The organism is Pseudoxanthomonas sp. PXM03 (genome assembly GCF_014852005.1).
GTDB lineage: Bacteria > Pseudomonadota > Gammaproteobacteria > Xanthomonadales > Xanthomonadaceae > Pseudoxanthomonas_A.
In genome coordinates, this window is record NZ_JACVAU010000004.1 from 1 (window position 1) to 227,023 (window position 227,023).

A 227,023-nucleotide genomic window follows, 5' to 3' on the forward strand; every position below is an offset into this window, starting at 1 on the left:
ATACGAGTGCGGAATGAAGCCGAGCACGTCAGCCACGCCGGAGAACAGAGCAAAGGACCCGAGAAGGTAGCCGGTGAGCCTTATAAGGATGAAGACAACCTTCATGTTTGATGGGCCACCTAACACCAGAATTAAGCCGACCCGCGAAGCGGGTTCGGCTTGAATGAATTGTTAGGCGTCATGGCCGACCGGCCCCAACACCCGCTCTGCAACACTCAGGAAGTCCGAAAGTTGAGCTGGGTCCCCGCTACCGCCATCGCCCCAGACGGTCAAAGAAAGGTCTCCAAGCAAGTCCAGCGTGCTGCTCTCGCCGCGAGCATTGTATTGCTCGACAAATTGAATAAGCAGCATGTAAGCCTGCTCTAGAGTGAGGGTACGCTGAAACTCCGGGTCGCTAAGCTTACGCATGCGAGGCTGCTTCTCCATGACGCCTAACACCAGAATTAAGCCGACCCGCGAAGCGGGTTCGGCTTGAATGAATTGTTAGGCCCCAAGACGGATCGCTGAATCAGGATCGGGAATGCTCAAGACCTTGGCCAATGCTAACGCATTGGGACGAATCCAATCCGGAGAATCCTTGTCAAAGGGCGCGGGGAACCCGCTGAGGTTGTAGAGGGTCTTGGCACAAACCTCCTCAAAGCAGTACTGGGTATTGCTCAGGCGGTCACCGGCCCGCTCCGCGGCCAAAGTCTTGGAACGAATCCTTTGAAACAACTTGTGTCCCTCAGACCACTGACTTGGCTCGGCAGCCATCGTATCGAGAGCCAGTAAGGTCTCGCGGTCATTGCAACGAGGGAGGAACAGCCAAACGAGCCGTTGGATTTCTGCTGCAGCTTGCGTTGCTGTCGCCATTGGGGCCTAACGCCAGAATTAAGCCGACCCGCGAAGCGGGTTCGGCTTGAATGAATTGTTAGGCCCATGAAGGCGAGGATTTCGCCACAAGCCAATGAACCAGAATATCAGACCGCCTGCAGCCGCTGTGGCCCATGCGTACAACGTCAGATTAAGCCCGTTGAGTAGGAAATGCTCCCACGATGAAGTGGCAAACCACAAAATGAGGAGCAAGCTGGCTGCGATTACACCACCAAGAACAGATTGCCACCAAGCGACCCAACGCTTGCGCACGAACAGCCAGACCAAGGGCGCACCAAACAAGAACATTGCCGTGTAAGCGATGACCAACTCTAAGCGGAACCACCAACCCGTGAATGTGCCGTATGGCGGCACGAGGTAGGGCAACTGGAGAATTAGCGGTGTCAGTAGTAATGCGAGCAGAAGTCTGGGCATGGGCCTAACACCGGAATTAAGCCGACCCGCGAAGCGGGTTCGGCTTGAATGAATTGTTATACCTCAAGCAATGATGCATCAAACCACACATCCTCGTAGTCAGCCCCGTCAACCAGGAACCGATAGCCGGGTGGTAGAGCAAGGTACTCGATTGCCGCGGGAAGATACTCGGCGAGATGCTCAACATGCAGCGGAGAGAAGAAGTCATCCGCCTCGGATAGCTCTCCGCACCAGATATACCAGCCATTCGCTTCATCCGAGGTTGGATGGCGCAGCCCGTGGATGGGGCCCGTCGTCAGACTCCCGACGGCAAGGCCGAGTTTGGAGCCGAGAGTTGGAGGTGACGGCTCCGCTCCGATCCACTCACATACGGTTTGATGCTTGGCTATGCGCATGCCGGGCTGAGGTATAACGCCTGAGTTAAGCCTGCCCAAAGCGGGGCGGCGACTGCGTGCTAGCGTAGCGTAGGCGCGAAGGCGCTGCCACGATTTGGGCTCGGCTTGAACGAATTGTTAGCGGGCAAGAGTACGCCAGCGCAGGATGCTACGCCCTGATTTATGTAAGCCAACAAACTCTGCAGGACAGCTATAGAACTTGTAGTACTGCTCAAGATCAGCGGCCTTTGGCCACCAATTACGATTGAGGCGAACAGGCAATGTGTCGCCGTATTGGACGGGCTGACAATTGCTGGGAAGCGCCAATTGAGTTTCCGCTGGGATGTCAAATGACAGCGCACTCTCGTTTGAATCGAGGTCATGAACCTCATGAAGGTTGGTGGCAGTGGTAGGTACCCATGCCGGGATCCAGCCGCGAGTCACCGCACCGTCTGAGACGGCGGCGGCCATTGTTGTATAGGAAGCGTCCAGCGTCGTGTCGAGACAGCCGGTTGTGGCGCAAGCGAGGAGAATTGGCAAGACGACTCGAGATGATCTGGACATGCCCGCTAACGCCTGAATTAAGCCGACCCGCGAAGCGGGTTCGGCTTGAATGAATTGTTAGGCGGCATACCAGTCGCGAGTTGACCAGAGTGAGTATGCCGCGAGCAGAACAAGACAGCTTGGGATAGTAATCCACCGCATGGAATTTCGCTGCCTCGTGACCAGTGCCAAGCCGCAGATCAAGAATGGAATCGCCAGCATGGTGTTAAAGATGCTGGCAAAGAACTCCAAGTTTCCCGGGTCTGGGTCTGAACGTTTGGCCAAATCAGTCTGGTAAAGTGCAATAGAACTTGCAAGCAAGATGCCGCCGACAAGCAGCCAAAATGCACCAATTGCCTTGGTTCGAGCTTTTGGTTTCTTGTAAGCACTACTGACAGTCATGTCTGCCGCCTAACACCGGAATTAAGCCGACCCGCGAAGCGGGTTCGGCTTGAATGAATTGTTAGGCGGCAACCGAGTTTTCATGCCAATGATCCTGCCGCAACCCAAGGAACAACCGACTCGAACTCTAACTGAACCAGTGGTTGCCCCTCAAATGGATCCGGTACCTGCGACAGACGCACTGTGAAACCAACGCTCTTCATGCCTGGAAATGGCTCTGCATCAAGGACATGGGTCGTCTCGCTGGTCTGCCGCCAAGCGTCTGCGCCACCATCAAGATGGCCTACAAAATGGAACCAGCCCTGCGTTGGCATAGGCTCTCCGCTAGTGCCGTAATGGCAAAGCTCTGCTGGCTTGCCAGGATCAATCCCAAACTGTTGAAGCAGGCGCAAAAACGCTGGAGGGAATGCTCTTTCTCCGGAGGCGCGAAAGTTGACACAGTCCATGCAGTCGCAAGCGATAGATGAAGTGCGTGCATAGAGTTGTCTTGTCAGCTCCGGGTCGAAGCGGATGCTCCATCTGCCGATCTGCAAAGAACTTTCCATTGCCGCCTAACACCTGAATTAAGCCGACCCGCGAAGCGGGTTCGGCTTGAATGAATTGTTAGGCACCACGGCCGAGATAGCGACTGAAATCATCTTGACCGTCGGAACCCCACCACCTCGCGACACTAACAGTACCACCGAGAGCGATCAGAGACTTGAGTAGAACTATCAGCGCTCCGATTTCGCTGCGGCTCCAGTCCGGCCCCATGCGGTAGTCAATGACAAGCGAGGTTGGGTCGACAAGAACCCCGAGAGCCGGGAGTTGATGGTTGCCGATCCTGATTGAGGCTAGAACCACATGAAAAGAGTCGGCTCGCCCATCAGAGACCAATGCCGCATCCTTTGGCCCAGAGAAAGGCAATTCGCTTAGCTCTTTCCGCAGCCACAAATACGATCCATTTGCTGCGATGTTCTCGGCGCCCAAGTCGAAGAGGTAGGTAAAAGCTCGCTGTAAAGACTCAGCGCTACTGAACTCAATCTCGATCTCAGGCAACGATCCGTCGTCATTCTCGAAGTAGCGCGATAGATCCATGTGGTGCCTAACGCCTGAATTAAGCCGCGCCGCGAAGCGGCGTCGGCTTGAATGAATTGTTAGGCCCCGTCACGGTGAGCATGTGGTCTCTACAGTGGTTGCCACGTTGGCTTGAAAACTGATCCGAAGCCAGCAACCATCGTCCCATAGATAGTCCCTGAATACGCGCCCGTCGCGATCATAGGGATCTGCCTGGCCGTACGCCTCCGTAACCTGTGCATATGTCATGCCAGGACAAACATTTGCAAGAGTGCAGAATTTTTCACTGGAGCTGTGAACGCCGCCGACACCTTGCTCATCAAGAGAAACGACCAAGCCCGGATAGGACAAAGTTATGGGCAGAAAGAACTCCGACTCTTCAGTGCGTTTCTTGGGATTACCCAGCAACGCAATAACAGAGGCCTCGCTTTGCCCAATCGCAATCCCACCCAATGTCAGGCGCTCTTCGGGGGAAGCAACGGAACTGACGCCGGCATGCGCTGGCGTCAGTTGAGAAAAGATCATCATCAGTGCCGCGAGTGCCTTCATAGGGGCCTAACGCCTGAATTAAGCCGACCCGCGAAGCGGATTCGGCTTGAATGAATTGTTAGGCCTCAGCCGGGAGTAGCCCCACGCGAACAGCTGGCCAACAAGAATCCACTGCACAGCCATTGCGCCATTGATCAGCGCGTTGTCAGGCGCATGGGCGTTACCTGAGACAAGAACCGCTGCAAAGTAGGCGGGTAAGTTGGCCGCCATGGCGAGGTTGGAGGCAAGCGGATGCACTAGGAGCCAATCATGAGCAGGAGAACTCTCAGCGAGCAAGAGCCAGCTCAGGGCCAACGCCAAGGCCGCAAAGTACAATCCGATGCGGAAGATCTTTGGCATACCTCCTCCTGAGGCCTAACGCCTGAATTAAGCCGACCCGCGAAGCGGGTTCGGCTTGAATGAATTGTTAGGCATCATGCTCCTCAACCAGTTTGGTGTAACGGTTGTAGCGACGAGCCTTCTTTTTGTGCGCCAAGATCAAATCTACGTCGCTCTCAGAGAGGTCATAAATATGGTGCAGATAGTCGCGCGTTGGCAAAGCGTCAATATGCAGGTCCCCGCCATGCATCTGCTCTTCTGAGTGATGCTGCCACTCTTTCAATGCCCGGCATTTAGGGCAAACAATGAGAGTCCACTCGCTCCATGACGGGTCAAGCGGATTGACCCGCTGAGCGATGATCTTGAGATCTTCAAATTGGCATTGGTGCTTGAACATGATGCCTAACACCGGAATTAAGCCGACCCGCGAAGCGGGTTCGGCTTGAATGAATTGTTAGGCGGCAAGCCGCGGCCAATCAACTCTCGCAACTGATCTGGAGGACATGGCCAAGTAACCGTGCCCAGTGCCTCGCGCTGCGTGTGCCCTAGCGTCGGAAACATTGGGATCGACTGCCAAGCCCATGCAAGAAGTCGGGGAAATAGCGGGTAGATTGTTTGAAGTGCCGAGATGTCAATACGACCATCCGGATAAGGCTGCACATCAACGGAGCAAAAGGTGTTTCCTTGCCACCAGCACAGCTCCCAATTGTTTGCGTCGTAGTGCGTGTCATAGGCAAGTGAAAGTCCGCGCTCTCTGGCGATTGAAGTGATCAGGTCTCTCAAGGATGTGGTTCCTTCCATTGCCGCCTAACGCCTGAATTAAGCCGACCCGCGAAGCGGGTTCGGCTTGAATGAATTGTTAGGCGTCATGGCCGACCGGCCCCAACACCCGCTCTGCAACACTCAGGAAGTCCGAAAGTTGAGCTGGATCCCCGCTACCGCCATCGCCCCAGACAGTCAAAGAAAGGTCTCCGAGCAAGTCCAGCGTGCTGCTCTCGCCGCGAGCATTGTATTGCTCGACAAATTGAATAAGCAGCATGTACGCCTGCTCTAGAGTGAGGGTACGCTGAAACTCCGGGTCGCTAAGCTTACGCATGCGAGGCTGCTTCTCCATGACGCCTAACACCAGAATTAAGCCGACCCGCGAAGCGGGTTCGGCTTGAATGAATTGTTAGGTGCCATGGCCGAGATCACTGAGCGGAGATCCTCCACAGCACGTTGTCGAATCTTGGGAGACTTTATGTGGCCAGGCAAGCGGCTAAGCCAATGACTGTTGGGACCATGCCCGCCACCACGAACAGCGGATAGGCGGCGCGACGTAGGAAGGGGCTTGCGCCCGAGGACATCGACACACTCGGCAAGCTGTGCGGCGGAGGAGAAGCGGAAAGTAAAACCCTGTGACTCGATGCAAAGCACGGGATAGCCGCTGCGGCCCTCGGCTCTAGGGGCCGGCGGGCTGTATGACTCGGACGCGCGCCATGCGGAACCGTCTAGCTCTAGGTGAACCCAGTAGGCCATCGGCTCGTCGCGCCAGTCCTGGGTGTGCTCAATCCAGTTGCGGGCAACCTTTCCCATGGCACCTAACACCGGAATTAAGCCGACTTGGCCGCGTCAGCGGACAAGTTCGGCTTGAATGAATTGTTAGGTGGCCCCTTGTAATCTCGACGCATGCGCCAGAGGACGAATGCATTGGCCACGGGAATGTATAAGAAAATCATCGCGGCGGGGACAATTGCTGGGCCCTTGGTGCCGGAGGAATAGCCGATGAGTGCTTGAACGCTAAGGACTACCGCAGCTAAGACAACAAGCGCATAGCCTGCGGCGAGAACGTAGAGCATGGCGCCACGCAGGCAATACTTGATTGGCACAAGAAGAACAGCCCCGGCCAGCATTGATGGAAGAGAGGCCATAAGGCGAGCCGGCCAAGGCGGGGTCTCATACGAGTGCGGAATGAAGCCGAGCACGTCAGCCACGCCGGAGAACAGAGCAAAGGACCCGAGAAGGTAGCCGGTGAGCCTTATAAGGATGAAGACAACCTTCATGTTTGATGGGCCACCTAACACCTGAATTAAGCCGACCCGCGAAGCGGGTTCGGCTTGAATGAACTGTTAGGCGCGTCAGCCAAGTGCGCCTACTCACGAGTGTTGTAGTAGTAGACGCCAGCAAGAGCAAGCCCGATAGCGCCACCCACCCAGCAAGGCCAACCCGCCGTCAGTGCCTCCATGGAGAACATGGAGATACCCTCCCGGCTCGAGACGCGGTAAAGCCGATTGAGTATGCCGATGCTCATGAGTCCGATGAAAGCGATGATGCAGAGCCAGATTTCGGTCCTGTCTTTCATGGCTTCCAGATGCTCCCCTGCGCGCCTAACACCTGAATTAAGCCGACCCGCAGCAGGGCGGCGACTGAGTGCGAATATAGCCGAAGGCATGCACTTAGGCGCCGCCCTGATGCGGGTTCGGCTTGAATGAATTGTTAGGCGCGCTCTCAACGCTCATAGCAGAATGCTCGAACAACCTTATGGTTTGCTCCATAGTGGAACTGCACCACAGTGAACACGTCGCCTAATGGAGTGATTGCAGAATAGCCTCCTACCGAAACGCCAGTGCCTAACCAGGTCGCCTTGGAATTGGCAAAAATATACTGGTCAACAATAAACTCTCCGTCGGAATGTCGGCCGACCTCGGACAGGTCTGGCTTACCAAGCTTTGATACCACCACACCACCTGGAGCCCCGACCAGAACGTCCATGCGTGCTGGACATTTGATGGGCTCGACCCGCAGATTTGATCTTGCCGCCTTAAGTTGGTCGGATAACTGATCAAGCAACTCTTGTCCGAAGACTTCACCGCAACAGCTACTAAACAGCAGAGCAACCAACGCTTTTATGAAGATGGGATGCATAGAAAGCGCCTAACACCGGAATTAAGCCGACCCGCGAAGCGGGTTCGGCTTGAATGAATTGTTAGGTGCCAGCCAGCTCACCTGTAGGTGGCCCCGGGCGCCCAGTACTCCTCGAGCGCGATCATAGCGGGATCCTGCCATTCGGACTCCTCTGAGAATGCGAGCTTATCTAGAACTGCCACAACCGCTTGCTCCTGTGCTGTTGAGAGGCAGCCGAAGCGCGGCGGGTCTCGATCAGGTGGCCGGAGCGAAAACAAGAACGCATCCAGTGCATTGGATGAGGGGTCTGAGATGTTTAGGAGTGCGTACTTGAGAAAGTACGGCAAATAGAAGCGCCAGGATTCACTGTCGAGATGCGCAATGCCCCAGAAATTTTTCTCAAAATACTCGGGCGTGGTCTTGTCTATCACCGGGTCAAATGCGGGCGCGCGCTCGTGGTCATCCAAGGCGTTTCCACCGCGGAGCGAGAGGGGTGGATAGGCATGCAAGCCACCAAAGCTCTTCTCTATGTCTGCGAGGATGCGGTCCATGGCACCTAACACCGGAATTAAGCCGACCCGCGAAGCGGGTTCGGCCTGAATGAATTGTTAGGCCTCATCGTCGCTATCTTCGTACGCGTCCCGGGCCCAGTCGCTTTGCGGGTCGTTGCGGATGGCCGACCAGCCGCGAGGTAAATCCGCCAGCTTGGCGAGCGATGGATCACGGTCAAGCATACACCCCATACAGACGAGCTTGAGGTCTGCGGCATCCGTGGTCGTTCCGCAAAGAAACTGCCAGTCTCCGTCGTGATCGTGATAGACCTCGACAATCGGGTTGAGGCCGTCAAGCACCTGCCTTGTTGTGTAGGAAGCGGTGTTGACTGCATCTGCAAAGGGCCATGACTCGAAGTTGTGAGGGTGGGTCATATGAGGCCTAACACCGGAATTAAGCCGACCCGCGAAGCGGGTTCGGCTTGAATGAATTGTTAGACCGCATTGTCGGACTCCCAGCGACGGTAAACGACGTAAGTCAAAGAGGATAACGGGCGGGGAACCGGAGCAGCTACGTGCTGCTCATCCAAGTCCCACGAAGAAGGAAAGTCAGCTATAACCTCGGCTGCTGCACATGAGCAACTCTCCTGGGCTGGACCGGACGCCTCGCCGTCGTACTCGAAGCGAAGGCGGACTACTCGCGCACTCTCGTCCGCCTCGATAGATGCCTGGCGCAGCGCTGGGTGGACCTCGCCCCAAAGTCCTCGAACCAGCGAAAGAACAAGTTTGCTTGGTAGTGAGAAGACTTCCATGCGGTCTAACACCGGAATTAAGCCGACCCGCGAAGCGGGTTCGGCTTGAATGAATTGTTAGGGCTCATGCTAGTTGAAACCCCGGTTGTGTGCTTCAGTCACCCAGGCGGCATCCACCGGGCCATTGAATCCAACGACAGCGTCTATACCGCAGTGCGGGCAGAGCGCGGTTTGTCCGATAGGCTCACCGTCAGTCCACTCTTGGACGGCGTCAGGGGGAAATTCGGTAAAGCAGTACAAGCAGACCGCGATCTCGCTCGCGAGCAATTGCTTCCGATGCATTGACGAGCCACAAGTCCTTCCCATGAGCCCTAACACCTTGAATTAAGCCGACCCGCGAAGCGGGTTCGGCTTGAATGAGCTGTTATACGCCAAGGTAAGCCCGAAGCCAGCGGCATGCAACGGGACCGGAACATCCGAGAGCAGGAGATCACTCGCCGCCAGCCCGTAGCAGGGTGGGGCCCGTAAAGACCGAAGCCGACGGCGCGGCCGGTCCGCAAGCCGGGAGACTGTCCGAAGGCTGCGTGGCGCGAGAGTGATGTGTCCGAAGCCGAGTGAAGCGAAGCCAGAAGAGTGCGCCTGGTTGCCTTGCATCAACAATCGGCCAGCACCGAAGCCGCGGCAATCGCACGACCGATTGGCAACCGAAATGGACAACGATCAAAGCCCCACCCACGTATAACACCGGAATTAAGCCGACCCGCGAAGCGGGTTCGGCTTGAATGAATTGTTAGGCCGATAGCCGCGCATGTCACTTTGGGCTAGTTGAAACAATGCGGCGTATCGCGAGTAAGCGCCTAGCCGACCGGATGATTGTCAGAAGAAGCGCGAACATGAAGATGCCATAGACGAGCGGGCCATTTGGCCTGGTCGTGGTCAAAAGAAGGTATGCGCAATACAGAAACAACGCTGTGAAACCGGCGAGGCCAATGAGGTTCTTCACATAGTGGAGCCTGTCAATTGCGCGATCGGGTTTTGATTCTGGATTGTTCATAGCTATCCAATCGGCCTAACGCCTGAATTAAGCCGACCCGCGAAGCGGGTTCGGCTTGAATGAATTGTTAGGTGCCAGACCGCAGCACCCGAAATACAACGATTGCGGTGAACAATACTGGCGGAAGCATCAGTAAGCCAAGCTCAATCTTGCGGTGCATTGGACGTGGCGCCGGTAGCGTCCGAAACCTGGCCTGGCCGTAGTAGATGGCGAACCCCGAAAGCAAAGTGGAGGCGCCCAAGCTCGCGGCGGTCAGGAGTAGCCACATCATCGCGTGGGTGTTTTGCCCTGGAGTAGGGCGAAGCGCATAGCCGACACCAAACGGGATGACGATGGCAACGATGCTCGCAATGACGGAAAGAATCCTTCCCATGGCACCTAACACCGGAATTAAGCCGACCCGCGAAGCGGGTTCGGCTTGAATGAATTGTTAGCTGCCAGCGACGTACTCATACACGCGGAGCGGTAGATACCGATAAGACGACATTGCGAACTCATGGATCTCATGAGTTACCCGAACCGGAAGCCCACACCCAAGGCAACAGAAGTCAGTGTAATCCGTCTCCCACGGCACTGCCGGGCCGGACGCAGCGTCTAGCGCCGCATGGATGTTTGATGTGAACGGTTGGGGATTCTTGCGACCGAGCTGGAACCGAGTAGATGTGCCGCACGCGGCGCAACGGTATGCCGCTGGGTGGCCAAAGACAGGCCGCCCAGTGAACCGGTCTGGCGAGAGGTTTATCAGCCGCGCACCTGGCTCCGTTGCAACTACATTTTCCATGGCAGCTAACACCTTGAGTTAAGCCGACCCGCGAAGCGGGTTCGGCTTGAACGAATAGTTATGCGCCAAGGTAAGCCCGAAGCCAGCGGCCTGCAACGGGACCGGAACATCCGGGAGCAGCAAATCACTCGCCGCCAGCCCGTAGCACGGTGGGGCCCGTAAAGACCGAAGCCGACCGCGACGCCGGTCCGCAAGCCGGGAGATCATCCGGAGGCCGCGTGGCGCGCGAGCGATGTACCCGAAGCCGAGTGAAGCGAAGCCAGAAGAACACGCCCGGCTGCCTTGTATCAACAATCGATCAGTACCGAAGCCGCGGCCATCGCACGACCGGCTGGCAACCGAAGCCGACAACGATCAAAGCCTCACCCACGTATAACACCGGAATTAAGCCGACCCGCGAAGCGGGTTCGGCTTGAATGAATTGTTAGGTCGCAACCGATAAAACGCGACCTGTCCCTTTGTTGCCATTTTCCCAGAACGTGAAATCAGTGCCCACAGTAAAGTACTGAACCGCATCTGGGACTAGCAGCTGCACCGTGGCCTGAAAGGTATCGCCGGGCGCTGGACTGTCCGCAAAAGTAAGGCGGGCTGACCAATGCTCGTTGCCGATGCCGAGAATTGTGCGCCACTCGCCGGGTACGAGCGGAGTTGATAGGTCACCGGCCTCGGTGGGTAGAAGATGGATCTCGGCAACAAAGTGATCTTGCATTGCGGCCTAACGCCTGAATTAAGCCGACCCGCGAAGCGGGTTCGGCTTGAATGAATTGTTAGGCCCCAAGACGGATCGCTGAATCAGGATCGGGAATGCTCAAGACCTTGGCCAATGCTAACGCATTGGGACGAATCCAATCCGGAGAATCCCTGTCAAAGGGCGCGGGGAACCCGCTGAGGTTGTAGAGGGTCTTGGCACAAACCTCCTCAAAGCAGTACTGGGTATTGCTCAGGCGGTCACCGGCCCGCGCCGCGGCCAAAGTCTTGGAACGAATCCTTTGAAACAACTCGTGTCCCTCAGACCACTGACTTGGCTCGGCAGCCATCGTATCGAGAGCCAGTAAGGTCTCGCGGTCATTGCAACGAGGGAGGAACAACCAAACGAGCCGTTGGATTTCTGCTGCAGTTTGCGTTGCTGTCGCCATTGGGGCCTAACGCCTGAATTAAGCCGAGCCGCGAAGCGGCTTCGGCTTGAATGAATTGTTAGGGGGCGGGCCGGCGGAAGTTCCGGCTGAGCCCCCAAGCAAAGACAGAAGACAGCAGCAGCCCGAGACTAGCAAACAGCAGTGCGGCAATTCCAATATCGTATTGGTGCCTCAGGCGAGACACCTGCTTGTCGAACGAGCGGCAAGCTTCCGACATCTGGGGTTGCTGATATTCCAGGTCATTTGCGATGTCGCGGCAGATCTGAGAGGCAGGGGTGCCGATATGCCCTGACGCTATGAACATGGTGCAGCTCCGGAAGCCGAGAGCTACCGATGCGATCAGCAGTACGAGTGCGAACCATCTCAACTTACGTTGCACGTGATCCCGCCCCCTAACGCCTGAATTAAGCCGACCCGCGAAGCGGGTTCGGCTTGAATGAATTGTTAGGCCCCGGCTACTGGCCTTGCCGACGCCCCAGAACTGTTGCCTCTTCAAGGCTACCGGGTTGAGCCCGCTGAATCGTCGCACGGAAAGCATCGATGCTAGACGGATCGCAGCGCAAGACCGCGGACAGCGTCTCCGTACCCATGGGCGGCCCAAAGAACGTCCCTACAAGCGTCGCCGTAAGAAGAATATGGCCGCTGCGATCAGGGCAACTCAAATGAATGTCCAGTCTGTGGGCCATCCCGAGACTGAACCTAACCTCATCACTGGGTTGCTTTGGGTATCCGTCGAGAGCCGAGCAGAGCTCTGCCAGCTTTCTGTGATCGTCGTAGATCACCAGGTCGCCGGAGAACGAGTCGCCAGTAACCGAGACCTTGAGCTCCTGAGGATCGTCTTCGCCGTATCGGCTGCGAAGTGCGAATTCAAGGGATAGCCGAGGTTGTCTCATAGGGGCCTAACGCCTGAGTTAAGCCGACCCGCGAAGCGGGTTCGGCTTGAATGAATTGTTAGGCCCGCCTGACCTTGCCGCCAGCCAAGACGGCATGGTGAGGGACCCAGCAGTCACTGCGCTCTGTGCCGATCTCATGGCCATTGGAGCACAGCAGGTTGAAACCGTCCAAACCATCGAGGCCACAGCAACCATTGAGTCTGGACCCGTCCGGGTGATGCCGAGTGTGCTGAAGATTTCTGAGGTTGACTAGAAAATCGCCAGCAAGCTCCGGCTCGAACTCTCCGTCGGAAACCACATAATACCCGGGGGCGAGTAGGTCCTCTCCGTCCTTTTGATTGAGGGAAACGCCTGTCGGCAGAAGCACTAGGCCACTGGTAATCACGATGTCGCATGTAGAACAGTAGAAGAGGCTTATCAAGGGCCTAACGCCAGAATTAAGCCGACCCGCGAAGCGGGTTCGGCTTGAATGAATTGTTAGACCGCATTGCTGCGCAGCCTACGACGAAGAACCACTCCCGCAACTAGAATCACCAACCCTCCAATCGCGAGAGCGTACGGCAGATAAGCAACACTTTGCGACTCGGTCGGAACGGCACGCCAATACCGAGAGGAAGCCTGGTAGTTAGCAGGAAGCGTGAAATCAACAGGAAGCAAACCTAGAACCCAAATGAGCGCATAGAAAAGAACGACTATGCCCAAGGTGATGAAAGAGTTTGCCAGGATGTTCTTCATGCGGTCTAACGCCTGAATTAAGCCGACCCGCGAAGCGGGTTCGGCTTGAATGAATTGTTAGGCCCGAAGCGGCGCCTGTAGTTGAAGGAGAACCAAAGCCCGAGCAGACCAAATATGACGTGCATCCAAGCCTGGCGTGTTACGTAGTTTTGCCAATTGAGCTCAAACCGAGTGTTGAGAGCTAGGTAAAGAAGGATGGCAGTTGGGCCTGCAAGAAGACCGCCAAGGTATGCAACAGAATCATTGTGCACCTTTGATATTGAAACTTGAATCGGTGTGCATATCAGTAGGAGAAAAAGGGCAACAAGTGCAAGGGCAATCAACCAAGCGTAATGAGCGTCATTGGCCCAGAACCACCCAATGTGCCACCAGCCGACACATAACCATGCGAGGAAGCCGGTCGTGCCAAGGAGGATGATCTGTTTAATGTAGAACGCGATGATCTTCATCGAGGGCCTAACGCCTGAATTAAGCCGACCCGCGAAGCGGGTTCGGCTTGAATAAATTGTTAGGCCTCAGTCGACCGCCAGGTGATCGCCACATTTCTTACACTCCGTCCGCGATTGAAATGGACGCTGCGGGAAGTTGTTGGCACCACATTTGCCACAGAATCGCGTAAAGCGAACCGCTTGCCAAGCGCCAAAAACCATAAATGCGGCGACAACAGCAAGAAAAGGTAGCGGGGCGCCCGAGACCCAAATGAAGCCGAGCAGGGCAATGTCGGCGACGATGGTAAGGATGAGGAACAACTTGCGCTTTAGCGGCCCATTCTTGTTGAAGTGGAAGAACGCCAGGGCAGCAAGGGCGACGGCCACCCAGAACGCGATGAAGTAAGGGAAAATCGTGCCAAGTTGTTCTGGAGAAAGTGCCATGAGGCCTAACACCTTGAGTTAAGCCGACCCGCGAAGCGGGTTCGGCTTGAACGAATAGTTATACGCCAAGGTAAGCCCGAAGCCTGCGGCCTGCAACGGGGTCGGAACATCCGGGAGCAGGAAATCACTCGCCGCCAGCCCGTAGCAGGATGGGGCCCGTAGAGACCGAAGCCGACAGCGACGCCGGTCCGCAAGTCGGGAGGTCATCCGGAGGCCGCGCGGCGCGAGAGCGATGTGTCCGAAGCCGAGTGAAGCGAAGTCAGAAGGACGCGATTGGTTGCTTTGTATCAACAATCGATCAGCACCGAAGCCGCGGGCGCCGCATGATCGACCCGTAATCGAAGCCGACACGACCAAAGCCCCGCCCACGTATAACGCCTGAATTAAGCCGAGCCGCGAAGCGGCTTCGGCTTGAATGAATTGTTAGGGGCCACCGCGGCGAACCGAAAGTGCAGCTCCTAAAAGCACCGCGAGCTCCTGCGCCAACTCCATAGCGGAGGGGTCGACTGCTGGGCAGAAAATCCCGCGTTGTGTAAACGACAACGGAACTGCGTCGCCGCTGGGGTGGCCTACCCAGTAAAGATGGTTATGAGGGTCAGCTAAGAACAGAAGATTTCCGTAAGGTGAGCAAACAAGACTTTCGTTGATCTCAATAAGATCGGTACGTAAGTTCGGAAGCGCCAGGAACTCCGAATGAGTGACGTAAGGCTCTCTAGTCAGCCAGATGTAGTCCATGAGTGGCCCCTAACACCTGAATTAAGCCGACCCGCGAAGCGGGTTCGGCTTGAATGAATTGTTAGGCGCCATGCGATGAGCCCCACGCTTGCAGCTTTAGAGCCCTTGCAGCGGCAGCCTGGACTTGAGGATGGGGGTCGTCGGTCAGCTTGACGAGGATCTCCCTACTGCCGCTAAGTCCAGCCGATCCAATCGCCTCAGCTACTGCCTCCCTGACAAAGAAGTTGTCATATGTAGCTAAGCGAGCAAGAAGATCCGCGTGATCGCCGCGAAGCAAGGGGAGGTAAAGACAGATTAGAAACTCGACCTCGTCGCTGGGCTGCTCGTCAATGAGCGACAGGATTGAGGCATCTAACAATGATTGATCCGGATGGGAAACTGATGGGGCATCCATATCGAACATGCAGGCCCTCTGCTCGTGAAGTTTCACTAGGAATGCTTCAAATGCATCTAGACTCAAGAACTCAATTTTTGGCTCTGTGTCGTGGCTGAAGTGCACCACCATGCCGGAGGTTGGGCCATTGGTAATCAGGCAGTAAGGGTTTGAATCATTAGCGTCATCCAGCGCGATAAGGCCGAGGCGATCGGCTACGGGAATGCCCCGCAAAGACTCTGTGTATGCGGTAGCGGAAGCGGGGTCAAGAATGTTTATGAGAAGCGCAGGGTCGTTTAAGGATCTTGCCCGCGTCAAAAAACTTTCCACGTCTTCCGGCACATGGAGCGGATGCGAAGTTTGCCGCTCTGGCTCGGGCTTCTTTTTGAAGAATCCAAACACTGGATAATTCTCCTGGCGCCTAACACCTGAATTAAGCCGACCCGCGAAGCGGGTTCGGCTTGAATGAATTGTTAGACCGCATCCCGCTGCTTGACCTTGTCCGCAATCCACCAGTACAAGCCGGCAGCAAGGAGGACGCCAAAATATAGTGTGATCGATGAAGGAAAATCGCCAATCTTTGCGCCGACACTTGAAGATCCAGTCGAGGCAATCTCATAAACCCGCTCGTAACAGTTGTTGATCTGACGCAAGCCATAAAAGAGCAAGCCGGCCCCAAGAATGTTGAGTGTCAGAGCAAGGGGCTTTGCCAGCGAATTCTTCATGCGGTCTAACGCCTGAATTAAGCCGACCCGCACTGGATTGGCACCGAAGCCGATAGTACCCAGAACGAACCGAAGTTAGCGAACCTGATGCGGGTTCGGCTTGAATGATTTGTTAGGCGGCAACTCATTTTATGTATCGGTCCCAATTGTCCAGCAGTACTGCAGGGACGCAGTAACCACCATCAGGCTGCACACTAAATGGAGGAAGCTCAAACTTTTTGTAGCGGCCACCAGCCTCGTCACAGGTCTTACCCTGCGGCAACTCGAATCGGATAACACGAACGGCATAGTTGGGACAAATGTCGCTGCACTTGTACTCAACTACAACATCCACTCCTTTTAGCCTGCCAAGTATCTTGGTTGGCTGGTCGTGCAGATTCTTGTCATAGCTGCTAGACGCGTAGTTGAGAAGGTCTCTGTCTGTGAGCCGTGGCCCGCATCCGGCAAGACCGATTAGTATCAGAGTAAGTCCAGCAAACTTGCATAGATTCGCCATTGCCGCCTAACGCCTGAATTAAGCCGACCCGCGAAGCGGGTTCGGCTTGAATAAATTGTTAGGCTGCACGCAGCACCTCTGACCATACCGCAGGCGCGAGGGCCAGCACGAGAACGATGGTAGGTCCGACTGCCGCAGCGAGCCACAGGGAAATGCGCTTGTGCCGATAGACCGCAGCCGCAGCCAGCATGCTCCCCAAGATGACCGCTCCCCAGAAAGTTGAATTGCCTCGGGCAAGCGGGACGTCGGGAAATACAAGGCGAGCCGTAAGGTAGAGGATCAAAGGCGGCACTACTAGTCCGGAAGCAAACGCCGTGAACGAATGGCCGAAGCGCCAAGCTCGTGGGACAGCTGACGGCGTCGCTTGTGGAGGCTGGTACGGATTTCTCATGTGCAGCCTAACACCGGAATTAAGCCGACCCGCGAAGCGGGTTCGGCTTGAATGAATTGTTAGGCCGTAGCGCCAGATTTGCGACGCCAAAGCCTGGATAAGGCATAGCTCCATCCGCCGGCAAATAGTATGCCTATGACCGGCGCGACAAATGCTGCGGCACCCAACGCGACGTATGCCGGAGCGTCACATGGCGAAGGACAGTTTGCGGGTGGCGTGAATACACGGAAGAGCAAAAAAACAGCAGCAAAGCAGCCAAGTAAAAATGAGACCAACCCGGTCAGTGCAAAGGTGAGGAGTCTGACAGCTGATACAGCTAAGTGCTCTTTTGGCTTCACTACAGACTCTCCCTGCGGCCTAACACCGGAATTAAGCCGACCCGCGAAGCGGGTTCGGCTTGAATGAATTGTTAGGTGGCCCCTTGTAATCTCGACGCATGCGCCAGAGGACGAATGCATTGGCCACGGGAATGTATAAGAAAATCATCGCGGCGGGGACAATTGCTGGGTCCTTGGTGCCGGAGGAATAGCCGATGAGTGCTTGCACGCTAAGGACTACCGCAGCTAAGACAACAAGCGCATAGCCTGCGGCGAGAACGTAGAGCATGGCGCCACGCAGGCAATACTTGATTGGCACAAGAAGAACAGCCCCGGCCAGCATTGATGGAAGAGAGGCCATAAGGCGAGCCGGCCAAGGCGGGGTCTCATACGAGTGCGGAATGAAGCCGAGCACGTCAGCCACGCCGGAGAACAGAGCAAAGGACCCGAGAAGGTAGCCGGTGAGCCTTATAAGGATGAAGACAACCTTCATGTTTGATGGGCCACCTAACGCCTGAATTAAGCCGAGCCGCGAAGCGGCTTCGGCTTGAATGAATTGTTAGGGCCCGTACCCATTACGGCTCCCACATGTGATCAATCATACCCTCGGGCGGCTCGCTGAGATTGGTCTCTTTGAACCCCAACTTGGTAAGTATGCGGCGAGATGCAACGTTGCCTGGTGTGGTGGCCGCGAATATTTTTGGTTGGCCTCCAGCTGTAACAAACAATACAAGCGCGGCCCCTGCAGCAGCAAAGCCGATGCCATTGCCCCAGTAATCCTTTCCAAGCCAATAGCCGAGCTCTAGGTCGCAGTTGTTGCGTCGGCAAATTTGCACGTAGCCAACGGGAACTCTCGCGGGGCCTACGCGAACAATGTGTCTCACATAGTTCTCGCCGTTGTCGATCGCCTTGGAACACCAGGCGTGAGCATCGAATGGCTGCGGAATTTGAGGGATGTGCTGAAAGATCTCGGGGTGCCGGCCAAGATGAGCAATGGTATGCAGGTCATCTGCCTCCATTGGCGTGAGGCAGATTTGATCTAATGCCGCACACGCTTGGATTACTCCCATAGGGCCCTAACACCGGAATTAAGCCGACCCGCGAAGCGGGTTCGGCTTGAATGAATTGTTAGGCGGCGCCCTGTGATTTTGCAACGACGCGTTTGGGAAGTGCTGGCCGGCCCAGGCCGAAAACGAATCCTCAGTAGCTACCGAGACTACGTGACTAAGACTTGGAACGTAGAGATCTAGGTTTGCCCCAGTCTGTAGGCGGACCTGGAGGACGCGCAACTTTGCCTCGACCCATCCCACGGTGCTGGCAGTGTCGTAGCCGTGCGCATCCGCAAGTTGAAAGAAGAGATCTTTGTCCACGACGCCGCTAGTCGAAAGGCGCGCGTCCATCTCTCGGTTGAACTGTTGAGCATCCATAGCAGCCTAACGCCTGAATTAAGCCGACCCGCGAAGCGGGTTCGGCTTGAATGAATTGTTAGGGCTCATGCTAGTTGAAACCCCGGTTGTGTGCTTCGGTCACCCATGCTGCATCTACTGGGCCATTGAATCCGACGACAGCGTCGATGCCGCAGTGCGGGCAGAGCGCGGTTTGTCCGATAGGCTCACCGTCCGTCCACTCCTGGATGACGCCAGGGGAGAACTCGGTAAAGCAGTAGAAACAGACCGCGATCTCACTTGCGAGCAGTTGCGTCCGATGCATTGACGAGCCACAAGTCCTTCCCATGAGCCCTAACGCCTGAATTAAGCCGACCCGCGAAGCGGGTTCGGCTTGAATGAATTGTTAGGCGTCATGGCCGACCGGCCCCAACACCCGCTCTGCAACACTCAGGAAGTCCGAAAGTTGAGCTGGATCCCCGCTACCGCCATCGCCCCAGACGGTCAAAGAAAGGTCTCCGAGCAAGTCCAGCGTGCTGCTCTCGCCGCGAGCATTGTATTGCTCGACAAATTGAATAAGCAGCATGTACGCCTGCTCTAGAGTGAGGGTACGCTGAAACTCCGGGTCGCTAAGCTTACGCATGCGAGGCTGCTTCTCCATGACGCCTAACGCCTGAATTAAGCCGACCCGCGAAGCGGGGTCGGCTTGAATGAATTGTTAGGCCCCGGCACTAGATGTGCTGGAAGCCTTGTAGATGGCTTGCCCACATTGCTCAGCTTGCTGGGCGAGTGCAGACAGCCAAGTGCACCACTCAATGTTTCCGATGCCGGCGACCGTCCGATCGCCCCAAGCCTTTGGATGACAGAGATCAATAATTTGGGAACAGACACTTTGACCCATGCTGGGAGTGGCCGCTGACTCCACCTTGCTTTGAACAAAGGCAAAAATATCTTCCACGTCGGGCTGTCCATCCAGTTGACGTGTCATTGCAAGGAGTGGCTCAAGCTGTGGAACTCTCATACGGGGCCTAACGCTTGAGTTAAGCCGACCCGCGAAGCGGGTTCGGCTTGAATGAATTGTTAGGCACCAGCCTACCCACTGAGAACCGCAGTGAAAAGCCTGCCACGAGACGACTCTAGACGGGCGACTACTTAGCAGGCATAACCATCGGCGCCAAGCAGAGGGAACTGAAACCTTAGAGTTGCTGCCGATACGTCTGAAGGCCCGAAGCCATTTGCCACGAGTATGGCAAGGAACTTGGTGTGCAATGCGGTCAGGGACAGCCGCAGTGGCTCGATACGCGGCAGCCCGGGTGGGTACGGGTCATCCTCCAAGAGGTCGACCGTTGCCTCTCGAACCCCAGCTTCCTGGCAAGCTTGATAGAGGTGCGGGTGAACATAACTCAAGCCGCTGCCCAGCGTGATGGGCTATGTCATGCGTCACACCAGCAAGTGCACGTTGCGAGGACATTGATCTGGTGCCTAACACCTAGTAGACCCCACTTAGGGGTAATAGCGCGGAGTATTCAGGCGGCGCAGTGAAGCGTCAACCGGGAGATGACCTTCTCATTCAATGCCTTGCAGGGGCCAGGAGTCGAGCGCTCGGGATGTGCCGTCGGTGTTATCTGCGGGGAGTAGGGTGGCGGTCAAATAGCAGGGCGAGTGCGGGGTGATAACGGGATCGGTTTGTGCGGACAACTTGCATGGTGGGTCGCCGCGGTTTGTCGCTCATCGATACGGATTCTAGCGATCCGTCGTTACATGAAACTGGTTCCCATCCGGCGGTCTGATTCAGTTGCGGAACGTGAGCACATGCGCGGCGGGGCCACTCAATCCACCGCAGGTAGCGATGCGGACACGTGGTGGGCGGCGAGGAAGGCGCGTAGCGAGGCGGGCTTGACCGGCTTGGTCAGCAGGCGGTATCCGCGTTCGCGGGCTTCGCGCTTCAGTTCGTCACGGCCATCGGCGGTGAGCAGGGCGCCGGCGATGGGGCCGGGGCTGGCGGCGCGGAGGGCGTCGAGCGTGGCAAGGCCATCGAGGCGGTCGTGCAGGTGGTAGTCCACCAGCATCACGGTCGGTGCCTGTGCGATCTTCTCGAGCGCTTCGTCGACCGTGGTGGCGGTGAGTACTTCCACCTGCCAGCGACCCAGCAAAGCCTGCATGCCGTCGATGATTTCGCGGTCGTTGTCCACGCACAGTACGCGCAGCCCGGCAAGCGAATCGTTTGCAAGCGTGGTGCGTCGTGGCGACGCGCGCCGTTCGCTGGTGGGGCTGCCGCGCGGCACGACGATGGAGAACATGCTGCCGTGGTCGACCTTGCTGCGCGCATCCAGTTCGTGCTGCAGCAGGCGGGAGATGCGCTGACAGATCGACAGGCCGAGGCCGAGGCCACGTTCGCCCCAGTCGAACGGCTGCTGGTAGCGGTGGAACTCGTCGTAGATCTGCCGCATGTGGTTTTCGGGAATGCCGGGGCCGGTATCCCAGACCTGCAAGACCACCTTGTCGGCCTGTGCGCGCATGCCGATCACGATGCGCCCGTCGCGCGTGTAGCGCAGCGCGTTGGCGAGGAAGTTCTGCAGCACGCGGCGCAACAGGCGGCGGTCGCTGCGCACGGGGATGGGACGTGCGTGCACGCGCAGGCTGATCCCGCGGCCTGCGGCAACCGGCGCGTACTGTGCGGCGAGTTCACGCAGCAGTTCGCCCGCATCGAAATCGCTGATCTGCGTCTGCAGACCGCCGGCATCCAGGCGGGAGACATCCAGCAGGCCATCCAGCAGTTCCTCGGCGGCACGCAGCGACGCGTCCACGCGCTCGGCAAGGTGCTGGCGTTCCTGGGCCTGTGCATCCGCACCCTGCTCGCTGTCGCGCAGCGCGCTGACGAACAGGCGTGCCGCGTTCAGTGGCTGCAGTACGTCGTGGCTGATGGCCGCGAGGAAGCGCGTGCGCGACTGCTGCGCATGCTCGGCGGCCTGGCTGCGTTCGGCCACGCGCTGTTCCAGCGTCTCGTTGGTTTCCAGCAGCTGTGCTTCGGCATGCTTGAAGTCGGTGATGTCGTTGTAGCTGGTGACATAGCCACCTCCGGGCAGGGGTTGCCCGCGCATCTCGATGACCTGGCCATCGGCGCGCACGCGCTCGAAAATATGCGGCGAGCCAGCGCGCATGTAGCGGATGCGCTTGTTGATCTGTTCGTCGATGTCGCCATCGCCCAGTTCGCCGCGTTCCGCGTTGTAGCGGATCAGGTCGGCCACCGGACGGCCCACGTAGAGCATGCCATCGGGATAGCCGAACATCTGCTGGTAGCGGCGGTTCCAGGCCACCAGCCGCATGTCGGGATCGACCACGCTGACACCGGCACTGATGTTCTCCAGCGTGGTGGACAGGATCTCGCGATTGAAGCGCAGCTCCTGGCCGGCCTGGTCGAGTACTGCGACCACTTCGCCCAGCTCCATGCCCGAGCCGCGCAGCACGCTGGTCAGCACGATGCGCGCCGAGGCGGCGCCGATGGCGGCCGCGAGCAGGCGTTCGGTGAACTGTACCCAGACGCGGTCGGCGGGCACATTCGGCTGCAGTTCGCGTTCCAGCAGCTGCGCCTGTTCGGCGAATGCACGCCGCGCATGGCGCTCGCCGACCACGCGTTCCGCCAGCGTGCGCAGGTCGCCCACGCGCACGCTGCCGGGCCATTCGCCGGCCACCAGCGCGGGGCGTTGTGCGTAGGGATCGAGGAATGGCGCGGCCCGCAGGCGTTCGTCCACGCCGGGGCGCGAGCGCGCGGAGACGATCATCATCGCGCCGGTGTTGACCAGCAGCGACCAGAACGTTCCGTGCGTCAGCGTGTCCCAGCCGCTCAGGCCGAACAGCTGCTGCGGCCGCAGCCAGGTGATGCCGAACGGACCGGCATGCAACCAGTGCGGATCGAACCAGCCGGCCTGGGTCATCGTGGGCAGCAGCAGCGTGTAGATCCACGTGGCGAAGCCCAGCACCATGCCCACTTCCACGCCGCGCCGGCTGGCGCCACGCCAGTACAGGCCGCCGATGAGCCCAGGGGCGAACTGCGCCACCGCGGCGAACGCCATCAGGCCGTACGACGCCAGCGTGCTGTCGTTGCTGCTGCTGCGGTAGTACGAGTAGGCCGTCAGTGCGAGCAGCAGGATCGCCACGCGGCGGATCCACAGCACGCGCGAGGCCACGTCGGCTTCGGCATGGTGCTCGGCCCAGCCGCGGCGCAGCAGCACCGGCATGATCAGGTCGTTGCTGACCATGGTGGCCAGCGCGATGCTGGCCACGATCACCATGCCGGTCGCTGCGGAGAAGCCGCCGACATAGGCGACGATCGCCAGCGCGGTACGGCCCTCTGCCAGCGGCAACGCCAGCACATAGCTGTCGTCGGCCACATTGGTGCCCCCGAACAGCGCGATGCCGGCGGCGGCGACCGGGACCACCATCAGCGAGAACAGCACCAGGTAGCCACCGAACAGCCAGCGCGCCTTGCGGATATCGCCCACGTCGCTGCATTCCACCACCGCCACGTGGAATTGCCGTGGCAGGCACACGATGGCGAGGAAGCCGAGCAGTGTCTGCGCGATGAAGCCGACCGGAGGCGCGTTCTCGAACAGCGTGCGGGCCGAGTCCGCGACGTGGATGTTGTTCCCGTCCAGCCACAGATAGGCGAACACGCCCACCGCGATCATCGCCACCAGCTTCACCACCGACTCCAGCGAGATCGCCAGCATCATGCCGTGGTGGTGCTCGGTGGCGTCCACCTGGCGGGTGCCGAACAGTGCGGCGAACAGCGCCATCAACAGCGCGACATACAACGCGGGATCCGTGAAGAAGCCGTGCGAACTGTCGCCACCTTCGCCGCTGAGCACGCTCAGGCTCATGGCGACGGCCTTGTACTGCAGCGCCAGGTATGGCACCACGCCGATCAGGGCGATCACGGTGACCAGTGCAGCGAGTCGGCGTGAACGGCCGTAGCGGGACGAGATGAAGTCGGCGATCGACACCGTGTTCTCGCTGCGTGCGATCAGGGCCAGCCGTTCGATGATGCGCCAGCCGAACAGCAGCAGCAGGACCGGGCCGAGATAGATCGGCAGGTAGCCCAGGCCGTTGCGCACCGCGCTGCCGACCGCCCCGTAGAACGTCCACGATGAGCAGTACACCGCCAAGGCCAGGCTGTAGACGACCGGCCGCAACCACGGGCGGTCGGGATACATCGGGCGACGGTCGCCCCACCACGCCACGCCGAACAGCAGCGCGGCATAGCCGACGGACACCAACAGCAGGATCCAGCTGGAAACCAACGCCCTCTCCCCCGGCGCTCAACCCGTCGCCGAGTGTACTGCGTGGCGCGGGCTGCGGCGGGCGGTCAGGCGGGCGTGGTGGCGAGCAGTTCGCGTACGGCGGTCTCGGCCTGGCCGCGCAGTTCGGGAATGGCGATGCTCTCCCACACGCAGCCGATGCGCAGGCTGCCGAGAATGAACACGCGCGGTTGCGGGTTGCCTTCCGCGTCGACCATGCGGCCGTCGCGCGCCGCCTTCAGGCCGATGCCATGCGGACCCGCCTGCGCATGCCCCTTGCCCAGCAGGTCGTGCAGCAGCGGATTGCGCATGGTCTGCGCGCGCATCTCCACACCCGTGGCGTTGACCACGTAGTCGACGTCGAACTCGTCGGTACGGCCGTCGCGGGTATGCGTGGTCACGCGCAGGCAGCGTCCCTCGGCCATCACCGTGTCCAGGCGGCCGCGGTGCAGCCGCAACTGGCCGCGATCGAGCAGGGCCTGCAGTTTCGCGTGCACCTCCGGCGCGATGCGGTGCCGGTGTACATCCCACTGGCGCACCACATGGCGCAGGAACCGGCGCTGGTCGGCGATGGACATCGATTGCCACAGCGCCTGGCCATGCGGACGGATGCGCTCCATGGCCGCCTGCCACGGCAGTCCGTCGGCGACCGCCTGCTTCGCTGCCGCACGCAGGAAGCGCATGCGTGCGCGCAGGTCCATCGTCTGCAGGGGAGCAGGATCGTAGGTCGCAGCCGGTCCGTGGCAATGCGGCAGCGGCAGCAGCGCGTGCCGCGACAACACGTGGATCGTGCCGGCGTGGCCGTTGTCGGCGAGGCTGAGCACGGTGTCCACCATGCTGAGGCCGGAACCGACGATGCAGAGGTCGGCATCCACGGGAATCGCCTTCACCGCATCGAAATCCCACGCGGCGATCGAATGGCCGTCCGGCAGTTGCGGCGCACCCCGTGCCGGTAGCGGCTTGGGCGTGTTGCCGACGGCCAGGACCACGCCACGTGCCTCCAGCGCGCCATGCCCGGCCAGTCGCAGCGTCGCACTGTCGTCGCGCGCGTCGAGTTCGAGCACGCTGTCGTGGACGACCTGCAGCAAGGCCGGACTGGCCGCGATGGCTTCCTGCAGTCGCGTGCGCAGGTAGTCGCCGTAGCGGCGACGCTCGATGAATGCATGCGCCAGCGTATCGCGGTCGGGACCGCCCGCGGGCGTGGTGGCCACGACATGGTCGAGGAAATCGGCAGGCCGGTCGTCGAAGGCACTCATGCGGCCCGCGGGGACATTCAGCACGTGCTCGCCATGGGACGTCGCATACGCGACGCCCTGCGCCAGCACCTCGCGAGGCTCGATCATCACGATACGCAGCGGCGTGGTGGCCTGGCGCAGTGCCTGCATCGCCGCCAGTACGCCACCAGCACCGCCACCGATGATCGCGAGGTCGCAGGGCGGCAGGCGGGGTGTCGTGGCAGCGCTCATGTCGCCATTGTAGGCGAACGGCATGCCGGCCCTCATGCGCAAGCTGCATGAGGGTGTGCCCACCCTACATCAGCGAGTCGGCCAGCCGTGCGATGCCTTCCCGGCTGCGCTGCCAGCCGGGGCGTCGCCGCCAGGCATCGCGTTCGACGTGGTCCGCATGCGCCAGGTAGTCGGCCTCGATCGCGCGGATGTGCGCGACCACCCCGGTGTCGTAGCAGACCAGGCCGATTTCGGCATTGAGCGCGAACGAGCGGATGTCCAGGTTGATCGAGCCGACCAGGGCGATGCCGTCGTCCACGGTCAGGTGTTTCGCATGCAGGAAATGCGGCCGGTACAGCGCGATCTTCACCCCGCAGGCCAGCAGCTCTTCGTAGTACGACTGCTGCGCCCACGCGGTCAGCGTCTGGTTGTTGGTGGCCGAAAGCACCAGTTGCACGTCCACCCCCGACAACGCGGCGATGCGCAATGCGCTGAGCGTGGCGTCGTCGGGGACGAAGTACGGTGTGGTCAGCACCACCTTGCGGCGTGCCAGGTGGATGAGTGCATTCACCGTGTCGCGCGCGTTCTCGAATGGATACGCCGGTCCGCTGGGCAGCAGTTGCGCGGCGACATCCTGTGCCTGCACCGTCAGGTCGGGGTGCACCTCGAGCCGCTGGCCGGTTTCGATGTACCAGTCGCTGGCGAACACGCCCTCCAGGTGCGCGACCACGGGGCCCCGCACGCGCGCCACCAGTTCGCGATTCGGATGGCCGGGAACGAACGTCGCGGTGGCCAGGTTCTGCGAGCCCACGTAGCCGATACAGTTGTCGATCACCGCCACCTTGCGATGGTTGCGAAGGTCCATGCGCCCGCTGCGTCGCCAGCGCAGGCCACCCGGCAGCATGTCGTGTACATCGACACCCGCGGCGCGCAGGCGCGTTGCATAGGCGCGCAAGCCGCGCTTCGCCCCGACGGCATCGAGCAGCATGCGGCAGGCCACGCCGCGTGCGGTGGCCCGGCAGAGTGCGGCGGCGATCGCTTCGCCCACCGCGTCGTCGAACATCAGGTAATACAGCAGGTGGACCTGCTGGGTGGCGGCGTCGATGTCGTCGAGCAGCGCGCGCAGCGAGGCGTCGTAGTCGTCCAGCAGATCCACGGCATTGCCATGGGTGGGCATGAAGGCGCCCTGGCGTTCGATCAGGGGCGCCATTTCGACGGCAGCGCCCTCGTGTGGGGACCAGCGCAGCGCGCTGAGCGGACGTTGTTCTTCGCGAATCACGTCGGTGGCCCGCGACTGCCGGTCAATGCGTTCGCGCGACAGCCAGGGATGGCCCAGCAGCAGATAGAGCGGCAGGCCCAGCAGCGGCACGAAACCGACCAGCAGCAACCAGCTGCGTGCAGCGGCCGGCGTGGTGCGGCTGGGAATCCACCACAGCGCCGCCAGGCGAATCAGCCAATCGACGATCAGCAGGGCGGTGCCGAAGGACCAGTCCATGTGGTGGATCCGTCCGAGGGGGATGGATCGATTCTGCTGGTGCTCGCGGGTAAAGAAAACCCGAAAGTAGTTCCTTCTCCCCGCAAAGCGGGGAGAAGGTGCCCAGCGGGCGGATGAGGGGCAGCTTTTGACTCTCCGAAGCCGAAAAGCAGAAAGCCCCGCCGAAGCGGGGCTTTCTGGGAGGCGCTGGACCCCGGCCTTCGCCGGGGTGAAACAGCGGCACAGGCGCATGCAGAGCATGCGCGCCGCTATTTCACTTGATCTTGCCTTCCTTGTAGATCACGTGCTTGCGCACGACCGGGTCGTACTTCTTGATTTCCATCTTGCCCGGGGTGTTCTTCTTGTTCTTGTCCGTCGTGTAGAAGTGGCCGGTGTTGGCCGAGGAGATCAGACGGATCTTGTCGCGCTTGGATGCCATGTTCGATTACTCCTCAGATCTTCTCGCCGCGCGCGCGCAGCTCGGCCAGGACGGAGTCGATGCCGTTCTTGTCGATGGTGCGCAGTGCATGCGCGGAGACTTTCAGCTTGACCCAGCGGTTTTCGCTGGCGACCCAGAAACGGCGCTCGTGCAGGTTGGGCAGGAAACGACGACGGGTCTTGTTGTTCGCGTGGCTGACGTTGTTACCCGTCATCACACGCTTGCCGGACACTTGGCATACGCGGGACATACGCACCTCGATGGATAATTGTGTCGCCCGTAGCCCGGGAGACGGCGGCCCGGCGGACGGCCTGCAGGGCAGGACGGACACCACGCGATACGGCAGGAAAACCGCTGCTGACCCAAGCCGGAATCGCGCTTCCGGCCGCAGATCCGGTCATGCCGGACGCAGCGAGCCGCGCATTATGCCGATGTTTCCCTTGCCCCGCAAGCACTTAGGTGGAGAAAGACGCCTGCAGGAGGGGCTTCAGCCCCGACCGGGGGTCCTGGACAGGGCGCTGGCTTCGGAAACATCGTGTGTCGGGGCTGAAGCCCCTCCTACAGCGTGACGCCGAGAGCCAGGCCCTGGTCCGGCATTGCAGGGGCGGCTTGTGGACAGGGTGGGCCGCGGCCCACCTGTGTTACGGCGCGGCCGCAGCCGCCTTGGGCGGGCCGGCCTTGCTCTCGGCGATGAAGGCCCGGATCTGGCTTTCCAGCACCGGCAGGGTCACCGAGCCCTGCTTGAGCACGGCGTCGTGGAAGGCCTTGATGTCGAACTTCGGGCCCAGCTCGCGCTCGGCCTCGCCGCGCAGGCGGACGATGGCGATCTCGCCCAGCTTGTAGCTCAGCGCCTGCGCCGGCCAAGAGATGTAGCGGTCCACCTCGGTGGTGACCTCGTGTTCGGACAGCGCGGTATGGTCGCGCAGGTAGGCCAGCGCCTGGTCGCGGGTCCAGTTCTTGTGGTGCACGCCGGTATCGATGACCAGGCGGGCGGCGCGCCACATTTCGTAGGTCAGGCGACCAAAATCTTCGTAGGGCGTCTCGTAGATGCCCATCTCCCTGCCCAGCTTCTCGGTATACAGCGCCCAGCCCTCGCCGTAGGCGGAGATGTAGTTGTCGCGGCGGAACGCCGGCTGTGCGCCCTGTTCCTGTGCCAGTGCCGCCTGCAGCGAGTGGCCGGGCGAGGATTCATGCAGGGTCAGGGCCGGCAGGTTGTACAGCGGGCGCGAGGGCAGGTCGTAGGTGTTCAGCCAGTACGTGCCCAGGCCGCCGCGGCCGGCGGTCCAGAATGGCGCGATGTCGGCCGGCACCTCGACGATGGTGAAGCGCCCGCGCGGCAGGGTGCCGATGTACTTGCCGACTTCGCCATCCACGCGCTTGGAGATCCACGCCGCGCGGTCGAGCAGCTGTTGTGGCGTCTTCGCGTAGAACTGCGGGTCGGTGCGCAGGAAGGTCAGGAAATCTGCGAACGTCCCCTTGAAGCCGGACTGCTTGATGACGTCCTGCATCTCGGCCTGGATGCGTGCCACTTCCTTCAGGCCGATCTGGTGGATCTGTTCGGCGTTGAGGTCCAGCGTGGTGTATTCGCGGATCTGCTGGGCGTAGAAATCCTTGCCGCCCGGCATGGCTTCCGCGGCCAGCGTGGTGCGTGCCTGCGGCACGTACTCGGTGCGGAAGAAGGTCAGCAGCGTGCCGAACGCGGGCACCACCTGTTGGCCGATCGCGTCGCGCACTTCCTTGCGCAGCGCTTCCTGTTCCGTCGCCGGGATGCTGGCCGGCATCTTCCTGTACGGGGCGTAGAACGTGGATTGTTCCGGATCCTTCAACTCCGCCACCGTGGCGATGGAGACGTCGCGCCCGTCCAGCACCGCACGCGGCACGCTGAAGCCGCGCTTCAGGCCTGCACGCATGTTGACGATGTGCTGGTCGAAGTAGCGCGGCACGTCGCGCAGGCGCGCGGCATAGGCGCGGTAGTCCTCGGCGGTCTTCATCGGCCGGCGCGCCATGAACGACAGGTTGGACCAGAACGACGAGTCGGAATTGAACGGCATCTCGTAGGCGCGCAGGCGCACCTCGGCGGCGAGGTTCTCGACCTGCGGCCGGTAGATGGCCAGGTTGATGCGGTTCTCCGGCGACAGGGCCGCTGCGTCGATGCCATCCAGGTCCTTCAACACCTGTTCCCAGACTTTCAGTCGCGCCTGGTGCGCCTCGGCGCCCACGTCCGGCAGGCGGCGCTTGTCGCCGCTGGTGTCGGTGTCCTCATCGGCCTGGCCGGTCTGTTCCTGCCGCCACTTCCATTCCTTCTCGTAGAGCGCCTGGAAGCGCTGGTCGGCGTCGGACGGGGCGAAGGCGAACGCCTGCAAGGGGGCGCAGGCGAGCAGCAGGGCGGCGATGCGGAGGTTCAAGGCGGGCATCCGGTGGAAGCGGAAACCGGATGGTAATGCAGCGTCGGCATCGGTGCTTTCTGTAGGAGCGACGTGAATCGCGACCATGGCGCCGACACGCGCGATGCCTGCTTCGTGCCGTGGGCTGCGGTACGAGAGTGGTTTCTGACGTCAGCGCCCGCCTCGGGAGGGAGGCGCGGTGGCCTGATGGCGTGCGGTCGCGACTTGCGTCGCTCCTACAACAAGCACAAGCATCACACTCGCGGGCGCAGCCGCTCCAGCACGCCGTCCAGGGTGTCCAGGTCGGTGTACTGGATGATCAGCTTGCCCTTGCCGCCGCGGCCGTGGGCGATGGTGACGCGCGTGCCGAGACTTTCGGACAGTTCGGTTTCCAGCGAGGCGATGTCGGGCTGCGGTGCCGCCTTGGCGGGCTTGGCTTTCTTGCCGTTGACCGGCACCTTGCCGGCGGCGAACTGCTGCGCGCGGTGTTCCACTTCGCGCACCGACCAGCCTTGCTCGGCGGCATCGGAGGCGAGCTTGCTGGCCAGGTCCGGCGACAGCGTCAGCAGGGCGCGGGCGTGGCCCATTTCAAGACGGCGCGCTTCCAGCAGCGCGCGGATGGCCGGCGGCAATTCCAGCAGGCGGAGCAGGTTGGACACGGCCGCGCGCGAGCGGCCTACCGCTTCGGCAGCTTCGGCGTGCGTCAGCGCGAATTCGTTGATCAGGCGCTGCAGCGACTGCGCTTCCTCGAGCGGATTGAGGTCTTCGCGCTGGATGTTCTCGATCAGCGCCATCGCGATGACGGTACGGTCGTCCAGGTCGCGCACGACCACCGGTACTTCGGCCAGGCCGGCTTCCTGCGAGGCGCGCCAGCGGCGTTCGCCGGCGACGATCTCGAACTTGCCGGGTGAAAGTTCCCGCACGACGATCGGCTGGATCACGCCTTGCGCCTTGATCGACTCGGCCAGCTCGGTCAGCTTGCCGGGGTCCATCGCCGTGCGCGGCTGGTACTTGCCCGGTTGCAGCTGCTGTACCGGCAGCGTACGCAGGGCTTCGCCCGGCTGGGCTTCCGGCGGTGGCGTCTCGGCGGCTTTGGGGCCGAGCAGGGCTTCCAGTCCGCGACCCAGGCCGCGCTTCTTCGGGGCGCTCATCACGCATGCTCCATATGCTGCTGTTGCTTCTTGCGGTCGGCCTGGCGGCGCAGGATCTCGCCGGCCAGGCCAAGGTAGGCCACGCCGCCGCGCGAGGTGCGGTCGTAGCCCACGATGCTCTGGCCGTGGCTGGGCGCTTCGGCCACGCGCACGTTGCGCGGCACGATGGTGCGGAACACCTTGTCGCCGAAGTGGGTGGTCAGTTCGCCGGAGACCGCGTTGGCCAGGTTGTTGCGGATGTCGAACATCGTGCGGAGCACGCCTTCGATTTCCAGGGTGGGGTTCAGGCGTGCGCGCAGCGCTTCGATGGTTTCCATCAGCGCGGACAGGCCTTCCAGCGCGTAATACTCGCACTGCATTGGCACCAGCACCGAGTCGGCGGCGGTCAACGCGTTGAGCGTGAGCAGCGACAGCGCGGGCGGGCAGTCGACGATGATGAAGTCGTAGTCGCCACGCAGCGGTTGCAGCGCGCTCTTGAGGCGTTGCTCGCGGCCGTCCGCATCCATCAGCTGGATCTCGGCCGCCGTCAGGTCGATGTTGCCCGGCATCAGGTCGAAACCTTCCGGGGTGGTCACCACGGCGGCCTTCGCCTCGACCTCGCCGAGCAGTACGTCGCAGGTCGAAGCCTCGACCTCGCGCTTGTCCACGCCGCTGCCCATCGTGGCGTTGCCCTGTGCATCCAGGTCGACCAGCAGCACCCGCTGCGGCGCGCGTGCCAGCGCGGCGGCCAGGTTCACGGCGGTGGTGGTCTTGCCGACTCCGCCTTTCTGGTTGGCGACGGCGATGATGCGGGCCATGCGAGGGGCGCCTTATCGAGTACGGGGTGAGGGGGGATTATGCGGGCTCGGGCGGGGCCGTGCGAAATGAAGGGTACGCACAAGGCGCCCGCTCCCGGTCAGCCCGAGGGACAGCCCCGCGCCGGCATTCGGGCGTGACCAGTCTTTTCAAGGAGTTACAGGTTCCGCGTGGCCGCGTTGCGCCGCTCAGTCGCGGCGCACGATGACCATGTGGCGTTCGCCGACCAGGCCCGGGACCGTCAGCGCGTGCAGGGCCTCCAGCGACCAGCCCGCCGGCAATGCCGCGATCTCCTCGTCAGGCCGTACGCCCTTCATCGCCAGCAGTGCCCCGCCCGGTTTCAGCAGGTGGCCGCCCACCTCGATGATGCCCGCCAGCACGTCCAGTGCCCGGGCGGTGAGGGCGTCGTAAGCCTGTGGTTCGTCCAGCGCCTCGGCGCGGGATTCGGCCACGCGGGCGTTGTCCAGTTTCAAGGTGCGCACCGCTTCGCGCAGGAAGCGCGCCTTCTTGCCGTTGCTCTCCACCAGGGTCACGCGCAGTCCCGGCTTGGCGATTGCCAGCGGAATCCCGGGCAGGCCCGGACCCGTGCCGAGGTCGGCGAGTGCGCCACCGTTCGCGGCGAGTCCGTCCACGAACGGGTGCATCGCCAGCGAATCCAGCAGGTGGCGCGTGACCATCTCGCGCGGGTCGCGGATGGCGGTGAGGTTGTAGGTCTTGTTCCAGCGATCGAGCAGGGCGAGGTACGCGAGCAGCCGTGGCGCCAACGCCTCGGCATCCAAGCCGAGGGCGGCCAGGCCATGGTGCAGGGTTTCGCGCATATCGGCGGGAAAGGCGGTGTCGTTCATCGCGTCATTATTGCAGGCCGCCACGCGGCCCCGCGCGGATGCCAGGCCAACGCGGCGCGGTAGTCCGCGCGCGGCGCCCATTCGTGCAGGTGCCAGTCGTCGGCGTGGCCGAGCGCGGGATCGCATGCCGCCAGCCATGCGCGATCCCCGTCGAGGCGGACATGGAAGCGGTGCAGGCCGAAGGAGATGCCCTGGCCGTGCGCCTTCAGCACGGCTTCCTTGGCGCACCACAGGCGCACGAAGGCCAGCATGCGTGCATCCTCGTCGAGCGAATGCAGCCACGAGGTTTCCTGCGGATGATAGAAGCGCTGCGCCAGCTCCATCGCGCGCGGGCGCGGGCGCAACCGCTCCAGGTCCACGCCCAGTTCGATGTCCTCGCCCAGCGCCAGCAGCAGCGCCTCGCCGCTGTGGCTCCAGCCGGTTTCCAGCGAGTGCAGCGGGGCGATGAAGTGCGGCCGTCCCAGCGTGTCGCGCGTGATCGGCAGCAGGTGCGGTGCGAGATCGAGCACGCGCGCCAGCTGCTCGCGCGCTGCCGGCTCGCCACGCAGCCGCGGGGCGTGCGGGAGCAACCACAGGGCGATGCCGTCCAGCCGCCAGTCCGCGGCCACGCTGCGCCAGTTCATCCCGCCAGGCCCGATGCGTGGTGCGGCACGGCGTGCAAGCATGCTGCGATGGCGCTATGTAGCAGGGGCAGGGACGCTTCCCCCATGTGAGTTAACGGCGGTTTCACGCCGCGCGTTGAAGATTCAAGCGTGCCCCGCACCATGGGGTTCTGTCCATTCAAGGGAGGAAGCAACGAAATGAATTTTCTCATCTATCTGATCGTGGGTGGCGTCGCCGGTTGGTTGGCCAGCCTGGTGATGAAGCGTGACGGGTCGCAGGGCATCATCCTGAACGTCGTGGTCGGCATCATCGGCGGCTTCCTGGGCGGTTGGCTGCTGCCGACGTTGGGCCTTGGCCTGGGCGGTGGCTGGGTAGGCTTCCTGATCACCGCCTTCATCGGTGCGGTGGTGTTGCTGCTCATCGTGAACCTGTTCACCCGGGGCAGGGCGAGGTAACGGTTTCGCCGCGGCCGCGTGCGCGCTTGAGACGCACCCAAGGCCCGTGGCAAGGAGAAGGCCCGGCATCCGCCGGGCCTTCTTCGTTTCCGTCGATCAGCCGCCCAGGCGCACCCACGCGGGCGCATGGTCGCTGGGGCGCTCCCAGGTCCGCGGTTCGCGGTCGATGCCGGATTCCACGGCGTGCCCACGCAGCGCGTCGGAGACCAGGGTCAGGTCGATGCGCAGGCCCAGGTTGCGGCGCAGGCCACCCATCCGGTAGTCCCACCAGCTGTAGACGTTGGCTTCGTCGCTGTGCAGGCGGAAGGCATCGTGCAGGCCCAGTGCGTAGAGCCGGTGCAGGGCGGCGCGCTCGGCGGTGGAGGTGAGGATGTGGTCGTCGTTCCAGACTTTGGGGTCGAACACGTCGCGGTCGTCCGGCGCGATGTTGAAGTCGCCCATCACGACCAGCTTCGGGTGCGCCTGCAGTTCGGCGGCGACCCAGTCGTGCACCGCATCCAGCCAGCGCAGCTTGTAGGCGTACTTGTCGGTACCCACGTCCTGGCCGTTGACCACGTACAGGTTCACTATGCGGACCCCGCCCACGGTCGCGGCGATCACGCGCTTCTGCTCGTCCTCGAAGCCCGGTATGCCGATCTGCACATCGCTGACGGGTTCGCGCGAAAGCAGCGCCACGCCGTTGTAGGTCTTCTGCCCGGCGAACACGCTGCGGTAGCCGAGCTCGGCCAGCGCAGTATCCGGGAAGCGGTGATCCTCCAGCTTGGTTTCCTGCAGGCCCACGATGTCCGGGGCGAACGCACCCAGCCATTGCGTGAGGTGCGGCAGGCGCACGTTGAGCGAATTGACGTTCCAGCTGGCGATCTTCATGGCGGCGATTCTAAGCCAGGCACGCCGGTCAGGCGCCGGCTCCTTCGTCGGCCACGGCGGCATGCGCGGCACCCTCGCCGTCGCGCATCAGCCGCGCCGACATCCAGGCGGCCAGCAGCATCATCGCCATGCCGAACAATGCGATGGCGCGCATGGCGCCGGTGAACGCGGCACGTGCAGTGTCGCCGACCAGCGTCCCGGCCTGGCCTCCCAGTTCGCCGGCTACCGCGACCGCGCCGCCCAGCGTGGACAGTGCGCGTGTCGCGTCGGCGTCACCCAGCGTCGCGGGCAACGCGGGGTCGAGCCACAGCCGGTAAGCGAGCATGCCGGCGCTGCCGAGCACGGCGATGCCCAGCGCGCCGCTGAGCTCCGCGCTCGTTTCCGCCAGCGCTGAGGCCGCACCCGCCCGTTCCGGCGGCGCGGTGGTGATGATCAGTTCGTTGCCCACCGTGAACACCGGTGCCATGCCCAGGCTCATCGCCAGCATGCCGGCGATCAGGATCCACAGCCCGTACGGTGGCATGACCAGTGCGGTGATGCCGAAACCCAGGGCGGCGAACAGCAGGCCCCGCACCATCACCCGCCGCGCTCCCCAGTGCCGCGCCAGTCGCGGCGCGAGCAGGGAGCCGACGGTAAAGCACAGCGACCACGGGACGGTCGCGATGCCCGCCTGCAACGGCGTCAGCCCGAGTACCAGTTGCAGGTACTGGGTCATGAAGATGTACACGCCCATCATCGACAGGCCGGCCAGCGCGTAGGCGACGATGGCGGCGGAGAACGCCGGCCGCCGGAACAGCGTCACGTCCAGGAACGGATACGCCAGATGCTGCTGGCGACGCACGAACAGCACCCCCAGCCCCAGGCCGAGCAGCAGCACCGCGATGCCGCGGACATCCATGCCGTATTCCGCGATGCGCTTGAGGCCGTAGACCACGGCGAGCACCGCGAACAGCGACTGCACCATGCTGGCCGGGTCGAGCTTGCCGGCATCGGGGTCGCGATACTCCGGCAGCAGCTTCGGGCCCAGCACCAGCAGCAGCACCATCACCGGTACCGCCGCCAGGAAGGCCGCGCCCCACCACCACCATTGCAGCAGCACGCCGCCGACCAGGGGCCCGATGGCGCCGCCGACCGAAAACGCCGCGATCCATACGCCGATGGCGAACTGGCGTTCGTGTTCGTCATGGAACATGTTGCGGATCAGCGACATCGTCGAAGGCGCCAACGTGGCGCCGGCCACGCCCAGCAGCGCACGCATCGCGATCAGCATCTCGGCACTGCGCGAGAACGCCGCCATCACCGACGCCGCGGCGAACGCCGCCGCGCCGATCAGCAGCAGCTTGCGCCGGCCGATGCGGTCGCCCAGCGTGCCCATCGTGATCAGGAAGCCGGCCACCAGGAAGCCGTACACGTCGACGATCCACAGCAACTGGCTGGCCGTGGGGTCGAGTTCGGCACTGATGGCAGGCAGGGCCAGGTTCAGCACGGTCAGGTCCATCGCATAGACCATGCAGGGCAGCGCGATGATGGCCAGCCCGATCCATTCGCGGCGGGTGGCTTTGGCGGGTACGGCGGTGGTCGACATGGCGGTCCGTCAGCAGGGGGTCATCCCGTTCGACGAACGGGAGCGACGATTCTCGACGAGGACGCGGACCAATGCCGCCCGCAATGCAACGGACCGGCTCAGCGAATGATGAAGTCGATGAACCGCGCTACTTTGGAATAAGGCGGCTTCAGCAGGTCGCTGCCGGCCCACCGTGGCTGCCACAGCACGGGCAGCGCCTTGCTCATCGCGTCGAACCCCGCGCGCCCGTGGTAGGCGCCCATGCCGCTGGGGCCGATGCCGCCGAACGGCAGCGCATTGATGCCGAAGTGCAGCACGGTGTCGTTCACGGTGACGCCGCCAGCCAGCGTGCTGCGCAGGATCTTCTCCACCCGCGCGCGGTCGTGGCTGAAGGGATACAGCGCCAGCGGCCGGTCGTGCGCGTTGACATAGGCGATGGCCTCGTCCAGCGAGCCGACCGTGCGGATCGGCAGGATGGGGCCGAAGATCTCGTCCTGCATCACCTTCGCATCGTCGCCGGGTTCGATCACCAGGGAAGGCGCGAACAGCCGCTCCGCGCGGTCATGCGCCGGTGCCAGCGCGACCACCTCGTGGCCGCGTGCGCGGGCGTCGTCCAGATAGCCTTCCAGCCGCGCGAACTGCCCATCGTTGATGATGCGGGTGAAGTCGCCGGCATCGGACAGGTTGCCGTAGCGCGCGGCGACCTGTCCGCGCAGCGCCTGCACCAGCGCATCGCGGCGGCTTCGACCCACCAGCAGCACATAGTCCGGCGCGATGCAGGTCTGGCCGCCGTTGAACCACTTGCCGGTCGCCAGTCGCGCGGCGGCCTGTTCTACCGGGAAGTCGTCGCAGACGATGGCAGGCGACTTGCCGCCCAGTTCCAGCGTCAGCGGGGTCAGGTTCGCCGCCGCCGCCGCCATCACCTTGCGGCCCACGGCAGTGGAGCCGGTGAACACCAGATGGTCGAACGGCAGCGCGGCGAAGGCGCTCGCCACGTCGGCGCCACCCGTGGCGACCGCGACGCGCTCCAGCGGGAACACCTCCGCCAGCAGCGAGCGCAGGAACGCGGTGGTATGCGGCGTATGTTCGGACGGCTTCAGGTAGACGTGGTTGCCTGCGGCGATGGCGGTGGCCAGCGGAATCAGCGCCAGGTTGACCGGGTAGTTCCACGGCGAGATCACGCCCACCACGCCGACCGGCTCGCGCCGGATTTCCGCGCGCGCCGGCCAGAACCGCCAGCCCACGCCCACGCGGCGCGGCTTCATCCATCTGCGCAGGTGCGAGGCCAGGTGGTCGATCTCGTTGAGTACGGTCATGCCGTCGGCGATCAGCGACTCGTGGCGCGAGCGGTGGCCGAAGTCGGCGGCGATGGTGTCCGCCATCTCCGGCAACCGCCGCTTCAGCGCCTCGCGCAGCCGCTGCAGGTCGTTGCGGCGCTGGGCCAGGTCGGGCTTCTTCGCCTGCCATGCCTCGCGCAGGCGTTGCAGGGTGGCGCTCAGGTCGGGCGTGGCGGTCATGTCCATACGCCGGAGTGTAGTCCGGCCGCATCGGGCCTGCTCGCTACAATGCGCGAATGACCTCCCTGCGCCCCTATCTTGACCGTTTTCCCGTCCTCGGCCCGCGTGTCTATGTGGACCCGGCCGCCACCGTGATCGGCGATGTCGAACTGGCCGAAGACGTGTCCGTCTGGCCGGGCAGCATCCTGCGCGGCGACGTCAATTTCATCCGCATCGGGGCCCGCACCAACGTGCAGGATGGCACCATCGTCCACGTCAGCCACCACAGCCCGTACAACAAGGCCGGGTACCCGACGCTGATCGGCGCGGACGTCACCATCGGCCACGGCACCATCATCCACGCCTGCACCATCGAGGACCTGTGCCTGATCGGCATGGGCGCCTGCATTCTGGACGGCGCCACGGTGAAGAAGTACGGCTTCCTGGGTGCCGGCGCGGTGCTCGGCCCCGGCAAGGTGGTCGGCGAGGCCGAACTGTGGCTGGGCAATCCCGCCCGTTTCGCGCGCAGGCTCACCGACAAGGAGATCGAGAGCCTGCATTATTCCGCCGCGCACTACGTGCGGCTCAAGGACCATTACCTGCAACCAACACCGCCTGCGGCATGATGCCGCGTGGCGCATCCGGCGCCGGCATCGCAGGAGGGCCGCATGGCCTGGAAACCGGAAGGCTATACATCGGTCGCGCCCTATCTGGTCGTCGACGGCGCGCAACGTACGATCGAGTTCCTCCTCACTGTGTTCAACGCCGAACCGCTGCGCATGCATCCGGTCGGCGAAGGCAGGCTGGGGCATGCGGAAGTCCGGATCGATGACACCGTGTTGATGCTGGCCGACGCGGCCGATGGCTGGCCCGCGATCGCCAGCCACGTGCATCTGTATGTGCCGGACGTCGATGCCACGTGGGCGCGTGCGCTGGCGGCGGGCGCCGACCCGGTGCAGGCGCCGGAGGAAAAGGGCGACGGTGACCGTCGCGGTGGCTTCCGCGATGCCGGCGGCACCACGTGGTGGATTTCCACGCAGGTGGCGTGACGTCGTACCGGCGTCAGGGCGTTGTCGCGTGCTCGAGCGCGGCGAGCAGTGCCAGTGCCTCGGAGCGGCTGGCACCGCACATGTCGGGCCCCGGTTTCAGGGTGCCGCAGAACGCGGGGCGTTCCGGCCTGCCGAACAACCGGCAGCGCAATGCATCGTCCAGTTGCACGCACGCCACGCCTGCCGGCTTGCCGTGCGGCATGCCGGGGATGGGCGAGGTGATCGACGGCGCGGTGCAGCAGGCCGCGCAGCCCGGGCGACAGGAAAAGGACGTGTCCATGATGGCGCGCAGTGTAGTGCGGCTGGGCAAGCGCGACGCGGCCGGCTAAAGTCGCAAGGCACGGGGAAGGCGCATGGACAGCGGAACACGCCACTTCAATCACATCGGACCGGTCGCGGCCACCACGCCGCCAAGGGCGCAGCGCCCATGGTGAACGGCTGATGCTGGACACCTACCGCGAAGTCATCACGCCCGAGGGCGTGGGCCTGCACCTGCCTGCGGCGGGCCCCGTGCCGCGTGCGCTGGCGTGGGGCATCGACCTGGCCATCCGGCTCGGCGTGCTGATGATCATGGGCATGGTGCTGGCCATGCTGGGCAAGGTGGGTGAAGGGCTGTACCTGATCGGCCTGTTCCTTGTGTTCTGGGCCTATCCCATCGTGCTGGAATCCGTGTGGCACGGGCAGACGCCCGGCAAGAAGGCGCTCGGACTGCGCGTGGTATCGGCCGATGGCGCGCCGGTGGGCTGGCTGGCGGCGATCACGCGCAACCTGCTGCGCACCGTCGACATGCTGCCCTTCGGCTATGCCGCCGGGCTGGTCGCCTGCCTGGCGGACCCGCATGCGCGCCGCCTGGGCGACATGGTGGCCGGTACGCTGGTGGTGCATGCCGGCAACGAGCGCGAACACGCGCCGGCACCCGTCAACACGGTGTTCGTGCCGCCGGCGCGCTTGCTGCCGGAAGAGCAGGGCGCGATCGTGGCGTTCGGCGAGCGCGCGCCACAACTGACGACCTCGCGCCAGGAAGAGCTGGCCAACCTCGCCGAGCCGGTCACCGGTGCGCGTGGAGAGGTCGGCGTGCAGCGCCTGTACGGCATGGCCAACTGGCTGCTGGGGCGGCGATGAGGCAGGAACAGTTCGTCGCCCGCCACCAGCCCGAATGGCTCGCCTTCGAATCCTGGTTGCAGGCGCGTGGTGGCAGCGCCCGGAGCGCGCGCCGCGAGCGCAACAACGGTGTGCTCACCGATGAAGACGTGCCGGCACGCTACCGCCGCATCTGCCAGCAGCTGGCGCTGGCGCGCAAGCGCGGCTACAGCCCCGTGGTGGTGGACCGTCTGCAGGCACTGATGCAGCAGGGCCACGGCGTCATGTACAGGACGGCGCCACCGCGCTGGCAGCGCGCGGTGCGCTTCCTGCTGGCGGAGTTCCCGCGCCTGGTGCGCAGCGAGGCCGGGTGCATGTGGGTGGCCGCCGCCGTGTTCGTGGTACCGCTGGTGCTGATGTTCGTGCTGCTGCAGGTCCGACCGGAGCTGGTGTACAGCATCGTGTCGCCCGAACAGGTGGCGATGTACGAGCGCATGTACGACCCGAGCGACACGCGCCATGCGCTGGGGCGCGAGAGCGGCAGCGACTGGCAGATGTTCGGCCACTACATCTGGAACAACATCAGCATCGGCCTGAGGACCTTCGCGGGTGGGCTGCTGGCGGGCGTGGGCGCGCTGTTCGTGCTGATTTTCAATGGCATCGGCATCGGCACGGTGTTCGGCCACCTGCAGCAGATCGGATACGGCGATCCGCTGTGGCGCTTCGTCTGCGGGCACGCACCGTTCGAACTGACCGCCATCGTGCTGGCCGGTGGCGCGGGCTTGCGACTGGGTCTGAGCCTGGTGGCGCCGGGACGCCAGCGGCGCGTCGATGCGCTTGCCAGCGCGGGTGCGAAGGGCGCGCGACTGTGCCTGGGCGTGGCCTTCATGTTGCTGGTGGCCGCGTTCATCGAAGCCTTCTGGTCATCGACGCAATCCATCCCGGCTGCGGTGAAGTACAGCGTCTCCGGTGTGCTGTGGACCCTTGTGGCGCTGTGGCTGGGCGTCGGCGGACGCGGGATGGCCGATGAGGATTGAGCAGCTGACCGTCCGCCTGCGGGCGCGTTCGGACTGGGAGGCCGTCGAGCTGGGCATGGCGCTGGTGCGCCAGCATGCCGGTGCGGTCTGGAAGCCCTGGCTCTGGCTGACCCTGCCCGTGTTCGCCCTGCTCAACCTCGGCGCGTGGTGGATCGACCAGTTCTGGCTGGCCATGCTGCTGATGTGGTGGCTGAAACCGGCCTTTGACCGTATCCCGCTGTACGTCATCTCGCGTGCCGTGTTCGGCAGCGCGCCCGGTACGCGCGAGACATTGCGGGCGCAACGGCATTGGGGCCTGCGCACGCTGCCGCACCTGCTCACCTGGCGGCGCTTCAGTCCCGTGCGCTCGCTGTACATGCCCATCGACCTGCTGGAAGGCGTCCAGGGGGATCGCCTGCGCCAGCGTCGTGGCGTCCTCGGTGGGCAGGCGTACGGCACCGCGATCCTGCTGACCTGGATCTGCCTGCTGTTCCAGGCCGTGCTGGTGATGGGGGGCGTTGTCGCCGTCGTCATGTACCTGCCGCAGGACCTGCTGCCGGACAGCATGCAGACGGCGTTCCGCATGGTGGCCATCGAGTGGCCGGCGTGGCTCAAGCTGGCGTGGAATGCACTGGCATGGGCGGCCATCAGCGTGGTGGAGCCGTTCTACGTCGGCGCGGGGTTCGGCCTGTACCTCAACCGCCGCACGCAGATCGAAGCCTGGGACCTGGAGATCGTGTTCCGCAAGCTGCGCGCACGGCTGGCGGCGGTTGCGCCGATGCTGCTGGCTGCGGTGCTGTGGGCCGGTGCGGGCGGCATTGCCGAAGCCCAGGAGCGCCACGGCGCACCGCCGGCCACGACCACGCCGCAAGCCGAAGCTCCCGCCAAGCCAACGCCGCCGACGCTGCCCATCGTGTTCGGCGACCAGCGTGTGGACGATCGCGCGTTCCGCGAAGCAGCCGATGAGGCGTACCGCGATCCCTTGCTGGATCGCACGCGCACGCAGGCGTCGTGGGAGCGTCGCGACACGGCGGAAGAAGATATCGAAGATCCGCTCGACGGCGACAAGGCCTGGCTGTCCGGCTTCGGCAACGTGCTCGCCTTCATTGGCGAATGGGGCCTCTGGCTGGTGGTGGGCGTGCTGGTGCTCGCCTTGCTGGCGACGGCGCGCTACTGGTGGCCGTGGATGCGCGGCATCCGGGGTCCGCGCATGCAGCCGCCGGACGCGCCGCAGTCGGATGCACTGGTACTGCCCGAGGCGCTGCCGGACGACATCGCCACCGCGGCGCGCGCGCTGTGGCGCGAGGGACGTCCGCGGCATGCGCTGGGGCTGCTCTACCGCGCGAGCGTGGAGAGCATGAGCCAGCGCGCGGACATCGCGCTGCCGCCGGGCGCGACGGAAGCCGAATGCCTGCGCGCATCGCGACGCATGCCACAGGCGGAAGACCGGCATGCCTTCGCGCGCATCGTCAGGACCTGGCAGTACGCGGCCTACGCCGAGCGGCTGCCCGGCGAAGACGAGTTCGATGCGCTGGTGGGTGAACTGCAGCGCCGTTACGGGTGGGCGTCATGACGTCCGCGCGCCGCAATGGTCGCCTGGTGGGTGTGGGCCTGCTGGTCGTGTTCGTGGTGGTGGCACTGCTGGCCGTGTGGTTCCGGCATACCTTCCACCGTGTCGAAAAGACGTTCTATCTTCCGCCCGATGGCGAAGCGGCCTACAACCCGCTGTACGCGCTGGCGAAGACGCTGGAATCCGACGGCGTGAAGGTCAACGCGCGCCAGCGCCTTCTGCTGGATGACAACGCGCTGGCGCGCGAGGATACGTTGTTGCTGTTCAACGATCCGCGCGCGCTGTCGCCACCCGAGGCCGATCGCCTGCTGGCATGGGTCGAGGCCGGCGGGCATCTTCTGATCCGCACGCCGCTTTACTCGCCGGGCGAAGACCTGGCCGGGCAGGATGCACCGCAGACGGCCATGCTGGACCTGCTGTCGGTCTGGCTGATGGACGGGGAGCCCGAGTGCGAAGCCTTCCAGGTGGAAGGCGAAGACCATCATGTCGAGTTCTGCGCCGGGCGGCGTTTCGCTTTCGATGACGTGGAGCCCGAACTCGCCTGGGGCAACCTGCAGGACGGCTATGTCTACGCGCGGCTGTCGCAGGGGCGTGGCCACGTGGATGTGCTGGCCGACTTCGATTTCATGGCCAATACCGAAATGCGGGCGCGCGCGCGCGGTGCGCTGGACGAGCCGCCGAAGGGCGGCCTGCGCGACGGTCCGCATCGCGCGCTGGCGCGGCAGGTGCTGGCGCCCAACTACGGTCGCGGCACCATGCACCTGGTTTATGCCGCCGAGATGCCGTCGCTGTGGCGCATCCTGTTCGTCCGCGGCTGGATGGTGTGGGCACCGCTGCTGCTCGCGCTCGCCGCCTGGTTGTGGATGCGCATGCAGCGGTTCGGCCCATCGGTGCCGTCACCGGCCGGCGAGCGCCGCTCGCTGCTGGAGCACGTGCGCGCGAGCGGCGAACATCTCTACCGCTACGGTCGCGGGGTGATGCTGTACGCGGCGGTCCGGCAGGCATTCCTCGCCCGGCTGCGCCGACGCGATCCTGTCGCCGCCGCGCTGTCCGGCGATCCCCAGGTGGCCGCCATCGCGGACCGCACCGGCCTCCCGGCCGAGCGCATCCGCGTGGCCCTCAATGCGCCCGCCTCGCACGACAGGCAGGCATTCCGTGACCGCATTTCCCTGCTGATCCAACTGAGAAACCGCCTATGAACGACGAGACCGCCGCCGCGCCGCCCGCGCTTCCGCCGATGCCGGAAAATGCGCTGTCCCAGCGCGTCGATGCCGTACGCGAGGAAGTGTCCAAGGCGTTCATCGGCCAGCCGGATGTCCTCGACCAGATCCTGATCGCCCTGCTGGCGGGCGGCCACGTCCTGATCGAAGGCGTGCCGGGGCTCGGGAAGACGCTGCTGGTGCGGGCCCTCGCGCAGGCACTGGAACTGACCTACGGACGCGTGCAGTTCACCCCCGACCTGATGCCCAGCGATGTCAGCGGCCACGCCGTCTATGACCCGAAGACGGAGAGCTTCAAGATCCGGCGCGGGCCGGTGTTCACCAACATCCTGCTCGCCGACGAGATCAACCGCGCCCCCGCCAAGACTCAGTCCGCATTGCTGGAGGTCATGCAGGAAGGCCAGGTGACCATCGAAGGCAAATCCTTCGAACTGTCGCCGCCGTTCATCACGCTCGCCACCCAGAACCCGGTCGAACAGGAAGGCACCTATCCGTTGCCGGAGGCGCAGCTCGACCGCTTCCTGCTGAAGGTGCTGATCGACTATCCGGCGCTGGACGACGAGAAGCGCATGGTCGACGCCATCACCACCGGCCGGACTGCGTCCGACTTCGATCTTTCGCAGGTGGCGCGCGTGCTGGGCGCGGACGACATCATCGCCATGCAGCGCGAAACCGCCGCCGTGCGCGTGGATCCGGAAGTCATCGACTACGCCGTGCGTATCGTCGCCGCCACCCGCAAGTGGCCCGGCATCGCACTGGGCGCGGGTCCGCGCGGCAGCATCGCGCTGGTGCGCGCCGCACGCGCGCAGGCCGTCCTGCAGGGACGCGATTTCGTCACCCCCGACGACGTGCGCGACATCGCCCGCCCGGCGCTGCGCCACCGCATCACCCTGGCGCCGGAACTGCAGATCGAAGGGCAGTCGCCTGACGATGCGTTGCGCGCGCTGCTGGCGAAAGTGGACGCGCCGCGGAAATGATCGTACGCGTGGCCCCGACCTATCTCGCGATCAGCTCCCTCCCCCGCCTGCGGGGGAGGGTCGGGGTGGGGGAGAGCGATCAGCCTGATCCTTTGCCGACGTATCCGGTCTCCGATTGCCCCCATCCCAGCCTTCCCCCGCTGGCGGGGGAAGGAGCGCCACAATGAGGCCTGCGCCGCTGCTGATCCTGCTGATCGCCTGCTGGGGCTTGGCGGGCCTGGCCGTGCCGTTCCTCGGCTGGCCGTTGTGGCAGTGGCAGGCGGTCGGCGCGGCACTGCTGGTGCTTGCCGGGCTTGATGCATGGCGGCTGCGCGCGCGACCGCTGCCTGACGTGGTGCGCGAGCTGCCTGAGGCCCTGCCGCTGGGCATCGAGCGCGACGTCGCGCTGTGCTTCGAGTCGCGGGTACGGCAGCGGCTCGATGTGTTCGACCTGCATCCCGGCGGCTGGCCGTCGTCCGGCATGCCGCGGCGGCTCGCACTCGCCCCGATGTCGGCGACCCGCATCACCTACCGGTTGCGGCCCAATGCGCGCGGCGATGCCGCATTCGAGGGCGTGCAGCTGCGCCTGCGTTCCGTGCTGGGACTGTGGCGACAGTCGCGGGTGGCGGGCGCGCCGCAACGCGTGCGCGTGTATCCCAACTTCGCACCGCTGACGCGTTTCGCGCTGTTCAGTGCCGAACAGGCGTCGCGCCTGGTGGGCGCGCACCTCAAGCGGCGACGCGGCGAAGGCACCGACTTCAACCAGATGCGCGAGTACCGTGTGGGCGACAGCCTGCGCCAGGTCGACTGGAAGGCGACGGCGCGCTCGCGCAAGCTGATCTCCCGCGAGTACCAGGACGAAAAGAACCAGCAACTGGTCATGCTGATCGATACCGGTCGCCGGATGATGGCGCGCGAGGATGCGCTGGGGCATTTCGACCACGTGCTCAATGCCGCGCTGGTGGTGTCGTACCTGGCATTGCGCCAGGGCGATGGCGTGGGCCTGCTGGCGGCGGGTGGCGACAGCCGCTGGGTGGCGCCGCAGCGCGGGATGGCCGCCATCGACACGCTGCTGCGCGCCAGCTACGACCTGCAGCCGCGCGCGGTGGCCACGGACTATTTGGCGGCGGCCACCGAGCTGAGCCTGCGGCAGCGCCGGCGGTCGCTGGTGATGCTGGTCACCAACGTCCGTGACGAAGACATCGAGGACCTGCTGGCCGCCGTGCGCCTGTTGCAGCGCCGTCACCTGGTCTGCGTCGCCAGCCTGCGCGAGACCTCGCTGGATGAGGCGCTCGACGGTGACGTCCGCGACCTGCACGGTGCCATCCATGCCGGTGCGGTTGCACGCTACCTGGAGCAGCGCACGGCCGCGCACGATGCATTGCGCAGCCACCGGGTGATGGTGCTGGATGTTTCCAGCGACGAACTGCCCGGCGCCTTGGTGGAGCGCTATCTGGCGGTGAAGCGGGATGGCGTGCTCTAGTGCCGCGCATGCGCTCGGTCTCTGCCTCTGTCTGCCTGTTGCTCATGACGGCCCTGTGTCCGCAGGGCGCGACGGCGCAGCAGTCGACGGAGATGGAGCGCGTCCGCCTGCAGTCCGGCGACGTGGTGCTCGACGTCACGCCCGCCCTGGGTGGGCGTGTGTTGCGGTTCGGGCTGGCCGATCGGCCCAACCTGATCAAGGTCGGCGATCCCGTCGCCTCGCAACCTGCGCCGGTCGTATCGCCCGATGCGGATGACATCGGCTATCTCGGCCACGACGTATGGCTGGGGCCGCAGAGCGGCTGGTGGTCCGACCAGTACGTGAATCCTGCGCGTCGCGCTTCGAAGGCGGTGTGGCCGCCGGACCCTTACCTGGCTTTCGCCGAGACCCGCGTGGTCGCGCGTTCGCCCGAACGGCTGGTGCTGGAGGGCATCGACAGCCCGGTCACCGGCGTGCGGCTGCTGAAAACGTTCGCGTTCGATCCGGCGGATCCGTCCACCGTCATCGTGGCGGCGACCGCGCGCAACATCCGCGACCGCCCGGTCGCGCGTGACCTGTGGTTCAACACCCGCACCTCGGCGGCCACGCGCGTGTACGTACCCGTTGTCGACGCGCGCGACGTGCGGGTGGAAGCTGCGGAGGGAGCCGCGCCTGCCTGGACGATCGAAGGAGGCGTGTTCTCGTTCCTGCCCAAGCCGCAGGAGATGGAGATGCGCCGTGGCAAGGTGTTCCTTCAGCCATCGGCAGGCTGGATGGCCGGCTTCGCGCACGGGCAGGTGTTCGTGATCCGCTTCGATCACCTGCCACGTGCAGCGATCCATCCGGAACATGGGCAGGTCGAGCTTTATCTCGACCACGCCGGCGACATGAAGGCCGGCTTGCTTGAGATGGAGGTGCACGCCGCCTTTCGCACGCTTGCATCCGGTGAGGCGATGCAGGCGCGCGAGCGCTGGACGGTATTGCCTTACGAAGGCCCCGAGACGCGGGACGCGCAGGTGGCGTTCCTGTGTTCACGGCTGCAGCTCTGCGCCGGACCTGCCGTGCGCTGACGCGGATCAGCGCGGTTCGTCGATGCCCTGGCCGGTCGCGGCCCACCAGATGCCGCCGTACAGGTGCGCGAGATAGAGCGGATCGTCGTAGAGCGCGGGGGTATGGCCGAGTGCGGTGACGAAGACGCGGCCACCGTCGTAGGCGTGGTACCACGCGACGGGGTGTTCTTTCCCCATGCCGTGCGCGGTCTGGCCCGGCCAGATGCGGGAAGGATCGTAAGTGGATTCATCCACGCTCAGCACCGTCCGCAGGCCGCGCGTGACGGGGGCATTGAACTCGTACCATTCGTCCGTCCAGATCCAATACGCCGGCAGGCCGAAGGTGGCGGGAAACGCAGGGTCTTCCACGCGCACGGTGGCGCTCTGCACCATCGGATGGATGCGGAACGTGCGACCGATCAGCCGTTCGAACCAGGGCCACTCGCCAGGCGGGTTGAAGATCAGCGCGCGGTGCACCGCCACCACGCCGCCGCCGGCGCGCACGTAGGACGTCAGCCTTTCGCGTTGCGGGCCTTTCAGTTCATCGCCGGGCGTGTTGAGCAGCACGATGGCGGCATAGGCCGACAGATCGCCATCGAACGGTGTGCTGTTCCACGACCATGTGAGGTCGAATGCATGCCGCTGCGCCATGCGTTCGAACTGCGGCTTGGCGACCACGGCGTAGTCGTGGTGATAGCGGTTGGGAATCGCGACGACCAGCACCTTGAACTGGCCCTGCGCGAAGGCGGGCGTGGCGAGTCCGGCGATACACAACAGGGTGAGCAGCAGCAGGCGTTTCATTCCGCGATGCTAGCCCGGCCGGTGCCGGCCGGGTGCCTTTCCGCTATTCCGATTTCGGCGACGCCTATGCGGATATCGCCTAGGCCGTCCGCGCTGCCTGCATGGCCTTGCAGGCACCCCAGACCAGCAGCACCAGCCCGACAGCGGACACCACGCTCAGCAGCATGCCGAAGGCACCGAACAGGGACATCATCCCGCTCAGTGAGGCGTAGCCGTCAGCGGTGTTGTTGATCAGCCATGCCTGCCACACGCTCATCGCCACGCGCAGCAGCGTGGTGACCAGCATCAGTGCGACGCCGGCCAACGCCAGCTTGCGGCCGGGCGCTGCCGGCACCCACATCGCCAGCATGGCGACACCCGCCACGCAGGCCAGTAACTCGGGCAGCTGGTAGCCGAGCATCGTCAGCAGTTGGGTGAGGAATCCGTCCATGCATGCTTTCCTGTATCAGGGGCGAGGGAGTGTATCGATCCGCAGGGCGAGTTCCGGATCGATGATCGCGGGACTCAACTTTCCTGCCTGACGATTTTTCCGGTCAGGGTGAATCGATAGCCCGCGGTCCGCATCATGTCCACTGTCTTTGCGAACACGACCACGAGGGTGATGATCTTGACGTAAGGTATCAGCAGTGATGCCACGATCAGGACGTTGATGTAGCCCGCCCAACCAAAGCCGTCCATGCACAGATAGGTGCCGTAAGCGCCGAACGCGAAGCCGGCGACCGTCAGTACGGTTGCCGCGATGCCCATCATGGGTGAAGCATCCGCGCCGAAACCGAGGACGAAGGCGGCCATGTTGAACACGACGGCGACCGGCAGCAACCGCAACCCCTGTGCCGCCTGCAGTGCCGCCCCGTTGCGCTGGCGATCCTTGCTGAAACTGACGTCTGAAAAGTCCGGTTGCATCCCTGCCGCTCCTTGTCCCTGTTGATTCCATATCCGCCGCATTGATGGACGGCTGGTCAATCCGCCGTCACCAGCACCTTGTCCCTGTCGCGCAACGCGGTGTACACCGCATCGGTCTCCGGGCGCACGCCGTGCCATTGCTCGAATGCCTCGGCTGCCTGTTCCACCAACATGCCCAATCCATCCACGGCATCGTGGCAGCCGGCGGCGCGTGCCCATGCGAGGAAGGAAATCGCGGCTTCGCCGTAGTTGAGGTCCACCGCCAGCGTGCGCGGCGTGGCCAGGTGGAAGGGCAGGCTGAACTCGCCGTGGTCCTGCCGCGAGGCGGACGTGGCGTTGACGATCAGCGAGAAGTCGCCGAGGTCGCGCAGATCGTCCCAGTAGCGCGAATGCGCGCGCTCCGGCTCGCCCAGCGCGTCCGCCAGCGCATCCGCGCGGTCAGGAGTACGGTTGACGATGATCAGCTCGCTGATGCCTGCATCGAGCAATGCCGGTGCTACGCCGCGCGCCGCACCACCGGCACCAAGCAGCAGTGCACGGCGTGCGCGCAGGTCCAGGCCATGCCGACCGGTGAGGTCGCGTACCAGGCCGGCGCCATCGGTGTTGTCGCCATGCCATTGGCCGTCGTTGCGGGTCAGCGTGTTCACCGCGCCGGCGCGTCGCGCGCGCTCGGTAGTCCGCGCGCAGATCGCGAAGGCGGCTTCTTTCAGTGGTAGCGTGACATTGGCGCCCGCACCCCCGTCGCCCACGAAGCGATCGAGCGTGGCGACGAAATCGTGCGCCGCCACGTCAATGGCGGTGTACTCCAGCGTGATGCCGACCTGCCGCGCGAACGCCGCATGGATGCGGGGCGACAGCGAGTGGGCGACGGGATGGCCGAAGACGGCGTAGCGATGGCTGGACATGGCGCAGGACCCCGTCGGGAGAAAGGATGGGATGCCGCAGAGGCGCGCCGCGAATACGGGAGGCCGCTGCCGCTTCGATCCGAGTCTACCGCGCACGGCGGTCCGCTTGACAGGCAGTGCTGCCCGGCCTCACTGTGCCGCCGCCGAAAAGGGGCGCCAGGGATCAAGGCGACAGGCAGGCCGGGCTGGGGAGTCCGGTCGCCATCCATCGAACCCTGCAGCGAGGGCGCTCGCCGACCGCGAACCGGTCGGACGGGCGCCACGTGCGCGCGCCGGGCCGGCTGTTTCCGCGACACACCATCCACCCCGCCGGTACCGCAAGGACGCGGGGATTCCACCACGACCGAAAGGGAGAATTCCATGAAGCCATTGTTCCGTTGCCTGCCGCTCGCGCTGGCAGCCTTCGCCCTGCATGCGCAAGCGCAATCCGTCTCCCCCGCGTACGAGGCCTTCCGCAAGAAGGAGGCGCCCCAGCCCACCGCCACCCAGCCCGTGACGCCGGCAACGCAGGCAGCCGCCCCCCAGCCCGCACCGCCGGCCCCTGCGCCGACGTACCAGGCACCGACTCATGTTTCGTCCGCGTCTGCCCGGGAAGAGCAGGAAGACGGCGGCTTCTTCGTCGGCGTGCAGGCCGGCCAGGGCTGGATCTACGAAGACGTCGAACAGGATGCCGTCGCCGTAAGCGCGGGCTACCGCTGGCAGGCGGGTCCGTGGGCGCAGGTGGGCGTTGAACTGTCGGGCGGCCGCCTTGACGAGACCACCGATGGCGACTGGCGGTTCGCGAAGGCGACCTACAAGGCCATCGGTGCGAATGCACGCATGAACTTCGGCGACAGCCCGTGGTTCGCCACCGTGCGCGGCGGCTACTTCGATGCCGAGGTCGATGGCGCCGACGAGGAATTCGACGCCGACGGAGGCTACGCCGGCATCGCCATCGGCGTGGACATCAATCGCCACCTCAACATCAGCCTCGGCTATACCGCGTTCGTCTACGCCGACGACTACACCTACGACGACTGCGACGACGACCTCGACTGCGATTTCAACCGTGCCGACACCGTGATGCTGGGTGTCGAAGCGCGCTTCTGAGCGTTGAACGAAAACGGGAGCCGGATGGCTCCCGTTTTTTTTGGGGCCGTCGATGCCGCGAAGTATCCGGTCAATCGCCTGCCGGCTGTGCCAGCCGTCGCACGTAGACATGCTGAGTCTTGGCGAGCGTGAAGCCGGCTGCCGGATAGAACGCATGCGATTCCGGACGCAGGATGTTGGAGCGCACGAAGACGTCCGTGCCGCCCTGGCCCCGTATCCAGTCGCAGGCCGCATCCACCAGTCGCCGCGCCAGACCGAGGCGTCGCGCCTGGGGGTCGACGATCAAGGCCGTGATCTCGGCGCGCCCGCCGAACTCGATCATCAGCCGCCACTCCGCGGCCACCATTCCCATCAGGCCGCTGTCGTCGTCCGCTGAGGCGGCGACCATCACCGCATGTGAGGGCGATGCCAGCAGGGTGGCCAGCCGTCCTGCCATCCTGTCGCCATCGACCGGATAGGCAAGCAGCGTGCACAGGCGCGCCAGTTCCGCTGCATCATCATGCCGCGCATCGCGCATCGCGCATCGCGCATCGCGGATGACGATGGACGTCACTCAGCTGCTCCGCAGCCAGCGTGCCGCATCCAGCGCGAAGTAGGTCAGCACGCCATCGGCGCCGGCGCGCTTGAATGCGGTGAGCGCTTCCAGTGCGCAGGCCTTTTCGTCGAGCCAGCCGTTCGCGGCCGCAGCCTTGATCATCGCGTACTCGCCACTGACCTGGTAGGCGAACGTCGGCACGCCGAACTCGTCCTTCACCCGGCGGATCACGTCCAGGTACGGCAGGCCCGGCTTCACCATCACCATGTCGGCGCCTTCGTCCAGGTCCAGCGCGATCTCGTGCAACGCCTCGTTGGAATTGGCCGGGTCCATCTGGTAGGTGAACTTGTTGCCCTTGCCGAGGTTGCCGGCGCTGCCCACCGCGCTGCGGAACGGGCCGTAGAACGCGGACGCGTACTTGGCCGCGTACGACATGATGCGGGTGTTGATATAGCCGGCGTTCTCCAGCGCCTCGCGGATCGCGCCGATGCGACCGTCCATCATGTCGCTGGGCGACAGGATGTCCACGCCGGCGGCGGCATGCGCCAGCGACTGCTTCACCAGCGCCTCGATCGTCTCATCGTTGAGGATGTAGCCGGTGTCGTCGATCAATCCGTCCTGGCCGTGCGTGGTGTACGGGTCCAGGGCCTGGTCGCTCATCACGCCCAGTTCGGGGAAGCGGGATTTCAGTGCGCGGATCGCGCGCGGGATGATGCCGTCCTCGTCCCATGCGATGCGGCCATCGGCGGTCTTCGCCGACGGATCCGGCACGCCGAACAGGTCCAGCACCGGCACGCCCAGCTCCAGCGCTTCCTCGCCCACGCGCAGCAGTTCGTCGATGGACAGGCGCTCGACGCCCGGCATCGAGCCCACCGGCACCCGGCCTTTCTCCTCGTGCACGAACACGGGGTAGATCAGGTCGTTGGTGGTCAGCACGTTCTCGCGCATCAGGCGACGGGAGAACTCGTCGCGACGCATGCGGCGCGGGCGGGTATGGGGATAGGCCATCACGGGCTCCTGGCAGAGCGGCGAATGATACGCCCGCCGCCCTCCGGCCAGTCTGCGACAGGCGGTCGCAGTACGGAACGCTGCATCCGGTGGCGTCAGATGATCCCGCCGCCCAGCGACAGGCGGAAGATGCCGACCACGATGACGATGCCGTTGAGCACCAGCCCCGCCTTCGCGCGACCGCGGTGTTCCGTGCGGGTGAACAGGATGCCGATGGCGGCGATCACCGCGCCGACCGCCGCGAACGGGATCAGGAACCAGTTGCCCCAGCCCAGCAGCGGGATCAGGGCCAGCACCATCCACAGCATCGCCACGATGCCCCACAGCAGGCTGATCAGTCCCATGTCGCGGTTTCCATGCGGGCGTGCGGAAGGTCGCCCCGTGTTTCCACTATGCGGACGGTCGCCGGGCGCTTCAAGCACCCACGCCGTGCATGCCCTCGATCTCGACCAGCAGCTCGCGCCGGCAGACGTCGGCATGCAGCATCAGCCATGGCACGCGCGTGCCCAGGCGGGCCTCGAGTTGCGCGGCCACGGTGTCGGCGTCGGCGGCATCGCTCACGTAGACCTTCAGGCGCGAACTCGCATCCAGGTGCGCCGGCAACGTCGCCGCATGCGTGCGCGCCGCGCCCAGCAGGCTGTCGAGGTTGGTGAGGGTCTCGTCCAGCTGCGCGCGCAGCGAGTCCGCGTGCTGCGACGCATGGCCGACGATACTGGCGGTGCCGGACAGCAACAGGGGTACCTGGTGCGATGGAGGCAGCAACGCGCGCGCGAAGCTCGGGGATTGCGGGCCGTACTCGCGCGGATAGCGGTAGGCGCTGACCTGGCGCGGATTCTCGAGTGGCGTACCCGGTTCACGTGCGGCGAGCCAGTAGACCTGCAGCACGCGGCGGCCATCGCGGCTGCCTATCGCCGTGGCGGCGGGCAGCGCGCGCGTATCGATATCGCCCAGGCCCTGCACGCGGCCGATGCAGAATTGCCGGTAGCGTTCACCGTCGCCTTCGCCCTGCGTGATGGCATCGAAGTAATTCCAGATGCGCAGCAGGTGCGGGTATCCGCTGTCGCGCCAGAAGGCGGCCATCGCGGCATATGCATGCGCGCTAGCGTGCAGGATGCCGCCTTCGGGTTCTTCCCACTCCACCACGCCGAACATCAGCGCGCCGTCGTGGCTGTAGCGCACCGCGCCTTCGTGGCCGGTGGTCACGGGGCCCGCCGCACGCCAGACTTCGTACGGGGCCGCGGCTTCGCGCAACGGCGACAGCGGCACGCGCAGGTAGCGCGGGTCGTCGATGGTCGAGGTGGCGGGCGCCAGCGCGCCGAAACCGAACACGGCCAGCGTCTCCGGCAGGCCCAGCAACGCCCGTGGCGTGGGCGCGTGGATGTAGTCGACGGCCAGCCGCTGCGGCGCGGGTGGATGGTCGGGGGCGGAGCTCATCGTGCGGGAAACGGGGGGCATGTCGGGGCGAAATGATAACCCGCCCGTCCCGTCACGCCGGACGCCTGCTGGCTGTGCCAGTATTCAGCGGCATCGGCGGAAGATCGCCGCAGGTCACCGGGAGAAGCCGCCATGTCGTTCCGTATCGCTGCCATCGTGCTCGTCGCCGCACTCAGTGCCGGCTGCGCCAGCAGCTCCAAGGTCATGCTGGGGCAGGCGCGCCCCGCCATCGATCCTGCGCAGGTCCAGGTCTACCGCACCGCGCCTGCGGGGTCGCTGGAAATCGCGCAGCTTGAATCCAAGAGTGCCGTCGGCTTCGGCACGCAGGGCCAGACCGACGCCGCCGTGGCACGCCTCAAGCGCGAAGCCGCCGCCCTCGGCGCGAACGGTGTGGTGCTGGTCGGCGTGGGATCCAGTGGATCCCCGGTCGGCATGTCGGTGGGTGCCGGCAGTTACGGCCGCCACTCCGGTGGTGGCCTCAGCATGGGCATCCCCACCACACAGAAGCAGGCGGCGGGCGTGGCGATCTACGTGCCGCCGGGCACGGCGGTGGACCCCACCCTGGTCGTGCCGGACCCGGCACCGAAGAACTGAGCCGGCCACCTGCCGGATGCGATCCGAAGGCGGCCCACGGCCGCCTTCGTCGTTCGTGGGGTCAGGGAGATGCCGGCCCCTCGTTGCCGGCTTCCATCACGATCCGTTCGCCGCCGTCCACGTTGACCGCCAGCGTTTCGTAGTGCCATTCACCGGCGCGCTTCTCCGCCACCACGAACAGCGTGCCATCGGTCTTGCCGCCATCAAGCGGGATTGCCAGCTCTGCCTCGCCGCCCGCTCCACTGCTGTTGAGGCTGCCCTGCACGAACCAGCCCGGCTTGATCGGGGTGCCCAATGCGGCGACCACGGCTGCATCGGCCTGTGCCCGTGCCATCGCATGCCGGTAGGGTTCGGAGGATTTCATCGCGCCGAAGATCAGCGTCATCAGCCCGGCGATGAAGGCCAGGAACGAGGCCAGCACCACCACCGCCAGCACGGGCACGCACCATTTCCAGTTGCGGCTCCACCAGCCCGCTTTCACGGCGGCGGGCATCGGCGGCGGGGAAGCGGACATCGGCGTCTCCTTCGTCTCAGGGTTTCAGGCAACGACCGAAGAAATCCTCGGTCAGTCGGTAGCGGTGCAGCAGGTCGCTGCCACGCAAGCCGTGCTTGGCGCCGGGGTAGGTCATCAGCTCGAACGGCGTACCGCGCTTCTGCAGGTCACTCATCAGCTTCGTCGAGTTGGAAAACAGCACGTTGTCGTCGGCCATGCCGTGGATCAAGAGCAGCTTCGAGTGCAGGCCGTCCAGGTGGGTGAACACGCTGGCCTCGCGGTAGCCGGCTTCGTTCGCGTTCGGCAGGTCCATGTAGCGCTCGGTGTAGTGGGTGTCGTACAGCGCCCAGTCCGTCACCGGTGCACCGGACACGCCGCAGGCATACGCCTCACTGTGTTTGGCCAACAGCATCAGCGTCATGTAACCGCCATTGGACCAGCCGTACACGCCGATGCGCGAGGAATCGACGAAGGGCTGCGACGCCAGCCACGCCGCGCCGCGCAGTTGGTCGTCCACTTCCACCGTGCCCTGCCTGCCGTACAGCGCGCCACCGAAGGCCGCGCCACGACGTGGCGTGCCGCGGTTGTCCAGCGAGAACACCAGGTAGCCCTGCTGGGCCAGGTACTGGTTGAAGAAGGCATCGCTGCGGCCGGGCCAGGCGCGGGTGACGGTCTGCGCCGCCGGGCCGCCGTACACGAAAACGACCACCGGGTACTTCTTCTTCGGGTCGAAGCCGGCCGGCTTGATCAGGCTGTAATGCAGCGGCGTGCGGCCGTCAGCGGCCGTCAGTGTGCCGTAGGTGGTGGGCTGGTGGGCGCCGAGGTACTTCGCGTAGGGATGCGCGGCATCGGTCGCATCGTTGGTGAGCAGGGTCGCCAGCTTCGTGCCGTCGGCCTTGAACAGCTCGATCTGCGGCAGCGTGGTGTCGCTGGACCAGCTGTCGACGAAGACGCTGGCATTGCGGGCGAAGGCGACGGCATGCATGCCGGGCGCCTGCGTCAAACGACGCGGCTCGCCGCCGGACAACGGCACGGCATACACGTGCGTCTCGGTGGCGCCATCACGGGTACCGCTGACATAGGCCAGGCCGGCGGCTTCGTCGATGGCCAGCAGGCCGTCGACCACCCACTCGCCCTGCGTCAATGCGGTCAGCTCGGACCCATCTTCCGACGCCATGTACAGATGTTCGAACCCGCTGCGCTCCGAAGCCCACAGGAAGCGCCCGTCCTTCAGGAAGCGCAGGTCGCTGTGCAGCGGCACCCAGGTCTTCGAGGTTTCCGTCACCAGCGTGCGCTGCGTGCCGGTCGCCAGCGTGGCCTCGATCAGCTCGAGCTTCTTCTGGTCGCGCGACTGGCGCTGGAACGTCAGGCGCTGCGGATCACGCCAGTCCACGCGGGCCAGGTAGATGTCCTTCTCGGTGCCCAGGTCGATCCACTGCGGCTTGGCACCGGTCTTCGGCGCCATCACGCCCAACTGCACGAGCACGTTGTGGTCGCCGGCGGCCGGATAGCGCTGCTCGACCACCTCGGTGCGATCCGGATAGACCTCGTAGCGCTTCTGCACCGGCACCGGCGTTTCGTCGATGCGGGCGAAGGCGATGGCGGAATCGTCCGGCGCCCACCAGTAGCCGGTATGGCGATCCATTTCTTCGTCGGCCACGAACTCCGCCACGCCATTGCCGATCGCGTCGCTGCCGTCGCGGGTCAGCTGTGTTTCCCTGCCGCTGGCCAGCTCGATGACCCACAGGTTGCGGTCGCGGATGAAGCTGACGAAGCCCCCCTTCGGCGATATCTTCGGATCGGTGGCAAAACCACCGCCATCCGTCAGCTTGCGCACCGCGTCCTTGCCGGATTTCGCCAGGTCGTAGAAGTAAAGCTCGCCGCCCAGCGGGAACAGCAGCGCTTTGCCATCCGGTGACCACTGGTAGTCGACGATGCCGGACAGCGCGGCAATGCGCTGGCGCTCGCGGCGTGCCTTTTCTTCATCACTCAGTACTTCTTCGCCGGGCAGTACCACCGACGAATCCACCAGCAGGCGCGTCTGCCCGCTGGCTATGTCGTACTCCCACAGGTCCAGACGGTTGCGGTCGCTGTCCTTGCCGCGCAGGAAGGTCACCCGCGATCCGTCCGGCGCGACCTGTGGCTTGGTCAGCGTGGGTCCGGTCAGCGGTGCGCTGCCGGTGATGGCTTCCAGCGTGAGTTTTTCAGCGTGGGCGGGCAGGGTGGTGGCGAGGGTCATCAGGGCGAACAGGGCAAGGCGCATGGGACTTCTCGGGCGGCAGGGCCGGTCAGTCCCGGATTATTGCATTGGCCGCCGCGCGCGCCGTAGAGCGGCGCTTGCTCCGCCGCTCGCGGGCCGGATGCGTCCTGATGCGGCGCAGCCGAGCAAACTCGGCTCCGTCTACCGTGAGGACTGGCCGAACAGGTGCTTGCGCTCCTCGTCGCTGAGCGGCTGACCCGCGTTCGGATTGACCTGCGACTGCAGCGCATACGCGCGCTGCACGGCCGGCCGCGCTGCGATTTCCGCGTGCCAGCGCTGCAGGGCTGGATAGGGCGACAGATCCAGCGGGGCCTTGTCGTAGGCGTTGATCCACGGATGCGTGGCCATGTCGGCGATACTGTAGTCCTCTCCAGCGATGTAGGCATGTTTCGCCAGCTGCGTGTCCAGCACGCCGAGCAGGCGCTGCACCTCGCGCGTGTAGCGGTCGATGGCGTAGGGGATCTTCTCCGGCGCGTACACGGTGAAGTGGCCGTACTGCCCGGTCATCGGCCCCAGGCCGCCCATCTGCCACATCAACCACTGGTTCACCGCCACTTTCTGGCGGGTGTCGGCGCCGAAGAAGCGGCCGGTCTTGTTGGCCAGATACAGCAGGATGGCGCCGGATTCGAACACGCTGATCGGCGCGCCGCCGTCGGCCGGTGCGTGGTCGATGATCGCCGGCATCTTGTTGTTGGGCGAGAACGCCAGGTATCCCGGCTTGAACTGGTCGCCCTTGCCGATGTCGACCGGCACGATGCGGTAGTCGAGCTTCGCGCCTGCCTCGGTCAGTTCTTCCAGCATCAGCGTGATTTTGTGGCCGTTGGGCGTGGGCCAGTAGTACAGGTCGATCATGGCGGTTCCTCGCGAGGGGGAGAGCCGCAGTCTAGCGGTGGCAGCGGACTTGGCAGCGTCAAATCCGGCCGCTACCCTGCGCCATCCTTGGAAAAGACCGTTCCCCACATGACCGATCCCAAATCCGCGCGCCTCGGCCCGCTGCCTGCCCTGATCTTCAGCTCGCGCTGGCTGCAGCTGCCGCTGTATCTGGGCCTGATCGTGGCGCAGGGCGTGTACGTCATCCTGTTCCTGAAGGAGCTGTGGCATCTGGTCCATGGCGCCACCAGCCTCAGCGAGCAGGACATCATGCTGCTGGTGCTGGGCCTGATCGATGTGGTGATGATCTCGAACCTGCTGATGATGGTCATCGTGGGCGGTTACGAGACTTTCGTGTCGCGCATGGGGCTGGAGAAGCATCCCGACCAGCCGGAATGGCTGAGCCACGTCAACGCCAGCGTGCTGAAGGTGAAGTTGGCCATGGCGATCATCGGCATCTCGTCCATCCACCTGCTGAAGACCTTCATCGGCGCCAGCACGCTGGGTGGCCTGCCGCTGTGCGGCACGCCCGAAGCCTTTGCCGCCGCGGAAGCCGCGAAGACGGCCGGCTGGCTGGCGAAGACCTGCAGTGATTTCACCGCCACCGGCGTGATGTGGCAGACCATCATCCACGCCATCTTCATCCTGTCCGCCATCGGCATCGCCTACACCGACAGGCTGATGAACAACGGCGCGCAGACCAAGCACGCGGCGCACTGATCCCGGCATGCAGGCAGGTGCATCCCTGATCCGCGCGGCAGGCGATGACGACTTCACCGCCATCGTCGCCCTGAACGCCGCGGAGGTCCGCCATACCAGCCCGATGGACGAAGACAGGGCGCGCCACCTGGCGAGCCTGTCGGCCTATCTCCGCGTGGCGACGCTCGACGGTCGCGTTGTTGCATTCCTGCTGGCGATGCGTGCGGGCGCGGACTATCGCAACGACAATTTCGCCTGGTTCGCTGCACGCTACCCTGACTTCCTGTACGTGGACCGCATCGTCGTGGATGCTTCGGTGCAGGGCCATCGCCTCGGGTCCGCGCTCTACGGCGACCTGTTCGCCTTCGCCCGCGAACGTGGCATCCCGCGCATCACCTGCGAGTTCAACGTAGTGCCGCCGAACGAGCCCTCGCGCCTGTTCCATGCCCGGCATGGCTTCGTGGAAGCGGGCCGGCAGTGGCTGGGCGATGGCCACAAGCAGGTCTCGATGCAGGTCGCCGAACTGGCCTGAACGGACTGCGTCTCAGGGTTTGGGTCGCTGCAGGCCGTAAAATGCGCGGATGGATGTTTCCCACCTGCTCGACCACCTGAATCCCGCCCAGCGCGACGCCGTTTCCGCAGCGCAGGGGCATTACCTCGTCCTGGCCGGTGCCGGCTCCGGCAAGACCCGCGTGCTGACCCACCGCATCGCCTGGCTCAACGAAGTCTTCAGCGTGCCCACGCACGGCATCCTGGCGGTGACCTTCACCAACAAGGCGGCCGGCGAAATGCGCGCCCGCGCCGACGTGCAGTTGCGCAACGGCAGCCGCGGCATGTGGATCGGCACCTTCCACGGACTGGCGCATCGCCTGCTGCGCCTGCACTGGCAGGAAGCGAAGTTGCCCGAAACCTTCCAGGTGCTGGACAGCGACGACCAGCAGCGGCTGGTCAAGCGCGTGGTGCAGGCGATGGAGCTGGACGAGGGCAAGTACCCGCCGAAGCAGCTCACCTGGTGGATCAACGAGCAGAAGGACGAGGGTCGCCGCCCCGAGCACATCCAGCCGGCGCCGAACGACGACTGGCTGGATGTACGCCGACAGGTCTACGCCGGCTATCAGGAACGCTGCGACCGCGCCGGCCTGGTGGACTTCGCCGAACTGCTGCTACGCGCGCATGAGGTGCTGCGCGACACGCCGGCCCTGCTGGCGCACTACCGCACGCGCTTCCGCGAGATCCTGGTGGACGAGTTCCAGGACACCAATGCCATCCAGTACGCCTTCGTGCGCGTGCTGGCGGGCGATACGGGCCACGTCTTCGTGGTGGGCGACGACGACCAGAGCATCTACGGCTGGCGCGGCGCCAAGGTCGAGAACATGCAGCAGTTCCTGCGCGACTATCCGTCCGCGCGGACCATCCGGCTGGAGCAGAACTACCGGTCCAGCGCGAACATCCTGGGCGCGGCCAACGCCGTGATCGCGCACAACCCCGGCCGGATCGGCAAGCAGCTTTGGACCGATACCGGCGACGGCGAACCGATCGACCTGTACGCCGCCTACAACGAGATGGACGAAGCGCGCTTCGTCGTCGAGCGCATCCGCCAATGGGTACGCGACGGCGGCAGCCTCGGCGATGCCGCCATCCTCTACCGCAGCAACGCGCAGTCGCGTGCGTTCGAAGAGGCCCTGCTTTCGGAGCAGGTGCCTTATCGCGTGTACGGCGGCATGCGCTTCTTCGAGCGCGCCGAAATCAAGGATGCCCTCGCGTACCTGCGCCTGATGGCCAACCGGGCGGACGACGCGGCGTTCGAGCGCGTGGTCAACACGCCCACGCGGGGCATCGGCGAGCGCACGCTCGACGAAGTCCGCCGGCTGGCGCGCGGCGCACGCGTATCGCTCTGGGGCGCGGCGATGCTGGCGGCGCAGGGCAGCGACCTGGCCGGGCGCGCACGCAATGCGCTGGCCGCATTCGCCGCATTGGTCGACCAGTTGGCCGAGGAGACTGCGGAGATGACGCTGGCCGAGCGCGTCGACCATGTGCTGGCGCGCTCCGGCCTGCGCGAGCACTGGGCGCGCGAGAGCCGCGGGGGACTGGATTCGGAATCGCGCACCGAGAACCTGGACGAACTGGTGTCGGTCGCGTCGCGCTTCGTGCGTCGCGAAGACATCGCCGATGACGAGAATGGCAGCGAGGGCATGAGCGAGCTGGTCGCCTTCCTGTCCTATGCCGCGCTGGAAGCGGGCGAAGGCCAGGTCGAGGCCGGTGAGGATGGCGTGCAGCTGATGACGTTGCACTCGGCCAAGGGCCTGGAATTCCCGCTGGTGTTCCTGGCCGGGCTGGAGGAGGGGCTGTTCCCCAGCAACCGCTCGCTGGACGAGAGCGGGCGACTGGAAGAAGAGCGCCGCCTCGCCTACGTGGGCATCACCCGGGCGCGGCAGAAACTGGTGCTGAGCTTTGCCGAGGCGCGACGCCTGCACGGGCAGGACATGTACGGGATCCCCTCACGCTTCCTGCGCGAGATCCCCGCCAACCTGCTGAACGAAGTGCGGCCCCGCGTGCAGGTCAGCCGACCGGCCTCCGGCTTCGCTACCCGGGCGACGCCGGGGCATGCCAGCCTGGAAACGCCCGGCCTCAAGCTGGGCCAGACCGTCACCCACGCCAAGTTCGGCCATGGCGTGGTCACCGATTACGAAGGCAGCGGCGCCCATGCGCGGGTGCAGGTGAACTTCGACAGCGAGGGCAGCAAGTGGCTGGTGCTGGCCTACGCGAACCTGCAGGCCGTCTAGGCCGCGATTGATCCAGATCACGGCGCACTAAGCCCGCCAGGCGTGTAATGGCCGCACCCCATCACCCTGAGGTGCGGCATGTACCGGCATATCCTGATCGCGACCGACGGTTCCGAACTGGCAGGCAAGGGCGTGGAACATGGCCTCGCGCTGGCGACGCGACTGCAGGCCAGGGCCACCGTGCTGACGGTCAGCGAGCCCATCAATACCGGCTTCGATGACGGCCTGGGCTGGAGCGCGGTGGGCACCTCGCTGCCGGAATTCCAGGCGGCCCGCGAAGAGGCCGCACGCCGGGTGCTGGACGGAGCCGCCGCACAGGCGACCCGGCATGGCATCAAGGTGCAGTGCCTGCACGTCGCCGACCGGTACGCCGCGGAAGCCATCGTCGAAACCACCGAACGCCAGGGCTGCGACCTGATCGTCATGGCGTCGCATGGCCGACGTGCGCTCGGGCGCCTGCTACTGGGCAGCCAGACCAGCGAAGTACTGGCCCGCTGCGGGGTGCCGTTGCTGGTGATCCGCTAGCGCGGCATCTCACCAGCCATACAGCTTCCAGTAGACGGGCGATACGTCAACGTTGTCCTTGCTCTTGTCCAGGCGCCCGTCGCCGTCGGAGTCGTACAGGTAGTAGGGCGCGCCGCGCGATGGCGTGACCTTGACCATCCGCAGGTTGCCGGCCACGCGGTACTCCTCGATCACGTCGCCATTTTTCTCGGTGCGGACGGCGACTTGCGCGTTGGCGAGGTCGACGTTGGTGGGATCGCTGCCGGTCGATGCGCAGCCGGCCAGTGCCAGCAGGCAGGAGAGCAGCACGGCACGCTTCGTCATGCGGGTCATCGTGGCGACCTTTCGGGGGGATGGATGGCCCGATTATGCGCCCAACGCCGGGCGGCGCGCGTGACGCCGCATGCAATGCACGCGGCGTAGAATGCCGGCATGACACGACTCGTACTCATCGACGGCTCCAGCTACCTGTTCCGCGCGTTCCATGCGCTGCCACCGCTGACCAATGCGCAGGGCGAGCCTACCGGCGCGCTCTTCGGCGTGGTCAACATGCTGCGCGCGACGCTGAAGGAAAAGCCCGACTTCGTGGCCTTCGTGCTGGACGCCAGCGGGCCGACCTTCCGCGACGAACTGTATCCGGACTACAAGGCCAACCGCCCGCCGATGCCGGAAGAGCTGCGCGCGCAGGTGGAACCGATGATCCGCATCGTGCAGGCGCTCGGTTTCCCGCTGCTGCGTGTCGAGGGCGTGGAAGCGGACGATGTGATCGGTACGCTTGCGCTGCAGGGCGCGGCGCAGGGCATGGACGTGACCATTTCCACCAGCGACAAGGATTTCGCGCAGCTCGTGCGCCCTGGCGTGGCGCTGGTCAACACCATGAGCGGCAGCCGGCTGGATTCCACCGAGGCCGTGGTGGAGAAGTTCGGCGTGCGGCCGGAGCAGATCGTCGACTTCCTTGCCCTGATGGGCGACACCGTGGACAACGTTCCCGGCGTGGAGAAGTGCGGTCCGAAGACCGCCGCCAAATGGCTGGGCGAATACGGCACGCTGGCTGCGATCATCGACCGGGCCGGCGAGATCAAGGGCAAGATTGGCGACAACCTGCGCGCGGCCTTGCCACGCCTGCCGCTGAATCGCGAACTGGTCACCATCAAGACCGACGTTGCGCTGGATGGCGGGCCGGACACGCTGCCGCTGCGCGAACGCCATGTGGACGAGCTGCGCGAGTTGTACGCGCGCTATGGCTTCAACCAGGCGCTGAAGGAGCTCGAGGGCGGCACTGTCGACACGTCCGCCGTGGCTGAAAAGGAGCCGGGCCGTGCGCGCGGCACCGGTCGTGTGGCGGCGACGATCGCGGACGATGCAGTCATCGACGCGTCGCTCGGTGTCGCGGGCGAATACACGGCCGTGACGGAGCCGGCGCAACTTGAAGCGCTGGTGGCGCAGTTGGAGCAGGCAGACGAATTCGCCTTCGATACCGAAACCGACAGCCTCGATCCGATGCGCGCGAACCTGGTCGGCCTGAGTTTCGCCACCGAACCCGGCAAGGCCGTCTACGTGCCGGTGGGACACGACTATCCCGGCGCGCCGCCGCAACTCGGCCGCGAGGCGGTGCTTGCGGCGCTCGCACCCGTGTTCGCCGATGCAGGCCGGCACAAGCTCGGCCAGCACGGCAAGTACGACCTGCACGTGTTGCGCCGCCACGGCGTGGACGTGCGGGGCTACGCCGACGACACGATGCTGGAGAGCTTCGTGCTGAATGCCGGCAGCAACCGGCACGACATGGACAGCCTGGCCAAGCGCCACCTTGGCTACGACACCATCAAGTACGAAGACGTCGCCGGCAAGGGCGCCAAGCAGATCCTGTTCTCGCAGGTGGCCATCGACGACGCCACCCGTTACGCCGCCGAGGACGCCGACATCACCCTGCGCCTGCATCGCGCGCTGGCGCCGAAGCTGGCAGCCGAAGCCGGACTGGAAAGCGTCTACCGCGACATCGAGATGCCGCTGGTCCCCGTGCTGGCGCGCATCGAGGCCAACGGCGTGATGATCGATGGCGATGAACTGCGCCGGCAGAGCGCCGACCTGTCCAAGCGCATGCTGGCCGCGCAGCAGAAGGCCACCGAACTCGCGGGCCGCACGTTCAACCTCGATTCGCCCAAGCAGCTGCAGGCGCTGCTGTTCGACGAGCTCAAGCTGCCGGTGCTGGTGAAGACGCCCACCGGCCAGCCCAGCACGAATGAAGAAGCACTCGAAGCCATCGCCGACCAGCACGAACTGCCGCGGGTGATCCTGGAATACCGTGGCCTGGCCAAGCTGCGCAGCACCTACACCGACAAGCTGCCGGAGATGGTCAATCCCGACACCGGTCGCGTGCACACCAGCTACCACCAGGCCGGTGCGGCGACGGGACGGTTGTCGTCCACCGATCCCAACCTGCAGAACATCCCGATCCGCACCGACGACGGGCGCCGCATCCGCAAGGCATTCGTCGCGCCGCCGGGTCGCAAGCTCGTGGCCTGCGATTACTCGCAGATCGAGCTGCGCATCATGGCCCACCTGTCGCAGGATCCTGGGCTGGTGCGCGCGTTCGAGTCCGGTGCCGACATCCACAAGGCCACTGCCGCCGAAGTGTTCGGCAGGAAGCTGGAAGAGGTCACCGGCAACGAGCGCCGCGCCGCCAAGGCGATCAACTTCGGTTTGATGTACGGCATGAGCGCCTTCGGCTTGGCGCGCCAGTTGGGCATTGGCCGTGGCGAGGCGCAGGACTACATCGCGCTGTACTTCAGTCGTTACCCGGGCGTGCGCGACTACATGGAGCGCACGCGCCAGCAGGCGCGCGAACACGGCTATGTCGAAACCGTATTCGGTCGCCGCCTGTACCTGGAGTACATCAACAAGGGCACGCAGGGCCAGCGCGCCGGCGCCGAGCGCGCGGCGATCAACGCGCCGATGCAGGGCACGGCGGCGGACATCATCAAGCGCGCGATGATCGGCGTGGATGCGTGGCTTGCGGATCACCGCGACCAGGCGCTGATGATCCTGCAGGTGCACGACGAACTGGTGTTCGAAGCCGACGCCGGCTTCGTGCCGACTTTGCTGAAAGAGGCGACAGCGCGGATGGCTGCCGCAGCGCAACTGAGCGTTCCGCTGGTGGTCGACAGCGGCGTGGGTGACAACTGGGAAGAGGCCCACTGAGCGGGCCTCAGGACGGTTTTCCTTCCGGAACATGGACTTGCGGAAGCTTCAGGAAAACCCTGTCAGGTATATTTGTATACTGACGAGTTCAATAAACTGAATTCCTCCTGAATCTTACGGTTTTTTAACCGGAATCTTCACGAACCATCCATGTCCGGAGTGGTCATATAGCCCGTGACAGATGCAACGTCTGTCACTGATCTCTCCCATCCCCTGGAGCGATCTCCCCCGGAGCGACGACCCCTCCCCAGGTCCCGCTCCCTGGCCCCGCCGATCTCCCCCTGGTCTGCGGGGCTTTTTATTGCCTGTCGTTTGCCCTCGCCGCGTGCGCTACCTTGCGCGCAGTCCTTCGCCACCGGGTGACGCATGAGCGCAACGTTCGCCGAGATGTTCCAGCTGGCCATGCCGTGGTGGGCGTTCGTGCTGCGAGCGTGTGCGGTGTACTTCATCCTGCTGGCGATGCTCCGTGTGTCCGGAAAGCGGTCGATGGGCCAGTTCACGCCGTTCGACATCCTGCTGGTCGTCCTGCTGGGCAATGCGGTGCAGAACGCGCTGCTCGGCGCGGACACGTCGGTGGGCGGGGGGCTGTTGCTCGCGGCCACGCTGATCGCGTTGAACTGGATCGTGGGCCTGGTATCGGCGCGTTCGCCGAAGGTAGAGCGCTGGGTGGAGGGCGCGCCGGTATTGCTGGCGCGCGACGGGCAGGTCTACCGCGACGTACTGCGCCGTGAGCTGATCAGCCGCGAGGATTTCGAGAAGGCGATGCGCGAAGCCGGCTGCCTGGACATGGCCGACATCCGGCTGGCGGTACTGGAGAACAACGGGCACATCACGGTGGTGGGCAGGCAAGCGTAGCTCCCTGCAGGAGCGACGTGAGTCGCGGCCGTGGAAATGAAACGTCGTTGACGTTTGTCTAACCCGAACCGCGCGGGGAACAGGGAATTCTTGGCCCGCGTGAGCCGGCCGAGCCCCGCACATTGGATGGCGTGCGGTCGCGACTCACGTCGCTCCTACAGAAGAGCAGGCTCAGGCGAACTCGCCCAGCCAATCACGCGGGCGCAAGTAGTCTGCAAGCTTCTGCTCGTCGCTGCCGTCTTCCGGGGCGTAGCCGTATTCCCAGCGCACCAGGGGGGGCAGGCTCATCAGGATGGACTCGGCGCGCCCACCACTCTGCAGGCCGAACAGTGTGCCGCGGTCGTAGACCAGGTTGAACTCGACGTAGCGGCCACGACGATACAGCTGGAACTGCCTTTCGCGTTCGCCATAGGGCGCGTCCTTGCGACGGGCGACAATCGGCAGGTAGGCGTCGAGGAAACCGTCGCCGACGGCGCGCAGGTAACCGAAGTCGCGCTCGAAATCCCCGCTCAGATCGTCGAAGAACAGACCGCCCACGCCACGCGTCTCGTTGCGGTGCTTGAGGAAGAAATATTCGTCGCACCAGCGCTTGTGTGCGTCGTAACGCGCCTGGCCGCCGAAGGGCTCGCACAGGTCGTGTGCGGTCCGGTGCCAGTGATGCACATCCTCGTCGACCGGATAGAACGGGGTCAGGTCGAAGCCGCCGCCGAACCACCATGCCACGGTCTCGCCGTCGCGTTCTGCGCGGAAATGGCGGACGTTGGCGTGCGTGGTGGGCAGGTGGGGGTTGCGGGGGTGGAACACCAGCGACACCCCAACCGCGCGCCAGGAGGCGCCTGCAAGTTCAGGCCGATGCGCCGACGCCGAGGGCGGCAACCGGTCACCGGATACATCGGAGAAACCGATGCCTGCCTGCTCGAACACCGCGCCGTCGCGCAGCACGCGGGTGCGTCCGCCGCCGCGGATCGGCGACGCATCGCCGGGTGGCCGTGCCCATGCATCCTCCTGGAAGCGCGCGCTGCCATCGGCGGCTTCGATGGCGGCACAGATGCGGTCCTGCAGGTCGGTCAGATAATCGCGGACGGGCTTGATGTCGTTCATGCCACGTATTCTACCGGGGCGTCCGGATCATCCCGAATTCCGCCCGCACGTCGCGCCTGCACAATTGCCAGACCACCAGGCCGTGCAGCACGGCGAACGCGAGGGCGGTCGCCCAGAGCATGGCCAGCGCCAGCAGTCGCAAGCCGGCCAGTTCGTTCCGCATCTCTTCCGTGCCGGGCTGGGGTGGAAGCGACTGGATCCAGGAAAAAGCGGCGTCGATCACCGCGATGCCGGCGAAATTGGCCGCCGCCCCCACCACCATGAAGAACACGAAACCCCACCAGCCCCAGGCACGGCGACGGAGCAGGCCCACCGCAACCGCCAGGAAGGCGACGCAGACGCCCAGGAAGCCGACGGCGATCGCGGTCAGGTGCGTGAGCACCCACAGCGCGAGTGCGGGGGTCGACCGCGAAGCCAGGAAGCCCAGCACCGTCTCGGTATCCACCTGCCCGAGCAACAGCCACGCCGCGATCACCTGCATCGCCGCGTACAGCGTGGCGACGATGCCCATGGCGATCGACACCTTCGCCGTGACGGTGACGAAGCCGGCGCGGGCCATGGTGTTCGGTGAAGACGCCATCGCCTACTTGAGGGTCTGCTCGAACAGCTTCAGCACGCGCTTGTACTCATCCAGCCACGAGTCCGAGCGGGTGAAGCCATGGCGCTCCAGCGGATATGCCGCCAGTTCCCAGTTGTCCTTGCGCAGTTCGATCAGCTTCTGCGTCAGCACGACGGAGTCCTTGAAGAACACGTTGTCGTCGATCATGCCGTGCGCGATCAGCAGGTGGTCCTGCAGTCCGGCGGCGTATTCGATCGGCGACGAGGTGCGGTAGGCCTCGGGATCCAGCTCGGGCGTGTTGAGGATGTTGCTGGTGTACTCGTGGTTGTACTGGGTCCAGTCCACCACAGGGCGCAGCGCGGCGCCGGCCTTGAATTTGCCGGGCTCGCGGAATAGCGCCATGAACGTCATGAAGCCGCCGTAGCTGCCGCCGTAGATGCCGGCGCGGCCGCGGTCGCCCTGCTTCTGCTCGACCAGCCAGTCCAGTCCATCGAGATAGTCCTCGAGTTCCGGATGGCCCATGTTGCGGTAGATCGCGGTGCGCCAGTCGCGGCCGTAGCCCTCGCTGGCCCGGTAGTCCAGGTCGAGCACGATGTAGCCGCGCTCCACCAGCAGGTGGTGGAACATCTGTTCGCGGAAATAGTTGGGATAGCGCGCGGTGACGTTCTGCAGATAACCCGCGCCATGCACGAACATCACGATGGGGTAGCGCTTGCCGGGTTCCATCGTCTTCGGGCCGTAGTACTTGCCCCAGACCACGCCGGCGCCATGCTTCGACGGCACCTGCACGTACTGCGGCTCGATCCATTCGCGCGCCTTGAACGCCGCGCTGCGGGTGTCGGTGAGCGGCTTCGGCGTGCCGCCGTCCACGCCCACGACGGACAGTTGGGCCGGCGTGTAGCTGCGGGAGTGGCGGACCAGCAGCTGGCGTCCGTCGGGCGATGCACTGAAACTCTCCACGCCGTCCAGCGCGGTGACTTCGCGAAGGCCGTTGCTGGCAAGGTCGAGCTTGCAGACTTCGTAGTCACCCGGCCAGTCGCGGTTGCACAGGAAGAGGAATCCGTTGCCGTCGGGCGTGATCTCCGGTTCCGACACTTCCCATTTGCCGGAAGTGCGTGCGCGTGGCTTCTCGTTGCCGGTCGCCGTATACAGGTGGGCGTAGCCGGATTCTTCCGACAGCAGCCACAGCGTGCGGTTGTCCGGCAGCCAGCCGAACTGGTTGAAACCCCAGTTGATCCACGCATCGTCGGTCAGACGGTGGCGTGGCAGCAGGCGGGCGCCCGGCAGGTCGACCGTGGCGATCCAGCGATCCTTGTTGTCGATGGCATGCACCTGCACCGCGACCTGCGTGCCGTCGTTCGTCCAGGCGATCGCGCTGCCGTTGCTGTCGTTCTCCACGCGCACGTCGCGGTTGCCCTTCTGGGGCTCCTTGCCGGCCTTCTTGCGCAGCGCGGCCAGGGGATCCTTGTCGATGCCCGGCAACGGATCGAAGGCGAGCGGCTTCACGCTGCCATCGGCCAGGTCCACGCGCCACAGGGCGTGCGGCAGCGGCGCATTGCGACCCACGCGCGTGCGCACATCCTGGAACTCTTCATAGCCGGATTCGGTGACGTATTTCGGCATCTTGCCGCCCTGGCCGGCATCGGCCCCCTTCTTGCGGGTCACCACCAGCAACCAGCGGCCATCGGGAGAAAGCGAACTGCTTTCGATCTCCACCTCGGCGCCCAGGTAGACCGGGGCGGGCGCGCGGGTGGGGTCCGCCTTGCGCCAGGCTTCCGCCTGCTTCTGCGCGGTTTCGCGCTGGGCACGGTCGTCGGCCAGCGTGCGGATCGTGCGCAGTTGCTGCTCGCGCAGGGCGTCGGCCTTCGGTGCGGCCAGCGGATCGCGTTCCGCCTTGAGTTCGGCGACCGTCGTCGTGCCGGTGCCTGCGGCCCAGCGATACCACGTGCTGCCCACGCGCCAGATCACGGCGCCGTCATGGGTGAAGCGTGCCTGCTGCTCGGCTTCGTTGGTGCGCGTGACCTGCGTGAGCGTGCCGCTGCGCAGGTCGCGCACGAACAGGTCGCCGTTGCGCGTCAGCAGCATGCGCTGGCGGGTCGCGTCGTAGACGGGATTGCCGGCGTCGAGTCCTGCGCGCTGGTCATCGGCGATGCGCCGCGCGGCGCTGCCGTCCAGTGCCTGCTCGAAGGTGTCGCGTACCACGCTGGCGTCGCGCTTGAGTTCGTACTGCACCTGCTTGCCGTCCCATGCCCACCACGCGCGCTCGACAGGGGGGCCGATCCAGTCCGGCTCGGCCATCGCCTGTTCGATCGTGAGCGGTGTGGAGGTCTGGGCGTGTGCCGCGGGGACGAGGGCGAACGGCAGCAGCAGGGCAAGCAGGGCGGGGCGCATCAGGCATCCGTTAGTGCGAGGTGAAGGGGCAAGATTACCAGCCCCTCCGCCGCACTCCTGCCGCCGATGGTCATGCATCGCGTGAACGCCGTGCGGGTTTCGCGCATGGGGCATTTCCCGCACAATCCCCGCTTGTCCACTCGCGGGGCGCGATACGCGCGAATGCAAGCCTACGTCTACAAGACCGAGCGCAAGGCCGACACCTTCGTCTACCTGGCGAAGCGCGACGACTTCACCCTCGTGCCCGAGCCGCTGCGTACCCAACTGGGCCCCCTTTCGTTCGTGCTGGAAGTGGCGCTGACCCCCGACCGCAAGCTGGCGCGCGAAGACGCCAAGGTGGTCCGCGAGAACCTGACCGCGCGCGGCTTCCACATCCAGTTCCCGCCCCAAGCCGATCCCACCGTTCGCCCCGATGCCTGATTTCCGGCTGCAGCCCCGTCCTGTCGCCCTGGTCGCCTTGCTGGCGGGCCTGCTGCTGGCCGGCATTGGCGGATGGGTGGGTGGGGTTTTCGCTGCTGTGGCGGCATGGCTGGCGCAACCGGCCGTGGCGCTGGGCGTGTCGTGGCTGCGGGGCACCCGCGTGCTGGCGCCCTCGCGCGCCTGGCGCGAGGACGTGCCGGCCTTGGTGCTGGCGTGGGCGGTCGCCTTCGCGGGTACGGCCCTGCTGCTGGCGTGGCCGCTGGCCTCGTTGCGCGACAGTGGCAGCCTCCCGGCCGCGCTGGGTGTCAGCGCGGTGGTGGGTGCGGTGATCGTCGGGCTGTGGCGGACCTGGCCCCTCTGGCATGGCCTGGAGCGTGATGGCGGCGCCCTGTCCGCGCACTGGCGTGGCCTGGTCGAACGCGACTTCCATGCGTGGCGCGGCCTGGCGGTGGCGACGCTGTTGATGCTCGCCGTGGCCGGTGGCCTTTCCCTGGCATGGACGGACCTGGTGCCGGACGCTGCGCGTACCGGTGCCGCCGTGGCGTATGCCCTGCTGTTGCCACTGGTGCACTGGGGCGTGCAACGGCTGGACGGAGCCGGCGTGCTGCCCGTCGTGGAAATGCCCGGGAGCGACGCCGTTGCCCCCCACGCAACGGACGTGGAGGAAGCGCCTGGACACGGCTTGGACCTGGAGCAGGCGTTGTTCGATGCCGCCCGCGCCGGACGCGTGGACCGCGCGCTGGAACTGATCGAAGCCGGCGCGGATCCGCATGCCGTGCCGGCGGAAGGCTCGCGCGACCAGCGCAGTCTCGGCGCTCTGGCGGCCGTGCTGCCCGACCTGCGCCTGCTGCGCACCCTGATCGCGCACGGGGTGGACCTCAATCATGCGCATGCCGGCGTGACGCCGCTGCTGGCCGCGACGCGCGACAGCTGGCACGGCCGCCCGGACGCGGTCACCACGCTGCTGGCCAACGGCGCCGATCCGCGCATCGCCGACGCGGATGGCAACACGCCGCTGCATCACGCTGCCCGCAGTTCCGATCCCGGCGTGGTCGCATTGCTGCGCGACGCCGCTGCGGAACTGGATGCCTTGAACCATGACGGTCTCACTCCGCTGGGCGTTGCCTGTGTGGCCGGCAACTGGCGGCTGGCGAAATTCCTGCTGGAGCGGGGGGCGCGTCCGGATCCGCAGGGCGGGCAGCCCGTCCTGCTGGCGGCGGCCTCGACCGAAGAAGACGACCCTGCCGGCGTGCAACTGCTCCTCAAGCACAAGGCGAAGGTGGATGCGCGCGATGCCCAGCGCCGCAGCGCGCTGCATGAAGGCGCGTATGCAGGCCATGCGGAAATCGCGGCCTCATTGTTGGCCGCCGGTGCCGATGTGCATGCGCGCGATGCGCAGCAGCGCACGCCCTGGCTGGAAGCCGCGCGGGGAGGGCATCTGGGCGTGCTCGAAAAGCTCGCCGAGGCGGGAGCCGATCGGCAGGCGGTCGACGCGGATCGCAGGAATGCGCTGATGCTCGCGTGCACCGCCGAGCACGCTTCGCCGGCGCTGGTGCGCCGGCTGCGGGAATGGGGCATCGATCCTGAAGCCACCGACGCCCTCGACCGGCGCGCGGTCGATCTCGCCGCCGAAGCGGGGCGCTGGGCGCTGGTCTCGGCCCTGGACCCCGGTTATGCGCTGCCCACCGCCGTGGCGACGGCGGATGATGAAACGCCCCCCGACCGTGCACCGGTGGCACTGCTGCGCGAGGGTTTGGCGAGCGGGCAGGTGGAGGGCATGGAAGCGCTGGCGCGCCTGAGTTCTCGCGATGAGCTCGGTGCCCTGCTCCACGACTCCGAGATGCAGCGTCCGACGCGTCTGGCATGGTTGCTGCGGCAGGGTGCCGATGCCGACCATCGCAACGCGCAGGGCGACACCCTCGCATTCGCCCTGCTGTCCCAGGGGCCTGCGGGCATGCCCGCGTTGGCGACATTGATGTCGCGTGCGGTTTCGCCGGCCGGTGCCGGGGGCTTGGCGCGCTTCATGGCCGCCTGCGCGGCGGACGACCAGGCGGCGCGGACGCTGGAGTCCTGCGCACTGGACCTGCTTGAGCGTGGCGCGGATCCGTTCGCCGCCTCCCCGCAGGGCGATCCTGCGCTGTCGCTGGCGGTGCGCCTGGGTTGGCAACGGGTGCTCGACCGGCTGCTGGATATCGGCGTGGACCGCGAGGCGCGCGACAGCCACGGCATGACCGCGCTGCACCTGGCGGCAGTACTCGGCCGCGAGACCGCGCTGAAACACCTCATTGCCAAGGGTGCGTCGCCCGAGTCGCGCGCGGCCGATGGGCAGACGCCGCTGGGTGTAGCGCTGGCGTGCGGACGCCGTGACCTGGCCGACTGGCTGGACTGGCGCATCTGGTCGCTGCCGCGTCGCGCGCTGCGTCCCGCCGACCTGCCGGCGGCGGCCATGGCGGGTGATCGCGATGCCGTGCGGCGGTTGCTCGATCTCGGCTTTGACGTGGACTCGCCCGACGCCCAGGGCTGCACGGCGTTGCTGCGTGCCGCAGGCGGCGGATTCACGCCCACGGTGGAACTGTTGCTCGCGCGTGGCGCCGATGCGCAGCGTGCCGCCAATACCGGCGCGACGCCGCTGTCGGCTGCGGTGAGCATGCGCCAGGCCGACATCGTCAGTGCATTGCTCGGCGCAGGCGCCGACATCGAATACCGGCTGCCCGGTGGCGTGACCGTGCTGATGCTGGCGGCGGCGCTGGGCCTGCCCGAAATCGTCGCCCGCCTGATCACCGCCGGCGCCAATGTGCATGCCGGCGATGCGCAGGGACTGACGCCGCTGCATTGCGCCGCCCTGTATGGATTCACCGCGCGCGAGAAGCCGCGCCTGGTAGCGTTGCTCGACACCCTGCTGCTGTCCGGCGCGGAATCCGAACAGGTCGCGGCGGGATCGGTGACGCCGCTTCTGTTGCTGCTCGGTTCCCGGGCGGAGCCCGGCACCGCCTGCGACGAGGAGGTCGTGCTGGCCGGCCTGGAACGGCTGCTGGACGAAGACGTTTCGCTGGACGTGCAGGATCCGCGCGGCTTCGGCCCGCTGCACCTGGCGTCGCTGCATGGCCTGCTGCGCGTGGTCAGTCGCCTGCTCCGCGCGGGCGCCGATCCGGAGCTGCGCGATGCCTTGAACCGCACGCCGCGCGAGATCGCGGTGATGCGCGGCTTCATCGACGTGGCGGCGGAATTCGTTCCCGCCACGCCGGGCGCGGGCGCATCGATGGCCCGCTTCCTGCGCGATCGCGGTTAACGTGCCGGCGGCGGAACGTCTTCGCCGGTCGCGTCGGCTTCGAAGAGTTTCTCCAGGTCGCTGATCGCATCGCGCGCGGTCTGGATCACCGCACCGTCGTCGTCGTACACCAGGTACTGGGCGCGCATCAGGCTTTCGTCGTGCTGGCGGAAGCGGCGGGTGTGCTCGGCAGCGGTCTCGGGCGGTATGCCCAGTTCCACCAGGACCTGCTGCGCCATCTCCAGGCTCGATCCCAGCGTTTCGCGATAGGCCTCCGCGCTCAGGTCCATCAGGCGCCACGCGTGCTGCCGGTTGCGCGCCCGCGCCAGTACGCGCGCCTCGGGGAACATGCGTCGGATCAGCCGTGTCGCCTTGATGTTGGTGTCGGGGTCGTCCATCGCCACCACGAAGACCTTCACATGCTGCGCGCCGGCCGACCGCAGCAGGTCGGGGCGCGTCGGGTCGCCGTAGTAAAGCCGGATGTTGCCGAACCGCCGCAGCGTGTCCACCGTCTCGGGACTGTTCTCGAGCGCGACGAACGGGATGCGCTGCGCCGTGAGCAGGCGCGCGACGATCTGGCCGAACCGGCCCATGCCCGCGATCAGGACTTTCGGCTGCTCGTCCGGGATGTCGTCGAAGGCACGGGTCGCCGGTCCGGATCGCCGCACGTGCGCCGGCAGGCGATGCAGGCCCAGCAACAGCACTGGCGTCAGCGCCATCGAGATGCCCACGATGGCGGTCAGCTGGTTGCGCAGTTCGGCGTCCATCAGGCGCACGCGCGCGGCTTCGCTGAACACGACGAAGGCGAACTCGCCGCCCAGCCACAAGGTGCCGGCCAGCATCAGCGCGCCGCGCGGATCCAGCCGTCCCGGCCAGCGCCCGACGCAGAACAGCAGCGTGAACTTCACCGTCAGCAGGATCAGCACGCCGGCGGTGATCAGTTCCGGCTGCTTCACCACCGCGTCCAGGTCGATGTCCATGCCGACGGCGATGAAGAACAGGCCCAGCAGCAGCCCCTTGAACGGATCGATCTGCGATTCCAGTTCGTGGCGGAATTCCGAATCGGACAACAGCACGCCGGCAAGGAACGCACCAAGGCCGGCGCTGAGGTCGGCCAGTTGCATGAACCATGCGATGCCCAGCACCACCAGCAGTGCGGTGGCGGTGAACACTTCGGGCATGCGGGTGCGCGCCACGATGCGGAACAGGTGCCGCAGCAGCAGCCGTCCGCCGACGATCACGATGGCGACGGCGCCGACCGCATGCAGCACCATGGTCCAGGTCAGCGTTTCGTTCTTGGCGCCACCCAGCAGCGGGATGGCGGCAAGCAGGGGAATGGCGACCAGATCCTGGAACAGCAGGATCGCGAAGCCGAGCCGGCCGTGTTCGGTGGTGAGTTCCTTGTGTTCGGACAACAGCTGCAGGCTGACGGCCGTGGACGACAGCGCGAGCCCCAGCCCTATCACCAGCGCGGTCTTCCAGTGATGTTCGAACAGCAGCGCGACCCCGCCCAGCACCAGCGCACTCAGCATCACCTGCAGGCCGCCCGCGCCGAACACCGGCTTGCGCATCACCCGCAGGCGCGACGGCGACAGCTCCAGGCCGATGACGAACAGCATCATCACCACGCCGATCTCGGCCGCATCCAGGATGCGGTCGGCATCCCGCACGAGCGCCAGCCCGTCCGGACCCAACACCACGCCGGCCACCAAATACGCCAGCACGGCCCCCAGGCCAAAGCGCTTGAACACCGGCACCGCGATCACCGCGGCCAGCAGGAACACCAGCGTCAACTCCAGGCCACTACCGTGCATGCATCACCTCGTGCGGATAGTATGCGGCGGACGGAGCCGGATCTGGCCGGGCATTTCCAACGATCAGGGGGCGGACGATGAAGCAGTGGAGTGTCTGGGGCGTCGTGCTCGGGTTGGGATTGATGGTGGTCGCCAATGCTGCAAAGGCCCAGGAAGTCGGCATCGCGAGCAGTCAGGTCGAAATCAGCTTGCTGGTTAAGGGAGAGATCACGATCGGCGAGGATGGCGAGGTTGTGGAATACACGCTCGAAGACCCAGGCAAGCTGCCACCGAGCGTGGTGCAGTTCATTCGTGCCAGTGTGGCGGGGTGGGCATTCGAGCCGCGGCGGGGTACCGCCAATCTGGTCAAGCTTCGCAGCAGGATGAACCTGCTGCTGGTCGCCAGGGAGGTGGAGGGCGGCGACTTCCTCATGCGGTTGCAGGCAGCCAGCTTCATTCCCGAATCAACCGCAGACGGCCAGGCGGTTGCGGCCAGTGGACTGAAACCGCCGCGTTATCCCAAGGAAGCCGCCATCGGCGGAGCCCAGGGAACGGTGTACCTGATCCTCAAGGTTGGGCGCGACGGCCGTGTCCTGGATGTCGTCGCAGAACAGGTGAACCTGCGGTTGCTGGAAAGTGAGAAGAAGATGGCCGAGTTGCGCAAGCTGTTCGCCGATGCATCCATCAGGACGGCCAGGAAATGGCAGTTCGCATCGACGGCGGGTGGCGCGGATGCAGGAGCGGAATTCCGGTCGGTCCGCGTACCCGTGGATTTCAGCCTGGACGAGCCACCGCCCTACGGCGGCTGGACCGCCTACATCCCAGGTCCGCGCGCGAAGGCCGCTTGGGTCGACGAGGAGCTTGCCGGCGATTCACCCGAAGCCATGACGGCGGGAACGCCTCGCCAATTGAGCAAGCAAGGTCTACGCCTGGTGACACCATTGCCATAAGGTGGCTGACGAGGGTTGTGCCAAGAAGATGTGACTCCCCGCCGCGAGGCGTGTCCGGCTGCAGATTGGGAGGCGTCAGCCATGGGCTCGCCAGGGCCAACGTCATCGAAGGGCGTGAATCAACCCGTCACGAAATGTTGCAGGTGCTTCCCGTACTTCCCGGTAGATGTCGCGGTCACCATAGTCACCGCATACGCAAACACCAGCACCACGGCGGCGAGCACCGCAACCGCCAGCCATCTCAGGACGCGATGCGCAGCGATGTGCTTGTGCTGGTTGCGGATGAAGAACTCAGCGATCAGCAGATTGGGAACGAAGAACAGGTACAGGATCGCGTAGTCGAACGGACCGCTGGCGTTGCCTGCGCCCATGCCGAGCCCGCCGGTCAGGTCCTTCCATGCGCGGATCTCGAGGTCGAACACCCATGAGCCCAGCACCATCGCGAACAGTCTGATCGCCCATGCGCGGTGCAGATCGAAACGTTTCGCGCGCGCGTGTACATAGGCCATGACCGCACTCAGCATCATCACCGCGCCCCAGATCGCGAACGCGACGGATGCCGATGGGGTATACGCGCCATGGGTGAGGATGAATGACATGCCCCCGGCGCCCGCCAGGATGCCGGCGGTCACATAGGTCCGCCCCGTCCAGCGATGCACGGCGCGATGGCGGGCGCGGATGCGGGCCGACAACAGGATCGGCCACGCCAGCACCAGCACCGCGCCCATGACGAAATGCAGCCCGATGCCGAGATTGGCGATCCAGTCCTGGGCCGTCGGCATCGCCAGACCCGCGACCAGCGCGCGCCACTGATCGAAATTCCTGTGCGTGGCACCGGCGGCGCGAAGGACGATGTAAGCGCCGAATGCCAGCAGGCCGGCGACGGCGGTGGCCTGGATGACGCGGCCCATCCCGTGGATCAGACGCTGTCCGGTCGCCCCGGGCAATGCGGGGGCCAAGCGCGTGCGCGGTGTATTCATGTGTGCTTCTCTCCCGGCCTGGCGGCGGATCGCTTCCACAGCCGGCAGCGTCCGGATGGAGCACGGGAATGTCGTTAGGAGAATCGCAGGAAGTCGTGAGGGCGCGCCTGTCGGACTCCGGCGTCGCGACTCGGGTCGTGCCTATACTTGAACGAGCGGGCGTCGCCCCGTGGGGGACCGCATGCCGCCGCCTGATCCCAATCCCAGCCGATGGGTCCTGGACGACGTGGTGATCGACTTCGCCGGTCGGCGGCTGATGCGCGCGGGCGGCGAGCAGTCGCTGGAACCCAAGGCCTTCGCCGTGCTCGCGCTGCTGGCAGGTTCGCCCGGCCGGGTGTTCACCCGGGAGGAGCTGTTGGATGCGGTCTGGGGCCATCGCCACGTCACCCAGAGCGCGCTTAACCGGATCATGAGCCTGCTGCGCCAGGCGCTGGGCGAGGACGCACAGCACCCGCGCCTGCTGCATACCGTGTATGGGATCGGCTATCGCTTCGATGCGCCGCCGGTCGATGGCGTCGCAGCGCAAGAAGCGCCGACGGCCGCACCCCGTTTGCGCTGGGTGTGGATCGTGGCCGCGGCGGCCTTGGTGCTGCTGATCGTGGCGGTGACCGCCTGGATGCCGCGCGGCGCCGTTCGCAACACGTCCAGCGTGGCGGCTGGGGCGCAAGCACGGCCTTCGCTGGCCGTCCTGCCGTTCGCCGACCTGTCGCAGGCGCGCGATCAGGCTTACATGGCCGACGGCCTTGCCGAGGAAATCCGCAACCAGTTGGCGCAGTCTCCCGCGTTGCGCGTGGTGGGTCGTACCTCCAGTGCGGCGGTCAACCGCAAGCGCGATGACCCGCGCGCCGTCGGGCATGCGCTTGGTGTGGCCTATCTGCTGGAGGGCAGCGTGCGCCGCGAGGGGAGCGACCTGCGTGTCACCGCACAGTTGATCCGTGCCGATGATGGCTCCCAGCTGTGGTCGAAGACCTACGCGCGCGAACTGCGCGACGTATTCGCCGTGCAGGACGAGGTTGCGCGCGATGTGGCGCGAGCGCTCAGCGTGAAGCTGGATGTGGCCAGGTTCAACCGTGAGCAGGGCGGCACCACGCAGGTCGATGCTTACGAACGATTCCTGCGCTGGCGCAGCATCGTGATGCGCGAGCAGTTCGACTTCGAACACGACCGCCTGCGTCTGCAGCTTGCACGCGAGATGGTGGTGCTGGATGCGCAATGCGTGCTGTGCTGGGATGCGCTCGCGGTTTCGCTGAATGCCATGGCAGAGGAACTCGACGATGTGCAGGCCGATCGGTTGCGTGCAGAGGCGTTGCAGATCCGGAACCATATCGCCCGCATCGCGCCTGAGAGCTGGGTGGCCAGGCGCGACCGGTCCAATGCCTTGTGGCGCGAAGGCAGGCGGGCCGAGGCTATCGCGCTGGCCAGGCAGATCGCCGATGCCGGACCGTTGACCAAGGAGCGCACGTGGGACTACGCCTACATGCTCTATGCAATGGGCCATCTGGAGGACACCATCGCGCTGGTGGAGCAGGTGCGTGCCACCGAACCCAGGGCGCTGTTCCTGTCGCGCGACCTGCAGTACGACTACACCGCCGCGCGTCGCTACCCGGACGCGGAGGCCGAATACCAGCGCGGTCTTCGGCTGGAGGGCAGCCAGCGCGAGCCGGATTACGTGGCTTTTTTCCGCCAGCTCGCGGGCCGGCGGCCCGGAGGGACGCCTGAGCTGCAAGCCCTGCATCGCCGTTTGCTGCGATACGACGGTCTCGATACGCCATTCTTGCACGATCTGGGCGAAGTGCTGGACGATCGGGAGGCGATGCTTGTGCTCGTGCGCCGTGCGCTGGCGGACGATGCTTACGCCGGCGGAGTCGAGGTCGCGTACGTACGCACCAGCGTGGCTGACGCACTGGGGGATGCGGGCCTGGCGGTGAGGTCGTTGCGCAAGGAACTCGAAGCCCGGCCCGGATTCGAGGACGGCACCATGGCGCAACACGCCTACGTCGCCTTCTGGAACGTGCCGTACTCCGGTGCACGCGCGCACCCCGACTTCAAGACGTTGCTCGTGAAAGCCGGCGTGGTCGACTACTGGCGGCAGACTGGCCGGTGGGGCGACGGTTGTGGTCCGGTGGGAGCCGACGATTTCCAGTGCCGATGAGCGCAACCCCCTTTGCTTGGCCGCGCGTTGGCACTTGCACTTGCCTGCCGGAGGCGGTCGTCATCGCGCTTCCCGTCCCTCGTCTTGTGCACAGGGCCGGTTCCGGCCTTGGCCGTGCATGCGTTGTCTCGTGGCGATAGTATGCGGCGGAAGGGCCCGGACCGGGCCGCATTTTCACGGATGAGGGAGAGGATGATGAAGCAAGGAATCATGTGGCGTGCCGCGATCTTGGTTGCCGCCCTGATGCTGGCACAGCCAGCCTTGGCCCAGGGGGCGGCGGCCGTGCGCAAGCAGGTGGAGGCCAGCCTGCGGGTGACCGGATCGATCACCATCGCCACCGATGGCAGCGTCGAGCGCGTGGAGCTGGATGCGCCGGACGCGTTGCCCAAGGGCATCGCGGCGTTCGTCGGCGGCAATGTCGCGGCGTGGCGCTTCGAACCCGTGCTGGTGGATGGCAAGCCACGCCGCGCGTTGACGAAAATGAGTGCGCTGGTGGTGGGCAAGTCGATAGGTGATGACCAGATGCAGGTGTCCATCCGCGGCGCGGATTTCGGCGACTATGCAGCGATTCCCGAGGCCGAGCGCGTTGTTGCGCTCAAACTCAAGCCGCCGAGCTACCCGGCCGGTCCGGCCCGGAGTGGTGCACAGGGCACCGCCTATCTGCTGGTCAAGGTCGAGCGTGACGGCAGCGTCGGCGAAGTGGCGACCGAGCAGGTCAATCTGCGCATCGTCACCAACGAGGCGCAGATGAACCAGTATCGCGAACGTTTCGCCACCGCCGCGATGGCGGCGGCCCGGACATGGACGTTCACCCCGCCGACCGCAGGCGAGGAGGCAACGCAACCGTACTGGGTGGTGCGTGTGCCCGTGGACTTCACCTTCAGCGGCCAGCAGCGCCAGGGCAAGTGGGAGGTTTACGTACCCGGCCCGCGATCACGTCCGATCTGGGCGCCGGATGAAGATCAACCGGGGTTCGCCCCTGGCGCGCTCGCCGAGGGTGGCGTCCACCTTGCCGGCAACAAGAGCGGCCCCCGGCTGCTGACCCCACTGGATGGCGCCTAGCATAGCGTGAAGGCCATTCGCGCCCGATACGCGCGTGGAAGCCAACGAAAAAGCCCCGCATCGCGGGGCTTTTTCTTGTCTGCTGTCGGAGCGGTTCAGCGCTTCATCGAGCTGAAGAACTCGTCGTTGGACTTCGTGTTCTTCATCTTGTCCAGCAGGAACTCCATCGCCGCGATCTCGTCCATGGGGTGCAGCAGCTTGCGCAGGATCCAGATCTTCTGCAGCAGTTCCGGTTCGATCAGCAGGTCTTCGCGGCGCGTGCCGGAGCGGTTGATGTCGATGGCCGGGTAGACGCGCTTCTCGGTGATGCGGCGGTTCAGATGCACTTCGCTGTTGCCGGTGCCCTTGAACTCTTCGTAGATCACCTCGTCCATCTTGCTGCCGGTCTCGACCAGCGCCGTGGCGATGATGGTCAGCGAGCCGCCTTCCTCGACGTTACGCGCGGCGCCGAAGAATCGCTTCGGGCGGTGCAGGGCGTTGGCGTCCACGCCGCCGGTCAGCACCTTGCCGGAGCTGGGCACGACGTTGTTGTAGGCGCGGGCCAGGCGGGTGATCGAGTCCAGCATGATCACCACGTCCTTCTTGTGCTCGACCAGGCGCTTGGCGCGTTCGATCACCATTTCGGCAACCTGCACGTGGCGGGCGGCCGGTTCGTCGAAGGTCGAAGACACCACTTCGCCGCGCACGGTGCGCTGCATTTCGGTGACTTCTTCCGGACGCTCGTCCACCAGCAGCACGATCAGGTGCACGTCCGGGTGGTTGGTCGTGATGGCGGTGGCGATCTGCTGCATCATGATCGTCTTGCCCGCCTTGGGCGGCGACACGATCAGCGCGCGCTGGCCTTTGCCCTGCGGTGCCATCAGGTCGAGGATGCGGCCGGCGATGTCTTCCGACGAGCCGTTGCCGCGCTCCAGGGTGAAGCGGCGGCGCGGGAACAGCGGCGTCAGGTTCTCGAACAGGACCTTGTTCTTCGATGCTTCCAGCGGCTCGCCATTGATCGTGTCGATGGTCGACAGCGCGAAGTAGCGCTCGCCATCCTTCGGCCAGCGGATGCGGCCGGCCAGGTGGTCGCCGGTGCGCAGGTTGAAGCGGCGGATCTGGCTGGGACTGATGTACACGTCGTCCGGGCCGGCCAGGTAGCTGGCCTCGGCCGCGCGCAGGAAGCCGAAGCCGTCCGGCAGGATTTCCAGCACGCCGTCGGCGGCCACGCCTTCGCCATGGCGGGTCAGCACCTTCAGCAGCGCGAAGATCACGTCCTGCTTGCGGGCGCGGGCGACGCCTTCCTGGATGTTCAGCTGCTCGGCGATGTCCAGCAGCTTGGGCGCGGGCATGCGCTTGAGGTCGCCCAGCGAGTACTGCGGGAAGCCCTCCGGCACGTTCGGCATGGCGCGGGGGACGAAGGTGTTGTCCTGACCGTTGCCGTTGCCGTCCTGCGGCAGGCCGTCGTTGCCCTGGCGATCACGGTTGCGCTCGCGGCGGTTGCGGAAGCGGTCGCGGCGGTTGTTGTTGTTGAAGCGGCCGTCGCGCTGGTCGCCGCCTTCCTGCTGCTGGCCGCCGGCCTGGGTCTGCGGCGCATGCGCGCCGCCGCCGCCGTCATGTGACTCGACGGACGGCGCGGGGGTAGGCGGGCGCTCGTTGGTCACCGGCGGCAGCGGGAGCTGCGGCGCCGGGTCGATGCGCTCTGCCGGTGCGGCGGCGGTATCGGCGGGCGTGGTCTTCGGGACACGGGCTTTGCGCACGCGCTTTTCGGCGGGAGCGCCGGTTTCGTTGCTGCTGTCGGACAAGGTGCGATTCCTCGCTAGGTGGCGAGCGCCGGCGTTGCGGCGGCGGGGTGAAGTGAAGAGTGGGTATTCAGATCAGATGGGTGCGGCGCATCCCCTGCGCCGGATTTCGGGTTCGACACTACCACCGGCCCGGGAGGGCGGCAAGCCGCGTGGGGGCGATGGGTTCAAGCGGATTCAGCCTGGGCCCCCGCCTGGACGGGGGCTCACGGGGCATCAGGCGGCCTGGGTGCCCAGGGCCTTGTCGATCATCTGGGTCAGCTGCCCCTTGCCGACGGCGCCGATCTGGGTGGCCTGGATCTGGCCATCCTTGAACAGCAGCAGCATCGGGATGGAGCGCACGTGGTACTTGATGGCGGTGGCGCGGTTCTCGTCCACGTTCACCTTGGCGACCTTCAGCTTGCCGCCGTAGGTCTCGGCCAGCTCGTCGAGCACGGGCGAGATCATCTTGCACGGGCCACACCATTCGGCCCAGAAGTCCACCAGTACGGGTTCGCCGGACTGCAGCACGGCAGCATCGAAATCGGCATCGCCGACGTGGGTCACTTTGTCGCTCACGGGGATCTCCTGCGGAGTCCGCGGCCGGGCGCGGACGGGTTCGGGCCGGGACGGCCACCACTATTGGGGTAAACTGGGGCGTTCCGCGACCTTTTCAAGGTTACCCAGGTGGTCGCGCAACCCGGCACAGGGGGCGCAGTGTGCGACGCCGGTACGGCCGATGCAAGCACACCCACCGCATTCATAAGAGACGCGCGCGGAACACAGCGACGCAAAGAAGAAGGCATGAGCGACAAACCGTTAACCGATATCACTTTCTCCTCGTTCGACCTGCATCCGGCGCTTCTGGCTGGGCTGGAAGCCGCAGGTTTCTCCCGCTGCACGCCCATCCAGGCGATGACGCTCCCGGTTGCCCTCGCGGGCCGCGATGTGGCCGGCCAGGCGCAGACCGGCACCGGCAAGACGCTGGCGTTCCTGGTGGCGGTGATGAACCGCCTGCTGATCCGCCCGGCGCTGGCCGATCGCAAGCCCGAGGATCCGCGCGCGCTGATCCTCGCGCCGACCCGCGAGCTGGCCATCCAGATCCACAAGGATGCGGTGAAGTTCGGCGCCGACCTTGGGCTGCGCTTCGCGCTGGTCTACGGTGGCGTGGACTACGACAAGCAGCGCGAGATCCTGCAGCAGGGCGTGGACGTCATCATCGCCACCCCCGGTCGCCTGATCGACTACGTCAAGCAGCACAAGGTGGTCAGCCTGCACGCCTGCGAGATGTGCGTGCTGGACGAAGCCGACCGCATGTTCGACCTCGGCTTCATCAAGGACATCCGCTTCCTGCTGCGGCGCATGCCCGAACGCACCACACGGCAGACACTGCTGTTCTCGGCCACGCTGTCGCACCGCGTGCTGGAGCTGGCCTACGAGCACATGAACGAGCCCGAGAAGCTCGTTGTCGAGACCGAGTTCATCACCGCGGCCAGGGTGCGCCAGAAGCTCTACTACCCGGCCGATGAAGAAAAGATCCCGCTGCTGATCGGCCTGCTGTCGCGCAGCGAAGGCGCGCGCACCATGGTGTTCGTCAACACCAAGGCGTTCGTCGAGCGCGTGGCGCGCGCGCTGGAACGGGCCGGCTACCGCGTCGGCGTGCTGTCCGGCGACGTGCCGCAGAAGAAGCGCGAATCGTTGCTGAGGCGATTCCAGGCCGGCCAGCTCGAATTGCTGGTGGCCACCGACGTGGCCGCGCGCGGCCTGCACATCGATGGCGTGTCGCACGTGTTCAACTACGACCTGCCGTTCGATGCCGAGGACTATGTGCATCGCATCGGCCGTACCGCGCGCCTGGGCGCCGAGGGCGATGCGATCAGCTTCGCCTGCGAGCGCTATGCGATGTCGTTGCCCGACATCGAGGCCTACATCGAACAGAAGATCCCGTCCGAGCCGGTCACCGCCGAGCTGCTGACCGCGCTGCCGCGTCCGGAGCGTCCGAAGCCGGCAGCGGGCGAGGGCGATGACGAAGAAGAAAGCGTCAGCCAGATCTTCCGCGAGGCCCGCGAACAGAAGGCGGCCGACGAAGAGCGTCGTGGCGGTGGCCGCAAGCCCGGTGGATCCGGTGGCGCGGGTCGTCGCGAAGGTGCTCGCCGCGACGGTCCGCGTTCGGCCGATGGCAAGCCGCGTCCGCCGCGCGCACCGCGTCCGCCACGCCCCGAAGGCGAGGTTGTCGTCGCTGTGGCGGCCGCAGCGGCACCGGCGGCGCATCCTGTCGAAGTGGCGCGTCCCGAGGCTGCCGCGTTGCCGGAAGGCGAGCGCAAGCCGCGCAAGCGCCGCCGTCGTCGCCACGGCCGTCCGCTCGAAGGGGCCGAGGGCGCCGTGGCGAACGTCGCGCCGTCCGCACCGAAGCCCGCGTCCGCACCGAAGCCGGCCGACGAGAACGCGGGTTTCCTGACGCGGCTCGGACGCAAGATCCGCTCGCTGGTGTCCGGCGGCTGAGTCGCGTCGCTGCGCGTGAGGAGAAGAAGCCGGGCATGTCCCGGCTTCTTCTTTTGTGCGGCGGCATCGCCAGTGTCTTGATCGGTCCGGCATAATCGACGGACATGAGCGTCCTTCGATTCGAAAACGTCAGCAAGCAATACCCCGGTGGCCATGCGGCACTGGAGGACGTCAGCTTCGAGGTGGCCGAGGGCGAGATGCTGTTCGTCACCGGCCATTCCGGCGCCGGCAAGAGCACCCTGCTGAAGCTGATCCACCTGAGCGAGCGGCCCAGCCGCGGTGCGGTGGTGTTCGGTGGCAGGAACCTGCTGAAGGTCCGTGGCGGGCGTATTCCGCTGCATCGCCGTGACGTGGGCGTGGTCTATCAGGACCACCGGTTGCTGACCGACCGCACGGTGATGGAGAACGTCTCGCTGCCGCTGATCCTGCGCGGCGACCGCCGGGGCGACATCGGCAAGCGCGTGCGCGAAGTGCTGGCGCGGCTGGGCCTGGGCCATCGCGAGAAGGCGCTCCCCACCCAGCTGTCCGCCGGCGAGCAGCAGCGCGTGGGCATCGCGCGCGCCATCGTCGCCGAGCCGCGCCTGCTGGTGGCCGACGAACCGACCGGCAACCTGGACCCCACGCTGGCGGCCGAAATCATGTCGCTGTTCGCATCCATGCCGGAACGTGGCACCAGCGTGCTGGTGGTCAGCCATGACTTGTCGCTGCTCAAGCGGATGAAGAAGCGCGTGCTGATCCTCGACCACGGCAAGCTGGTCGACGACATCTCGCCTGCGGACCTGGCCGAATGAGCGATCTCGAGAACACCCGCGTGCGGCGGCGCTCCGGCGCCGGCATCTGGCTGGACCAGCATCTCTACAGCTTCGTTTCGAGCCTCGGCCGTGCGGTGCGGCGCCCATGGGCCACGCTGCTGACCATCGGTGTGATGGCGGTGGCATTCGTGCTGCCGCTGGGCCTGTGGCTGGCCCTGCAGAACGTGGGCCACTTCGCGGGCGATGTGCAACAGTCGCGCGAGATCGATCTCTTCCTCGCGCCGGAGACACAGGTTGCACGTGCGCAGGCGTTGGCCGAGGAATTGCGCGCGCGCGCCGATGTCGCCAGCGTGGCGGTACGTACGCCCGAAGAGGGCCTGGCCGAATTCCGCGAGCGCAGCGGGTTGAGCGCGTCGCTGGACCTGCTCGATGGCAATCCGCTGCCCAGCCTGTTGGTAGTCGTGCCCGAAGGCGACGAGGCGCGGCTTGTCGCTGCGCTCGAAGCCTTGCCGGAAACCGATCTGCTGCAGCACGACGCGGCATGGCGCGAGCGCCTGGCCGGGTGGATGGGCTTCGGCAAGCGACTGGTCTGGGTGCTCGCTGCGCTGTTCGGACTGGGTGCTTTGCTGGTGGTGGGCAACACGGTGCGCCTGGACATCCAGTCGCGGCGCGAGGAAATCGGCGTACTGCAGTTGCTGGGCGCCAGTGATGGCTTCATTCGACGTCCGTTCGTCTACCTGGGCGCCTGGTACGGCCTGGCCGCAGGCGCGTTGGCGCTGGGCCTGCTGACGTTGGCGGCATTGGCGCTGCAGGCGCCGCTGGCTGCGCTGGTGCGCAGCTACGGCAGCCCGTTCTCGCTGGTCGGGCTGGACCCGCTTGGCGCGACGGCCGTCGTGGCGGCGGCTACGGTCATCGGCTGGGTGGGGGCATGGCTGGTGACAGGCCACTTCTTGCGTCAGACTCGACCGACTGAAACCTGAGATTCCTCCCCTTCATGGCCCAAGAGCTCCGGCACCTGATCAGCGACGCGCCCCGCGTGATGGTGGTGGACGGGTCCAAGCTGGTCCGCAAGCTGATTGCCGACGTGCTGCAGCGCGAGTTGCCGGGGGTGCAGGTGATCGGCTGCTCGAGCGTCGCCGAAGCGCGCAATGCACTGGCGGGTGGCGAAGTGCACCTGGTGACGACGGCGCTCGCACTGCCTGATGGCGACGGACTGGAGATCGCGCGCAGCGTGCGCGAGGCGGCGGGACAGGCGTACGTGCCGGTGATCGTGGTCTCCGGCGATGCCCAGCAACATCTCGAAGAGCGTCGCTTCACCGAGTTCGTCACCGATTACTTCGACAAGTCGCTCGGCCACGAAGCACTTGCGACCTTCATCCGGGGTTACGTGCAGCCCGAACCGATCGTGGGCGCCACGATCCTGTACATCGAAGACAGCCGCGTCGTCGCCGAGACCACGCGGCGCATGCTGGAGCGCCAGTCGCTCAACGTGGTGCACGTGCTGAAGGCCGAGGACGCGTTCGCCCTGCTCACGGCGGAATCATTGGGCCTGTCCACGCACAAGTTCGATCTGGTGCTCACCGACGTCATCCTGAAGGGCGAGTTGAGCGGTCGCGACATCGTGCAGCGCATCCGCGTGGACTTCGCCTACGGCAAGCGGCGGTTGCCGATCCTGGTGATGACCGGCGACAGCAACCGCGACAACCAGGCCGAGTTGTTGCAGGCCGGCGCCAACGACCTGGTGCTGAAGCCCATCGCCGAACGCCTGCTGGTGACCAAGGTGCTGTTCCAGCTGCGCCTCGCGCGCATGGACGAATCCCGCAGCCTGGTCTGAGGCGCGCGCGACACCGCATGACCGACGACGACCGCATCAAGCTGGAGCCTTCGTGGAAGGCGCACATCGGCGACTGGCTGCAGCGGCCGGACATGCGCGATCTGTCGGCCTTCCTGCGCCAGCGCAAGGCTGCGGGTGCGCGCATCTATCCGCCGGGGCCGCAGATCTTCGCCGCGTTCGACGCCACGCCGTTCGATGCGGTGAAGGTAGTGATACTCGGCCAGGATCCGTACCACGGGCCCGGCCAGGCGCATGGCTTGTGTTTCTCGGTGCTGCCGGGGGTGCCGGTGCCGCCGTCGCTGGTGAACATCTACAAGGAAATCAATGCCGACCTCGGCATTCCGCCGCCGGATCACGGCTGCCTGCTGCCGTGGGCGCGCCAGGGCGTGCTGCTGCTCAATGCCGTGCTGACGGTCGAGGAAGGTCGTGCGGGTGCGCACCAGGGCAAGGGCTGGGAAGGGTTTACCGACCATGCCATCGAGACACTGGCACGCGAGCGCGAAGGTCTGGTGTTCCTGCTGTGGGGCAGCTACGCACAGGCCAAGGGCAAGATCATCGACACGCGTCGCCATCGCGTGCTGCGCGCGCCACACCCCTCGCCGTTGTCGGCGCATCGCGGGTTCCTGGGCTGCGGGCATTTTTCCGCGACCAACCAGTACCTGGCGCAGCGCGGACACGCGCCGATCGACTGGCGGTTGCCGCCGCGCGACCAGTTGGTGCCCTGAAGCAAGCTGTGCGCTGGGATGTGGGAGCGACGTCAGTCGCGATGAAGCGTTACCGGCAAATCATCGCGACTGACGTCGCTCCAACACCGCACAAGCCTGTTTCCAGGCGTCAGCGCGTACGGCGGCGCTTCTGCGGTGGTGAGACCGGAGGCGGCGGCGTGACCGGGATGTTCTTGATCTCGCCCTGCAACTCTTCCAGCATCGGCACCATCTTCTGCTGCACGGCGGTCATGATGTTCTGCATCAGCGCGGGGCTCTTCTCGAGCATGCGCTGGCCGGCGGTGCTTTCGTAGAACTTGGTGATCGCGCGCACGTCTTCGCGCGTGTAGGTCTTCTTGTAGACGTCCAGATATACAGGGCGCATCTCTTCCCACGACAGCGCCTTGCGCACGATCTCCCGGGTCTTTGCCTGGATCCGGGCGACTTCGGCCTTCTGTTCCTCGGTCATCTCCTTGCCGGCGAAGTGCTTGTCGAACTCCTGCTGCTGCACCGCTTCCATCTGCGGAATCATCCCGGCCAGCAGACTCTCGGCACGGGACGCCTTCAGCAGGCGGTCGATGTCGGTATCGGAAGGCTCGGCGGCGAAGGCTGGACCGGCCAGGGCCAGTGCGAGGACCAGCAGCGCGCGAAGGAACGGGTGCGCCGCGTTCAGCGAGGGTCGAATCATGCGGTAGGGACGGCGTGGAGCGGGGCCACAGGGTGCCTGTCCGGGAGTAAATCTGGTGTTAATCGTCGGCAAATCCACCCCCTCGCGCTGCGAACGGACACGCATCCTGACTACAATCCCCACATGGGGAGCAATGCACTCGAGATCACGCCCACACTGACGATTCCGGACGACGAACTGGTCGAGCGCTTCGTGCGTGCCAGTGGCGCCGGCGGCCAGAACGTCAACAAGGTATCCACCGCCGTGGAACTGCGTTTCGACGTGGCCGGCTCGCCGTCGCTGCCCGACGTGGTGCGTGAGCGCCTGCTGGCCAAGCGCGACCGTCGCCTGACCGACGAGGGCGTGCTGGTGATCGATGCGCAGCGTTTCCGCACGCAGGACCGCAACCGCCAGGACGCACGCGAACGGCTGGCCGCCATCATTGCCGCCGCGCTGGTGGCGCCGAAGAAACGCGTGGCCACCCGACCCTCGCGCGCCGCCAAGGCGCGTCGGCTGGATGCAAAGCGCGAGCGCAGCCAGATCAAGCGCGGCCGCTCGCAGAAGAACCAATGGGAGTAATTGTTTGAGCGACGACATCATTCCGCGCATCCCGCCCAACATGCCGCAGGTGCCACCGAACCGGTTCACCCGCTGGCTGGGCCGCACGTTCCTGCGCACGTTCGGCTGGAAGATGACCGGCACGCTGCCGGACATCCCGAAGCTGGTGATGATCGTGGCACCGCATTCGTCCAACTGGGACGGCATCTGGGGCATGGCCGCGAAGATCGCGATGGGCTTCCAGGTGCGCGTGCTGGGCAAGGCGCAGCTGTTCTGGTGGCCGCTGTCGCCGCTGCTCCGGAAGCTGGGCGTGGTGCCAGTGGACCGCAGCTCGCCGCAGGGCACGGTGGAGCAGGCCGTACGTATGCTGCGACAGTCCGAGAAGATGTGGTTCGCGCTGACGCCGGAAGGGACGCGCAAGCGCGTGGACAAGTGGAAGGGGGGCTTCCTGAAGATCGCCCACCAGGCGCAGGTGCCGATCCTGATGGCGTACTTCCACTATCCGGAAAAGACCATCGGCATCGGCGACGTTTACTACCCCACCGGCAACATGGACATCGACATGGCCGCGATCCGCGACTGGTACCGGCCGTGGCAGGGGAAGAACCGCGGGACGGTGTGAGGCTGCAGGCCGGGTAAGCGGCCATCCGATCCACACGCGTTGATGCCAATGGATCCCCGCGTTCGACGGGATAACGAAGTGACCACACCCCGTCGTCCCAGCGAAGGCTGGGACCCATCTTGATTCTGCTCTTGCACGGGTTGGCCCCGGGTAGCGCGTGCAAGGGCAGTGAAGCCGCTGCGGGAACACCTCGGGTTGACCAGGTGGCAACGGCGCAATGGATCCCAGCGTTCGCTGGGATGACGGAACCCGTCACCACGGGCGCGCCGGGTCGCGATGGCGTTCCATCAGATAAACAAAGGCCCGCCTTTCGGCGGGCCTCGTTCCTGTCCGTGGCGCAATGCCTTACAGCGGCTCGCCGCCCAGCTTCCAGGTGACCTGCAGGAAGTAACTGCGGCCCACCGAATCGAACCAGGAGGTATCGTAGTACGGATAGTTCGCCCACGTCGCGTCCTTGGGCGGCATCTTGTCGAGCAGGTTGTTGACGGTCAGCGACACGCGCAGATGGTCGTTGATGTCATAGCGCGCACCGGCATTGAAGCGCCAGGTGGAGCCCGTCCAGGCATCGTTGGCGTAGTTCGCGACGCGGCCCAGGTAGTTGCCGAAGATGCTGGCGCCTACCGCATCGCGCTCCCAGCTCACGCCCAGGTTGCCCTTGGTGCGCGGTAGCGTGGTGGCGCTGAAGCTGACATCCAGCATGTCCTCCTCGGGGTCGCCCGGATACTGCTGGCGCGTGTGCTCGTCGGTCCACGTGTAGGTGCCGGTGAAGCGGAAGTCGCCGGCGTTGGCGGTCTGCAGGCGGTAGTTGGCGGTGACGTCGACGCCCGAGGTTTCTTCGTTGGCGATGTTGATGGGGCTGAAATGCACGCTGGTGATGAATCCGTCCGCATCGCGCATCACGCGGGCTAGGGCATCGACGCAGGTCGGCGAGGTGATGTCCACCGGCGCCCCGGTATCGGTGGTGCCGAGGCGGCAGTTGGCTTCGTCCATGCGCAGTTGCTCGCGGCTCTGGCTCTGCACCTGGTTCGACACCTTGATCCTGTAGTAGTCCACCGCCAGGTCGAAGTCGGCGAACGGCGACCACACGAAGCCGGCCGAGAACGACTTGCTGGTCTCCACGTCCAGGTCCATGTTGCCGGTGTAGACGTCGAACGTGTTGATGTCCCAGGTGCCGTCGTCGTAACACTCGTCGTCGCTGAAGCCCGGTTCGTCGGTCCGGCACTGGTAGTAGTCGGTCGACACGGTGCGGTAGTAGTCGTCGCCGGCGAACAGGTAGTGCATGTCGGGCGCACGGAAGCCGGTGCCATACGAGCCGCGCACCAGCAGCGTGTCGAGCGGACGCCATTCCAGGCCTGCGCTGTAGGTGAACTTGCCCGGATTCTTGTTGCCGTACTCGTAGCGGTCGTAGCGGCCCGCCAGGCTGGCCTGCAGTGAGGACAGCAGCGGCAGGCGGAACTCCGCCGCCACGCTCCAGCGGTCGCGGTCGCCCTCGCCATCGCCGTAGCGCGGGCCGAAGTAGGCATCGGCGGTCAGCGCGAGCGGGTCGGGATTGATCTCGTACGACTGCTGGCCGTATTCGATGGCGCCGGCGAAACCGACATCGCCCGCCGGCATCGTGAACAGTGCGGGTGTGTCCACGGTGAAGCTGAGGTTGTCGTTGTCGGCCTTGGGGCGGAACGTCGACATCGCGCCGATGGAAGCGAACTCGGCAGGCGTCAGCGGCGTGAACAGGCGCGTCGGGTCCGGGCTGAAGATCGCATAGCCGTCCGCGTCGTAGCCTTGCTGCTCGCCCAGGAACAGGCGGTTGGCGGCGGCGGCGCGGATGCGGGGCATGCCCACGTCGGCCTTGTACTGCGAATGGTTGTAGGCCGCTTCCCAGTTCCAGGCGTCGCCGAAGCTGCCCTGCAGGCCTGTCGTCACCGCGAACGTCTTCTGGGTGGTGGTGTTCATGCGGTTGCCGAGGCCGCCGATTTCCTCGGGCGTGAACTGCCGCGACCAGATCTCGTAGTGACCGGTAGCGGCGTTGTAGAACATCTTGTCGTTGTTGTCGGTCGAGTTCGGGTCATGGAATTGCCAGCCCATGACGTCGCTGACCACGTCGTTGCCGTTGGTGCCGGTCAGCAGCTTGACCTCCTGGCGCCCCAGTTGGACATCGGCGAACCAGGACAGGGTGTCGGAGAAGCGGTACTCGAACGAACCGTAGGCCGTGAAGCCTTTGCGCTCGTTCTGGATCGTGCGGTACGCGATCGCGCGCTCGCTGCCGCAATACGGCTCGCCGAACCGGTCCTCGGCCAGCACGGTGGTGCCATCGTTCAGGCCCGCCATCGCGGCGCAGTTATCGGCCGGCGCGATGTTGGCGTCGTCGTCCCAGTCGTAGAGCTGGGCGGTGAGGCGGGGCAGCTGGCGGCGCGAGGTCGGCGCATCCAGTGTGGAGTCCTGGTTGCGGCGTTCGAAGCCCCATAGCGGTCGCTTGTCGAGCAGCTCCAGGCCGACGATGCCGCTGAACGCATCACGCTCGAAGCCGGTGGTCAGCGTGAGCTTGTGGGATTCGCCGCCGCCGCGTTCGGTATCGCCGTAGCGATAGTCGATGATGGTGCCGTCGGTGGACTTCTTCAGGATGAAATTGATCACGCCGGCCATGGCATCCGAGCCATACACCGCCGACGCGCTGCCGGTGAGCACTTCGATGCGGTCGATCATGCCCAGCGGGATGTTGCCGATATCGGTGAAGTTGCTGCGGCCGTTGAGCGGCAGCGGGAAGTCGGCGATGCGGCGGCCGTTGATCAGCACCAGGGTGTGGTTGGGGCCGAGGCCACGCAGATCGACGGCCTGCGCGCCCGGGGTCGACTGTGCGCTGGTGGTGTTCTGCTGGCCCTGCACGCTGCCGCTGTTCTGGCTGAGCGAACGCAGGACGTCCGGGACAGAGGTGAAACCCGCCGCCTGGATCTGCTCCGCCGTCACCACGGTGATCGGTGCAGGCCCCTCGATCTGTGCACGCGGGATGCGCGAGCCGGTGACCTGCAGGGTTTCCAGCTGGGTCACGGGCTCTTCGACCTGCGCGGCGCCTCCACCGGGAGGTGTTTCCTGCGGTGCAGGACGCGGGGGCGGTGCGCGGCGCGGAGTGGCGTCGGCCTGCACGATCAACACCGCGCCGGAAGCGTCGCGCTTGGCCTGGAAGCCACTGCCCTGCAGCAGGCGATCCAGCGCCTGGTCGGTCGACGTGGCGCCCTGCACCCCGGTGGTGCGCCGGCCCTTCAGCTGATCGGCGCGATAGACCAGCTGCGTGCCGGACTGCTTGGCCAGCGTGTTGAGCGCTGCCGTCAGTTCGCCCGCAGGCAGGTCGATGCGGCCCGGGGCCGCCTGGGCCTGCGCGGCGAGTGCCGCGCTACAGGCCATGCTCAACAGCAGGACTCGCACTGGATACTGCATCGACGACTCTCCCCGTGGTGCTCGGAATGGCACCTCTCGCTATCAGGACGAACGAGCCGCGCAAATCCCCCCATGACCTTCGTCGTGGCGTGCGCGGCCCTAGCGTGTGTGCAGCACGATGCGGTCCGGATGCCGTTCGGCGCGCACCGGGAATCCCTGTTCCAGGATATGCGCGAAGCCCTCGGCGTTGGACCAGCGGAAGTTGCCGCCCACGCGCAGCTCGGCGACGGTGGCGTCGGCCAGTTCCAGCTTGCGGGTGTTGAAGCGGTTGAACTCGGCGGCAGCCTCCGCCAGCGACGTGTCGTCGAAGGTCAGGAAGCCCTCGCGCCATTCCAGGTAGCGCTCCGCATCGGCCACCGGCAGCGAGCGCACCAGCACGCCGTTGCGGCCGGCGGTCGCTACGCTGCCGGCCGGCAGCAGGGCCACCGGCTGCGCGCGGCCATCGCGGCCGGCCCGGCTTTCCAGCCGCACCTTGCCTTCCGTCACCACCACGCGCACGGCCTCGGTATCGCGTCGCACGGAGAAGCGCGTGCCCACCGCAGCCACACGGCGGCCCTCCGTTTCCACCACGAACGGGCGCCGTGTATCACGGGCCACGTCGAAGAAGGCTTCGCCCTGCACCAGGGAGACGTGCCGTTCGCTGCGGCTGATGCGCAGTTCCAGCCGGCTGTCGCTGCTCAGGGTGGCGGTGGAGCCGTCGGGCAGCGTCACGGTCTGTATCTGGCCGACAGTACTGGCATAGGTGCCCTGCTCGCGGCCGGTCATCTGCCAGCCACCCCAGGCGGCGGAGCCCAGCGCCAGGACGGCCAGCGTCGCCGCCATGCCGTGCCGCCATCCGCTGCGCCGCGCCCGGTCGTCCCGGTAGCGTGGCGCGAAGGCGACGTCGCGCAGGTCGGGGATCCGGTCGGGTGATCCTTCCGGCACGCGCGCACCGGACTCGATGCGCGGCGGTGGCGAGCCCGCGGGAAGACCCGCCGCCAGCGCCTGCAGGCGACCGGCTTCGCGCCACGCCGATTCCAGCCTCAGCCATGCCACCTTGTGCTGCGCCGATGCGGCCAGCCATGCGTCCAGCGCACGCTGGTCCTGCGCGCTCCAGTCATCGCCATCGCGACGGACCAGCCAGTCGGCTGCGGCCTCTTCAATCCGACTGCTGTCGGTCATGTCCGTCGTCCTCGTCCATGACGGGCCGGGCAGCCGTCCGCGCGACCGGCCCACGCACGGCATCGCCGCCGTACAGGTGGTCGGCGAGCAGGCGCATCCCTTTGGCCAGATGTTTTTCCACGGTCTTCTCGCTGATGCCCAATTGCCGGGCGACGTCCTTCTGCGGCAGTTCCTCCACCCGCCGCAGCCACACCACCTCGCGGCAACGGTCGGGAAGCCGGTCCAGGGCCTCGACCATGCGCTTGAGCGCCTGTCGGGTCCCGGTCCACCGCTCGGGCGACACCTCGTCGATCAGGTAGACGTTCGAGGACTCGAAATCACCCACCGACTCGATCGACACCACCCGGCTGCGGCGCAGGCGGTCGGTCATCAGGTGGCGGGCGGTGGCGAACAGGAAGGCCTTCGGCGCGTCCGGCCGTGCGCGGGCCGCCGCCTCGTAGACGCGCGCGTAGGCCTCCTGCCGCAGGTCATGCCACTCGTCGCGATGTGGCCATGCGCGTTGCAGGAACAGCACCAGTGCCCGTTCGTGGACGAGCACCTCGCGAACGAACCAGTCGTCTAATTCGGTGGGCATGGCCGCACTCTAGCCGATCACGCACACCGTACGCGCGGTCCATCCGGATGGGGGGAAGTGCGCGCCGGTTCGTCTCTCCTTGGCATCGGTGCGTGGCATCCTGCCGCCACCTTCGACGCGGGAGTAGCGGCATGGTGTCTGTCCTTGGTGCAGTGCGGCGTGGCGTGGTGTGCATGCTCGCGCTGGCATTGTCGTTGCCTGCGCTGGCGGGCAAGCCGGCGCATTACGTACTGGGCGACACCGGTGCAAAGACCCCGGGGAAAGTGCAGCCGGGCCTGCTGCTGATGGGCGGCGGCGACCGCAACTTCGATGCGATGCGCTGGTTCATGCAGAAGGCGGGCAACGGGCACATCGTGGTGCTGCGCGCATCGCAGGCCGGTGAGATCGGCGAGGAATTCTTCAACGAAGTGGGCGGCATCGCGTCGGTGGAAACGTTCGTCTTCAGCGATCGGGACGCGGCGACGGATCCCGCCATGCTGCGCAGCCTGAAGCGCGCCGACGGCATCTTCCTGGCGGGCGGCGACCAGTCGCGCTACGTGCGCTACTGGCGTGGCACCCCGGTGGGCGATGCGCTGGACGCGCACGTGCGCGCCGGCAAGCCGTTGGGCGGCACCAGCGCCGGACTCGCCATGCAGGGCGAATACCTCTATGGCGCGATGGATGGCGGCAGCCAGATCAGCCCGCGCGCGCTGGCCGACCCGCTCGGCCCGGACAACACCATCGAAACGGATTTCCTGCATCTGGCGTTGCTGAAGGGTGTCATCACCGACACGCACTTCAGTGAACGCAACCGTCTCGGCCGCCTGGTCGCGTTCGTCGCCAAGGCCGAAGCGATGGCGCAGCGTCCGCTCATCGGCCTGGGCGTGGATGAAGACGCTGCGGTCGCCGTGGAAGGCGATGGCCGTGCGCGCGTATACGCCACCGCGCCCGGTGCGGGTGCCACGGTGGTGAAGGGCGGCTTCGCGCAGAAGCAGGTCGAAGACGAGGCGATGAACCTCGATCGTGTCGACACCGTCATCGCCGGCGTCGACTCCGTGCTGCACCTGCCGAGTGGGCGCGTCGAGAAGCCCGCCGCCGAACGCCAGTACGCCGTGCGCAACGGCGTGCTGGTGGCGCTGGAGTCGCCGGTGCTGGTGATCCATGGCGGTGCCGGTGTCGAACGCGCGGGCATGACGCCGGCCGACGAGGATGCCGCACGCAAGGCACTGGAAGCGGCGCTGCGCGCGGGCCATGCACAACTCACCGCAGGCAAGCCGGCGCTGGACGCGGTGACCGCCGCGATCACCGTGCTGGAGGATGCACCGCAGTTCAACGCGGGCCGTGGTGCGGTATTCACCCACGATGGCAAGAACGAACTGGATTCCTCGATCATGGACGGTGCTACCGGCAAGGCGGGCGCGGTGGCCGGGGTGCACCGGGTCAAGAATCCGATCACGCTGGCACGCGCAGTGATGGACAAGTCGCGCCACGTGATGATGGTCGGCGGCGGCGCGGAAGCCTTCGCGAAGGAGCAGGGCATCCCGCTCGTCGACCCGTCGTACTTCCGCACCGAAAAGCGCTGGCAGCAGTTGCAGAAGGCACTCAAGGAAGAAGCGCAGGCGCAGGCGGCCAACGCGCCGCTGGACCTGCCGGGCAAGGCTTACTTCGGCACGGTCGGCGCATTGGCGCTCGATGCGAAGGGGCAGCTGGCCGCAGGCACATCGACTGGCGGCATGACCAACAAGCGCTACGGCCGCGTGGGCGATTCGCCCATCATCGGTGCGGGCACCTGGGCCGACGACCGTTGCGCGGTCTCCGGCACCGGCTGGGGCGAGTACTACATCCGCGCCGCCGCCGCCCACGAGATCTGCGCGCGCGTGCGCCTGGCCGGACAGGGCATCGCACGCGCGGCGGACGGCGTGATCAACCGCGACATCCCGAAGGCCGGCGGCGACGGCGGCGCCATCGCCCTCGGCGCGGACGGCAGCATGGCCTTCCCCTTCAATACCGAAGGCATGTACCGCGGCTGGATCGGTGCCGACGGCGTGCCGCACGTGGCCATCTACAAGGAAGACGCGCTGCCCGCGCGCTGAGGGCGGATGGCGGTATGCTCGGAGTGGTCGATCAGGGAGGGGGAGCCATGCGCATGATGTTGGGAGCGGGACTTCTGGCCGTCGCTATGGGGGCCACGGCGGCGAGTAAAGAGGCAGAGCCTGTTCGGTTCCATGCCAATGCGCGCGTCGAGCTGGACGCATATGGTGTGCCGCGGCAGGTGCAGGTGAACGAGAAGCTGCCGCCCGCCATACGCAGCGTGGTCGAGCAGCAGGTCATGCAGTGGCGGTTCGAGCCGGCGCGGGTCAACGGTGTGGCTATGGCGGGTGTCACGCATGTGTTCCTCGATGCTTGCTTGGCCCCGCTTCCGGGCGATGGCATGAGCGTGGCGATGAACTACCGGCACCATGGCCCCGGTTATGCCAGTGGCGCACCGTTGCTGTCGCCTCCCCGTTTTCCGCCCAGTGCCGCTCGCTACAACCAAGAGGGCAGCTTCAGGGTGGTGGCGCAGATCGGAGAGGATGGTCGGGCAAAGATCGCATCGGTGGAAACGGTGTCGGGTTCACTCAAGCCGTTCGAGCAGGCGTTGCGTGACTGGGTGACGTCGATGCGCTACTTGCCAGAGGAAGTGGACGGCAAGCCGATCGCCACTCGAGTGGTATATCCCGTCGCGTTCTCGCTCCCCAATGTATCCATCAAGCAGCTCAGAGAAGAGCAGCGCGACGCCGCCAGGCAATCCGTCGAGTGTCAGGCGGCCGTGGGTGAAAGCAAAGATCCTCAACGCCCCGTTGTGCTGGATTCGCCATTCAAGTTGAAGGAAACCGGCTGACGCCTCCAGGCGGGATCTCGCCGCGCGGCGGTCGCGGTCGCGAGTGGCCCTCTGCCCGTCGTTGGAACGAGGGCCGCAATGTGACTCATGTCGCAAATGTGAACTCTGTAAGTTAAGATACAGATCACATTTGCGGTCGACCCCTCCTTGCCTGGACGGCGTCTTGGGTCGGCTTGCCACAGGGGGCAAGTAACAGGGTCCGTGTCGGATGGACCTGCGGAGCGCCTCTTTCACAGAAGCGTCAGGGGATCCGTTCGTCGATGTCGTACCACGCTATTGATGGCCTGCGCCCGTGTGGCGCATTTTCTGCACGTCCGTCGTCTTCCACCATCGCCCTGGTCACCCCGAATACCCGCCGCTGGCGGCGTCGCGCCGGGCAGGCTGGCCTGCTGCTCGCGGGCCTCTTGGCGGCGGGTTCGGCGCTGGCGCTGATCACCGGCACCTGGACCACCAACGGGTCCGCCTCGGCCACCACCACGGTCAACGGCATCACCGTGACGTGGACTGGCGCGGCCGACAGCGCGTACTCCAACGGCAGCTTCAACGCGACCAACGACAGCCGCTGGACCAATCCCTACGGCGGCACGGTCACCAGCGGTGCCTCGCTGACGTTGCTGCACGAAGTGAGCAGCCGCAACTACACGGTCACCTTCAGCAAACCGGTGGACAACCCGGTGCTGCACATCGATCGTCTGGGCGGCGCCATCGGCTCGGACCCCAACAGTTCGCGCTGGACCTTGAGCAACTCGGTCTCCCAGGGCGGGACCGTCTCGCTGACGCGGCTCAGCGGCAATCCGCAGTTCCTGGTGAACGGCAACACCATCGTGCGCGACACCAGTAACGGCTTCTCTGGCGAAGCCGATGCGGAATGCCGGACGGGCAACACGGGATCGGTCGCCCGTGGCACGGCCTGCGGCTCGGTCCGCTTCAACGGCACCGGCATCACCAGCCTGACCTTGAACGCGGGGTTGCAGGGGCCGACCGGAGGCGACCAGCTGGAACTGCGCTGGAGCTTCGAAGGTTCCAGCGTGATCGTGCGCAAGCAGTCCGCGGGTGGCACCGGCACCTTCGGCATCACCGCCAGCAATGCGGTGTCGCAAGCCTTCAACCTGACCACGACGGTGCAGAATTCGCCGGTGGCATCGGTGGCCTATCCCGTTACCAATCACGCGGCTGCGATCACGCTGACCGAATCCAGCGTCCCCGCCGGCTACGTACTCACGGCCGGTGCGTGCACGGACCAGAGCGGCACCGCAGTGGCCTCCACCGTCGATACGGCCACCCGGCAGCTCACTGTTCCCGTCGCGAACTACCGCGCCAACCAGACCATCACCTGTACGCTGACCAACAGCGCCACGGCCACGCTGGCCGTGGCCAAGAAGTGGGTCAACGCGGCAATCAACGATACGGCCGTGCTGTCGGCGACCGGCGGTGCCAACAACGCCACGCTCTCGTCCACCGCCGACAATGCGTCGGAGACCGACACCGGAACCGCCGTGCAGGTGGTGCCGGGCAATGTCATCACCTTGGCGGAGACGCCGGGTGCGGGCAATGCGCGCACCTACACCGCCAGCACCTGGAGTTGCAGCGGTGGCAACCTCAGCGGCAACACGCTGACACTGACCAGCGCGCATGCGGGCCAGGCCATCGTCTGCACGGTCACCAACACCGGGCGCGTGGCCGACCTGTCGGTGGTGAAATCGACCGCGGCCGGCCCTTCCCTCAGTGGCGAGGTGCGCAACTTCACGCTGACGGTATCGAACGCAGGCCCCAACGCTGCGGACGGTGCGCTGGTGAGTGATGCGCCCGGCGACGGTCTCGGCTGCGCGGTGGCGGGCACTCCCATCACCTGCAGTGCCAACGGTGGCGCTGCGTGTCCGGGCGCAGCAGCGCTACCCGGCCTGGTAAGCGGTGGCGTGGTCGTGCCCACCCTCCCTTCCGGAGGACTCGTCACGTTCGTCGTGCCTTGCCAGGTGACGGCGACGGGCCTGTAGATCCGCGCGACGCGCTTCCCAAGCGGGCGTCGAATCCCCATCATGCGGCGTCGTTCTCCGGCGTCCTGATGCAATGAGTCGTACTGCCTGGCTATGGGTGGTGGTCGTGCTTACCACCGCCGCCCTCGCCGCCACGTTCCTGTTCACACCGCGTTTCCCGGTTCCCGTGCCTGACGCCGGCCCGCCGGCCACCCCTTTCGGCTGGCCGGGACAGCTGTCGCTGACGGCGGGCGATGGCGTGCGCGGCCTGCGGGAAGGCGTGGGGTTGCAGGCCCGCTTCGACGACCCCTGGGGCATCGTGGTGATGGAGGACGGCACCCGTTATGTCGCCGATGCGGGCGACAACAACCGCATCCGCCGTATTGCGGCCGACGGCACGGTCACCACGCTGGCGGGCGGGCGCGAGGGGTTCGCCGACGGCACCGGTCCGGCCGCCGCCTTCCATACACCGTCGGCGTTGGCGCGTGACGGTGACGGCAATCTCTATGTGGCGGATACCGGCAACCACGCCATCCGCAGGATCACGCCGCAGGGCGTGGTGACTACGGTCGCGGGCACGGGCGAGGCAGGGTACCGCGATGGGCCTGCGAGGCAGGCGCAGTTCAATGGCCCCATCGGCGTGGCGGTGGACGGCAGCGGTCGCATCTATGTGGCCGACACCTACAACGACCGCATCCGGCTGATCTCCCGCGAAGGCGACGTCACCACGCTGGCGGGCGGAGAACATCCCGGATTCCTCGATGGTTCGGGAACGGAGGCGCGGTTCGACACGCCGACCGGCATCGCGGTCGATGCGACCGGCGTGGCCTGGGTCGCCGATCTCCGCAACAATGCCATCCGCCGGATCGCGCCGCAGGGTGGTGTCAGCACGTTGCCGATGCAGCAGGACCTGCCGGTACTGGCAGGCCCGCGTCGGCCCTTGAGCCTCGCGTTGACGCACGATGGCCAGTTGTACGTCGGCGAGATGTACAGCGGTCGCGTCATGCAGGTGATGCGCGACGGTCGCTGGCATGCGTTGGCGGGACATATGCCGGACCAGCGCCTGTCGCGCACCGCCGGCCTGGCCGTCGATGCTTCCGGCGATGTGCACTTCACCGATGCGGGAAGCCATCGCGTGCACCGCATCACGCCACTCGCACCGGGCGCCGTCCCGATGGCGGCGACGGTGGGGCCTTCGACGGACGATCCATTGCCGGATACTGCGGGCCGCTGGCCCTTGCAGCCACAGGACGCCTGGCACGAAGTGGTGGGTACGCTGGGCGAAGTCCGGGGCGACTACGAAGGCGAGAGTCGCCACCATCTGCACGGCGGACTCGACATTCGCGGCGACGTGGGTGCCAACGTGCTGGCCATCGCCGACGGCAAGGTCAGCAGTCCGGCCGCGGCCTGGGGTTTCGATGGCCTTGGCGAAGGACTCGGCGTGGGCCCGCTGGACTACATCCACATGCGCGTCGGCCGCACACCGCGCGGCGACCTGCTGGATCCGGCCCGCTTCCAACTGCTGCGGGATTTCAGCGGCGATCCCAGTCGCATCCGGGTGCGTCGCGGCACGCGCTTCGAGGCGGGCGATGCACTGGGAACGATCAACCGCATGGCACACGTGCACCTGTCGATCGGGCCATCGGGCTACGAACGCAACGCCATCGCACTCGGGTTCACCGGTTTCATCGATGCCTATCCGCCGCGCATCGACGATGTCGCGCTGTTCGATACGCTCGACCAGCCCATCGACCAGCGCCAGGAAGATCGCGTGCTGGTACCGCGCGAATTGCAGGGCGTGCGTATCGTGGTGGACGCGTGGGACCAGGTGGATCGCAACCTGCCGCGGCGCCGTCTCGGCCTGTATGCGCTGGGCTATCAGGTGCTGCATGACGACGGCACGCCCGTCGCCGGCTTCGAGGCGCCGCGCATGACGCTGGACTTCCAGCGCCTGCCATCCGATGACGCGGTGCAGGTCGCCTACGCGCCCGGTAGCGGCATCACCGTGCATGGCAGCGCCGTGACACGGTTCAAGTACAGCGTGACCAACACCGTGCGCGACGGCGCGTGGGGCGAAGGCACGTGGCAGGCGGGCGAACTGCCGCCGGGCGACTACCTGCTGCGCATCACCGCGCGCGATTACAGCGGCAACGAGGCGCAGGGCCGCCGCGACCTGAAGCTGCGTCTCCAGTAGGACGGGCCTCGGCGCGTCGAGGCCCGTCGCGCAGGATCATGTCGATCCGCGCCACGCCCGTTCGTCGTCTCCCTGAAAGCGGCGGAAGGTCCCGACCGCGTGACAGGAGATCCTCAATGAAAGTCATGGTCATCGTGAAGGCCAGCCCCGAGTCCGAAGCCGGCGAAATGCCCGGCACCGAACTGCTGGCCGAGATGGGCAGGTTCAACGAAGCGCTGGTGAAGGCCGGCATCATGCTGGCGGGTGAAGGACTGCATCCGTCCTCGCGTGGCGCGCGGGTGCGCTTCGAGGGCAGGCAGCGCAGTGTCATCGATGGGCCCTTCGGTGAAACGAAGGAGCTGGTCGCCGGCTTCTGGCTCTGGCAGGTGCGCAGCCTCGACGAGGCGATCGAGTGGATCAAGCGCGCACCGTTCGACGGCGGCACGGAGATCGAGGTGCGCCCGGTGTTCGAGGCCGATGATTTCGGCGACGCACTGACGCCGGAACTGCGCGAGCAGGAAGCGCGACTCGCCGCAGAGATCTCGTCGCAGAACCAACCTTGAGGTCATCGCCATGAGGCACCAGATCTTCGTCAACCTGCCCGTCCGCGACCTGGACGCCTCAAAGGCGTTCTTCCGTGCGCTGGGCTACGCAAGCAACCCGCAGTTCACCGACGAGAACGCCGCCTGCGTCGTCATCAGTGACAGCATCTACGTCATGCTGCTGGTCGAGCCTTTCTTTCAGGGCTTCACGCGCAAGGCGATCTGCGACTCGCGCACGCATACCGAAATGATCCTCTGTCTCTCCGCCGAAAGCCGCGCCGCTGTCGACAGCATGGTGGACAAGGCGCTCGCCGCTGGTGGCAGCGAACCGATGGAAGCCAAGGATTACGGCTTCATGTACCAGCGCAGCTTCCAGGACCTCGACGGCCACCTGTGGGAAGTGGTGCACATGGACGAAGGCAAGATGCCTGGGGATTGATGTATATGAATGTAGCCGGTGAGGTGCGCGGTTTTGAATGTGAAAGCTTGCGCATGCAACACATCTGAAGTACAGAAGAGCCGACGCATGACGCGAGAGGTGCACGAATGCAGGGCAGGAGGCCGACACTCCACGGACGTTCTTCGGGCCATGCGCGATCGCTGGCGCTGGTATCGGCGATGATCGTCTCAACCGCAGGATGCCAGGGCATGGCGATGACGCAGGAATCGGGTTTGGAGGAAAAGAGGGCTGGCGACACGGCTGCGTCGGAGTGGCCGTTGAAGTTCTTCCAGCACAACTTCGGCGCGCACTGTTTCGACACCATCGGCTGCAAGATCGTATACAGCGGTTTCGTCCATGGCGTTGACCACGACGACGAGGTAAGTCCTCCCGTTTCGTCCTATCGCGCAAGTCACGAGAAGCTTCTCAGTGCGGGGCACATTGCCCGGCGCAATTTTCCGGCGCCGGCGAAAGTGCAATGGCGCTCCAAGGATGGCGTGCCGCATGAAGCCGAAGTCGATATCGGCGAGATCTTCAAGGACCGCGTCGTGCTGCACAACGTGCCGCGCGACGAGATCTATGGAGATCTGAGTGATCCGGACATCATCCTTGAAGTGAACGATCGCACCATCAATGTCTACATGCGCGCCTTCGTGCCAACGAAGACATTGCAGGTACCGGGCAACAAGTACAGCGGCTTCCGCGACGATCTGATCCTGGCCTGGACGAAAACCTACTGACACACCTCCAAGGAGTGGAGCATGGGCGGCGAACGGCATCCTGACGGTGTAAGCACGGTACCGGCGACGGCATCGGATCTGGCGACCTTCCCGGACGCCAGCAGGCAACTCGCGAGCTTCTCGGCGCCGTTGCTCCGCGACGGCGATGCGCCGGACCATCGGCTGTTCGTCGCTGCCTTCGACGGCACCGGCAACAGCATGTACAAGGATGCGCCGGAGAACCACACCAACGTGGCCCGCATCGCGAAACAGCTTGAGCAGGCAAAGGATCCGGCGATCGGCTTCGGATACGTCGAAGGCCCGGGTACGCAGGGCGGACTGGGCGGTGTCATCGACCAGGCCACCGGCGGCACTTACGAAGCCCGCATGGAGGAAATGTACTTCCAGTTCATCCAGCAGGCCTCGGCTTGGCTGCGGGACAATCCCGGTGCCGACATCCGCATCGCCGCCATCGGATTCAGCCGTGGTGCCGAGCAGGCGGCGGGCTTCACGCGCCTGGTGGAGGAGCGGGGCATCCAGGATCCGAGGGGCATGGACGTCGTGCGCGACCGTAACGGTCACATCGAAAGGCTCGAGCCCACACGCCCCAATCTGCGCGAACCCGGCACCGTCATCCAGGCCGTCGGCCTGTTCGATCCGGTCGGCACGGGTGAGCCGCGCGACCATGATCGCCGCCTGCCGCCGTCCGTGGTGTCGGGCTTCCAGATCACGGCCGACGACGAGCGGCGCAATTTGTTCCAGTCCACGCGTGTGATGGATCCCGGGGTGACCGATGGCGGACGCTTCCTCAACGTCACCGTGGCAGGTGCGCACAGCGACATCGGCGGCGGCTATTCCCAGGACGGCATCGGCATCCGCAGCGGCAACCTGATGATCGATTACCTCAACGCACTCAGCGACACGCCCTATCTGGAGAAGCGCGAGGAGCCGACCGATCCGGCGCGCAACGTCATCCATCGCTCCGAAGAGCACCAGTTCTTCTATCGCGCCTCGATCTACGACAAGGCGGGCGCGCGCGGCATGGAGGAGGAACTCGCGCCCGGAGCCCTGTGCAGGATCGACTGCCTGGATGCGCAGCCACGCAGCGAAGCGCTGGCACGCGAACTGGCTTGGCGGCCAGTCGAGATCGGCCCGGTGCCGCAGACCCGTTCGGACGCCGCAGTGCCTGCCCGTGCAGGCGACATGGTCGGACCGTTGCTCGACGCGGCGAAGCGCGGGGATGGCGCGGCGATCGAACGCATCTCGCGCGACGGACTTCAAGGGGCGGCCGGGCAGGCCTGGCTGCAGGCCGGGCAGCAGCGGCTGGAGGCCGCCTTCCTCGTGCAGGCGCCCGCGATCGAGCGGCCGCAGGAGCCAGCGCTGGCGCGTTGAGGTCCGCATGCCGTGACCGCGTGCGCTTGTCCCTCACCGTGCCGCTGCGCTTTAATCCGCGCGGGGACACGTGATGCCACGGGAGGCGTCCATGAAGTGGGGAATACGCAGTGCGGGCATCCTGCTGGGGTGTCTGCTGGCGCCGTTGGTGCATGCGCAGGTCGAGCTCGAGCCGTTCCTGAAAAAGGACGTGCTGGAAACCCTGAAGATCTCGCCGACGGGCGAGTACTACGCGATGACGGTGCCGCTGGAGGACCAGACCATCCTGGCCGTCATCCGGCGCAGCGACAAGCAGGTCACCTCCAAGGTCAGTGCCGGCCGTGACAGCGTGATCAATGGCGTGTGGTGGGTCAGCGACGAGCGCGTCGTCGTTTCGGTGGCGAAGAAGTACGGCTCGCGAGACCAGCCGTATGCGACCGGCGAGCTGTACGCGACCAACGCCGATGGCAGCGCGCGGCGCCAGATCTTCGCCCGCTACGGGCTGGAGGGCACGGAGCTGCAGCCGCGGGCCGCCTATCTGATCGACACCTTGCCGGATCAGTCGCGCAAGGTGCTGGTGGGCATGTACGCGCTGGACACCTCGTCCCCGAGCACGCGGGTGGAGATGCTCGATGTCTTCACTGGCGACCTCGACACGGTGGCGACCGCGCCGGTGAGGAACGCGCGCTTCGTCGTCGATCCCGCCCGCCGTGTGCGGTTCGCGATCGGGTCCGGCGACGACAACATCAGCAAGCTCTACCATCGGGCGGACGATGATTCGCCGTGGACGCTGGTGAACGATGAGGGCAAGAGCGGGCACGTGGAGTGGCCGCTCGGTCTCTCCACCGACGGGCGCACCGCTTACCTGCAGGTGCAACAGGCGCAAGGGCCTGACGCCATCATGGCGCTGGACACCACCAACGGTGGACGCACCCAGGTGATGCGCGACGCGGTGGTCGATCCGCACGACATCATCTATGCAGACGATGGCCGCACGCCGGTCGGCAGTTTTTTCATGCACGAGAAGCTGCGCACCGCGTTCTTCGATGAGACATCCACCACCGCGCGCCTGTACCGCAAGCTGGAGCGCTCGCTCCCCGGCGCATCGATCGAGATCACCTCGGGCACGCGCGATGGCCGGCTGAAGATCGTCCATGCATGGAGCGATACCAGTCCGGGCGACTTCTTCCTTTTCGATACGACGAACAACTCGGCGGACCTGGTCTTCAGCCGGCGCAGCTGGCTGGACCCCACGAACGTGGCGCCGAGTGAACTGGTAACGCTGCGGGCGCGTGACGGACTCCCCCTGCATGGCTACCTCACCCGGCCGCGCGGGCAACACGCCGCTCCGTTGCCGCTGGTGGTGATGCCGCATGGCGGTCCGTTCGGCGTCTTCGACGGCTGGGAGTTCAACGACGAGGCGGAGATGCTGGCGCGTGCGGGCTATGCGGTGCTGCGACTGAACTATCGCGGTTCCGGCAACTACGGCAGCGCGTTCCAGCAGGCCGGCGCGCGGCAGTGGGGGCGAACCATGCAGGACGACGTCACCGACGCCACGCGGTGGGCGATCGAACAGAAGATCGCCGACCCGCAGCGCATCTGCCTGTACGGCGCCAGCTATGGCGGTTACGCGGCCCTGATGGGCGTGGCGAAGGAGCCGGACCTCTACCGCTGCGCCGCCGGCTACGTCGGCGTCTACGACCTGGAGCTGATGCACAAGCAGAAGTCGCGCAGCGCGCGCTGGATGGGCACCTACATGGACGACTGGGTGGGTGACGATCGTGCGCGCCTGGTGGACGTCTCACCCACCGCGCTGGCATCGCGGATCCGGGTGCCGGTCTTCCTGGCGGCGGGCGGCAAGGACGAAATCGCGCCGCAGGCCCACAGCGAGCGCATGGAGAAAGCGCTCAAGGCCGCAGGGGTGCCGGTGGAAACCCTGTACGTGCGTACCGAAGGCCACGGCTTCTACGCCGAAGCCAACCAGCGGACCTACTACACGAGGCTGCTGGACTTCCTTTCGCGCCACCTGGGCGGCGCGAAGGCGAAGTAGGCGCGGGTCAGGCGCCCACGCGTCGGCGTACCGCGTCGAAGTCGCGCACCGGCCGCACCTCGATGCTGCCGGTGCCGACCCACGGGAATTCCTGCGCGATCTTCACCGCTTCATCGATGCTGTCGGCCTCGATGAGGTTGTAGCCGCCCAGGATCTCCTTCGTCTCGGCGAAGGGGCCATCGACGATGCTGGTCTTGCCATCGCGCACCCGCACCGTGCGCGCGGTGCTCCCGTGTTCCAGCTGTTGCGATTCCACCAGCGTGCCCTGCGCCTTCAGCTCGTCGGCGTGGGTGATGCAGCCATGCATCATCTGGTCGAACGCGCCGGCGGGCAGCGCATCGAGCAACTGGTCATCCGTGTAGACCATCAACAGGAACTTCATGCGCCCTCCCGGCGTGCCATGCAAGCCGGGATTGTGCCATGGTGCGCCGACTGGCGACGTTCAAGCCGAGCGCGGCGGCGTCGCCACGTTCATTCGCCGGCGGGCGAACGGAACCATGCCTCCACCGTGCCCTTGACCTTCATCGTCATCGGATTGCCGCGGCGGTCCTTCGACTTGCCCACGGGGACACGCACCCAGCCTTCGCTGATGCAGTACTCCTCCACGTTGTCGCGCTCCACGCCATTGAAGCGGATGCCGACGCCGCGATCCATCGCCTCGGCGTTGTAGAACGGGCTGCGCGGGTCGGAGGCCAGGTGGTCGGGAGGCGTGTCGGACATGGGAATGCGTCGTGCGGATGGGAGGCGGAAGGATAACCGAAGCGCGGCGGCTACCAGGCCACGCGGTTGCGGCTGCAGATGAGCGTGGCCTGCAGGGTCAGCCTTCCGGATCGCGGGTCGGCGCGCAGCTGCCCGGGATGGGGGACGGCCGGGGCATGGAAGGCGGCGCCGTCATGGAAGACCAGCCGGTTCCATTTCGCCGGCACGGTGAGCACATGGGTGAACCACGCATTCGACCCGTCCGGATAGCCGGCCGGCAGGACGTAACGCTGCGAGAATTCCTCCGGCGGCAACGCATCGGCATCGTGTTCCATCTGTTCCACCTGCTGCGGCGAGATGCGTGGCAGGAAGAACTGCAGACCACCGAGCCCGGGATCCTGGAACAGGAACAGTTCGGCCATGGCGGCGCACTGGTCCGCCTCGAACGTACGCACGCGCCGGGGGATCCAGTGCGCGGGGGAAAGCGTGGCCGGCGGCGACGTCAGCAATGACAGCCGGCCCGCGCTGAACAGCACGCGGCGTGCGCCGAGCGCGCGGCGCGCGTGCTCGCGGAACACGTCGTGCAGCAGGTGGATGAATTCTTCCGGCATGCGCAGCTGCGCACCAGGAAACACCGATGCCGGTGCCGGCTGGAAATCCTCGCGGTAGGCCTCCGCGTAGGCGGGCAGGCGGTCCGGTGCGAGCAATGCATCGTCGATGACCACGCAGGCATGGCCGTGGCCGATCGCCAACCGCTGCACCACGGGACGGGGGTTGAACATGGCGCGGCCTCCCCGGCAGGCCGGCGTGCGGACCGGCCCCGCCACGATAGACCCTGGCCGTGCCGGTGACAAAAACGCCGGGGCGGCCCACCACGGCCGCGCCCGGCGGTGCCGCCGTCGAGGAATTACGGCATCAGCACCTTGTCGACCACGTGGATCACGCCGTTGGTGGCCTTCAGATCGGCGGTCGTGACCTTGGCCGTGTTGCCCTTCGCATCGGTGAGGGTGACGCCGCCGTCGGCCAACTGCGCCTTCAGTTCGCCGCCCTGCACGGTCTTCAGCGTGGCGGTGCCGCCGCCCGCTTCGATCTGCTGCGTCAGCGCGGCGGCATCCACATTGCCGGCCACCACGTGGTAGGTCAGCACGGTGGTGAGGTCGCCCTTGCTTTCGGGCTTCAGCAGGGTGTCGACGGTGCCTGCGGGCAGCGCGTCGAAGGCGGCATTGACGGGGGCGAAGACCGTGAACGGTCCCGCGCTCTTCAGCGTATCGACCAGGCCCGCCGCCCGCACCGCGCTCACCAGCGTGGTGTGGTCGGGCGAACCGATGGCGAGATCCACCACATCGTTCTGTTCGGCAGCGGGCGCGGCCATATCGGCCGTCACGTCCGCAGCGGCTTCGGGTACCGGCATCGGCGCGGCACCTGCTTCGGCATCGGCGGTCTTTGGCGAACAGGCCGTGGCGGCGAGGGTGGCCGTCAGGACGACGGACAGGAAGGTGTACTTCATGGTGTGCTCCAGGAGTGGGAAGAGGTGTCCTGCGCTGCGGACACGCAGTTCCTTACGACGCGCTCACCCGACTGGATGCATCACGCGGTCTTAATGTCCTGCACGGTGCGGCACGGCTTCCCCGGACGCGGCCGGCGCGGCATGCTGTGCACCCACCTCCCTCACGCGACGCCGATGTCATCGCCCGACCACGAATTCGACCCCGACGACAACTTCCGCCATGCCTTCGATGACGAGGACGACATGGACCTGGACGACACCGAAGCACTGGTGTGGAACCTGCTGGTCCTGATCAACCCCGGCGACGAGGAAACCGCATTGCGGCAGTTCGCGGCCTACCGCGAAGCAGGTGGCGACGAAGGCGTCGAACCCGACCAGGTGTTGTGGACGCTGAAGGACGCCATCGACTGGACCTCCGGTTTCTACGTGGACTGGAAGGATGCGGAGTCCTTCATCGACTGCATCAACCAGCTCGCCGCGCGTTACGCCATCGAGATCGACTGGGGCGGCGACACCAGCGACGAGGACTTCCTGGACGATACCGACGTGCCCGCGCTCATGGCCACCGCCCACGACCGCCTGCGCGAGCACGGCTACACCTTGTGGAACTGGAACACCGGCGGGGATGCGTACGCGGGCTGGATGGCACTGCGCCGCGACGACGAAGGCATGCAGCAACTGGCCGCAGTGATGGGAGTCGAGATCCGCCCGGGCAGCGACGCGTTCTGAGCCATCGTCGACCATGGCCACGACGGCGCGCGGGTTAGACTGCGGTCGTCGTCGCCGGCCATCGGGGCCGGCTCCACCTTGAAGCGAGCGCCATGTTGCCTGGAGCGATCATGCCCGTGATGCGCCTGTTGCTGGCTTGCCTGTGTTGCCTGTGTTGCCTGCTGCCGGCGTTCGCGGCTGCGCAGGATGCGACCACCCTGCTGTCCCCCGCCAAGCCCAAGGCGCCGGAGGCCATCGCACTGGCCGACATTCCGGGGCGCGCCGATGCGGACGAACGTTACGCAGAAGAAGTGACGCTGCGCGCAGCCAACGTGGATCCGCTGGGCCGGCTGGTGCCGCGGCTGGCCGCGATCGAGCAGTCCGTGGACCAGAAGACCCGCCTGTTCCGTTATGGCGAGTTGCGCACGCTGCCGGTGCTGCGACTGGAAAGCATGGAGCGGCACTGGAAGTTCGATGCGCGGCAATACGCGCGCTGGCGTGCCGACATGCAGGCGCTGGTGGGGCCTTATGCGCAGGACGCCGCGGAGCTTGCGCTGCGGCGCGCGGACTGGGACCTCACGCGCGAGGCGATGGCGCCCGGGAGCACGCCGGAGGCGCTGCGCATGCGCGTGGACGCGGTCGCCGACCGCCTGCAGCAGGCCGAGCAGTCGCTTTCATCGCCACTCGCCGAGCAGATCGGATTGGGTCGTCGCGCCAACCTGCTGGCTGCGCGCATCCAGTCCGGCCAGCGGTCGGTCGAAGAAGCCATCGCGTATGCGGACCGTCGGCTGTTGCGGCTCGATGCGCCGCCGCTGTGGCGCGTGCAAGGCACCACGACGCTGCGCCAGGACGTGACGGACAAGCTCAGCCGCGACATCCAGTCGGAAAACAGCTTCGTCGCCCAGTACGCGGCGGCGGACGTGGGCAACCAGCGGCTGCTGCACATCCTGCAGGTGCTGCTGCTGGTCGTGCTGCTGTGGGTGGCTTGGCGCCATCGGCGCGATGGCGTGGACCCGACGTCGGTCCTGGCGACCGATGCCGAATCGCGCGTGATCCGCCGGCCATTCTCCACCTGGCTGCTGCTCTCGATGATCGGCACGCTGCTGCTGGAGCCGAACGCCCCGCTGTTCCTGCACCAGATCGCCATGCTCGTCGCCCTGGTGCCGGTGCTGCGCCTGATGCCGCAGCAGGGACGGCGCCTGCTCGGCCCGTGGCCGTACCTGGCCACCGGGTTCTATCTGTTGCAGCGGCTGTCCGTACTGCTGATGGCCAGCGACTATCTCTACCGCATGTACTACCTGGGGCTGGCGGCATTGGCGCTGCTGGCGACGGGGTGGCTGCTGTGGCGCTCCCGCAGGCAGCAGTTCGCGGAGGTGGCGGGACGGGCGGGTCGGCTGGTGCATGCGCTGGCCTGGGTTGGCGTGGTGGTGCTGGTCGTCTCGATCGGGGCCAACGTGCTGGGCAATGTGTCGCTGGCGGAAATGCTGGCCTCGGGCATCATCGAGAGCGGCTACTTCGCCCTGGTGCTGTACGCGGCGGTCACGGTGTTCGAGACATTGCTGCGCCGGCTGGGCACGCGCCGCGAGGTCAGGCGGCTGTGGCTGATGCGCCGGCATGGCGGCAACGTGCTGGAATCGCTGGCACGGTGGGCGCGCGTGGCGGCGGTGATCGGCTGGATCATCTACACGATGAACCGTTTCCGCATCTTCCGGCCGGTATACGACCTGGCGAAGACGATCGTGACGCACCGGTTCGAGTACGGCGAGCTGTCGATCAGCCTCGGCCACATCCTGGTGTTCTGCATCGGCGTGGTGCTGGCGGTCTGGACCGCGAGGACGCTGCGCGCCCTGCTGCGGGAAGAAGTGCTGCCGCGCATGTCGTTGCCACGCGGCGTGGACAACAGCGTGGCTTCGCTGAGCTACTACGCGTTGCTGTTGCTCGGCCTGCTGGCAGCGCTCTCGGCGGCCGGTTTCAAGCTGGGCCAGCTGGCGTTCCTGTTCGGCGCGCTCGGCGTGGGCATCGGATTGGGCCTGCAGGACGTGGTGAAGAACTTCGTCTCCGGCCTGATCCTCATGTTCGAGCGCCCGGTGCAGCCGGGCGATGTGGTGGACATCAGCGGCACGGCGGGCCGCGTGCGCAACATCGGCATGCGCGCGACCACGGTGCGCACCTTCGATGGCGCCGACGTGGTGGTTCCCAACGGCATGCTGTTGTCCGACAAGCTGACCAACTGGACATTGAACGACCCCACCCGACGCATCGACATCGACCTGGGCGTCGCCTATGGAACGGATGTCACGCGGGTGATGCAGCTGTTGCAGGAAACCACGCGCGCAACGCAGGGCATCGCGGACGATCCCGCACCCGCCGTGCTGTTCACCGGGTTCGGTGCCAGTTCGCTGGACTTCGCGATACGGGCATGGACGCACGACTTCGACACCTGGTCGACCCTCCGCAGCGAGTTGATGACGCGCCTGCACGCCGCGCTGGAAGCGGCGGGTATCGAGATCCCCTTCCCGCAGCAGGACCTGCACCTGCGCACGGTGGCGGATGACGTGCTGCAGTCGCTGGGGCGTCCCGGCCGCGGCCCGGAACAGGGCGATCACGACGCGCGCTGAGTGCCGTCAGAGCGTTTGCAGGAACTCGGTGATCGCCTCGAGTTCGGTCTTGTGCAGATCCAGGGGCTTGAGCAGGGGATCGGTCTGCGGGAACAGCGGGTCGTCCTGCTGGTCCGGCTTGCGCGCTGGCCGCGGCATGCCGACGTTGTACATGTTCACCACGCCGCGCAACTCCATGAAGCCGCCGCTGTGCATGTAGGGGCCCGTCTTTCCCACGCCGCGCAAGGTCGGTGTGCGGAACTTGCCGCTGTCGGCGGGATCGCCGGTCACCCGGTAGCGCCCCAGGTCCTCCTTCGGACGACCGCGGAAGTGCAGTCCGAGATTGTGGAAGCGGTTGTCCGTCAGTGCAGGGCCACTGTGGCAGTTCATGCATCGTGCCTGGGTGCGGAACAGATGCAGTCCCCACAGCTGCTGGTCCGTCAGCACGTCCCGCCTACCTTCCAGGAAACGGTCGAAGCGGTTGAAGCGGGGCACCAGGCTGCGCTGGTAGCTGGCCAGTGCCTGTGCCACCCGAGGCATGGTGACCTTCCTTTCGCCGAACACGCGCGCAAACGCGGCGGGGTAGTCGGTTTCCCGGTTGAGACGCTGCTCCAGTTCGCGGGGGGCGAAGGCCATCTCCGCGGAATCCTGGATCGGATGCAGTGCCTGCGCCTCCAGCGTTGCTGCGCGACCATCCCAGAACAGCGGGGTGGAGAAGGCGGCCATCGACACGTTCATCGCGTTGCGTTTGCCCGCCTGCCGATCGTGCCCGAACGACACGCTGCGTCCATCGCCCCAGCCCAGTTGCCGGTCGTGGCAGCTCGCGCATGCGATCTGTCCGCTGCGCGAGAGGCGCGGGTCTTCGAACAGCTGCTTGCCCAGCGCGATCTTGTCCGGCGTCTGCGGGTTGTCCGCAGGCGCCGGCGGCATGTCAGGCAGTGGCGCGAGCTCCTGCCACGACGCGCCTGCGTCGACCGTGGGGGCAGGCCATTCGTTGATCGGCAGTGCGTAGACGCGGCGCAGACAATCGGCGTCGACGCGGGGTGTGCTGGTGGCGATGCGCTGGCGGCATTCGGCGAGGCTCTGTTGTGGTGGAGCCGGGGGGGACTCGATATGGGTCTGCGCCATCCCTACGCCAACCAGTGTGCCGGGCAACGACAGGAACAACAGGGCAGGGAAGGCGCGACGTGCAAAGCGCATGACTAGAACCTGTAGCCCAGCTCGAGCCAGTAGCTGCGGCCGGGTTCGTAGTAGACCGCGGTGCCGGTGCGATAGGCATTCGAACGATTCAGTACGTTCATGGCCTCGACGCGCGCGTAGACTTCCCGGTCGCGCGGTAGTGCGACCGTGTACTCGACCGTGCTGTCCCAGGTCCAGGTCGCCGGCAGATCGATGTCCTCGATCACGTCGATGGATCGTCCTTCGTGCACCTCCGTGCCGACGGTCGTCGTGGTCCGATTGCCTGCTCGATACCGGAGGAAGTTGCTCCACAGCAGTCCCGGCTTCTCCCAGCGTGTCTGCGTGGAGAGCCTGGCGGTCCACGGCCGGTTGTAACTGGAAGGCGGCAGATCATGGCGCCGGATCAGCGCACCGTTGTACCGCACCCATTGGTTGTAGCTGGTGGCGGTCACATCGGTCATGTAGTCGCCGTAGTTTCGCTTGGTTTCGGTCTTGTCGGTCGCCAGCTGTATCTGGGTGTGGGCCCCGAACGCCTCCCAGGGGCGGACCAGGCCGACGGCCAAGGTGTAGATGTCACTACTGCTGCGTCCGCCGTTGAAGTACTCGTACACATCGGAAGCGTAGTAGCCGCTGCCGTCCTCGCTGGGAACTTCCCGCCGCAGGGCTTCGTCGCGGCCTTCGCGCCGTACGTACTTCACGTTGATGTCCAGGTTCGACCAGCGCTGGTTCCAGCCGGTCATCAGTTCGTCACTGTAAGGAATGTCCAGTGCTTCGAAACGGTTGGCGGCGGTGTAGCGGCGGGACACCCGCCAGGGCTGGGCCGCCGAGGAGCGTGTGTAGGCCGTCTGCAGGTTCTCGCGCCCCTCTCGCAGCTTGTAGGAGAACAGGCTACGGCCGTAGTAGCGATTCGCGCCGGCGGTCAGCAGGGACAACTGGTTGCCGAACACGTCCCATGACAGGGCCAGGCGTGGCGCCAGCGTCTTCTGGTCCATGAGGTCATCGCCATCCAGCCGCAGGCCGGGACGGATGCTCCATCGCCCCAGCCGGATGTCGTCCTGCACGAACAGAGCCCATTGCGCCATCGCGACTTCGAAGTAGCCGGCGCTGTAGATGTTGCGTGTGCGGAAGAACTGGCCGCGACCGGCGACAACCCCATTGGTGACGCTGGTGAACACGGGCGACAGCGAGCATGAGACGCTGTCTTCCACTCCACCCGGCCCAAGGCAGGACGTGGTCGTGCCAGGTGAGAGGTAGCTGTCGTGGTCGTTGAGGCGATGGTATGTGGCCCGACGGTCCGCGTACTCGACACCCGCCTGTATACGGTGCTCAGCGTCGCCCCAGCGGAACGGCGCACGATCGGCGACCAGCTTGTAGCCGATGTCGCGCGATGTCTGGTCGACGTTGCCCCAGTTGCCTTCTTGACTGTTGTTGTTCACACCCCAGTCGTAGGCCTCGGAACGCGCCCATGTCTTCCAGTACTCGACGCCGGACTGCCCGCGTCGGGAGCTCTCCACATCGCTGTACGACAGCGTATTGCCAACCGTCCAGGCGCCCACGTCGAAGGCGGCGCGTACGCTGGCAACGGGCCCGCCCTGTTTGATGTCGAACCAGGAGTTCTTGGTATTGATGGTGAAGTAGCGCTCATCGGTGGGCGCATGGGTGACGCTCGCCCAAAGACGGACGCCGCCGAGGTCGATATCCCCACGGAGACTGGCGCTCGTGTTCTCCCGTCGCTGTTCCTTGATGAAGGCGTCGTCCGGGCTGGTCCTGTTGTCGGTATAGCCGCGCAGCGGGATATCCGATCGCGTGCGAGTGAAGGTGCCGATCAAGCCCAGGCCATTGTCCAGCCGACCCTCCAGCATCAGGCCGACCTTGTACTTGTCGTAGACGGGCTGATTGGAGTACTGCGCGGACTCGAGGAAATCCTGCCGGTCGCCGGGATCGATGATCATCTCGTTCCATGTCGACCGCGACATGCGGAAGTTCAGCTTGCCCCCGAAGCGATCCCCCGCCTGGCGACTGCGGGCATCCACGACGCCGCCGTTGAAGCCGCCGAAGTTCGCCGGGACATTGCTGTCGAAGACCGTTAGGCTGCCGATCAGATCCGTGTCCAGCGCGATACCTTGCGCGACGGAAGGGACTTCCGCCACCACATGCGGATTGCTGGATTGGGGGTCGATGTCATTGTTGAAGCTGGCTCCATCGAGCTGCAGCAAGTTCTGGTAATACTGGGCGCCGTTGATACTGAAGTCAGTTGGTCGGATCTCACCCATGCGGTTGGATGACATCGCCGCCGAGTCGTCGAACTGCACATTCGGATTGATCCGCAGCAACGTGCCGATGTCGCCGTTGCCTTTCGCCTGGTCCTGGATGTAGCGCTCGTTGAGCACCATGCCTTCCTGATAAGGGAACAGGCGCTGGCCCACGACTTTCAGCGTGTCCATGGTGGTGGGCTTGAGGTACTCCGGCGTGGTCGCCAGCGGTGCGGCGGCGGGAGCGGGAGTATCGGAAGGTGCGGTCTCGGCCGCGTGCGCGCCGGCGGACAACGCCGACAGGATCGCCAGGGTCAAAGGTTTCATCGAGTTCTCGGAGCGGGTGGGGGCCCGAAGGGCGCATTCCGCTGGCGGTGAGAACTTCGACGAAGCGACTCGGTGCTGGCTGATCGGCGCGGATTGTGCGCGCTCCGTTCAGCTGCGTCAACGCCACGAGGTCGCACCGCATGTCGAAATCCCGGTGCGCAGATCGTCGCGTCTGCAACTACCCGGGAGTCCGACAATGCCGCGTCCCTTCGATGTCCAGCGAATCGATCATCTCGTCCTGCGCGTGAGCGACCTCGCGCGCAGCATCGCGTTCTACCGCGACGTCCTGGGCTGCGACATGGAACGGCAACGTGAGCACCTGGGGCTGGTGCACCTGCGCGCGGGTGCATCGATGATCGATCTGGTGAGCGTGGACGGAAAGCTGGGTGCGCGCGGCGGCGCGCCGGCTGGCCGCGAAGGGCGCAACGTCGATCATCTCTGCCTGCGCATCGAACCGTTCGATGAGGCCGCACTGGTCGAACACCTTGCGCGCTTCGGCATCACGCCCACCGGGCCGGCGGACACCAACTTCGGCGCGGAAGGCGAGGGACTGTCGCTCTATTTCAACGATCCCGACGGGAACACGCTGGAGCTGAAAGGCCCGGCAATCGTGCGGGAAGGAGACGCATGACCGCCGTAATCGTCGTGGGCGGTCAGATGCGAGCGCCGCCCCTGCCGGGATCACGGATGCGTGTCAGGGGCGTGCTGACGCGACGGCGACCTGCTGCGTTGCGGGTGGAGGCGCGACGCTGGCCGTGCGTTCCGGCATCGCGGTATCCGCGTCCGGCAGCGGTGCGCCGGGTGTCAGCATTCCGCCTTCGCCCTGCATTGCCTGCTCTGCCGCCTTCGTCATCACCACGATGCTGATGCGGCGGTTGATCGGGTTCTGTGGATTCTGCTTGTCGAACAGCACCGACGACGACAGCCCGACCACGCGCGAAACCTTGTCCTCGTGCATGCCGCCGGCCACCAGCGCGCGCCGCGCGGCATTGGCACGCTCGGCGCTGAGCTCCCAGTTGGTGTAACCGCGATTGGACGTGTACTGCGTGGTATCCGTGTGTCCGGTGATGCTGACGTGGTTCGGCACCTGGTTGATGAAGCCGGCCAGCTCGGCCAGGATCGTCTGCGTGTAGGACTTCAGCACTGTTCCGCCGAGGTCGAACATCGGCCGGTTCTGCTGGTCGACGATCTGGATGCGCAGGCCTTCGGGCGTCAGGTCCAGCAGCAACTGGTCCTTGAACGGTTCCAGCGCCTGGCTCTTGCCGATCGCTTCCTCCAGCGCCTGCATCAGGGTTTCCAGGCGCTGCTTTTCCTGCGCCTTCTGCTGCTCCTCGGCCTCCGCTTTCTGCGCATCGGCCGAAGGCTTGCTGAAAGGATCGTTGGCGTCGCCACGTGGGATGTCCATCGTGCCGCCCAGCTTGATCATCGAATTGCTGGCGCCCCCGGGACCGGCGGGCCCGGGCGCGGGCGAGAAGCTCTTGCCGCTCAGCGGGCTGGGATTGCGGAAGTATTCCGAGATCGCCGCGCGCTCCTTGTTGGTGGTGGCGCCCATCAGCCACATCACCAGGAAGAACGCCATCATCGCGGTCACGAAGTCCGCGTAGGCGACTTTCCATGAGCCGCCGTGATGGCCGCCGCCGGCGACCTTCTTGATGCGGCGGACGATGATGGTGGGGCGTTGGTCGCTCATCGCCATGGCTTACTTGTTGGCCTTGAGGTGCGCTTCGAACGCGACGAACGGCGGGCGCACGTCGGACGGCAGCGTCTTGCGGGCGAATTCCAGCGCCACGGCCGGGTTGTAGCCGCGCAGGCAGGCCAGCAGCGCAGTCTTCACCGATTCGTACATGCGACTGTCCTGCTCGACCTGGGCCTCGATGGCGGCGGCGAGCGGCGAGACGAAACCGTAGGCGAGCAGGATGCCGAGGAAGGTGCCGACCAGCGCCGCCGCGACATGCGCGCCGACCGCGGCGATGTCGCCGCCGATCGAACCCATCGTCACGATGATGCCCAGCACCGCCGCCACGATGCCGAAACCGGGCAGGCCGTCGGACATCTTCTGCAGGGCGTGTGCCGGTGCCATCGCCTCGTGGTGGTGCTTCTCCAGCTCCAGCTCCAGCAGCGGCTCCAGCTCGTGCGGCTCGATGTTGCTGCCCACCATCAGGCGCAGGCATTCGGTCAGGAAGTCGAGCAGGTGGTGGTCGGCGAGGATCTTCGGGTACTTCTGGAACAGCGGACTGTTGGTCGGGTTTTCGATGTGCTCTTCCAGCGCCATGAAGCCGTCGCGACGCGCCTTGTTGAGCATCTCGTGGATCAGCGTCAGCACGTCCAGGTAGTCGGCCGACTTGTACTTCGCGCCCTTGAACACCGACAGGGTGGCCGCGATCGTGCCCTTGACCACCTTGGTCGGATTGCTGGCCATGAAGGCGCCCAGCGCCGCGCCGCCGATGATGACCAGCTCGAACGGCTGCCACAGGGCGCCCAGCTTGCCGTGCGAGCCGAGGTAGCCGCCGATCACGCTCAGGGTGACGATGATGAAGCCGACGATGATGAGCATGGCGGGGGCACACGGTGGGGTTGTCCAAGGATCGGCCTGGCCACCGGTTTCTTGAGCCGCGACCGCCTGTCGGCCGGTGCGCGGGAATGACCTTCGGCAGGGTTGACTACATTTGTCGTCACGGGCATGTTGACGACAGCTGTAGTCACAAGGCGATCCCATGCCCGGCAAGGCCCGCAAGTCCATCGGCGACCAGGAACTGGCGCTGCTGCAATACCTGTCCGAACACGGCGAGGCCAGCGTGGGCGAAGTGGCGGCCGCGTTCGGCGAGGCCCGCGGCCTGGCCCGCTCCACGGTGCTCACGATGATGGAGCGCCTGCGTGCCAAGGCCTACCTGCGACGCCGCCAGGTGGAGGGCGTGTACCGGTACGCGCCGGTCGCGCAGTCCAATGAAGTGATGCGCCATGCGGTCGGCAGTTTCGTCGAGAAGACGCTGCAGGGCTCGCTGTCGCCGTTGGTGGCGTGGATGTCCCAGCGCACCGAGGTGAGCGACGACGAACTGGCGGAGCTGGAGGCGATGGTCGCGAGCCTGCAGTCCCGGCGGAAGGAGGGCTGACATGGATCTTGTCGCTTGGGCGGACAGCCTGCTTTCCCGCTTGCTCGACGTCGGCATGCAGTCGCTGCTGCTTGCCGCCCTGGTGTGGGCCTTGTGCCGCTACCTGCCACGCCTGGATGCGCGCACGCGGGCCTGGCTGTGGTGGCTGGTGGCCGCGCAGATGGTGGTCGGGCTGGTGTGGCATGCCCCCGTTGCGCTGCCGTTGCTGCCGGCGGAGCCCGTCGCGGCTCAGATGGTGATGGCGGCCGCTGGAGACGCCTCGTCTGCCTTCACGGCGGCGGGACCGGCGGTGACCGTCACGTCGCCGGCGGCATCGACGCAGGAGACCTCCCTCGATGTCGGGGTGCTGCTGCTGGTTGCATGGCTGGCCGGCGTGGCGGTGATGCTGGCAAACACGATGCGCCACGCGTGGCAACTGCGGCGCCAGATCGCGCGCGCGCGGCCGTGCCGGGATCATCACGTACGCGAGGAGTACCACGCGCTGGGCCGCCATCTCGGCATCCCGGTCTTGCCGATGTTGCAGGTCAGCGACGACATCGACTCGCCGCAGCTCGCGCGGCCGTGGCGGCCGGTGCTGATGTTGCCCGCTGCCGCCCTGCAACGCATGAATGCAGACGACCTGCGCATGTCGCTGCATCACGAACTGGCCCACCTGCAGCGTCGCGACCTGTGGTGGGCGTGGATGCCGGCACTGGCGCAGCACCTGTTCTTCTTCCACCCCGTCGCACACCTCGCGGCACGCGAATACAGCCTGGCGCGTGAAGTCGCCTGCGACGCCGCCGTGCTCGCGGATGAGCGCCACGCTCCGCGCGATTACGGGCGCCTGCTGGTGAAGCTGGGCGTTTCCACCGCTCCCTCGCCAGCGTTGGCCGGCGCCTCCCCCACATTCCGCATCCTCAAGAGGAGACTGCTCATGCTGCAGCACACCGCTTCCCCCCTGCGCACCAGCGCCCTGGCCGTCACCGTCGGCATCGTGCTGCTGGGCGTGGTGCCTTATCGCGTGATTGCCAGCAGCACCCCGGTCGCGCCGGTGGCCACCGCAGTGCCGGTGGCAGCGACGCCCGTCGCGGCACCCGTGATCGCGGCGCAGGCCGATCCTGTCGCGGCGCCCAGGCCGGAGGCAGCCCCGCGTGCCGTCGTGGTCGCGGCAGCGCGCGACATGCCGGCACCACCGGCACCACCGGCACCACCGGCACCACCGGCACCCCCTGCGGCGCCCCGCGTGCGCGCCCCGGCGGCGCCCACGCCCCCCGCACCGCCCCCGATGCGCGGCACGTGGAGCATCGGCGGCGCACGCGATGGCGACGCCTACGTGCTCATCCAGGACAACGAGGTGACCATGGCCGGGCACAGCGACGACATCCGCATCGCCAGGACATTGCAGCAGGGCAAAGCGCCCGTGCTGTGGATGCGCGAGGACGGCAAGCAGTACATCGTGCGTGATGCCGCCACCGTGCAGCGGGTGAAGGCCGCGCATGCGCCGGTCGAGGCATTGGGCGCGCAGCAGGGCAAGCTCGGCGAACAGCAGGGCGCACTGGGCGAGCGGCAGGGAGAGCTGGGCGTGAAGCAGGGCGAACTGGGCCTGAAGATGGCCGCCATCGCCACCGAACGCGCGTCGGCCGCGCTGCAGGGCAGCCGTGCCAGCGATGCGGAGACCGACCGTCGCCTGGACGCGCTCGCCCAGCAGCAGGAAGCGCTGGCGCGCCAGCAGGAAGTCCTTTCGCGGCAGCAGGAGCCCCTCGCACGGCAGCAGGAAGCGCTGAGCCGCAGGCAGGTGGCCGCGACGGAACAGATGCAGCGCGAAGTGAAGCGCTTGCTGGACGACGCCATCCGCAGCGGGAAGGCGCAACAGCTCTGACGCAGATCGCGGGGCCGGGTTTCTGGCGGGCGCCTGCGTGGGGTTGGAGCACGGCGCGGTCGGGGCTGAAGCCCCTCCTACAGGGAGCGTTCGCCGTCCGGCGCGCCGCTCCACTGCGAACGCGCTTGACGGATGATCGCGCGGACCTGCTCGCGGTCGCGGTGGCGGGAAATGGCAATGGCGCCGCGCCGCAATGCTTCTTCGCGCAGTTCTTCGGTCAGGTCGTAATGCGCTCCGCTGCGCTTGTCCTGGAAGGCGCGGCGCGGAATGTCCAGCCGTGCCGCCATGGCGTGGAGTTCGTCCAGCGTGTCGGCCATCATGTGTGCCCAGCGACGACCGCGCCACAGGGTGACGGCGTCATCCACGTAGACGCTCATCGCGGCGCGGTCGCCTTCGGTGGCCGCACCATGCGATCCATCAGATGCTCCAGCGTCGCAGGAAGATCGCCGCAACGGCCCATGTGCACCGATGAGGTCTGGATGATCGAACTCCGCTTCGCCGTGAGCCAGTGGAAGCGGGCGCGCACCGGCAGCAGCCCGATCGGCGCAGCCGCTTCGCCACCGCGGCAGATGGCGGGAATGGTGTCCAGGTGGCGGCGCAGCGATTCGATGTCCAGCGTGGGATCGAGGGCCTGCAGGCGGGCTTCGTCCAGTTCGATGCGAGCTTCCAGGAATCCCGCGCGTTCGCATGACAGGATGACGCCGACGTTGACGAACTCTTCGCGCTCCACGCGCGGCACCACGCGGATCACTGCATAGTCGTAGGTGTCATGCGCGCGCATGGATCGCTCCCTGCACGAACGCGTCCCGCTGTGCCAGACGTCGGATCAGGTAGTCGGTGTAGGCCGCGCGCTGTGCCGGCGGATCGCCGAAGCTGTCCGGTCCCTGCAGCCAGGCGTCGGGGACCTCCGCAACGATCCCCGCCATCACGGCATCCGGCAGGCGTGCCGCCATGGCCGCATCGATGTCCGCCAGGCGCGAGGCCCAGCGCAGCAGCACGTGGTCGCGGATCAGCGGGAAGGGCTTGCCGGCGCCCGACACGTCGCCGTCCCAGCCGTGGTGGAAGTACAGCGACGCCCCGTGGTCGATCAGGTACAGCCGCCGGTGCCACATCAGCAGGTTGGTGTTGCGTGCCGTGCGGTCGACGTTGCTGATGAAGGCATCGAACCAGACGATCCGCGAGGCAAGGTCCGCATCCGGCTGTTCGGCCACGGGATCGAAGTTCACCGCGCCGGGCAGGTAGTCCATGGCCAGGTTGAGTCCGGCGCTGGCCTTGATCAGGTCCTGTATCTCCGGGTCGCCTTCGGTGCGCGCCAGGTCGGCGTCCAGTTCCATCAGCGCCAGGTCCGGCATCGGCAACTGCAGCGCTTTCGCCAGGCCGCCGGCGATCAGTTCGGCGACCAGCGCCTTGGGTCCCTGGCCGGCACCGCGGAACTTGAGCACGTAGAGGCCGTCGTCGTCGGCCTCGACCACGGCCGGCATCGAGCCGCCTTCGCGCAGCGGGGTGACATAGCGGGTGGCGGTACGGAGGGGCAGCGTCATCAGGCCGCTAGGATACCCGTGCAGGAGGGGCTTCAGCCCCGACCGCAGAATCCCGGCGCCGTGGAACTCTGGCCCTCATGCTGCGCGTGCCGCACATTGCGCCGGACACGCTTCATCCTGTCCTGTGACGTCCGTGTCGGGGTTGAAGCCCCTCCCATGCGTGCTCAGGTCGAACGCGCCACGCCCATGCGCCGCAACATCAGATAGACCGCCACGCTGGACGCCACGCCGAGCAGCAGCGCGAACGCAAGGCCATGCGTGCCGTGGGCGAACGGCAGGCCGGGCAGGTTCATGCCGAAGATGCCGGCCACCAGGCTGGGCGGCAGCAGCAACGCCGTGATCATCGAGAGCACGTACAGGTGGCGGTTGGTGCGTTCGGCCAGCTTCGCGGCTACTTCGTCCTGCAGCAGGCGCGCGCGTTCCTGCAGCGTGCCCACATCGCCATCGAGGTCGTCGAAGCGCTGGTTGAGGCGCGAGACGGCGGACAGAAGTTCGTGCTCGGCATCGGCGGGATGGCGCTGCTCGAACTGCTTGAGCACGCGCCGCATGGCGGTGAGCGGGCGGTGCAGGCGGACTGTCTGGTGGCGCAGCTGCGCCAGGTCGCGGCGTTCTTCGCCGATGCTGTCGGCCAGCACGCGGTCCTCGATGCGGTCCAGTCGCACGGAAAGACTGTCGCTGCTGCGCTCCACCGTGTCGGCGAAATGGTCGGCGATCACTTCGAGCAACCGCACCGTGGAGCCGGCGCGCAGGCCGCCCGCGATGCCGCGGCGTGCCGCCTCGACCGAGCGCAGTGCCTGCCGCCGTGCGGTGACCAGCAGGCCGGGCGTCGCGGCGAAGTGCAGCCAACCGATGCCGTCATCGCCACGCAGCTGGCCTTCGGCCGCGAGGTCGACGCCACGCTGGTGCACCCAGTCGACGAGTACGCCGTGCGCGGCATCGTCTTCCAGTTGCAGGTTGACGTGGGTATCGGGCGACAGCAGCGCGGCGCGCGCGTCGTCGGGGATCGGCAGCATCGCGACCACCTGCGCGCTGCGTGCATCGCTCAGGTCCAGGTGCAACCAATGCCAGCCATCGGCGAGGGCAGCCAGCGCGTCGAGCCCGCACTTGGCCGCATCCAGTACCCGTGCCTGGCCTTCGGCATCGAAACGATAGAGCCAGAGTGCGCCGGGCAGTCCGGCAAACGGCGATGCAGGCGCTTCGGGATCGGCGGGCAGCGGCATGTGTTGCACCCGTGCGGCAGCCGGGAGACGGTTGGGTGACGGTCAGGCTACCGCCGTCATGTGCCGGTCTTGTGACAGGCGACGGGCATCTATCCGGCGGGCTGCGCTTCCGCGCCGCCACGCTGGAGCAGGTCGGGCAACGCGTCGCCATTGGGCGTGAATGCCAGCGACGCCGAATTCAGGCAGTGGCGCTCGCCGGTCGGCGGCGGGCCATCGGGAAACACGTGGCCCAGGTGGCTGTGGCAGCGTGCGCAGACGATCTCGGTGCGGACCATGCCGTAGCTGCTGTCGCGGATGCGGCCGACATGCGCCTCGTCCACGGGCTGGAAGAAGCTCGGCCAGCCGGTGCCGGAATCGAACTTCGCGCTCGAGCGGAACAGCGGCAGCCCGCACAGCCGGCAGGTGTAGACGCCGTCCTGCTTGTTGTCGAGGAACACGCCGCAGAACGGTGCCTCGGTTCCATGGTTCAGCAGCACGCGGCGCTCTTCATCGCTCAGGTCCGCTATCAGGCGCTCGCGTTGCGCGTCGGTGGGGGGCGTCAGGTCGAAGATCGTCATGATGGGAACTCCGCGGGAAGATGGCGCCGATATGGTGTCGCCATCGTCATGCTGCAACCCTGGGTTACCATCCGGATCGGTTTCAGGGAGGTAGGCACGGATGCGCTTGTCTTGTTCATTGCCCGGGTGCGCGCTGCTGCTCCTGGTGGCGGCGACGCCGGTACTGGCGCAGCGAGTGCCGCCCGCCCCCGGCTGCCTCGATGCGCGCCAGATGGCCGAAGTGCGGCAGGCCTCGTCCCGCCAGCTTGCGGTGCAGGGACAGGATGGCCAGCGCTTCCGCATCACGCTGGGCGAAGATTGCCCGGGTGCAGGCGAAGCGAGCGCCGTGCTGCTCGCCCGCGAGGGCTGGGTCTGCGGTGCGGGCGGCGAGCTCGTCCGCATCGGTGCTTCGGTCTGTGCCGTGGCCGGGGTGGAGCGGATCGACGCGCGTGCCTACGCCGCGATGGCGCGCGAGGCATCCATCCGGAGCGCGGGCGACGACGTGAAGACGCTGGAGACCGTGCAGGTGCGGGCACCGCAGCGCAAGGGTTTCGCGGGCTCGCCAAGTTTCTGCTTCAATCCGCGCTACCTGCGTGCATGGTCGGAGGACAGCAAGGGCATGCTGGTGGAACTCTCGCCGCGCCGCTCCGGCGGTCATCGCTACTACCGCGTGGAACTGGCGCAGACGTGTCCCGACCTGGATTCGGCGCCGGCCATCGTCTTCCGGTCCGGCGTGGGCATCGGCCTGATCTGCGGCAATCCCGGCGATCGCGTGATCGCCCAGGACAGCGGGGGTGGCAGCCTCTTCGACGCCGGGGATCCGGGTTTCGTGTTCGCGGACGATCCGCGACGGTCAGGGCGCATGGGCATGCGCGTGCAATGTTCGGTAGCGGCGGTGTATCCGCACGAACCGGAGGCCTGAAACGCACGGGCCCCGCACCGGTTGGACGCGGGTCCCGGATGCGATGACGCGGGGTCAGGGCGTGGAAGTGACGGCCTGGCCGCTCCGGAACTCCTTGCGCAGCCAGTCGTCGATCAGCCGCTTTTCGTAGCGCAGGGTGTCATTGTTGTTGAGGTTGGGACCCATCAGGAACCCGTGGTCGACCAGCTTGCGCTCGCCTTCGGCGATGACCTGGCCATCCGGCCCCTTCACGCTGAAGCTCAGCGCGATGCGCGGCGGGTAGATGTCCTTGACGATGCGGATGTCGTTCATGGCCGATCGCGCCGACGGCTCGTAACGGCCTGCACGGTCGATGTCGGTGATCACGATGTCCAGGGTCTGGCCGCGGGCGAGCTGCTGGCCGGCCTCGTCACGGAGATACTTCGCCAGGTCGGTGACCCAGGTGCCGCGCTCCGATTCCCAGCGACTGCCGCTGTACTTGATCTCGCTGAACTGCGCGGGATCGGTCCAGCTCACGCTGACAGCGCCGCCTTCGGCCGGCAGGCTGCGCGGAATGCCGGGATCGGTAACGTTCTTCTGGCGCGCCATGCCGGGCACGGCGGTCGCCAGCGCGACGATGGCGATGAGCAACAGGGCGGGCGTCTTCATGGCCGTTCCTCGGTAGGTGTCACATTTGAGTGTGCGCCTGCTCCCGGGGGTGCGGCAACGTCGGGACCGGGTCCGCGGCGGCAGCGTTCAGCCCCTGTTTCCACACCCGTCAGAGGTTGCGCAGGCGCTCCACGTCGCGGACCGGCGGTGCGCCGAACATGCGGCTGTATTCGCGGCTGAACTGGGACGGGCTTTCATAGCCCACGCGATGGCCGGCGCTGGCGGCATCCATCACTTCGCTCAGCATCAGGCGGCGGGCCTCCTGCAGGCGCAGCTGCTTCTGGTACTGCAGCGGGCTCATCGCGGTGACCGCCTTGAAGTGGTGGTGCAGGGCGGAGGCGCTCATGTGCACTTCGCGGGCGATGTGGTCGATGCGCAGCGGTTGCGCGTAGTGCTGCCGCAACCAGTGGATCGCCTTCGCCACGCGCTGGCCCTGGCTGTCGGCGATGCCGATGTGGCGCAGCATGGCGCCCTGCGGACTGCACAGCACACGGTAGAGGATCTCGCGTTCGATCAACGGCGCCAGCAGCGGAATGTCGTGCGGCGCATCGAGCAGCTTCACCAGCCGGATCGCGGCATCCAGCATCTCCACGCTGCTGGGCTGCAGGAACAGGCCTCGCGAAGGTGGCGGCAGCGGTGTCTTCGCGGATTCCGCTTCGGTGACCATCTCGGCGATGGTGGCCGGCGAGAGTTTCAGCACCAGGCACAGGTAGGGTGCTTCGGACGATGCCCGGGTGACCTGGCCGGTCACGGGCAGATCCACCGAGGCCACCACGAAACGGCTGGCGTCGTACTCGTACACCTCGTCGGCAAGGATCGCCCGCTTGGCGCCCTGCACGATCAGGCACAGTGCGGCTTCCTGCACGCCGCGCAGCGGCAGCGGCATGGGCGCGCTCAGGCGGGAGAACTGCAGCGCGGGAATAGCCGTGGCGTGGAGTCCATCGTTGCCGGTGGATCGTTCAATCAGGCCGGCCAGTTCGCGGACGCGGTCATCGAGAAGTGGGGCGGCTTCGGGCATGGGAAGGCCTGTGGAGCGTGCATGGGGAGTGGAAACGAGTCTACGCAACAGGCCGGGGGAGGGAATGGGGTGCGGGCGGCCTCCGCAGGATCAGGCAATGATCGCGGAGGAACCGGATATCGAAATCCCGGCCGGGAGGAACAGACTGCGCTCCGCTTCGGCGCAGCCCGCGCCGTGCTTCCCCCAAACGAGGTGCTCCATGTCCGGAATCGAAGGAAAAGTCATCGCCATCACCGGCGCCAGCAGCGGCATCGGCGAAGCCGCCGCGCGTGAACTCGCGCGCCGTGGCGCCCGCGTCGTCCTCGGCGCGCGCCGTACCGACCGGCTCGAACAGCTGGTCGCCGGCATCGAAGCCGAAGGCGGCACGGCCCGCCAGCGTGCGCTCGACGTCACCCGCCTGGACGACGTGCAGGCGTTCGTCGAATTCGCCACGGCGGAATTCGGCCGCCTCGACGTGATCGTCAACAATGCCGGCGTCATGCCGCTGTCGCCGCTGGCCGCGCTGAAGATCGACGAATGGAACCAGATGATCGACGTCAACATCCGCGGCGTGCTGCACGGCATCGCCGCAGCGCTGCCGGTCATGCAGGTGCAGGGTGGCGGACAGATCATCAACATCGCCTCCACCGCGGGCCACCGCGTGTGGCCCAGTGCGTCGGTCTACTGCGCCACCAAGCACGCGGTGCTGGCCATCTCCGAAGGCCTGCGGCAGGAACACGACAACCTGCGCGTCACGGTGGTGTCGCCGGGCGTGACCACCAGCGAACTGGCCGAGACCATCAGCGATCCCGGCATCAAGACGTGGATCGAGGACTTCCGCCAGGTCGCGATTCCCGCCGAGGCCATCGCGCGCGCCATCGCCTACGCGGTGGAGCAGCCCGACGACGTGGACGTCAGCGAGATCATCGTGCGCCCGGCGGCCAGCCCCAACTGAGTTTTCGTCGGCAGGCAACGGAGTTTTCCACCGCCAGGGGTTGCCGCTGTCGCGGCAGGGGAGTGCAATGGCGCACTCCCCCGCTTCTGGAGCATCCGCTCATGGAATACCGTTACCGCGGCGCGTCCGGCTTCCGCGTTCCCGTCCTTTCCTTCGGCACCGGCACCTTCGGTGGCCAGGGCGCGTTGTTCAGTGCCTGGGGCAGCACCGACGTGGCCGAGGCGCGCCGACTGGTCGATGTCTGCCTCGATGCGGGCTTGAACATGTTCGACAGCGCCGACGTCTATTCGAAGGGCGCTGCAGAAGAGATCCTCGGCGAAGCCATCAAGGGCAGGCCGCGCGACTCCCTGATCATTTCCACCAAGGCCACCTTCCGATTCGGCGACGGCGAGAACCAGGTCGGTTCCTCGCGTCATCATCTGATCAATGCGGTCGATGCCGCGTTGAAGCGGCTGGGCACGGACTACATCGACCTGTTCCAACTGCACGGCTTCGATGCGCGTCCGCCGGTGGAAGAGGTGCTGTCCACCCTCGATACGCTGGTGAAGGCCGGCAAGATCCGTTACCTGGGCGTGTCCAACTTCTCCGGCTGGCACCTGATGAAGTCGCTGGCCGCCGCCGACCGTCATGGCTGGTCGCGTTACGTCGCGCACCAGGCGTACTACTCGCTGGTCGGCCGCGACTACGAGTGGGAGCTGATGCCGCTCGCCGCCGACCAGGGCGTGGGCGCAGTAGTGTGGAGTCCGCTGGGCTGGGGCCGCCTGACCGGCAAGGTCCGCCGCGGCCAGCCGTTGCCCGAGAACAGCCGCCTGCAGTCGCAGACCGCGAACGACGCCGGCCCGCGGGTGGAGCTGGACTATCTCTACGACGTGGTCGATGCGCTGGACGAAGTCGCGCAGGAAACCGGCAAGACCATCCCGCAGGTCGCGCTGAACTGGTTGCTGCAACGCCCCACCGTCAGCACGGTGGTGATCGGTGCGCGCAACGAGGAGCAGCTGAAGCAGAACCTCGGCGCGGTGGGCTGGAATCTCACGGCGGAGCAGGTAGCCAAGCTGGATGCGGCGAGCCAGCGGCCAAAGCCGTACCCCTACTGGCACCAGGCGGGCTTCGCGTACCGCAATCCCACGCCGATCTGAGGCAGCGGCCGCTTGCGGACCGACCGGCGTCCGCGGCGCGACGGAATTCCCTGTAGGAGCGACGTGAGTCGCGACCGCCCCCCGATGGCCGGTCAACCCGCAAGGGGATGAGCGCGCCGCAGCGCGCCCGGAAGGAGAACGACCTGCTTTTCGCGCGGACGTTGGGTGTGCGGTCGCGACTTACGTCGCTCCTACAGGGCTGGCTTGCTACAGTCGCGCGATCATCTTCCACTGGAGCCCCGATGCGCCGCCTTTCCCTGCTGGCCATTGCCGCCTTGCTTTCCACCGCCGTGCCCGCGCTCGCGGCCACCACCTACGTCAAGGCAGGGCGCCTGCTCGATGTCGAATCCGGACGCCTGCTGGCCGATCAGGCCATCGTCATCGAGGACACGCGCATCACCGCCATCGGTCCCGCCGCGACCACGCCGGTACCGACCGGTGCGACGGTCCATGACCTGTCGACGAAGACTGTGCTGCCCGGCCTGATGGACGCGCACGTGCACCTGCACGGCGACGCCGACCTGCAGGGCTATCGCCGCCTGGCCATCTCGTTGCCCGCCGCTGCGATCAAGGGCGCGAAGAACGCGCGCACCACGCTGCTCGCCGGCTTCACCACCGTGCGCGTGCCCGGCTCGCCCGGCTACGCCGACGTGGCGCTGCGCGATGCGATCGCGACGGGCGAAGTCGACGGCCCGCGCATCCTCGCTGGCGGCGTCTCGATCGGCATCACCGGTGGCCACTGCAGCGACAACAACCTGCTGCCGGCCGAGTACAAGGCCGTGGGCGAGGGCGTGGCCGATGGCCCGTGGGCCGCGCGGCAGAAGGTGCGGCAGAACGTCAAATTCGGCGCCGATTTCATCAAGACCTGTTCCACCGGCGGGGTGCTGTCCAAGGGCACCGAGGTCGGTGCGCCGCAGTATTCGCTGGAGGAACTGAAAGCGCTCGTGGATGAAGCGCATGCGCTGGGCCGCAAGGTGGCTTCGCACGCGCATGGCGCCACCGGCATCCGCAATGCGCTGCTGGCCGGCGTGGATTCCATCGAGCATGCCAGCTTCATCGACGACGAGGGCATCGCGCTGGCGAAGAAGAACGGCACCGTACTGGTGATGGACATCTACAACACCGAGTACATCCTCGGCGAAGGCGAGAAGGCCGGCTTCCTGCCCGAATCGCTGGAGAAGGAACGCCGCGTGGGCGCCACCCAGCGCGAGAACTTCCGCAAGGCGCACCAGGCCGGCGTCGTCATGGGATTCGGTACGGATGGCGGCGTCTACCCGCATGGCCTCAATGCGCGCCAGTTCTCGCGCATGGTGCAGTTCGGCATGACGCCCCTGCAGGCGATCCGCTCGGCCACGCTGGTCAATGCGCGCCTGTTCGGCATCGAGAAGGATGCCGGCGTCCTCAAGCCGGGCTACTACGCCGACCTGATCGCGGTGGATGGCGACCCGCTGCAGGACGTGGCGGTGCTTGAAAACGTCGGCTTCGTGATGAAGCAGGGACGTGTCTACAAGAACACCGCGAGCGAGTGAGGCGCAGCGCATGTCCATGCCCGTGAAGATCGATTTCGTGTCCGACGTGGCCTGCCCCTGGTGCGCGGTTGGCCTGGCCGCGCTGGAGCGCGCCATGGCGAACATCGGCGGCGACCTGCAGGTGGAACTGCACTTCCAGCCGTTCGAGCTCAATCCCGACATGGCGCCGGAAGGCGAGTCCATCGCGGGTCATCTTGGCCGCAAGTACGGTCTGACGCCCGAGCAGCTGGCGCAGAACGGCGAGGCGCTGCGCCAGCGCGGCGAGGCGCTGGGCTTCGTCTTCGACCTGCAGAAGCGCGACCGCATCTACAACACCTTCGACGCGCATCGCTTGCTGCACTGGGCGGGCGAACTCGGCGCCCCGCAGCAGCGTGCCCTCAAGCATGCGTTGCTGAATGCGTACCATGGCGAAGGAAGAAACGTGTCCGACCGCGACACGCTGGCCGCCATCGCGGGATCCGCCGGACTGGATGGCGCGGCGGCGCGGCATATCCTCGACACGGATGCCTTCGCTGCACAGGTCCGCGAACGCGAACACTTCTACCAGCGGCAGGGCATCCGCGCGGTGCCATCGGTGATCTTCAACGACCGCCACCTGGTGCAGGGCGGGCAACCGGTGGAGGTGTTCGAACAGGCGCTGCGCCAGCTGTCGGATATTGCGGCCTGATCGCTCCCGCTCTGCAACGGCTGCCTATCCGACGCGGGTGTACTGGGTCTCGACCGCCCGCATTTCCTCGCCCTGCGGGGTGATGTTGAACATGGTGATCACCAGCGTGTCAGGGTCGGGTTGCTCCAGCGTCGTGCGCCAGCCCCAGCGCGGGCCACCCTGCCCGTCGCCGTAGCTGCCGAGGACGTTGGGGCTCGGTGCGCTGCCGGCGCCGGTCGAGAACATGATGTTGGTGCCCGTCCCGAAACTCTCCACCCAGGCGGATTCCCAGTGGCCATCGTCCAGGTGGTAGCCGTACAGCACGATGCCTTCGATGGGCTCATCGTTGAAGCGGCTCTCGTACTCGTGCATCAGGAAGCGTCCGCCCAGCACGCTGCGGATGCGTCCCCGCTGCGGGGCCTCGCAGGCCAGTTCGTCGGGCGTGAACCACAGGCGGAAGCGGCCTTCCCACTCACCGGCCATCTGCGCCAGTTGCCGGTGCCGGCCTTGCGCCAGCGACTCTTCGAACGCGTGCTTGCCCATGGCGGAGTCTCCAGGTGTGTGCCGCGGATCATGCCATCCGGTGACGGAGGGCGGACAGCGGCGCGCAGTCGCCCGCGTGCCAGAAGCGGTGTTTCAGCCGTGGCGTGCCAACAGCACGGACTCGTTGCTGGGCATCTCGACCACCACGGCGGTCGGGATGCCGTGATGCTGGTGCAGGGTGGCCGCGAGCAATTTGGCGTTCTCGCGCGCGTCGCCGAGGTTGTCGAACCAGTCGCGGCCGAACTGGCCTTCGTACAGCTGCCAGCCGCTGGCATCGGCGGCGATGGTGAAAAGCAGGCGGGGCATTGCGTACTCCAGTCAGCATGCCGGGCAGGGAACCGGCATGGGGACTGTGCGCGAATGTGCCAGTTATCACATTCGGCGGACTGCCCGTATCGGCGTAGGAAAATTCCTACCACCGTGTAGGTGCAACGCCGGTCCTCAGCGCAGCATCGGCTCCAGCGCCGTCCAGACGTGGTCGCGCAGTTTCGGCTGGGCGCTGGCGACGGGGTGCAGGTTGTCGGCCTGATAGGCATTGCGGTCCAGTGCGATGGGTTCCAGCAGGAACGGCAGCAGCGCAGTGCGGTACTGCTTGGCCAGCGCACTGAAGTTCTGTTCGAAGCCGCGCGTGTAATCGGGGCCGTAATTCGGCGGCATCCGCATGCCGACCAGCAGCACCTTCGCCTTGCCTGCCTGCGCAGCCTTGATCATCTTTTCCAGATTGGCGCGCGTCTGCGCCAGTGGCAGGCCCCGCAACCCGTCGTTCGCGCCCAGCGCGATGACCACGACGGCGGGCTTGTGGCGTTGCAGTTCCGCCGCGATGCGCGCCGCCCCGCCTGCAGTGGTCTCGCCACTGATGCTGGCGTTGACGACGCGCCAGCCCGGCTTCGTCTTGCCGATCCGGTCCGCGGTCAGCGACACCCATCCCTGCGACGGCGCCAGGCCGTATGCCGCCGAGAGCGAGTCGCCCATCACCAGGACGGTGCGCGTGCCCTTCGCGGGCGCGGCCTGCGCACTCTGCGCTGCGGCGGGACGTGCGAATAATGCGACGAGCAGAAGCAGCGCCAAGCCCATGGCCCATTGCATGCGTACGCCGCTGGCCCCATACCTGTTCAAATTAAGAAACATTTAATCCCTGCTCCCGATGATCCACGAAATGACCGACGAGACGATCATGGCCGACGCCAGCAGACTCCCCACTGAAGCCCCCTCCATTGCGCGCCATGCCGTGCTCGACGTGCAGGGCTTGGGCAAGCATGTGCCGCTGCCCGACGGTGCCCTGACGATACTCGACGACATCGGCTTCCGCATCGAGCATGGCGACACCGTCGCCATCGTGGGGGCATCCGGCTCCGGCAAGAGCACGCTGCTGTCGCTGCTGGCCGGCCTGGACGTGCCCAGTGCCGGCACGGTGACGCTGGATGGCGAGCGCCTTTCGGACATGGACGAGGACGGTCGTGCGCGCGTGCGCGGGGAGAAGGTCGGCTTCGTCTTCCAGAGTTTCCAACTCCTGCCGTCATTGACCGCGCTGGAAAACGTCATGCTGCCGCTGGAATTGCGTGGCGATGCCGATGCGGAAGGGCCTGCCCGGCAGATCCTGGAAAAAGTCGGCCTTGGCCAGCGCCTCGGCCATTATCCGCGCCAGTTGTCGGGTGGCGAGCAGCAGCGCGTCGCCCTGGCGCGCGCGTTCGTCACGCGGCCCTCGCTGTTGTTCGCGGACGAACCCACCGGCAATCTCGACACGCATACCGGGCAGGCCATCATCGAGCTGCTGTTCGCGCTGAACGCCGATGCAGGCACCACGCTGATCCTGGTCACCCACGACGCTCATCTCGCCGAACGCTGCCAGCGCCGCCTGCGCCTGGATGCCGGTCGCCTGCAAGGTTCCGCGGCATGAAGACGCTCGCGCTGGCCTGGCGCCAGCTGCGGCGCGACCTGGTGGCGGGGGACATCCGCATCCTGTTCGCCGCGCTGGTGCTCGCCGTGGTGGCGGTGACCTCCGTCGGCTTCGTCACCGACCGCGCGGAGCGCGCGCTGGCGATCGAGGCGAACCGGCTGCTCGGTGGCGACGTGGTGGTGCGCGGCGATGCACCGCCTTCGGAGGCACTGCGCGCACTCGCCAAGGCGCCCGGCTTGCGGGTGACCGAGACGCATGAACTGCAGAGCATGGTGCGCGCGGGCGAATCGCTCTCGCTGGGCGACCTGCGTGCGCTGGGCGAAGGCTTCCCGCTGCGCGGCAACTTCCGCCTGGTGGATCGCGCGGGTGGCGTCGAACGCGATGCTGCAGGCATTCCGGCACCCGGCACGGTGTGGATCAGCCAGGCCGGTGCGGAGACGCTGGGTGCGAAGCCCGGCGATGGGATCGGCATCGGCACGCGCACGCTGAAGCTGGCCGCGCTTGTCACCCAGGAGCCGGATGCCGCGCTGGACTATTTCAACGTGGCGCCGAAGGTCTTCCTCAATCTTGCCGATCTGCCGTCCACCGACCTGGTGCAGGAAGGCAGCCGACTGCGTTACCGACTCGTCGTTGCCGGCGAGGCGGCGGCGGTGGAGAGCTTCACGGCGGCCGCAAAGCCGCAACTCGCGCGTGGGCAACGGATGGAAACCATCCAGGACGCACGGCCCGAGGTGCGTTCCGCACTTGATCGCGCGAGTCGTTTCCTCGGTCTCGCCGCGCTGGTCTCCGTGGTGCTGGCGGCGGTCGCCGTCGCGATGGCCGCGCGTCGCCACAGCGAGCGTCACCTGTCGGGCACGGCGGTGATGCGCTGCCTCGGTGCGCAGCAGCGCACGCTGGTGGGTATCCACGTCGGCGAACTGGTACTGCTGGGCCTGGCGGCGTGCACCGTCGGCGTGCTGATCGCCTTCGGCCTGCAGTGGGGCATCGGCAGCTGGCTGCAGCAGTCGCTGAAGATCGACATCCCGCCAGCAGGCCTGATACCGGCGCTGCAAGGTTATGGCGTGGGCATGATCGTACTGCTCGCGTTCGGCGCACCGCCGGTGCTGGCGCTGCGTCGCGTGCCGGCATTGCGCGTGTTGAGGCGCGATCTCGACCGTACCGAACCCAGCGCATGGCTGGTCGCGCTGACCGGCTTCGTCGGACTGGGCGCACTGTTGTGGTGGAAGGCAGGCTCGCCCACCTTGGGCACGGCGATGCTGGTCGGCATCGTCGGTACGCTCGCCGTCCTCTCGCTGCTGGCCTGGGCGATGATCCTGCTGGTGCGTCGCCTGCGCTCGCGCCTGCGCGGCAGCCTGCGCTACGGCCTGGCGAATGTCAGTCGCCGGGCTGGAACATCGATCGCGCAGGTGTCGGCGCTCGGTCTTGGCCTGATGGCGCTGCTGTTGCTGACCTTCGTGCGCACCGATCTGCTGGATCGCTGGCAACTCGCACTCTCCGCCAATGCACCGAACCGCTTCATCATCAACGTGCAGCCGGACCAGGTGGATCCGGTGAAGACCTTCATGCAGACGCGCGGGCTCTCGGCGGTGGACCTATATCCGATGATCCGTGGCCGCCTGGTCGAACTCAACGGCAAGCCCAGCAGCGGTGCCGACTACGAAGAGGCCGACGAGCGCACGCAGCGCCGCGCCGAGCGCGAGTTCAACCTGTCGATGGCGACGACACTGCGCGACGATAACAAGGTGACGGCCGGCGAGTTCTGGACCGGACGTACCCCGTCGTCACCGGAGTTGTCGGTGGAGGAGGAGTTCGCCGAGGCGTTGGGATGGAAGCTCGGCGACCGGGTGGCGTTCGATATCGCCGGCCAGCGCTTCGAGGGCCGCGTCACCAGCCTGCGCAGCGTGGACTGGGAGAGCTTCCGTCCCAACTTCTTCGTTGTCGCCTCGCCGGGCGCACTCGATGGCTATTCCGCCAGCTATATCACCGCCGTCAGCGTACCGTCGGGCGATGCCGCCTTCACGCGCGAACTGGTCAACCAGTTCCCCAACCTGTCGGTGATCGATGTGGAGGCGGTGCTCAACCAGGTGCGCAGCACGGCCGAGCAGGTCTCGCAAGTGGTGCAGGTGGTGTTCTGGTTCTCGCTCGCGGCGGGCCTGCTGGTGCTGATGGCGGCGGTGAGCGCCAGCCAGGACGAACGCTTGCTGGAAGGTGGCGTGATGCGTGTGCTGGGCGGCAGCCGGCGCCAGCTGCGGCTTGCGCAGGCCTCGGAGTTCGCGGCCATCGGTCTGCTGGCCGGTCTGGTCGCCGCCATCGCGGCGTCAGTCTTGTCAGGCGTGGTGGCCACGCAGGTGTTCGACCTGCCCTGGAAAGCGAACTGGCAGCTGGCCGCCATCGGTGGCGGGCTGGGCATGCTCGCAGCCCTCGGTGCCGGCCTGTTCGCCACGCGCAGGGTGCTGGATGCGCCGCCGTCGGTTACGTTGCGCGAACTGCAGGGATAGCGCCTGTAGGAGGGGCTTCAGCCCCGACCTGACCATCAGGGATGGCGGTCGGGGCTGAAGCCCCTCCTACAAAAAAAGAGCCATCCGTTGCTGGATGGCTCCGAGGCAGCATCAGGAGACTTTTACCCCTTGATGCAGACCACCTGACGCAGCGTGTGGACGACTTCCACCAGGTCGCTCTGCGCGGACATCACGGCGTCGATGTCCTTGTAGGCCGCCGGCGACTCGTCGATCACGCCGGCGTCCTTGCGGCATTCGACATGCGCCGTGGCCTCGCGGTGCTGCGACAGCGTGATCTGCTGGCGCGCGGCGGTACGGCTCAGCACGCGGCCGGCCCCGTGGCTGCAGCTGTGGAAGCTGTCCGCGTTGCCCTTGCCGCGCACGATGAAGCTCTTCGCGCCCATGCTGCCGGGAATGATCCCCAGCTCACCTGCGCGCGCGCTCACCGCGCCCTTGCGGGTCACCAGCAGGTCCACGCCGCCGTGCGTTTCCTTCTGCACGTAGTTGTGGTGGCAGTTCACCGCCATCTTCTCCAGCTGGAACTTCGGCAGGCGGTGGCGCATCTCCGCCAGTACGCGCGACATCATCGCTTCGCGGTTCTCGCGGGCGTAGTCCTGCGCCCACGAGACCGCTTCCACGTAGTCGTCGAACAAGGGCTCGCCTTCCATGAAGAAGGCCAGGTCCTTGTCCGGCAGATGGAAGCCCAGCACACGGTGCGCCAGTTGCTCGCGCGCCCGCTCGATGAAGTAGTTGCCGATCAGGTTGCCGGTGCCGCGCGATCCACTGTGCAGCATCACCCACACCGCGTCGGCCTCGTCCAGGCAGATCTCGATGAAGTGGTTGCCGCCGCCCAGCGTGCCGATCTGGCGGTCCAGCTTGTCGGTGCGGATCTTGCGATGCTTCTGCTTGATCGCCTCCAGGCGCGGCTCCAGCCCCGACTGCGCGATGCGCGTGGCGATGCTGTCCGGCAGCTTCCAGTGTTCGCCACCGCGCCCGTTGCCCACCGGCACGCTGCGTTCGATGCTCGAGCGCAACTGCGCCAGGGTGTCCGGCAGGTCCTTCGCGCGCAGCGTGGTCCGCACCGCAGCCATGCCGCAGCCGATGTCCACGCCGACCGCCGCCGGAATGATGGCGCCGCGCGTCGGGATGACCGAGCCCACGGTCGCGCCCTTGCCCAGATGCACGTCGGGCATGACCGCGACCCACGGGCCGACGAAGGGGACGGCCGCGATGTTCCGCAGCTGCTCATGGGCACCCTGGTCCAGGGGCACGCCGCGCACCCAGCCCTTGATCGGCGTGGTGCTGCCCTCGGCGTGCAGCAGTTCGAATTGGGATTGCATGTTCATGTGTTCACTCCATTGAAAGGATAAAGCCCCTTCCCCCGCGTGCGGGGGAAGGTTGGGATGGGGGCGGACTACGCCGCAGCGCCGTCCTCCGCCGAAAGCCGGACCACGTCCTCGCGCGATCCTTGCGCCGACGCGTGCCGTGCTCCGGCGGCCCCCACCCCAGCCCTCCCCCGTGAACGGGGGAGGGGGCAGGTTTCCGCTACTTCAGCGTCACCAACTGCTTCAGCACGCCATCCAGGCCGCCGAACACGGTGAGCTTGTCGATCTTCTCGGTGACCTTTTCCAGGGCCTCGAGCTCCTTCAGGCGCATCAGCACTGGCGACTCGTCGATCAGCTTCGCGGTGTTGAGCAGGGAACGCGTGGCGTTCGCCTCCTCGCGGCGGCGGATCACGTTGGCCTGCGCCGTCTTCTCCGCCTGCACCACCCCGTTGAGGATCTCCTTCATCTCGCCCGGCAGGATCACGTCCTTCACGCCCACGCCCAGCACCTCCACGCCGAAGCCGGTCAACTGGCCGCGCACGTAAGCGAAGATGTCGGCGTCCAGCGAGGCCTTGTCGCCCAGCAGCTCGTCCAGCGTCTTGGCGGAGACCGCCTTGCGCAGGCCGTACTGCAGCTCGCGGTAGACGAAGTCACCGACCTTCGCGACCTTGGTGCGCGCAGCCACCACGTCGGTGACGCGGGTGCTGGCGGCCAGGTTTACGCGCAGGCTGACCTTGTCGCGGGTCAACAGTTCCTGACCCGACACTTCGATCGTCTGCACGCGCGTATCGACCACATCCACCACCACGTTCTTCTGGAAGTTCCAGAAGGCGTAGCTGCCCGGTGCAAGCGTGCGCTCGAGCTTGCCGTCGATGAACACCAGGCCAGCGAACTCCGCCGGCACGTCGGCCACCACGGCCAGCTTCGACAACGCACCCAGCTGGCGCAGGCGCCGCGCCACGGCGACTTCCACGTCCGGCGTGGCGAGCGTCACCGCCTGCACTTCGACCTTCACCAGGCCGATCCAGTACAGGCGGCGCGTGCCGGGCGGCAGCACGTCTTCCAGCTTGCCGTTCTTCAGCACCAGGCCGACCTCATCCACGCCGATGTCGGCGAGCACGAAGACCTCGCCCAGGCGCTCGCCGAGGCGCGCGATCAGCGCGTCGACGTCGTGGCCGGCGTATTCCGGCGAGGCGATGTTGAAGGTGCGCACCTCGATCCGACCCATCGGGTCGAACCAGTGGTACACGCCGGGCGCGAGCAGTTGCTCGAACCGACGGTTGCGATACACCAGGCCGCGCTCGCCGTCACCGATCACGACCCTCTTGGTCCAGAACATGCTGTTCAGAAGCATGGCGTTGTTCTCCTTGTTGGCTCTGGTGGTTCGATCCAGTAAGCAATCCGCCGCGGAGGATCGAATGCCGCGGCGGCGATGTGTGTCGAGCGCACCTGCGATCGACGGGACAAGGTGGAAACGCCCCTGCACGGAAGCGATGCGGGCGACCGGCGCTGCCGGCGGAGGCATCGCGGCGACAAGGCGATCCGCAGATCGCATCGAACGCTGCGCGCCTCTGCGTCGAGGGCGCGGTGTCGGCACCGTCCCCGCTGCGTGCGTCGCCTCCCGCAGTCCATCGCGGAAGAACGACACGCCGCACGGGGCGTTTCCTGAGTGGGACTTTCGTCCCCGTTTCCAGATTTACAGTCTGGTGTTGGAGCGGGAGTCGAACCCGCGACCGTCGGAGTCAACGTCCGATGCTCTAACCATCTGAGCTATCCAGTGGTGGACGAACCGGATTTGAACCGGTGGCCAACGGCATGCGCCGCTGCTCTCCCAAGCTGAGCTATCGTCCGCTCGAGGAACACCGCCTCCCACGCTTCGGCATACGCCACGGCAGCGCCGCGCGCACCGGACGGAATACAAACCCGTACCGCTGTAGCGTGTTCGATCGATGTTCCTCATTGCCGGCTGTCGCCAACCGGCAATTCGTTTGGGCGCCATGCGCCCTTGTGGTGTCCACTCCCCGCGCCGCTCGCGTCGAAGCATCACAACGCAGCGCACATGCGCCGGTCGCAGCCGCGCCCCTGCCTCGGGACGCGCAGGCGCGTTACCCGGATGCTTCAGGGCGGAAAAGAATTTCCGTGGTGGAATGGAGGGAATCTGGTCGATGCATGCGCATCCTCCGCGAACGCTGAAAACAAAACGCCCCCGGGGCTTGCGACCCGAGGGCGTTCGCGTTTCCTCGGGAGATCGGGGTGGCCGATCTCCCTGGGAGTCAGCCGGATGTCAGGTGGCCAGATGCCGCGCGGGTTCGTTGCCGGGCTTGGCATCGAACGCATACGCACGCACGCGCAGGCCGCAGCGCGATGGCTGCAGGTCAAGCGTGTTGGCGATGGAGTGCGCGGGCTTCATGGAAATCATTCTGGTGAAAAAACAGCCGCAAGGGCCGAAGGCCGCGCACAATACGCCGGTTGTTTTCGATGTGCAACAAATTTTTAACTGCGGTATCGAAAGCCCGACAAACGGTGGGTCGTCATGTCAGGCGACGCATGCGGGATACCCGCTCGTACGCGGGTAGAATCGCCACCTGTTTTCCTGCTGACGGTGCCCCTTGGCTGCACGAAATTCCGATCCCGCGCTGGACGCATTGATGTTGCCGTTCGCGCAGGGCCAACTGGCTTGGCCGACGGGGCCGATTGCGTTCCTGCGCGCACGTGATGGCGCGGCGCTGCGCCAGTTCCCGCTGTCGCAGCTGGTGTGCGAACAGAGTTTCCGCCCGGATGCCGAGTTGCTGGAGCACGCCGGCTTGAACGTCGTGGCCGATGCCGTGGCCGATGCGGCGCGCCATGCGCTCGTACTGGTGCTTCCGCCGCGCCAGCGCGAAGAAGCGCGCGCGCTGCTGGCGCGTGCGGTGCGGCTGGCATCGCCCGGTGGCATCGTGGTGGCCGCGATGACCAACAACGAAGGCGCCAAGTCCGGCGAGGCCGACCTCAAGCAGCTTGCCGGCCTGGCCGGCACACTGACCAAGTTCCATTGCCGCACTTTCTGGACGCGGCCCCTGGACGACGGAATCGACACTGCACTGCTGGAGAAGTGGACATCGCTCGATGCGCCACGCCGCATCGAGGGCGGCCGCTTCCTCAGCCGGCCCGGTGTATTCGCATGGAACCGCATCGATCCGGCGTCCGCGCTGCTGGTCGAACACCTGCCATCCGACATCGCTGGTCACGGCGCGGATCTCGGTGCCGGCTACGGATATCTCTCCAGCGAACTGCTCGCGCGGTGCGCCGGGATCACCGCGCTCGACCTGTACGAAGCCGAAGCGCGTGCGCTGGAACTGGCCAGGACCAATCTGGCCGCGTCCACATCGTCCGCCACCCGCGAGTTCCTGTGGCACGACGTCACCCGCGGTCTGCCGACGCGCTACGACTTCATCGTCAGCAATCCGCCGTTCCATACGCAGAGCCGCGCCGATCGCCCCGACATCGGCCAACGTTTCATCAGCGTGGCCGCCGAGGCGTTGAAGCCGGGTGGCCGCCTGTGGCTGGTCGCCAACCGCCACCTGCCGTACGAGCAGACCTTGAACGACAGCTTCGGCGACGTGCGCGTGGCCGGCGAGCGTGACGGTTTCAAGGTGATTGCCGCCATCAAGGCGAGGCGGTGAACGCATGAAGATCGTCAAGCACATCGCCAACCTGGGTTATGGCAGCCGCAAGCAGGTCCAATGGATGTTCCGCGAAGGCCGCATCACCGACGCCGCAGGCGAGGTGCTGTACGCCGATGATCCGGTCGACCACGACAACATCCGGGTGGATGGCGAGCCGCTCGATCCTGCGCCGGGGCTGACGATCCTGTTGCACAAGCCAGTAGGCTACACCTGCTCGACCAAGGACACCGGCCGCATCGTCTACGATCTGTTCCCGTCGCGCTTCCGCGATCGCTCGCCGGTGCTGTCCACGGTGGGGCGGCTCGATCGCGAGACCAGCGGCCTGCTGCTGCTCACCGACGACGGCGGACTGCTGCACCGGATCATCTCGCCGAAGGCCAACCTGCCCAAGGTCTACGACGTCACGCTGGCGCAGGACCTGCGCGGCGACGAAGGCGCGGTCTTCGCCAGTGGCACGTTGATGCTGGAATCGGAGCAGACGCCGCTGGCGCCGGCCGGCTTGCACGTGATCGACCCGCGCCATGCGCAGGTCACGCTCACCGAAGGTCGTTACCACCAGGTGCGTCGCATGTTCGCCGCCGTCGGCAACCATGTGGAGGCGCTGCATCGCAGTCGCACCGGGGGACTGACGCTGGGCGACCTGGAGCCTGGGCAGTGGCGCCTCCTGGGCGAGGATGACCTCCGCCAGCTGTTCGAGGACAACGCGTGAATCCTGCACGCCTGCCGTTCGCGCCCGAGGCGGTGATCTTCGACATGGACGGCCTGATGCTGGACAGCGAACGCGCGATCATCGGTTGCCTGGCGGAAGCCGCGTGCGAGCTTGGCCACGATCTGCCCGAGGTGTTGTGGCTGTCGATGGTCGGCCACAGCGAAGCCGTCTGCCGCCACCTGTTGGACGAAGCCATCGGCGAAGCGCAGCGCGAGCGTGTGCTGCAGCGCTCGCACGTGCTCTACGAGGCGGTGGTCGCGGCGGGCGTACCACACCGTCCCGGCATCATCGAGATGCTGGATTTCCTCGATTCCCGCAGGATTCCACGCGCCGTCGCCACGTCGACGCGTCGTCCGCTGGCGCTGCGCAAGCTGGACGCCGCCGGCCTGCTGCCACGGTTCGACGTCATCTGCACCAGCAGCGATGTCGAGCATCCCAAGCCTGCGCCCGATGTCTATCTGCTCGCGGCTCGCTCGCTCGGCGTCGATCCACGGCGGTGCCTGGTGCTGGAGGATTCGCCCACCGGCGTGCGCGCCGCACTTGCCGCCGGCATGCATCCGATCCAGATCCCAGACCTGCTGGAACCGGACGACGCCGTGCGTGCGCTTGGGCACACCATCCTGTCATCGCTGGACGATGCACGCATGTTGCTGGAGCAGCGTTTGCTTGGAGAGGTTTTGTAGGAGCGACGTGAGTCGCGACCGCACGGCAAATTCCCACTCGAATGCGCGAGGTCTCCTGATATGGCGGCCCTTGGTGTGATTCCATGCTCACCGGCATGGATAACGCCGACTGCCTGCGACGAACTGGAGGTCACGCCGCTTTGCGTCACGGACGCATGTCAGCGGAAGGACAGGTCTACCTGGTCACCTTCGTCACGCATGACCGCCGACCGCTGTTCTCCGATACCACCATGGCCCATGATGCCGCGCGTGCGGCCACCGACAGGCGGCTTTGGTATCGCTCCCGGCTGTTGGCGTGGGTACTCATGCCGGATCACTGGCATGGGCTGATCGAGTTGGGAGCTATGGAATCCCTGTCCGTCTGCGTGCAGCGCCTGAAGACCAATACGTCACGCGCGGCGGCCAGGCCTGAAGGTCCGCGACGTGTGTGGGCGCCTGGCTTCCATGATCGTGCGATCCGTTCGGATGACGGCCTGCGGGCCGCCGCGCGCTATCTTGTTGCCAATCCATTGCGCGCTGGATTGGTCGACAGGATCGGAAGCTATCCGTACTGGGATGCGGTGTGGCTCCAGGCCTAGAGAAGCGATGATGGAGCTTAGGGGGGGCGGTCGGCGGTCGCGACTTACGTCGCTCCTACAGAAGAGCCAGACCTCTCTCACTCCCCGAACAGCTTCGCCCACCCCGCATGCCCCAGCGAATCCAGCGTCTTCACGTTGCGCTCGACGATGACGTCGGCATCGGGGAAGGCCTCCACCGCACGGTCGATGCTGGCTTCGCGCAGCAGGTGCAGGGTGGGGTAGGGCGATCGGTTGGTGTAGTTGCTGATGTCGTCCGGGGCGGTGCCGGCGAACTGGTAGTCCGGGTGGAAGCTGGCCACCTGGATCACGCCCTGCAGGTCCAGTGCCTCGACCGCGGCGTCGGCGTTGTCGAGGAAATCGTTGTAGTCGAGGAAGTCGGTCAGCACGTCGGGATGGATGATCAGCGTGGTGTCGACCTGTTCGGGGTCCGCATCCCGCAGCAGCACCAGTTCTTCCGCCAGTTCTTCCAGCAGTGCTTCCGGGGTGCTCGCATCGCTCAGCACGAAGCGGACCTGCTGCTTCACGTACACCGCTTTCGCGAACGGGCACAGGTTCAGGCCGATCACCGCGCGCTCCACCCACTGGCGGGTGGTGGCGATCGGGTCGGCCACGCCGTTGGCGATGTGCGGAACGTCAGTCACGGAAATTGTCGAACTGCAGCGGCAGTTCGAACTCGGTCTTCTTCAGCAGGGCGATGACATCCTGCAGGTCGTCGCGCTTCTTGCCGGTCACACGCAGCTTCTCGCCGTTGATCTGCGCTTCCACCTTGAGCTTGGCGTCCTTGATGGTGGAGACGATCTTCTTCGCCAGCTTCTGTTCGATGCCCTGCTTGACGGTGACCTTCTGGCGCGCGCCGGCCAGGTTGGTGTCCACGTCGCCGAACTCGAGGCAGCGCACGTCGATCTGGCGGGCGATCAGGCGGGCACGCAGGATGTCGGTCATCTGCTTGAGCTGGAAGTCGCTCGGCGCGGACTGGGTGATGAGTTTGTCTTCCAGCTCGAACTTCGCTTCCACGCCCTTGAAGTCGAAGCGGGTGGAGAGTTCGCGGTTGGCCTGATCCACGGCGTTGGTCAGTTCGTGGGCGTTGACTTCGGAGACGACGTCGAAAGAGGGCATGGGGGGGTCTTCCTGTCTGATGCGCCGCCATTCTAGCGTGCCGCCCTCGCCGCCGAGCGCTGGCCGGTGATAATGGCGCATGTCCGCGCCCCGCCCCTCCCTCGCTTCCGCCGTCCTGCTGATGCTGGCGGCCGTCCTGATGTTCGCGTTGATGGACGCAGGGCTGAAGCTGCTCTCTGCGCACTATCCGCCCTTGCAGGTCGCCGCGCTGCGCGGCCTCTCCTCGCTGCCCCTGGTCGCGTTGTGGGTCCTGGCCACGGTGCCGCCGCGCTCGTTGCTGCGCGTGTACTGGCCGCTCCACCTGCTGCGCGGCGTGCTGGGCATCGCGATGATGGGCGGGTTCGTCTACGGCTTGAGGACGATGCCGCTGTCCACGGCGTACGCGATCACCTTCGTCGCGCCGCTGCTGGTCACGGCGATGGCGGGTCCGTTGCTGAAAGAGCGCGTGGGACCCGCGCGCTGGGTGGCGATCTTCATCGGCCTGGTGGGAGTCCTGGTGATCCTGCGACCCACCGGCGAGGGCATGCTGACCCAGGGTGGGCTGGCGATCCTGCTGGCCGCGATCTGCTATGCGCTGGGTGCGGTCACCGTGCGCATGCTGGCGCAACGCGACAGTACGCAGGCGATGGTGTTCTGGTTCGTCGTCCTGCTGTCGCTGGGCGCGTGGCTGCTTGCGCTTCCCGCGTGGAAGCCGCTGCAGCCCGCGCATGGCTGGATCATCGCGGGCGTCGGTGTCTCCGGTTCGCTGGCGCAGGTGGCACTGACCGAAGCGTTCCGCCGGGGCGAGGCCTCGCTGATCGCGCCGCTGGAATACACCGCGCTGGTATGGGGCGTGCTGCTGGACGTGGCCTTGTGGTCGGTGCTGCCGGATGGGGTCACCTGGATCGGCGCCGGCATCATCGTCGCCAGCGGGCTGTACCTGCTGCGGCGCGAAAAGGTCCATGTGGAAGCCGAACACCCCTGACGTACGTTGCGGCATGATGCGCGCATGCCCATCATCTTTGTCCTGCTTTTCGTCTTCCTGCTGCTGGCGTTGTGGGCGGTGCTGTTGCCCGTCTCCTTGTGGCAGCGTTACCGCTACGGCCGAGCGCGCCGCATGGCACGCAGCTGGTTGCTGACGCTCAACGCATGGAGCCTGCTGGTGTCGGTGGCGATCTTCGTCGCGGTCAGCGCGTTCGGCCTGTTCTGGTGGCCGGACAGCCTGGTTGGTGCCGGAGTGGGACTGGCTGCCGGCAGCTTGCTCGGCCTGGTAGGCGTATGGCTCACGCGCTGGGAAGTCGCGCCGCAGGGCGTGTTCTATCAGCCCAATGCCTGGCTGGCGTTGCTGCTGGTCGCCATCGTGGCCGGGCGTATCGTGCTGGGATTCGTGCAGATGGCGCAGTACTGGCGGAGCGGCGGCGTGCCGGCGACCCATGCGCTGCTGAGCGGTCACGGCAGCCTGCTGGCGGTGGCCGGCCTGCTGCTGGGCTACTACCTGGTTTATGCCTGGGGCGTGAAGTGGCGCGTCACGCGCTTGCAGCGGCTGCGCGGCCACGTCATGCGGTGAGCCCTCCCGCCCAATGAAAAGGCGGCGGGCCCGAAGGCCCGCCGCCGCATCGACGCGTTGGAGCAATGGATCAGAAGCGCGCGCCGATACCCACGCCCACGACCCAGGGGTCGATCGTCAGTTCTTCACCGGTGCCCTGGCCTGCGACACGCACGCCGGCATCGCCCTTCATGTAACGGGCATCCGCACGCGCGAACCAGCGTTCGTTGATGTTGAAGTCCATGCCGGCCGTGGCGATGGCGCCCTTGGCGGTTTCCAGGCCCACGTGTGCGCCATCGCCGCCGATGGTCTCGTCACTGAAGTTGGACTCGTAGTAGCCCAGTCCCACGAACGGACGCATCACCTTGTCGGGAGTACCGAAGTGGTACTGGCCGCTCAGCGCGATCGGCTGCTGGTCGACGGTGCCGATCTTGCCGGGGCCGTCGGCCTTGACGCGGTGGTTGAACTTGTCCGCGGCGCCCCACAGTTCAACGGCGATGTTGGGGGTGGCATACCAGCTGGCGCTGATCACCGGCGCGACGTCGCCGTCGATCTTCAGGCCGGGCGCGGGATCGCGATCGGGCTTGAGGATGGCGGCGCCGCCGACCACGGCGAAGCGCTTGCTGGCGGCGTCGGATGTCGTGTCGGTCGTTGCATCCTGCGCCAGGGCAGGCACGGCAATGAGGGAAGCCAGGGCAATCGTGAGGGTTCGAATGGATTTCATGCAGGAATCTCCTGTTCTGTTTTCTTATGTCCCTTCCGTGCGGTGCGATGCGTGATGCGTCGTCGCCGTCAGGGCGAGCGCACCGTAACCGCCACCGCATGAATGTCTCCTGCTGCTCGACGTGAACCGATCGGAAACAAGCCAGAAAATCCTTCTTTTCGCTCTTCCATTTCACCGCGCGTGCATCTCGCTGAGCGCGTGCGATGCGTCGTTCATCCAGTAGGCCATGCTTCGATCGCGCCGTGCGGAGCATTGCGGGGCATGGCAGGAGGCCCCGGGCTGCGCTACTGTTCGCGCAAACGGAGTAGCGCCCATGGCCAGCAGCAAGGCGAAGACGGTGGAGGAATACCTCGCGGAATTGCCGGAGGATCGCCGCAAGGTGATCGCCTCGGTCCGCGACCTGGTCAATCGGCACATCCCCGACGGCTACGTCGAGGCGATGAGCTGGGGCATGATCGCGTGGGAGGTGTCGCTGTCGCGCTATCCGACCACCTACAACAAGCAGCCGTTGCCGTACGTCGCGCTTGCGGCGCAGAAGCAGTACTACGCGCTCTACCTGACGGTGTGCTACGCGAACTCCGCGCAGGACGTGGTGCTGCGCAACGCCTACGCGGACGCCGGCATGAAGCTGGACATGGGCAAGAGCTGCCTGCGCTTCAAGAAACCGGACGACCTGCTGCCCGAGGTGATCGGCCGCGTGATCGCCTCCACGCCGGTGGACACGCTTATTGCACAATACGAAGCCAGCCGCGCACGGACGTGACCCGCATGCCCCCCGCCAAACGCAAGCGCCGTACCGGCACCGCCACGACGGCGCTGCCATCGCCCGGCGACCACCTGACGATGGCGGACCTGGCGAAAGTGGCGGGCGTATCGGCGATCACCGTGTCGCGCGCGCTGCGCGACAGTCCGCTGGTCAATGCGGAGACGCGCGCCCGCGTCCGTGAGGTGGCGCAGCAGTACGGCTATGCATTCAATGTCAGTGCGCGCAACCTCAAGCTTCGCCGCAGCATGACGGTGGCGGTGGTGGTGGAAATGAAGCCCACCGTCGAGCGCCAGATGTCCGGCCCCTATCCGCTTGACCTGCTCGGCGGCATCACCCAGGAACTCACAACGACCGGATACAGCGTATTGCTGACCTCGCTGCAGGGTGGCTCGCTGCCGAACGTGCAGGCGGCGGACGGGGTGATCCTGCTGGGCCAGGGTGCGCACGAAGACGCCATGCACGAGGTGCAGCGCTGGGGCCGGCCGATGGTGGTCTGGGGCGCGGTGAGCAGGCACGAATCGCAGGTGGTGGTGGGCAGCGACAACCGGCGCGGCGGCGCGCTTGCCGCGGAGCGCTTCATCGCCCTGGGCCGTCGACGGCCCGCCTTCCTTGGCGATCCCGCGCATGGCGAGTTCGCCGAGCGGCTGGAGGGCTTCGCTGGCGCGCTGGCCCGCCACGGCATCACCCCGCAGACGCCCACCGTTGCCAGCTTCACCGTCAGCGCTGGCGCCGAAGCCGTGCATGCGTTGCTGGAGGCCAACCCGCAGGTCGATGCACTGTTCGCGGCCAGCGACCTGCTCGCCATCGGTGCGATCCGCGCGCTGATCGAGCGCGGCCGCCGCGTGCCGGAGGACGTGTCGGTGATCGGCTACGACGACACGCCCCTGGGTGCCACCTACGTACCGCCACTGACGTCCGTGCACCAGAACTTCATCGATGCCGGTGTGCTGCTGGCGCGCAAGGTCCGCACCCTGATCGAGGGCGAAGCGACCACCTCCGAGACCCTGCCCACGCACCTGGTGGTACGCGCGACCTGAGCGCATGCCGCTGCTGCATCGCAGCGGCCACCCGGTGGACATTTTCGTCGGTCGCTTTGGGTGGTATTGCCTCCAAGTCATTGAAAAAACGTGTTGTTTTCCCGGGATTGCCCTCCGGGGTGCGACGTTTCAAGTCACTGTAGCGCTGCTCTGACATCGATAACTTGACATCGATAACAACGACTCCTAGCGTGCCTCCGCCCGTGGTGCCACTGCGGGATGCGCCAGGCCAGAGCGGGGATGTCGGTGGAACAGAGGCAAAGCAATGCAGCAGGAACGGACGCGGGCATCGAAGACGTGCGGCCCGACCCGTGGCGACTGACCCAGCGGGGCTTCGATGCGGCGCGTGCGGCCCGTGACGAGACCTTGTTCGCGCTGGCCAACGGCACGCTCGGCGTGCGCGGCGCCCTCGAGGAAGGCGACAGTGTCAGCGACGGCAGTTTCCTGTCGAGCGTGTTCGAGCAGAACCCGATCCACTACCACGAACGCTTCCCGGGCTTCACGCGCAGCACCGACACGCGCGTGCCGGTGGCAGAAGGCAAGCACATCCGGCTGCAGCTGGGCGATGCGCCGCTGCGAGTCGAGGAAGCGGCGTGGCTGGACTTCGAACGCACCTTGGACCTGGCTGCGGGCGCGCTGGACCGCCGCCTCCGGCTGAAGACGCCGCAGGGCCAAACGCTGGAGATCCGTGCGCAGCGCGTGGTGCCGCTGGCCGAGCGCGCGCTGCTGGCGATCCGCTTCGAAGTCGCCTCGATCGACTATGCCGGTCCGTTGACCTTGCGTTCGTCGATCGAAACCGGGCGCCAGGCGATCGAACAGGGCGACGATCCCCGCATCGGCGTGGCCGGTGGCGAGGCGATGGACGTGTTCGACGAACATGCCGGTGCCGGCGGTGCATGGCTCAGACAGCGCACGCACCACAGCGGAATCACGCTGGTCTGTGCCCAGCATCACAGGTTGTCGCAAGGGGTCGCGTTCGCGTCAGCGGATGCCGGCGAAGGGCGCGTCGAGCAGTGCTTCGAGGCCGTACTCGCGCCGGGCGCGTCGGTGGTGGTCGAGAAGTTCGTCGCTTACGACGATGGCAATGGCACCGTGCGCGATGGCGTGCAGGCAGTGCTGGCGCGTGCGCAGGCCGCGGGCTTCGATGCGATCGCCCGTACACAGGCGGAGACTCTGCAGGCGTTCTGGCAACGCGCCGGCATTTCGGTGGAGGGCGATCCGGCGGCCGAACTGGCGCTGCGCTTCAACCTGTTCCACCTGCTGCAATCGGCCGGTCGCGACGGCATCAACGGCACGGCGGCCAAGGGCATCACCGGCGAAGGCTATGAGGGCCACTGCTTCTGGGACACCGAGGCCTTCGTGCTGCCGGTGATGGCATTGACGGCGCCCGACGTGGCGCGCGCGATGCTGATGTACCGCTACCGCACGCTGGAAGGCGCTCGCGACACCGCGCGTGCGATGAACCATCCGCGCGGCGCGCTGTACCCGTGGCGCACCATTGCCGGCCGCGAATGTTCCGCGCACTATCCCAGCGGCTCGGCGGCGTACCACATCAACGCCGCCATCGCGTACGGGATCGGGCTTTATCTCGACGCCAGCGATGATCTCGACTTCCTCAGCGAGGCTGGCGCCGAGATTCTTTTCGAGACCGCGCGCATCTGGCCGCAGGCCGGGCATTTCAATCCACGTCTCGACGGGGCCTTCTGCATCCACGAAGTGACCGGTCCCGACGAATACACCACGCTGGTCAACAACAACTGGTACACCAACCGCATGGCGCAGCGGCACCTGCTGCGCGCTGTCGAGGCATGGAACCGGCTGTCGGCCGATCGCCCGGAGGCGCTGCACATGCTGGCGGCCCGTATCGGACTCGATGCTGACGAAGTCGTGCTGTGGCAGCGCGCCGCCGATGCCATGTACCTGCCGGTGGATGAGGCATTGGGCATCCATCCGCAGGACGACGATTTCCTAGGCAAGCCGCGCTGGCCGTTTCCGAAGCGCGAAGGGCCGCATCGTCCGCTGCTGCTCGACTACCACCCGCTCACGTTGTACCGCCACCAGGTCTGCAAGCAGGCCGACGTGGTGATGGCGCTGGTGCTGGCGGGCGACGGTATCGCGCTGGGTGCGAAGCGCCGCGACTTCGACTATTACGAAGCGGTCACCACCCATGATTCCACGCTGTCGGCGCCCGTGTACGGCATCCTCGCCAGCGAGGTCGGGCACGACGAAAAGGCATGGCGCTATTTCGACGCCAGTCTGCGCGTGGACCTGGATGACCTGCATGGCAACACCGACCACGGCGTGCACATGGCGGCGATGGCGGGCAGCTGGCTGGGGTTGGTGCAGGGTTTCGGCGGGCTGCGCATCGTGGGCGGTCGCCTGCAGTTCGCGCCGACGCTGCCCACCGCCTGGAAGGGCTACGGTTTCAACCTGCGTTGGCGCGGTTGCGCACTGCGGGTGGACGTGGATGCGCGGGGCGTGCGCTATCGGTTGGACGAGGGCGACCTGCTCGCCTTCGCCCATGCCGGGAGCGAAGTGGTGCTTAAGCCGGGGCGAGAAACCGTGTTGCCGCTTGCCGTACCGTCGCCGCCGAAAGCCGTGTTCCCGCGCGCCTGCCGTGCCCTGGTCTTCGACCTGGACGGCGTACTGACCGACACCGCGCATACGCACTACCGGGCATGGAAACGGCTGGCCGATGAAATCGGCGTGCCGTTCGACCTGCTGGTGAACGAGCGGCTCAAGGGTGTGGACCGGATGGCCTCGCTGGAGATCATCCTGGAGCGCGCATCACGCGCCTACAGCGCAGACGAGAAGCGCGCGCTGTCCGATACCAAGAACGGTTACTACGTGCAGGAAATCGCCAGCGTGGGTCCGCAGGATCTGTTCGAGGGTGTGCGCGAGGTGCTGGATGCCGCGCGTGCCGCGGGCCTGAAGCTCGGGCTGGCGTCCGCCAGCCGCAACGCGCCTGCGCTGCTGGACAAGCTGGGTATCGCCGACTGCTTCGACTACATCGCCGATGCCGGCCGCATCGCGCGCGCCAAACCGGACCCGGCCATCTTCCTGGACGTGGCCGCCGCACTCGGCGTGCCCGCGCACCTGTGCATCGGAGTGGAAGACGCTGCCGCCGGCATCGAGGCCATCCATGCCGCCGGCATGGCCGCCGTGGGCATCGGCGACGCCCGCGCGCTGCGCCACGCCGATGCCGTGATTCCCCGCATCGCCAAGTTCGACCTGAGGACGTTCGTTTCGCCTTGACCGCACACGGCCACAGAAGCCGCGGCGGCAGCCTGTCACTACAACAACAAACGCACTACGTGGAGGGAGAGACCATGCAACACACCAAGCACCCGATGCGCTACGCCCTGTCGGCCGCCATCGCGCTGGCGCTCGCGCCGGTACTGGCGAGCGCCCAGGAAGCCGCCCCGGCGCCCGCGAACGACGAGGCGACGACACTCGACGCCGTCGTCGTCAGCGGCACGGCCAAGTTCAAGGGCCTGCGCAAACGCGACGCCAGCTTCTCGATCAGCACGGCCACGCCGGAGCAGATCCAGGAAACCGCGCCTACCAGCACTGCCGACCTGCTGAAGATCGTGCCGGGCGTCTGGGCCGAGGCCAGCGGTGGCGGTACCGGCGCCAACGTCTTCGTGCGCGGCATGCCGTCCGAGGGCGACGCACCGTTCTTCACCCTGCAGCTGGACGGCTCGCCGATCTTCCCGCCGCCGACGTTGTCGTTCCTCGAGAACACCACGCTGTTCCGCATCGACGACACCATCGCGCGCGTGGAAGGCCTGCGCGGCGGTCCCAGCCCGATCTACTCGAACGGGCAGCCCGGCGTGACGGTCAATTTCATCCAGAAGAAGGGCGAGGACACGCCGGAGGGCAGCGTGCGCCTGACGCTGGGTACCGACAGTCTGCGCCGGGTCGACTTCTACAGCGGTGGTCCGCTGAGCGCGGACAGCGGCTGGTACTACAGTGTGGGCGGCTTCTACCGTGAGACCGACGGCGTGCGCCAGACCGGCTTCCCGGTGGAGAAGGGCGGCCAGTTGAGCGCCACGCTGACCAAGCGCTGGGCCGAAGGCGAGTTCAACCTCTACGCGCGTCATACCGACGACCAGAACACCTTCTATACGGCGGTGCCGCTGGTTTCGCGCAACAATGGCAAGAACATTTCCAGCTTCCCGGGCCTGGACGCCACCACGGGCACGCTGGTCGGTGACGACTTCCGCCGGGTAACGCTGCCCACCGGCGTGGGCAACCAGACGATGACGCGCGACCTGGCCGATGGCCGTGGCGTGGACATCGACGTGTTCGGCGGCTCGCTGGACTGGTACGTCGGCAACTGGACCATCAGCGACAAGTTCAACTACCTCAAGGGCGACGCGCCGACCTACGCGCTGTTCACCGGCGCCAACCCGCAGACCCTGTCGTCCTACATCACCGACACCTACGGGGCGGGCGTCACCGGCACCGGCACCTTTGTCAATGGCGGCGGCGCGGTGGATCCGAACCAGCAGGTGCTGACCGCAGGCTTCTGGGTGGTGGAGAAGGAGATCAGCTCGTTCACCAACGACCTGCGCTTCAGCATCGACCTGACCGACAGCAATGCGTTGACCTTCGGCGTGTACTACGCGGACTATTCGTCCAAGGACCGCTGGTGGCTGGGAAACAACATGCTGCTCACTGCGCAGGACAACGCGCGCCGCGTGAACCTAGCGCTGTCCGACGGTCGCGTGGCGACGCGCGACGGCTTCGTGGGCACGGCGTTCTACAACATCCGCGGCGACTACGACGGCCAGAACACGGCCTTCTTCGTCGCCGACGAGTGGACGGTCAGCGACCGCATCCGCCTGGATGCCGGCGTGCGCTACGAGCGGCAGGAAGTGAACGGCACGGTGTGGGATCCGGTCACGGTCGATCTGGACGGCAATCCGAACACGCTGTACGACAACACCACGTCGGTTTCGACCACGCCGCGCAGCATCGACCAGAACGATAGCGATGTGTCCTGGACCGCCGGCCTGAACTACACGCTCAACGACAGCGTCAGCCTGTTCGGTCGCGTGAACTCGGGCTTCACCTTCCCGCAGTTCGACAACCTGCGCGATGGCGCCAACAACAAGACCGAGATCGACCAGTACGAGCTGGGCCTGAAGGCGGGCGGCGAGACGTACGAGATGTACGTGACCGCGTTCTACAACGACTTCACCGGCCTGCGTTACCAGGCGTTCGACAACAATGGCAACAACGTCGTCATCATCGGTGATTCGAAGGCGCGCGGCCTGGAGTTCGAAGGCGCATGGCGTCCGGCGGGCGGCTTCGAGCTGGCGTGGAATGCGACCTGGCTGCGTGCCAAGTACGGCGACTTCGCCACCTACGATGGCAACCAGGTGGTGCGCCAGCCGAAGTTCCGCGTGCGGCTGACACCGAGCTACTACTGGTCCATGCCGTGGGGCGACCTGAAGGTGTTCACCACCTATACGCATGTCGGCGACCGCTACTCCGATCCCGCCAATGGCCAGGTGCTTCCCGAATACGACACCTGGGACATCGGGGCCAGCGCTCACGTGGGCGAGAACTGGGAGTTCACCTTCTCGGGCCGCAACGTGACGGACGAGATCGCGCTGACCGAGGGCAATGCACGCGTGCTGGGCAATGCGACCAGTGGCGGAGTGTTCATGGGTCGCCCGCTGGAAGGCACGTCGTACCAGGCCTCCGTCGCCTATCGTTGGTGAGGCATCGGGGCCCGCCATGCTGCGGGCCGTCCACCACCGCCGCGCCGTCTCTCCCCGGCGCGGCGGTGGATACTGTTTCCCGCCGGGTGCCGCGTAGCGTGACCACGCGACCTCCCCCCGCGCACTCCGGGCCAGGCGGCCAGGAGGCGCTTGCGCTTACCGGTACCGCCCATGACACGCACCCGCATGATCCTGGCAATGATCCTGACCTACATGATCTTCGCCATGCTGTTGAATTCCGTGGGCACCGTGATCCTGCAGTCCATCCAGGGATTCGGCATCACCAAGGCCGATGCCAGCCTGCTGGAGGCGTTCAAGGACCTGCCGATCGCGATCACCTCGTTCCTCGTGGCCTCGTTCCTGCCAAGGCTGGGCTATCGCCGCGCGATGATGCTCGGCCTGCTGCTGGTCGCCGCCGCCTGCATCGCGATGCCGCTGCTGCAGGCGTTCTGGGCGACCAAGCTGCTCTTCACGGCGGTCGGTGTGTCGTTCGCGCTGGTGAAGGTGTCGGTCTACTCCAGCATCGGGCTGCTGACCGACGACGCGAAGACGCATGCGGCGCTCACGAGCACCGTCGAAGGCTGGTTCATGGTCGGGATCCTCGGCAGTGCCTGGCTGTTCGCGGCCTTCATCAATGCAGATGCGCCGGGTGATCCCGTCTGGCTGGATGTCTATTGGGTGCTCGCGGCGATGTGCGCAGTGGTGGTCGGGCTGCTGGCGACGAGTACGCTGGACGAACGCGCCGCGCGCGACGGTCATGCGGCGGGGGAATCCTTCATCGACATGTTCCGCCTGCTGGCAATGCCGCTGGTGGTGGTGTTCCTGGTGTCCGCGTTCCTGTACGTCCTGATGGAGCAGGCCATCAATACGTGGTTGCCCACGTTCAATCGCGAGATCCTGCACCTGCCCACCACGCTCAGCGTGCAGGCGGCCAGTATCTTCGCCGGGTCGCTGGCGCTCGGTCGCCTGGGAGGCGGCGTGCTGCTGCGGCGCGTGCCGTGGTTCTGGCTACTGTCCGGCTGCGTGACGGCGATGGCAGCGCTGGTGCTGCTGGCGTTGCCGCTGGCGGCGAATGTGCAGGCACGCGACGGCATGACCTGGTGGAACGCGCCCGCAGCTGCCTATGTGTTCCCGATGATCGGCCTGCTGATGGCGCCGATCTATCCGGCGATCAATTCGGTGGTGCTCAGTGCACTGCCCAAGTCGCGGCATGCAGCGATGACGGGGCTGATCGTGGTGTTCTCCGCCCTGGGCGGAACCACCGGCTCCTACGTCACCGGCCAGTTGTTCGCGCATTTCGACGGGTCGCGTGCGTTCTACTTGCTGCTGGCGCCGATGGCCATGTTGCTGGTGTCGATGGCGCTGCTGCAGCGCGCGGTGTCGGGGAAGCGAGGCACGCCGCAACCCGCGTGACGTCAGCGCGTTGACGCCGCCTGGCGGGTGGCTTCGCGTATCGTGTCCGCCTTCCGTTACCGAGACGAGACGACGCATGAACGCGACCGGCGTGGCCCTGGCCCTCTTCATCGGCATGCTGCTGCCGCTGCAGGCGTTGATCAACGCGTCGCTCGGCAAACAGACCTTCGGCCCCGTGTTCGCCTCGTTGGCGTCCTTCATGGTCGGAACCGGGGTGCTGTTGGCGTGGTGGTGGCTCAGCCGGCCGGTATTCGTGCCTGCCGCGCTGGGCAAAGTGCCGTGGTGGGCATGGACGGGGGGCATGATCGGGGCGGTGTTCGTTGCCTCGGCCACCCTGCTGGTGCCTCGCCTGGGAGCGGCGTCGTTGATCTGCCTGGTGGTGGCGGGACAACTGGCGGGTTCGGTCGTGCTGGACCACTTCGGGGTGCTGCATGCGCGGCAACCGGTGGATGCGCTGCGTGTCGTCGGCCTGCTGCTGGTGGTCGCCGGCGCGCTGCTGGTGGTGAAGCCCTGGCAGTCGGCGGGCGGCTGATCCGTGGCGGGCCTGCTGACCGGGCTGCCACCCAGCGTGGGTGCGGGCTGTCGCGTACTCGTGCTCGGATCGATGCCCGGCGACGCCTCGCTGCAGGCCGCGCGCTACTACGCCCATCCACGCAACCGGTTCTGGCCGGTGATGGCGTCGATCTGCGGATTCGATCCGGCCGCCCCGTACGAGCATCGCCTCCGTTCCCTGCATGAGGCCGGCGTGGGATTGTGGGATGTCATCGGCCAGTGCGAGCGACGCGGCAGTCTGGATGCCGCCATCGTGCGCGGCAGCGAGGTCGCCAATCCGCTGGAGGAGATGCTGGTGGCGCACCGCAGCATCGTGGCGATCGCGTTCAACGGGGGAAAGGCGGCGGAGGCCTTCCGTCGCTACGTGCAGCCGCAACTGCCGGAGGCGTGCATGCCGGCCCTGTTCGCATTGCCATCCACCAGCCCCGCCAACGCAGCGATTCGCCACGACGCCTTGCAGCAAGCCTGGACCGCGATCTCGCCGTTGTTGCGCATGCCCGCCTGACAATGCGGCGGCGTATCGTGTGAGTCGAACGTCGAACCAAAGCGATACCACTGTGTCCGCAGGCTCGCGTGACGCGGTCGTTTTCCTCCGCGCCGGCACGCAATGTCCCGCCGTGGACAGCAATTAGTCCGAAGGAATGGTTGGCGCATCGCGCCGCTGCGGACACAATAGGGGTTCCCCTCTTCAAGTCCGCACCGGAGTAACGCCATGTCCGACATCAAGGAAGCCAAGGTTCCCGACATCGGTGACTACGACGGTGTGCCGGTGATCGAGATCCTGGTCGCCGTGGGCGACACGGTGAAGAAGGACCAGGGCCTGGTCACGCTGGAATCGGACAAGGCGACGATGGAAGTACCGTCGGCCTTCTCCGGCGTGGTGAAGGAGATCAAGGTCAAGCTGGGCGACGAGATCGCCGAAGGCGCGGTGGTGGCGCTGATCGAAGTGAGCGAAGGCGCGACCGAGGCGAAACCTGCAGCCGCACCCGCACCGACCGCCACCGCTGAAACCGGCGCGAAGGTGGAGCCGGTCGCGGTATCGCCGACACCCGACAAGATCACCCAGCGCGAGATCGCGCAGGAACGCGCCGCGCCGGCCGTCGCCCCCGCTGCCTCGCGTGTGCTGGACGACAAGCCCGGCATCGACCCGGAAGCCTCGCCGCCGCGCACGCCGCCGGTCGAATTCAATGCCGATCGCGTGCTCCCCGAGAAGGTCGCTTACGCCAGCCCGGCCGTGCGCCTGTTCGCGCGCGAACTCGGCGTGGATCTCAACCTGGTCAGCGGCAGCGAGCGCGGTGGCCGCATCAGCAAGGAAGACGTGCAGAAGTACGTCAAGGGCGCGCTGGCCATTGGCGTGTCGACGCCTGCCGCTGCGGGCGCACCGGCTACGGCGGGTGGTGGCCTCAACCTGCTGCCGTGGCCGAAGGTCGACTTCAGCAAGTTCGGCGAAACCGAAGTCGTCGCACTGTCGCGCATCAAGAAGATCTCCGGCGCGAACTTGGCGCGCAACTGGGCGATGATCCCGCACGTCACCCAGCACGACCATGCCGACATCACCGATCTGGAAGCGCTGCGCGTGGCGCTGAACAAGGAAAACGAAAAGGCCGGCATCAAGCTGACCATGCTCGCCTTCCTGATGAAGGCCAGCGTCTCGGCGCTGAAGAAGTTCCCCGACTTCAACGCCTCGCTCGATGCCAGCGGCGAAAACCTCACCCTGAAAAAGTACTTCCACGTCGGTTTCGCCGCGGACACGCCGAACGGCCTGGTCGTGCCGGTGATCCGCGACGTCGACAAGAAGGGCGTCAACGAGATCGCCCAGGAAAGCGGCGAACTGGCGAAGAAGGCCCGCGACGGCAAGCTCGGCCCGGCCGAGATGTCCGGCGGCTGCTTCTCGATCTCCTCGCTGGGCGGCATCGGCGGCGTGGCGTTCACCCCGATCGTCAATGCGCCGGAAGTCGCCATCCTGGGCGTATCCAAATCGTCGATCCAGCCGGTCTGGGACGGCAAGCAGTTCCAGCCGCGCCTGATGCTGCCGCTGTCGCTGAGCTACGACCACCGCGTGATCGACGGCGCCGCCGCCGCGCGCTTCACCGCCTATCTCGCCCAGCTGCTCGGCGACATGCGCCGCGTGCTGCTGTAAGTCCGTAGGGTGGGCCCCGGCCCACCGACCCGAACAAACCACGGTGGGCCAAGGCCCACCCTACGAAAGAGAGTGGTATGGCGAACACGATCGAAGTCAAAGTCCCCGACATCGGCGATTACAGCGATGTGCCGGTCATCGAGATCCTCGTCGCCGTCGGCGACACGGTGAAGAAGGACCAGGGCCTGGTCACGCTGGAATCGGACAAGGCCACGCTGGAAGTGCCGTCCTCGGCGGCCGGCGTTGTGAAGGAACTCAGGGTCAAACTGGGCGACGCGTTGTCCGAAGGCAGCGTGGTGGCCGTGCTGGAGGCCGAGGGCGCTGCTGCTCCGACGCCTGCGCCGGCCGCGCCAGCGGCACCCGCTGCGTCCACGCCGGCGGCTGCGGCTGCACCTTCGCCCACCGCTGCCGTGCCGGCCGCAGCGCCCGTCGCGTCGGGTGGCGGTGGCCTGATCGAAGCCAAAGTGCCCGATATCGGTGATTACGACGGCGTGCCGGTCATCGAGATCCTGGTCGCCGTCGGCGACACGGTGAAGAAGGACCAGGGCCTGGTCACGCTGGAATCCGACAAGGCGACGATGGAAGTGCCGTCGCCTGCCGCCGGCGTGGTGAAGGAGATCAAGGTCAAGCTGGGCGATTCGCTGGCAGAGGGCAGTCTGGTCGCGATCCTGGAAGGCGAGGGCGCCGCTGCGGCGCCGGCCAAGCCTGCGCCGGTCGCGGCCTCGCCGGCGGCACCCGCCGCACCGGCCACCTCGGCGCCCAAGCCCGCGCTGGGCACCGGCAAGCCGGCCGACATCGAATGCCGCATCGTCGTGATCGGTTCCGGTCCGGGCGGCTACACGGCGGCGTTCCGCGCCGCCGACCTCGGTCTGGACACGGTCCTCATCGAGCGCTACGAAGCACTCGGCGGCGTCTGCCTCAACGTGGGCTGCATCCCGTCCAAGGCACTGCTGCATGCGGCGGCCCTGATCGATGAAGCCTCCCACTCCGACGACATCGGCATCAGCTTCGGCAAGCCGAAGATCGACCTCGACAAGCTGCGCGGCTTCAAGCAGGACAAGGTGGTCGGCCAGTTCACCAAGGGCCTGGCCGGCATGGCCAAGCAGCGCAAGGTGCGCACGGTGACGGGCTTGGCGAAGTTCGTGTCGCCGAACGAGCTGGAGATCGTGGGCGGCGACGGCAAGACGCAGCTGTTGCGCTTCGAGCAGTGCATCATCGCCGCCGGTTCGCAGGCGGTGAAGCTGCCCAACTTCCCGTGGGACGACCCGCGCGTGATGGATTCCACCGATGCGCTGCAGCTGGCCGAGGTGCCGAAGAAGCTGCTCGTCGTCGGCGGCGGCATCATCGGCCTGGAAATGGCCACCGTGTATCGCGCGCTGGGCGCCGAGGTGACCGTGGTCGAGTTCATGGACCAGCTGATGCCGGGCGCCGACAAGGACCTGGTGAAGCCGCTGGCCGACCGCCTGAAGAAGCAGGGCGTGATCGTGCAGCTGAAGACCAAGGCCGCCAAGGTCGAGGCGTCGAAGAAGGGCATCACCGTGCACTTCGAGAGCGCCACCGAAGGCCAGAAGCCGGAACTCGAGTCGGGCACCTGGGATCGTGTGCTGGTTGCCGTGGGCCGCTCGCCCAACGGCGGCAAGCTCGACGCCGACAAGGCCGGCGTCACCGTCGCCGAGCGCGGCTTCGTCCCGGTGGACGCTCAGATGCGCACCAACGTGCCGCACATCTTCGCCATCGGCGATCTGGTGGGTCAGCCGATGCTGGCGCACAAGGCCACGCACGAAGGCAAGCTGGCTGCCGAAGTCGCTGCGGGCGAGAAGAAGGAGTGGGTGGCCCGCGTGATTCCGTCCGTGGCCTATACCGATCCGGAAATCGCGTGGGTCGGTGTGACCGAGACCGAAGCGAAGGCGAAGGGCCTGAAGATCGGCGTGGGCAAGTTCCCGTGGGTGGCGTCCGCACGCGCGGTCGGCATCGGTCGCGGCGAGGGCTCGACCAAGCTCATCTTCGACGAGCACACCCACCGCATCATCGGTGCCGGCATCGTCGGCGTGCACGCGGGCGACCTGATCAGCGAATTGGCGCTGGCGATCGAGATGGGCGCGGAAGCCGGCGACATCGGCGCGACCATCCACCCGCACCCCACGCTCAGCGAGTCGGTCGCGATGGCAGCGGAGGTCTACGAAGGCACCATCACCGACCTGTACATCCCGAAGAAGAAGTAAGCGACACCGGGTGAAGCAGAAACGGAAAGGCCGCGCGGATGCGCGGCCTTTCCGTTTCCGGCCACTGGCCTGTCAGGCGGGCAGGGGGATCGCCTTGGACGCCCGGCGGGCCTCGATCCGCTTCCAGACCTTTTCGTGGAAGTGGAATACCACCGTGTTGGTCGCCGGTTCGATCAACGCCAGCATGCCGCCCACCAGCAGGCTGCCGGTGAACAGGTAGCCCAGGGTGAAGGCCACCGAGAAATGCAGGATCGCGAAGCTCAGGGTCTTGTTCACGGCGGGCTCCAGATGAGAATTGATCTCATTATGGGGGCCAAGCTGCCGCTGTCCAATGGAATGATCCGCTGCTACCGATAAATATTGCCTATCGGTCGGGGTGGGATACCTGGATGGCTGGCCAAGGCGGCCCAGGCGTATTCGGCGCCGGGCGTGCCTTGTGCGACCGGGTCAGAACCGGACCGACACGCCCGCCATCGGGCCATGCACCTTGAACTCGCCGGTGGCCTTGCCCGCGACATCCACCGTGCCGATACCCGACTCCGCCGGCGCTTCGAACGAACCGCGATAGTCGTCGCTGAGCTTCAGGCGGAACCAGTCGTAGCCCACATGCACGCCGATCCGCTCGGTGACCCGGTACTCGACCAGCAGGCCGCCGCGTTCGAAGTGTCCCTGCTCATTGATGAAATTGCCCCAGCGCGTATCCAGGTACTGTCCCTGCGCCTCGACGCGCAGGCGCGGTGTGGGCGACCACCCCACGCGAGTGTGCAGGTTCGGCGAGGTGCCATCGCGTTTCCAGTCCAGGTTATCCCACTGCGGATCGATTTCCCCGGTACCCGCGCTGGTGGCGGTACCGCGCGCCGCCAGCGTCGCGTGGGTGATGCCGGCACCGAGGCCCCATTGGAAGCGCGGTGTATCGACCATCGCGAACTCGTAGTTGAGGCTGGCCAGTTCGAAGCTGATGCGGCCCGACACGTCGACGGCAGGCACCTCCACCGGCTCGCCGGGGATCTCGACCTCGTCGAAGATCGTGCCGGGATCGACCCAATCGCCATCGAAGCCCCACGATTGATCCCGTCGATAGTCGTAGTAATTGAGCCGGAGCGACTGGCGGGGCGTCATGTTGAAGGCGAGCTCGCCGCGCGGGCGCCAGCGGCCGTCGGCATTGATCTCCCCGGCCGCACCCAACGCCTCCGTTCGCTCGCCATTGGTGGCCAAGGCATCGCCGGTGAAGCGGATGTTCGCCTCGGGATTGAATGCGGAGAGTCTCAGTTCGAAGCGGGCGTCGTCGGAAATCTCCTGTGCGGACGCGGTGGATGTGGCGATGGCCAGGGACAGGCAGCAGAAGACCGATGCGGCGGTGCGATGGGGGATGTGGCGGCTCATGGGGTCCATGCGGTTGGGTGTGGGGAGCCCAACGTTCGCCATGCCCGGGTCGACAGGGAGTGAATTGACTGAACGAGTGGCGCTCTCCGCAGCGTTTCCCGCCGGAAAAAAAGGAAGCCCCGGGGGCAACCGGGGCTTCTGGAGAACCTGCGACGGAGCATCGGACGAGGAAGTTGAGCGGCAGGCCTCAGAGGGACTGACAGGCGGTTTTCGTCAAAGTTCCGGGAAATCCTGCGGAAAATTCTGAACAGGGGAAACGGTTACAGCCTTGTCCCCGCTGGCTTTGGCGGAATCCGGCGCCGAACTCGCGGTTTCGACCTTTGGCGGTTGTCCCGGAAATTGTCCCGCTGCTATACTTTTGCGGCTCGGCGAGGCGCTTTACCGCCTTGTACCCCGCCAATTCCGTAGGGCTTTCGTGTGCTGAATTCCGTCGCTGCGGGCCGGCGGCTGGTGTTGCGCGCCGCCGTCTGGCAGACGGTCGCGGTACTGCTGGTCGCGCTGCTGTTCCTGCTCTGGGGTGTGCCCCAGGCGGTTGCGGCGGCCGTCGGAGGGTTGGCGATCGTGGTCGGCGCGCTGCTGGCGGCCTGGATGGCCTTCGGTGGTGGCGTGCTCGGCGCCGTCTCGGCGGTCCTGAGGCTGGCTGCGGGGATGGTGGTGAAGTGGGTCGTGGTGATCGGTGTGCTGGTCGTTGGCGCGGGGCTGTACAAGCTGCCCCCGCTGCCTCTCCTGGCGGGCGTGATCACCGGACTGGTGGCACAGGTGCTGGTCGCGACCGGCAAGCAGCGATAACCCAACTAGAAAGGTTTCCGACTCATGGCGGGCGAGGCTCTTACTCCCACCAGCTACATCCAGCATCACCTGAAGAACCTCACGGCCCAGGTGGGCGGCGATGGTCCGTTCTGGACGATCAATGTTGACACCTTCGTGACCGCCGTGCTGATGGGTCTGCTGATCGTGTTCGCCTTCTGGATGGCCACGCGCAAGGCCACGGCCGGCGTGCCGGGCAAGTGGCAGGCCTTCGTCGAGATCATGCTGGAGTTCGTCGACAAGCAGGCCCGCGACACCTACCACGGGACCAGCAAGCTGGTGACGCCCATCGCGATCACCATCTTCTTCTGGATCCTGATGATGAACCTGCTGAAGATGATCCCGGCAGACTTCATCGCCAAGCCGCTCGAACTGATGGGCGTGCACTACTGGAAGCCGGTGCCCACCGCCGACGTCAATGCCACCCTCGGCATGTCGATCAGCGTGTTCTTCCTGATGCTGGTCTTCGCGTTCCGCTCCAAGGGCCTGGGCGGTTTCGCCAAGGAATTCCTGACGGCGCCGTTCGGCAAGTGGATGATGCCGTTCAACCTGATCCTCAACATCGTCGAATGGGTCAGCAAGCCCATTTCGCTGGCGATGCGACTGTTCGGCAACATGTTCGGCGGCGAGATCGTCTTCCTGCTGATCTGGGTGCTGGGCGGCGCAGGCATCGTCGGCATGCTCGGCGGCGCGGCGTTCGGCCTCGGCTGGATGCTGTTCCACCTGCTGGTCATCCCGCTGCAGGCCTTCATCTTCATGATGCTGTCGATCGTCTATCTGAGCCTGTCGGAAGACAGTCACTGAGTTTCCGCTTCACCGTTTCGCCTTTTACCATCCACCTTTCAAGCACTTAAGTTCCGGAGATCACCATGGAAAGCATCCTCACCAACCTCGCCCAGGTCCAGGCTTCGACCGCCCTCGCCATCGGCATCATGATCGGCCTGGCCGCGCTGGGCGCGGGTCTGGGTCTGGCCATCATGGCCGGCAAGTTCCTGGAATCGGCTGCCCGCCAGCCGGAACTGATCCCGGTCCTGCAGGTGCGCATGTTCATCACCGCCGGCCTGATCGACGCCGCGTTCATCATCTCGGTCGCCGTGGGCCTGCTGTTCGCCTTCGCCAGCCCGTTCATCACGATCTTCACCGAGCAGCTGGCCAAGCTGGCGGGCTGATCCGTCGCGTGCACGCCTGACCCCGGGCATCCGCCCGCGGTCAGTCACCAGGCGTAGCTGGGCCGGCGCGATGTGCGCGGGCCCTTCATCACCGGCAGGTTTACGATGAATATCAATCTCACTCTGTTTGCCCAGGCGCTGGCCTTCGCCGGCCTGATCTGGATCATTGCGACCAAAATCTGGCCGCCGCTGCTGGCTGCCATCGAGGAACGCCAGCAGAAGATCGCCGAAGGCCTGGCCGCGGCCGACCGCAGCCAGAAGGATCTGGCGCAGGCCCAGGAAAAGGTCAACGAGGCGTTGAAGGAAGCCCGCGTCAAGGCCAACGAGATCATCGACCAGGCCCACGCGCGCGCCAACCAGATCGTCGATGCGGCCAAGAACGACGCGATCGCCGAAGCCAACCGCCAGAAGGCGCTGGCCGAAGCCGAGATCGACGCCGCCGCCACGCGTGCCCGCGAGGACCTGCGCAAGCAGGTGTCCGCGCTGGCCGTCAGCGGTGCCGAGAAGCTGTTGAAGCGCGAGATCGATGCCAACGCCCACAAGGCGCTGCTCGACGAACTCGCCGCCGAAATCTGATCCGGACGATCTGATCGATGAGCCAGGCCCTTACCGTCGCCCGCCCCTACGCCCGCGCCGCCTTTGCGACGGCGCGCGACGAAGGCAACTTCGCTGTCTGGTCGCAGGCGCTGGGTTTCGCCGCGCATGTCGCGGCGGACCCGCGCGTGGCCGCGCTGCTGCCCAATCCGCAGCTGCTGCCCGCCGACGCGGTGGCGCTGCTCGCGCCCGAGGGGGCCAGCGAGACGTTCGCCCGCTTCCTCGGCATCCTCGCCGATGCCCGCCGCCTCCCGCAGTTGCCGGAGATCGCCGGCCTGTTCGAGGACCTGCGTGCCGAAGCCGAGCATATCGTCAAGGCGAAGGTCACCTCCGCCACGGCGATGCCGGCCGGTGAGCTGGACGTGATCAAGGCGGCATTGAAAAAGCGCTTCGGCCGCGAGGTCGAGGTGGAAACGGCCATCGACGCATCGCTGATCGGCGGCGCCGTGATCGATGCCGGCAGCGTGGTGATCGACGGCTCGCTGAAAGGCAAGCTGGCGCGCCTGCAGTCGGCGCTGACGCACTGAATTCCCATTGAACCGCCGCGCGCGAGCCGGCACACAGGACTTACCCATGGCTACCACGCTCAACCCCTCTGAAATCAGCGACCTGATCAAGACCCGTATCGAGAAGGTCAAGCTGGCCGCGGAGTCGCGCAACGAAGGCACGGTGACCTCCGTGTCCGACGGCATCGTGCGCATCTTCGGCCTGGCCGACGTCATGCAGGGCGAAATGATCGAGCTGCCCAACAGCACCTACGCACTGGCGCTGAACCTGGAGCGCGATTCGGTGGGCGCCGTGGTCCTGGGCGACTACGAGCACCTGCGCGAAGGCGACGTGGCCAAGACCACCGGCCGCATCCTGGAAGTGCCGGTCGGTCCGGAAATGCTCGGCCGCGTGGTGAACGCGCTGGGCGAGCCGATCGACGGCAAGGGCCCGCTGGGCACCTCGCTGACCGCGCCGGTGGAGCGCGTGGCCCCGGGCGTGATCTGGCGCAAGTCGGTCGACCAGCCGGTGCAGACCGGTTACAAGTCCGTCGACGCCATGATCCCGATCGGCCGCGGCCAGCGCGAGCTGATCATCGGCGACCGCCAGACCGGCAAGACCGCGATGGCCATCGACGCCGTGATCAACCAGAAGGGCACCGGCATCAAGTGCGTGTACGTCGCGATCGGCCAGAAGGCCTCGACCGTGGCCAACATCGTGCGCAAGCTGGAAGAGAACGGCGCGCTGGCCCACACCGTGGTCGTCGCCGCCACCGCGTCCGAGTCGGCCGCGATGCAGTACATCAGCGCCTACTCCGGCTGCACCATGGGCGAGTACTTCATGGACCGCGGCCAGGACGCCCTGATCGTGTACGACGACCTGTCCAAGCAGGCCGTGGCCTACCGCCAGATCTCGCTGCTGCTGAAGCGTCCGCCGGGCCGCGAAGCCTACCCGGGCGACGTGTTCTACCTGCACTCCCGCCTGCTCGAGCGCGCTGCCCGCGTGTCCGAGGATTACGTGGAGAAGTTCACCGAAGGCAAGGTCACCGGCAAGACCGGTTCGCTGACCGCGCTGCCGATCATCGAAACGCAGGCCGGCGACGTGTCCGCGTTCGTGCCGACCAACGTGATCTCGATCACCGACGGCCAGATCTTCCTGGAAACCGACCTGTTCAACGCCGGCATCCGCCCGGCCGTGAACGCCGGTATCTCGGTGTCGCGCGTCGGTGGCGCTGCCCAGACCAAGATCATCAAGAAGCTGTCGGGCGGCATCCGCATCTCGCTCGCCCAGTACCGTGAGCTGGCGGCGTTCGCGCAGTTCGCCTCGGACCTGGACGAAGCCACCCGCAAGCAGCTGGAGCGCGGCCAGCGCGTCACCGAGCTGATGAAGCAGAAGCAGTACGCGCCGATGTCCATCGCCCTGCAGGCGCTGTCCATCTACGCCGTCAACGAGGGTTACCTGGACGACGTGCCGGTCGGCAAGATCCTGGCGTTCGAAGACGCGCTGCACGCGCACTTCACCAATACCCAGGGCGCGCTGGTCGACACGATCAACAGCACCGGCAACTGGAACGACGAGATCGAAGGCGCCTTCAAGAAGGGCATCGCCGAGTTCAAGCAGACCGGTACCTGGTAAGCGTAGGGTGGGCCCCGGCCCACCATTCGTGAAGGCGGCGGGCCGGGCCCGCCCTACGAAGACGAATCAAGCGAGCAGAGCATGGCAGGCGGACGCGAAATCAAAACCAAGATCAAGAGCGTGCAGAACACCCGCAAGGTGACGCGCGCGCTTGAGATGGTCTCGGCCTCCAAGATCCGCAAGGCGCAGGAGCGCATGAAGACTTCGCGCCCGTACGCACGCGCGATGAAGCAGGTGATCGGCCACCTGGCGCAGGCCAACACCGATTACCAGCATCCCTTCATGGTGGAGCGCAAGGACGTCAAGCGCGTCGGCTTCATCATCGTGTCGTCCGACCGCGGCCTGGCCGGCGGCCTGAACAACAACCTGTTCCGCAAGATGCTCGGCGAGATCCGCCAGTGGAACGAGAAGGGCGTCGAGGTCGACGTGGTCACCATCGGCCAGAAGGCCTCGGTGTACTTCCGCCGGGTCAAGGTCGACATGCTGGCCAGCGTGTCGCACCTGGGCGATTCGCCCAAGCTCGACCAGCTGATCGGTGTGATCAAGGTGATGCTGGATGCGTACACCGAAGGCAAGCTGGATCGCGTGTTCGTCGTCTACAACGACTTCGTCAACACCATGACCCAGCGTGCCGCGTTCGACCAGCTGCTGCCGTTGCCGGCGGCGGAGACGCAGGTCGCGCACCACGACTGGGACTACATCTACGAACCCGATGCCGCGACCGTGCTCGACCACGTGATCACGCGCTACATCGAGTCGCTGGTGTACCAGGCGGTGCTGGAGAACATCGCGTCGGAACACGCGGCGCGCATGGTGGCCATGAAAGCCGCCAGCGACAACGCCAACAAGCTCATCGGTACCCTGCAGCTGGTCTACAACAAGGCCCGCCAGGCGGCGATCACCCAGGAAATTTCCGAAATCGTCGGCGGCGCGGCGGCAGTCTGACGCGCGTAGTCACAAGAATTCATCTAGAGGAATGCAGCAATGAGTCAGGGCAAGATCGTTCAGATCATCGGCGCGGTGGTTGACGTCGAATTCGCGCGCCACGAAGTGCCGAAGGTGTACGACGCGCTGAAGGTGGAAAACACCGCCATCACGCTCGAAGTGCAGCAGCAGCTCGGCGACGGCGTCGTCCGCACCATCGCCCTCGGCTCCACCGACGGCCTGAAGCGCAACCTGATCGCCGTGAACACCGACAAGGCCATCTCGGTGCCGGTCGGTGCCGGCACGCTGGGCCGCATCATGGACGTGCTGGGCAACCCGATCGACGAAGCCGGCCCGGTGCAGGCGACCGACCATTGGGAAATCCACCGTTCGGCCCCGTCGTACGAGGACCAGTCCTCGGCCAACGACCTGCTGGAAACCGGCATCAAGGTCATCGACCTGATGTGTCCGTTCGCCAAGGGCGGCAAGGTCGGCCTGTTCGGCGGCGCCGGCGTCGGCAAGACCGTCAACATGATGGAGCTGATCAACAACATCGCCAAGGCGCACAGCGGTCTGTCCGTGTTCGCCGGCGTGGGCGAGCGTACCCGCGAAGGCAACGACTTCTACCACGAGATGAAGGACTCCAATGTCCTCGACAAGGTCGCGATGGTGTACGGCCAGATGAACGAGCCGCCGGGCAACCGCCTGCGCGTCGCGCTGACCGGCCTGACCATGGCCGAGTACTTCCGCGACGAGAAGGACGCGTCCGGCAAGGGCAAGGACGTGCTGCTGTTCGTCGACAACATCTACCGCTACACGCTGGCCGGTACCGAAGTGTCGGCGCTGCTCGGCCGCATGCCGTCGGCCGTGGGCTACCAGCCGACGCTGGCCGAGGAAATGGGCGTGCTGCAGGAGCGCATCACCTCGACCAAGACCGGTTCGATCACCTCGATCCAGGCCGTGTACGTGCCCGCGGACGACCTGACCGACCCGTCGCCGGCCACCACGTTCGCCCACTTGGACGCGACCGTCGTGCTGAGCCGCAACATCGCGTCGCTGGGTATCTACCCGGCCGTGGACCCGCTCGACTCGACCAGCCGCCAGCTGGACCCGAACGTCATCGGCCACGAGCACTACGACACCGCGCGCCGCGTGCAGTCGACGCTGCAGAAGTACAAGGAACTGAAGGACATCATCGCCATCCTCGGCATGGATGAGCTGTCCGAAGAAGACAAGCAGGCCGTGTCGCGCGCCCGCAAGATCGAGCGCTTCTTCAGCCAGCCGTTCCACGTGGCGGAAGTGTTCACCGGCTCGCCGGGCAAGTACGTCTCGCTGAAGGACACGATCCGCGGCTTCAAGGCGATCGTCGACGGCGAGTACGACCACCTGCCGGAGCAGGCGTTCTACATGGTCGGCGGCATCGAAGAAGCGGTCGAGAAGGCCAAGAAGCTCGCCGAGAAGGCGTAAGCACGTAGGGTGGGCCCCGGCCCACCTTCGCGGCAACCGGTGGCGGGCCTCGGTCCGCCCCAAACGGCAAAGAGAGTTCCATGAGCACCATCCGTTGCGACATCGTCAGTGCCGAGCAGGAAATCTTCCACGGTGAAGCCACCCTGGTCGTCGCCACCGGCGAACTGGGCGAGCTGGGCATCGCGCCGAAGCACGCGCCGCTGATCACCCGCCTGAAGCCGGGCAAGGTGGTGGTGACGCTGCCGAGCGGCGAGCATCTGGACTTCGCCATCTCCGGCGGCATCCTCGAGGTGCAGCCGCAGGTCGTCACCGTGCTGGCGGACACCGCCGTGCGTGCGACCGACATCGACGAGGCGCAGGTGCGCAAGGCGAAGGAAGAAGCCGAGCGCGTGCTGTCCCACAAGGACCCGAAGATGAGCGTGGAAGAAGCCCAGGCCCAGCTGGCCATGAGCATCGCCCAGCTCAGCGCGCTGGAGCGCCTGCGCAAGAACCTCAAGCACTGAGGTCCACCGCCTTCGCTTCATCGGAACGCCGGCCTCGCGCCGGCGTTTCCGTTTCCGGACCTAGCGGTAGACGACGTGCCGCCACAGGAAGAACGCGACCACCGCCAGCACGCCCTCCACCAGCGGCTTGGCCAGCCAGGCGTGCGCCAGTCCCAGTGACGACGCCACCCAGGTGACCGCCAGTGTGCTGATTGCGGTCAGCGGCACCCACACCAGCAGGAACTTGGTGAAGCGCCACCAGCCCAGCCGCGCCGCACCGGCCTGCGCAAACGTCAGCCGGCCGTTCAACCAGAAGCCCAGCAGCGCGCCGCACGCGCGTCCGGCCAGGTTGCCGGGTGCGGCGGGTACGCCAACGGCGGTGAGCACAACGAAGACCAGCCAGTCCAGCAGCAACTGCGCCACGCCGACGGCGATGAAGCTTCCGCCTTCGCGGAGCAGGTCCCGCTGTAGCAGGTGGCGCCGGAGTACGCGATGGATCATTCCGCCATCTTAAACCGCGGGAGGCGCTCGACTTGCCGTGTAAGATGCTTGCCGCCCACACGGACCCGGGAAACTTCGCTTGCGCATCGCCGTCCTGATCCCCTGCCACAACGAAGCACTGACCGTGCAGAAGGTCGTCGCCGACTTCCGCGACGCGCTGCCGGAAGCCGAGGTGTGGGTCTTCGACAACGCCAGCAGCGACGGCACAGCCGAGCTGGCCGCGCAGGCGGGCGCGCGCGTGCGCCGGGTGTTGGCCAAGGGCAAGGGCAACGTGGTGCGTGCCATGTTCCGCGATGTCGATGCCGAGATCTACGTGATGGCCGATGGCGACGACACCTATCCGGCAGCCTCCGCGCGCGCGCTGATCCGGGACGTGGCCGACGGACGCGCCGACATGGTGGTGGGCACGCGGCTGGAGTCGCATGAAACTGCATCGTTCCGCCGTTTCCATGGATTCGGCAACCGCCTGGTGCGCGGCTGCATCGGTGCGCTTTTCGGGCATCCCGTGCGCGACGTGCTGTCGGGTTACCGGGTGTTCTCGCGGCGCTTCGTCAAGTCGATGCCGGTGCTGTCGCGCGGCTTCGAGATCGAAACGGAGATGACCGTATTCGCGCTGTCCAATGGCTTCGTTCTGTCCGAGCGCACCATCGAGTACGGCACGCGACCCGACGGCAGCGAGTCCAAGCTCAACACCTACCGCGATGGCATGCGGGTGTTGAAGACCATCCTGTTCCTGTTCAAGGACATGCGGCCGCTGCTCTTTTTCGGCACGTTATCGTTGCTCTGCGTGCTGGCGGGACTGGGTTTCGGCGCGTTCGTCATCCACGAATTCACCCAGATCGGCCTGGTGACGCATCCGTCCACCGCCGTGCTGGCGGTGGCCTTCACCCTGATGGGCGTAGTGGCGCTGGCCACGGGCCTGATCCTGGACACGGTCAATCGCCGCTCGAACGAGATCCTGCGCCTGATCACCGACCAGGTGCTGGCGCGGGGCAGATCGTCGGAGTAGCGGAGCGGCGTACTAGCGGGCAGAGTTCGAGCCGGCTCAGGTTGGTCGGCACGGTCTGGCACGCGCCGCCAAGGGCGAGCCCGTATGCCCGGTAGTACTCCGTGAGTGGGGCGGATTTCGGCACTTCACGCAGGAGGAGCAACGGCCCGGTGTGCTGCCGCACGCGTTGCTCGGCGCGGGCCTGCAGTCGCGTGCAGCGTTCCGGTGTCATGAAGTTGTTGTGGATCGAGATCGCCGGCACGCCGCTGGGCAGATACGCCACCGCGTAACCCAGCGGATGGTCTTGGGCCAGCACCACCAGGCTGTCGCGGGGCAAGGCGGGCAGACCCACGTCCACCATCGGCGTGCTGAAGGGCTCGCGGCCCCAGCCGGGTCGATTGGCGGCACCGACCAGCAGCAAGGCCGACAGCACCAGCACTGTGCTGGGAAAGCGTCGGGGCAGCCACTGCGACAGCATACCGATGATCGCGATGGAGCAAACCAGTTCCAGCGCGAACAGATACCGATAGATGCCGTACAGCTTGACCCAGACCACGAAGCTGAGCAGCACGAACACCAGCAGCCCATGGACCATGCCCATGTCGCGCGCCTGCTGGGCACGTGCACGCCATGCCGTCACCCACCAGGCTACGAGTGCAGAAAGCCCAAGCAGGACGCGCGGGTCGGCCAGTTTGCTTTCGGAGAAGCGGGTGCTTTCGCTAAGCAGGTGGAATGGCACCAGCAGCGCATTCAGGCCCTGTGGAATAAAGCGCATGTCCTTGTGGCTATGAGGCAGTGCATCCGGCGAGCTGAACCATTCATTGAAGTAGGGAAACAGCGGGTTGCCATGCGACTGCCACAAGTACAGCGCCCAGGGTCCCGCTGTCAGCAGGCCGCCCGCGATGCCGCCGGCCGCGAGCGCCAGCAGGCGTGCGGGCACCCCGCGCAACGGACCGGCGACCAGTGCAGCACCGATGAAGCCGATGCAGTACATCGCACCGGTAAGTTTCAGGCCGGCAGCCAGCCCCGCCGCCAGCCCAACGGGTATCCAGGTGGCCCACGCGCCGCGTCGGCCCTGCGAATCTACGGCCCACCACAAGCCCGCCATCATGCCAGCCGCCACGAAGGCATCGTTGAACGTGGTGCCGATGCTCGGCATCACGGCCGCCCCCCCTACGGCCGTCAAGCCGGCCACAGCCGTGCGCAGCGGACTGCGATGCTGAGGCCACAGCTGGTCGAGCAGCCGCAGGGCGAACAGCACGGCGATGAAAGCGTGCAAGCCCAGCCATAGCGAGACCAGCCAGCCCGGGAAACCTGCGCGCACCATCCACGCGAAGGGCACGTCGAGCGTCGGGTTGTGCCACGTCTGCAACTGCGCAGCCGCGATATCCTGGCTGAAGCGGCCGTCAAGCAACGCTGATGGCGTATAGAAGTGGTAATTGCGCAAGTCCCAGTTGCCGTCCTGTCCTTGGATCACCATCGCCAGCAGAATCAGCAACAGCGCGGTGAGGGAGGGCGCCTTCCAGGGATTCGCACTTGGCATGACGGAGGGGGACTGGATCAAGAGAACATCCTTGTGCATGGGGTTGAATTGATACCATCGCAGCTCGGCGCGAGGCCGTGCATCATCGTAATGGGAAACCATATGAAGCAACTACACGTCGTCATCCTGGCCGCCGGTGAAGGCAAGCGCATGAAGTCCGCGCTGCCCAAAGTGCTGCAGCCGATCGCGGGGCGGCCGATGCTGGCGCACGTCATCGATGCGGCGCGCGCCCTGTCGCCCGCCGGGGTGCACGTGGTCCATGGCCACGGTGGCGACCAGGTGCAGGCGGCATTTGCCGACCAGGCTGACCTGCACTGGGCGCACCAGGCGCAACAGCTGGGCACCGGGCATGCCGTGGTGCAGGCCATGCCGGAGATTCCCGACGGTGCACGCGTCCTGGTGCTCTACGGCGACGTCCCGCTGACCCGCAGCGAGACCTTGCAGCGCCTGCTGGATGCGCCGGGTCGCCTGGCAGTGCTGGTCGCCGAGCCTGGCGATCCGACCGGCTATGGACGCATCGTGCGCGATGAAGCGGGGCGCGTGGCCGCCATCGTCGAACACAAGGATGCGGACGAAGACCAGCGCCGCATCCGCACCATCAACACCGGCATCATCGCCGCCGACGGCAGTGCCCTGAAGGGGTGGCTCACCCGACTGTCCAACGACAACGCGCAGGGCGAGTACTACCTGACAGACGTGTTCGCGATGGCGGCGGAAGAATTCACGCCTGCGGAGATGGTGCTGGTGGGTGAACCCATCGAAGCGGAAGGCGCCAACGATCCGTGGCAACTGTCGCAGCTGGAGCGTGCCTACCAGCTGCGCGCCGCGCGCGCGCTGTGCACGCTGGGCGCGCGCCTGATCGATCCGGCACGTTTCGACCAGCGCGGTACCGTGCGTGTGGGGCGCGACGTGCAGATCGATGTGGACGTGGTGCTGGAAGGCGAGGTGGAACTGGGCGACGGCGTCATCGTGGGCCCGTTCACGCGGTTGAAGGACGTGACGCTGGCCGCCGGGACTCAGGTCCGCGCGCATTGCGACCTTGAAGGCGTGGTCAGCCAGGGTGCGGCGCTGATAGGTCCGTATGCGCGGCTGCGTCCCGGTACCGTGTTGGCCGATGGCGTGCACGTCGGCAATTTCGTCGAGACCAAGAACGCGCACATCGGTACCGGCAGCAAGGCCAACCACCTGACCTATCTGGGCGATGCCGTCATCGGCAGCGGCACCAACATCGGCGCCGGCACGATTACTTGCAACTACGACGGCGTGAACAAGTCGACGACGACGATCGGCGACCGCGTGTTCGTCGGTTCCAATACCTCGCTGGTCGCGCCGGTAACGCTGGCCGACGGCGCGACGATCGGTGCGGGCTCTGTCATCTCGAAGAACGCTCCCGCTGACCAGCTGACGGTTGCCCGCGCGCGGCAGGTCACGATCGAAGGCTGGCAGCGGCCGGTGAAGAAGCCGAAGTAGCGTAGGGCGGGCTCAAGCCCGCCATTTGCGGAAGTACATTGAGCGGGGTCGCGGCGGCCCACCCTCACCCCTTGCCCTCTCCCGGAGGGAGAGGGGGAGTGAATGCCATGCGGGTTCGGCCTCGGATGCAGCGGGAGGGCTCCGAAGCCTCCTCCTCGGAAAGATCAATTTTCGGGCAGCTGGATCGCCACGCAAAGGCCGCCACCATCGCGGTTGTGCAGCGACAGGCGCCCGCCGTGCGCCTCGATGATCTCGCGCGTCAGCGCGAGGCCCAGCCCGGTGCCGTTGCGCTTGGTCGAATAGAACGGCACCAGCGCGTTCTGCAGCACGGCGTCGTTCATGCCGGTGCCGCGATCCATCACCTCGATGCGCAACCAGTCGGGAAGGCGCGTAACGCGGACCGATACGCCCTCCGGGGTGGTGCCCGATTCGTGCGCGTTCTTCAGCAGGTTGAGCAGCGCCTGTTCGAGCTGCGCCACATCGATGCGGCCATCGATGTCGGCCTCCGGCATCGTGAGCTCGAAGGCGATCTGCCGCTGCAGCCCTTCGAAGAAGGCACGCCAGTGCACGGTCTGCAGTTGCGGCTGCGGCAACTTGGCGAAGCGTGCGTAGCCGCGGATGAAGCCTTCCAGGTGGCGGGCGCGCTCCTCGATGGTGCCGAACACTTCTTCCAGCCGGTCGTGGCGGCCACGCCGCACGAGCTCCGCGCCCGAGTGCGCCAGTGACGCCACGGGCGCCAGCGAGTTGTTGAGTTCATGGCTGATCACGCGGATGACCTTCTTCCAGGTCATCACTTCCTGTCGTCGCAGCTCGCTGGTCAGCAGGCGCAGCAGCAGCAATTCGTGCGGTCGACCGTTCAGGCGGAAGTTCCTGCGCGCCAGGTGGTAGACCTGCTCTTCGCCGTCCTCTTCCTCACTGCCGATGGCGAACAGACTGTCGCCGCCGCGGGCCAGGGCTTCGCGCATCTCGACGGGTGCGGATCCGATCAGCGCGTCGTAGTCCTGGCCTTCGAGTTTCCAGCCGCTGTGCAGCAGCTTGCGCGCGGCCACGTTGGCGAAGATGACCCGCCGGACGCCGTCGCCGCCGGGCGCGATCAACAGCATGGCCACCGGCGTGTTCTGCACCATGGTGTCGAGCAGCAGTTCGCGCTGGACCAGGCTCAGGCGCTGTTCGCGCAGCACCTCGCCCAGCGCGGCATGCGACTGCACCAGTTCGGCGAGTTCGTCGTTCCCGCGCCAGTGGATGCCGAAGTTGTATTCGCCATCGCGATAGCTGTTGACGCTGCCGGCCAGCGCGCGGAACAGCGAGTACGTGCTGCGCAGCCCGCGATGGATCGCCCACATCGCCAGCGGCAGCACCACGATGGCCGAGACCAGCACCGCGATGATGTCGTCGCCAAGCCAGTGCGACAGCGCGACCGGCAGCACCAGTGCCAGCGCCAGCAAGGGCAGCAGCCAGGACAGTACGCGACCGGCGAGGGAGCGACGGATCATGGGGTCTTGATGCCGAAGCGTTCCATGCGCCGGTACAGGGCTTGCCGGCTCATGCCGAGATCGGCCGCGGCCTGGGCGATGATGCCGCCGGCGCGCGCGAGCGCGGTTTCGATGTCGGCCCGCTCCGGTTCCGCCACGACCGTATTGCGCACAGGTGCGGGCCGGGGCAGGTTGAGGTCGGCTGCCTCGATGCGGTCTCCCATCGCCAGCAGCCCGGCACGCTGGATGACATTGCGCAGTTCACGCACGTTGCCAGGCCATGCGTGCCGGAGCAGCGCAGCGCGTGCGCTTTCACCCAGCGGCTTGTCGGCGGGACGGAAGCGCTCGGCCAGCGGCAGGATGTCGCCGGGACGTTCGGCCAGGGGCGGCAGCGCGAGTTCGATCGCGTTGAGCCGGTAGTACAGGTCTTCGCGAAAGGAACCCTCGCGGATCATCGTGGGCAGGTCGGCGTTGGTGGCGCTGATCACGCGCACCGTGACCTGGCGTTCGCGATTGGAGCCGAGGCGCTCGAAACGCCCGGTCTCGAGCACGCGCAGCAGCTTCATCTGGCCCGCCAGCGGCAGGTTGCCGATCTCATCGAGGAACAGCGTGCCGCCGTCGGCCGCTTCGAACTTGCCCTCGCGCGCCTTGTTGGCACCGGTGTAGGCGCCGGCATCGGCGCCGAACAACTCGGCTTCGATCAGCTCGGAAGGCAATGCGCCGCAGTTGAGCGTCACGAAGGCACCCGACTTCACGCTGGAGTTGGCCTGGATGATCTCCGCGATCTTCTCCTTGCCTGCACCGTTGGGGCCGGTGATCAGCACCGGCAGGTCGGAACGCGCGACCTGGCAGGCGAGGGCGACGACGCGTTCGCTGGCCGGGTCCTCGAACACCAGGTTGCGCAGGTCGTACTTCGCCGAAAGCTGGTCGCGGCTGCGGCGTTCGCGGTTGCGGCGGCGATCGAGCTCATTGCGTGTCTCGGCAAGTTCCAGCAACGTGTTGACGGTGGCCAGCAGCTTGCGGTCGTCCCAGGGTTTGGCCAGGTAGTCGGTCGCGCCGGCCTTGACCAGGTTCACCGCCGCTTCCAAATGCGTCCATGCTGTCAGCAGGATCACGGGCAGGTCGGGCCACTGCGCGCGGATCGCGGTGAACAACTGCTCGCCTTCCACCCCGGACGTGGTGTCCTCGGTGAAGTTCATGTCCTGGATGACCAGGTCGACCGCCTGCTCGCGCAGCAGGGTCAGGCCTGCCTCGGGTGATTCGGCATGCAGCGTGTCGATGTCGTGCAGCGAGAACAGCACGTTCAAGGCCGTGCTGACGGCCAGGTTGTCGTCGATGACGAGGATCGTGGGCATGCGCTATAGCCTAACCGAAGGACTGCGGCTGACGAGGTGTGCCGGAATGCGGCGCACGAGACGGGCAGGCCACCCGGCAGCGAGTTGCGCCGCAAGGGTGGTCCAGGCAAACGCTGCTGCATGCGTCCACGGTGACGCGGCCGTTGCGCGCCATCCGGGCACGAGCGACGGGAACAGCCATGCCATGCACGCCAGCGCAGCCAAGGAGGCACCTGCCGCCAGCAGGAGGTACTCCAGCCTCAATCGCAAGGCGAGTTGGGCGCCGCTAGCGCCCATCGCCCGTCGCAGGCTGAATTCCTGCGCGTGCTCCTGGATCCAGCGATGGCCGCCCAGCACCAGCATGCCCAGCGTGAGCAGCCACCAGGTCGCGCAGGTGAGCGCCGACCGCCATGCGTCCGCTGCGGGCGCGCGCAAGGTCTGCTCGCGCAGCATCGCCATGCTGACGGGCATCGCGGACACGGCAGCCGGGTAAGACGCCGACAGCGCGGTGCGGATGCGCGCCGTCATCGTCCCGGGATCGGGCCGGTGGCGGACCAGGAACTGGGCTGCCGCCGTATCCTGCAAGCGCACCGGCAGCACCATGGCCGCACCGTCGGTGCCATGTGCCGTGGCCGGCAACGGGATCCTGTCCACCACGCCGACGATGTGAAGCGGCACGCCAGGCATCACGTGCAACGTGCGGCCCAAGGGATCGGCATCGCCATACAGTTGCTTCGCCAGTGCCACGGAGACGATGGCGGACGTCGGACCGGCGTGCAGCCGGCCCTGGTCGCCCGGATAGTCGTGGAACTCATCGGCGAGAAAGCGGCGCCCCCTTGCTGTGGAGAGGCCGAGGGTATCGAAGAAGCCTTCATGGACGAGATAGAGGGAGGTCAGGTGGCGGGGGCTCCGGTCCGATCCGGTCCAGGCATGCACGCTCCACGCATTGCGTCCGTATGGGGCCTGGTTGCTTGCCGCCACCGAGACGACACCGGGAATGGCGCGCAGCGTCTGCAGCACAGGCTCGACGCCCGGATCGGCTGCGGCAGGCAACTTGATCCAGGGCACCAGCATCAACGTGTTCTCGTCGATGCCACTGGGTTCGAAGCGTCGGGCCTGGAGCGCGGCGAACGTCTGCCAGGCATGGACGCACAGCACGACGCCGATGGCGAGCTGCAACGCGAGCAGCCATGTGCCTGCGTGGCGGCGCCCTAGCAGCAGGAATCCCGGACGAGGCATGAATATTCCGGCGCCGCACACACCCGGAAGTATGTGCGGCGGACCGTGCGCGTCAGGCGGTACGCGTCGCCACCGCCGGCGGCACCGACGCGGCCTTGCGCGCCGGCCCGTACACGGCAACCTGGCCCAGCAGCCACAGCAGCACGGCGCCGACGGGCAGGTACAGCAGCGGCAGGCGTGGCAGTTCGTACTTGCCCATCAGCAGCTGGTTGATGCCGTAGGCCAGGATCATGCCGATGACGATGCCCAGCGTGGCCAGCAGGAAGTTCTCCGTCTGGAAGTAGCGCAGGATCTGGCCCTTGGTCGCGCCCAGCGCACGGCGGATGCCGATCTGCTTGGTGCGCTGCTGCACCCAGAAGCTGGCCAGGCCGACGATGCCCAGCGCGGTGACCACCAGCAGCGAGATGATCACGGTGATCAACAGCCAAGCCATCGCGCGATCGCCGCGGTAGTAGTCGCTCATGATGTCGGTGAACGTGCCCTCGCGCAGGACCAGCCGACGCGCGCTGTTCTTCTCCAGCGTGGCGATCGCAGCCTTCTGCACTTCGGCACGACGTTCCGGCGTGGTGCGGATCACGAAGGTCCCCATGGTCAGGTCCTTCGCCGGCAGGATCATCGCGAAGCCCGCTTCCGCGATGCCACCGTTGTCGTTCGTGCGGATCAGCCGATCGACCACGCCGACCACGCGGTGCGGCACGTTGTCGGTGTTCCAGGCGTAGATGTTCTTCCCGATCGCGCTTTCGCCGGGGAAGAGCTTGTTCGCCAGCTCGCGGCTCAGGATCACGGCGGGCATTGCGTACTTCGCATTCTGCTTGTTGATCTCGGTCCAGTTGACGTACTCGTCGGCGTTGAAGTCGCGTCCCTCGGCCAGCTTCAGGCCGAGGGTTTCGACCACCGCATCGCCGAGATAGACGTTCGCCTGCGCGCTGGGGCGTTCCTGTTCCGGTGCGAGCTGGATGGAGGTGTTCCACGATGAATTGTCGAACGGCACGTGGTTGATGCTGCCGGCCGCCTTGACGCCTGCGAGCGCGCGCAGGCTGGCGACGTCCTGCTTCACCAGTGCGTCGGCGTCGGGGTTTTCACCGAGGTTGCCCATGCTGATCCGCACGATCTCCTCGTTGGCCATGCCGGTGGGGCGATCGATGCGCTCCAGTCGCTGGGTGATGAGGAATACCGCGTTGCAGATGATGGCGCACGACAGCGCCACTTCCAGCACGATCAGTGCGGCGGCCGTCTTGTGGCGGGACAGGGTGGAAAGGATGGGGCGGATGTCCATGACGTGCCTCTTGAATGGATGGGTCACTGGCTCTTGAGCTGGATGGCGGGCGTCACCTGCATGGCGCGCCAGGCAGGCAGCATCCCGGCAAGCAGGCTGGCGAGAATTGCCAGCGCGAAGGTGGCCAGCAGCATCTTCAGGTCCATGTGCGCGAGGTCGGCGTAGCCGGCCGGCTGCTGGCGAACGGCGAGCAGGCCCAGCCAGGCGAGCACGAGGCCCAGCACGCCACCGACCAGCCCGACCGTGCCCGCTTCCACCAGGCACTGCGCGAAGATGGCCTTGCGCGTTGCACCCAACGCGCGCCGCACGCCGATCTGCGAGGCGCGGCCCAGGAACTTCGCCAACAGCAGGCCGACGGTGTTGAGCAGGCAGACGGCCAGGAAGCCGAACGCCAGCCACACCTGCAAGCGAACGTCGGCGGGCACCGCGCCCTGCTTGTCCAGCCACTGCATCACGTTGTGCAGGTCCACGTTGGCGGCGCGTTCGAAACGGCCGGCAGCGCGCTGCTGGTCGGAGTAGTTCTTCAGGTACTGCTTGTATGCCTCGACCTTCGCTGGCGTGCCCAGTTCGACCCAGTACTGCAGCCACGCGCACGGCGCATTCGGGCCTTGCGAGCCTTCCTCTTCGGCGCTGGAATCGCCCCAGCAGTTCATGTTGCCCTGCGTGCCCATCTTCAACGCGCGCGAGGTCCAGAACGGCACGAACAGCTGCTCCACTTCGGTGAAGCGGTCCTGGGTCATGTCGTAGAACTTCGGTGCCGGACGCCATTCATCCAGCACGCCGATCACGCGGAACGTCGCGCCGGAGGCCTTGATCTCGCGGCCCACGCTGTTGGCGCCGCCGAACAACTTCTCGTTCAGGGCCTTGGAGATGACGGCCACGCGCGCGCGCGACTCGTCATCGGCCGCCGACCAGCCATTGCCGTAGCGGAATGGCACCTCGAACATCGGGAAGAAATCGGCCGTGGTGTAGCGCGAGTCGATGCGGAATGGCTCGATTCTGCCGTCTTCCGTCTCGATCGAAGAAGCGCCGCCGGTCATGAAGGCCTGCCGATCACCCTTCTTGTCGCGCAGCAGGCGCTCGGCGTCGTAGCGGGTGAACTGGTCTTCCGGCTCGTCGCCGGGGGTGAAGCCGTTCGCCGAGCGCGGGTCGATGCGGGGATAGAACAGCTTGTCGCTCTTCTGCGGGATCGGGTCGCCGGACAATACGTAGAACACCGTCAGCGTGGTCATGCTGGCGCCGATGCCCAGCGCGATGGCCAGCACCATGAGTGCGGTAAGCGCCCGGTTGCGCTTGAAGCTGCGCAGGGCGAGGGTGAAGTAGTAACCGAACATGGCGGTCTCCTCAGGCCGAGGCGTTGGCTTCGGCGGCGTGCGCCGCACGGATCAATGCAGGCTCCACCGACAGGTCGGTGGCCATGCCGTCCACGATATGCACGTTGCGCTGCGCGCGCGCGGCCAGTTCGGGGTCGTGGGTGACCATGATGATGGTCGTGCCCTGACGGTTGATCTCCTCCAGCAGCTCCATCACACCGCGGGCCATCTGCGAGTCGAGGTTGCCGGTGGGTTCGTCCGCCAGCAGCAGGCGTGGGCTGCCGGCCAATGCGCGCGCGATCGCGGTGCGCTGCTGCTGGCCGCCCGAGAGTTCGGCGGGGAAATGCTTCATGCGCGAGCCCAGGCCGACCCGGCCCAACGCGTCTTCGATGCGCTGCTTGCGCTCGGCCGCCGGCATGCCGCGATAGCGCAGCGGGACATCGACGTTGTCGAACAGGTTGAGGTCGGGGATCAGGTTGAAGCCCTGGAAGATGAATCCGATCTTGTGGTTGCGCAGCCGCGAGCGCGCGTCATCGCCCAGACCGCTGACATCCTGGCCATCCAGCAGGAACTGGCCGCCGGTGAAGGTTTCCAGCAGGCCGGCAATGTTGAGGAACGTGGTCTTGCCCGAGCCCGATGGGCCGGTGACCGCGACGAACTCGCCCTCGCGGACATGCAGGTCGAGGGAACGCAGCGCATGCGTTTCCACCTGTTCGGTGCGGTAGACCTTGGCGACTTGGCGCATCTCAAGCATGGCGGGTTCCTTCTTCTTCGGGTTCGGGAGTGGAGTGGGAGACGTAGGGGAGGGCTGGGGCTGATGATCAGTTGACTGAGACACGCTCGGCGTCGCCGAACTGGTCACTGCCGGAAACGACGACCTTGTCGCCGGGTTGCAGGCCGCTGAGTACTTCCACGTTGCTCAGGCTGCTGACGCCAAGTTGCACCGGGCGACGCACCGCGGAACTTCCGTCCATGACGTAGGCGTAGCGACCGCCGCCCTGTTCGAGGAACGGGCCACGCTCGACCATCAGCACGTTGCGGCGCGTGTCCATCAGGATGCGGGCGGACAGGCGCTGGTTCTGGCGCAGGCCGGGCGGCTGCTTGTCGGAGAAGCGCAGGCGGGTGACGACTTCGCCGTTCACCACTTCGGGCGACACCGCGGAAATTTCACCCGGATACGGTTGGCCGGCGCTGGTCAGCGTGGCGGGCATGCCGATGGCGAGGTCGCGCGCGAAGCTTTCCGGCACCTTGATCTCGACTTCGAACACTGACAGGTCGACCACGCTCAGCACGGGTGCGTTGATGGCGACGTTGGAGCGCTGCACTGCCTGGATCTGGCCGACCTGGCCGTCGAATGGCGCACGCAAGGTCAGTGCATCGACCTGGCGCTGCACTTCGGTGACCACGGCACGCTGGCGTTCGGCCAGCAGTTGCTTGTTGCGCGCATCCAGCCCGGCGCCCTGACCCTGCAGGCCCGCATCCTTGCGGGCATGGGACAGTGCGATCTCGGCCTTGCGCAGATTGTCCTCCGCTTCCAGTACGTCGACCTGCGGCACCGCACCGCCTTCGAAGCCGCGCTGATAGCGCTGCAGGGTGCGCTCGGCGGCCTGACGCTCGATGCCGGCCTGGTCCAGTGCCTTCTGCGCATTGGCACGGGTGACGCTCGCATCCAGGGTCGCACGGCTGGCCTCGGCCTGCATGCCTGCCAGTGTGGTCTGTTCCTGCGCCAGCTTGCTGCGCAGCTCAGGGCTGTCGATCTCGGCCAGCGGCTGGCCCTTGGCGACCTTGTCGCCGGCCACGACCTTCAGCGTGACCACGCCCCCGGCCACCGCGTACAGGGTGGGGCTGTTGGCGGCGATGACCCGACCGTCGGCGGCGATGTCGCGGACCAGATCGCCGCGGGTCACCTCGGCGATGCGCAGACGGGCGCCGTCGATCGAGGTCGTGCCCGCCAGCCAGCCGCGTGCCGCGAACACGATGCCGGCCAGCAGCAGCGCGCCACCGGCGGCGGGCCATACCCAGCGGCGCCAGGCTGGGTGGGTCTGCGAGGAACTGAGCACTCGGTCTTGCGCGGAGGTGTCCCGAATCATCGGCGGCATGCGTTCTTTGGAATGACCTGCCGTACTTAGCAGGATGCGTGCCAAACGCAAGCGATTGATTTACAAGGGGCTTGTCCGGGGCGGAGGACTGTCCGGGTGTCCGCGGACACCCGCCGGACAGGGGTTGTCCAGTGCCGGACACGTAGAATGTCCGTTCGTTTGACTCAGATGGAAGACACAGGCCTATGTGCGGAATTGTGGGTGCGATCGCCGATCGCGACGTGGTGCCGGTATTGATCGAGGGACTGAAGCGGCTCGAATACCGCGGCTACGATTCCGCCGGCATCGCCGTGGTTGAGCAGCAGGACGTGCGCCGCGTGCGCCGCACCGGCCGCGTGGCCGAGATGGAAGGCGCGGCCGCCGCCGAGGGCTTCAATGCGACGCTCGGCATCGGCCATACGCGCTGGGCCACGCACGGCGGCGTGACCGAGGCGAACGCGCACCCGCACATCAGCCACGGGGTGGCGCTGGTGCACAACGGCATCATCGAGAACCACGAGGAGCAGCGCGAGAAACTGCGCGCGCTCGGCTACGTGTTCGAGTCGCAGACCGACACCGAAGTCATCGCCCACCTGATGCACCACCACCTGAAGGGGGGCGACGACCTGCTCACCGCGTTGCAGCACACGGTGAAGGAACTCACCGGCGCGTACGCACTGGCCGTGGTAAGTCGCAAGGAACCCGACCGCATGGTCTGCGCGCGCATGGGCTGCCCGTTGCTGATCGGCCTGGGTGAGGGGGAGAACTTCATCGCCTCCGATGTGTCGGCGATCATCCAGGCCACGCGTCGCGTGATCTTTCTGGAAGAAGGCGATACCGCCGAAGTGACGCGTGAAGGCGTCAAGGTGTTCGACGGGCAGAATGAACCCGTGCAGCGCGACGTGCATGTGTCGGACGTGTCGCTGGCGTCGCTGGAGCTGGGCCCGTACCGCCACTTCATGCAGAAGGAAATCCACGAGCAGCCGCGCGCGATCGCCGACACCATCGAGGCGGTGGTCGACGGCGGTTTCTCGCCCGCGCTGTTCGGCGCCAACGCCGAAGCCGCGCTCAAGGACATCGAGGGTGTGCAAATCCTCGCCTGCGGCACCAGCTACTACGCCGGCATGACCGCGCGCTACTGGCTGGAAGCCATCTCCGGGCTGCCGTGCAGCGTCGAGATCGCCAGCGAGTACCGCTATCGCGCCGCGTACGCGAACCCCAAGCACCTGATCGTCACCATTTCGCAGTCCGGCGAAACGCTGGACACGATGGAGGCGCTGAAGTACGCCAAGTCGTTGGGCCACCAGCACACGCTGTCGATCTGCAACGTGCCCGAGAGCGCCATCCCGCGCGCCAGCGAACTGGTCTGCTACACCCGCGCCGGCGCCGAGATCGGCGTGGCGTCGACGAAGGCCTTCACGACCCAGCTGGCGGCGCTGTTCCAGCTGACCGTCGTGCTGGGCAAGTTGCGCGGCAAGGTCACTCCGGAGCAGGAAGCCGACTACCTGGAACAGCTGCGCCACCTGCCGGGCAGCGTGCAGCACGCGTTGAACCTGGAGCCGCAGATCGCCGCGTGGGCGGAGCGTTTCGCGCCGAAATCCGATGCGTTGTTCCTCGGTCGCGGCCTGCATTACCCGATCGCGCTGGAAGGCGCGCTCAAGCTGAAGGAAATCTCGTACATCCACGCCGAAGCCTATCCGGCAGGCGAGTTGAAGCACGGGCCGCTGGCGCTGGTGGATGCGGACATGCCGGTGGTGGTGATCGCACCGAACGACGTCCTGCTGGAGAAAGTGAAATCCAACATGCAGGAAGTGCGCGCGCGCGGCGGCGAACTGTTCGTGTTCACCGACCAGGACAGCCACTTCAGCGAATCCGAAGGCGTGCACGTCATCCGTACCCCGCGCCACGTCGGCGTGCTCAGCCCCATCGTGCACACCATCCCGGTGCAGCTGCTGGCGTACCACACCGCGCTGGCGCGCGGCACCGACGTGGACAAGCCGCGCAATCTGGCGAAGTCGGTGACGGTGGAGTGACCGCTGTCGCCTTCCTGTAACAGGCGGCGCGCAGAATGCGACCTGCAACGAGGTCCTCTCTCCTCCCGCGTTGCACCGGAGCCCGGCGAAAGCCGGGCTTTGTGCTGTCCGGGTCCCGTGCCGCGCGTGGCATGCTTGCATGCATGAAGGATTGCCCATGCCGTTGCGTCGTCTGCTTCCCGTCCTGTTGGCACTGATGCCGGCCGCGTCCGTACAGTCCGGCGACATGCCGGCCGACGTGGTCGTCATCGCACACCGCGGCGCCAGCGCGCATCTGCCTGAGCACACGCTGGAGGCGTATGCGCGCGCAATCGAGGACGGCGCGGACTACATCGAGCCCGACGTGGTATCCACGCGCGATGGCGTGCTGGTCGCGCGGCACGAGAACGAGATCGGCGGGACCACCGATGTCGCGCAGCGGCCCGAGTTCGCCGCCCGCAAGCGCCAGCAGGTAATCGATGGCGAGACGTTCGAAGGCTGGTTCACCGAAGACTTCACCCTCGCCGAACTGAAGACGCTGCGCGCGCGTGAGCGGTTGCCCGAGCTGCGCGGCATGGCGCACGATGGCCGATACGACATCGCGACGCTGGATGAGGTCATCGCGTTGGCGGCGGAGCACGCCGCACGCAGCGGACGCAGCATCGGCCTGATTCCCGAGATCAAGCATCCCAGCCACTTCCAGCGCATCGGGCTGCCGATGGAAGCGCGGCTGCTGGAGACGCTGGCGGCGCACGCGTACACGCGCGAGGCCCCGGTGGTGATCCAATCATTCGAACAGGCGAACCTGCGCGCGTTGCGCACGCGCCTTGGGCCGTCCAGCCGGAACATCCGCCTGCTGCAGCTGCTGGGTCCGGCGGACACGCAACCGGGCGATGCGCTGGCTGCGGGAAAGCCGACCCGCTATGCCGACCTGATGACGCCGGCGGGACTGCAGGACATCGCCGGCTATGCCGACATCATCGGGCCATGGACGCGTCTGCTGATGCCGGTTTCCGAGGACGGCGCATTGAGAGCGCCGACCGCGCTGATGGCGGATGCGCGTGAGGAAGGCCTGCACGTGTGGCCGTACACCTTCCGGCCGGAGAACCATTTCCTGCCAAAGGCGCTGCGCGAAGGCGACGATCCGCGCATGCGCAACGAGGCGGGATCCCTTGCCGAGATCCGCGCCTATCTCGCGCTGGGGATCGGCGGCTTCTTCACCGACGATCCGGCGCTGGGGCGGCGCGCGGTGGATGGGCGCTGAGCCGGGTCAGACCCGGCCGAACACCAGGCTGGCGTTCGTGCCGCCGAAGCCGAAGCTGTTGGACATCACCGTGGCCAGGGTCGCGTCGCGGCTCGCCTGCACGATGGGGAAATCCTTGGCGCCTTCGTCCAGCGTCTCGATGTTGGCCGAGCCCGCGATGAAGCCATCGCGCATCATCAGCAGGCAGTAGATCGCTTCATGCACGCTGGCCGCGCCCAGCGAGTGCCCGGACAGCGCCTTGGTCGAGGAGATCGGCGGTAGCGTATCGCCCAGCGCTGTGCGGATCGCCTCGAGTTCGATCACGTCGCCCAGCGGCGTGGAGGTGCCGTGCGTGTTCAGATAGTCCAGCGGCGCGGTGACGCCTTCCAGCGCCATCTGCATGCAGCGCACCGCGCCTTCGCCGGACGGCGCGACCATGTCGGCGCCGTCGGAGGTCACGCCGTAACCCAGCAGTTCGGCGTGGATGCGTGCGCCGCGCTTCACCGCGTGGTCGTAATCCTCAAGCACCAGCATGCCGCCACCACCGGCGATGACGAAACCGTCGCGGTCCGCATCGTAGGGACGCGAGGCGTGCGCGGGATCATCGTTGCGCTTGCTCGACAGCGCGCCCATCGCATCGAACATCATCGTCAGCGCCCAGTGCAGCTCTTCGCCGCCGCCGGCGAACACGATGTCCTGGCGGCCGGCGCGGATCAGGTCCGCCGCCGCGCCGATGCAGTGTGCCGAGGTCGCACAGGCGGCGGAGATCGAATAGCTCACGCCCTTGATCTTGAACGCCGTCGCGAGGGTCGCCGATACGGTGGAGCACATCGTGCGCGGCACCATGTACGGGCCCACCTTGCGGATGCCGCGCGCGCGCAGCAGGTCGGCGGCTTCGATCTGCCATTCGGCCGAGCCGCCGCCGGAGCCGGCGATCAGGCCGGTGCGCGGCTGGCTGACCAGCGCGTCGTCCAGGCCGGCATCGGCGATGGCATCGCGCAGCGCGATGTGCGCGAACGCGGCCGCGTCGCCCATGAAGCGCTTCTGCTTGCGGTCGATCTGCGCATCGAGATCGATCTCCGGCGCACCGCCCACCTGGCTGCGGAAGCCGAGTTCGGCGTATTGCGGGATATGGCGGATGCCCGAATGGCCGGCGCGCAGCGCGGCCGACACGGTATCCGCGTCGTTGCCGAGGCAGGACGTGATGCCCAGGCCGGTGATGACGACACGGCGCATCAGAAGCTCTCCGTCGAGGTGAACAGGCCCACGCGCAGATCGCGCGCGGTATAGATCTCACGGCCGTCGACCAGCATGCGGCCATCGGCCACCGCCAGCACCAGCTTGCGGTTGATCACGCGGCTGATGTCGATCTCGTAGCTGACGCGCTTGGCGGTCGGCAAAACCTGGCCGGTGAACTTCACTTCGCCCGATCCCAATGCGCGACCGCGGCCGGGCGCGCCGATCCAGGTCAGGAAGAAACCGGTGAGCTGCCACATTGCATCCAGCCCCAGGCAGCCGGGCATCACCGGGTCGCCGAGGAAGTGGCACTTGAAGAACCACAGGTCGGGATGGATATCCAGTTCCGCGCGGATGAGGCCCTTGCCGTGCGCACCACCGTCCTCGCGGATCTCGGTGATGCGGTCGAACATCAGCATCGGGTCATTGGGCAGGCGGCCGCTGTCGGGGCCGAACAGTTCGCCGCGCGCGCTGGCCAGCAGCTGTTCGCGCGAGAAGGAAGCAGGGGCGGTCATTGCATGGTCCGTTCTACGAAGGCGCAAATAATGCACACATGTGCATACGCTTGTCTTGATGCAAATCAACCGGGTTTTTTCCATACGCCGGCGTACCATCGGCGAGGCGTAATTGCGGCAAGGGTTTCGCACTCTCTGTCCGCATGTCCAAACGCAACCGTATCGTTCCCGCCTGCGTCCATGCGATCGCGTACGGCGGCCGATATCATCGCGTGATGCGCAAGATCATCCACATCGACATGGACGCCTTCTACGCGTCGGTCGAACAGCGCGACGATCCGTCGCTGCGTGGACGGCCGGTGGTCGTCGCGTGGCGCGGCGAGCGCTCGGTGGTGTGCGCGGCATCGTACGAAGCCCGCGTCTTCGGCGTGCGCTCGGCGATGCCGGCGGTGCGCGCGGAGCGGCTGTGCCCGCAGGCGGTGTTCGTGCCGCCGGATTTTGCGCGCTACAAGGCGGTGTCGCGACAGGTGCGCGAGATCTTCCTGCGCCACACGAACCTGGTCGAACCGCTGTCGTTGGACGAGGCCTATCTCGACGTCACCGCGCCAAAGTCCGACCTGCCGACCGCCACCGCGGTGGCCGAAACGATCCGTGCGCAGATCCGCGAGGAAACGCAGCTGACGGCATCGGCCGGCGTGGCGCCGAACAAGTTCCTCGCCAAGATCGCGTCCGACTGGCGCAAGCCCGATGGGCAGTTCGTGCTGCGGCCGCACCAGGTGGAGGCGTTCCTGACGCCTTTGCCGGTGGAGCGCATTCCGGGCGTGGGCAAGGTGATGCAGGGCAAGTTGAACGCGGCCGGCATCCACACCGTCGGCGATCTGCGCACCTTCGAGCAGCGCGATCTGGAACAGCGCTTCGGCAGCTTCGGCGGAAGTCTCTATCGGCGCGCGCGCGGCATCGACGAGCGACCCGTGGAGCCTGACCAGCCGGTGCAGTCGATCTCGGCCGAAGACACGTTCGCCACCGACCTGTTGCTGCCCGAACTGGAACCGCACATCGTCCGTATCGCGGAAAAGGCCTGGGCCGCCAGCCGCAAGACCGAGCGCGTGGGCCGCACGGTGGTACTGAAGCTCAAGACCTCACAGTTCCGCATCCTGACCCGCAGCTTCACGCCGGAGTCGCCTCCGGTGACGGCGCAGGATTTCATCGACATCGCACTCGCGCTGCGCGAGCGCGTGGACCTGCCGGCGGCCACGCGTTACCGGCTGGTGGGCGTGGGCCTGTCCGGCTTCCGCGACCGGGACGAGGTGGCGGCCCAGCCGGGCTTGTTCGACGAAGCGGAGCGGGTGGCGGGGTGATCGAAAAAAAAGCCCGGCGATGCCGGGCTTTCTTCTGTCGCGTGTTCCGTCGTGTCACTCGGTCGGCTGGTAACGCAGGCTCAGGCCGTAGGTGCGGCCAGCCTGGTTGTACCAGGCGACGGTTTCGTAGTCGCGATCGAACACGTTGCCGACCTTCGCCTGCAACGTCCAGGCCGGCGCGATGGCGTACTCCAGGCGCAGGTCCAGCGTGCTGTAGCCGCCCAGGCGATCGGTGTTGGCCAGGTTGTCGTAGCGCTCGCCCGCCGCGTTGAACGTCACGCCGGTGCGGAACGCGCCGAACGCGCGATCCACGTCGATGCGCGCGGTATTGCGTGGACGACGTGCCAGCAGGTTGTCGTGGTTGGGGCCCGCCGAACGGTTGCGTGGGTCGGTGTGGCTCAGCTGGGTGGCGATGTCGAAACCGCCCAGCGTGAAGTCGACCGTGAACTCCGCGCCGCGGATGCGCGCTTCGTCGATGTTGTTGGGCAGGAAGATCGCCGCATCGTATGAGATCAGTTGGTCCACCTTGTTCTGGTAGACGTTGAACGTCCAGTTCCAGCTGTCCGCGTACCGCGCGATGCCCAGGTTGACGCTCTCGGATTCTTCGGGCTTCAGGTCGGGGTTGCCGAAGAACGGGTAGTACAGATCGTTGAAGCTCGGCGCCTTGAAGCCGGTGGCCACGCTGGCGGTCAGCTTCAGGCCGTTCTCGAAGCCGAATCCGTAGCCCAGGCTGCCGGTGGTGTGGTTGCCGAACTGTTCGTTGTCGTCGTTGCGGACGCTGGCCTGCAGCTGGTGCGCACCGAAGCGGCCCTGGTACTCGACGAAGCCGGCCAGGTTGTCGCGCTGGGTGATGTCGAAGTCGGTGGCGCTTTCCACCTTGTCGTCCTGCCAGTCGATGCCGGCGGTCAGCAGCTGGTTGGCGGCCACCGTGAAATCGCCCTGCAGCGAAGCCACGTAGCGGCGCGTCTCGAAATAGCCGGACTGCACGTCGTCATGGAAATCGTCGGATTTGTCGTCGTTGCGGCCCAGGCTCAGCTGCAGGCCGACCTTCTCGCTCGGCGCATAGCGCAGCTTGGTGCCGATCACCTGCTGCACCGTTTCCGAGCGATTGGTGAAGCTGCCGTCGAATTCGCTCTTGCCCTCGGCGCGCAGTGCGTTGGCTTCCATCGTCAGCGTATCGGTGAAAGAGTAGCCGCCGCGCAGGTTGGCCGACGTGTTGCGGTAGCCATCGCGGTCGGGTTCGTCGGTAAAGCAACCAGCGCCGAAGTCGAACGGGATGCCCGGATCCGGACCGCGTCCACGGCAGGCATTGAAGCCATCCGTCCGCGTATGCGCCACGTCCGCGCCGAACCAGCCGCGCGCATTGCCGCCGCCGATGCCGGCGCTGGCTTCACGCGCGCTGTCGCTGCCCACGCCGATGCGGAAATTCGGACGCACCTTGCCGGTGTTGCGGCGGGTGAACACCTGGATCACGCCGCCGATGGCTTCCGAGCCGTACAGGCTGGAGCGCGGGCCGCGCACGATCTCGACGCGATCGATCTGGTCGATCGGCAGGTCCTGCAGCGCCGGCAGGCCGGCGGTCGCCGAGCCCATGCGGACGCCGTCGATCAGCACCAGCACATGGTCCGACTCGGTGCCGCGCAGGTTGAGCGTGGTGATCTTGCCGGCCCCGCCCTGGTTGGCAAGCGAAATGCCGGCGCGGCCTTGCAGCAGTTCGGACAACGAACGGGCTTGGCTGCGCTGGATCGCTTCGCGGTTGATCACCTGCGCGGGGACCAGGCTGTCCTCGACCGCGACAGCGGTTCGGGTGCCGGATACCACGACTTCGTCGAGGTCGGTCGCGCCGCGGTCCTGCGCCTGCGCCGCGAACGGCAGCGCCAATGCGACCGCGAGGGCCAGGTGGGAAAGGGGAAAACGGCTGTACATCGGATTCAACTCCATCGCGCGCCCCGCGCGCATTCTTCGGCGTGGAGTTGCGACGGGGAAGGGAGCGTTGCGGACAGCGCAGCAGACAGGCAGCGGCGCGGCACGCCGCGACGCCCTCCGCATCGCAACCAGTGGACTCCCAGGCCGGTCTCCGGGCTTGCGAACGAGTGCAGGGCACTCCGCCTTGGCGCCTTCCCATGCAAAATGCACAGTGGCCGATGCCGCGGCTGTTGTTCGCCTACCGTTGCGGGGGCAGCGCCGGAATGCCGCGTATCGCGGGTCACCGGCTTCCCGTTTCAACCCGGGCGTGGAAGCCGCGGGTCACCTGAAAGCGCGCGCAGTATACGGGAAGCCCACGCGTTCCTGCCCGCACAGGTGCAGGAGGGGCTTCAGTCCCGATGCTCTTCGAGCAGCCCCTACGCAGTGACTGAAAAGCATCGGGGCTGAAGCCCCGATGCAGGAGTCAGTCGTCGCCGCCTGGCGAGTCGAACAGGTTGAGCGAAGGGCCCGTGTCTTCTTCGCGCTCGGTGTGCGTCGTGGTCACCGGGCCTGCAGCGGGTCGGCCGCGCGGCGGCGGCAGCAGGGCCGCTGCCGCGTCGTAGGCCACCAGCAGTGCGCTGCGGCGATCCTCGGGCAGCTGCTGCCAGTGGCAGTCCAGCAGGGCGCCTTCCAGCGCATACAGCAGGTTGAGGCTGGGCCGGAATCCCGCACGCTTGACCCGGATGAAGGCTTCCACCGCGCCGACGCCCTCCAGGTCCTCCTGCGTGCGCAGGCCGACCTGGCGCAGCCAGGCGGCGGACTTGGGGCCGATGTTGCGCAGCTTGGTGCCTGTCATGTCAGCGAATCCACGAAGATGGCGGCGATGCGTTCCATGCCCGCCTGGTCGTCGGCATCGAAGCGCGCCAGGCGTGGGCTGTCCAGGTCGAGCACGCCGACCAGTTCGTCCCCTTTCACCAGCGGTACCACCAACTCCGAGCGTGAAGCGGAATCGCAGGCGATGTGGCCCGGGAAGGCTTCCACATCGTCCACGCGCTGGGTCTGGCGGGTGCGTGCGGCGGCTCCGCAGACCCCCTTGTCCAACGGGATCCGCACGCAGGCTGGTAAGCCTTGGAACGGGCCAACGACCAATTCCCGGCCATCGAAGAAGTAGAAGCCGGCCCAGTTGAAGTCCGGCAGGGCGTGGTAAAGCAGTGCGGCCAGGTTGGCGGCATTGGCGATCCGGTCCGGTTCGCCGGCCAGCAGGGCACGGGCCTGCGCGGCCAGCTGTGCGTATTGTTCCGGCTTGCTGCCGGTGAGCGTCTGGGAGGCGAATGACATGGCGTCGATTCTACTCCCGCGTCCTGCGGGACGGCCCGATATGATGCGTCCCATGCGCATGGGCTGACGAGGGCGACAGGTGGGCGCGAATGCACGCGATGAAGAAGAAGCGGGTTGGCGTGGACATGGCGTGACGCGGCTGGAGGCATTCGTCGATGCGGCGTTCGCGTTCGCGGTCACTTTGCTGGTCATCTCGGTGGAGCGCATCCCTGACAGCATCGGCGGCGTACTGCAGGCGCTGAAGAACATACCGGCGTTCGCCGCCAGCTTCGCGATGGTGGCGATGTTCTGGTACGCGCATGTGCGCTGGAGCCGGCGCTATCGGCTGGGCACCGTCCCGGCCACGCTGCTCAGCCTGTTGCTGGTGTTCCTGGTGCTGGTCTACGTGTATCCGCTGCGGCTGCTGCTGGGTACGTTCTTCGGGTGGATCACGGGCGGGTGGCTGCCGATGCCGCTGTCCGACGCCAACGGTCCGCGTCCGCTGGCTTTCATGTTCATTTTCTACGGACTCGCGTTCGCGTCGATGTCTGCCTGCGTCGGCGGTCTGTATGCGCTCGCATGGCGTGCCCGTGGCCGGCTGGGGCTGGACGGCGATGCCGCCGCCAACGCGGCAGGGGAAGTCGCATCCCATGCCTATTTCGTTGTCGTCAGCCTGGTGTCGGTGCTGATCGCGCTGCTGCTGACCGAGCACTCGCGGTCGTGGCAGGTCGCATTGCCGGGCAGCGTGTATTTCCTGCTTTCGTTCACCGGCCTGGTGCATGTGCGTGGCCAGCGCTGGGGGGCGCGCCGCTGGCCGGAGCGCGCAGATGGATAGGCCGATGGACCGGCTGTTCGTCACCGGTACCGACACCGGCGTCGGCAAGACCGTCGCCAGTGCCGCCTTGTTGCATGCATTCCGCGCGCGCGGGTTGCACGCGGTCGGCATGAAGCCGGTTGCCAGCGGCTGTACCCTCAGGCCGGCCGGCTGGCGCAACGACGATGCACTGGCCCTGCAGGCAGCGAGCGATCCCGTGCCGCCGTACGAGGACCTCAATCCGTATGCGCTGCCCGCCCCGCTGGCGCCGGAGATCGCGGCCCGCGATGCGGGCGTGGACGTCCAACTGGGGGTGCTGGTTTCAGCGTTCGAACGCCTGCATCCGCTGGCTGATCTGGTACTGGTGGAAGGCGTTGGCGGCTGGGCCGCGCCGCTGACGGCGACGCTCGATCAACGGCACCTCGTCGAGGAACTGCGCCTGCCGGTGGTGCTGGTGGTGGGGATGCGGCTGGGCTGCATCAACCATGCACGGCTCAGTGCGCGCGCCATCCAGGACGACGGGGCACGGTTGGTGGGCTGGATAGCGAACGAGGTCGATCCGGAGATGGAACGCCGGGACGAGAACTTCGCCCTGCTGTCCGCGCGCATGCCGGTGCCGTGCTGGGGGAGGTTGCCGTATGCGCTGGATATCGACGCCAGGCAACTGAGTCGGCACATCACTGTTTCCGTGTAGGAAGCCTTCAGGCCCGACAGGCGTTGCGGGAAAAAGCATCGGGCCAGAAGGCCCTCCTACAGAAAGCTTGGGTGCGCGGGCAATAAAAAACCCGGCAGCGTGGGGGCTGCCGGGTCGGCTGCGCGGAGGGAGGGGGAGCCGCGCAATAAGCGTTGGACGCGTAGGTCCTGGGGCGGGTCTTACTTGCCCTTGGCGGCCTTGGTCGCCTTGGCCACGGAGGCCTGGACGTTGTCGGTCGCGGTCTCGAACTGGGTCTTCACCAGCTGGCCGAAGGCCTCACCGGTCTTCAGGCCCAGGCCGAACACTTCCTGGCTGGCGGCGACGACGCGCTCGGCGTTGTCCTTGGCCACCTGCATGCCCTTCGGCCACAGGGTCTTGTAGCCTTCGAGGTCGCGGGTTTCAGCCAACTCGCCGAAGAAGGCGGTGGTGGCGTCGATGTTCTTTTCGAAGGTCTTCAGCTGCACGCCGAACACGGTCTCGGCGCTTTCCAGGGCCAGACGGTTGGCGCGCGAGGCAGCGGCGGCGAACTGGTGCGTGAACTGGCTGAAGCTTTCGTTGAATTGCGTGGTCATGGCGTGCTCCTGAAAGGGGATTCCCATCTGTTGCGATGCAGCATAGACGCATCCATGTTGCAGTGCAATAAGTGGCGTATGGAAATCCGACGAACGGTCAGGAGCCGTTAAAAATCAAACGTTTGTATGCAGTGGTATGAAACCGGTTTCATGCCTCACGGGCCGGTATAACGGCACCCGGACGTGCAGGTTTCATGCACCACGATGGCGCTCAGCAGCGGCAGCACCGGTTTGGTCTGGTCCCAGATCCACTTGGCCAGCTGCTCGCTGGTGGGGTTTTCCAGGCCGGGGATGTCGTTGAGGTAGTGGTGGTCCAGCCGGTCGTAGATCGGCTTGAAGGCCGCTTTCACGTCGGCGAAGTCCATCACCCAGCCGGCCTGCGGATCGATCGGGCCAGAAAGGTGCAGCTCGATGCGGAATGAGTGGCCGTGCAGCCGGGCGCACTTGTGCCCGTCCGGCACGTGCGGCAGCCGGTGCGCGGCTTCCACGGTGAAGACCTTGAAGATATCCATGCGGCGATTCTAGAGGGCGTGGCAACCAGCGTGCGGCGCCGGTGAGGGCGCCGCACGATCGACTCAACGGGCAGGACGTGCCTGGCTGGGGCGCGCACCGCCGGGGCGGCGGTCGCCTTCGCGACGCGGGCCACTGCTGTGCTTCTTCGGGCCGGCGTGGGCGTGGCGCGGGGCCTCGCTGTGCGGGCGGCGCGCGTGCTTCTGCGGGCCGTTGCGGCGCGGGGTGCGCTCGCCGCCGGGCTGTTCGGCCTTGCCCGGCGCGCTGTTGCCCCAGCGGATCGGCGTCTGCGGCTCGAAGCCCGGCACGTCGCGCAGGTCCACATCGCGGCCGAGCATGCGCACGATGGCGCGCAGGTACTTGGCTTCATCCTGCGCCACCAGCGAGATCGCCTCGCCCGTCGAGCCGTTGCGGCCCGTGCGGCCGATGCGGTGCACGTAGTCCTCGGCCACCATCGGCAGGTCGAAGTTGATCACCTGCGGCAACTGGTCGATGTCGATGCCGCGCGCGGCGATGTCAGTGGCAACGAGCACGTTGATGCGGCCGGCCTTGAAGTCGTTGAGCGCGCGCTGGCGTGCGCCCTGCGACTTGTTGCCGTGGATCGCTGCGGTCTTGATGCCGCTCTTGTCCAGGAACATCGCTAGCTTGTCGCTGCCGTGCTTGGTGCGGGCGAACACCAGCGTCTGCAGGCGGCTGTCCTTGGCCAGCAGGTGCAGCAGCAGGTCGCGCTTGCGGCTGCCGTCGACCGGGTGGACGCGGTGGGTGATGGTCTCGGCGACGGTGTTCTTGGGCGTGACCTGGATCTGCTTCGGATCACGCATGAATTCCATGGCCAGTTCGCGGATCGGCTCGGCGAACGTGGCGGAGAACAGCATGGTCTGGCGGTTCTGCTTGGGCAGCTTGGCCAGGATGCGCTTGATCGAGGGCAGGAAGCCCATGTCGAGCATGCGGTCGGCCTCGTCCAGCACCAGCACCTCGATGCCGGACAGATCGATGCTGCGGCGCTCGATATGGTCGATCAACCGGCCCGGGCAGGCGATCACCATGTCCACGCCACGGCGCAGCGCGTCCAGCTGGTTGCCCATGCCCACGCCGCCATAGATGGTGGTGCTGGGAATGCGCAGGTACTTGCCGTAGCCACGCAGGCTGTCATGCACCTGCACGGCCAGCTCGCGGGTAGGGGTCAGCACCAGTGCGCGCGGCTTGCGCGGGCCGCGGGTGGCGACTTCCTGCGGGGTGGTGGCCAGGTACTGGATCAGCGGCAGGCCGAACGCGGCGGTCTTGCCGGTGCCGGTCTGGGCGCCGGCCAGCAGGTCGTGCCCGGCCAGGGCCAGCGGGATGGCCTGTTCCTGGATGGCGGTGGGCTGGGTATAGCCCTGTTCGTCCAGCGCACGCAGGAGGGCGGGCGCAAGGCCAAGGTTTTCAAACGTCATGGTGGAAGCTCCAAAGCCGGCCGGCCGGACACGCACGCAACGCCGGCACAGCGAAGTGCGGCAACGTGGGACGCGCGGAATGCGGTGAGGCCGTGACTCGAAGCGTTCCCTGAAACCGCGCTGCGAGAAGGGGTGCGGAGGCGCCAAAGCGGCGGATCCGGGCTTGCCCACGAAAGAAGTCGGGGCGGGGCGGGCGCGGGAGGTCGTGTGGACATCCCGGCGCCGGCGGACCATGGGGAAACGAACGGCCGCGGGCAAGCGGCGCGCACTGTAACCGAATCCGGGCCTGAATGGGGGAATGGGTGCTTAAACCCCGGTCTGCGACCAATTGTCGCAGCCCGGAAATCAGTGACTTGCGGGCGTATCATGGCCTGGGAAGACCACGTAGCCGACCGCCATGAGCCTTCGCATCCTCCGCCAGAACGACGCCCCGGTGCTCGCCGCGCCGGCCGACGGCGTGGTCTGCCAGGCCAATGCGGCGGGTTGCGGTGGCTGCCTGGTACGCCACCTGGCCATTTGCGCGGCCCTGCCGGTGTCCAAGGCCCACGCCATGGAAGCCCTTGCCGACGACGCCCGGCTGAAGGCGGGCGAAGCGCTGGTCCGCGAGGGCGAGCCGCGGCGGGGCGTGTTCACGGTGACCAAGGGCGCGCTGCGCCGCATCCGCCTGCTGCCCGACGGCCGCCGGCTGGTGGCGGGGTTCCTGATGCCGGGCGACTTCATCGGTTTCAGCGGGACCTCGCACTACAAGCACACGATCGAGGCGATCACCGACAGCGCGCTGTGCGAGTTCTCGATGGCCGACATGCGCAGCCTCTGCCACGACCATCCCGAACTCGAGCGCGAGCTGCTGGAGCGCGCCTGCGTGGAACTGGATGCGACCCGCGGCAACCTGATGTCGCTGGCTCGCCTCAATCCGATGGAACGCCTGTCCGGCTTCCTGGTGGACATGGCGCAGCGTCGTCGGCGCCAGGGCCAGGACGACACCGAGGTGATCCTGCCGATGACGCGCACGGATATCGCCGACTACCTGGGCCTGACCGTCGAGACCGTCAGCCGCAGCTTCACCCGCCTGCGCCAGGAAGGCAGCATCGCCACCGACGACCCGCACCACGTGCGGCTGCTCAACCGCCAGCGGCTGGACGCCTTGGCCGAAGCGCGCGCCTGAGGCTTTTTTGCTCTCTGCAGGAGCGACGTAGGTCGCGACCGTGCGCCCAGCGAACAATGGAGCGCAACAGGGCATGCCGGTGTTTCCGCAGCGCTGTTCCACCCGACGATGCAACGGTCGATCATTCGTGCGGTCGCGACTCACGTCGCTCCTACAGGGGGATGGCCTCCTTCACCAGCCTGCCATCGCGCAGCCGATACCGCGTATCCACCACGCCATCCGGCAGCGTCGCATGGCTGATGATCAGCACGCTGCGCCCCTCGCCGGCGGTCGCGATGTCGCGCATCAGGGCATCTGCGGTGTCCTGGTCGAGGCCTTCGGTGGGCTCGTCGAGCAGCAGCAACGGTGCATCGCGCAGCAGCGCACGCGCGAGCGCCAGTCGACGTGCCTGGCCCGCCGACAGCGTCGCGCCGTTTTCGCCGACCCAGGTATCCAGGCCGTCGTCCGCATCGCGGAAGCGGGCGTCCAGCTTCACCTGCGCCAGCGCCTGCCACAGACGCGCATCGTCGGCAGCGGGGTCGCCGAGGCGCAGGTTTTCGCGCACGCTGCCCGAAAAGACCGGCGCGTCCTGCGGCAGCCAGGCGATGCGGGTGTGCCAGAGTGCAGGATCCAGCGTGCGCAGGTCGTCGCCGGCGAAGCGTACTTCCCCTGCCTGCGGCGTACACAGTCCAAGCGCCAAGGCCAACAAGGAGGATTTGCCTTCGCCGCTGTCGCCCGAGACCAGCACGCGCTCGCCCGCTTCGATGCGCAGGCTGGCGCCATCGAGCACGCGTCGCGCGCTGCCGGGCCAGGCGAACACCACCTCGCGGAACCACAGCGCACCGCGTGGCGCTGGCGGTTGCGCACCTGTGCGCCCGTGGCTTCGTGCTTCGTGCTTCGGCTCCACCACGTCTTCAAGCCGTCCGGCTGCGGTGACGGCGGCGCGCCATGCCTGCCAGGCCGGGGCGATGGCGCTGCAGGCTTCCAGTACGGCGACCGTCATGAAGAACAGGCCGCCCGCGGCTGCGGCGCCGATACGGTTGGCGTGCACCGCTGACAGCAGGACCCACAGCATCGCCGGCAGCGTGGCGGCCGTGACCAGGGCATGCGCCAAACCGGCGAGTGCAAGCCGGCGCTTGCGCAGGTCTTCCCACTGCGCCACCTCGCGGCTGCGGTCGTCCAGCGCGGCCAGCCAGGCCGATGTGGCATCCATCGCGACGAGGTCCTGCTGGCCTTCGATGCCTTCCTGCACCGACGCGCGCAGGCGCATGCGGGCCTCGGCGCGTTCGTCTTCCAGTGCCGCCACGCTGCGCGCGGCCAGCCACGGCGCCAGCGCGCCGATCAGCAGCAGCGCGACGAGCAGAAGGGCGCCGGCTGCCGGCAGCGCGAACGTCGCGACCAGCGTCGCCAGCGCGCACAGCGACAGCACGGCCAGCAGCGGGCCGAGCGCGCGGACCAGCACGCCGTCGACCGCTTCGATGTCCGCCATCAACCGCGCCATCAGTTCGCCGATGCGGAAGCGGCCAAGGCCCAGCGGCGCCAGCGGCAGTGCGCGGCGGAAGAACCACACCCGCAGGTCGCGCGCGAGCCGTAGCGTCGCATCGTGGCCGAGCAGCTTCTCCGCGTAGCGCGACAGGATGCGTACGAAGGTCAGTGCACGGATGCCGGCCGACGGACCGAAGAAGTTGAAGCCGAGTGCGGTACTGCCCGCCAGAGCCGCGGCAGTGAGGAAATGTCCGGACAGGCCTAGCAGTGCCGTGCCTGCGAGCAGCGTCAGCAACAGTAGCGCGATGGCGAGCAGGATGCTCCTGCGGTGGCGCAGAACCACCTCGCGCAGGCGCACCGGCAGCGTGTCGTTGCTGTCGGTCATCGGGGCGCTACCGCGGTCGCATGCAGCTTCCCGCCATGCACGCGCCAGGTCTGCGCCATCGCCGCCTGCGCGGCGGCGCTGTGCGTGGCCATCACCAGCCCGCGTCCGCGTGCGAAGTGCAGGATCGCCCGCAGCACGGCGGCTTCCGTGTCCGGATCGAGGAAGGCCGTGGGCTCGTCGAGCAGGAGCAGGTCGGGGTCGCGCAGGAACACGCGCGCCAGCGCGATGCGTCGCGCTTCGCCGCCGGACAGGCCGAAGCCGCGTTCGCCGATCACCGTATCCAGTCCGTCAGGCAGGCGGTCCGCGAAACGCAGCACCTGTGCCGCCTCGGCCGCTCGCCGCAGTTCGTCGTCGCCCGCATCCGGTTTCGCCAGGCGCAGGTTGTCGAGCAGGCTGCCGGCGAACAGGAAGGGGCGATGCGGCGCGTAGCCGATGCGCAGGCCGCGTGCGCGCTCCACCGTGCCGGTCGTGGCCGGAATCCAGCCGGCCAGGGCTTCCAGCAGCGTGCTCTTGCCGTCGCCGCTGGCGCCGACGAGGGCGATGTGCTGATCACGATGCAGTGCCACATCGACATCGCGCAACACGTCGCGTGCATTGCCTGCATGGCGCAACGTGACGTCGCGCGCGCTGACGAGCGCGCCCGCAGGCGCTGTGGTCGGAAGGACGGGCGGCGTGACGGCATCCGAATCGTCCAGCACCAGCGCGATCTCGTCCATCGCCGCCAGTGCCGCAGCGCGGTCGTGGTAGTGCGTGGCCAGCCGTCGCAGCGGCGCATAGAACTCCGGCGCCAGCAGCAGGCAGAACACGCCCGTGCCCAGCGTCAAGGGCTGCGCACGCAGATCGATCATGCCGAGATAACTCAGGCCGAGGTACAGCGCGATCATCGCCACGCTCAGCGAGGCGAAGAACTCCAGCACCGCCGACGACAGGAATGCGATGCGCAGCACGCGCAGGCTGCGCATGCGAAGTTCCTCGGCGGCGGAACGGATGCCTTCCAGTTCAGCCTCGCCACGCCCATACAGGCGGATCAGGCCCAGTCCGCGCAGGCGGTCGGCGAAGTGTCCGCCCATGCGCGCGAGTGCCTGCAACTGCCGCTGGCTCGCGGCCTGCGCGCTCCAGCCGACCAGCATCATGAACACCGGCACCAAGGGCATCGTCAGCAACAGGATCAGGCCGACCGTGCGGTCCACGCAGAACGCCGCCAGCAGGATCGCCAGCGGTACACCCACCACCTCCGCGCGTACTGGCACGAAGCCGCCGAAATAGCCGTCCAGTGCATCCACGTGTGCGCCCATGCGTTCGGCCAGCGCGCCGCTCTGCCGGGTGCGTACCCAGGCGGGACCGCGCGCCACCAGGGCACGCGCGATGCTGCCGCGCAGGTCAACGCGGATGCGCTCGACCGCATGGTCGGCGCATCGCCGGCTCGCCCATCCCAGTCCTGCGCGCAGCAGCAACAGGATCAGCAGGCTGCCAAGCAGCGGCAGCAGGACGAAAGGGGGCTCGTGGGCGACGAACGCGCGCTGCATGCACACGGCGATGAGCGCGGCCTGCGGCACGAGCAGCCAGCCAGCGAACAGGGCGAGCGCGCTGGCGGCCCGCAAGGGATCGCGCGCCACGCGCCCCAGCGTCTGCAGGCGCATCTTCGCGTTCGCGCCTTCTGAAGCCGGCGTCGCATCCGCCCTCATGGTGGCAATGGCTGGCAGCCCAGTGCCGTGAGCACGCCGTGCAGCGCCGGGTGCCGCATCAACCAGGGCGAGGCGATGGTCAGCAGGCCCGCCGCGAGCACGAAGGTCGCAGCCACGCGCCGCACGGCCGGTTGCTGCCAGCGCCGCCCCAGGCGCGCGCCGGACCAGGTCAGGGTGACCATCATCGGCAGCGTGCCGAGCCCGAACGCGGCCATGGTCAAGGCGGCATCGCGCGCATTGGCCTGCAGCCAGGCGACGGTGAGCAGGCTCAAGCTGAGTCCGCACGGCAACCAGCCCCACAGCGCACCGGCCACCAGGCGGCGCGGCAGCGTGTCCGCCGGCAGCACGCGTGCATGCAGGGGCCGCAATGCCTGCCAGACCTTCGCGCCGGGACGGGCAAGGAAATCCAGGCGGCCGCGCTGGTCGAACAGGCGCAGCGCCAGGACCACCAGGGCCAGTCCCACGCCGACGCGCATCGCGAGCACGGCGGTGTCGTGCCGTGCCAGCGCCAGCAGGCTACCGCCGAAGGCGCCGACGATCGCGCCCGCCAGCGTGTAACCGGCGACGCGGCCGAGGTTGAGCTGCAGGGCACCGCTCCAGCCTGGTTGCCGGGAGGACATCGCGGAGAAGCCGGTGGCGATGCCGCCGCACATCACCGCGCAGTGCGTGCTGCCCACCAGGCCGGCCAGCAGCGCGGCGAGCAGGACCGGAACGTCAGGCGCCATCGTCGCCTTCGCGCATGCGCGCGTCCTGACGCGGTTGCGGCGGTGCGTCGTCGAGGATGTCCAGCGCGGGTGTGTCGAGATCGTCGAACTGGCCCTTGCGCACGGCCCACGCGAACGCGGCGATGGCCAGGCCCAGCAGGACCAGGCTGATCGGCAACAGCATCAGCAAGATGTTCATGCCGCCATCTCCGTGGAGGTGCGCGCCAGCCGCAGCGCATTGAGGGTGACCACCAGCGAGGATACCGCCATGCCCAGCGCCGCGATCCATGGCGTGACCAGGCCGGCGGCGGCCAGCGGCACGGCGAGCAGGTTGTAGCCGGCCGACCAGGCCAGGTTCTGCTTCACCAGCCGCCGCGACAGCCGCGCCACGCGCACGGCGTCGGAGATGCGCAACAGCGAAGGGCCGGTGGCGACCAGGTCGGCCGCCCGCTGCGCCAGCGGCGCGCCTTCGCCCATCGCGATCGAGACATCCGCGCCAGCCAGCACCGGTGCATCGTTCAGTCCGTCGCCGACCATCGCCACGATGCGGCCTTCCGATTGCAGCTGCCGCACGCGTGCCAGCTTGTCCTCCGGCGACTGCCGGGCAAGCGTCGACGCGATGCCGAGGACGTGCGCCAGGCGCTGCACCGCGCCCTCGCTGTCACCGCTGGCCAGATGGATGTCCAGGCCCTGTGCGCGCAACGCCCGGATGGCGGTGGCGGCATCCTCGCGCGGTCGCTCGTTCAAGGTGAAGCGGGCGACGCCGTGCGTGCCATCGCCCAGCCAAAGGCCGCCATCGTCTGCCCGGTGTGCGGCCCAGTCCGCGCGCCCGAAGCGCCAATGGCGACCGTCGACATCGCCTTCCACGCCCTGGCCGGGACGCGCGACCACGGCCTGCGCCCATGCGCGTGCATCGACATCCGCGAATGCGGTCGCGATCGGGTGGCCGCTGTCCTTTTCCAGCGCGGCCACGATGCGCGTGGCGGCGTCCGCGTCCAGGCCGTCGAACACCTCCACGGCCACGCGTGCGGGACGGCCGTCGCTGAGCGTGCCGGTCTTGTCGAACACCACGTCGGTGGCGCGCGCCAGCGTGTCCAGCGCCTCGGGCCGCGTGGCCAGCACGCCGCAGCGCGCCAGCGCGCCGTGCGCGGCGGCGAGCACGGCGGGCACCGACAGCGACAGCGCGCAGGGGCAGCTGATGACCAGCAGGGCGAGGGTCACCTCGAACGCCCGTTCGGGCTGGTACATCCGCCAGCCGATGTAGACGCACACCGCCAGCACCAGCAGCGAGACCACGAAATGCCGGCCCACGCGATCCGCCAGTTGCGCCAGTGGCGGCCGATGTCCCTGCGCGCGGTCGACCAGTTCGGCCAGCTGCGACAGCCGCGTCGCCGTGCCGGTGGCGGTCACGCGCAGCCGTGCCGGACGCTCGCGGCAGGTGGTGCCGGCATACACGGTTTCGCCTGCATGCCGGCGCACCGGTCGCGATTCGCCGGTCAGCAGTGCTTCCTCGAAATCCGCGGCCGCGTCCAGCAGCACGCCATCGGCGGGCACGCCCTCGCCGGCGGGCACGCAGACCACGTCGGCCACCCGCAGCGCCGACGGCGGCACCGATTCGCGCGTGCCGTCGTCGCGTTCGCGGATCGCGAACACCGGCTGCGCGCGCGCCAGCGCATCCACCTGCGCGGTGGCAACGTTGCGCGCGCGCTGTTCCAGCATGCGCGCGGCCAGCAACAGGAAGACGAACATCACCGCCGCGTCGTACCAGACATGCATGCCGCCACGGATCGTCTCGACCAGGCTGGCGAAGTAGGCGAGCAGGGTAGAGCTGGCGATCAGCGTGTCCATGCCCACGTGGCGCGCCCGCAGTTCGCGCGCCATGCCGGCGAGGAACGGCCAGCCGCTGTAGAACACCACTGGCGTGCTGACCAGGAAGGTGAGCCAGCGGAACAGGTCGCGTGTCGGCAGCGGCATGGTGGCGTTGACGTCGAGGTACAACGCCTCGGCCAGCATCATCGCCTGCAGCGAACCGAGGCCGGCCACGCCCAGCCGCAGCAGCCAGCGGCGGCGTTCGGACATGCGCGCCTGTTCGCGCGCATCGCCGGTGGCCAGGTAGGGCCGGTAGCCGAGCATCGCCAGGCGGTGCAGCAGCGCGGAGAGCTTCGTGCTTGCCGGATCCCACGCGATGCGGATGCGGCCAGTGACCGCGTTCGCCGTGGTGTCGAGCACGCCGGCTTCGCGCGCCAGTGCGCGGTCGATCAGCCACGCGCACGCGGCGCAGCGCATGCCGTCGGTGAGCAACACGATCTCGCGGCCGCCATCGATGGCGCGGCTGTGTTCATCCTGCAACTCGGCACGGTCCCAGCTTGCAAGATCCAGCCGGTCGGCCTGCACGCGGTTGGCGCTCGCGCTGCGCAGGCGGTAGTAGCTGCCCAGGTCCGCATCCTCGATCCACGCGGCGGCCGCCGCGCAGCCTTCGCAGCAGAACGCGCGTCCGCCCGCATCGACCCGGCGTGCGGCATCGCCGACCGGCTCGCCGCAGTGGTGGCAGGGCACCACGGGGATGTCCATGCAGGGGCGCTCAGCCGCTCCCGTGCGAGGGAGCCAGTCGCACGGCCTGGGTATCTTTCTGCAGGCGTCCCCGGATACGCCATGCGCCGTCCTGCGGCGCGAGCTGGATGTTCCAGTCGTGGGTGGTTTCGATTTCCGCAGGCGCAGTCCAGCCGGCGGTGTCGCGTGCCAGGGTCAGGACGACGTCCTTCGCGGCTTCGGTCGGATGGGCGAGCGTCAGCACCAGCGGGGACGTGCCTGCGAAATCACCGGTGACGGCGATCATCTCCACGTGATCCATGCGGACCTGCACGATCGCACTGAGCTTGCGCTTCGCGGCATTGTCGTCGGGGCCCAAGTCGGTGGTCTGGATCTGCGACACGCGCTGCACCTTGTCGGTGACGGAATCCGCTCCTCCCGCACGCACGGCGACCACCACCAGCCAGAGGCCGGCGATGACCGATGCCAGCGGCAGGCCCCAGACCAGCCACACCATCGGCTCTTTCCAGAACGGGCGCGCGACGGCGACGGAGGGATCGGGCTTCGTGGTCATTGCATGGGTCCGAAATAGCTGCTTTCCACGGTCTTCCCGGTGCCGGTATCGACATCGCGGACAGTGAACGTCACGGCATGGCGGCCGCGCAGGGTGGCAGGGGCGGTGGCGGTGACGGGCAGCGACAGCACTTCCTCGGGTGCTGCCTGCACTGTCAGTTCGCCGTCGCGCAGGCGGATGCCGGGCTGGCCGGACGCCAGCGTCACGCGGTAGCGGTGCGATTGCTGGTCCTTGTTCACCAGTTTGAGCGTGTAGCTGTTCTCGACCTGGTCGCCGGCCACCTCGCGGTACAGCGCGTTGCGATCGCGCAGCACTTCCGCGATCAGTACGTCGCGGTTGAACACGCCCCAGCCCCACGCCGCCACCAGCGCCAGCAGGATGGTGCCGTAGACGAAGATGCGCGGCCGCAGCACCTTCGACGGTTTGCCGTCGATGGCGTTCTGGGTGGTATAGCGGATCAGCCCCTTCGGGTAGCCCATCTTGTCCATCACGTCGTCGCAGGCGTCGATGCACGCGCCGCAGGCGATGCACTCATACTGCAGGCCGTTGCGGATATCGATGCCGGTGGGGCAGACCTGCACGCAGATCGTGCAGTCGATGCAGTCGCCAAGCTGCTCGGGGACGAACTTCGGCAGCGGTTCGATCACCGCGCCGGCACCGGCGAAGGTGATGGTGCCGTGCGCGCCGAGGCGCTGGTCGGCGGCGCTGGGATGCGCGTTGGCTCGCACCACGTAGTCGTAGGCGGTGACCTGGTCGAGCAGGCCGCGTGCACGTTCCAGCACGCTGCCCAGGCCGCGCTTGCGCGGACCGCGCGGCTCGCCGCGCATCGGGTCGTAGGCGATGATCAGGGTGTTGCGGTCGAACATCGCGCTCTGGAAGCGCGCGTACGGGCACATGTACTTGCAGACCTGCTCGCGCAGGAAGCCGGCGAAGCCCCATGTGGCCAGCGCGTAGAAGAACACCCAGAAGGTTTCCCAGCCGCCCCAGGCAAAGGGCCACAGGCGCGCGCCGAGATCGAGGATGGGCGTGAAGAAGCCGACGAAGGTGAAGCCCGTCCACAGTGCGAACAGCGCCCACAGCACGTGCTTGCCGCCCTTGCGCATCACCTTGTTGGCGCTCCAGGGCGCGGCATCCAGCTTCATGCGCGCGCTGCGGTCGCCTTCGGTCCAGCGCTCCATCCACAGGAACACTTCCGTCCACACCGTCTGCGGGCACGCATAGCCGCACCACAGGCGGCCTGCCAGCGCGGTGAAGAAGAACAGCGCCATCGCCGCGATGATCAGCAGCACCGCCAGCAGCAGGAAATCCTGCGGCCAGAACACCAGCCCGAACACGTAGAATTTGCGCGCAGGCAGGTCGAACAGCACCGCCTGGCGGTCGTCCCACTTCAGCCACGGGAACACGTAGTACATGCCCAGCAGCCACCACACCGCTGCCACGCGCAGGCGGTTGAGCGTGCCCGCCACGTCGCGCGGATACACCTTGCGCTCGCTCACGTAGAACGAGTTGCCCTGCGCATCCACCACGTCCAGCGGAATGCGCCGCTTGGCGGTGTCAGGAGCGGGAGAGGGAGGAGGTGCTGGCGTGGACATGGGCTACTCTGTCTTGGCTGGCGTCATGCTCGCGCCGCATCGGCGCGCGAGGGAGCGACGGTTTGTCGCAGGCCGCGCTCAGTCCGGGCGCAGCGCGCGGTTGAAGCGGCTGGCCGGACGCAGCAGGATCCAGGTGAACAGGCTGCTGGCCGACGTCGCCAGCCAGAACATGAAAAAACCCAGCGTGTAGCCGAGTTCGCGGCTGATGGCCAGGTCGGGAAAGGTCATGTCGCGCAGCGTCAGCGGGTCGACGAAGGCGAAGAACACCATCGTCGCCACGCCGGCGGCGAAGAAGCTGGGCCACAACACCGCCCCGATGCGCTGTGCGAGCGGTCGGGGCGGATGGTCTAGGCGGGGCTCGGTGAAATCGGTCATTTCGCGCCGGCGGTCGCCTGGTCCTGCTTGTGCGAGAGCGACCAGACATACGAGGCGACCAGGCGGGCACGTGTCTCGCCCAGCAGTTCGCGGTGGGCGGGCATCACGCCATGACGGCCTTTGTTGATGGTCGTGCGCATGCTCTCCTTGCTGTTGCCGTACAGCCAGTAGTCGTCGGTGAGGTCGGGGGCGCCCAGTTCCTGGTTGCCCTTGCCGTCCACGCCGTGGCAGGCCACGCAGAGGCCATCGTACAGCGGCTTGCCCTGGGCAGCCATGAAGTTGTTCTTCATGCCGTCCTGCGGGTTGTTCAGCACGTTGACGTAGGCGATGACATAGTCGACCGCGTTCTCGCCACCCATGTTGGTCAGCGCGGTGCCCCATTCCGGCATCACGCCTTCGCGGCCATCCAGCACCGTCTGCAACACCAGGTCGGGCGTGCCGCCCCAATGCCAGATGTCGTCGCTGAGATTGGGATATCCGATCGCGCCCTGGCCGGTGGAGCCATGGCAGGTGGCGCAGGTGTTGTTGAAGATGGACTGTCCCAGCGCCAGTGCCTTCGGATCCTTGGCCAGCTGGTCGATGGGCTGGTTGGCGAATGGTGCGAACGTCGCTTCCAGCTTCCTGTCCTGCACGGCCTTGACCTGGTCGTGCTCGCCTGTGGAGGACCACTTCGCATAGCCGGGAATCACGCCCAGGCCGCCGTACCACGCGATGTAGCCGATGCTGAAGAAAATGGTGATGTAGAACAGGTTGATCCACCACTTCGGCAGCGGCTTGTTGTACTCGGTCAGGTCGCCGTCCCACACGTGCGAGGTGTCTTCCGGTGCGGGGTCGCCGGGCCGGCGCCGGCCGGTCCACCACAGCAGCCACACGCAGCCCAGGATGTTCAGTACGACCAGCGCGACGATGAATCCGATCCAGCCTGCGCTCATGGGTTGTTCTCCCCTTCCTCACCCAGCGGCATGCGTGCCGCATCCTCGAAATCCGCCTTGCGGCGCGGGCTCCACGCCCACACCCAGCCGGCGATGAACAGCACGATCAGTGCCCCGGTCACGATCCCCGATACCATGGCTCAGCCTCCCCTCGGCGCGGCCTTGCCCAGCCCTTGCAGGTAGGCGACCACGGCGTCCAGTTCTGTCCTGCCTTCCACGTCGGTGGCGGCACTGTTGATTTCCTCGTCGGTGTACGGATCGCCGATGCGCTGCAGCGTCTTCATGCGCTGGGCGACTTCGGCGCCGTCCACCTTGGCGTTCTCCAGCCAGGGGAAGGACGGCATGTTCGATTCCGGCACCACGTCGCGCGGGTTGATCAGGTGCACGCGATGCCAGTCGTCGGAATAGCGTCCGCCCACCCGGGCCAGGTCGGGCCCGGTGCGCTTGCTGCCCCACTGGAACGGGCGGTCGTAGACCGATTCGCCGGCCAGCGAATAGTGGCCGTAGCGCTCGGATTCGAAGCGCAGCGTGCGCACCATCTGCGAGTGGCAGTTGTAGCAACCCTCGCGAATGTAGATGTCGCGGCCGGCCAGTTGCAGCGCCGGGTAGGGCTTGACGCCTTCCAGCGGCTTGATCGCCTCGGCCTGGAACATCAGCGGGACAATCTCGGCCAGGCCGCCGAACGACACCGCCACCGCGATCAGCACCGCCATCAGGCCGACGTTCTTCTCGACTTTCTCGTGTGAATTTCCGTTGCTCATGTCGGTTCCTCAGGCGCGCGCTTGGCTGGCATCGGGCGGCAGGATCGGCTGCGGCGCGGTGGACCGGGCCGCCTGGAAGGTCTTCCAGGTGTTCCAGGCCATCAGCAGCATGCCGACGAATACCAGCAGGCCGCCGCCCAGGCGGACCAGGTAGTAGGGATACGTGGCGTTCAGCGCTTCGACGAAGCTGTAGGTCAGCGTGCCGTCGGCGTTGGTGGCGCGCCACATCAGGCCCTGCATCACGCCGGCGATCCACATCGAGGCGATGTAGAACACCACGCCCAGCGTGTGCAGCCAGAAGTGCGTGTCGATGGCCTTGATGGAGAACATCTGTTCGCGGCCCAGCAGCTTGGGCAGCATCGCGTAGACCGAGCCGATGGTGATCATCGCCACCCAGCCCAGCGCACCGGCATGCACGTGCCCGATGGTCCAGTCGGTGTAGTGGCTCAGCGAATTGACCGTCTTGATCGACATCATCGGACCTTCGAAGGTCGACATCATGTAGAACGAGAGCGAGACGATCAGGAACTTCAGGATCGGGTCGGTGCGCAGCTTGTGCCACACGCCCGACAGCGTCATCACGCCGTTGATGGCGCCGCCCCAACTGGGCGCCAGCAGGATCAGCGAGAACACCATGCCCAGGCTCTGCGCCCAGTCCGGCAGCGCGGTGTAGTGCAGGTGGTGCGGGCCGGCCCACATGTAGATGGCGATCAGCGCCCAGAAGTGCACGATCGACAGGCGGTACGAGTAGACCGGGCGGCCGGCCTGCTTCGGCACGAAGTAGTACATCATCCCCAGGAAGCCGGCGGTCAGGAAGAAGCCCACCGCGTTGTGGCCGTACCACCACTGCACCATCGCATCGACCGCGCCGCTGTATACCGGGTAGGAGTGCAGCAGGCCGCTGGGCAGCGCCAGGCTGTTGACGATGTGCAGCAGCGCCACCGCGATGATGTAGGCACCGAAGAACCAGTTGGCCACGTAGATGTGCTTGACCGCGCGCTTGGCGATGGTGCCGAAGAAGAGCACGGCGTAGGACACCCAGACCACCGCGATCAGCACGTCGATCGGCCAGATCAGCTCGGCGTACTCCTTGCCCTGGGTCAGGCCCAGCGGCAGCGAGACGGCGGCGGCCACGATAACCAGCTGCCAGCCCCAGAACACGAACGCGGCCAGTTTGTCGGAGAGCAGCCGCACATGGCTGGTCCGCTGCACCACATGCAGGCTGGTGGCGAACAGGGCGCAGCCGCCGAACGCGAAGATCACTGCGTTGGTGTGCAGTGGGCGCAGGCGGCCGTAGCTCAGCCACGGCAGGTCGAAGTTCAGCGCCGGCCAGTACAGCTGGGCCGCGATCAGCACCCCCACCAGCATCCCCACGATGCCCCAGACCACGGTCATCACCGTGAACTGGCGCACCACCTTGTCGTTGTAAGTCCCCTGGACGCCTTGCATGCGGCCTCTCCTATTCTGGTACGGTGGATTCTCGGGCCCATTCAGGGGGGCCGCATTGATCAGGATCAACCCTTTCCCGACAGCCGGTCGGCTGCGGGGCGCGCAGGATGCCGCAGGGCCGCGCGAAGGGGGGTGCGACAGAAGGTCACCCCCCTCGGCGATGGGCGGGGTCTAGAATCCACCACGGACACCCGGGAGCCGCTACGCCATGCCGGACATGACCGTTGTCGAACTGTCCCGTCTGCAATTCGCGCTGACGGCGATGTATCACTTCCTTTTCGTGCCGCTGACGCTGGGGCTGTCCTTCATGATCGCGATCATGGAGAGCGTGTACGTGATGACCGGGCGCGACATCTGGCGACGGATGACGATGTTCTGGGGCACGCTGTTCGGCATCAACTTCGCCATGGGCGTGGCCACCGGCATCGTCATGGAGTTCCAGTTCGGCATGAACTGGTCCTACTACAGCCACTATGTCGGCGACATCTTCGGCGCACCGCTGGCCATCGAAGGGTTGATGGCGTTCTTTCTGGAAGCGACCTTCATCGGCCTGTTCTTCTTCGGCTGGGACAGGCTGTCGCGCGTGAAGCACCTGATGGTGACCTGGCTGGTGGCGCTGGGCACCAACTTCTCGGCCCTGTGGATCCTGATCGCCAACGGCTGGATGCAGTACCCGGTCGGCGCCGAATTCAATCCCGTCACCATGCGGATGGAAGTCACCGACTTCGCGGCCGTGCTGTTCAATCCGGTGGCGCAGGCCAAGTTCGTGCACACCGTCAGCGCGGGGTACGTGCTGGGCGCGGTGTTCGTGATGTCGATCAGCGCGTTCTACCTGCTGCGTGGACGCCACGCGGACCTGGCCAAGCGCTCGATGGCGGTGGCGGCCAGCTTCGGCCTGGCTGCGGCGCTGTCGGTGGTGGTGCTGGGCGACGAGAGCGGTTACGTGGCCGGCGAGAACCAGAAGATGAAGCTGGCGGCCATCGAGGCGATGTGGGAGACCGAGCCGGCGCCGGCAGGATTCACTGCCTTCGCGATTCCCGACCAGGAAGCGCGCGCCAACCGTTACGCCGTGCACATCCCGTGGGTGATGGGCCTGATCGGCACGCGCTCGTTCAACACTGAAATCCCGGGCATCGGGGAGTTGGTCGAACGCGCGGAGGGCCGCATCCGCAACGGCCAGCTGGCCTACGCGGCGCTGCAGCAGCTGCGCGCCAACCGCGAGGATGTGCAGGCGAAGGCGGTGTTCGACCAGCACTGGCGCGACATGGGCTATGCGCTGCTGCTGAAGCGCTACCGCGAGGATATCGGCAGCGCCACCGACGCGGAGATCACGCGCGCCGCGGCCGACACCATCCCGCGCGTAGCGCCGCTGTTCTGGAGTTTCCGCCTGATGGCGGGCATCGGTTTCTACTTCATCGCGTTCTTCGCGCTGGCGTTCTGGCTGGCGACGGTGCAGAAGCTCGACAAGTACCCGTGGTTCCTGAAGCTGGCGCTGTACAGCCTGCCGCTGCCCTGGCTGGCGATCGAAGCCGGCTGGCTGATCGCCGAGTACGGACGGCAGCCGTGGGCCATCGACGGCGTGCTGCCGACATTCATGGCCGCCTCGGGACTGCAACTGCACCAGGTCGTCATCTCGCTCACCGGTTTCGTGCTGGTCTACACCACGCTGGCGGTCATCGACGTGTACCTGTTGCGCAAGGTGATCCTGAAAGGCCCGGATGACGTGCCCGGCGGCGAACGGCGACCCGACCAGGCAGGCACGCCGCTGGCACCCGCGTCCACGACCGTGGCCTGACAGGAGGACGACATGGACACGATTCCCCTCGACTACGCGACCCTGCGCCTGATCTGGTGGCTGCTGCTGGGCATCCTGCTGATCGGCTTCGCCGTGATGGACGGCTTCGACCTGGGCATCGGCACGCTGTTGCCCGCGGTGGCGCGTACCGATGCCGAGCGCCGGCTGGTGCTGAACGTGGTGGGCCCGGTGTGGGAAGGCAACCAGGTGTGGCTGATCCTGGGCGGTGGCGCGATCTTCGCGGCATTCCCGGCGCTGTATGCAGTCAGCTTCTCGGGCTTCTACCTGGCGATGTTCCTGATCCTGTTCGCACTGATCCTGCGGCCGGTCGGCTTCAAGTTCCGCAGCAAGGTCGAAGACCGGCGCTGGCGGGCGGTGTGGGACTGGGCGCTGTTCGTCGGCGGCTTCGTGCCCGCGCTGGTGTTCGGCGTGGCGATGGGCAACGTGCTGCTGGGCGTGCCCTTCCATTTCGACGACACGCTGCGCATCCATTACAGCGGCGGCTTCTTCGGTCTGCTGTCGCCGTTCGCGGTGCTGTGCGGCCTGGTCAGCGTCGCCATGCTGGTGGCCCATGGCGCCAGCATGCTGGTGCTCAAGACCGACGGGCCGGTGGCGCTGCGTGCGCGGCGCCTCGGCTCGCTGGCGGCGGTGGCGACGGCGGTGTTGTTTGTGCTGGCCGGCGTGTGGGTGGCGAAGGGCGTGGACGGTTATGCCGTGGTGGGAGCGGCCGTGACCGATGCCGCGTCCAATCCGCTGTTCAAGCAGGTGACCAGCGCGCGCGGCGGCTGGATGGCGAACTACCAGGCGATGCCGTGGACCTGGATCTTCCCGATGCTGGGCGTGGCGGGCTCACTGGCCGCTGCCGGGCTGTTGCGCGCCGGGCGCGGCATGGCGGCGTTCCTCGCCTCGGCGCTCGCCATCGCCGGCATCATCCTGACCGAAGGCTTGGCGGTGTTCCCGTTCCTGCTGCCGTCCTCCTCCCATCCCGCATCGAGCCTGACGCTGTGGGATGCGTCTTCCAGCCACCTGACGCTGTTCGTGATGCTGGTGGCTACCGCCGTGTTCCTGCCGCTGGTGCTGCTGTACACCGCCTGGGTTTACCGCGTGCTGCGCGGCAAGGTGAGCCCGGAAAGCCTGGAACAGAACCACAACGCCTACTGAGGAACGACCATGTGGTACTTCTCCTGGATACTCGGCGTCAGCCTCGCGGCCAGCTTCGCCATCCTCAATGGCATGTGGTACGAGATGCGCGAGAACGACCGCGCCAACGAAGCCCGTGGCGTGACGTGACGCGCCTCAGGCGAGCGCGCGGTAGCGGAAGTCGCTGAACTCGACCGTGCCCGTGCCGGCGCTGTAGAGCGCCAGCCGGAGACTGAGGAAGCCGCCGAACACGTTGTGGTGCAGGCCGGAGACTTCCATCCGCGTGTCCAGCCGCTTCCATGTGCGGCCATCGTCGTGCGAGTGGTGCCAGGTGATCACGTGGTCGTCGTTCGTCAAGCGGATGCGTACGCGCCGGGTCGGCATCGATTGTCGCGCCCAGGTCTGTTCTTCGGCGTACTGGAACACGCGCAATCCCGTCGGTGTGAAGCCGAGCCCGACGAAGGCCTTCGGGTTGTAGAACAGCAGCAGGCCGCCTTCGCCTTCACCCACCAAAGTCAGCGTGACCTCCGCCTGGTAGGCGCGGTCGCCGACGATGCAGGCCAGCGGGCTGCCATCGGCAGGCGAAGTGCCGGCGCCGGCGCCGGCGAGGCGGAGCGATTGCGTCCCATAACGGATGCGCTGCATCTCGTCAGGCCGCGGCGCGTGGAAGGCCCATTGCGTGCCGAGCCGGTCGGCAGTGAAATCATCCGACAGCGCCATGCCCGCGCCGCCCGCCAGGCCACCGCGCGGACTCGGCAACGGCCGCGACAGATCGCCGCCGCGTGCGCGGAACCACCCATCGTCGGTCCATTCGACCGGTTCCAGCAGCGTCTGCCGCCCGAGCGTGCGGTACCCATTCTCGTACCCGTGGTAGATCATCCAGCTGTCGCCGGCAGGACCGTCGACCAGCGTCGCGTGTCCGCGCGACCACCAGGGTTCGGCATCGTCCTGCGTGCGCACCAGCGGGTTGTGCGGGCAGTGTTCCCATGGGCCGTGGATCGAACGCGAACGTGCGGCGATCACCATGTGGCCGGTCACCGGGCCGGCGGTGCCGCCGACGGCGGTGACCAGATAGAACCAGTCGCCGCGGCGCGTCAGCTTGGGGCCTTCCGGCGCGAAGTTCTCGGTGATCCAGTCATCCGGGTAACGCCACGGACTGTACGCATGCTCCAGCGCCCCGTCGGTCGCCAGGCCATCGTCGGTGAGCCGCACCTTGCGGATGCCGTTGACGAACAGATAGCGCCGGCCGTCTTCGCCGACCGCGTGGCCGGGATCGATGCAGCCATCGATGTGCAGGTCGACCGGTTCGCTCCAGGGGCCACGGATGTCGTCGGCCCAGATGACGTGGATCTTCCACGCCCCGCCTTTCGCCAGGGAAGGCAGGTAAATGAAATAGCGGTCGCCGTGCTTGCAGAGATCGACGGCCCAGACCGTGCCGACATGCTTGTGCAATGCGGGCCCGAGCGGCGTCCAGTTGACCAGGTCGGCCGAATGCCAGATCACCAGGCCGGGATAGGCATCGAACGACGAGAACGTCATGTAGTAGTCGTCGCCGTCCCTGAGGATCGTGGGATCGGGGCGGTCGCCCGCGACGACGGGATTGAGGTAGGTGCCGTCGCCGAGATCGGCCTTGCGCTGGCCCTCGATGCCGGTGGCGTGCGGTGGCAGCGGCGCCGCGCATGTGCCTGCCGCACTGGCACGCGAAGACAGCGGCCAGGCGACCAGTCCCGCGAGCCCAGCCTTGAACAATCCGCGACGCGAGGTACCCGACATGCGAACTCCCGTGATGGCGCGGTCAGCGACGGACGGCGTAGGGTCCGAAGGTGTTGCCGATGAAGCCGCCGGCCTTGTCCGCACTCAGCAGGCTTGCGTCCAGGTCGGTCGCGACGGATATCCACTCGCCTGATGCCAGCGCGTAATCGGCATCCAGGCGCGGTCCGTCGAGGCGGAAGCGCAGCGTGATCGGCATGGCATTCGCATCCAGCGGGATGCGCGCCAGCCGTTCGCCTTCCTTCGCGCCATCGCGGCGGCTGCGCTGGTACAGCGACACCGCCACGCCGCGCGCGTCGCGTTCGACACCGAGCACGTAGTGGCCGTACTCGTTCTGAATCAGCGCGAGTCCGGCCAGCTCCCCGGGCGCGGGATCGAACGAGGTGATCGTGGTCTCCAGCGTGGCGTTGTGGTGTTGCAGGCGGTGCGCGACGTAGGACGGTTGGCCGGCGGTGGCGCCGAATCCACCGAGCGGCATCGTGCCGGGCGAGAGTGCCAGACCCTGTGCACCGGTGGTGTACCACCTCGTCTTCGGCGGATGCAGCGTCATCCACGACGGCGGCAGCGCCGGCGCATCGAAGCGCTCCGTCCATTTGATCGGCCCACTGGTCGGCAGCGGCTGCGGATTGCGCGGCAGGTCCGGGCGCTTCACGACCATCGGCACGCGCTCGCCACGCGGCAGGATCACCGGCCAGCCGTCCTTCCACGTGACCGGCAGCAGGAAGGTCTCGCGGCCCAGGTTGTACTGGTTGCCACGGTACGGACGCGTGGCAAGGAAGACCGCCCACCACGTGCCGTCCTTGAGTTGCACGAACTGCGCGTGGCCGGTGGACGTCACCGGATCGGGGCGTTTCGGGTCGAGGTCACGCTGGGTCAACGACGGGTTGCCCGGGAACGTTTCGTACGGCCCCGTCAGCTTGCGGCTGCGCCAGACCATCTGCGCATGCTGCTCGCCGGTGCCGCCCTCGGCGGCGGTCAGGTAATACCAGCCGTCGTGCTTGAAGATGTGCGGCCCTTCGATGTGCTCGGGATTCGTCGACGGATCCGCGCCGCCATCCACCAGCAGGATGCGTCCGCCCACGCGCTCGCGCTTGTCGAAGTCGAAGCGCTGCAGCCAGACCGCGCGGTGGCCGTCATAGCGCAGCTTTCCATCGGGCACGTCGTTGTGCACCACCCACGCGCTGCCATCGTCGTCGAAGAACAGCGAAGGATCGATGCCGCTGACGCCGAGCCAGATCGGGTCGGACCAAGGGCCGGCTGGATTTTCTGCCGTCACCACGAAGTTGCCGCGGTCGCAGTAGAAGCAGGTGTTGGCGATGTAGAAGGTGCCGTCGTGGTGGGCGAGGGTGGCGGCGAAGAGGCCGCGTGTCAGTTCTTCCTTGTCGCCGTAGTGGATCTGTTCCGGGCGATGGATCGCGTTGCCGATCTGCGTCCACGACACCAGGTCGGTGCTGTGGAAGACCGGCAGGCCGGGGAAATAACCGAAAGTCGAGGTGACGAGATAGAAGTCGTCGCCCACGCGGATGGCGGACGGGTCCGGATAGAAGCCGGCGACCACCGGGTTGCGGAACTGCGTGGCGTCGACGGATGGGCCACCGTCGTCGCCGGCATAACGGACCTCGCGGAAGACGGCGTCACCCGCCCATGCGGATGCCATCGAAAGAACGCCCATCACCGCCAGTGCGCAACGCGTCAGCATCGTCTGCTTCCTCAGGTGGTGGTGGCGGCGCTCGTGCGGCGTGACCACAGCGCATGCAGGCCGCGTGCGGCCAGGTCTTCGGGGTGTCGCTGCACGCCGACGCCCAGCGTAGTGAGCGCGTGCGCGTACGACGCCAGCAGGCGGTCGTTGCCGATCAGGTGCACCTGTGCGGGACGCGGCGCATGCGAGAACAGACCCGACGCGCGCAGCTCATGGCCGATCAGCAGGCCGGACAGGTACGACGGCAGCGCCGGTTCGGCGAACTGCTGGAACAGGCCGGTGGTGCGTACGCCGAACAGATGGTGCAGCAGGCCGCCCGCATCCGCGCTGCGCTTGAGACCGGCGTCGAACGCATAGCCATCGAAGCGCACGTCGCCGACGGGCATCAGTCGTCCCAGGATGCTGTGCTGGCGCAGGACCGCATAAAGCTCGCCGGTCATCGCGGTCGCGATCCGCTGTACCCTGCCGTCGCGCACCGTGACCCATTTGCTGTGCGTTCCGGGCAGGCAGACCAGGTGCGTGCCGCCCGGCAGCACGTCCAGCAATGCCGCCAGTTGCGTCTCTTCGCCGCGCATCACGTCGGGCACGGTGTCGGAATCGTTGTCGCGCAACCCCGGCACCAGCCACAGCGCCCGGTCGTCGAAGCCCGGAGGCTGGAAGCGCTGCATGCCCAGCGCCAGCGCATGGTTGCCGGCGGGGCACGGCAGGTAGGGCATTTCGTGCCAGCCGCCGCGACCGCCGACCATCCCGCACAGCAGGACGTCGGTATCGTTCCAGCCTGCGATCTCCTGCGCCAGCACGTCGCCGAAACGGCCATCGCAGGCCATCACGCCATGGTCGCTGCGACGGCGCTCGCGGACCTGGCCGTCGTCGGCCATGCGGTACAGGCGCAGGGTGCTGGTGCCCCAGTCGACGGCGATCATGGCAGCCGCACCCGGTCGACATCGCGGGCGAGACGACGGTCGTTGCGATGCGCGAAGACGCCCCCCGACAACGGATGCGTCGCCAGCGCAGCAGCATCCAGTCCAACGCGCGCGCTGGTGACATACAGCAGGTCGTCGCGCAGCGTGCAGCAGGACGGTTGCGATGCCGGCACCCGGACGATGCGGTCGATCCGGCCATCCGGCAGGTATCGCACCACGCGGCCTGCTCCCCACTGTGCATTCCACACCGCGCCTTCTGCATCGACGATGGAGCCATCCGGCTCCGCGCTCGTCAGGTCGAGGTCGACGAACACCGCGATGTCGGACACGCTTGCGGTGGCAGCGTCGTACCGGCAATGCAGGATCTGCGGCGTCACCGAGTCGCAGAAGTACATCCGCGTGCCGCTGGCGTCGAAGCAGATCGAATTCGGAATGGCGGCGCGCGGCAGCGTGAGTTCACGCAGACCATGCGCGGCCGTGTACTGGTGGAAGCGGCCGGTCGGACGCAGGTCAGTGTGTTCGCTCTTCGTGCCGAACACGAAGCCCCCGTGGCGATCCGCGCGGCCGTCATTGACGCGGGTCATCGGGTCGTCCGCTTCGACGTCGGCCAGCTTCTCGAGGGAGAGCTCGCGGCTGGACAGCTGCGCTTCGACATCGCTGGCGTACAGGCCCTTGGCCAGGCCCAGCAGCAGGCGTCCATCTTCGCCCAGTGCCAGGCAGCCGAGCGGGGCGGGCAGCGACCAGGTATGCGTGTGCCCGCTGTCGGGGTCATGTCGCCACAGTTCGGCGGCGAGGATGTCGGTCCAGTACAGCACCCGGCGGCGATCGCACCACAGGATGCCTTCGCCCAGTGCGCAGCGGCTGTCGACGGCCAGGGTCGCCAGCGCCGTCGTCATGGCGTCACCACTCGGCCACGCTGCCATCGGCGTGCCGCCACAGCGGATTGCGCCAGCGCGGCGGCTGCCGGCTCGCTTCGACCAGGCGGGCTTCGTCGATCTCCACGCCCAGGCCCGGTTTTGGCAATGCGGCGATGCTGCCGGTGCCATCGCACCGGAAGTCGTCCTTGTTGAGGACGTAGTCCAGCAGGTCGGCGCCTGCGTTGTAGTGGATGCCGATGCTCTGCTCCTGGAGCATCGCGTTGTGCGACACGAAGTCCACCTGCAGGCAGGCCGCCAGCGCCACCGGGCCCAGCGGACAATGCGGCGCCAGCGCAACGTCGTGCGCTTCGGCCATCGCCGCGATCTTCACGCACTCGGTGATGCCGCCGGCGTGCGACAGGTCGGGCTGCAGGATCGCCAGCCCACCGGCGGCGAGCACCGGCTTGAACTCGGCGCGCGAGTACATGCGCTCGCCCGCGGCCAGCGGAATCGAGGTGGCATCCGACAGCGGCCGGTAGTATTCCCACTGTTCGGGCAGCACGGGCTCTTCGACGAACAACGGCTTGAACGGCGCCAGTTCGCGCAGCAGCACGCGCGCCATCGGCGCACTGACGCGGCCATGGAAGTCGATGCCGAAGTCCACGCGGTCGCCCATCGCCTCGCGGATCGCCGCGACCTTGGCCACCGCGGCGTCGATCGCGCGCGGGCTGTCGATCAGCTTCAGTTCTTCGGTACCGTTGAACTTGAACGTGTCGAACCCGAGCGACTGGTACTGCTGCATCTGCGCGACGATGTCGGAAGGACGGTCGCCACCGACCCAGCGGTAGGTTTTCATGCGGTCGCGCACCAGGCCGCCGAGCAACTGGTACACGGGCACGCCAAGCGCTTTTCCCTTGATGTCCCACAGCGCCTGGTCGATGCCCGCGATGGCGCTCATCAGGATCGCGCCGCCCCGGTAGAAGCCACCGCGATACAGCACCTGCCAGAGGTCGTTGATGCGCGCCGGATCCTGGCCAACCAGATAGTCGGACAGTTCGTGCACCGCCGCTTCCACCGCGTGCGCGCGACCTTCGATGACCGGCTCGCCCCAGCCGGTGATGCCTTCGTCGGTTTCCACCTTGAGGAACAGCCAGCGCGGTGCGGCATGGTAGGTGCTGAGGCGGACGATCTTCATGCGGCGTGGTCCAGGTAGGCCTGCCGGAAACGCCGCGCGTGTTCGCGCGTGCGCTCGACCGGTTGGCCGGGCTTGTAAAGTTCGCCGCCGATGCCGGCGCCCTGACAGCCGGCTGAGAGGTAGCCGGAGAGGGTGTCGGGCGTGACGCCACCGACGGCGAATAGGGGGACGGGTGGCAGCACGCTGCGCAGTGCGCGCACCAGCGCCGGTCCGTGTACGGAAGCCGGGAAAAGCTTGAGCATCTGCGCGCCGGCATCGAGTGCGTCGAAGGCTTCGCTCGCGGTGGCGAAGCCGGCCGCCACCTGCAGGCCGTGCTCCACCGCGTGGCGGATGACCGCCGGACGCGTGTTCGGCGTCACCATCAAGCGGCCGCCGGCCGCCACCAGCGCATCGGCGGACGCCGTGGTCAGCACGGTGCCGGCGCCGATCATCGCGCGCTGGCCGAAGGCGTCCACGGCAATGCGTACGCTGTGCTCCCAGTCCGGCGAATTGGTCGGTATCTCGATCGCGTCGTAGCCTTCCTCCACCAGCGCGCCGACGTGCGCAGGCACCTCGGCGGGCGTGATGCCGCGCAGGATCGCGATCAGCGGCAGAGCGAAGGGGAGGGGGGGGCTGTCCATGCGCTCAGTCGTGGTAGACCTGCGAACGGCCACCATCGATGGCGATGTCGGTGGCGTTGATGAAGCGGGCTTCATCGCTGGCGAGGAACAACGCGGTATAGGCCACTTCCTCCGGCGTGCCGATGCGTTGCGGCGGCAGCAGCGCGGTCTGTTTCTCGCGCGTGCCGGGCTCGCGTTCGAACCAGGCTTCGATGCGCGGCACCAGGATCAGGCCGGGCGAAATCGAATTCACCCGGATGCCGCGCGCGGCGTACTCGATGCCGAGCGAACGGGTCAGGCCGATCAGGCCGTGCTTGGCCACCGGATACGGGAAGCAGCCGGCGATGATCTTGTGCCCGTGTACCGAGGCGATGTTGACGATGGAGCCGGCGCCCTGCGCCAGCATGGCCGGCAGCACGGCACGGCACAGGTGCCATGCGCCCTTGAGGTTCAGCGCGAAGCAGCGGTCCCAGTCTTCGTCCGACAGCGATAGCGGCTCGGAGAACACGTCGGCGCCGGCGTTGTTCACCAGCGCATCGATGCGGCCATGCCGCTCGCGCACGGACTGCACGACGGCATCGACGGCGGCGGCATCCGTGATGTCGGCGAGGTGGTGGGTGACGCCCGCGTCGGTGGAGGTCGCCGGTTGTCGATCGAGCCCGATGACGGTGGCGCCTTCGCGGGCGAACAGGCGCGCGGTCGCCGCGCCGATGCCGCTGGCGGCGCCGGTGACGATGGCGATCTTGCCGGACAGCCGGGTGCTCACGGGCGCGCACCTGCGGGGGGCATGGACGCGACGATGGCGCCGGCACGCGAGGTGCCGTCGGACTGCGATGTCGCCATGGGGCCCTCCTCCCGGCGTTGATCGGATGCGGGATCACCGTGCGGCGTGCCTGTGCCGGCCGTCCGTGGGTGCCCCCGTTGCGGGCGGCCCGATGTCCCGGCCAGCCCGCCCTTGAAGCGTGGCATAGCCTCGCGTGGGCATCTATGTACGACAAATGAAATTTTTGTCATAGGCTATTCCCAGTGCGAATAGGTCATTCGCCCGGAGGTTCCCATGGTCCAACCCACCACCGGCTGGTTCGGCGCCACCCGGCTCAAGACCCGCCATCTCACCCTGCTGCTGCACCTGTACGAGCAGCGGTCGGTCCTGCGTGCCGCCGAGGCCGCCAACATGACCCAGCCCGCGGCGTCCAAGCTGCTGGCGGAGATGGAAAGCCTGCTGGGCGTGCCGTTGTTCGAGCGGCACGCGCGTGGCGTGGAGCCCACCTGGTACGGCCAGGTGCTGATCCGCCGCGCGCGCTCCGCGCTGTCGGAGATCGGGCGCGCCCACGATGAGATCGCCGCGCTGCGCAGCGGGCGGATGGGCCAGGCGTCCATCGGCACGGTGGTGAACCCGGGCACCACCCTGGTTCCCCAGGCGGTTGCCGCGGTAAAGCGCGACTTCCCCGACATCCTCATCAAGGTCGAGATGGACTACAGCCGGCCCCTGGTTGCCAAGCTGCTGGATGGGCAGCTGGACATCGTGATCGGTCGCATCATGGGCCCGGAAGGCGCGGGCGAACTGGACTTCGAGCCGCTGGCGGACGAGCCGCACGCCGTCATCGTGCGCGCCGGGCATCCGCTCACCCGGCGCCCCCGCATCACCCATGCCGACCTGGTGGACTACGGCTGGATCATGCCGCCGGCCGCCAGCGTGCTGCGCTCGCGGCTGGATGCCGTGTTCCTGGAGCACGGCCAGCCGCCGCCGCAGAACATCGTGGAAACCGCCTCGCTGCCGGTGATCATCCACCTGCTGCGCCACAGCGACATGCTCACCGCACTGCCCGCCGAATCCGTGGGCCCGTACCTGCAGACCGGCCAGATGTGCGTGCTGCCGATCGAGCTGGGGGTGCGCATGGAGTTCTTCGGCATCGTGCGCCGCCGCGACCAGTTGCTGTCGCCGGGCGCCGAACGCGTACTGGAGGCGCTGCGGGCAACCGCCCGCCGGCTGTATGCCGAACCGGAGCCGCCGCGTCCTGCAGGTGCACCGCCGCCGGGTGAGGGTTCCCCGGACTGAGCTGGGCCAGCTATTCGGGTTCGATATAGCTGGCGATCAATATTTCATTGGTACGGCATGTCAGCGCCGCCTATGCTCCCGCCGCAGTCACAAAGCGCGGTCCCACGGCCGCCGGTTGATTGTCCGGGTCGGCCAGATGGCTTTCGCCGCCCTGACATCCGCCACGGATGGATCCGCACCACCGACGACCGCGGCCGGAGCCGCAGCCGCCACATGCTTCATCCGGCCGAAAGACGCGAAGACGTCCGCGGATCGGGACCACAACTCAATCGCTTGTCATGTGTCCTGGGAGGGAACATCCATGTCAACGCTCCAGCGCCGCCCTGCGGCGGCCTTCCGTGCCGTCCGCTCCGATGGCCGCAAGCTGCAACCCACCGTCCTCGCCCTGGGCATCGCCATGATGCTGGCCGCGCCTGCGTATGCGCAGGACACCGCGCCCGCCACGCAGCAGGAAGAGACCGCTACCGAGCTCGACGCGGTCGTCGTCACCGGTATCCGCGGCTCCGTCTACCGGGCGCAGGACATCAAACGCGATGCTGACACGTTCGTCGATTCGGTCACCGCGCTCGACATCGGCGCATTGCCGGACCGCAGCGTCACGGAAACACTGTCGCGCATTCCCGGCGTGACCATCGATCGCTTCCTGACGGTCGGCGATCCGGAGCATTTCTCCGCCGAAGGCGGCGGCGTGCAGGTGCGCGGACTGACCCAGGTCCGTTCCGAGTTGAACGGTCGCGACAGCTTCTCCGCGTCCGGCGGCCGCGCGCTGAGTTTCCAAGACGTGCCCGCCGAGCTGATGGCCGGCGTCGACGTCTACAAGAACCAGAAGGCCGACATGATCGAGGGTGGTCTCGGCGGCAGCGTCGACCTGCGCACGTTCATGCCGTTCGACATCGAAGGCAGCCGCTTCGGCATGTCGTTCAGCGCCAACCGCGGTGACTTCGCCGAGCAGGTCAAGCCCGCGGGTTCTGTCCTCTTCAGCAACCGCTGGGACACCGACGCGGGCGAGTTCGGCATCCTGGTCAACCTGGCCCATTCCGAACTGGCGACGCGCACCGATGGCATGTTCGTGCGGCCGTTCTTCAACACCGCCAACTCCGACCTCAACAACGACGGCACCAACGAAAACCTGTGGCTGCCCCGCGGCGCCGACTGGCGCACGCTGGAGTACGAGCGCGAGCGCCAGGGCGCCTACGTCGCCCTGCAATGGCGGCCGAACGACAACCTGGAGCTGTTCGCCACCGCCTTCCAGAGCCGATACGACGAGCTCTGGTACGAAGATGCGATCTTCGTCTCCAACGATCCGCTGCAGGTGCGCGTCGATGCCAGCCAGCCCTACGAATTCGACGGCAACGTGTTCGTGTCGGGTCGCCTGCGGTCGAACGGCGACATCCCGATGGGCACGGACATCCGCGCCTCGCACCGCAAGTCCGACACCACCGACTACTCGTTCGGCCTGAAGTGGCTGTTCAGCGACCGCACCGAGTTCTCCACCGACCTGCAGTACATCAAGGCGAACACCGAGGCGCTGGATTCCACCGTATCGCTGGGCCTCAACGTGCCCTACATCGACATCGACCTGGGCCATGGCGTGCCGCGCATCGGTGTCGACAACCAGTTCACCGCCAACCCCGCGAACTACTACTGGGGGTTCACGATGGACCACCAGGACGACAACACCGCCGACGAAGTTGCCTGGCGCGCGGACCTGAAGCACAGCTTCGACAGCAATTTCTTCGATTCCTTCAAGGTCGGCGTGCGCGTCACCGATCGCGATGCGCACAGCATCGACACCGGCTACGACTGGCAGCCCGTGTTCCAGCCCTGGATGCAGTGGTGGGCGCTGCCGGGCGGCGTGCCGCTGCCGGGCCTGGACCTCAACGGCACGGTCAACTCCAGCCTGACCAACCTGATCACGTTCGATAATTTCTATCGTGGCGGTGCTTCGACGCCGGGCTCGTTCTACTCGCCGGTGCTGGCTACGGCGCTCGGCTTCCCGAACAGCTATCTCGACATCCACGGCGCGGCGATTCCGTACTACCTGCCGGGCGCACCCTACGGGCAGATCACGCCGCGCAACCTCGCGGATCCCCAGTGGGGCAACGTGCAGAACGAGAAGACGTACGCCGCGTACGCGATGCTGAACTTCGCGATGGACGATGCGCGCATCGACGGCAACGTCGGCGTCCGTGTCGTGCGTACGGAGAACAGCGCCGATGGCTACCTCGTGTATCCGAACAACGCGTTCGCGCCGTACCTCGGCACGGGTCAGTCGGAGCCGATTTCCGCGGAGAATTCGTACACCGACGTGCTGCCCAGCGCGAACGTGAAGTGGGAGCCGAGGGAGAACTGGGTCGTCCGCTTCGCCGCGTCCAAGGCCATCGCGCGTCCGGCCTTCAGCGACATGCAGGCCTACCAGGTGCTCAGCGTGGCCGTCCGCGACGGCGTCAATCCGCAGCCGGGCGACCAACTCGGCCCGGAGGACCTGGAGCTCACCGGCAGCTCCACCGACAACCCGTACTTGAAGCCGATGGAGGCCAACCAGTTCGATCTGTCGCTCGAGTGGTACTTCGCACCGGATAGCGGCGGCATGGCCTGGGTGAACTTCTTCTACAAGGACATCAAGGACTATTTCCGCCAACAGACGGAGCTGGTCGCCTACCCGGGCATCGACGGCAACGACTACGACTATCGCGTGTCCCGCCTGGTGAACGTCGGCAAGGCGAAGATCCAGGGCGCCGAGATCGGCTGGAACCAGTTCTTCGACTTCCTGCCGGCGCCGTTCGATGGCCTGGGCATGTCGGCGAACTACACCTACATCGACAGCTCGACGAGCATCCCGGCCGCCTCCAACGCGGTGCCCGTCGACACCGACGGATCGCTGTTCGGCGACCTGCCGGCCGATGGACTGTCGAAGAATTCGTACAACGTCGCGGCGTTCTACGAGAAGGGACCGTGGCAGATCCGCCTGGCCTACAACTGGCGCAGCGAGTACCTGCTGTCGATCGGCCCGAACGGTTACAACGGCGGCGATGGCGGCATCCCGTGGAAGCTGCCGGTATACAGCGACAGCTTCGGCCAGCTCGACGGATCGATTTTCTATCGCTTCTCCGACAATGTGCAGTTCGGCCTCGAGATGAACAACCTCAACAACGCCGAGCAGCGCACGCTGATGGACCAGAACGGCGCCGGCAAGCGCACCACGTCGTGGTACGTCAACGACCGCCGTTACGCCGCGACGCTCCGCTTCACGTTCTGATGCGCGCTTTGCGGGAAGGGCAGCAGAAACCGCCCTTCCCGCATCGCTCGCGGCTATCTGGGTGTGCTTTACGCTGGCGCACCGGCTCTCCCTCTCCACAGGAGACTCCGTGCACACGCTTCGCCTGATCCTTGCGCTGTCCGTCCTGCTGCTGGCACCCGCCGCCACGGCGAAGGACGAAACCGCCGACTACCGCTGGCGCAACGTCGCCATCGGCGGCGGGGGCTTCGTCACCGGGCTGGTGTTCCATCCGCGCGAGAAGGGCCTGCTGTACGCCCGCACCGATATCGGTGGCGCGTATCGGTGGGTGTCGCGCGAACAGCGCTGGCAACCGCTTATGGACTGGATGGGCCACGAGGACAGTGGCCGCTTCGGCGTGGAAAGCCTGGCGCTGGATCCGTCCGATCCGGATCGTGTGTACCTCGCCGTCGGCACCTACCTGCACGAACGCGGACAGGACGGCGCGATTCTGCGTTCGACGGATCGCGGCGCGACGTTCCAGCGCACGTCGCTGCCCTTCAAGCTCGGCGGCAACGAGCAGGGGCGCGGCAACGGTGAACGACTGGCGGTGGATCCCCACGACGGACGCGTGCTGTTGTTCGGCACGCGCGCTGACGGGCTGTGGCGCAGCGGCGATGCCGGCGCGACCTGGCGCGAGAGCTCCGGCTTTCCCGCGGTCGCGAAGGACCGGTCGGCCTGGGCGATGGGGTGGCGCGAGCTGCGCCCGGTGGGCATCGCCTTCGTCGTGTTCGATCCGGTCGACGGCGCGAAAGGCACACCGACGAAAACGATCTACGCGGGTGTTTCGACGAACGACACCAGCCTCTATCGCTCCCGCGACGGTGGCGCGACGTGGCAGGCCGTGCCCGGCCAGCCTGTCGGGCTCCGACCCAGCCACATGGTGCGCGACGCGCGCGGTCGCTGGCTGCTGAGCTACGGCGACGAGCCGGGCCCCAACAACATGGCCGATGGTGCGGTATGGCGCTTCGATCCCGCCGGCGACCGCTGGGAAAACATCACGCCGGCACCCCGTTCCTCCGATGCGTCCGGCAAAGGGTTCGGTTGGGGCGCGGTCGCGGTGCAGGCCGACAACCCGGACGTGATCATCGCCACCACCTTCCGTCGCTACCAGCCGCACGATGACCTCTATCGCAGCGTCGATGGCGGCCGCACGTGGACGGCCACGCTGCCGCGCTCCCGCTTCGATCATTCGTCCGCGCCGTGGACCGCGGATGCGAAGCCGCACTGGATGGCCGACATCGAGATCGATCCGCACGATCCGGACCGCATCCTGTTCGTCACCGGCTACGGCGTGTGGGCGTCGACCAACGCGCGTGCATTCGACCAGGGCGCCGACATGCAGTGGCGTTTCGAGCAGGCGGGCTTCGAGGAAACCGTGCCGTTGGCGCTGGCCAGTCCGCCGCAGGGCGCACATCTGGTCAGCGGCCTGGGCGATGTCGACGGCTTCGTGCATGACACGCTTGATGTGTCGCAGCCGCGTTTTGCCGGCGTGCGCTTCTCCAACACCGAAAGCCTGGCCTTCGCCGGACAGGTGCCGCAGGTGATGGTACGCACGGGCTATTTCCACAACCGGCCGGAAGGCGCGGTGCGTGGCGCATGGTCGAACGATGGCGGGCGTACGTGGACCGCCTTCGAGACCGAGCCGGCCGATGGCGAGGGAGCCGGACAGATCACCCTCGCGGCCGACGGCAAGCGCGCGATCTGGCATCCGCGCAACGGCGAACACCACTGGATCACCGCTGACATGGGCGGGCGCTGGCAACCGGTGAAAGGCCTGCCGAAAACCGCGGTGGTGGAAGCCGACCGCGTCGATGAAGGGATCTACTACGGGTTCGATGCGATCAGCGG

Annotated in this window: 208 protein-coding genes, 1 tRNA gene, 4 pseudogenes and 1 riboswitch (1 of these 214 cut by a window edge); of the genes and pseudogenes, 90 read left to right on the forward strand and 123 right to left on the reverse strand. The window is 66.5% G+C overall.

What is annotated here, in order from left to right:
- Window positions 1-171: 171 nt before the first annotated feature.
- The 33 genes from IB223_RS16220 to IB223_RS16385 form a co-directional block, all read right to left on the reverse strand.
- The gene (locus tag IB223_RS16220; protein ID WP_142126313.1) at window positions 172-408 is read right to left on the reverse strand and encodes a hypothetical protein; all 237 of its coding nucleotides are present in this window, start codon (window positions 406-408) and stop codon (window positions 172-174) included.
- A gap of 75 nt (window positions 409-483) precedes the next feature.
- A complete protein-coding gene (locus tag IB223_RS18970) occupies window positions 484-852 on the reverse strand; it encodes a hypothetical protein (protein ID WP_255431493.1) in 369 nt (122 codons plus the stop codon).
- A 491-nt stretch (window positions 853-1,343) separates the two neighbouring features.
- A complete protein-coding gene (locus tag IB223_RS16230; protein ID WP_225591160.1) occupies window positions 1,344-1,682 on the reverse strand; it encodes a hypothetical protein in 339 nt (112 codons plus the stop codon).
- Between the two features lie 600 nt (window positions 1,683-2,282).
- The gene (locus IB223_RS16235; protein ID WP_192202805.1) at window positions 2,283-2,606 is read right to left on the reverse strand and encodes a hypothetical protein; all 324 of its coding nucleotides are present in this window, start codon (window positions 2,604-2,606) and stop codon (window positions 2,283-2,285) included.
- Window positions 2,607-2,686: 80 nt separating this feature from the next.
- The gene (locus IB223_RS16240; protein ID WP_192202806.1) at window positions 2,687-3,151 is read right to left on the reverse strand and encodes a hypothetical protein; all 465 of its coding nucleotides are present in this window, start codon (window positions 3,149-3,151) and stop codon (window positions 2,687-2,689) included.
- A 58-nt stretch (window positions 3,152-3,209) separates the two neighbouring features.
- Window positions 3,210-3,683: a hypothetical protein gene (locus IB223_RS16245; protein WP_192202807.1), complete on the reverse strand. Its 474-nt coding sequence runs from the start codon at window positions 3,681-3,683 to the stop codon at window positions 3,210-3,212.
- 69 nt (window positions 3,684-3,752) lie between these two features.
- Complete coding sequence (locus IB223_RS16250) at window positions 3,753-4,211, reverse strand: hypothetical protein (RefSeq protein ID WP_192202808.1); 459 nt, start codon at window positions 4,209-4,211, stop codon at window positions 3,753-3,755.
- An 18-nt stretch (window positions 4,212-4,229) separates the two neighbouring features.
- Window positions 4,230-4,550: a hypothetical protein gene (locus IB223_RS16255; protein WP_192202809.1), complete on the reverse strand. Its 321-nt coding sequence runs from the start codon at window positions 4,548-4,550 to the stop codon at window positions 4,230-4,232.
- A gap of 67 nt (window positions 4,551-4,617) precedes the next feature.
- Window positions 4,618-4,926, reverse strand: a complete 309-nt coding sequence (locus tag IB223_RS16260; RefSeq protein ID WP_192202810.1) for a hypothetical protein — start codon at window positions 4,924-4,926, stop codon at window positions 4,618-4,620.
- Between the two features lie 462 nt (window positions 4,927-5,388).
- The gene (locus tag IB223_RS16265; RefSeq protein WP_142126313.1) at window positions 5,389-5,625 is read right to left on the reverse strand and encodes a hypothetical protein; all 237 of its coding nucleotides are present in this window, start codon (window positions 5,623-5,625) and stop codon (window positions 5,389-5,391) included.
- Window positions 5,626-6,121: 496 nt separating this feature from the next.
- On the reverse strand, window positions 6,122-6,571 hold the full coding sequence (locus IB223_RS16270) for a hypothetical protein (RefSeq protein WP_192202811.1): 450 nt from the start codon (window positions 6,569-6,571) through the stop codon (window positions 6,122-6,124).
- Window positions 6,572-6,660: 89 nt separating this feature from the next.
- Window positions 6,661-6,870 carry a hypothetical protein gene (locus IB223_RS16275; RefSeq protein WP_192202812.1) on the reverse strand — a complete coding sequence of 70 codons (210 nt, stop codon included), beginning with the start codon at window positions 6,868-6,870 and terminating at the stop codon, window positions 6,661-6,663.
- 146 nt (window positions 6,871-7,016) lie between these two features.
- On the reverse strand, window positions 7,017-7,433 hold the full coding sequence (locus tag IB223_RS16280) for a hypothetical protein (protein ID WP_192202813.1): 417 nt from the start codon (window positions 7,431-7,433) through the stop codon (window positions 7,017-7,019).
- Between the two features lie 77 nt (window positions 7,434-7,510).
- Window positions 7,511-7,963 carry a DUF6714 family protein gene (locus IB223_RS16285; protein WP_142126305.1) on the reverse strand — a complete coding sequence of 151 codons (453 nt, stop codon included), beginning with the start codon at window positions 7,961-7,963 and terminating at the stop codon, window positions 7,511-7,513.
- A 57-nt stretch (window positions 7,964-8,020) separates the two neighbouring features.
- A complete protein-coding gene (locus IB223_RS16290; protein ID WP_192202814.1) occupies window positions 8,021-8,338 on the reverse strand; it encodes a hypothetical protein in 318 nt (105 codons plus the stop codon).
- Window positions 8,339-12,996: 4,658 nt separating this feature from the next.
- On the reverse strand, window positions 12,997-13,254 hold the full coding sequence (locus tag IB223_RS16300) for a hypothetical protein (RefSeq protein ID WP_192202815.1): 258 nt from the start codon (window positions 13,252-13,254) through the stop codon (window positions 12,997-12,999).
- A gap of 17 nt (window positions 13,255-13,271) precedes the next feature.
- Window positions 13,272-13,703: a hypothetical protein gene (locus IB223_RS16305; RefSeq protein WP_192202816.1), complete on the reverse strand. Its 432-nt coding sequence runs from the start codon at window positions 13,701-13,703 to the stop codon at window positions 13,272-13,274.
- Between the two features lie 66 nt (window positions 13,704-13,769).
- The gene (locus IB223_RS16310) at window positions 13,770-14,126 is read right to left on the reverse strand and encodes a hypothetical protein (protein ID WP_192202817.1); all 357 of its coding nucleotides are present in this window, start codon (window positions 14,124-14,126) and stop codon (window positions 13,770-13,772) included.
- 796 nt (window positions 14,127-14,922) lie between these two features.
- Complete coding sequence (locus tag IB223_RS19045; protein WP_192202818.1) at window positions 14,923-15,636, reverse strand: HEAT repeat domain-containing protein; 714 nt, start codon at window positions 15,634-15,636, stop codon at window positions 14,923-14,925.
- 71 nt (window positions 15,637-15,707) lie between these two features.
- The gene (locus tag IB223_RS16320; RefSeq protein WP_192202819.1) at window positions 15,708-15,959 is read right to left on the reverse strand and encodes a hypothetical protein; all 252 of its coding nucleotides are present in this window, start codon (window positions 15,957-15,959) and stop codon (window positions 15,708-15,710) included.
- A 1,256-nt stretch (window positions 15,960-17,215) separates the two neighbouring features.
- A complete protein-coding gene (locus IB223_RS16325; RefSeq protein WP_192202820.1) occupies window positions 17,216-17,656 on the reverse strand; it encodes a hypothetical protein in 441 nt (146 codons plus the stop codon).
- Window positions 17,657-17,738: 82 nt separating this feature from the next.
- On the reverse strand, window positions 17,739-18,233 hold the full coding sequence (locus IB223_RS16330) for a GNAT family N-acetyltransferase (protein ID WP_225591161.1): 495 nt from the start codon (window positions 18,231-18,233) through the stop codon (window positions 17,739-17,741).
- A 721-nt stretch (window positions 18,234-18,954) separates the two neighbouring features.
- Complete coding sequence (locus IB223_RS16335) at window positions 18,955-19,191, reverse strand: hypothetical protein (RefSeq protein ID WP_142126313.1); 237 nt, start codon at window positions 19,189-19,191, stop codon at window positions 18,955-18,957.
- Window positions 19,192-20,377: 1,186 nt separating this feature from the next.
- Window positions 20,378-23,848 carry a PAS domain-containing hybrid sensor histidine kinase/response regulator gene (locus IB223_RS16340; protein ID WP_192202822.1) on the reverse strand — a complete coding sequence of 1,157 codons (3,471 nt, stop codon included), beginning with the start codon at window positions 23,846-23,848 and terminating at the stop codon, window positions 20,378-20,380.
- 65 nt (window positions 23,849-23,913) lie between these two features.
- On the reverse strand, window positions 23,914-25,311 hold the full coding sequence (locus IB223_RS16345; protein ID WP_225591176.1) for an FAD/NAD(P)-binding protein: 1,398 nt from the start codon (window positions 25,309-25,311) through the stop codon (window positions 23,914-23,916).
- Window positions 25,312-25,375: 64 nt separating this feature from the next.
- Window positions 25,376-26,785: a cardiolipin synthase gene (gene cls, locus IB223_RS16350; RefSeq protein WP_192202824.1), complete on the reverse strand. Its 1,410-nt coding sequence runs from the start codon at window positions 26,783-26,785 to the stop codon at window positions 25,376-25,378.
- A gap of 253 nt (window positions 26,786-27,038) precedes the next feature.
- Window positions 27,039-27,203: a 50S ribosomal protein L33 gene (gene rpmG / locus IB223_RS16355; protein ID WP_027070918.1), complete on the reverse strand. Its 165-nt coding sequence runs from the start codon at window positions 27,201-27,203 to the stop codon at window positions 27,039-27,041.
- 13 nt (window positions 27,204-27,216) lie between these two features.
- Window positions 27,217-27,453 carry a 50S ribosomal protein L28 gene (gene rpmB, locus IB223_RS16360; protein WP_142125930.1) on the reverse strand — a complete coding sequence of 79 codons (237 nt, stop codon included), beginning with the start codon at window positions 27,451-27,453 and terminating at the stop codon, window positions 27,217-27,219.
- A 391-nt stretch (window positions 27,454-27,844) separates the two neighbouring features.
- Entirely contained in the window at window positions 27,845-29,617 is a 1,773-nt protein-coding gene (locus tag IB223_RS16365) for a DUF885 family protein (protein WP_192202825.1), read from the reverse strand.
- Window positions 29,618-29,841: 224 nt separating this feature from the next.
- Window positions 29,842-30,738 (reverse strand): ParB/RepB/Spo0J family partition protein, encoded by an 897-nt coding sequence (locus tag IB223_RS16370; RefSeq protein WP_192202826.1) that lies wholly within the window; start codon window positions 30,736-30,738, stop codon window positions 29,842-29,844.
- A complete protein-coding gene (locus IB223_RS16375) occupies window positions 30,738-31,535 on the reverse strand; it encodes an AAA family ATPase (RefSeq protein WP_142125932.1) in 798 nt (265 codons plus the stop codon). The genes IB223_RS16370 and IB223_RS16375 overlap by 1 nt, the downstream gene beginning before the upstream one ends.
- Window positions 31,536-31,721: 186 nt before the next feature.
- On the reverse strand, window positions 31,722-32,378 hold the full coding sequence (rsmG, locus tag IB223_RS16380; protein ID WP_192202827.1) for a 16S rRNA (guanine(527)-N(7))-methyltransferase RsmG: 657 nt from the start codon (window positions 32,376-32,378) through the stop codon (window positions 31,722-31,724).
- The gene (locus tag IB223_RS16385; protein ID WP_192202982.1) at window positions 32,375-33,001 is read right to left on the reverse strand and encodes a 4'-phosphopantetheinyl transferase superfamily protein; all 627 of its coding nucleotides are present in this window, start codon (window positions 32,999-33,001) and stop codon (window positions 32,375-32,377) included. Before IB223_RS16385 ends, rsmG begins: the two co-directional genes overlap by 4 nt.
- 177 nt (window positions 33,002-33,178) lie before the next feature.
- On the opposite strand from IB223_RS16385, the gene IB223_RS16390 reads away from it, so the two are divergent.
- Window positions 33,179-33,436 carry a GlsB/YeaQ/YmgE family stress response membrane protein gene (locus IB223_RS16390; RefSeq protein ID WP_142125935.1) on the forward strand — a complete coding sequence of 86 codons (258 nt, stop codon included), beginning with the start codon at window positions 33,179-33,181 and terminating at the stop codon, window positions 33,434-33,436.
- A gap of 96 nt (window positions 33,437-33,532) precedes the next feature.
- Here the strand turns inward: IB223_RS16390 and xth are convergent, their stop codons facing one another.
- From xth to IB223_RS16405, 3 genes are all read right to left on the reverse strand, one after another.
- On the reverse strand, window positions 33,533-34,303 hold the full coding sequence (gene xth, locus IB223_RS16395) for an exodeoxyribonuclease III (protein WP_192202828.1): 771 nt from the start codon (window positions 34,301-34,303) through the stop codon (window positions 33,533-33,535).
- Window positions 34,304-34,331: 28 nt separating this feature from the next.
- Complete coding sequence (locus IB223_RS16400) at window positions 34,332-35,888, reverse strand: MFS transporter (RefSeq protein WP_192202829.1); 1,557 nt, start codon at window positions 35,886-35,888, stop codon at window positions 34,332-34,334.
- A 98-nt stretch (window positions 35,889-35,986) separates the two neighbouring features.
- On the reverse strand, window positions 35,987-37,384 hold the full coding sequence (locus IB223_RS16405; protein ID WP_225591162.1) for a coniferyl aldehyde dehydrogenase: 1,398 nt from the start codon (window positions 37,382-37,384) through the stop codon (window positions 35,987-35,989).
- Between the two features lie 56 nt (window positions 37,385-37,440).
- Here IB223_RS16405 and IB223_RS16410 point away from each other — a divergent pair, with 56 nt between their 5' ends.
- Together IB223_RS16410 and IB223_RS16415 are read left to right on the forward strand one after the other, a co-directional pair.
- Complete coding sequence (locus IB223_RS16410; RefSeq protein WP_192202831.1) at window positions 37,441-37,989, forward strand: gamma carbonic anhydrase family protein; 549 nt, start codon at window positions 37,441-37,443, stop codon at window positions 37,987-37,989.
- Window positions 37,990-38,031: 42 nt separating this feature from the next.
- Entirely contained in the window at window positions 38,032-38,412 is a 381-nt protein-coding gene (locus IB223_RS16415) for a VOC family protein (RefSeq protein ID WP_192202832.1), read from the forward strand.
- A gap of 13 nt (window positions 38,413-38,425) precedes the next feature.
- Here the strand turns inward: IB223_RS16415 and IB223_RS18920 are convergent, their stop codons facing one another.
- Window positions 38,426-38,692, reverse strand: a complete 267-nt coding sequence (locus IB223_RS18920) for a YkgJ family cysteine cluster protein (RefSeq protein WP_225591177.1) — start codon at window positions 38,690-38,692, stop codon at window positions 38,426-38,428.
- A 161-nt stretch (window positions 38,693-38,853) separates the two neighbouring features.
- Here IB223_RS18920 and IB223_RS16425 point away from each other — a divergent pair, with 161 nt between their 5' ends.
- The 7 genes from IB223_RS16425 (at window position 38,854) to IB223_RS16455 (ending at window position 46,786) form a co-directional block, all read left to right on the forward strand.
- On the forward strand, window positions 38,854-39,534 hold the full coding sequence (locus tag IB223_RS16425) for an RDD family protein (RefSeq protein WP_192202834.1): 681 nt from the start codon (window positions 38,854-38,856) through the stop codon (window positions 39,532-39,534).
- Window positions 39,531-40,529, forward strand: coding sequence for a stage II sporulation protein M (locus tag IB223_RS16430; protein WP_192202835.1), 999 nt, complete (start codon window positions 39,531-39,533; stop codon window positions 40,527-40,529). The genes IB223_RS16425 and IB223_RS16430 overlap by 4 nt, the downstream gene beginning before the upstream one ends.
- A complete protein-coding gene (locus tag IB223_RS16435) occupies window positions 40,519-42,081 on the forward strand; it encodes a DUF4129 domain-containing protein (RefSeq protein ID WP_192202836.1) in 1,563 nt (520 codons plus the stop codon). The genes IB223_RS16430 and IB223_RS16435 overlap by 11 nt, the downstream gene beginning before the upstream one ends.
- Window positions 42,078-43,277, forward strand: a complete 1,200-nt coding sequence (locus IB223_RS16440) for a DUF4350 domain-containing protein (protein WP_192202837.1) — start codon at window positions 42,078-42,080, stop codon at window positions 43,275-43,277. Before IB223_RS16435 ends, IB223_RS16440 begins: the two co-directional genes overlap by 4 nt.
- A 38-nt stretch (window positions 43,278-43,315) precedes the next feature.
- Window positions 43,316-44,275 carry a MoxR family ATPase gene (locus tag IB223_RS16445; protein ID WP_192202983.1) on the forward strand — a complete coding sequence of 320 codons (960 nt, stop codon included), beginning with the start codon at window positions 43,316-43,318 and terminating at the stop codon, window positions 44,273-44,275.
- Between the two features lie 163 nt (window positions 44,276-44,438).
- Window positions 44,439-45,737: a DUF58 domain-containing protein gene (locus tag IB223_RS16450; protein ID WP_192202838.1), complete on the forward strand. Its 1,299-nt coding sequence runs from the start codon at window positions 44,439-44,441 to the stop codon at window positions 45,735-45,737.
- Window positions 45,738-45,781: 44 nt separating this feature from the next.
- Window positions 45,782-46,786, forward strand: a complete 1,005-nt coding sequence (locus IB223_RS16455; RefSeq protein WP_225591163.1) for a DUF4380 domain-containing protein — start codon at window positions 45,782-45,784, stop codon at window positions 46,784-46,786.
- 6 nt (window positions 46,787-46,792) lie between these two features.
- Here the strand turns inward: IB223_RS16455 and IB223_RS16460 are convergent, their stop codons facing one another.
- The 4 genes from IB223_RS16460 to aroE all read right to left on the reverse strand — a co-directional run bounded on the left by IB223_RS16460 (window position 46,793) and on the right by aroE (window position 49,374).
- On the reverse strand, window positions 46,793-47,566 hold the full coding sequence (locus tag IB223_RS16460; RefSeq protein WP_192202840.1) for a ThuA domain-containing protein: 774 nt from the start codon (window positions 47,564-47,566) through the stop codon (window positions 46,793-46,795).
- A 79-nt stretch (window positions 47,567-47,645) separates the two neighbouring features.
- Complete coding sequence (locus tag IB223_RS16465) at window positions 47,646-47,996, reverse strand: hypothetical protein (protein ID WP_225591164.1); 351 nt, start codon at window positions 47,994-47,996, stop codon at window positions 47,646-47,648.
- 74 nt (window positions 47,997-48,070) lie between these two features.
- Window positions 48,071-48,529, reverse strand: a complete 459-nt coding sequence (locus IB223_RS16470; RefSeq protein ID WP_192202841.1) for a hypothetical protein — start codon at window positions 48,527-48,529, stop codon at window positions 48,071-48,073.
- Window positions 48,526-49,374 carry a shikimate dehydrogenase gene (gene aroE / locus IB223_RS16475; protein WP_192202842.1) on the reverse strand — a complete coding sequence of 283 codons (849 nt, stop codon included), beginning with the start codon at window positions 49,372-49,374 and terminating at the stop codon, window positions 48,526-48,528. The genes IB223_RS16470 and aroE overlap by 4 nt, the downstream gene beginning before the upstream one ends.
- 360 nt (window positions 49,375-49,734) lie before the next feature.
- Between aroE and IB223_RS16480 the strand changes: the two genes are divergently transcribed.
- Window positions 49,735-50,463, forward strand: coding sequence for a porin family protein (locus IB223_RS16480; RefSeq protein ID WP_192202843.1), 729 nt, complete (start codon window positions 49,735-49,737; stop codon window positions 50,461-50,463).
- Between the two features lie 70 nt (window positions 50,464-50,533).
- Here IB223_RS16480 and IB223_RS16485 read toward each other — a convergent pair whose 3' ends face one another.
- The 4 genes from IB223_RS16485 to IB223_RS16500 form a co-directional block, all read right to left on the reverse strand.
- Window positions 50,534-51,016: a GNAT family N-acetyltransferase gene (locus IB223_RS16485; protein WP_192202844.1), complete on the reverse strand. Its 483-nt coding sequence runs from the start codon at window positions 51,014-51,016 to the stop codon at window positions 50,534-50,536.
- Entirely contained in the window at window positions 51,017-52,006 is a 990-nt protein-coding gene (hemB, locus tag IB223_RS16490; RefSeq protein WP_192202845.1) for a porphobilinogen synthase, read from the reverse strand.
- A gap of 95 nt (window positions 52,007-52,101) precedes the next feature.
- Complete coding sequence (locus IB223_RS16495) at window positions 52,102-52,350, reverse strand: hypothetical protein (RefSeq protein WP_192202846.1); 249 nt, start codon at window positions 52,348-52,350, stop codon at window positions 52,102-52,104.
- A gap of 70 nt (window positions 52,351-52,420) precedes the next feature.
- On the reverse strand, window positions 52,421-53,440 hold the full coding sequence (locus IB223_RS16500) for a pteridine-dependent deoxygenase (protein WP_192202847.1): 1,020 nt from the start codon (window positions 53,438-53,440) through the stop codon (window positions 52,421-52,423).
- A gap of 132 nt (window positions 53,441-53,572) precedes the next feature.
- Between IB223_RS16500 and IB223_RS16505 the strand changes: the two genes are divergently transcribed.
- The gene (locus IB223_RS16505) at window positions 53,573-54,034 is read left to right on the forward strand and encodes a hypothetical protein (protein WP_192202848.1); all 462 of its coding nucleotides are present in this window, start codon (window positions 53,573-53,575) and stop codon (window positions 54,032-54,034) included.
- 61 nt (window positions 54,035-54,095) lie between these two features.
- Here IB223_RS16505 and IB223_RS16510 read toward each other — a convergent pair whose 3' ends face one another.
- From IB223_RS16510 to IB223_RS16520, 3 genes are all read right to left on the reverse strand, one after another.
- Window positions 54,096-54,548, reverse strand: coding sequence for a cytochrome c oxidase assembly factor Coa1 family protein (locus IB223_RS16510; RefSeq protein ID WP_192202849.1), 453 nt, complete (start codon window positions 54,546-54,548; stop codon window positions 54,096-54,098).
- A 16-nt stretch (window positions 54,549-54,564) separates the two neighbouring features.
- Window positions 54,565-56,790, reverse strand: coding sequence for a S9 family peptidase (locus tag IB223_RS16515; protein WP_192202850.1), 2,226 nt, complete (start codon window positions 56,788-56,790; stop codon window positions 54,565-54,567).
- Between the two features lie 138 nt (window positions 56,791-56,928).
- Window positions 56,929-57,639 (reverse strand): glutathione binding-like protein, encoded by a 711-nt coding sequence (locus IB223_RS16520; RefSeq protein ID WP_192202851.1) that lies wholly within the window; start codon window positions 57,637-57,639, stop codon window positions 56,929-56,931.
- Between the two features lie 108 nt (window positions 57,640-57,747).
- Between IB223_RS16520 and IB223_RS16525 the strand changes: the two genes are divergently transcribed.
- From IB223_RS16525 to IB223_RS16540, 4 genes are all read left to right on the forward strand, one after another.
- Window positions 57,748-58,377 (forward strand): TIGR00645 family protein, encoded by a 630-nt coding sequence (locus IB223_RS16525; protein WP_192202852.1) that lies wholly within the window; start codon window positions 57,748-57,750, stop codon window positions 58,375-58,377.
- Window positions 58,378-58,384: 7 nt separating this feature from the next.
- Window positions 58,385-58,888: a GNAT family N-acetyltransferase gene (locus IB223_RS16530; protein ID WP_192202853.1), complete on the forward strand. Its 504-nt coding sequence runs from the start codon at window positions 58,385-58,387 to the stop codon at window positions 58,886-58,888.
- Window positions 58,889-58,937: 49 nt separating this feature from the next.
- Complete coding sequence (gene uvrD, locus IB223_RS16535; RefSeq protein ID WP_192202854.1) at window positions 58,938-61,139, forward strand: DNA helicase II; 2,202 nt, start codon at window positions 58,938-58,940, stop codon at window positions 61,137-61,139.
- Window positions 61,140-61,217: 78 nt separating this feature from the next.
- Complete coding sequence (locus IB223_RS16540; RefSeq protein ID WP_192202855.1) at window positions 61,218-61,664, forward strand: universal stress protein; 447 nt, start codon at window positions 61,218-61,220, stop codon at window positions 61,662-61,664.
- Between the two features lie 9 nt (window positions 61,665-61,673).
- Here IB223_RS16540 and IB223_RS16545 read toward each other — a convergent pair whose 3' ends face one another.
- Window positions 61,674-61,967 carry a DUF2782 domain-containing protein gene (locus IB223_RS16545; protein ID WP_225591165.1) on the reverse strand — a complete coding sequence of 98 codons (294 nt, stop codon included), beginning with the start codon at window positions 61,965-61,967 and terminating at the stop codon, window positions 61,674-61,676.
- A gap of 108 nt (window positions 61,968-62,075) precedes the next feature.
- On the opposite strand from IB223_RS16545, the gene polA reads away from it, so the two are divergent.
- A complete protein-coding gene (gene polA, locus IB223_RS16550) occupies window positions 62,076-64,841 on the forward strand; it encodes a DNA polymerase I (RefSeq protein ID WP_192202857.1) in 2,766 nt (921 codons plus the stop codon).
- A gap of 366 nt (window positions 64,842-65,207) precedes the next feature.
- Window positions 65,208-65,696: a YetF domain-containing protein gene (locus tag IB223_RS16555; RefSeq protein ID WP_192202858.1), complete on the forward strand. Its 489-nt coding sequence runs from the start codon at window positions 65,208-65,210 to the stop codon at window positions 65,694-65,696.
- Between the two features lie 171 nt (window positions 65,697-65,867).
- Here the strand turns inward: IB223_RS16555 and hemF are convergent, their stop codons facing one another.
- Genes hemF through IB223_RS16570 form a run of 3 tightly spaced genes read right to left on the reverse strand, consistent with a single transcriptional unit; the run spans window position 65,868 to window position 69,747 of the window.
- A complete protein-coding gene (gene hemF, locus IB223_RS16560) occupies window positions 65,868-66,797 on the reverse strand; it encodes an oxygen-dependent coproporphyrinogen oxidase (RefSeq protein WP_192202859.1) in 930 nt (309 codons plus the stop codon).
- Window positions 66,798-66,807: 10 nt separating this feature from the next.
- On the reverse strand, window positions 66,808-67,377 hold the full coding sequence (locus tag IB223_RS16565) for a hypothetical protein (protein WP_192202860.1): 570 nt from the start codon (window positions 67,375-67,377) through the stop codon (window positions 66,808-66,810).
- A gap of 3 nt (window positions 67,378-67,380) precedes the next feature.
- Window positions 67,381-69,747, reverse strand: coding sequence for a S9 family peptidase (locus tag IB223_RS16570; RefSeq protein WP_192202861.1), 2,367 nt, complete (start codon window positions 69,745-69,747; stop codon window positions 67,381-67,383).
- 162 nt (window positions 69,748-69,909) lie between these two features.
- On the opposite strand from IB223_RS16570, the gene IB223_RS16575 reads away from it, so the two are divergent.
- Window positions 69,910-70,167 (forward strand): YcgL domain-containing protein, encoded by a 258-nt coding sequence (locus IB223_RS16575; RefSeq protein ID WP_192202862.1) that lies wholly within the window; start codon window positions 69,910-69,912, stop codon window positions 70,165-70,167.
- The gene (locus IB223_RS16580) at window positions 70,160-73,456 is read left to right on the forward strand and encodes an ankyrin repeat domain-containing protein (protein ID WP_192202863.1); all 3,297 of its coding nucleotides are present in this window, start codon (window positions 70,160-70,162) and stop codon (window positions 73,454-73,456) included. Before IB223_RS16575 ends, IB223_RS16580 begins: the two co-directional genes overlap by 8 nt.
- Here IB223_RS16580 and IB223_RS16585 read toward each other — a convergent pair.
- On the reverse strand, window positions 73,453-75,249 hold the full coding sequence (locus IB223_RS16585) for a monovalent cation:proton antiporter-2 (CPA2) family protein (protein ID WP_192202864.1): 1,797 nt from the start codon (window positions 75,247-75,249) through the stop codon (window positions 73,453-73,455). The two genes, IB223_RS16580 and IB223_RS16585, sit on opposite strands and share 4 nt — an antisense overlap.
- Before the next feature lie 77 nt (window positions 75,250-75,326).
- Between IB223_RS16585 and IB223_RS16590 the strand changes: the two genes are divergently transcribed.
- Window positions 75,327-76,178, forward strand: a complete 852-nt coding sequence (locus IB223_RS16590; RefSeq protein ID WP_192202865.1) for an energy transducer TonB — start codon at window positions 75,327-75,329, stop codon at window positions 76,176-76,178.
- Between the two features lie 119 nt (window positions 76,179-76,297).
- Here the strand turns inward: IB223_RS16590 and IB223_RS16595 are convergent, their stop codons facing one another.
- Window positions 76,298-77,158: a DUF2306 domain-containing protein gene (locus IB223_RS16595; RefSeq protein ID WP_192202866.1), complete on the reverse strand. Its 861-nt coding sequence runs from the start codon at window positions 77,156-77,158 to the stop codon at window positions 76,298-76,300.
- Between the two features lie 181 nt (window positions 77,159-77,339).
- Here IB223_RS16595 and IB223_RS16600 point away from each other — a divergent pair, with 181 nt between their 5' ends.
- Together IB223_RS16600 and IB223_RS16605 are read left to right on the forward strand one after the other, a co-directional pair.
- Window positions 77,340-79,310, forward strand: coding sequence for a winged helix-turn-helix domain-containing protein (locus tag IB223_RS16600; protein ID WP_192202867.1), 1,971 nt, complete (start codon window positions 77,340-77,342; stop codon window positions 79,308-79,310).
- A 195-nt stretch (window positions 79,311-79,505) separates the two neighbouring features.
- The gene (locus IB223_RS16605) at window positions 79,506-80,372 is read left to right on the forward strand and encodes a protein tonB (protein ID WP_192202868.1); all 867 of its coding nucleotides are present in this window, start codon (window positions 79,506-79,508) and stop codon (window positions 80,370-80,372) included.
- Window positions 80,373-80,467: 95 nt separating this feature from the next.
- Here the strand turns inward: IB223_RS16605 and rho are convergent, their stop codons facing one another.
- Window positions 80,468-82,156, reverse strand: coding sequence for a transcription termination factor Rho (gene rho / locus IB223_RS16610; RefSeq protein ID WP_192202869.1), 1,689 nt, complete (start codon window positions 82,154-82,156; stop codon window positions 80,468-80,470).
- 213 nt (window positions 82,157-82,369) lie between these two features.
- Window positions 82,370-82,711 (reverse strand): thioredoxin TrxA, encoded by a 342-nt coding sequence (gene trxA, locus IB223_RS16615; protein ID WP_055939299.1) that lies wholly within the window; start codon window positions 82,709-82,711, stop codon window positions 82,370-82,372.
- A gap of 225 nt (window positions 82,712-82,936) precedes the next feature.
- On the opposite strand from trxA, the gene rhlB reads away from it, so the two are divergent.
- The 5 genes from rhlB to ung all read left to right on the forward strand — a co-directional run bounded on the left by rhlB (window position 82,937) and on the right by ung (window position 87,945).
- Window positions 82,937-84,634 (forward strand): ATP-dependent RNA helicase RhlB, encoded by a 1,698-nt coding sequence (rhlB, locus tag IB223_RS16620; RefSeq protein WP_192202870.1) that lies wholly within the window; start codon window positions 82,937-82,939, stop codon window positions 84,632-84,634.
- Window positions 84,635-84,738: 104 nt separating this feature from the next.
- Window positions 84,739-85,425, forward strand: coding sequence for a cell division ATP-binding protein FtsE (ftsE, locus tag IB223_RS16625; RefSeq protein WP_192202871.1), 687 nt, complete (start codon window positions 84,739-84,741; stop codon window positions 85,423-85,425).
- Window positions 85,422-86,366 (forward strand): permease-like cell division protein FtsX, encoded by a 945-nt coding sequence (gene ftsX / locus IB223_RS16630; protein WP_192202872.1) that lies wholly within the window; start codon window positions 85,422-85,424, stop codon window positions 86,364-86,366. Before ftsE ends, ftsX begins: the two co-directional genes overlap by 4 nt.
- A gap of 14 nt (window positions 86,367-86,380) precedes the next feature.
- Window positions 86,381-87,220, forward strand: a complete 840-nt coding sequence (locus IB223_RS16635) for a response regulator (protein ID WP_192202873.1) — start codon at window positions 86,381-86,383, stop codon at window positions 87,218-87,220.
- 17 nt (window positions 87,221-87,237) lie between these two features.
- Window positions 87,238-87,945 (forward strand): uracil-DNA glycosylase, encoded by a 708-nt coding sequence (gene ung, locus IB223_RS16640; protein ID WP_192202874.1) that lies wholly within the window; start codon window positions 87,238-87,240, stop codon window positions 87,943-87,945.
- Window positions 87,946-88,054: 109 nt separating this feature from the next.
- On the opposite strand, the gene IB223_RS16645 is transcribed toward ung, so the two are convergent.
- Window positions 88,055-88,612 (reverse strand): DUF2059 domain-containing protein, encoded by a 558-nt coding sequence (locus IB223_RS16645; RefSeq protein WP_192202875.1) that lies wholly within the window; start codon window positions 88,610-88,612, stop codon window positions 88,055-88,057.
- Window positions 88,613-88,735: 123 nt separating this feature from the next.
- Between IB223_RS16645 and arfB the strand changes: the two genes are divergently transcribed.
- Together arfB and IB223_RS16655 are read left to right on the forward strand one after the other, a co-directional pair.
- Window positions 88,736-89,170 (forward strand): alternative ribosome rescue aminoacyl-tRNA hydrolase ArfB, encoded by a 435-nt coding sequence (gene arfB, locus IB223_RS16650; protein WP_192202876.1) that lies wholly within the window; start codon window positions 88,736-88,738, stop codon window positions 89,168-89,170.
- A gap of 4 nt (window positions 89,171-89,174) precedes the next feature.
- Entirely contained in the window at window positions 89,175-89,771 is a 597-nt protein-coding gene (locus IB223_RS16655) for a lysophospholipid acyltransferase family protein (protein WP_305079813.1), read from the forward strand.
- Between the two features lie 345 nt (window positions 89,772-90,116).
- Here IB223_RS16655 and IB223_RS16660 read toward each other — a convergent pair whose 3' ends face one another.
- The 3 genes from IB223_RS16660 to IB223_RS16670 all read right to left on the reverse strand — a co-directional run bounded on the left by IB223_RS16660 (window position 90,117) and on the right by IB223_RS16670 (window position 94,935).
- Window positions 90,117-93,167, reverse strand: coding sequence for a TonB-dependent receptor (locus tag IB223_RS16660; protein ID WP_225591180.1), 3,051 nt, complete (start codon window positions 93,165-93,167; stop codon window positions 90,117-90,119).
- Window positions 93,168-93,299: 132 nt separating this feature from the next.
- Window positions 93,300-94,361, reverse strand: coding sequence for a FecR domain-containing protein (locus IB223_RS16665; RefSeq protein ID WP_192202878.1), 1,062 nt, complete (start codon window positions 94,359-94,361; stop codon window positions 93,300-93,302).
- Window positions 94,339-94,935: a sigma-70 family RNA polymerase sigma factor gene (locus IB223_RS16670; RefSeq protein WP_192202879.1), complete on the reverse strand. Its 597-nt coding sequence runs from the start codon at window positions 94,933-94,935 to the stop codon at window positions 94,339-94,341. Before IB223_RS16670 ends, IB223_RS16665 begins: the two co-directional genes overlap by 23 nt.
- Before the next feature lie 473 nt (window positions 94,936-95,408).
- On the opposite strand from IB223_RS16670, the pseudogene IB223_RS19050 reads away from it, so the two are divergent.
- The 10 genes and pseudogenes from IB223_RS19050 to IB223_RS16715 form a co-directional block, all read left to right on the forward strand.
- A pseudogene (locus IB223_RS19050) lies at window positions 95,409-95,825 on the forward strand (cyanophycinase); the annotation flags it as partial.
- A 201-nt stretch (window positions 95,826-96,026) separates the two neighbouring features.
- Window positions 96,027-97,007, forward strand: coding sequence for an isoaspartyl peptidase/L-asparaginase (locus IB223_RS19055; protein WP_343227223.1), 981 nt, complete (start codon window positions 96,027-96,029; stop codon window positions 97,005-97,007).
- A gap of 47 nt (window positions 97,008-97,054) precedes the next feature.
- Window positions 97,055-97,795: a TonB family protein gene (locus IB223_RS16680; RefSeq protein ID WP_192202880.1), complete on the forward strand. Its 741-nt coding sequence runs from the start codon at window positions 97,055-97,057 to the stop codon at window positions 97,793-97,795.
- Window positions 97,796-98,055: 260 nt separating this feature from the next.
- The gene (locus IB223_RS16685; protein ID WP_192202881.1) at window positions 98,056-99,789 is read left to right on the forward strand and encodes a DUF11 domain-containing protein; all 1,734 of its coding nucleotides are present in this window, start codon (window positions 98,056-98,058) and stop codon (window positions 99,787-99,789) included.
- Window positions 99,790-99,862: 73 nt separating this feature from the next.
- Window positions 99,863-101,962 (forward strand): gluconolaconase, encoded by a 2,100-nt coding sequence (locus IB223_RS16690; RefSeq protein ID WP_192202882.1) that lies wholly within the window; start codon window positions 99,863-99,865, stop codon window positions 101,960-101,962.
- Between the two features lie 116 nt (window positions 101,963-102,078).
- Window positions 102,079-102,504 carry a YciI family protein gene (locus IB223_RS16695; RefSeq protein ID WP_192202883.1) on the forward strand — a complete coding sequence of 142 codons (426 nt, stop codon included), beginning with the start codon at window positions 102,079-102,081 and terminating at the stop codon, window positions 102,502-102,504.
- Window positions 102,505-102,514: 10 nt separating this feature from the next.
- A complete protein-coding gene (locus IB223_RS16700) occupies window positions 102,515-102,922 on the forward strand; it encodes a VOC family protein (protein WP_192202884.1) in 408 nt (135 codons plus the stop codon).
- Between the two features lie 209 nt (window positions 102,923-103,131).
- A complete protein-coding gene (locus IB223_RS16705; protein WP_225591167.1) occupies window positions 103,132-103,662 on the forward strand; it encodes a hypothetical protein in 531 nt (176 codons plus the stop codon).
- A 21-nt stretch (window positions 103,663-103,683) separates the two neighbouring features.
- Complete coding sequence (locus tag IB223_RS16710; protein ID WP_192202885.1) at window positions 103,684-105,033, forward strand: DUF2235 domain-containing protein; 1,350 nt, start codon at window positions 103,684-103,686, stop codon at window positions 105,031-105,033.
- Between the two features lie 91 nt (window positions 105,034-105,124).
- The gene (locus tag IB223_RS16715) at window positions 105,125-107,062 is read left to right on the forward strand and encodes a S9 family peptidase (protein WP_192202886.1); all 1,938 of its coding nucleotides are present in this window, start codon (window positions 105,125-105,127) and stop codon (window positions 107,060-107,062) included.
- A 7-nt stretch (window positions 107,063-107,069) separates the two neighbouring features.
- Here the strand turns inward: IB223_RS16715 and IB223_RS16720 are convergent, their stop codons facing one another.
- From IB223_RS16720 to IB223_RS16735, 4 genes are all read right to left on the reverse strand, one after another.
- The gene (locus IB223_RS16720; RefSeq protein ID WP_192202887.1) at window positions 107,070-107,444 is read right to left on the reverse strand and encodes a YciI family protein; all 375 of its coding nucleotides are present in this window, start codon (window positions 107,442-107,444) and stop codon (window positions 107,070-107,072) included.
- Window positions 107,445-107,533: 89 nt separating this feature from the next.
- The gene (locus tag IB223_RS16725; RefSeq protein ID WP_142125999.1) at window positions 107,534-107,782 is read right to left on the reverse strand and encodes a DUF3297 family protein; all 249 of its coding nucleotides are present in this window, start codon (window positions 107,780-107,782) and stop codon (window positions 107,534-107,536) included.
- A gap of 50 nt (window positions 107,783-107,832) precedes the next feature.
- The gene (locus tag IB223_RS16730; RefSeq protein WP_192202888.1) at window positions 107,833-108,543 is read right to left on the reverse strand and encodes a DUF6445 family protein; all 711 of its coding nucleotides are present in this window, start codon (window positions 108,541-108,543) and stop codon (window positions 107,833-107,835) included.
- Between the two features lie 125 nt (window positions 108,544-108,668).
- On the reverse strand, window positions 108,669-109,268 hold the full coding sequence (locus tag IB223_RS16735; RefSeq protein WP_192202889.1) for a fasciclin domain-containing protein: 600 nt from the start codon (window positions 109,266-109,268) through the stop codon (window positions 108,669-108,671).
- Window positions 109,269-109,442: 174 nt separating this feature from the next.
- Here IB223_RS16735 and IB223_RS16740 point away from each other — a divergent pair, with 174 nt between their 5' ends.
- Both IB223_RS16740 and IB223_RS16745 read left to right on the forward strand, forming a co-directional pair.
- A complete protein-coding gene (locus tag IB223_RS16740; protein WP_192202890.1) occupies window positions 109,443-109,997 on the forward strand; it encodes a hypothetical protein in 555 nt (184 codons plus the stop codon).
- Between the two features lie 110 nt (window positions 109,998-110,107).
- Window positions 110,108-112,594 carry a mechanosensitive ion channel domain-containing protein gene (locus IB223_RS16745; protein WP_192202891.1) on the forward strand — a complete coding sequence of 829 codons (2,487 nt, stop codon included), beginning with the start codon at window positions 110,108-110,110 and terminating at the stop codon, window positions 112,592-112,594.
- Window positions 112,595-112,600: 6 nt separating this feature from the next.
- Here the strand turns inward: IB223_RS16745 and IB223_RS16750 are convergent, their stop codons facing one another.
- Entirely contained in the window at window positions 112,601-113,773 is a 1,173-nt protein-coding gene (locus IB223_RS16750; RefSeq protein WP_225591168.1) for a cytochrome c peroxidase, read from the reverse strand.
- A gap of 2 nt (window positions 113,774-113,775) precedes the next feature.
- Window positions 113,776-116,331, reverse strand: coding sequence for a hypothetical protein (locus IB223_RS16755; protein WP_192202892.1), 2,556 nt, complete (start codon window positions 116,329-116,331; stop codon window positions 113,776-113,778).
- A gap of 196 nt (window positions 116,332-116,527) precedes the next feature.
- Between IB223_RS16755 and IB223_RS16760 the strand changes: the two genes are divergently transcribed.
- Window positions 116,528-116,962, forward strand: coding sequence for a VOC family protein (locus IB223_RS16760; RefSeq protein ID WP_192202893.1), 435 nt, complete (start codon window positions 116,528-116,530; stop codon window positions 116,960-116,962).
- Window positions 116,963-117,073: 111 nt separating this feature from the next.
- Here the strand turns inward: IB223_RS16760 and motB are convergent.
- A pseudogene (gene motB / locus IB223_RS16765) lies at window positions 117,074-118,021 on the reverse strand (flagellar motor protein MotB); the annotation flags it as partial.
- A 9-nt stretch (window positions 118,022-118,030) separates the two neighbouring features.
- Entirely contained in the window at window positions 118,031-118,885 is an 855-nt protein-coding gene (motA, locus tag IB223_RS16770) for a flagellar motor stator protein MotA (protein WP_192202895.1), read from the reverse strand.
- Between the two features lie 160 nt (window positions 118,886-119,045).
- On the opposite strand from motA, the gene IB223_RS16775 reads away from it, so the two are divergent.
- Together IB223_RS16775 and IB223_RS16780 are read left to right on the forward strand one after the other, a co-directional pair.
- Window positions 119,046-119,441 carry a BlaI/MecI/CopY family transcriptional regulator gene (locus IB223_RS16775; protein WP_192202896.1) on the forward strand — a complete coding sequence of 132 codons (396 nt, stop codon included), beginning with the start codon at window positions 119,046-119,048 and terminating at the stop codon, window positions 119,439-119,441.
- A 1-nt stretch (window position 119,442) separates the two neighbouring features.
- Entirely contained in the window at window positions 119,443-121,299 is a 1,857-nt protein-coding gene (locus IB223_RS16780; RefSeq protein WP_192202897.1) for a M56 family metallopeptidase, read from the forward strand.
- Between the two features lie 77 nt (window positions 121,300-121,376).
- On the opposite strand, the gene IB223_RS16785 is transcribed toward IB223_RS16780, so the two are convergent.
- The 5 genes from IB223_RS16785 to msrB form a co-directional block, all read right to left on the reverse strand.
- Entirely contained in the window at window positions 121,377-121,676 is a 300-nt protein-coding gene (locus tag IB223_RS16785; protein ID WP_192202898.1) for a DUF4031 domain-containing protein, read from the reverse strand.
- Complete coding sequence (locus IB223_RS16790; protein ID WP_192202899.1) at window positions 121,673-122,080, reverse strand: DUF3037 domain-containing protein; 408 nt, start codon at window positions 122,078-122,080, stop codon at window positions 121,673-121,675. Before IB223_RS16790 ends, IB223_RS16785 begins: the two co-directional genes overlap by 4 nt.
- Complete coding sequence (locus IB223_RS16795) at window positions 122,067-122,840, reverse strand: HipA family kinase (protein ID WP_192202900.1); 774 nt, start codon at window positions 122,838-122,840, stop codon at window positions 122,067-122,069. Before IB223_RS16795 ends, IB223_RS16790 begins: the two co-directional genes overlap by 14 nt.
- A 164-nt stretch (window positions 122,841-123,004) precedes the next feature.
- Entirely contained in the window at window positions 123,005-124,060 is a 1,056-nt protein-coding gene (locus tag IB223_RS16800) for a CorA family divalent cation transporter (protein WP_192202901.1), read from the reverse strand.
- 89 nt (window positions 124,061-124,149) lie between these two features.
- Entirely contained in the window at window positions 124,150-124,617 is a 468-nt protein-coding gene (gene msrB, locus IB223_RS16805) for a peptide-methionine (R)-S-oxide reductase MsrB (protein ID WP_192202902.1), read from the reverse strand.
- Window positions 124,618-124,717: 100 nt separating this feature from the next.
- Here msrB and IB223_RS16810 point away from each other — a divergent pair, with 100 nt between their 5' ends.
- Window positions 124,718-125,518, forward strand: coding sequence for a hypothetical protein (locus tag IB223_RS16810; protein WP_192202903.1), 801 nt, complete (start codon window positions 124,718-124,720; stop codon window positions 125,516-125,518).
- 54 nt (window positions 125,519-125,572) lie between these two features.
- On the opposite strand, the gene IB223_RS16815 is transcribed toward IB223_RS16810, so the two are convergent.
- Entirely contained in the window at window positions 125,573-126,145 is a 573-nt protein-coding gene (locus IB223_RS16815; protein ID WP_192202904.1) for a DUF3016 domain-containing protein, read from the reverse strand.
- A 109-nt stretch (window positions 126,146-126,254) separates the two neighbouring features.
- Window positions 126,255-127,163 carry an AraC family transcriptional regulator gene (locus IB223_RS16820; protein WP_192202905.1) on the reverse strand — a complete coding sequence of 303 codons (909 nt, stop codon included), beginning with the start codon at window positions 127,161-127,163 and terminating at the stop codon, window positions 126,255-126,257.
- Window positions 127,164-127,362: 199 nt separating this feature from the next.
- Here IB223_RS16820 and IB223_RS16825 point away from each other — a divergent pair, with 199 nt between their 5' ends.
- From IB223_RS16825 to IB223_RS16840, 4 genes are all read left to right on the forward strand, one after another.
- Window positions 127,363-128,097 carry an SDR family oxidoreductase gene (locus tag IB223_RS16825; protein WP_192202906.1) on the forward strand — a complete coding sequence of 245 codons (735 nt, stop codon included), beginning with the start codon at window positions 127,363-127,365 and terminating at the stop codon, window positions 128,095-128,097.
- A 101-nt stretch (window positions 128,098-128,198) separates the two neighbouring features.
- Window positions 128,199-129,233, forward strand: coding sequence for an aldo/keto reductase (locus tag IB223_RS16830; RefSeq protein ID WP_192202907.1), 1,035 nt, complete (start codon window positions 128,199-128,201; stop codon window positions 129,231-129,233).
- Window positions 129,234-129,475: 242 nt separating this feature from the next.
- Complete coding sequence (locus tag IB223_RS16835; protein ID WP_192202908.1) at window positions 129,476-130,762, forward strand: amidohydrolase family protein; 1,287 nt, start codon at window positions 129,476-129,478, stop codon at window positions 130,760-130,762.
- Window positions 130,763-130,772: 10 nt separating this feature from the next.
- A complete protein-coding gene (locus tag IB223_RS16840; protein WP_192202909.1) occupies window positions 130,773-131,429 on the forward strand; it encodes a DsbA family oxidoreductase in 657 nt (218 codons plus the stop codon).
- Between the two features lie 24 nt (window positions 131,430-131,453).
- Here the strand turns inward: IB223_RS16840 and IB223_RS16845 are convergent, their stop codons facing one another.
- The 3 genes from IB223_RS16845 to IB223_RS16855 all read right to left on the reverse strand — a co-directional run bounded on the left by IB223_RS16845 (window position 131,454) and on the right by IB223_RS16855 (window position 133,037).
- Window positions 131,454-131,951, reverse strand: coding sequence for a DUF1579 domain-containing protein (locus IB223_RS16845; protein WP_192202910.1), 498 nt, complete (start codon window positions 131,949-131,951; stop codon window positions 131,454-131,456).
- Between the two features lie 93 nt (window positions 131,952-132,044).
- Window positions 132,045-132,257, reverse strand: a complete 213-nt coding sequence (locus tag IB223_RS16850; protein WP_142126021.1) for a hypothetical protein — start codon at window positions 132,255-132,257, stop codon at window positions 132,045-132,047.
- 135 nt (window positions 132,258-132,392) lie between these two features.
- Window positions 132,393-133,037, reverse strand: a complete 645-nt coding sequence (locus IB223_RS16855) for an arylesterase (RefSeq protein WP_192202911.1) — start codon at window positions 133,035-133,037, stop codon at window positions 132,393-132,395.
- 88 nt (window positions 133,038-133,125) lie between these two features.
- On the opposite strand from IB223_RS16855, the gene IB223_RS16860 reads away from it, so the two are divergent.
- Together IB223_RS16860 and IB223_RS16865 are read left to right on the forward strand one after the other, a co-directional pair.
- Window positions 133,126-133,848: an ABC transporter ATP-binding protein gene (locus tag IB223_RS16860; RefSeq protein WP_192202989.1), complete on the forward strand. Its 723-nt coding sequence runs from the start codon at window positions 133,126-133,128 to the stop codon at window positions 133,846-133,848.
- Entirely contained in the window at window positions 133,845-136,346 is a 2,502-nt protein-coding gene (locus tag IB223_RS16865) for an FtsX-like permease family protein (protein WP_192202912.1), read from the forward strand. The genes IB223_RS16860 and IB223_RS16865 overlap by 4 nt, the downstream gene beginning before the upstream one ends.
- A gap of 122 nt (window positions 136,347-136,468) precedes the next feature.
- Here the strand turns inward: IB223_RS16865 and IB223_RS16870 are convergent, their stop codons facing one another.
- From IB223_RS16870 to IB223_RS18975, 4 genes are all read right to left on the reverse strand, one after another.
- The gene (locus IB223_RS16870) at window positions 136,469-137,692 is read right to left on the reverse strand and encodes an RtcB family protein (protein WP_192202913.1); all 1,224 of its coding nucleotides are present in this window, start codon (window positions 137,690-137,692) and stop codon (window positions 136,469-136,471) included.
- 199 nt (window positions 137,693-137,891) lie between these two features.
- Window positions 137,892-139,010, reverse strand: a complete 1,119-nt coding sequence (locus IB223_RS16875; RefSeq protein WP_192202990.1) for a slipin family protein — start codon at window positions 139,008-139,010, stop codon at window positions 137,892-137,894.
- 439 nt (window positions 139,011-139,449) lie between these two features.
- Window positions 139,450-139,521, reverse strand: a tRNA-OTHER gene (locus tag IB223_RS16880).
- A gap of 434 nt (window positions 139,522-139,955) precedes the next feature.
- On the reverse strand, window positions 139,956-140,081 hold the full coding sequence (locus tag IB223_RS18975; protein WP_255431495.1) for a hypothetical protein: 126 nt from the start codon (window positions 140,079-140,081) through the stop codon (window positions 139,956-139,958).
- Between the two features lie 238 nt (window positions 140,082-140,319).
- Here IB223_RS18975 and IB223_RS16885 point away from each other — a divergent pair, with 238 nt between their 5' ends.
- The 4 genes from IB223_RS16885 to IB223_RS16900 all read left to right on the forward strand — a co-directional run bounded on the left by IB223_RS16885 (window position 140,320) and on the right by IB223_RS16900 (window position 143,306).
- Window positions 140,320-141,333, forward strand: coding sequence for a class I SAM-dependent methyltransferase (locus IB223_RS16885; RefSeq protein ID WP_192202991.1), 1,014 nt, complete (start codon window positions 140,320-140,322; stop codon window positions 141,331-141,333).
- Between the two features lie 4 nt (window positions 141,334-141,337).
- Window positions 141,338-142,045 carry a pseudouridine synthase gene (locus tag IB223_RS16890; protein WP_192202914.1) on the forward strand — a complete coding sequence of 236 codons (708 nt, stop codon included), beginning with the start codon at window positions 141,338-141,340 and terminating at the stop codon, window positions 142,043-142,045.
- A complete protein-coding gene (locus tag IB223_RS16895; protein ID WP_343227219.1) occupies window positions 142,042-142,728 on the forward strand; it encodes an HAD family phosphatase in 687 nt (228 codons plus the stop codon). The genes IB223_RS16890 and IB223_RS16895 overlap by 4 nt, the downstream gene beginning before the upstream one ends.
- 83 nt (window positions 142,729-142,811) lie before the next feature.
- Window positions 142,812-143,306 (forward strand): transposase, encoded by a 495-nt coding sequence (locus tag IB223_RS16900; RefSeq protein WP_225591169.1) that lies wholly within the window; start codon window positions 142,812-142,814, stop codon window positions 143,304-143,306.
- 77 nt (window positions 143,307-143,383) lie between these two features.
- Here the strand turns inward: IB223_RS16900 and IB223_RS16905 are convergent, their stop codons facing one another.
- Window positions 143,384-143,929, reverse strand: coding sequence for a DUF1415 domain-containing protein (locus IB223_RS16905; protein WP_192202994.1), 546 nt, complete (start codon window positions 143,927-143,929; stop codon window positions 143,384-143,386).
- 10 nt (window positions 143,930-143,939) lie between these two features.
- Window positions 143,940-144,422, reverse strand: a complete 483-nt coding sequence (locus IB223_RS16910) for a YajQ family cyclic di-GMP-binding protein (RefSeq protein ID WP_192202915.1) — start codon at window positions 144,420-144,422, stop codon at window positions 143,940-143,942.
- 79 nt (window positions 144,423-144,501) lie between these two features.
- Between IB223_RS16910 and IB223_RS16915 the strand changes: the two genes are divergently transcribed.
- Together IB223_RS16915 and IB223_RS16920 are read left to right on the forward strand one after the other, a co-directional pair.
- The gene (locus tag IB223_RS16915; protein ID WP_225591170.1) at window positions 144,502-145,386 is read left to right on the forward strand and encodes a DMT family transporter; all 885 of its coding nucleotides are present in this window, start codon (window positions 144,502-144,504) and stop codon (window positions 145,384-145,386) included.
- A gap of 24 nt (window positions 145,387-145,410) precedes the next feature.
- Window positions 145,411-145,968, forward strand: coding sequence for a DUF1453 domain-containing protein (locus tag IB223_RS16920; protein ID WP_192202916.1), 558 nt, complete (start codon window positions 145,411-145,413; stop codon window positions 145,966-145,968).
- A 70-nt stretch (window positions 145,969-146,038) separates the two neighbouring features.
- Here the strand turns inward: IB223_RS16920 and IB223_RS16925 are convergent, their stop codons facing one another.
- Window positions 146,039-146,671 (reverse strand): OmpW family outer membrane protein, encoded by a 633-nt coding sequence (locus IB223_RS16925; protein ID WP_192202917.1) that lies wholly within the window; start codon window positions 146,669-146,671, stop codon window positions 146,039-146,041.
- A 313-nt stretch (window positions 146,672-146,984) separates the two neighbouring features.
- Between IB223_RS16925 and IB223_RS16930 the strand changes: the two genes are divergently transcribed.
- From IB223_RS16930 to lpdA, 9 genes are all read left to right on the forward strand, one after another.
- Window positions 146,985-147,434, forward strand: coding sequence for a DUF1801 domain-containing protein (locus IB223_RS16930; RefSeq protein ID WP_192202918.1), 450 nt, complete (start codon window positions 146,985-146,987; stop codon window positions 147,432-147,434).
- A 5-nt stretch (window positions 147,435-147,439) separates the two neighbouring features.
- On the forward strand, window positions 147,440-148,474 hold the full coding sequence (locus IB223_RS16935; protein ID WP_343227220.1) for a LacI family DNA-binding transcriptional regulator: 1,035 nt from the start codon (window positions 147,440-147,442) through the stop codon (window positions 148,472-148,474).
- Between the two features lie 246 nt (window positions 148,475-148,720).
- Entirely contained in the window at window positions 148,721-151,729 is a 3,009-nt protein-coding gene (gene pgmB / locus IB223_RS16940; RefSeq protein WP_343227221.1) for a beta-phosphoglucomutase, read from the forward strand.
- A 74-nt stretch (window positions 151,730-151,803) separates the two neighbouring features.
- Complete coding sequence (locus IB223_RS16945) at window positions 151,804-154,206, forward strand: TonB-dependent receptor (protein WP_192202920.1); 2,403 nt, start codon at window positions 151,804-151,806, stop codon at window positions 154,204-154,206.
- 171 nt (window positions 154,207-154,377) lie between these two features.
- Window positions 154,378-155,619: an MFS transporter gene (locus tag IB223_RS16950; protein ID WP_225591171.1), complete on the forward strand. Its 1,242-nt coding sequence runs from the start codon at window positions 154,378-154,380 to the stop codon at window positions 155,617-155,619.
- A gap of 76 nt (window positions 155,620-155,695) precedes the next feature.
- Window positions 155,696-156,151, forward strand: coding sequence for a DMT family transporter (locus IB223_RS16955; protein WP_192202921.1), 456 nt, complete (start codon window positions 155,696-155,698; stop codon window positions 156,149-156,151).
- A gap of 3 nt (window positions 156,152-156,154) precedes the next feature.
- Window positions 156,155-156,676, forward strand: a complete 522-nt coding sequence (locus tag IB223_RS16960; protein ID WP_192202922.1) for a DNA-deoxyinosine glycosylase — start codon at window positions 156,155-156,157, stop codon at window positions 156,674-156,676.
- A gap of 207 nt (window positions 156,677-156,883) precedes the next feature.
- The gene (locus IB223_RS16965; RefSeq protein WP_192202923.1) at window positions 156,884-158,311 is read left to right on the forward strand and encodes a dihydrolipoyllysine-residue acetyltransferase; all 1,428 of its coding nucleotides are present in this window, start codon (window positions 156,884-156,886) and stop codon (window positions 158,309-158,311) included.
- Between the two features lie 77 nt (window positions 158,312-158,388).
- Complete coding sequence (gene lpdA / locus IB223_RS16970) at window positions 158,389-160,533, forward strand: dihydrolipoyl dehydrogenase (protein WP_192202924.1); 2,145 nt, start codon at window positions 158,389-158,391, stop codon at window positions 160,531-160,533.
- Window positions 160,534-160,605: 72 nt separating this feature from the next.
- On the opposite strand, the gene IB223_RS16975 is transcribed toward lpdA, so the two are convergent.
- A complete protein-coding gene (locus tag IB223_RS16975; RefSeq protein ID WP_192202925.1) occupies window positions 160,606-160,809 on the reverse strand; it encodes a DUF2061 domain-containing protein in 204 nt (67 codons plus the stop codon).
- A gap of 171 nt (window positions 160,810-160,980) precedes the next feature.
- Entirely contained in the window at window positions 160,981-161,916 is a 936-nt protein-coding gene (locus tag IB223_RS16980; protein ID WP_192202926.1) for a hypothetical protein, read from the reverse strand.
- Window positions 161,917-162,333: 417 nt separating this feature from the next.
- Here IB223_RS16980 and IB223_RS16985 point away from each other — a divergent pair, with 417 nt between their 5' ends.
- From IB223_RS16985 to IB223_RS17025, 9 genes are all read left to right on the forward strand, one after another.
- On the forward strand, window positions 162,334-162,705 hold the full coding sequence (locus IB223_RS16985) for an ATP synthase subunit I (RefSeq protein WP_192202927.1): 372 nt from the start codon (window positions 162,334-162,336) through the stop codon (window positions 162,703-162,705).
- A gap of 24 nt (window positions 162,706-162,729) precedes the next feature.
- Entirely contained in the window at window positions 162,730-163,527 is a 798-nt protein-coding gene (gene atpB, locus IB223_RS16990) for a F0F1 ATP synthase subunit A (protein WP_192202928.1), read from the forward strand.
- Between the two features lie 65 nt (window positions 163,528-163,592).
- On the forward strand, window positions 163,593-163,892 hold the full coding sequence (gene atpE / locus IB223_RS16995) for a F0F1 ATP synthase subunit C (RefSeq protein ID WP_055939490.1): 300 nt from the start codon (window positions 163,593-163,595) through the stop codon (window positions 163,890-163,892).
- Between the two features lie 105 nt (window positions 163,893-163,997).
- Window positions 163,998-164,468: a F0F1 ATP synthase subunit B gene (locus tag IB223_RS17000; protein ID WP_142126044.1), complete on the forward strand. Its 471-nt coding sequence runs from the start codon at window positions 163,998-164,000 to the stop codon at window positions 164,466-164,468.
- Window positions 164,469-164,485: 17 nt separating this feature from the next.
- Window positions 164,486-165,013, forward strand: a complete 528-nt coding sequence (locus tag IB223_RS17005) for a F0F1 ATP synthase subunit delta (RefSeq protein WP_192202929.1) — start codon at window positions 164,486-164,488, stop codon at window positions 165,011-165,013.
- 46 nt (window positions 165,014-165,059) lie between these two features.
- Window positions 165,060-166,607 carry a F0F1 ATP synthase subunit alpha gene (gene atpA / locus IB223_RS17010; RefSeq protein WP_192202930.1) on the forward strand — a complete coding sequence of 516 codons (1,548 nt, stop codon included), beginning with the start codon at window positions 165,060-165,062 and terminating at the stop codon, window positions 166,605-166,607.
- A gap of 81 nt (window positions 166,608-166,688) precedes the next feature.
- Window positions 166,689-167,552, forward strand: coding sequence for a F0F1 ATP synthase subunit gamma (gene atpG, locus IB223_RS17015; RefSeq protein ID WP_192202931.1), 864 nt, complete (start codon window positions 166,689-166,691; stop codon window positions 167,550-167,552).
- A 39-nt stretch (window positions 167,553-167,591) separates the two neighbouring features.
- Window positions 167,592-168,998, forward strand: coding sequence for a F0F1 ATP synthase subunit beta (gene atpD, locus IB223_RS17020; RefSeq protein ID WP_142126048.1), 1,407 nt, complete (start codon window positions 167,592-167,594; stop codon window positions 168,996-168,998).
- A gap of 80 nt (window positions 168,999-169,078) precedes the next feature.
- The gene (locus tag IB223_RS17025) at window positions 169,079-169,501 is read left to right on the forward strand and encodes a F0F1 ATP synthase subunit epsilon (RefSeq protein WP_142126049.1); all 423 of its coding nucleotides are present in this window, start codon (window positions 169,079-169,081) and stop codon (window positions 169,499-169,501) included.
- Window positions 169,502-169,561: 60 nt separating this feature from the next.
- Here the strand turns inward: IB223_RS17025 and IB223_RS17030 are convergent, their stop codons facing one another.
- Entirely contained in the window at window positions 169,562-169,981 is a 420-nt protein-coding gene (locus IB223_RS17030; protein ID WP_192202932.1) for a GtrA family protein, read from the reverse strand.
- A 79-nt stretch (window positions 169,982-170,060) separates the two neighbouring features.
- Between IB223_RS17030 and IB223_RS17035 the strand changes: the two genes are divergently transcribed.
- Complete coding sequence (locus IB223_RS17035) at window positions 170,061-170,990, forward strand: glycosyltransferase family 2 protein (RefSeq protein ID WP_192202933.1); 930 nt, start codon at window positions 170,061-170,063, stop codon at window positions 170,988-170,990.
- Here the strand turns inward: IB223_RS17035 and IB223_RS17040 are convergent.
- A complete protein-coding gene (locus IB223_RS17040; protein WP_192202934.1) occupies window positions 170,950-172,533 on the reverse strand; it encodes a glycosyltransferase 87 family protein in 1,584 nt (527 codons plus the stop codon). The genes IB223_RS17035 and IB223_RS17040 overlap by 41 nt on opposite strands.
- 81 nt (window positions 172,534-172,614) lie before the next feature.
- On the opposite strand from IB223_RS17040, the gene glmU reads away from it, so the two are divergent.
- Complete coding sequence (glmU, locus tag IB223_RS17045) at window positions 172,615-173,982, forward strand: bifunctional UDP-N-acetylglucosamine diphosphorylase/glucosamine-1-phosphate N-acetyltransferase GlmU (protein ID WP_192202935.1); 1,368 nt, start codon at window positions 172,615-172,617, stop codon at window positions 173,980-173,982.
- Window positions 173,983-174,146: 164 nt separating this feature from the next.
- Here glmU and IB223_RS17050 read toward each other — a convergent pair.
- From IB223_RS17050 to IB223_RS17080, 7 genes and pseudogenes are all read right to left on the reverse strand, one after another.
- Window positions 174,147-175,547: pseudogene (locus IB223_RS17050) on the reverse strand (HAMP domain-containing sensor histidine kinase); the annotation flags it as partial.
- Complete coding sequence (locus IB223_RS17055) at window positions 175,472-176,809, reverse strand: sigma-54 dependent transcriptional regulator (RefSeq protein WP_192202937.1); 1,338 nt, start codon at window positions 176,807-176,809, stop codon at window positions 175,472-175,474. The gene IB223_RS17055 and the pseudogene IB223_RS17050, both read right to left, overlap by 76 nt.
- A gap of 3 nt (window positions 176,810-176,812) precedes the next feature.
- Window positions 176,813-178,027 (reverse strand): ABC transporter permease, encoded by a 1,215-nt coding sequence (locus tag IB223_RS17060; RefSeq protein WP_192202938.1) that lies wholly within the window; start codon window positions 178,025-178,027, stop codon window positions 176,813-176,815.
- 52 nt (window positions 178,028-178,079) lie between these two features.
- Window positions 178,080-179,303, reverse strand: a complete 1,224-nt coding sequence (locus IB223_RS17065; RefSeq protein ID WP_192202939.1) for an FtsX-like permease family protein — start codon at window positions 179,301-179,303, stop codon at window positions 178,080-178,082.
- 23 nt (window positions 179,304-179,326) lie between these two features.
- Window positions 179,327-180,637 (reverse strand): ABC transporter permease, encoded by a 1,311-nt coding sequence (locus IB223_RS17070; protein ID WP_192202940.1) that lies wholly within the window; start codon window positions 180,635-180,637, stop codon window positions 179,327-179,329.
- Window positions 180,638-180,647: 10 nt separating this feature from the next.
- Window positions 180,648-181,370, reverse strand: coding sequence for an ABC transporter ATP-binding protein (locus IB223_RS17075; RefSeq protein WP_192202941.1), 723 nt, complete (start codon window positions 181,368-181,370; stop codon window positions 180,648-180,650).
- Between the two features lie 67 nt (window positions 181,371-181,437).
- Complete coding sequence (locus IB223_RS17080) at window positions 181,438-182,706, reverse strand: efflux RND transporter periplasmic adaptor subunit (protein WP_192202998.1); 1,269 nt, start codon at window positions 182,704-182,706, stop codon at window positions 181,438-181,440.
- Between the two features lie 194 nt (window positions 182,707-182,900).
- Between IB223_RS17080 and glmS the strand changes: the two genes are divergently transcribed.
- Window positions 182,901-184,727 carry a glutamine--fructose-6-phosphate transaminase (isomerizing) gene (glmS, locus tag IB223_RS17085; protein ID WP_192202942.1) on the forward strand — a complete coding sequence of 609 codons (1,827 nt, stop codon included), beginning with the start codon at window positions 182,901-182,903 and terminating at the stop codon, window positions 184,725-184,727.
- A 196-nt stretch (window positions 184,728-184,923) separates the two neighbouring features.
- Window positions 184,924-185,970 carry a glycerophosphodiester phosphodiesterase gene (locus IB223_RS17090; protein WP_225591185.1) on the forward strand — a complete coding sequence of 349 codons (1,047 nt, stop codon included), beginning with the start codon at window positions 184,924-184,926 and terminating at the stop codon, window positions 185,968-185,970.
- Between the two features lie 6 nt (window positions 185,971-185,976).
- Here the strand turns inward: IB223_RS17090 and fabB are convergent, their stop codons facing one another.
- Both fabB and fabA read right to left on the reverse strand, forming a co-directional pair.
- On the reverse strand, window positions 185,977-187,185 hold the full coding sequence (fabB, locus tag IB223_RS17095; RefSeq protein ID WP_192202944.1) for a beta-ketoacyl-ACP synthase I: 1,209 nt from the start codon (window positions 187,183-187,185) through the stop codon (window positions 185,977-185,979).
- Complete coding sequence (gene fabA / locus IB223_RS17100) at window positions 187,185-187,700, reverse strand: 3-hydroxyacyl-[acyl-carrier-protein] dehydratase FabA (protein ID WP_192202945.1); 516 nt, start codon at window positions 187,698-187,700, stop codon at window positions 187,185-187,187. The genes fabB and fabA overlap by 1 nt, the downstream gene beginning before the upstream one ends.
- A 215-nt stretch (window positions 187,701-187,915) precedes the next feature.
- Between fabA and dinB the strand changes: the two genes are divergently transcribed.
- Entirely contained in the window at window positions 187,916-188,998 is a 1,083-nt protein-coding gene (gene dinB, locus IB223_RS17105) for a DNA polymerase IV (RefSeq protein WP_192202946.1), read from the forward strand.
- Window positions 188,999-189,052: 54 nt separating this feature from the next.
- On the opposite strand, the gene btuB is transcribed toward dinB, so the two are convergent.
- The 3 genes from btuB to IB223_RS17120 form a co-directional block, all read right to left on the reverse strand.
- Entirely contained in the window at window positions 189,053-190,924 is a 1,872-nt protein-coding gene (btuB, locus tag IB223_RS17110; RefSeq protein WP_192202947.1) for a TonB-dependent vitamin B12 receptor, read from the reverse strand.
- 124 nt (window positions 190,925-191,048) lie between these two features.
- Window positions 191,049-191,268, reverse strand: a riboswitch (cobalamin riboswitch).
- A 119-nt stretch (window positions 191,269-191,387) separates the two neighbouring features.
- Window positions 191,388-191,759 (reverse strand): TfoX/Sxy family protein, encoded by a 372-nt coding sequence (locus IB223_RS17115; RefSeq protein ID WP_192202948.1) that lies wholly within the window; start codon window positions 191,757-191,759, stop codon window positions 191,388-191,390.
- Window positions 191,756-192,241 carry a GAF domain-containing protein gene (locus IB223_RS17120; protein WP_192202949.1) on the reverse strand — a complete coding sequence of 162 codons (486 nt, stop codon included), beginning with the start codon at window positions 192,239-192,241 and terminating at the stop codon, window positions 191,756-191,758. Before IB223_RS17120 ends, IB223_RS17115 begins: the two co-directional genes overlap by 4 nt.
- A 79-nt stretch (window positions 192,242-192,320) precedes the next feature.
- On the opposite strand from IB223_RS17120, the gene IB223_RS17125 reads away from it, so the two are divergent.
- Window positions 192,321-193,055, forward strand: coding sequence for a TMEM175 family protein (locus IB223_RS17125; protein WP_192202950.1), 735 nt, complete (start codon window positions 192,321-192,323; stop codon window positions 193,053-193,055).
- A gap of 4 nt (window positions 193,056-193,059) precedes the next feature.
- Complete coding sequence (gene bioD / locus IB223_RS17130) at window positions 193,060-193,728, forward strand: dethiobiotin synthase (RefSeq protein ID WP_225591172.1); 669 nt, start codon at window positions 193,060-193,062, stop codon at window positions 193,726-193,728.
- A gap of 179 nt (window positions 193,729-193,907) precedes the next feature.
- Here the strand turns inward: bioD and IB223_RS17135 are convergent, their stop codons facing one another.
- From IB223_RS17135 to IB223_RS17145, 3 genes and pseudogenes are all read right to left on the reverse strand, one after another.
- The gene (locus tag IB223_RS17135) at window positions 193,908-194,300 is read right to left on the reverse strand and encodes a phasin family protein (RefSeq protein WP_192202952.1); all 393 of its coding nucleotides are present in this window, start codon (window positions 194,298-194,300) and stop codon (window positions 193,908-193,910) included.
- 155 nt (window positions 194,301-194,455) lie between these two features.
- Window positions 194,456-194,812 carry a 6-carboxytetrahydropterin synthase QueD gene (gene queD, locus IB223_RS17140; protein WP_192202953.1) on the reverse strand — a complete coding sequence of 119 codons (357 nt, stop codon included), beginning with the start codon at window positions 194,810-194,812 and terminating at the stop codon, window positions 194,456-194,458.
- 141 nt (window positions 194,813-194,953) lie between these two features.
- Window positions 194,954-196,243: pseudogene (locus IB223_RS17145) on the reverse strand (DEAD/DEAH box helicase); the annotation flags it as partial.
- A 397-nt stretch (window positions 196,244-196,640) separates the two neighbouring features.
- On the opposite strand from IB223_RS17145, the gene IB223_RS17150 reads away from it, so the two are divergent.
- Window positions 196,641-197,408 (forward strand): helix-turn-helix domain-containing protein, encoded by a 768-nt coding sequence (locus IB223_RS17150; RefSeq protein ID WP_192202955.1) that lies wholly within the window; start codon window positions 196,641-196,643, stop codon window positions 197,406-197,408.
- 151 nt (window positions 197,409-197,559) lie between these two features.
- On the opposite strand, the gene cydC is transcribed toward IB223_RS17150, so the two are convergent.
- The 12 genes from cydC to ccoN form a co-directional block, all read right to left on the reverse strand.
- The gene (gene cydC / locus IB223_RS17155) at window positions 197,560-199,257 is read right to left on the reverse strand and encodes a thiol reductant ABC exporter subunit CydC (protein WP_192202956.1); all 1,698 of its coding nucleotides are present in this window, start codon (window positions 199,255-199,257) and stop codon (window positions 197,560-197,562) included.
- Window positions 199,254-200,897, reverse strand: coding sequence for a thiol reductant ABC exporter subunit CydD (cydD, locus tag IB223_RS17160; RefSeq protein WP_225591173.1), 1,644 nt, complete (start codon window positions 200,895-200,897; stop codon window positions 199,254-199,256). The genes cydC and cydD overlap by 4 nt, the downstream gene beginning before the upstream one ends.
- A gap of 41 nt (window positions 200,898-200,938) precedes the next feature.
- Window positions 200,939-201,667, reverse strand: a complete 729-nt coding sequence (locus IB223_RS17165; RefSeq protein ID WP_192202958.1) for a sulfite exporter TauE/SafE family protein — start codon at window positions 201,665-201,667, stop codon at window positions 200,939-200,941.
- Window positions 201,657-201,845, reverse strand: coding sequence for a cbb3-type cytochrome oxidase assembly protein CcoS (gene ccoS, locus IB223_RS17170; protein WP_192202959.1), 189 nt, complete (start codon window positions 201,843-201,845; stop codon window positions 201,657-201,659). Before ccoS ends, IB223_RS17165 begins: the two co-directional genes overlap by 11 nt.
- Complete coding sequence (locus IB223_RS17175; protein ID WP_192202960.1) at window positions 201,842-204,217, reverse strand: heavy metal translocating P-type ATPase; 2,376 nt, start codon at window positions 204,215-204,217, stop codon at window positions 201,842-201,844. The genes ccoS and IB223_RS17175 overlap by 4 nt, the downstream gene beginning before the upstream one ends.
- Before the next feature lie 10 nt (window positions 204,218-204,227).
- The gene (locus tag IB223_RS17180; protein WP_192202961.1) at window positions 204,228-204,749 is read right to left on the reverse strand and encodes a FixH family protein; all 522 of its coding nucleotides are present in this window, start codon (window positions 204,747-204,749) and stop codon (window positions 204,228-204,230) included.
- Window positions 204,746-206,341, reverse strand: coding sequence for a 4Fe-4S dicluster domain-containing protein (locus IB223_RS17185; RefSeq protein ID WP_192202962.1), 1,596 nt, complete (start codon window positions 206,339-206,341; stop codon window positions 204,746-204,748). The genes IB223_RS17180 and IB223_RS17185 overlap by 4 nt, the downstream gene beginning before the upstream one ends.
- Window positions 206,342-206,419: 78 nt before the next feature.
- Entirely contained in the window at window positions 206,420-206,716 is a 297-nt protein-coding gene (locus IB223_RS17190) for a hypothetical protein (protein WP_192202963.1), read from the reverse strand.
- Window positions 206,713-207,648, reverse strand: coding sequence for a cytochrome-c oxidase, cbb3-type subunit III (ccoP, locus tag IB223_RS17195; RefSeq protein WP_192202964.1), 936 nt, complete (start codon window positions 207,646-207,648; stop codon window positions 206,713-206,715). Before ccoP ends, IB223_RS17190 begins: the two co-directional genes overlap by 4 nt.
- Window positions 207,645-207,785: a cbb3-type cytochrome c oxidase subunit 3 gene (locus tag IB223_RS17200; protein WP_142126089.1), complete on the reverse strand. Its 141-nt coding sequence runs from the start codon at window positions 207,783-207,785 to the stop codon at window positions 207,645-207,647. Before IB223_RS17200 ends, ccoP begins: the two co-directional genes overlap by 4 nt.
- A 3-nt stretch (window positions 207,786-207,788) precedes the next feature.
- Window positions 207,789-208,409, reverse strand: coding sequence for a cytochrome-c oxidase, cbb3-type subunit II (gene ccoO, locus IB223_RS17205; protein WP_185894374.1), 621 nt, complete (start codon window positions 208,407-208,409; stop codon window positions 207,789-207,791).
- Between the two features lie 9 nt (window positions 208,410-208,418).
- Window positions 208,419-209,858: a cytochrome-c oxidase, cbb3-type subunit I gene (gene ccoN, locus IB223_RS17210; RefSeq protein ID WP_192202965.1), complete on the reverse strand. Its 1,440-nt coding sequence runs from the start codon at window positions 209,856-209,858 to the stop codon at window positions 208,419-208,421.
- A 208-nt stretch (window positions 209,859-210,066) separates the two neighbouring features.
- Between ccoN and IB223_RS17215 the strand changes: the two genes are divergently transcribed.
- The 3 genes from IB223_RS17215 to cydX are packed head-to-tail and all read left to right on the forward strand — an operon-like array spanning window position 210,067 to window position 212,943.
- A complete protein-coding gene (locus tag IB223_RS17215; RefSeq protein WP_192202966.1) occupies window positions 210,067-211,653 on the forward strand; it encodes a cytochrome ubiquinol oxidase subunit I in 1,587 nt (528 codons plus the stop codon).
- Between the two features lie 12 nt (window positions 211,654-211,665).
- Window positions 211,666-212,814: a cytochrome d ubiquinol oxidase subunit II gene (gene cydB, locus IB223_RS17220; protein WP_192202967.1), complete on the forward strand. Its 1,149-nt coding sequence runs from the start codon at window positions 211,666-211,668 to the stop codon at window positions 212,812-212,814.
- 9 nt (window positions 212,815-212,823) lie between these two features.
- Entirely contained in the window at window positions 212,824-212,943 is a 120-nt protein-coding gene (gene cydX / locus IB223_RS17225; RefSeq protein ID WP_192202968.1) for a cytochrome bd-I oxidase subunit CydX, read from the forward strand.
- Window positions 212,944-212,949: 6 nt separating this feature from the next.
- On the opposite strand, the gene IB223_RS17230 is transcribed toward cydX, so the two are convergent.
- Genes IB223_RS17230 through IB223_RS17260 form a run of 7 tightly spaced genes read right to left on the reverse strand, consistent with a single transcriptional unit; the run spans window position 212,950 to window position 220,602 of the window.
- On the reverse strand, window positions 212,950-214,566 hold the full coding sequence (locus IB223_RS17230) for a family 43 glycosylhydrolase (protein ID WP_192202969.1): 1,617 nt from the start codon (window positions 214,564-214,566) through the stop codon (window positions 212,950-212,952).
- A gap of 22 nt (window positions 214,567-214,588) precedes the next feature.
- A complete protein-coding gene (locus tag IB223_RS17235) occupies window positions 214,589-216,262 on the reverse strand; it encodes a glycoside hydrolase family 43 protein (RefSeq protein ID WP_192202970.1) in 1,674 nt (557 codons plus the stop codon).
- 11 nt (window positions 216,263-216,273) lie between these two features.
- The gene (locus tag IB223_RS17240; RefSeq protein ID WP_192202971.1) at window positions 216,274-217,185 is read right to left on the reverse strand and encodes a 2-dehydro-3-deoxygalactonokinase; all 912 of its coding nucleotides are present in this window, start codon (window positions 217,183-217,185) and stop codon (window positions 216,274-216,276) included.
- Window positions 217,182-218,081 carry an SMP-30/gluconolactonase/LRE family protein gene (locus IB223_RS17245; protein WP_192202972.1) on the reverse strand — a complete coding sequence of 300 codons (900 nt, stop codon included), beginning with the start codon at window positions 218,079-218,081 and terminating at the stop codon, window positions 217,182-217,184. The genes IB223_RS17240 and IB223_RS17245 overlap by 4 nt, the downstream gene beginning before the upstream one ends.
- A gap of 4 nt (window positions 218,082-218,085) precedes the next feature.
- On the reverse strand, window positions 218,086-219,237 hold the full coding sequence (dgoD, locus tag IB223_RS17250; RefSeq protein ID WP_192202973.1) for a galactonate dehydratase: 1,152 nt from the start codon (window positions 219,235-219,237) through the stop codon (window positions 218,086-218,088).
- The gene (locus IB223_RS17255) at window positions 219,234-219,857 is read right to left on the reverse strand and encodes a 2-dehydro-3-deoxy-6-phosphogalactonate aldolase (RefSeq protein WP_192202974.1); all 624 of its coding nucleotides are present in this window, start codon (window positions 219,855-219,857) and stop codon (window positions 219,234-219,236) included. The genes dgoD and IB223_RS17255 overlap by 4 nt, the downstream gene beginning before the upstream one ends.
- A 4-nt stretch (window positions 219,858-219,861) precedes the next feature.
- On the reverse strand, window positions 219,862-220,602 hold the full coding sequence (locus IB223_RS17260) for an SDR family oxidoreductase (protein WP_192202975.1): 741 nt from the start codon (window positions 220,600-220,602) through the stop codon (window positions 219,862-219,864).
- A gap of 291 nt (window positions 220,603-220,893) precedes the next feature.
- Between IB223_RS17260 and IB223_RS17265 the strand changes: the two genes are divergently transcribed.
- The 3 genes from IB223_RS17265 to IB223_RS17275 form a co-directional block, all read left to right on the forward strand.
- Window positions 220,894-221,895: a LysR family transcriptional regulator gene (locus IB223_RS17265; RefSeq protein ID WP_192202976.1), complete on the forward strand. Its 1,002-nt coding sequence runs from the start codon at window positions 220,894-220,896 to the stop codon at window positions 221,893-221,895.
- Between the two features lie 301 nt (window positions 221,896-222,196).
- Entirely contained in the window at window positions 222,197-225,154 is a 2,958-nt protein-coding gene (locus IB223_RS17270) for a TonB-dependent receptor (protein ID WP_225591174.1), read from the forward strand.
- 109 nt (window positions 225,155-225,263) lie between these two features.
- Window positions 225,264-227,023: the 5' portion of a cellulase gene (locus IB223_RS17275; RefSeq protein WP_343227222.1), read on the forward strand. The gene runs 445 nt beyond the window's last position; the window shows 1,760 of its 2,205 coding nt (coding positions 1-1,760); it begins with the start codon at window positions 225,264-225,266; its stop codon lies beyond the right edge, outside the window.

Excerpts from the sequence above, each read along its gene's own strand:
- IB223_RS16220 (WP_142126313.1), bottom strand. The coding sequence starts at position 408 with ATGCGTAAGCTTAGCGACCCGGAGTTTCAGCGTACCCTCACTCTAGAG.
- IB223_RS18970 (WP_255431493.1), bottom strand. The coding sequence starts at position 852 with ATGGCGACAGCAACGCAAGCTGCAGCAGAAATCCAACGGCTCGTTTGG.
- IB223_RS16230 (WP_225591160.1), bottom strand. The coding sequence starts at position 1,682 with ATGCGCATAGCCAAGCATCAAACCGTATGTGAGTGGATCGGAGCGGAG.
- IB223_RS16235 (WP_192202805.1), bottom strand. The coding sequence starts at position 2,606 with ATGACTGTCAGTAGTGCTTACAAGAAACCAAAAGCTCGAACCAAGGCA.
- IB223_RS16240 (WP_192202806.1), bottom strand. The coding sequence starts at position 3,151 with ATGGAAAGTTCTTTGCAGATCGGCAGATGGAGCATCCGCTTCGACCCG.
- IB223_RS16245 (WP_192202807.1), bottom strand. The coding sequence starts at position 3,683 with ATGGATCTATCGCGCTACTTCGAGAATGACGACGGATCGTTGCCTGAG.
- IB223_RS16250 (WP_192202808.1), bottom strand. The coding sequence starts at position 4,211 with ATGAAGGCACTCGCGGCACTGATGATGATCTTTTCTCAACTGACGCCA.
- IB223_RS16255 (WP_192202809.1), bottom strand. The coding sequence starts at position 4,550 with ATGCCAAAGATCTTCCGCATCGGATTGTACTTTGCGGCCTTGGCGTTG.
- IB223_RS16260 (WP_192202810.1), bottom strand. The coding sequence starts at position 4,926 with ATGTTCAAGCACCAATGCCAATTTGAAGATCTCAAGATCATCGCTCAG.
- IB223_RS16265 (WP_142126313.1), bottom strand. The coding sequence starts at position 5,625 with ATGCGTAAGCTTAGCGACCCGGAGTTTCAGCGTACCCTCACTCTAGAG.
- IB223_RS16270 (WP_192202811.1), bottom strand. The coding sequence starts at position 6,571 with ATGAAGGTTGTCTTCATCCTTATAAGGCTCACCGGCTACCTTCTCGGG.
- IB223_RS16275 (WP_192202812.1), bottom strand. The coding sequence starts at position 6,870 with ATGAAAGACAGGACCGAAATCTGGCTCTGCATCATCGCTTTCATCGGA.
- IB223_RS16280 (WP_192202813.1), bottom strand. The coding sequence starts at position 7,433 with ATGCATCCCATCTTCATAAAAGCGTTGGTTGCTCTGCTGTTTAGTAGC.
- IB223_RS16285 (WP_142126305.1), bottom strand. The coding sequence starts at position 7,963 with ATGGACCGCATCCTCGCAGACATAGAGAAGAGCTTTGGTGGCTTGCAT.
- IB223_RS16290 (WP_192202814.1), bottom strand. The coding sequence starts at position 8,338 with ATGACCCACCCTCACAACTTCGAGTCATGGCCCTTTGCAGATGCAGTC.
- IB223_RS16300 (WP_192202815.1), bottom strand. The coding sequence starts at position 13,254 with ATGAAGAACATCCTGGCAAACTCTTTCATCACCTTGGGCATAGTCGTT.
- IB223_RS16305 (WP_192202816.1), bottom strand. The coding sequence starts at position 13,703 with ATGAAGATCATCGCGTTCTACATTAAACAGATCATCCTCCTTGGCACG.
- IB223_RS16310 (WP_192202817.1), bottom strand. The coding sequence starts at position 14,126 with ATGGCACTTTCTCCAGAACAACTTGGCACGATTTTCCCTTACTTCATC.
- IB223_RS16320 (WP_192202819.1), bottom strand. The coding sequence starts at position 15,959 with ATGAAGAATTCGCTGGCAAAGCCCCTTGCTCTGACACTCAACATTCTT.
- IB223_RS16325 (WP_192202820.1), bottom strand. The coding sequence starts at position 17,656 with ATGAAGGTTGTCTTCATCCTTATAAGGCTCACCGGCTACCTTCTCGGG.
- IB223_RS16330 (WP_225591161.1), bottom strand. The coding sequence starts at position 18,233 with ATGGGAGTAATCCAAGCGTGTGCGGCATTAGATCAAATCTGCCTCACG.
- IB223_RS16335 (WP_142126313.1), bottom strand. The coding sequence starts at position 19,191 with ATGCGTAAGCTTAGCGACCCGGAGTTTCAGCGTACCCTCACTCTAGAG.
- IB223_RS16345 (WP_225591176.1), bottom strand. The coding sequence starts at position 25,311 with ATGAGCGCTGCCACGACACCCCGCCTGCCGCCCTGCGACCTCGCGATC.
- cls (WP_192202824.1), bottom strand. The coding sequence starts at position 26,785 with ATGGACTGGTCCTTCGGCACCGCCCTGCTGATCGTCGATTGGCTGATT.
- rpmG (WP_027070918.1), bottom strand. The coding sequence starts at position 27,203 with ATGGCATCCAAGCGCGACAAGATCCGTCTGATCTCCTCGGCCAACACC.
- rpmB (WP_142125930.1), bottom strand. The coding sequence starts at position 27,453 with ATGTCCCGCGTATGCCAAGTGTCCGGCAAGCGTGTGATGACGGGTAAC.
- IB223_RS16365 (WP_192202825.1), bottom strand. The coding sequence starts at position 29,617 with ATGCCCGCCTTGAACCTCCGCATCGCCGCCCTGCTGCTCGCCTGCGCC.
- IB223_RS16370 (WP_192202826.1), bottom strand. The coding sequence starts at position 30,738 with ATGAGCGCCCCGAAGAAGCGCGGCCTGGGTCGCGGACTGGAAGCCCTG.
- IB223_RS16375 (WP_142125932.1), bottom strand. The coding sequence starts at position 31,535 with ATGGCCCGCATCATCGCCGTCGCCAACCAGAAAGGCGGAGTCGGCAAG.
- rsmG (WP_192202827.1), bottom strand. The coding sequence starts at position 32,378 with ATGAACGACACCGCCTTTCCCGCCGATATGCGCGAAACCCTGCACCAT.
- IB223_RS16385 (WP_192202982.1), bottom strand. The coding sequence starts at position 33,001 with ATGAACTGGCGCAGCGTGGCCGCGGACTGGCGGCTGGACGGCATCGCC.
- IB223_RS16390 (WP_142125935.1), top strand. The coding sequence starts at position 33,179 with ATGAATTTTCTCATCTATCTGATCGTGGGTGGCGTCGCCGGTTGGTTG.
- xth (WP_192202828.1), bottom strand. The coding sequence starts at position 34,303 with ATGAAGATCGCCAGCTGGAACGTCAATTCGCTCAACGTGCGCCTGCCG.
- IB223_RS16400 (WP_192202829.1), bottom strand. The coding sequence starts at position 35,888 with ATGTCGACCACCGCCGTACCCGCCAAAGCCACCCGCCGCGAATGGATC.
- IB223_RS16405 (WP_225591162.1), bottom strand. The coding sequence starts at position 37,384 with ATGACCGCCACGCCCGACCTGAGCGCCACCCTGCAACGCCTGCGCGAG.
- IB223_RS16410 (WP_192202831.1), top strand. The coding sequence starts at position 37,441 with ATGACCTCCCTGCGCCCCTATCTTGACCGTTTTCCCGTCCTCGGCCCG.
- IB223_RS16415 (WP_192202832.1), top strand. The coding sequence starts at position 38,032 with ATGGCCTGGAAACCGGAAGGCTATACATCGGTCGCGCCCTATCTGGTC.
- IB223_RS18920 (WP_225591177.1), bottom strand. The coding sequence starts at position 38,692 with ATGGACACGTCCTTTTCCTGTCGCCCGGGCTGCGCGGCCTGCTGCACC.
- IB223_RS16425 (WP_192202834.1), top strand. The coding sequence starts at position 38,854 with ATGCTGGACACCTACCGCGAAGTCATCACGCCCGAGGGCGTGGGCCTG.
- IB223_RS16430 (WP_192202835.1), top strand. The coding sequence starts at position 39,531 with ATGAGGCAGGAACAGTTCGTCGCCCGCCACCAGCCCGAATGGCTCGCC.
- IB223_RS16435 (WP_192202836.1), top strand. The coding sequence starts at position 40,519 with ATGAGGATTGAGCAGCTGACCGTCCGCCTGCGGGCGCGTTCGGACTGG.
- IB223_RS16440 (WP_192202837.1), top strand. The coding sequence starts at position 42,078 with ATGACGTCCGCGCGCCGCAATGGTCGCCTGGTGGGTGTGGGCCTGCTG.
- IB223_RS16445 (WP_192202983.1), top strand. The coding sequence starts at position 43,316 with ATGCCGGAAAATGCGCTGTCCCAGCGCGTCGATGCCGTACGCGAGGAA.
- IB223_RS16450 (WP_192202838.1), top strand. The coding sequence starts at position 44,439 with ATGAGGCCTGCGCCGCTGCTGATCCTGCTGATCGCCTGCTGGGGCTTG.
- IB223_RS16455 (WP_225591163.1), top strand. The coding sequence starts at position 45,782 with ATGACGGCCCTGTGTCCGCAGGGCGCGACGGCGCAGCAGTCGACGGAG.
- IB223_RS16460 (WP_192202840.1), bottom strand. The coding sequence starts at position 47,566 with ATGAAACGCCTGCTGCTGCTCACCCTGTTGTGTATCGCCGGACTCGCC.
- IB223_RS16465 (WP_225591164.1), bottom strand. The coding sequence starts at position 47,996 with ATGGACGGATTCCTCACCCAACTGCTGACGATGCTCGGCTACCAGCTG.
- aroE (WP_192202842.1), bottom strand. The coding sequence starts at position 49,374 with ATGTCCAGCCATCGCTACGCCGTCTTCGGCCATCCCGTCGCCCACTCG.
- IB223_RS16480 (WP_192202843.1), top strand. The coding sequence starts at position 49,735 with ATGAAGCCATTGTTCCGTTGCCTGCCGCTCGCGCTGGCAGCCTTCGCC.
- hemB (WP_192202845.1), bottom strand. The coding sequence starts at position 52,006 with ATGGCCTATCCCCATACCCGCCCGCGCCGCATGCGTCGCGACGAGTTC.
- IB223_RS16495 (WP_192202846.1), bottom strand. The coding sequence starts at position 52,350 with ATGGGACTGATCAGCCTGCTGTGGGGCATCGTGGCGATGCTGTGGATG.
- IB223_RS16500 (WP_192202847.1), bottom strand. The coding sequence starts at position 53,440 with ATGAGCTCCGCCCCCGACCATCCACCCGCGCCGCAGCGGCTGGCCGTC.
- IB223_RS16505 (WP_192202848.1), top strand. The coding sequence starts at position 53,573 with ATGTCGTTCCGTATCGCTGCCATCGTGCTCGTCGCCGCACTCAGTGCC.
- IB223_RS16510 (WP_192202849.1), bottom strand. The coding sequence starts at position 54,548 with ATGTCCGCTTCCCCGCCGCCGATGCCCGCCGCCGTGAAAGCGGGCTGG.
- IB223_RS16515 (WP_192202850.1), bottom strand. The coding sequence starts at position 56,790 with ATGCGCCTTGCCCTGTTCGCCCTGATGACCCTCGCCACCACCCTGCCC.
- IB223_RS16520 (WP_192202851.1), bottom strand. The coding sequence starts at position 57,639 with ATGATCGACCTGTACTACTGGCCCACGCCCAACGGCCACAAAATCACG.
- IB223_RS16525 (WP_192202852.1), top strand. The coding sequence starts at position 57,748 with ATGACCGATCCCAAATCCGCGCGCCTCGGCCCGCTGCCTGCCCTGATC.
- IB223_RS16530 (WP_192202853.1), top strand. The coding sequence starts at position 58,385 with ATGCAGGCAGGTGCATCCCTGATCCGCGCGGCAGGCGATGACGACTTC.
- uvrD (WP_192202854.1), top strand. The coding sequence starts at position 58,938 with ATGGATGTTTCCCACCTGCTCGACCACCTGAATCCCGCCCAGCGCGAC.
- IB223_RS16540 (WP_192202855.1), top strand. The coding sequence starts at position 61,218 with ATGTACCGGCATATCCTGATCGCGACCGACGGTTCCGAACTGGCAGGC.
- IB223_RS16545 (WP_225591165.1), bottom strand. The coding sequence starts at position 61,967 with ATGACGAAGCGTGCCGTGCTGCTCTCCTGCCTGCTGGCACTGGCCGGC.
- polA (WP_192202857.1), top strand. The coding sequence starts at position 62,076 with ATGACACGACTCGTACTCATCGACGGCTCCAGCTACCTGTTCCGCGCG.
- IB223_RS16555 (WP_192202858.1), top strand. The coding sequence starts at position 65,208 with ATGAGCGCAACGTTCGCCGAGATGTTCCAGCTGGCCATGCCGTGGTGG.
- hemF (WP_192202859.1), bottom strand. The coding sequence starts at position 66,797 with ATGAACGACATCAAGCCCGTCCGCGATTATCTGACCGACCTGCAGGAC.
- IB223_RS16565 (WP_192202860.1), bottom strand. The coding sequence starts at position 67,377 with ATGGCGTCTTCACCGAACACCATGGCCCGCGCCGGCTTCGTCACCGTC.
- IB223_RS16570 (WP_192202861.1), bottom strand. The coding sequence starts at position 69,747 with ATGCGCCCCGCCCTGCTTGCCCTGCTGCTGCCGTTCGCCCTCGTCCCC.
- IB223_RS16575 (WP_192202862.1), top strand. The coding sequence starts at position 69,910 with ATGCAAGCCTACGTCTACAAGACCGAGCGCAAGGCCGACACCTTCGTC.
- IB223_RS16580 (WP_192202863.1), top strand. The coding sequence starts at position 70,160 with ATGCCTGATTTCCGGCTGCAGCCCCGTCCTGTCGCCCTGGTCGCCTTG.
- IB223_RS16585 (WP_192202864.1), bottom strand. The coding sequence starts at position 75,249 with ATGCACGGTAGTGGCCTGGAGTTGACGCTGGTGTTCCTGCTGGCCGCG.
- IB223_RS16590 (WP_192202865.1), top strand. The coding sequence starts at position 75,327 with ATGAAGCAGTGGAGTGTCTGGGGCGTCGTGCTCGGGTTGGGATTGATG.
- IB223_RS16595 (WP_192202866.1), bottom strand. The coding sequence starts at position 77,158 with ATGAATACACCGCGCACGCGCTTGGCCCCCGCATTGCCCGGGGCGACC.
- IB223_RS16600 (WP_192202867.1), top strand. The coding sequence starts at position 77,340 with ATGCCGCCGCCTGATCCCAATCCCAGCCGATGGGTCCTGGACGACGTG.
- IB223_RS16605 (WP_192202868.1), top strand. The coding sequence starts at position 79,506 with ATGAAGCAAGGAATCATGTGGCGTGCCGCGATCTTGGTTGCCGCCCTG.
- rhlB (WP_192202870.1), top strand. The coding sequence starts at position 82,937 with ATGAGCGACAAACCGTTAACCGATATCACTTTCTCCTCGTTCGACCTG.
- ftsE (WP_192202871.1), top strand. The coding sequence starts at position 84,739 with ATGAGCGTCCTTCGATTCGAAAACGTCAGCAAGCAATACCCCGGTGGC.
- ftsX (WP_192202872.1), top strand. The coding sequence starts at position 85,422 with ATGAGCGATCTCGAGAACACCCGCGTGCGGCGGCGCTCCGGCGCCGGC.
- IB223_RS16635 (WP_192202873.1), top strand. The coding sequence starts at position 86,381 with ATGGCCCAAGAGCTCCGGCACCTGATCAGCGACGCGCCCCGCGTGATG.
- ung (WP_192202874.1), top strand. The coding sequence starts at position 87,238 with ATGACCGACGACGACCGCATCAAGCTGGAGCCTTCGTGGAAGGCGCAC.
- IB223_RS16645 (WP_192202875.1), bottom strand. The coding sequence starts at position 88,612 with ATGATTCGACCCTCGCTGAACGCGGCGCACCCGTTCCTTCGCGCGCTG.
- arfB (WP_192202876.1), top strand. The coding sequence starts at position 88,736 with ATGGGGAGCAATGCACTCGAGATCACGCCCACACTGACGATTCCGGAC.
- IB223_RS16660 (WP_225591180.1), bottom strand. The coding sequence starts at position 93,167 with ATGGCCTGTAGCGCGGCACTCGCCGCGCAGGCCCAGGCGGCCCCGGGC.
- IB223_RS16665 (WP_192202878.1), bottom strand. The coding sequence starts at position 94,361 with ATGACCGACAGCAGTCGGATTGAAGAGGCCGCAGCCGACTGGCTGGTC.
- IB223_RS16670 (WP_192202879.1), bottom strand. The coding sequence starts at position 94,935 with ATGCCCACCGAATTAGACGACTGGTTCGTTCGCGAGGTGCTCGTCCAC.
- IB223_RS16680 (WP_192202880.1), top strand. The coding sequence starts at position 97,055 with ATGCGCATGATGTTGGGAGCGGGACTTCTGGCCGTCGCTATGGGGGCC.
- IB223_RS16685 (WP_192202881.1), top strand. The coding sequence starts at position 98,056 with ATGTCGTACCACGCTATTGATGGCCTGCGCCCGTGTGGCGCATTTTCT.
- IB223_RS16690 (WP_192202882.1), top strand. The coding sequence starts at position 99,863 with ATGAGTCGTACTGCCTGGCTATGGGTGGTGGTCGTGCTTACCACCGCC.
- IB223_RS16695 (WP_192202883.1), top strand. The coding sequence starts at position 102,079 with ATGAAAGTCATGGTCATCGTGAAGGCCAGCCCCGAGTCCGAAGCCGGC.
- IB223_RS16700 (WP_192202884.1), top strand. The coding sequence starts at position 102,515 with ATGAGGCACCAGATCTTCGTCAACCTGCCCGTCCGCGACCTGGACGCC.
- IB223_RS16705 (WP_225591167.1), top strand. The coding sequence starts at position 103,132 with ATGGCGATGACGCAGGAATCGGGTTTGGAGGAAAAGAGGGCTGGCGAC.
- IB223_RS16710 (WP_192202885.1), top strand. The coding sequence starts at position 103,684 with ATGGGCGGCGAACGGCATCCTGACGGTGTAAGCACGGTACCGGCGACG.
- IB223_RS16715 (WP_192202886.1), top strand. The coding sequence starts at position 105,125 with ATGAAGTGGGGAATACGCAGTGCGGGCATCCTGCTGGGGTGTCTGCTG.
- IB223_RS16720 (WP_192202887.1), bottom strand. The coding sequence starts at position 107,444 with ATGAAGTTCCTGTTGATGGTCTACACGGATGACCAGTTGCTCGATGCG.
- IB223_RS16725 (WP_142125999.1), bottom strand. The coding sequence starts at position 107,782 with ATGTCCGACACGCCTCCCGACCACCTGGCCTCCGACCCGCGCAGCCCG.
- IB223_RS16730 (WP_192202888.1), bottom strand. The coding sequence starts at position 108,543 with ATGTTCAACCCCCGTCCCGTGGTGCAGCGGTTGGCGATCGGCCACGGC.
- IB223_RS16735 (WP_192202889.1), bottom strand. The coding sequence starts at position 109,268 with ATGAAGTACACCTTCCTGTCCGTCGTCCTGACGGCCACCCTCGCCGCC.
- IB223_RS16740 (WP_192202890.1), top strand. The coding sequence starts at position 109,443 with ATGTCATCGCCCGACCACGAATTCGACCCCGACGACAACTTCCGCCAT.
- IB223_RS16745 (WP_192202891.1), top strand. The coding sequence starts at position 110,108 with ATGCCCGTGATGCGCCTGTTGCTGGCTTGCCTGTGTTGCCTGTGTTGC.
- IB223_RS16750 (WP_225591168.1), bottom strand. The coding sequence starts at position 113,773 with ATGCGCTTTGCACGTCGCGCCTTCCCTGCCCTGTTGTTCCTGTCGTTG.
- IB223_RS16755 (WP_192202892.1), bottom strand. The coding sequence starts at position 116,331 with ATGAAACCTTTGACCCTGGCGATCCTGTCGGCGTTGTCCGCCGGCGCG.
- IB223_RS16760 (WP_192202893.1), top strand. The coding sequence starts at position 116,528 with ATGCCGCGTCCCTTCGATGTCCAGCGAATCGATCATCTCGTCCTGCGC.
- motA (WP_192202895.1), bottom strand. The coding sequence starts at position 118,885 with ATGCTCATCATCGTCGGCTTCATCATCGTCACCCTGAGCGTGATCGGC.
- IB223_RS16775 (WP_192202896.1), top strand. The coding sequence starts at position 119,046 with ATGCCCGGCAAGGCCCGCAAGTCCATCGGCGACCAGGAACTGGCGCTG.
- IB223_RS16780 (WP_192202897.1), top strand. The coding sequence starts at position 119,443 with ATGGATCTTGTCGCTTGGGCGGACAGCCTGCTTTCCCGCTTGCTCGAC.
- IB223_RS16785 (WP_192202898.1), bottom strand. The coding sequence starts at position 121,676 with ATGAGCGTCTACGTGGATGACGCCGTCACCCTGTGGCGCGGTCGTCGC.
- IB223_RS16790 (WP_192202899.1), bottom strand. The coding sequence starts at position 122,080 with ATGCGCGCGCATGACACCTACGACTATGCAGTGATCCGCGTGGTGCCG.
- IB223_RS16795 (WP_192202900.1), bottom strand. The coding sequence starts at position 122,840 with ATGACGCTGCCCCTCCGTACCGCCACCCGCTATGTCACCCCGCTGCGC.
- IB223_RS16800 (WP_192202901.1), bottom strand. The coding sequence starts at position 124,060 with ATGCCGCTGCCCGCCGATCCCGAAGCGCCTGCATCGCCGTTTGCCGGA.
- msrB (WP_192202902.1), bottom strand. The coding sequence starts at position 124,617 with ATGACGATCTTCGACCTGACGCCCCCCACCGACGCGCAACGCGAGCGC.
- IB223_RS16810 (WP_192202903.1), top strand. The coding sequence starts at position 124,718 with ATGCGCTTGTCTTGTTCATTGCCCGGGTGCGCGCTGCTGCTCCTGGTG.
- IB223_RS16815 (WP_192202904.1), bottom strand. The coding sequence starts at position 126,145 with ATGAAGACGCCCGCCCTGTTGCTCATCGCCATCGTCGCGCTGGCGACC.
- IB223_RS16820 (WP_192202905.1), bottom strand. The coding sequence starts at position 127,163 with ATGCCCGAAGCCGCCCCACTTCTCGATGACCGCGTCCGCGAACTGGCC.
- IB223_RS16825 (WP_192202906.1), top strand. The coding sequence starts at position 127,363 with ATGTCCGGAATCGAAGGAAAAGTCATCGCCATCACCGGCGCCAGCAGC.
- IB223_RS16830 (WP_192202907.1), top strand. The coding sequence starts at position 128,199 with ATGGAATACCGTTACCGCGGCGCGTCCGGCTTCCGCGTTCCCGTCCTT.
- IB223_RS16835 (WP_192202908.1), top strand. The coding sequence starts at position 129,476 with ATGCGCCGCCTTTCCCTGCTGGCCATTGCCGCCTTGCTTTCCACCGCC.
- IB223_RS16840 (WP_192202909.1), top strand. The coding sequence starts at position 130,773 with ATGTCCATGCCCGTGAAGATCGATTTCGTGTCCGACGTGGCCTGCCCC.
- IB223_RS16845 (WP_192202910.1), bottom strand. The coding sequence starts at position 131,951 with ATGGGCAAGCACGCGTTCGAAGAGTCGCTGGCGCAAGGCCGGCACCGG.
- IB223_RS16850 (WP_142126021.1), bottom strand. The coding sequence starts at position 132,257 with ATGCCCCGCCTGCTTTTCACCATCGCCGCCGATGCCAGCGGCTGGCAG.
- IB223_RS16855 (WP_192202911.1), bottom strand. The coding sequence starts at position 133,037 with ATGCAATGGGCCATGGGCTTGGCGCTGCTTCTGCTCGTCGCATTATTC.
- IB223_RS16860 (WP_192202989.1), top strand. The coding sequence starts at position 133,126 with ATGGCCGACGCCAGCAGACTCCCCACTGAAGCCCCCTCCATTGCGCGC.
- IB223_RS16865 (WP_192202912.1), top strand. The coding sequence starts at position 133,845 with ATGAAGACGCTCGCGCTGGCCTGGCGCCAGCTGCGGCGCGACCTGGTG.
- IB223_RS16870 (WP_192202913.1), bottom strand. The coding sequence starts at position 137,692 with ATGAACATGCAATCCCAATTCGAACTGCTGCACGCCGAGGGCAGCACC.
- IB223_RS16875 (WP_192202990.1), bottom strand. The coding sequence starts at position 139,010 with ATGTTCTGGACCAAGAGGGTCGTGATCGGTGACGGCGAGCGCGGCCTG.
- IB223_RS18975 (WP_255431495.1), bottom strand. The coding sequence starts at position 140,081 with ATGAAGCCCGCGCACTCCATCGCCAACACGCTTGACCTGCAGCCATCG.
- IB223_RS16885 (WP_192202991.1), top strand. The coding sequence starts at position 140,320 with ATGTTGCCGTTCGCGCAGGGCCAACTGGCTTGGCCGACGGGGCCGATT.
- IB223_RS16890 (WP_192202914.1), top strand. The coding sequence starts at position 141,338 with ATGAAGATCGTCAAGCACATCGCCAACCTGGGTTATGGCAGCCGCAAG.
- IB223_RS16900 (WP_225591169.1), top strand. The coding sequence starts at position 142,812 with ATGCTCACCGGCATGGATAACGCCGACTGCCTGCGACGAACTGGAGGT.
- IB223_RS16910 (WP_192202915.1), bottom strand. The coding sequence starts at position 144,422 with ATGCCCTCTTTCGACGTCGTCTCCGAAGTCAACGCCCACGAACTGACC.
- IB223_RS16915 (WP_225591170.1), top strand. The coding sequence starts at position 144,502 with ATGTCCGCGCCCCGCCCCTCCCTCGCTTCCGCCGTCCTGCTGATGCTG.
- IB223_RS16920 (WP_192202916.1), top strand. The coding sequence starts at position 145,411 with ATGCCCATCATCTTTGTCCTGCTTTTCGTCTTCCTGCTGCTGGCGTTG.
- IB223_RS16925 (WP_192202917.1), bottom strand. The coding sequence starts at position 146,671 with ATGAAATCCATTCGAACCCTCACGATTGCCCTGGCTTCCCTCATTGCC.
- IB223_RS16930 (WP_192202918.1), top strand. The coding sequence starts at position 146,985 with ATGGCCAGCAGCAAGGCGAAGACGGTGGAGGAATACCTCGCGGAATTG.
- IB223_RS16935 (WP_343227220.1), top strand. The coding sequence starts at position 147,440 with ATGCCCCCCGCCAAACGCAAGCGCCGTACCGGCACCGCCACGACGGCG.
- IB223_RS16945 (WP_192202920.1), top strand. The coding sequence starts at position 151,804 with ATGCAACACACCAAGCACCCGATGCGCTACGCCCTGTCGGCCGCCATC.
- IB223_RS16950 (WP_225591171.1), top strand. The coding sequence starts at position 154,378 with ATGACACGCACCCGCATGATCCTGGCAATGATCCTGACCTACATGATC.
- IB223_RS16955 (WP_192202921.1), top strand. The coding sequence starts at position 155,696 with ATGAACGCGACCGGCGTGGCCCTGGCCCTCTTCATCGGCATGCTGCTG.
- IB223_RS16965 (WP_192202923.1), top strand. The coding sequence starts at position 156,884 with ATGTCCGACATCAAGGAAGCCAAGGTTCCCGACATCGGTGACTACGAC.
- lpdA (WP_192202924.1), top strand. The coding sequence starts at position 158,389 with ATGGCGAACACGATCGAAGTCAAAGTCCCCGACATCGGCGATTACAGC.
- IB223_RS16980 (WP_192202926.1), bottom strand. The coding sequence starts at position 161,916 with ATGAGCCGCCACATCCCCCATCGCACCGCCGCATCGGTCTTCTGCTGC.
- atpB (WP_192202928.1), top strand. The coding sequence starts at position 162,730 with ATGGCGGGCGAGGCTCTTACTCCCACCAGCTACATCCAGCATCACCTG.
- atpE (WP_055939490.1), top strand. The coding sequence starts at position 163,593 with ATGGAAAGCATCCTCACCAACCTCGCCCAGGTCCAGGCTTCGACCGCC.
- IB223_RS17000 (WP_142126044.1), top strand. The coding sequence starts at position 163,998 with ATGAATATCAATCTCACTCTGTTTGCCCAGGCGCTGGCCTTCGCCGGC.
- IB223_RS17005 (WP_192202929.1), top strand. The coding sequence starts at position 164,486 with ATGAGCCAGGCCCTTACCGTCGCCCGCCCCTACGCCCGCGCCGCCTTT.
- atpA (WP_192202930.1), top strand. The coding sequence starts at position 165,060 with ATGGCTACCACGCTCAACCCCTCTGAAATCAGCGACCTGATCAAGACC.
- atpG (WP_192202931.1), top strand. The coding sequence starts at position 166,689 with ATGGCAGGCGGACGCGAAATCAAAACCAAGATCAAGAGCGTGCAGAAC.
- atpD (WP_142126048.1), top strand. The coding sequence starts at position 167,592 with ATGAGTCAGGGCAAGATCGTTCAGATCATCGGCGCGGTGGTTGACGTC.
- IB223_RS17025 (WP_142126049.1), top strand. The coding sequence starts at position 169,079 with ATGAGCACCATCCGTTGCGACATCGTCAGTGCCGAGCAGGAAATCTTC.
- IB223_RS17030 (WP_192202932.1), bottom strand. The coding sequence starts at position 169,981 with ATGATCCATCGCGTACTCCGGCGCCACCTGCTACAGCGGGACCTGCTC.
- glmU (WP_192202935.1), top strand. The coding sequence starts at position 172,615 with ATGAAGCAACTACACGTCGTCATCCTGGCCGCCGGTGAAGGCAAGCGC.
- IB223_RS17055 (WP_192202937.1), bottom strand. The coding sequence starts at position 176,809 with ATGCCCACGATCCTCGTCATCGACGACAACCTGGCCGTCAGCACGGCC.
- IB223_RS17060 (WP_192202938.1), bottom strand. The coding sequence starts at position 178,027 with ATGCCTCGTCCGGGATTCCTGCTGCTAGGGCGCCGCCACGCAGGCACA.
- IB223_RS17065 (WP_192202939.1), bottom strand. The coding sequence starts at position 179,303 with ATGGACATCCGCCCCATCCTTTCCACCCTGTCCCGCCACAAGACGGCC.
- IB223_RS17070 (WP_192202940.1), bottom strand. The coding sequence starts at position 180,637 with ATGTTCGGTTACTACTTCACCCTCGCCCTGCGCAGCTTCAAGCGCAAC.
- IB223_RS17075 (WP_192202941.1), bottom strand. The coding sequence starts at position 181,370 with ATGCTTGAGATGCGCCAAGTCGCCAAGGTCTACCGCACCGAACAGGTG.
- IB223_RS17080 (WP_192202998.1), bottom strand. The coding sequence starts at position 182,706 with ATGATTCGGGACACCTCCGCGCAAGACCGAGTGCTCAGTTCCTCGCAG.
- glmS (WP_192202942.1), top strand. The coding sequence starts at position 182,901 with ATGTGCGGAATTGTGGGTGCGATCGCCGATCGCGACGTGGTGCCGGTA.
- IB223_RS17090 (WP_225591185.1), top strand. The coding sequence starts at position 184,924 with ATGCCGGCCGCGTCCGTACAGTCCGGCGACATGCCGGCCGACGTGGTC.
- fabB (WP_192202944.1), bottom strand. The coding sequence starts at position 187,185 with ATGCGCCGTGTCGTCATCACCGGCCTGGGCATCACGTCCTGCCTCGGC.
- fabA (WP_192202945.1), bottom strand. The coding sequence starts at position 187,700 with ATGACCGCCCCTGCTTCCTTCTCGCGCGAACAGCTGCTGGCCAGCGCG.
- dinB (WP_192202946.1), top strand. The coding sequence starts at position 187,916 with ATGCGCAAGATCATCCACATCGACATGGACGCCTTCTACGCGTCGGTC.
- btuB (WP_192202947.1), bottom strand. The coding sequence starts at position 190,924 with ATGTACAGCCGTTTTCCCCTTTCCCACCTGGCCCTCGCGGTCGCATTG.
- IB223_RS17115 (WP_192202948.1), bottom strand. The coding sequence starts at position 191,759 with ATGACAGGCACCAAGCTGCGCAACATCGGCCCCAAGTCCGCCGCCTGG.
- IB223_RS17120 (WP_192202949.1), bottom strand. The coding sequence starts at position 192,241 with ATGTCATTCGCCTCCCAGACGCTCACCGGCAGCAAGCCGGAACAATAC.
- bioD (WP_225591172.1), top strand. The coding sequence starts at position 193,060 with ATGGACCGGCTGTTCGTCACCGGTACCGACACCGGCGTCGGCAAGACC.
- IB223_RS17135 (WP_192202952.1), bottom strand. The coding sequence starts at position 194,300 with ATGACCACGCAATTCAACGAAAGCTTCAGCCAGTTCACGCACCAGTTC.
- queD (WP_192202953.1), bottom strand. The coding sequence starts at position 194,812 with ATGGATATCTTCAAGGTCTTCACCGTGGAAGCCGCGCACCGGCTGCCG.
- IB223_RS17150 (WP_192202955.1), top strand. The coding sequence starts at position 196,641 with ATGAGCCTTCGCATCCTCCGCCAGAACGACGCCCCGGTGCTCGCCGCG.
- cydC (WP_192202956.1), bottom strand. The coding sequence starts at position 199,257 with ATGACCGACAGCAACGACACGCTGCCGGTGCGCCTGCGCGAGGTGGTT.
- cydD (WP_225591173.1), bottom strand. The coding sequence starts at position 200,897 with ATGCGCCTGCAGACGCTGGGGCGCGTGGCGCGCGATCCCTTGCGGGCC.
- IB223_RS17165 (WP_192202958.1), bottom strand. The coding sequence starts at position 201,667 with ATGGCGCCTGACGTTCCGGTCCTGCTCGCCGCGCTGCTGGCCGGCCTG.
- ccoS (WP_192202959.1), bottom strand. The coding sequence starts at position 201,845 with ATGAACATCTTGCTGATGCTGTTGCCGATCAGCCTGGTCCTGCTGGGC.
- IB223_RS17175 (WP_192202960.1), bottom strand. The coding sequence starts at position 204,217 with ATGGACATCCCCGTGGTGCCCTGCCACCACTGCGGCGAGCCGGTCGGC.
- IB223_RS17180 (WP_192202961.1), bottom strand. The coding sequence starts at position 204,749 with ATGACCACGAAGCCCGATCCCTCCGTCGCCGTCGCGCGCCCGTTCTGG.
- IB223_RS17185 (WP_192202962.1), bottom strand. The coding sequence starts at position 206,341 with ATGTCCACGCCAGCACCTCCTCCCTCTCCCGCTCCTGACACCGCCAAG.
- IB223_RS17190 (WP_192202963.1), bottom strand. The coding sequence starts at position 206,716 with ATGACCGATTTCACCGAGCCCCGCCTAGACCATCCGCCCCGACCGCTC.
- ccoP (WP_192202964.1), bottom strand. The coding sequence starts at position 207,648 with ATGAGCGCAGGCTGGATCGGATTCATCGTCGCGCTGGTCGTACTGAAC.
- IB223_RS17200 (WP_142126089.1), bottom strand. The coding sequence starts at position 207,785 with ATGGTATCGGGGATCGTGACCGGGGCACTGATCGTGCTGTTCATCGCC.
- ccoO (WP_185894374.1), bottom strand. The coding sequence starts at position 208,409 with ATGAGCAACGGAAATTCACACGAGAAAGTCGAGAAGAACGTCGGCCTG.
- ccoN (WP_192202965.1), bottom strand. The coding sequence starts at position 209,858 with ATGCAAGGCGTCCAGGGGACTTACAACGACAAGGTGGTGCGCCAGTTC.
- IB223_RS17215 (WP_192202966.1), top strand. The coding sequence starts at position 210,067 with ATGCCGGACATGACCGTTGTCGAACTGTCCCGTCTGCAATTCGCGCTG.
- cydB (WP_192202967.1), top strand. The coding sequence starts at position 211,666 with ATGGACACGATTCCCCTCGACTACGCGACCCTGCGCCTGATCTGGTGG.
- cydX (WP_192202968.1), top strand. The coding sequence starts at position 212,824 with ATGTGGTACTTCTCCTGGATACTCGGCGTCAGCCTCGCGGCCAGCTTC.
- IB223_RS17230 (WP_192202969.1), bottom strand. The coding sequence starts at position 214,566 with ATGTCGGGTACCTCGCGTCGCGGATTGTTCAAGGCTGGGCTCGCGGGA.
- IB223_RS17235 (WP_192202970.1), bottom strand. The coding sequence starts at position 216,262 with ATGCTGACGCGTTGCGCACTGGCGGTGATGGGCGTTCTTTCGATGGCA.
- IB223_RS17240 (WP_192202971.1), bottom strand. The coding sequence starts at position 217,185 with ATGATCGCCGTCGACTGGGGCACCAGCACCCTGCGCCTGTACCGCATG.
- IB223_RS17245 (WP_192202972.1), bottom strand. The coding sequence starts at position 218,081 with ATGACGACGGCGCTGGCGACCCTGGCCGTCGACAGCCGCTGCGCACTG.
- dgoD (WP_192202973.1), bottom strand. The coding sequence starts at position 219,237 with ATGAAGATCGTCCGCCTCAGCACCTACCATGCCGCACCGCGCTGGCTG.
- IB223_RS17255 (WP_192202974.1), bottom strand. The coding sequence starts at position 219,857 with ATGGACAGCCCCCCCCTCCCCTTCGCTCTGCCGCTGATCGCGATCCTG.
- IB223_RS17265 (WP_192202976.1), top strand. The coding sequence starts at position 220,894 with ATGGTCCAACCCACCACCGGCTGGTTCGGCGCCACCCGGCTCAAGACC.
- IB223_RS17270 (WP_225591174.1), top strand. The coding sequence starts at position 222,197 with ATGTCAACGCTCCAGCGCCGCCCTGCGGCGGCCTTCCGTGCCGTCCGC.